General features: G+C 47.0%; 205 protein-coding genes, 17 tRNA genes, 1 rRNA gene, 1 pseudogene and 3 riboswitches (1 of these 227 cut by a window edge). Of the genes and pseudogenes, 141 read left to right on the forward strand and 83 right to left on the reverse strand.

Going from position 1 to position 230,686, the window contains the following annotated elements:
* The 18 genes from rrf to PQG66_RS19730 all read left to right on the forward strand — a co-directional run.
* Positions 1–114, forward strand: a 5S ribosomal RNA gene (rrf, locus tag PQG66_RS19645); the annotation flags it as partial.
* Between the two features lie 57 nt (positions 115–171).
* A tRNA-Ile gene (locus PQG66_RS19650) sits at positions 172–245 on the forward strand.
* 27 nt (positions 246–272) lie between these two features.
* A tRNA-Ala gene (locus PQG66_RS19655) sits at positions 273–348 on the forward strand.
* A 1-nt stretch (position 349) separates the two neighbouring features.
* Positions 350–425: transfer RNA gene (locus tag PQG66_RS19660), tRNA-Asn, on the forward strand.
* A gap of 1 nt (position 426) precedes the next feature.
* Positions 427–518 (forward strand) — tRNA-Ser (locus PQG66_RS19665).
* 17 nt (positions 519–535) lie between these two features.
* A tRNA-Glu gene (locus tag PQG66_RS19670) sits at positions 536–607 on the forward strand.
* A gap of 32 nt (positions 608–639) precedes the next feature.
* Positions 640–715, forward strand: a tRNA-Val gene (locus PQG66_RS19675).
* A gap of 15 nt (positions 716–730) precedes the next feature.
* Positions 731–804 (forward strand) — tRNA-Met (locus tag PQG66_RS19680).
* 36 nt (positions 805–840) lie between these two features.
* Positions 841–918, forward strand: a tRNA-Asp gene (locus tag PQG66_RS19685).
* Between the two features lie 25 nt (positions 919–943).
* A tRNA-Thr gene (locus PQG66_RS19690) sits at positions 944–1,019 on the forward strand.
* 90 nt (positions 1,020–1,109) lie between these two features.
* Positions 1,110–1,185, forward strand: a tRNA-His gene (locus tag PQG66_RS19695).
* An 11-nt stretch (positions 1,186–1,196) separates the two neighbouring features.
* Positions 1,197–1,271: transfer RNA gene (locus tag PQG66_RS19700), tRNA-Gln, on the forward strand.
* 8 nt (positions 1,272–1,279) lie between these two features.
* Positions 1,280–1,352, forward strand: a tRNA-Lys gene (locus tag PQG66_RS19705).
* Between the two features lie 12 nt (positions 1,353–1,364).
* A tRNA-Leu gene (locus PQG66_RS19710) sits at positions 1,365–1,451 on the forward strand.
* 8 nt (positions 1,452–1,459) lie between these two features.
* A tRNA-Gly gene (locus PQG66_RS19715) sits at positions 1,460–1,534 on the forward strand.
* A gap of 6 nt (positions 1,535–1,540) precedes the next feature.
* Positions 1,541–1,617, forward strand: a tRNA-Arg gene (locus PQG66_RS19720).
* A gap of 17 nt (positions 1,618–1,634) precedes the next feature.
* Positions 1,635–1,708: transfer RNA gene (locus PQG66_RS19725), tRNA-Pro, on the forward strand.
* An 11-nt stretch (positions 1,709–1,719) separates the two neighbouring features.
* Positions 1,720–1,790: transfer RNA gene (locus tag PQG66_RS19730), tRNA-Gly, on the forward strand.
* Positions 1,791–2,643: 853 nt separating this feature from the next.
* Here PQG66_RS19730 and PQG66_RS19735 read toward each other — a convergent pair.
* The gene (locus PQG66_RS19735; RefSeq protein WP_272039522.1) at positions 2,644–3,504 is read right to left on the reverse strand and encodes a CYTH domain-containing protein; all 861 of its coding nucleotides are present in this window, start codon (positions 3,502–3,504) and stop codon (positions 2,644–2,646) included.
* A gap of 138 nt (positions 3,505–3,642) precedes the next feature.
* A complete protein-coding gene (locus tag PQG66_RS19740) occupies positions 3,643–4,563 on the reverse strand; it encodes a LysR family transcriptional regulator (protein WP_272039524.1) in 921 nt (306 codons plus the stop codon).
* A 165-nt stretch (positions 4,564–4,728) separates the two neighbouring features.
* Between PQG66_RS19740 and PQG66_RS19745 the strand changes: the two genes are divergently transcribed.
* The 4 genes from PQG66_RS19745 to PQG66_RS19760 all read left to right on the forward strand — a co-directional run bounded on the left by PQG66_RS19745 (position 4,729) and on the right by PQG66_RS19760 (position 10,460).
* Positions 4,729–5,799, forward strand: coding sequence for an ABC transporter ATP-binding protein (locus PQG66_RS19745; protein ID WP_272039525.1), 1,071 nt, complete (start codon positions 4,729–4,731; stop codon positions 5,797–5,799).
* Positions 5,800–5,926: 127 nt separating this feature from the next.
* A complete protein-coding gene (locus PQG66_RS19750; RefSeq protein ID WP_272039526.1) occupies positions 5,927–7,003 on the forward strand; it encodes an ABC transporter substrate-binding protein in 1,077 nt (358 codons plus the stop codon).
* 146 nt (positions 7,004–7,149) lie between these two features.
* Positions 7,150–8,820, forward strand: coding sequence for an ABC transporter permease (locus PQG66_RS19755; RefSeq protein ID WP_272039745.1), 1,671 nt, complete (start codon positions 7,150–7,152; stop codon positions 8,818–8,820).
* The gene (locus PQG66_RS19760) at positions 8,817–10,460 is read left to right on the forward strand and encodes an INTS11 family MBL fold metallo-hydrolase (protein ID WP_272039527.1); all 1,644 of its coding nucleotides are present in this window, start codon (positions 8,817–8,819) and stop codon (positions 10,458–10,460) included. The genes PQG66_RS19755 and PQG66_RS19760 overlap by 4 nt, the downstream gene beginning before the upstream one ends.
* Before the next feature lie 201 nt (positions 10,461–10,661).
* Here the strand turns inward: PQG66_RS19760 and PQG66_RS19765 are convergent, their stop codons facing one another.
* Positions 10,662–12,062, reverse strand: a complete 1,401-nt coding sequence (locus PQG66_RS19765) for a serine hydrolase (protein WP_272039528.1) — start codon at positions 12,060–12,062, stop codon at positions 10,662–10,664.
* Positions 12,063–12,312: 250 nt separating this feature from the next.
* On the opposite strand from PQG66_RS19765, the gene PQG66_RS19770 reads away from it, so the two are divergent.
* The 9 genes from PQG66_RS19770 (at position 12,313) to PQG66_RS19810 (ending at position 23,680) form a co-directional block, all read left to right on the forward strand.
* Positions 12,313–14,322, forward strand: coding sequence for a methyl-accepting chemotaxis protein (locus PQG66_RS19770; protein WP_272039529.1), 2,010 nt, complete (start codon positions 12,313–12,315; stop codon positions 14,320–14,322).
* A 297-nt stretch (positions 14,323–14,619) separates the two neighbouring features.
* A complete protein-coding gene (locus PQG66_RS19775) occupies positions 14,620–15,897 on the forward strand; it encodes a DUF2087 domain-containing protein (RefSeq protein ID WP_272039530.1) in 1,278 nt (425 codons plus the stop codon).
* A gap of 361 nt (positions 15,898–16,258) precedes the next feature.
* Complete coding sequence (locus PQG66_RS19780; protein ID WP_442955135.1) at positions 16,259–16,999, forward strand: AzlC family ABC transporter permease; 741 nt, start codon at positions 16,259–16,261, stop codon at positions 16,997–16,999.
* The gene (locus PQG66_RS19785) at positions 16,990–17,319 is read left to right on the forward strand and encodes an AzlD domain-containing protein (RefSeq protein WP_272039531.1); all 330 of its coding nucleotides are present in this window, start codon (positions 16,990–16,992) and stop codon (positions 17,317–17,319) included. Before PQG66_RS19780 ends, PQG66_RS19785 begins: the two co-directional genes overlap by 10 nt.
* A 146-nt stretch (positions 17,320–17,465) precedes the next feature.
* Complete coding sequence (locus tag PQG66_RS19790; RefSeq protein ID WP_272039532.1) at positions 17,466–18,122, forward strand: SGNH/GDSL hydrolase family protein; 657 nt, start codon at positions 17,466–17,468, stop codon at positions 18,120–18,122.
* A 94-nt stretch (positions 18,123–18,216) separates the two neighbouring features.
* Entirely contained in the window at positions 18,217–20,421 is a 2,205-nt protein-coding gene (locus PQG66_RS19795; RefSeq protein ID WP_272039747.1) for a heparinase II/III domain-containing protein, read from the forward strand.
* Positions 20,418–21,332 (forward strand): hypothetical protein, encoded by a 915-nt coding sequence (locus PQG66_RS19800; RefSeq protein ID WP_272039533.1) that lies wholly within the window; start codon positions 20,418–20,420, stop codon positions 21,330–21,332. Before PQG66_RS19795 ends, PQG66_RS19800 begins: the two co-directional genes overlap by 4 nt.
* Entirely contained in the window at positions 21,332–22,408 is a 1,077-nt protein-coding gene (locus PQG66_RS19805) for a hypothetical protein (RefSeq protein WP_272039535.1), read from the forward strand. The genes PQG66_RS19800 and PQG66_RS19805 overlap by 1 nt, the downstream gene beginning before the upstream one ends.
* Positions 22,409–22,549: 141 nt before the next feature.
* Positions 22,550–23,680 (forward strand): glycoside hydrolase family 88 protein, encoded by a 1,131-nt coding sequence (locus PQG66_RS19810; RefSeq protein ID WP_442955144.1) that lies wholly within the window; start codon positions 22,550–22,552, stop codon positions 23,678–23,680.
* 55 nt (positions 23,681–23,735) lie between these two features.
* On the opposite strand, the gene PQG66_RS19815 is transcribed toward PQG66_RS19810, so the two are convergent.
* Entirely contained in the window at positions 23,736–24,341 is a 606-nt protein-coding gene (locus PQG66_RS19815; protein ID WP_272039537.1) for a methyltransferase domain-containing protein, read from the reverse strand.
* A 302-nt stretch (positions 24,342–24,643) separates the two neighbouring features.
* Here PQG66_RS19815 and PQG66_RS19820 point away from each other — a divergent pair, with 302 nt between their 5' ends.
* A complete protein-coding gene (locus tag PQG66_RS19820) occupies positions 24,644–26,989 on the forward strand; it encodes an Ig-like domain-containing protein (protein WP_272039538.1) in 2,346 nt (781 codons plus the stop codon).
* A gap of 94 nt (positions 26,990–27,083) precedes the next feature.
* Here PQG66_RS19820 and PQG66_RS19825 read toward each other — a convergent pair whose 3' ends face one another.
* The 7 genes from PQG66_RS19825 to PQG66_RS19855 all read right to left on the reverse strand — a co-directional run bounded on the left by PQG66_RS19825 (position 27,084) and on the right by PQG66_RS19855 (position 32,619).
* Positions 27,084–27,629, reverse strand: a complete 546-nt coding sequence (locus PQG66_RS19825) for a chromate transporter (protein WP_272039539.1) — start codon at positions 27,627–27,629, stop codon at positions 27,084–27,086.
* 1 nt (position 27,630) lies between these two features.
* On the reverse strand, positions 27,631–28,218 hold the full coding sequence (locus PQG66_RS19830; RefSeq protein WP_272039540.1) for a chromate transporter: 588 nt from the start codon (positions 28,216–28,218) through the stop codon (positions 27,631–27,633).
* 12 nt (positions 28,219–28,230) lie between these two features.
* Positions 28,231–28,725 (reverse strand): Lrp/AsnC family transcriptional regulator, encoded by a 495-nt coding sequence (locus PQG66_RS19835; protein ID WP_272039542.1) that lies wholly within the window; start codon positions 28,723–28,725, stop codon positions 28,231–28,233.
* Positions 28,726–29,040: 315 nt separating this feature from the next.
* On the reverse strand, positions 29,041–30,156 hold the full coding sequence (locus tag PQG66_RS19840; protein ID WP_272039543.1) for a PAS domain-containing sensor histidine kinase: 1,116 nt from the start codon (positions 30,154–30,156) through the stop codon (positions 29,041–29,043).
* The gene (locus tag PQG66_RS19845) at positions 30,149–30,799 is read right to left on the reverse strand and encodes a response regulator (protein ID WP_272039544.1); all 651 of its coding nucleotides are present in this window, start codon (positions 30,797–30,799) and stop codon (positions 30,149–30,151) included. Before PQG66_RS19845 ends, PQG66_RS19840 begins: the two co-directional genes overlap by 8 nt.
* A 171-nt stretch (positions 30,800–30,970) precedes the next feature.
* Complete coding sequence (locus PQG66_RS19850) at positions 30,971–31,396, reverse strand: GAF domain-containing protein (protein ID WP_272039545.1); 426 nt, start codon at positions 31,394–31,396, stop codon at positions 30,971–30,973.
* Between the two features lie 389 nt (positions 31,397–31,785).
* Positions 31,786–32,619, reverse strand: coding sequence for a hypothetical protein (locus PQG66_RS19855; RefSeq protein WP_272039546.1), 834 nt, complete (start codon positions 32,617–32,619; stop codon positions 31,786–31,788).
* A gap of 285 nt (positions 32,620–32,904) precedes the next feature.
* Between PQG66_RS19855 and PQG66_RS19860 the strand changes: the two genes are divergently transcribed.
* Positions 32,905–33,681, forward strand: a complete 777-nt coding sequence (locus PQG66_RS19860) for a Crp/Fnr family transcriptional regulator (protein ID WP_272039547.1) — start codon at positions 32,905–32,907, stop codon at positions 33,679–33,681.
* Between the two features lie 74 nt (positions 33,682–33,755).
* On the opposite strand, the gene PQG66_RS19865 is transcribed toward PQG66_RS19860, so the two are convergent.
* From PQG66_RS19865 to PQG66_RS19875, 3 genes are all read right to left on the reverse strand, one after another.
* Positions 33,756–34,283, reverse strand: a complete 528-nt coding sequence (locus PQG66_RS19865; protein WP_272039548.1) for a GNAT family N-acetyltransferase — start codon at positions 34,281–34,283, stop codon at positions 33,756–33,758.
* Between the two features lie 168 nt (positions 34,284–34,451).
* Complete coding sequence (locus PQG66_RS19870) at positions 34,452–34,607, reverse strand: hypothetical protein (protein ID WP_272039550.1); 156 nt, start codon at positions 34,605–34,607, stop codon at positions 34,452–34,454.
* Between the two features lie 162 nt (positions 34,608–34,769).
* The gene (locus PQG66_RS19875; protein ID WP_272039551.1) at positions 34,770–35,060 is read right to left on the reverse strand and encodes a hypothetical protein; all 291 of its coding nucleotides are present in this window, start codon (positions 35,058–35,060) and stop codon (positions 34,770–34,772) included.
* A 252-nt stretch (positions 35,061–35,312) separates the two neighbouring features.
* Here PQG66_RS19875 and PQG66_RS19880 point away from each other — a divergent pair, with 252 nt between their 5' ends.
* Positions 35,313–36,878, forward strand: a complete 1,566-nt coding sequence (locus tag PQG66_RS19880; protein ID WP_272039552.1) for a DUF6359 domain-containing protein — start codon at positions 35,313–35,315, stop codon at positions 36,876–36,878.
* A gap of 200 nt (positions 36,879–37,078) precedes the next feature.
* On the opposite strand, the gene PQG66_RS19885 is transcribed toward PQG66_RS19880, so the two are convergent.
* The gene (locus PQG66_RS19885; protein WP_272039553.1) at positions 37,079–37,315 is read right to left on the reverse strand and encodes a hypothetical protein; all 237 of its coding nucleotides are present in this window, start codon (positions 37,313–37,315) and stop codon (positions 37,079–37,081) included.
* 251 nt (positions 37,316–37,566) lie between these two features.
* On the opposite strand from PQG66_RS19885, the gene cdaS reads away from it, so the two are divergent.
* The gene (cdaS, locus tag PQG66_RS19890) at positions 37,567–38,202 is read left to right on the forward strand and encodes a sporulation-specific diadenylate cyclase CdaS (RefSeq protein WP_272039554.1); all 636 of its coding nucleotides are present in this window, start codon (positions 37,567–37,569) and stop codon (positions 38,200–38,202) included.
* Between the two features lie 231 nt (positions 38,203–38,433).
* Positions 38,434–39,540 carry a Leu/Phe/Val dehydrogenase gene (locus PQG66_RS19895; protein ID WP_272039555.1) on the forward strand — a complete coding sequence of 369 codons (1,107 nt, stop codon included), beginning with the start codon at positions 38,434–38,436 and terminating at the stop codon, positions 39,538–39,540.
* Positions 39,541–39,887: 347 nt separating this feature from the next.
* On the opposite strand, the gene PQG66_RS19900 is transcribed toward PQG66_RS19895, so the two are convergent.
* Both PQG66_RS19900 and PQG66_RS19905 read right to left on the reverse strand, forming a co-directional pair.
* Entirely contained in the window at positions 39,888–41,279 is a 1,392-nt protein-coding gene (locus PQG66_RS19900) for an MFS transporter (protein ID WP_272039556.1), read from the reverse strand.
* 83 nt (positions 41,280–41,362) lie between these two features.
* On the reverse strand, positions 41,363–42,604 hold the full coding sequence (locus PQG66_RS19905; RefSeq protein ID WP_272039557.1) for an ATP-grasp domain-containing protein: 1,242 nt from the start codon (positions 42,602–42,604) through the stop codon (positions 41,363–41,365).
* A 203-nt stretch (positions 42,605–42,807) separates the two neighbouring features.
* On the opposite strand from PQG66_RS19905, the gene PQG66_RS19910 reads away from it, so the two are divergent.
* From PQG66_RS19910 to PQG66_RS19920, 3 genes are all read left to right on the forward strand, one after another.
* On the forward strand, positions 42,808–43,371 hold the full coding sequence (locus PQG66_RS19910) for a hypothetical protein (protein ID WP_272039558.1): 564 nt from the start codon (positions 42,808–42,810) through the stop codon (positions 43,369–43,371).
* Positions 43,368–43,778: a DUF2000 family protein gene (locus tag PQG66_RS19915; protein WP_272039559.1), complete on the forward strand. Its 411-nt coding sequence runs from the start codon at positions 43,368–43,370 to the stop codon at positions 43,776–43,778. Before PQG66_RS19910 ends, PQG66_RS19915 begins: the two co-directional genes overlap by 4 nt.
* 539 nt (positions 43,779–44,317) lie before the next feature.
* On the forward strand, positions 44,318–45,622 hold the full coding sequence (locus PQG66_RS19920; protein WP_272039560.1) for a transcriptional regulator: 1,305 nt from the start codon (positions 44,318–44,320) through the stop codon (positions 45,620–45,622).
* 488 nt (positions 45,623–46,110) lie between these two features.
* Here PQG66_RS19920 and PQG66_RS19925 read toward each other — a convergent pair whose 3' ends face one another.
* From PQG66_RS19925 to PQG66_RS19935, 3 genes are all read right to left on the reverse strand, one after another.
* Positions 46,111–46,992 (reverse strand): permease prefix domain 1-containing protein, encoded by an 882-nt coding sequence (locus PQG66_RS19925; RefSeq protein ID WP_272039561.1) that lies wholly within the window; start codon positions 46,990–46,992, stop codon positions 46,111–46,113.
* A complete protein-coding gene (locus tag PQG66_RS19930) occupies positions 46,958–47,317 on the reverse strand; it encodes a PadR family transcriptional regulator (RefSeq protein ID WP_272039562.1) in 360 nt (119 codons plus the stop codon). The genes PQG66_RS19925 and PQG66_RS19930 overlap by 35 nt, the downstream gene beginning before the upstream one ends.
* A gap of 342 nt (positions 47,318–47,659) precedes the next feature.
* A complete protein-coding gene (locus PQG66_RS19935) occupies positions 47,660–47,749 on the reverse strand; it encodes a putative holin-like toxin (protein WP_235193912.1) in 90 nt (29 codons plus the stop codon).
* A gap of 385 nt (positions 47,750–48,134) precedes the next feature.
* Here PQG66_RS19935 and PQG66_RS19940 point away from each other — a divergent pair, with 385 nt between their 5' ends.
* The 8 genes from PQG66_RS19940 (at position 48,135) to PQG66_RS19975 (ending at position 56,809) form a co-directional block, all read left to right on the forward strand.
* Positions 48,135–48,323 (forward strand): aspartyl-phosphate phosphatase Spo0E family protein, encoded by a 189-nt coding sequence (locus PQG66_RS19940; RefSeq protein ID WP_272039563.1) that lies wholly within the window; start codon positions 48,135–48,137, stop codon positions 48,321–48,323.
* Between the two features lie 371 nt (positions 48,324–48,694).
* Positions 48,695–50,638, forward strand: a complete 1,944-nt coding sequence (locus PQG66_RS19945) for a sensor histidine kinase (protein WP_272039564.1) — start codon at positions 48,695–48,697, stop codon at positions 50,636–50,638.
* Between the two features lie 5 nt (positions 50,639–50,643).
* Complete coding sequence (locus tag PQG66_RS19950; RefSeq protein ID WP_272039565.1) at positions 50,644–51,420, forward strand: response regulator transcription factor; 777 nt, start codon at positions 50,644–50,646, stop codon at positions 51,418–51,420.
* Between the two features lie 129 nt (positions 51,421–51,549).
* Positions 51,550–52,845, forward strand: a complete 1,296-nt coding sequence (locus tag PQG66_RS19955) for an ABC transporter substrate-binding protein (RefSeq protein ID WP_272039566.1) — start codon at positions 51,550–51,552, stop codon at positions 52,843–52,845.
* Positions 52,846–52,906: 61 nt separating this feature from the next.
* Positions 52,907–53,677 carry a hypothetical protein gene (locus PQG66_RS19960; protein ID WP_272039567.1) on the forward strand — a complete coding sequence of 257 codons (771 nt, stop codon included), beginning with the start codon at positions 52,907–52,909 and terminating at the stop codon, positions 53,675–53,677.
* Entirely contained in the window at positions 53,674–54,588 is a 915-nt protein-coding gene (locus PQG66_RS19965) for a carbohydrate ABC transporter permease (RefSeq protein ID WP_272039568.1), read from the forward strand. Before PQG66_RS19960 ends, PQG66_RS19965 begins: the two co-directional genes overlap by 4 nt.
* Entirely contained in the window at positions 54,581–55,426 is an 846-nt protein-coding gene (locus PQG66_RS19970) for a carbohydrate ABC transporter permease (RefSeq protein WP_272039748.1), read from the forward strand. Before PQG66_RS19965 ends, PQG66_RS19970 begins: the two co-directional genes overlap by 8 nt.
* A 27-nt stretch (positions 55,427–55,453) precedes the next feature.
* A complete protein-coding gene (locus PQG66_RS19975) occupies positions 55,454–56,809 on the forward strand; it encodes an FAD-dependent oxidoreductase (RefSeq protein ID WP_272039569.1) in 1,356 nt (451 codons plus the stop codon).
* Between the two features lie 117 nt (positions 56,810–56,926).
* Here the strand turns inward: PQG66_RS19975 and PQG66_RS19980 are convergent, their stop codons facing one another.
* Entirely contained in the window at positions 56,927–57,943 is a 1,017-nt protein-coding gene (locus PQG66_RS19980; RefSeq protein WP_272039570.1) for an aminoglycoside phosphotransferase family protein, read from the reverse strand.
* A complete protein-coding gene (gene rsgA / locus PQG66_RS19985) occupies positions 57,940–59,013 on the reverse strand; it encodes a ribosome small subunit-dependent GTPase A (protein ID WP_272039571.1) in 1,074 nt (357 codons plus the stop codon). The genes PQG66_RS19980 and rsgA overlap by 4 nt, the downstream gene beginning before the upstream one ends.
* Before the next feature lie 529 nt (positions 59,014–59,542).
* On the opposite strand from rsgA, the gene PQG66_RS19990 reads away from it, so the two are divergent.
* Entirely contained in the window at positions 59,543–59,941 is a 399-nt protein-coding gene (locus PQG66_RS19990) for a VOC family protein (RefSeq protein ID WP_272039572.1), read from the forward strand.
* A 199-nt stretch (positions 59,942–60,140) separates the two neighbouring features.
* Here the strand turns inward: PQG66_RS19990 and PQG66_RS19995 are convergent, their stop codons facing one another.
* The 4 genes from PQG66_RS19995 to PQG66_RS20010 form a co-directional block, all read right to left on the reverse strand.
* Positions 60,141–60,791, reverse strand: coding sequence for an amino acid ABC transporter permease (locus PQG66_RS19995; protein ID WP_272039573.1), 651 nt, complete (start codon positions 60,789–60,791; stop codon positions 60,141–60,143).
* 70 nt (positions 60,792–60,861) lie between these two features.
* Positions 60,862–61,584 carry an amino acid ABC transporter permease gene (locus tag PQG66_RS20000; protein WP_272039574.1) on the reverse strand — a complete coding sequence of 241 codons (723 nt, stop codon included), beginning with the start codon at positions 61,582–61,584 and terminating at the stop codon, positions 60,862–60,864.
* A 139-nt stretch (positions 61,585–61,723) separates the two neighbouring features.
* A complete protein-coding gene (locus PQG66_RS20005; RefSeq protein ID WP_272039575.1) occupies positions 61,724–62,560 on the reverse strand; it encodes a transporter substrate-binding domain-containing protein in 837 nt (278 codons plus the stop codon).
* A 65-nt stretch (positions 62,561–62,625) separates the two neighbouring features.
* Positions 62,626–63,360 carry an amino acid ABC transporter ATP-binding protein gene (locus tag PQG66_RS20010; RefSeq protein WP_272039576.1) on the reverse strand — a complete coding sequence of 245 codons (735 nt, stop codon included), beginning with the start codon at positions 63,358–63,360 and terminating at the stop codon, positions 62,626–62,628.
* Positions 63,361–63,780: 420 nt separating this feature from the next.
* Between PQG66_RS20010 and PQG66_RS20015 the strand changes: the two genes are divergently transcribed.
* A complete protein-coding gene (locus tag PQG66_RS20015) occupies positions 63,781–65,394 on the forward strand; it encodes a glycoside hydrolase family 28 protein (protein ID WP_272039577.1) in 1,614 nt (537 codons plus the stop codon).
* Positions 65,395–65,592: 198 nt separating this feature from the next.
* Here PQG66_RS20015 and PQG66_RS20020 read toward each other — a convergent pair whose 3' ends face one another.
* Complete coding sequence (locus PQG66_RS20020; protein WP_272039578.1) at positions 65,593–66,444, reverse strand: helix-turn-helix transcriptional regulator; 852 nt, start codon at positions 66,442–66,444, stop codon at positions 65,593–65,595.
* 232 nt (positions 66,445–66,676) lie between these two features.
* On the opposite strand from PQG66_RS20020, the gene PQG66_RS20025 reads away from it, so the two are divergent.
* Both PQG66_RS20025 and PQG66_RS20030 read left to right on the forward strand, forming a co-directional pair.
* Positions 66,677–67,135: a cupin domain-containing protein gene (locus PQG66_RS20025; RefSeq protein WP_272039579.1), complete on the forward strand. Its 459-nt coding sequence runs from the start codon at positions 66,677–66,679 to the stop codon at positions 67,133–67,135.
* 337 nt (positions 67,136–67,472) lie between these two features.
* Positions 67,473–68,729 carry a DUF445 domain-containing protein gene (locus tag PQG66_RS20030; RefSeq protein WP_272039749.1) on the forward strand — a complete coding sequence of 419 codons (1,257 nt, stop codon included), beginning with the start codon at positions 67,473–67,475 and terminating at the stop codon, positions 68,727–68,729.
* A gap of 129 nt (positions 68,730–68,858) precedes the next feature.
* On the opposite strand, the gene PQG66_RS20035 is transcribed toward PQG66_RS20030, so the two are convergent.
* Genes PQG66_RS20035 through PQG66_RS20050 form a run of 4 tightly spaced genes read right to left on the reverse strand, consistent with a single transcriptional unit; the run spans position 68,859 to position 71,653 of the window.
* Positions 68,859–69,212, reverse strand: a complete 354-nt coding sequence (locus PQG66_RS20035) for a YxeA family protein (RefSeq protein WP_272039580.1) — start codon at positions 69,210–69,212, stop codon at positions 68,859–68,861.
* Between the two features lie 27 nt (positions 69,213–69,239).
* Positions 69,240–69,971 carry an ABC transporter permease gene (locus PQG66_RS20040; protein WP_272039581.1) on the reverse strand — a complete coding sequence of 244 codons (732 nt, stop codon included), beginning with the start codon at positions 69,969–69,971 and terminating at the stop codon, positions 69,240–69,242.
* Between the two features lie 12 nt (positions 69,972–69,983).
* Positions 69,984–70,733 (reverse strand): ABC transporter permease, encoded by a 750-nt coding sequence (locus tag PQG66_RS20045; RefSeq protein ID WP_272039582.1) that lies wholly within the window; start codon positions 70,731–70,733, stop codon positions 69,984–69,986.
* Entirely contained in the window at positions 70,733–71,653 is a 921-nt protein-coding gene (locus PQG66_RS20050) for an ABC transporter ATP-binding protein (protein WP_442955136.1), read from the reverse strand. Before PQG66_RS20050 ends, PQG66_RS20045 begins: the two co-directional genes overlap by 1 nt.
* Positions 71,654–71,808: 155 nt before the next feature.
* On the opposite strand from PQG66_RS20050, the gene PQG66_RS20055 reads away from it, so the two are divergent.
* From PQG66_RS20055 to PQG66_RS20085, 7 genes are all read left to right on the forward strand, one after another.
* Positions 71,809–72,522, forward strand: coding sequence for a response regulator transcription factor (locus tag PQG66_RS20055; RefSeq protein WP_272039583.1), 714 nt, complete (start codon positions 71,809–71,811; stop codon positions 72,520–72,522).
* Positions 72,522–73,907, forward strand: coding sequence for a sensor histidine kinase (locus PQG66_RS20060; RefSeq protein ID WP_272039584.1), 1,386 nt, complete (start codon positions 72,522–72,524; stop codon positions 73,905–73,907). The genes PQG66_RS20055 and PQG66_RS20060 overlap by 1 nt, the downstream gene beginning before the upstream one ends.
* A 499-nt stretch (positions 73,908–74,406) precedes the next feature.
* A complete protein-coding gene (locus tag PQG66_RS20065) occupies positions 74,407–74,688 on the forward strand; it encodes a hypothetical protein (protein ID WP_272039585.1) in 282 nt (93 codons plus the stop codon).
* Positions 74,689–74,762: 74 nt separating this feature from the next.
* A complete protein-coding gene (locus PQG66_RS20070; RefSeq protein ID WP_442955145.1) occupies positions 74,763–75,995 on the forward strand; it encodes a lipase family protein in 1,233 nt (410 codons plus the stop codon).
* A 110-nt stretch (positions 75,996–76,105) separates the two neighbouring features.
* The gene (locus PQG66_RS20075) at positions 76,106–76,465 is read left to right on the forward strand and encodes a hypothetical protein (protein ID WP_272039587.1); all 360 of its coding nucleotides are present in this window, start codon (positions 76,106–76,108) and stop codon (positions 76,463–76,465) included.
* A gap of 69 nt (positions 76,466–76,534) precedes the next feature.
* Positions 76,535–77,794 (forward strand): lipase family protein, encoded by a 1,260-nt coding sequence (locus tag PQG66_RS20080; RefSeq protein ID WP_272039751.1) that lies wholly within the window; start codon positions 76,535–76,537, stop codon positions 77,792–77,794.
* Between the two features lie 51 nt (positions 77,795–77,845).
* Positions 77,846–78,118 (forward strand): hypothetical protein, encoded by a 273-nt coding sequence (locus PQG66_RS20085; protein WP_272039588.1) that lies wholly within the window; start codon positions 77,846–77,848, stop codon positions 78,116–78,118.
* Between the two features lie 84 nt (positions 78,119–78,202).
* On the opposite strand, the gene PQG66_RS20090 is transcribed toward PQG66_RS20085, so the two are convergent.
* The 4 genes from PQG66_RS20090 to PQG66_RS20105 form a co-directional block, all read right to left on the reverse strand.
* Positions 78,203–78,997: a YcnI family copper-binding membrane protein gene (locus PQG66_RS20090; protein WP_272039589.1), complete on the reverse strand. Its 795-nt coding sequence runs from the start codon at positions 78,995–78,997 to the stop codon at positions 78,203–78,205.
* 64 nt (positions 78,998–79,061) lie between these two features.
* On the reverse strand, positions 79,062–80,777 hold the full coding sequence (locus PQG66_RS20095) for a copper resistance CopC/CopD family protein (RefSeq protein WP_272039590.1): 1,716 nt from the start codon (positions 80,775–80,777) through the stop codon (positions 79,062–79,064).
* A gap of 253 nt (positions 80,778–81,030) precedes the next feature.
* Positions 81,031–81,687: a response regulator gene (locus PQG66_RS20100; RefSeq protein WP_272039591.1), complete on the reverse strand. Its 657-nt coding sequence runs from the start codon at positions 81,685–81,687 to the stop codon at positions 81,031–81,033.
* Positions 81,687–82,517 carry a sensor histidine kinase gene (locus PQG66_RS20105; protein WP_272039592.1) on the reverse strand — a complete coding sequence of 277 codons (831 nt, stop codon included), beginning with the start codon at positions 82,515–82,517 and terminating at the stop codon, positions 81,687–81,689. The genes PQG66_RS20100 and PQG66_RS20105 overlap by 1 nt, the downstream gene beginning before the upstream one ends.
* Before the next feature lie 332 nt (positions 82,518–82,849).
* Here PQG66_RS20105 and PQG66_RS20110 point away from each other — a divergent pair, with 332 nt between their 5' ends.
* Entirely contained in the window at positions 82,850–83,038 is a 189-nt protein-coding gene (locus PQG66_RS20110; RefSeq protein ID WP_272039593.1) for a hypothetical protein, read from the forward strand.
* A gap of 133 nt (positions 83,039–83,171) precedes the next feature.
* Here PQG66_RS20110 and PQG66_RS20115 read toward each other — a convergent pair whose 3' ends face one another.
* From PQG66_RS20115 to PQG66_RS20125, 3 genes are all read right to left on the reverse strand, one after another.
* Complete coding sequence (locus PQG66_RS20115; protein ID WP_272039594.1) at positions 83,172–85,001, reverse strand: bifunctional diguanylate cyclase/phosphohydrolase; 1,830 nt, start codon at positions 84,999–85,001, stop codon at positions 83,172–83,174.
* Positions 85,002–85,362: 361 nt separating this feature from the next.
* On the reverse strand, positions 85,363–85,956 hold the full coding sequence (locus tag PQG66_RS20120; RefSeq protein ID WP_272039595.1) for a DUF5317 domain-containing protein: 594 nt from the start codon (positions 85,954–85,956) through the stop codon (positions 85,363–85,365).
* 242 nt (positions 85,957–86,198) lie between these two features.
* The gene (locus PQG66_RS20125; RefSeq protein WP_272039596.1) at positions 86,199–87,620 is read right to left on the reverse strand and encodes a hypothetical protein; all 1,422 of its coding nucleotides are present in this window, start codon (positions 87,618–87,620) and stop codon (positions 86,199–86,201) included.
* Between the two features lie 277 nt (positions 87,621–87,897).
* Between PQG66_RS20125 and PQG66_RS20130 the strand changes: the two genes are divergently transcribed.
* The 6 genes from PQG66_RS20130 (at position 87,898) to PQG66_RS20155 (ending at position 94,052) form a co-directional block, all read left to right on the forward strand.
* Positions 87,898–88,938: a BMP family lipoprotein gene (locus PQG66_RS20130; protein ID WP_272039597.1), complete on the forward strand. Its 1,041-nt coding sequence runs from the start codon at positions 87,898–87,900 to the stop codon at positions 88,936–88,938.
* Positions 88,939–89,120: 182 nt separating this feature from the next.
* A complete protein-coding gene (locus PQG66_RS20135) occupies positions 89,121–90,620 on the forward strand; it encodes an ABC transporter ATP-binding protein (protein ID WP_272039598.1) in 1,500 nt (499 codons plus the stop codon).
* Positions 90,617–91,684, forward strand: coding sequence for an ABC transporter permease (locus tag PQG66_RS20140; RefSeq protein WP_272039599.1), 1,068 nt, complete (start codon positions 90,617–90,619; stop codon positions 91,682–91,684). The genes PQG66_RS20135 and PQG66_RS20140 overlap by 4 nt, the downstream gene beginning before the upstream one ends.
* Positions 91,668–92,591: an ABC transporter permease gene (locus PQG66_RS20145; protein ID WP_272039600.1), complete on the forward strand. Its 924-nt coding sequence runs from the start codon at positions 91,668–91,670 to the stop codon at positions 92,589–92,591. Before PQG66_RS20140 ends, PQG66_RS20145 begins: the two co-directional genes overlap by 17 nt.
* Before the next feature lie 17 nt (positions 92,592–92,608).
* Entirely contained in the window at positions 92,609–93,280 is a 672-nt protein-coding gene (locus PQG66_RS20150; RefSeq protein ID WP_272039601.1) for a sulfite oxidase-like oxidoreductase, read from the forward strand.
* Between the two features lies 1 nt (position 93,281).
* Positions 93,282–94,052 (forward strand): nucleoside phosphorylase, encoded by a 771-nt coding sequence (locus PQG66_RS20155; RefSeq protein WP_272039602.1) that lies wholly within the window; start codon positions 93,282–93,284, stop codon positions 94,050–94,052.
* 175 nt (positions 94,053–94,227) lie between these two features.
* Here the strand turns inward: PQG66_RS20155 and PQG66_RS20160 are convergent, their stop codons facing one another.
* Entirely contained in the window at positions 94,228–95,094 is an 867-nt protein-coding gene (locus PQG66_RS20160; protein WP_272039603.1) for a hypothetical protein, read from the reverse strand.
* Positions 95,095–95,312: 218 nt separating this feature from the next.
* Between PQG66_RS20160 and PQG66_RS20165 the strand changes: the two genes are divergently transcribed.
* The 8 genes from PQG66_RS20165 to nfsA all read left to right on the forward strand — a co-directional run bounded on the left by PQG66_RS20165 (position 95,313) and on the right by nfsA (position 102,596).
* On the forward strand, positions 95,313–95,501 hold the full coding sequence (locus PQG66_RS20165) for a hypothetical protein (protein ID WP_272039604.1): 189 nt from the start codon (positions 95,313–95,315) through the stop codon (positions 95,499–95,501).
* A gap of 111 nt (positions 95,502–95,612) precedes the next feature.
* Entirely contained in the window at positions 95,613–96,098 is a 486-nt protein-coding gene (locus PQG66_RS20170) for a GNAT family N-acetyltransferase (RefSeq protein ID WP_272039605.1), read from the forward strand.
* Between the two features lie 210 nt (positions 96,099–96,308).
* Positions 96,309–96,614 carry a metal-sensitive transcriptional regulator gene (locus PQG66_RS20175; protein WP_272039752.1) on the forward strand — a complete coding sequence of 102 codons (306 nt, stop codon included), beginning with the start codon at positions 96,309–96,311 and terminating at the stop codon, positions 96,612–96,614.
* 59 nt (positions 96,615–96,673) lie between these two features.
* Positions 96,674–96,874 (forward strand): copper ion binding protein, encoded by a 201-nt coding sequence (locus PQG66_RS20180; RefSeq protein WP_272039606.1) that lies wholly within the window; start codon positions 96,674–96,676, stop codon positions 96,872–96,874.
* Positions 96,875–97,144: 270 nt separating this feature from the next.
* A complete protein-coding gene (locus tag PQG66_RS20185; RefSeq protein WP_272039753.1) occupies positions 97,145–99,661 on the forward strand; it encodes a heavy metal translocating P-type ATPase in 2,517 nt (838 codons plus the stop codon).
* A gap of 282 nt (positions 99,662–99,943) precedes the next feature.
* On the forward strand, positions 99,944–101,104 hold the full coding sequence (locus PQG66_RS20190) for a YhgE/Pip domain-containing protein (protein WP_272039607.1): 1,161 nt from the start codon (positions 99,944–99,946) through the stop codon (positions 101,102–101,104).
* Positions 101,105–101,263: 159 nt separating this feature from the next.
* Positions 101,264–101,860, forward strand: a complete 597-nt coding sequence (locus tag PQG66_RS20195) for a TetR family transcriptional regulator (RefSeq protein ID WP_272039608.1) — start codon at positions 101,264–101,266, stop codon at positions 101,858–101,860.
* Complete coding sequence (nfsA, locus tag PQG66_RS20200; RefSeq protein WP_272039609.1) at positions 101,853–102,596, forward strand: oxygen-insensitive NADPH nitroreductase; 744 nt, start codon at positions 101,853–101,855, stop codon at positions 102,594–102,596. The genes PQG66_RS20195 and nfsA overlap by 8 nt, the downstream gene beginning before the upstream one ends.
* A 101-nt stretch (positions 102,597–102,697) precedes the next feature.
* On the opposite strand, the gene PQG66_RS20205 is transcribed toward nfsA, so the two are convergent.
* Both PQG66_RS20205 and PQG66_RS20210 read right to left on the reverse strand, forming a co-directional pair.
* Positions 102,698–103,012: a hypothetical protein gene (locus tag PQG66_RS20205; protein ID WP_272039610.1), complete on the reverse strand. Its 315-nt coding sequence runs from the start codon at positions 103,010–103,012 to the stop codon at positions 102,698–102,700.
* 5 nt (positions 103,013–103,017) lie between these two features.
* Positions 103,018–103,728, reverse strand: a complete 711-nt coding sequence (locus tag PQG66_RS20210; RefSeq protein WP_272039611.1) for a response regulator transcription factor — start codon at positions 103,726–103,728, stop codon at positions 103,018–103,020.
* Between the two features lie 202 nt (positions 103,729–103,930).
* Here PQG66_RS20210 and PQG66_RS20215 point away from each other — a divergent pair, with 202 nt between their 5' ends.
* On the forward strand, positions 103,931–105,298 hold the full coding sequence (locus PQG66_RS20215) for an ABC transporter substrate-binding protein (RefSeq protein ID WP_272039612.1): 1,368 nt from the start codon (positions 103,931–103,933) through the stop codon (positions 105,296–105,298).
* Between the two features lie 121 nt (positions 105,299–105,419).
* On the opposite strand, the gene PQG66_RS20220 is transcribed toward PQG66_RS20215, so the two are convergent.
* The 10 genes from PQG66_RS20220 to PQG66_RS20265 form a co-directional block, all read right to left on the reverse strand.
* Complete coding sequence (locus PQG66_RS20220; RefSeq protein ID WP_272039613.1) at positions 105,420–105,779, reverse strand: YxeA family protein; 360 nt, start codon at positions 105,777–105,779, stop codon at positions 105,420–105,422.
* Between the two features lie 18 nt (positions 105,780–105,797).
* A complete protein-coding gene (locus PQG66_RS20225; protein ID WP_272039614.1) occupies positions 105,798–107,729 on the reverse strand; it encodes an ABC transporter permease in 1,932 nt (643 codons plus the stop codon).
* Complete coding sequence (locus tag PQG66_RS20230; RefSeq protein WP_272039615.1) at positions 107,716–108,501, reverse strand: ABC transporter ATP-binding protein; 786 nt, start codon at positions 108,499–108,501, stop codon at positions 107,716–107,718. Before PQG66_RS20230 ends, PQG66_RS20225 begins: the two co-directional genes overlap by 14 nt.
* 137 nt (positions 108,502–108,638) lie before the next feature.
* Positions 108,639–109,346 (reverse strand): sensor histidine kinase, encoded by a 708-nt coding sequence (locus PQG66_RS20235; protein ID WP_272039616.1) that lies wholly within the window; start codon positions 109,344–109,346, stop codon positions 108,639–108,641.
* 350 nt (positions 109,347–109,696) lie between these two features.
* Positions 109,697–110,380, reverse strand: coding sequence for a response regulator transcription factor (locus PQG66_RS20240; protein WP_272039617.1), 684 nt, complete (start codon positions 110,378–110,380; stop codon positions 109,697–109,699).
* Positions 110,381–110,591: 211 nt separating this feature from the next.
* Positions 110,592–111,401, reverse strand: coding sequence for a TatD family hydrolase (locus PQG66_RS20245; RefSeq protein ID WP_272039618.1), 810 nt, complete (start codon positions 111,399–111,401; stop codon positions 110,592–110,594).
* 100 nt (positions 111,402–111,501) lie between these two features.
* A complete protein-coding gene (locus PQG66_RS20250; protein WP_272039754.1) occupies positions 111,502–112,371 on the reverse strand; it encodes an ABC transporter ATP-binding protein in 870 nt (289 codons plus the stop codon).
* Between the two features lie 159 nt (positions 112,372–112,530).
* Positions 112,531–113,289 carry an ABC transporter permease gene (locus PQG66_RS20255; protein ID WP_272039619.1) on the reverse strand — a complete coding sequence of 253 codons (759 nt, stop codon included), beginning with the start codon at positions 113,287–113,289 and terminating at the stop codon, positions 112,531–112,533.
* On the reverse strand, positions 113,289–113,579 hold the full coding sequence (locus tag PQG66_RS20260) for an MTH1187 family thiamine-binding protein (protein WP_216518400.1): 291 nt from the start codon (positions 113,577–113,579) through the stop codon (positions 113,289–113,291). Before PQG66_RS20260 ends, PQG66_RS20255 begins: the two co-directional genes overlap by 1 nt.
* A gap of 189 nt (positions 113,580–113,768) precedes the next feature.
* On the reverse strand, positions 113,769–114,809 hold the full coding sequence (locus PQG66_RS20265; RefSeq protein WP_272039620.1) for an ABC transporter substrate-binding protein: 1,041 nt from the start codon (positions 114,807–114,809) through the stop codon (positions 113,769–113,771).
* Positions 114,810–115,021: 212 nt separating this feature from the next.
* A riboswitch (TPP riboswitch) is annotated at positions 115,022–115,133 on the reverse strand.
* A 142-nt stretch (positions 115,134–115,275) separates the two neighbouring features.
* On the opposite strand from PQG66_RS20265, the gene PQG66_RS20270 reads away from it, so the two are divergent.
* Positions 115,276–115,764 (forward strand): hypothetical protein, encoded by a 489-nt coding sequence (locus PQG66_RS20270; RefSeq protein WP_272039621.1) that lies wholly within the window; start codon positions 115,276–115,278, stop codon positions 115,762–115,764.
* A 136-nt stretch (positions 115,765–115,900) separates the two neighbouring features.
* Here the strand turns inward: PQG66_RS20270 and PQG66_RS20275 are convergent, their stop codons facing one another.
* A complete protein-coding gene (locus tag PQG66_RS20275; RefSeq protein WP_272039622.1) occupies positions 115,901–116,125 on the reverse strand; it encodes a hypothetical protein in 225 nt (74 codons plus the stop codon).
* Between the two features lie 429 nt (positions 116,126–116,554).
* On the opposite strand from PQG66_RS20275, the gene serS reads away from it, so the two are divergent.
* From serS to pstB, 15 genes are all read left to right on the forward strand, one after another.
* A complete protein-coding gene (gene serS, locus PQG66_RS20280; protein WP_272039623.1) occupies positions 116,555–117,850 on the forward strand; it encodes a serine--tRNA ligase in 1,296 nt (431 codons plus the stop codon).
* Positions 117,851–117,969: 119 nt separating this feature from the next.
* Complete coding sequence (locus PQG66_RS20285) at positions 117,970–119,076, forward strand: Ig-like domain-containing protein (RefSeq protein ID WP_272039624.1); 1,107 nt, start codon at positions 117,970–117,972, stop codon at positions 119,074–119,076.
* 283 nt (positions 119,077–119,359) lie between these two features.
* Positions 119,360–119,689: a DUF952 domain-containing protein gene (locus PQG66_RS20290; RefSeq protein ID WP_272039625.1), complete on the forward strand. Its 330-nt coding sequence runs from the start codon at positions 119,360–119,362 to the stop codon at positions 119,687–119,689.
* Positions 119,690–119,713: 24 nt separating this feature from the next.
* Positions 119,714–120,280 carry a DUF1572 family protein gene (locus PQG66_RS20295; protein WP_272039626.1) on the forward strand — a complete coding sequence of 189 codons (567 nt, stop codon included), beginning with the start codon at positions 119,714–119,716 and terminating at the stop codon, positions 120,278–120,280.
* Positions 120,281–120,299: 19 nt separating this feature from the next.
* Positions 120,300–120,875: a histidine phosphatase family protein gene (locus PQG66_RS20300; protein WP_272039627.1), complete on the forward strand. Its 576-nt coding sequence runs from the start codon at positions 120,300–120,302 to the stop codon at positions 120,873–120,875.
* A 40-nt stretch (positions 120,876–120,915) separates the two neighbouring features.
* Positions 120,916–121,374, forward strand: a complete 459-nt coding sequence (locus PQG66_RS20305; protein ID WP_272039628.1) for an NUDIX domain-containing protein — start codon at positions 120,916–120,918, stop codon at positions 121,372–121,374.
* A 176-nt stretch (positions 121,375–121,550) separates the two neighbouring features.
* Complete coding sequence (locus PQG66_RS20310) at positions 121,551–121,967, forward strand: pyridoxamine 5'-phosphate oxidase family protein (protein ID WP_272039629.1); 417 nt, start codon at positions 121,551–121,553, stop codon at positions 121,965–121,967.
* 477 nt (positions 121,968–122,444) lie between these two features.
* A complete protein-coding gene (locus PQG66_RS20315; RefSeq protein ID WP_442955138.1) occupies positions 122,445–124,736 on the forward strand; it encodes a bifunctional 2',3'-cyclic-nucleotide 2'-phosphodiesterase/3'-nucleotidase in 2,292 nt (763 codons plus the stop codon).
* 219 nt (positions 124,737–124,955) lie between these two features.
* Entirely contained in the window at positions 124,956–126,020 is a 1,065-nt protein-coding gene (locus tag PQG66_RS20320; RefSeq protein ID WP_272039630.1) for an EAL domain-containing protein, read from the forward strand.
* 199 nt (positions 126,021–126,219) lie between these two features.
* A complete protein-coding gene (locus PQG66_RS20325) occupies positions 126,220–128,319 on the forward strand; it encodes a methyl-accepting chemotaxis protein (RefSeq protein ID WP_272039631.1) in 2,100 nt (699 codons plus the stop codon).
* Between the two features lie 150 nt (positions 128,320–128,469).
* Entirely contained in the window at positions 128,470–129,762 is a 1,293-nt protein-coding gene (locus PQG66_RS20330) for an arsenic transporter (RefSeq protein ID WP_272039632.1), read from the forward strand.
* Positions 129,763–130,295: 533 nt separating this feature from the next.
* The gene (locus tag PQG66_RS20335; RefSeq protein WP_272039633.1) at positions 130,296–131,225 is read left to right on the forward strand and encodes a phosphate ABC transporter substrate-binding protein; all 930 of its coding nucleotides are present in this window, start codon (positions 130,296–130,298) and stop codon (positions 131,223–131,225) included.
* A 118-nt stretch (positions 131,226–131,343) separates the two neighbouring features.
* Positions 131,344–132,279, forward strand: coding sequence for a PstC family ABC transporter permease (pstC, locus tag PQG66_RS20340; protein ID WP_442955139.1), 936 nt, complete (start codon positions 131,344–131,346; stop codon positions 132,277–132,279).
* Between the two features lie 2 nt (positions 132,280–132,281).
* The gene (pstA, locus tag PQG66_RS20345) at positions 132,282–133,169 is read left to right on the forward strand and encodes a phosphate ABC transporter permease PstA (protein ID WP_272039757.1); all 888 of its coding nucleotides are present in this window, start codon (positions 132,282–132,284) and stop codon (positions 133,167–133,169) included.
* A gap of 13 nt (positions 133,170–133,182) precedes the next feature.
* Positions 133,183–133,938: a phosphate ABC transporter ATP-binding protein PstB gene (pstB, locus tag PQG66_RS20350; RefSeq protein WP_272039634.1), complete on the forward strand. Its 756-nt coding sequence runs from the start codon at positions 133,183–133,185 to the stop codon at positions 133,936–133,938.
* A 322-nt stretch (positions 133,939–134,260) separates the two neighbouring features.
* Here the strand turns inward: pstB and PQG66_RS20355 are convergent, their stop codons facing one another.
* From PQG66_RS20355 to PQG66_RS20375, 5 genes are read right to left on the reverse strand one after another with little or no spacing between them, the layout of a single operon-like run.
* The gene (locus tag PQG66_RS20355) at positions 134,261–135,502 is read right to left on the reverse strand and encodes a hypothetical protein (RefSeq protein WP_272039635.1); all 1,242 of its coding nucleotides are present in this window, start codon (positions 135,500–135,502) and stop codon (positions 134,261–134,263) included.
* Positions 135,499–136,530, reverse strand: coding sequence for a hypothetical protein (locus PQG66_RS20360; protein WP_334220797.1), 1,032 nt, complete (start codon positions 136,528–136,530; stop codon positions 135,499–135,501). The genes PQG66_RS20355 and PQG66_RS20360 overlap by 4 nt, the downstream gene beginning before the upstream one ends.
* 1 nt (position 136,531) lies before the next feature.
* Complete coding sequence (locus tag PQG66_RS20365) at positions 136,532–137,386, reverse strand: ABC transporter ATP-binding protein (protein WP_272039636.1); 855 nt, start codon at positions 137,384–137,386, stop codon at positions 136,532–136,534.
* Positions 137,373–138,080: a hypothetical protein gene (locus tag PQG66_RS20370; protein ID WP_272039637.1), complete on the reverse strand. Its 708-nt coding sequence runs from the start codon at positions 138,078–138,080 to the stop codon at positions 137,373–137,375. Before PQG66_RS20370 ends, PQG66_RS20365 begins: the two co-directional genes overlap by 14 nt.
* On the reverse strand, positions 138,073–138,621 hold the full coding sequence (locus PQG66_RS20375) for an RNA polymerase sigma factor (RefSeq protein WP_272039638.1): 549 nt from the start codon (positions 138,619–138,621) through the stop codon (positions 138,073–138,075). Before PQG66_RS20375 ends, PQG66_RS20370 begins: the two co-directional genes overlap by 8 nt.
* A gap of 550 nt (positions 138,622–139,171) precedes the next feature.
* Here PQG66_RS20375 and PQG66_RS20380 point away from each other — a divergent pair.
* The 5 genes from PQG66_RS20380 (at position 139,172) to sdaAA (ending at position 144,780) form a co-directional block, all read left to right on the forward strand.
* The gene (locus PQG66_RS20380; RefSeq protein ID WP_272039639.1) at positions 139,172–139,882 is read left to right on the forward strand and encodes a response regulator transcription factor; all 711 of its coding nucleotides are present in this window, start codon (positions 139,172–139,174) and stop codon (positions 139,880–139,882) included.
* On the forward strand, positions 139,879–141,378 hold the full coding sequence (locus tag PQG66_RS20385) for a HAMP domain-containing sensor histidine kinase (protein ID WP_272039640.1): 1,500 nt from the start codon (positions 139,879–139,881) through the stop codon (positions 141,376–141,378). Before PQG66_RS20380 ends, PQG66_RS20385 begins: the two co-directional genes overlap by 4 nt.
* Positions 141,379–141,394: 16 nt before the next feature.
* Positions 141,395–142,489 (forward strand): LolA family protein, encoded by a 1,095-nt coding sequence (locus tag PQG66_RS20390; RefSeq protein ID WP_272039641.1) that lies wholly within the window; start codon positions 141,395–141,397, stop codon positions 142,487–142,489.
* 217 nt (positions 142,490–142,706) lie between these two features.
* Positions 142,707–142,880, forward strand: a riboswitch (glycine riboswitch).
* A gap of 4 nt (positions 142,881–142,884) precedes the next feature.
* A riboswitch (glycine riboswitch) is annotated at positions 142,885–143,023 on the forward strand.
* A 112-nt stretch (positions 143,024–143,135) separates the two neighbouring features.
* The gene (gene sdaAB, locus PQG66_RS20395; protein ID WP_272039642.1) at positions 143,136–143,825 is read left to right on the forward strand and encodes an L-serine ammonia-lyase, iron-sulfur-dependent subunit beta; all 690 of its coding nucleotides are present in this window, start codon (positions 143,136–143,138) and stop codon (positions 143,823–143,825) included.
* A complete protein-coding gene (gene sdaAA / locus PQG66_RS20400) occupies positions 143,815–144,780 on the forward strand; it encodes an L-serine ammonia-lyase, iron-sulfur-dependent, subunit alpha (RefSeq protein WP_272039643.1) in 966 nt (321 codons plus the stop codon). Before sdaAB ends, sdaAA begins: the two co-directional genes overlap by 11 nt.
* 140 nt (positions 144,781–144,920) lie before the next feature.
* On the opposite strand, the gene PQG66_RS20405 is transcribed toward sdaAA, so the two are convergent.
* Positions 144,921–146,681, reverse strand: a complete 1,761-nt coding sequence (locus PQG66_RS20405; protein WP_272039644.1) for an alpha-glycosidase — start codon at positions 146,679–146,681, stop codon at positions 144,921–144,923.
* 273 nt (positions 146,682–146,954) lie between these two features.
* Between PQG66_RS20405 and PQG66_RS20410 the strand changes: the two genes are divergently transcribed.
* The 6 genes from PQG66_RS20410 to PQG66_RS20435 all read left to right on the forward strand — a co-directional run bounded on the left by PQG66_RS20410 (position 146,955) and on the right by PQG66_RS20435 (position 154,680).
* Entirely contained in the window at positions 146,955–147,638 is a 684-nt protein-coding gene (locus PQG66_RS20410; RefSeq protein WP_272039645.1) for a response regulator transcription factor, read from the forward strand.
* Positions 147,639–147,688: 50 nt separating this feature from the next.
* Entirely contained in the window at positions 147,689–149,203 is a 1,515-nt protein-coding gene (locus PQG66_RS20415; protein ID WP_272039646.1) for a HAMP domain-containing sensor histidine kinase, read from the forward strand.
* 97 nt (positions 149,204–149,300) lie between these two features.
* Positions 149,301–150,215 carry an ABC transporter ATP-binding protein gene (locus tag PQG66_RS20420; protein ID WP_272039647.1) on the forward strand — a complete coding sequence of 305 codons (915 nt, stop codon included), beginning with the start codon at positions 149,301–149,303 and terminating at the stop codon, positions 150,213–150,215.
* The gene (locus PQG66_RS20425) at positions 150,212–150,928 is read left to right on the forward strand and encodes an ABC transporter permease (RefSeq protein WP_272039648.1); all 717 of its coding nucleotides are present in this window, start codon (positions 150,212–150,214) and stop codon (positions 150,926–150,928) included. The genes PQG66_RS20420 and PQG66_RS20425 overlap by 4 nt, the downstream gene beginning before the upstream one ends.
* A gap of 1 nt (position 150,929) precedes the next feature.
* Positions 150,930–151,664: an ABC transporter permease gene (locus PQG66_RS20430; RefSeq protein ID WP_272039649.1), complete on the forward strand. Its 735-nt coding sequence runs from the start codon at positions 150,930–150,932 to the stop codon at positions 151,662–151,664.
* A gap of 304 nt (positions 151,665–151,968) precedes the next feature.
* Positions 151,969–154,680 (forward strand): PAS domain-containing hybrid sensor histidine kinase/response regulator, encoded by a 2,712-nt coding sequence (locus tag PQG66_RS20435; RefSeq protein ID WP_272039650.1) that lies wholly within the window; start codon positions 151,969–151,971, stop codon positions 154,678–154,680.
* 113 nt (positions 154,681–154,793) lie between these two features.
* Here PQG66_RS20435 and PQG66_RS20440 read toward each other — a convergent pair whose 3' ends face one another.
* Positions 154,794–155,747, reverse strand: coding sequence for an L-lactate dehydrogenase (locus PQG66_RS20440; RefSeq protein ID WP_272039651.1), 954 nt, complete (start codon positions 155,745–155,747; stop codon positions 154,794–154,796).
* A gap of 544 nt (positions 155,748–156,291) precedes the next feature.
* Between PQG66_RS20440 and PQG66_RS20445 the strand changes: the two genes are divergently transcribed.
* The 4 genes from PQG66_RS20445 to PQG66_RS20460 all read left to right on the forward strand — a co-directional run bounded on the left by PQG66_RS20445 (position 156,292) and on the right by PQG66_RS20460 (position 160,593).
* Positions 156,292–156,999 carry a hypothetical protein gene (locus tag PQG66_RS20445; RefSeq protein WP_272039652.1) on the forward strand — a complete coding sequence of 236 codons (708 nt, stop codon included), beginning with the start codon at positions 156,292–156,294 and terminating at the stop codon, positions 156,997–156,999.
* A 188-nt stretch (positions 157,000–157,187) separates the two neighbouring features.
* On the forward strand, positions 157,188–158,018 hold the full coding sequence (locus PQG66_RS20450; protein ID WP_272039653.1) for a serine/threonine protein kinase: 831 nt from the start codon (positions 157,188–157,190) through the stop codon (positions 158,016–158,018).
* 569 nt (positions 158,019–158,587) lie between these two features.
* On the forward strand, positions 158,588–159,334 hold the full coding sequence (gene map / locus PQG66_RS20455) for a type I methionyl aminopeptidase (RefSeq protein WP_272039654.1): 747 nt from the start codon (positions 158,588–158,590) through the stop codon (positions 159,332–159,334).
* A 245-nt stretch (positions 159,335–159,579) separates the two neighbouring features.
* Entirely contained in the window at positions 159,580–160,593 is a 1,014-nt protein-coding gene (locus PQG66_RS20460; protein WP_272039655.1) for an NADP-dependent oxidoreductase, read from the forward strand.
* A 142-nt stretch (positions 160,594–160,735) separates the two neighbouring features.
* Here the strand turns inward: PQG66_RS20460 and PQG66_RS20465 are convergent, their stop codons facing one another.
* The 3 genes from PQG66_RS20465 to PQG66_RS20475 form a co-directional block, all read right to left on the reverse strand.
* Positions 160,736–161,221, reverse strand: a complete 486-nt coding sequence (locus tag PQG66_RS20465; protein ID WP_272039656.1) for a CcdC family protein — start codon at positions 161,219–161,221, stop codon at positions 160,736–160,738.
* Positions 161,222–161,626: 405 nt separating this feature from the next.
* Positions 161,627–162,202 carry a TetR/AcrR family transcriptional regulator gene (locus PQG66_RS20470; RefSeq protein WP_272039657.1) on the reverse strand — a complete coding sequence of 192 codons (576 nt, stop codon included), beginning with the start codon at positions 162,200–162,202 and terminating at the stop codon, positions 161,627–161,629.
* Positions 162,199–162,924 (reverse strand): MBL fold metallo-hydrolase, encoded by a 726-nt coding sequence (locus PQG66_RS20475; protein ID WP_272039658.1) that lies wholly within the window; start codon positions 162,922–162,924, stop codon positions 162,199–162,201. The genes PQG66_RS20470 and PQG66_RS20475 overlap by 4 nt, the downstream gene beginning before the upstream one ends.
* A gap of 431 nt (positions 162,925–163,355) precedes the next feature.
* Here PQG66_RS20475 and PQG66_RS20480 point away from each other — a divergent pair, with 431 nt between their 5' ends.
* Positions 163,356–163,811 (forward strand): RrF2 family transcriptional regulator, encoded by a 456-nt coding sequence (locus PQG66_RS20480; protein WP_272039659.1) that lies wholly within the window; start codon positions 163,356–163,358, stop codon positions 163,809–163,811.
* A 290-nt stretch (positions 163,812–164,101) separates the two neighbouring features.
* A complete protein-coding gene (locus PQG66_RS20485) occupies positions 164,102–164,728 on the forward strand; it encodes a nitroreductase family protein (protein WP_272039660.1) in 627 nt (208 codons plus the stop codon).
* A gap of 355 nt (positions 164,729–165,083) precedes the next feature.
* Here the strand turns inward: PQG66_RS20485 and PQG66_RS20490 are convergent, their stop codons facing one another.
* Both PQG66_RS20490 and PQG66_RS20495 read right to left on the reverse strand, forming a co-directional pair.
* Positions 165,084–165,752, reverse strand: coding sequence for an S-layer homology domain-containing protein (locus PQG66_RS20490; protein ID WP_272039661.1), 669 nt, complete (start codon positions 165,750–165,752; stop codon positions 165,084–165,086).
* Positions 165,753–165,873: 121 nt separating this feature from the next.
* Positions 165,874–166,785, reverse strand: a complete 912-nt coding sequence (locus PQG66_RS20495) for an AraC family transcriptional regulator (RefSeq protein ID WP_272039662.1) — start codon at positions 166,783–166,785, stop codon at positions 165,874–165,876.
* A gap of 214 nt (positions 166,786–166,999) precedes the next feature.
* Here PQG66_RS20495 and PQG66_RS20500 point away from each other — a divergent pair, with 214 nt between their 5' ends.
* The 5 genes from PQG66_RS20500 to PQG66_RS20520 all read left to right on the forward strand — a co-directional run bounded on the left by PQG66_RS20500 (position 167,000) and on the right by PQG66_RS20520 (position 172,846).
* On the forward strand, positions 167,000–168,877 hold the full coding sequence (locus PQG66_RS20500) for a rhamnogalacturonan lyase (protein ID WP_442955140.1): 1,878 nt from the start codon (positions 167,000–167,002) through the stop codon (positions 168,875–168,877).
* A gap of 485 nt (positions 168,878–169,362) precedes the next feature.
* Positions 169,363–170,448, forward strand: coding sequence for a sulfate ABC transporter substrate-binding protein (locus PQG66_RS20505; RefSeq protein WP_272039663.1), 1,086 nt, complete (start codon positions 169,363–169,365; stop codon positions 170,446–170,448).
* Between the two features lie 122 nt (positions 170,449–170,570).
* Positions 170,571–171,410, forward strand: a complete 840-nt coding sequence (gene cysT, locus PQG66_RS20510) for a sulfate ABC transporter permease subunit CysT (RefSeq protein WP_272039760.1) — start codon at positions 170,571–170,573, stop codon at positions 171,408–171,410.
* Between the two features lie 105 nt (positions 171,411–171,515).
* Positions 171,516–172,394 (forward strand): sulfate ABC transporter permease subunit CysW, encoded by an 879-nt coding sequence (cysW, locus tag PQG66_RS20515; protein ID WP_272039664.1) that lies wholly within the window; start codon positions 171,516–171,518, stop codon positions 172,392–172,394.
* Positions 172,395–172,606: 212 nt separating this feature from the next.
* Positions 172,607–172,846 carry a YezD family protein gene (locus PQG66_RS20520; protein ID WP_272039665.1) on the forward strand — a complete coding sequence of 80 codons (240 nt, stop codon included), beginning with the start codon at positions 172,607–172,609 and terminating at the stop codon, positions 172,844–172,846.
* Between the two features lie 283 nt (positions 172,847–173,129).
* Here PQG66_RS20520 and PQG66_RS20525 read toward each other — a convergent pair whose 3' ends face one another.
* Positions 173,130–174,050, reverse strand: coding sequence for a hypothetical protein (locus PQG66_RS20525; RefSeq protein WP_272039666.1), 921 nt, complete (start codon positions 174,048–174,050; stop codon positions 173,130–173,132).
* Between PQG66_RS20525 and PQG66_RS20530 the strand changes: the two genes are divergently transcribed.
* From PQG66_RS20530 to PQG66_RS20545, 4 genes are all read left to right on the forward strand, one after another.
* Complete coding sequence (locus tag PQG66_RS20530) at positions 174,042–174,173, forward strand: hypothetical protein (protein WP_272039667.1); 132 nt, start codon at positions 174,042–174,044, stop codon at positions 174,171–174,173. The genes PQG66_RS20525 and PQG66_RS20530 overlap by 9 nt on opposite strands.
* 126 nt (positions 174,174–174,299) lie before the next feature.
* Positions 174,300–174,713, forward strand: coding sequence for a GNAT family N-acetyltransferase (locus PQG66_RS20535; RefSeq protein ID WP_272039668.1), 414 nt, complete (start codon positions 174,300–174,302; stop codon positions 174,711–174,713).
* A gap of 214 nt (positions 174,714–174,927) precedes the next feature.
* Complete coding sequence (locus PQG66_RS20540; RefSeq protein ID WP_272039669.1) at positions 174,928–175,560, forward strand: NAD(P)-dependent oxidoreductase; 633 nt, start codon at positions 174,928–174,930, stop codon at positions 175,558–175,560.
* A gap of 202 nt (positions 175,561–175,762) precedes the next feature.
* A complete protein-coding gene (locus PQG66_RS20545) occupies positions 175,763–177,454 on the forward strand; it encodes an NAD(P)H-hydrate dehydratase (protein ID WP_272039670.1) in 1,692 nt (563 codons plus the stop codon).
* Positions 177,455–177,642: 188 nt separating this feature from the next.
* Here the strand turns inward: PQG66_RS20545 and PQG66_RS20550 are convergent, their stop codons facing one another.
* The 3 genes from PQG66_RS20550 to PQG66_RS20560 form a co-directional block, all read right to left on the reverse strand.
* Positions 177,643–179,295, reverse strand: coding sequence for a methyl-accepting chemotaxis protein (locus PQG66_RS20550; RefSeq protein ID WP_272039671.1), 1,653 nt, complete (start codon positions 179,293–179,295; stop codon positions 177,643–177,645).
* Between the two features lie 24 nt (positions 179,296–179,319).
* Positions 179,320–180,327: a BMP family lipoprotein gene (locus PQG66_RS20555; protein WP_272039672.1), complete on the reverse strand. Its 1,008-nt coding sequence runs from the start codon at positions 180,325–180,327 to the stop codon at positions 179,320–179,322.
* Positions 180,328–180,806: 479 nt separating this feature from the next.
* Complete coding sequence (locus PQG66_RS20560; protein WP_272039673.1) at positions 180,807–181,706, reverse strand: SDR family oxidoreductase; 900 nt, start codon at positions 181,704–181,706, stop codon at positions 180,807–180,809.
* 159 nt (positions 181,707–181,865) lie between these two features.
* Here PQG66_RS20560 and fosB point away from each other — a divergent pair, with 159 nt between their 5' ends.
* Together fosB and PQG66_RS20570 are read left to right on the forward strand one after the other, a co-directional pair.
* Positions 181,866–182,285 carry a metallothiol transferase FosB gene (gene fosB, locus PQG66_RS20565; protein ID WP_272039674.1) on the forward strand — a complete coding sequence of 140 codons (420 nt, stop codon included), beginning with the start codon at positions 181,866–181,868 and terminating at the stop codon, positions 182,283–182,285.
* 136 nt (positions 182,286–182,421) lie between these two features.
* A complete protein-coding gene (locus PQG66_RS20570) occupies positions 182,422–184,233 on the forward strand; it encodes a S9 family peptidase (RefSeq protein WP_272039675.1) in 1,812 nt (603 codons plus the stop codon).
* 308 nt (positions 184,234–184,541) lie between these two features.
* On the opposite strand, the gene PQG66_RS20575 is transcribed toward PQG66_RS20570, so the two are convergent.
* The 3 genes from PQG66_RS20575 to PQG66_RS20585 all read right to left on the reverse strand — a co-directional run bounded on the left by PQG66_RS20575 (position 184,542) and on the right by PQG66_RS20585 (position 189,666).
* The gene (locus PQG66_RS20575; protein WP_272039676.1) at positions 184,542–185,915 is read right to left on the reverse strand and encodes an Imm51 family immunity protein; all 1,374 of its coding nucleotides are present in this window, start codon (positions 185,913–185,915) and stop codon (positions 184,542–184,544) included.
* A 227-nt stretch (positions 185,916–186,142) separates the two neighbouring features.
* Positions 186,143–187,174 (reverse strand): ribonucleotide-diphosphate reductase subunit beta, encoded by a 1,032-nt coding sequence (locus PQG66_RS20580; protein WP_272039677.1) that lies wholly within the window; start codon positions 187,172–187,174, stop codon positions 186,143–186,145.
* Positions 187,175–187,332: 158 nt separating this feature from the next.
* Positions 187,333–189,666: a ribonucleoside-diphosphate reductase subunit alpha gene (locus PQG66_RS20585; protein ID WP_272039678.1), complete on the reverse strand. Its 2,334-nt coding sequence runs from the start codon at positions 189,664–189,666 to the stop codon at positions 187,333–187,335.
* 764 nt (positions 189,667–190,430) lie between these two features.
* On the opposite strand from PQG66_RS20585, the gene PQG66_RS20590 reads away from it, so the two are divergent.
* A complete protein-coding gene (locus tag PQG66_RS20590; RefSeq protein ID WP_272039679.1) occupies positions 190,431–190,757 on the forward strand; it encodes an MTH1187 family thiamine-binding protein in 327 nt (108 codons plus the stop codon).
* A gap of 194 nt (positions 190,758–190,951) precedes the next feature.
* On the opposite strand, the gene PQG66_RS20595 is transcribed toward PQG66_RS20590, so the two are convergent.
* On the reverse strand, positions 190,952–191,479 hold the full coding sequence (locus PQG66_RS20595) for a stalk domain-containing protein (protein ID WP_272039680.1): 528 nt from the start codon (positions 191,477–191,479) through the stop codon (positions 190,952–190,954).
* 207 nt (positions 191,480–191,686) lie between these two features.
* Positions 191,687–192,805, reverse strand: a complete 1,119-nt coding sequence (locus PQG66_RS20600) for a PsbP-related protein (protein ID WP_272039681.1) — start codon at positions 192,803–192,805, stop codon at positions 191,687–191,689.
* Positions 192,806–193,101: 296 nt separating this feature from the next.
* Here PQG66_RS20600 and PQG66_RS20605 point away from each other — a divergent pair, with 296 nt between their 5' ends.
* The 5 genes and pseudogenes from PQG66_RS20605 to PQG66_RS20625 all read left to right on the forward strand — a co-directional run bounded on the left by PQG66_RS20605 (position 193,102) and on the right by PQG66_RS20625 (position 196,016).
* Positions 193,102–193,203: a YjcZ family sporulation protein gene (locus PQG66_RS20605; protein ID WP_272039682.1), complete on the forward strand. Its 102-nt coding sequence runs from the start codon at positions 193,102–193,104 to the stop codon at positions 193,201–193,203.
* 42 nt (positions 193,204–193,245) lie between these two features.
* Positions 193,246–193,350 carry a YjcZ family sporulation protein gene (locus PQG66_RS20610; protein ID WP_272039683.1) on the forward strand — a complete coding sequence of 35 codons (105 nt, stop codon included), beginning with the start codon at positions 193,246–193,248 and terminating at the stop codon, positions 193,348–193,350.
* Positions 193,351–193,391: 41 nt separating this feature from the next.
* Positions 193,392–193,520, forward strand: a complete 129-nt coding sequence (locus PQG66_RS20615) for a hypothetical protein (protein WP_272039684.1) — start codon at positions 193,392–193,394, stop codon at positions 193,518–193,520.
* Positions 193,521–193,773: 253 nt separating this feature from the next.
* Positions 193,774–193,863 (forward strand): annotated as a pseudogene (locus tag PQG66_RS25375) (sporulation protein YjcZ); the annotation flags it as partial.
* 629 nt (positions 193,864–194,492) lie between these two features.
* Positions 194,493–196,016: an HD domain-containing phosphohydrolase gene (locus PQG66_RS20625; RefSeq protein ID WP_272039685.1), complete on the forward strand. Its 1,524-nt coding sequence runs from the start codon at positions 194,493–194,495 to the stop codon at positions 196,014–196,016.
* Here the strand turns inward: PQG66_RS20625 and PQG66_RS20630 are convergent.
* The gene (locus tag PQG66_RS20630) at positions 196,009–196,662 is read right to left on the reverse strand and encodes a phosphatase PAP2 family protein (RefSeq protein ID WP_272039686.1); all 654 of its coding nucleotides are present in this window, start codon (positions 196,660–196,662) and stop codon (positions 196,009–196,011) included. The genes PQG66_RS20625 and PQG66_RS20630 overlap by 8 nt on opposite strands.
* Before the next feature lie 233 nt (positions 196,663–196,895).
* Here PQG66_RS20630 and PQG66_RS20635 point away from each other — a divergent pair, with 233 nt between their 5' ends.
* From PQG66_RS20635 to PQG66_RS20650, 4 genes are all read left to right on the forward strand, one after another.
* On the forward strand, positions 196,896–198,305 hold the full coding sequence (locus PQG66_RS20635; RefSeq protein WP_272039687.1) for a sensor histidine kinase: 1,410 nt from the start codon (positions 196,896–196,898) through the stop codon (positions 198,303–198,305).
* Between the two features lie 105 nt (positions 198,306–198,410).
* Positions 198,411–199,676 carry an MFS transporter gene (locus tag PQG66_RS20640; protein ID WP_272039688.1) on the forward strand — a complete coding sequence of 422 codons (1,266 nt, stop codon included), beginning with the start codon at positions 198,411–198,413 and terminating at the stop codon, positions 199,674–199,676.
* A gap of 76 nt (positions 199,677–199,752) precedes the next feature.
* Complete coding sequence (locus tag PQG66_RS20645) at positions 199,753–200,439, forward strand: oxidoreductase (protein WP_272039689.1); 687 nt, start codon at positions 199,753–199,755, stop codon at positions 200,437–200,439.
* A gap of 165 nt (positions 200,440–200,604) precedes the next feature.
* Complete coding sequence (locus PQG66_RS20650) at positions 200,605–200,979, forward strand: RidA family protein (protein ID WP_272039690.1); 375 nt, start codon at positions 200,605–200,607, stop codon at positions 200,977–200,979.
* Between the two features lie 129 nt (positions 200,980–201,108).
* Here the strand turns inward: PQG66_RS20650 and PQG66_RS20655 are convergent, their stop codons facing one another.
* Entirely contained in the window at positions 201,109–201,867 is a 759-nt protein-coding gene (locus PQG66_RS20655) for a tryptophan-rich sensory protein (RefSeq protein WP_272039691.1), read from the reverse strand.
* A 237-nt stretch (positions 201,868–202,104) separates the two neighbouring features.
* On the opposite strand from PQG66_RS20655, the gene PQG66_RS20660 reads away from it, so the two are divergent.
* Positions 202,105–203,070, forward strand: a complete 966-nt coding sequence (locus tag PQG66_RS20660) for an arsenic resistance protein (protein WP_272039692.1) — start codon at positions 202,105–202,107, stop codon at positions 203,068–203,070.
* 12 nt (positions 203,071–203,082) lie between these two features.
* On the opposite strand, the gene PQG66_RS20665 is transcribed toward PQG66_RS20660, so the two are convergent.
* Together PQG66_RS20665 and PQG66_RS20670 are read right to left on the reverse strand one after the other, a co-directional pair.
* On the reverse strand, positions 203,083–204,711 hold the full coding sequence (locus PQG66_RS20665) for a response regulator transcription factor (RefSeq protein WP_272039693.1): 1,629 nt from the start codon (positions 204,709–204,711) through the stop codon (positions 203,083–203,085).
* Positions 204,712–204,716: 5 nt separating this feature from the next.
* A complete protein-coding gene (locus PQG66_RS20670) occupies positions 204,717–206,555 on the reverse strand; it encodes a cache domain-containing sensor histidine kinase (protein ID WP_272039694.1) in 1,839 nt (612 codons plus the stop codon).
* A gap of 143 nt (positions 206,556–206,698) precedes the next feature.
* Between PQG66_RS20670 and PQG66_RS20675 the strand changes: the two genes are divergently transcribed.
* The 3 genes from PQG66_RS20675 (at position 206,699) to PQG66_RS20685 (ending at position 210,353) form a co-directional block, all read left to right on the forward strand.
* Entirely contained in the window at positions 206,699–207,580 is an 882-nt protein-coding gene (locus PQG66_RS20675; protein WP_272039695.1) for a carbohydrate ABC transporter permease, read from the forward strand.
* The gene (locus PQG66_RS20680) at positions 207,580–208,416 is read left to right on the forward strand and encodes a carbohydrate ABC transporter permease (protein ID WP_272039696.1); all 837 of its coding nucleotides are present in this window, start codon (positions 207,580–207,582) and stop codon (positions 208,414–208,416) included. The genes PQG66_RS20675 and PQG66_RS20680 overlap by 1 nt, the downstream gene beginning before the upstream one ends.
* A 635-nt stretch (positions 208,417–209,051) precedes the next feature.
* On the forward strand, positions 209,052–210,353 hold the full coding sequence (locus PQG66_RS20685) for an ABC transporter substrate-binding protein (RefSeq protein ID WP_272039697.1): 1,302 nt from the start codon (positions 209,052–209,054) through the stop codon (positions 210,351–210,353).
* A gap of 249 nt (positions 210,354–210,602) precedes the next feature.
* On the opposite strand, the gene PQG66_RS20690 is transcribed toward PQG66_RS20685, so the two are convergent.
* Together PQG66_RS20690 and PQG66_RS20695 are read right to left on the reverse strand one after the other, a co-directional pair.
* Positions 210,603–211,298: a TetR/AcrR family transcriptional regulator gene (locus PQG66_RS20690; protein ID WP_272039698.1), complete on the reverse strand. Its 696-nt coding sequence runs from the start codon at positions 211,296–211,298 to the stop codon at positions 210,603–210,605.
* Between the two features lie 54 nt (positions 211,299–211,352).
* A complete protein-coding gene (locus PQG66_RS20695) occupies positions 211,353–212,525 on the reverse strand; it encodes an FAD-dependent oxidoreductase (RefSeq protein ID WP_272039699.1) in 1,173 nt (390 codons plus the stop codon).
* A 270-nt stretch (positions 212,526–212,795) separates the two neighbouring features.
* On the opposite strand from PQG66_RS20695, the gene PQG66_RS20700 reads away from it, so the two are divergent.
* The 6 genes from PQG66_RS20700 (at position 212,796) to PQG66_RS20725 (ending at position 222,041) form a co-directional block, all read left to right on the forward strand.
* Complete coding sequence (locus tag PQG66_RS20700; RefSeq protein WP_272039700.1) at positions 212,796–213,452, forward strand: TetR/AcrR family transcriptional regulator; 657 nt, start codon at positions 212,796–212,798, stop codon at positions 213,450–213,452.
* Positions 213,453–213,569: 117 nt separating this feature from the next.
* On the forward strand, positions 213,570–215,531 hold the full coding sequence (locus PQG66_RS20705; protein WP_272039701.1) for an alpha/beta fold hydrolase: 1,962 nt from the start codon (positions 213,570–213,572) through the stop codon (positions 215,529–215,531).
* A gap of 446 nt (positions 215,532–215,977) precedes the next feature.
* The gene (locus tag PQG66_RS20710; protein ID WP_272039702.1) at positions 215,978–216,409 is read left to right on the forward strand and encodes a chemotaxis protein CheW; all 432 of its coding nucleotides are present in this window, start codon (positions 215,978–215,980) and stop codon (positions 216,407–216,409) included.
* Between the two features lie 206 nt (positions 216,410–216,615).
* Positions 216,616–219,903 (forward strand): DEAD/DEAH box helicase, encoded by a 3,288-nt coding sequence (locus tag PQG66_RS20715; protein WP_272039762.1) that lies wholly within the window; start codon positions 216,616–216,618, stop codon positions 219,901–219,903.
* Between the two features lie 46 nt (positions 219,904–219,949).
* Positions 219,950–220,762 (forward strand): hypothetical protein, encoded by an 813-nt coding sequence (locus PQG66_RS20720; protein ID WP_272039703.1) that lies wholly within the window; start codon positions 219,950–219,952, stop codon positions 220,760–220,762.
* Positions 220,763–221,072: 310 nt separating this feature from the next.
* A complete protein-coding gene (locus tag PQG66_RS20725) occupies positions 221,073–222,041 on the forward strand; it encodes a M15 family metallopeptidase (protein ID WP_272039763.1) in 969 nt (322 codons plus the stop codon).
* Between the two features lie 151 nt (positions 222,042–222,192).
* On the opposite strand, the gene PQG66_RS20730 is transcribed toward PQG66_RS20725, so the two are convergent.
* A complete protein-coding gene (locus PQG66_RS20730) occupies positions 222,193–223,251 on the reverse strand; it encodes a copper amine oxidase N-terminal domain-containing protein (protein WP_272039704.1) in 1,059 nt (352 codons plus the stop codon).
* 292 nt (positions 223,252–223,543) lie between these two features.
* Between PQG66_RS20730 and PQG66_RS20735 the strand changes: the two genes are divergently transcribed.
* Positions 223,544–224,614, forward strand: coding sequence for a Gfo/Idh/MocA family protein (locus PQG66_RS20735; RefSeq protein WP_272039705.1), 1,071 nt, complete (start codon positions 223,544–223,546; stop codon positions 224,612–224,614).
* 120 nt (positions 224,615–224,734) lie between these two features.
* Here the strand turns inward: PQG66_RS20735 and PQG66_RS20740 are convergent, their stop codons facing one another.
* Together PQG66_RS20740 and PQG66_RS20745 are read right to left on the reverse strand one after the other, a co-directional pair.
* Complete coding sequence (locus PQG66_RS20740; RefSeq protein ID WP_272039706.1) at positions 224,735–225,103, reverse strand: hypothetical protein; 369 nt, start codon at positions 225,101–225,103, stop codon at positions 224,735–224,737.
* Positions 225,104–225,317: 214 nt separating this feature from the next.
* A complete protein-coding gene (locus PQG66_RS20745) occupies positions 225,318–228,062 on the reverse strand; it encodes a UvrD-helicase domain-containing protein (protein ID WP_272039707.1) in 2,745 nt (914 codons plus the stop codon).
* A gap of 366 nt (positions 228,063–228,428) precedes the next feature.
* On the opposite strand from PQG66_RS20745, the gene PQG66_RS20750 reads away from it, so the two are divergent.
* The gene (locus tag PQG66_RS20750) at positions 228,429–229,244 is read left to right on the forward strand and encodes a zinc ribbon domain-containing protein (RefSeq protein WP_272039708.1); all 816 of its coding nucleotides are present in this window, start codon (positions 228,429–228,431) and stop codon (positions 229,242–229,244) included.
* Positions 229,245–229,309: 65 nt separating this feature from the next.
* Complete coding sequence (locus tag PQG66_RS20755; RefSeq protein ID WP_272039709.1) at positions 229,310–230,113, forward strand: TrmB family transcriptional regulator; 804 nt, start codon at positions 229,310–229,312, stop codon at positions 230,111–230,113.
* Between the two features lie 154 nt (positions 230,114–230,267).
* On the opposite strand, the gene PQG66_RS20760 is transcribed toward PQG66_RS20755, so the two are convergent.
* Positions 230,268–230,686, reverse strand: the 3' portion of a protein-coding gene (locus tag PQG66_RS20760; RefSeq protein WP_272039710.1) for an NUDIX hydrolase. The gene runs 316 nt beyond the window's last position; the window shows 419 of its 735 coding nt (coding positions 317–735); the start codon falls outside the window, past its right edge; the stop codon is at positions 230,268–230,270.

Consider the following 230,686-nt stretch of genomic DNA (forward strand, 5'->3'; position numbering starts at 1 on the left):
GGGGGCGATGGCGGAGGGGTTCCACACGTACCCATCCCGAACACGACCGTTAAGCCCTCTAGCGCCGATGGTACTTGGACCGCAGGGTCCTGGGAGAGTAGGAAGCCGCCAAGCGATTCCCTTTGGGGTATTTTTTTTGCCCCACTTAACAGGGAGATGGAGTTTTTACGTGGGCCTTTAGCTCAGTTGGTTAGAGCGCACCTCTGATAAGGGTGAGGCCGGTGGTTCGAGTCCACCAAGGCCCATAGTAACTAAATAAGAAGAATATGAATGGGGCCATAGCTCAGCTGGGAGAGCGCCTGCCTTGCAAGCAGGAGGTCAGCGGTTCGATCCCGCTTGGCTCCACCATTCCCTGATAGCTCAGTTGGTAGAGCACTCGACTGTTAATCGAGTTGTCACAGGTTCGAGTCCTGTTCGGGGAGCCATGGAGAGGTGTCCGAGCTGGCCGAAGGAGCACGATTGGAAATCGTGTAGGCGTCACAAGCGTCTCGAGGGTTCGAATCCCTCTCTCTCCGCCACAATTCTTTTTTAGTGAGGCCCGTTGGTCAAGGGGTTAAGACACCTCCCTTTCACGGAGGTAACAGGGGTTCGAATCCCCTACGGGTCATAGGTAATATTATGGGATGAGAATCCCAAGATGGAGGCTTAGCTCAGCTGGGAGAGCATCTGCCTTACAAGCAGAGGGTCGGGGGTTCGATCCCCTCAGCCTCCACCATCTATCTTATACTGACGCGGGGTGGAGCAGCCCGGTAGCTCGTCGGGCTCATAACCCGAAGGCCGCAGGTTCAAATCCTGCCCCCGCAATTGTAGCTTTCTTAATGCAGATTAAGAAAGTGATCTGGAACCGTGGTGTAGTTGGCCTAACATGCCTGCCTGTCACGCAGGAGATCGCGGGTTCGAATCCCGTCGGTTCCGCCATTTTTACAAGCTTCATGTACACCATGCCGGTGTAGCTCAACTGGTAGAGCAACTGACTTGTAATCAGTAGGTTGGGGGTTCAAGTCCTCTCGCCGGCACCATTTTAGTTTTTGCAATCAGAGGGAAGTACACTGTATAATATAGATTCTGATGGCAATACTAATATACTCATGCAGTAATTTGATTTTATGGCGATCGTGGCGAAGTGGTTAACGCACCGGTTTGTGGATCCGGCATTCGGGGGTTCAATTCCCCTCGATCGCCCCATAATTTCTTGTTGGGGATTAGCCAAGCGGTAAGGCAACGGACTTTGACTCCGTCATGCATAGGTTCAAATCCTATATCCCCAGCCATTTATTATGAGCCATTAGCTCAGTTGGTAGAGCACCTGACTTTTAATCAGGGTGTCGAAGGTTCGAGTCCTTCATGGCTCACTTTTATGTTTTGCGGTCGTGGCGGAATTGGCAGACGCGCACGGTTCAGGTCCGTGTGGGCTAACCCCCGTGGAGGTTCGAGTCCTCTCGACCGCACCATATATTTTGCGGAAGTGGCTCAGCGGTAGAGCATCGCCTTGCCAAGGCGAGGGTCGCGGGTTCGATTCCCGTCTTCCGCTCCAATATTTGCGCCCTTAGCTCAGCTGGATAGAGCGTTTGACTACGAATCAAAAGGCCGGGAGTTCGAATCTCTCAGGGCGCGCCATTATTTACTTTTCATATCGGGATGTAGCTCAGCTTGGTAGAGCACCTGGTTTGGGACCAGGGGGTCGCATGTTCAAATCGTGTCATCCCGATTTTGTTTTATGCGGGTGTAGTTCAATGGTAGAACTTTAGCCTTCCAAGCTAATAGCGTGGGTTCGATTCCCATCACCCGCTTACAATTAAAAGAGTTCTTGCATAATGCAAGAACTCTTTTTTTGTTAAGTTATTTATGAATGTATTGATAAATACGGTGGGCTCGAAGAAATCAATTATATTATAAGTATATGTATCTATGTTAATCTAAATCTTAAAGAGAAAATGTATTGGAGGGAGTTCAGTGGGTCCTATTATTATCATGATCATCGTTATTGTAGCTCTACTTGTTTTTGGAATGGGACAAATAGACAAATCGAATAGGCTGAAGAGGGAGTTCGGTGCAAGATTGCACTCGGTCGGGATCCATCAATACGGGTTACCCCAAGTCTCAGAAGGTAAGATAATAGATGTACTATTAGGGAATGAAAAAATATTCATTAAAACGAATCACCAAATATTTGAGCTTTCCCTTCATAAAGTGAGAGGAATCCATTCTTCGGCCCCCAATAACAGGATCACATCTAAAAGTGTTCTTCTGACCATCAGTTATGATATGAATGGCAGATTCCGTGAAATAGGAATAGTGTTTATGAAGCCTTCGATCGCCAAACAATTTCTATGGGAGATTGAGGGGAGATTGTTCACTACGAACTCAAGAAATGGCGTTACCAGACTGTAATCGTAGATTCTAATGTAAGGCGCTAGATTATACATACCTTTTATTATTTTCTGTTGTACTGCTACGGTAGTCTCAAGAAAAATGTGCTAAGAGCACCTAGTGATTGTCATCGTAAAATTGCGCACACAATGAAAAGCTCCTTCTTTCCGTCTCAGAACTGGAAGAGGAGCTTTTCATTGTTTAAGGAGCTAATTTGCTATTTTTAAAACGAAGTTGATTCTATAAAAAAGTTAATAAAATTACTTCCTGTGTTTAATATCGTTCCAGAATCGCCTGTGTCTTTAGGCCGTCGGAAGGGATTAGCCAGTTTTTGTTCTGAAGCAATTGCATCAACTGGTTACGCAGTTCAGAAACGGCTGCCGAGTCATCCGTTTTGAATGAAACTTCAACGATATTCTCAATACCTGTGCCTGCTTCATTGCGGATAGGCCATACCTCCAGGGTAAGCTCTTGACCGTTCCATGTTCCTTCGTAGCGCTGGAAGGTGATTGGGCCGTAAGCGCGAGATTGTGAGAGTTGTTGTTTGCCCCAATTGGAGTCAGACCAGTTTTTCAATTTACCTGGAAGCTTGTCCAGCAGCAGGTTCAAGGCATCTTTTTCAGAAGGTAGCTGTAAGCCTGTTGCTTTGGTATCTACCTTTTTCGTATTAGAGAAGCTCAGGGTCTGTTTGCCATATCCCCAGTCAATCTCAGCCTCATAGTTATCATCGGATTGATCGAAGCCTTCTTGGTTTGCAAGTGTCAGTGCTGCATCAATATCTCCGTTTATGACAGGGTAACGTTTTTTGTAAGTCAGCTCGTAGTTATTTTTGTCATCTTTTTTGCGAAAACGAACATTCCATCCTTCTGCATCCAGTCCGAGAGCATTCGTATCGAAGTACTCCACATTGATATTTCGTGCTGTGGGGTTCAGGCCAAGGCTCTGGATGACCTCACTGCGCGGTGTTCCATCGGTGTTTAGGACGAGCTCCGGCTTCGCGAGGAACTTCACTTCATAAGCGGGAACGGCGTTGGCAGCGGCAGAAGCCGGCGGCGTATCCAAAAATGTCAGTCCACTTCCCAGGGTGATGATGCTCAGCATCAACGAGGCAGTTACCTTTTTCCACTTTTTCAAAACCAATCACTCTCCCAATCTGGATTAACGTACAGACCCCACTTTACCGTCCAAGTTTCTGAATGCGATTAACGGGAAGCGCGCATTACGTTAACCCTGCATAGATTTGATGAATGGCTGGCGATAGTTTTTATCGGTTCATCCAATAGGTTCGTGCAATGGAGGAGGATCGGTAGGAACGGCTCCACGCAACACGGCTATGAATCGATCAACCTGAACCGAAGGATGGCGGTCTTTGTTGTGTACGGTATAGATATGGCGTGGTGCCTGCTCTCCGGGAATGGGAATCACCTGTATAAGACCTTGCTGTTCCTCCCATTGTACAGCCATTCGCGACATGAAGGAGATATGACCGCCAAGTAACACGAGCTGTTTGATCGCTTCCAGGGAATCCATCTCGACCGTACTTCTTAGCCGAATACCATGTTGTGCAAGCCATTGGTTGGTCAGTCTCCGGGTACTGGACTCATTACCATGTAATGCGAAAGGGATCTGCGCGATATCTTCAGGCTGCAACGATTCTTTCTGAGTCAGTGCATGTTGTGGAGCGCAGATTAACACGAGATCGTCTTTGCACAGCGTCTCCGCATGTAATATCGGGCCAACAAACGGCTCAGATGAGATGATACCCAGATCAAGCTGATGACGGATTACCATCTCACGGATGACAGGGGCGGGTTTGACGGACAACACCATCTGAATGCCAGGGAACTCCTTCGAAAAGGAATGTAGCATGGACGGAAGTAGATATGTAGCCGGGACGTAACTTGCTCCAATATGGAGCGTGCCCCGATACAGACTTTCGTATTCTTTGACTACACGGCGTGCCTCTTGGGTCAAGGCATTGATTTTGACACTATAATGAAGCAAAGCTTGTCCAGCTTCGGTCAGAAACGTTTTTCCACTGCGCGATTCGAACAAACGCACTCCCATCTCTTCCTCTAATGACTTCATATGAAAGGTAACGGTAGGCTGCTTGATGCCTAGGATCTCGGCCACGCTTGTCATATGGTGATGTTTGTCGATCAATTCGACAATGTGCAACTTAATCAGGTTCAACTGGTCCACACTCCTCTACGTTCTACATCCTCTTCTATAGATTTAATCTATGAACATCAACAGAATTCATCTAAAAAGTTAATTTCCATTTTACAAACTCAATAAACAACTCTTGAAGGCGAGCGTTAGACTGAGATCAGTACAAGAGGACAGGCAGGGATGCGTATGAAACTGGAGTTAACGGGAGTTCAAAAATCATTTCATCAAACGCCTGCACTATTGCCCACCGATCTGACGCTTGAACACGGAAAATTCACTACCTTGCTGGGCCCTTCAGGCTGTGGCAAAACAACTCTGCTTCGCATGATTGCCGGGCTGGAACAGCCGGATGCGGGAGAGATTCGTGCGGATGGGGAATACATCTACTCTGCAGCAAAGCGGATCGATACACCAACACACAAGCGCAATCTGGGCATGGTGTTTCAGGATTTTGCATTATGGCCGCATATGACAGTATACGAAAATGTAGCTTTTGGCTTGAAAGCAGGCAAACAGAAGTCTGATCTGCGCCAGAAGGTGAATGAAGCACTCGATATGGTTCGTCTGCAAGGCATGGAGGATCGTTATCCTCATCAGCTGTCAGGTGGACAGCAGCAGCGGGTTGCTTTTGCCAGAGCGGTAGCTGTGAAGCCGGGTGTGATCTTGTTTGATGAGCCGCTGAGTGCACTGGATGCAGTACTTCGAGAAGAGATGCGAATTGAGATGATGTCACTAGTACGGGACATGGGATTAACTGCTCTGTATGTGACGCATGATCAGATTGAGGCGATGTCCATGTCGGATGAGATTGTGGTGATGCAGAAAGGACGAATTTTGCAAAAGGGCACGCCCGAAACGATCTATTCTACGCCGAGTGATCCTTATGTCGCCTCGTTTATTGGAAAGTCCAATTGGCTTACGCCAAACGAATCTATGATTCGTCCGGAACATGTGACCTGGTACAAAGCAGGCCAAGATGATCTGGGCTACCCTGGAAGAATCCTCAGCGTGAGTTATGTGGGAGAACGTTATGAGGTACGTGTACAGATGGAAGGTCTGGGCATGTGGACAGCGTATGCGAACGAAAGGGTTCGCGTTGGGGAGAGAGTGCAACTGCATGTATCGCCAGAACGAATCTGCCGCATGCATGATCCGCAGGGCCAGAATAGAAGTTCGAATTCAGATTCAGATTTGCAGCTCCATCTGAATCTGAACACGGGTGGAAAGCAGAGAGAAGTGATTGCTGCCGCAAACTAACAAGTTCACCACAGGTAACTTAAGAGGGCCTAGAATGAACTAAAACGTAAAGTGGATCAAATGATGTGTAGAACAATACAAGGCGTAGCAGCTTACTTAATACGAATCTAAGGGAGATGGCATGAACATGTTTGGTATGAAGTCACGTAAAAAGAGGGCAACACTTCTATTAACAGCAGTGATGAGTCTCAGTCTGTTCGGATGCAGTACGGGCAACACTACGAATGGCAATGCAGCACAGCCTACGGGGGATGGAAATACAGCGGCAGCAGCGGAAACATCGACGAAAGAAACAGGTGGCAAACTAGTATTGTACAGTGCAGGGCCACAGAAGCTGGCAGATAATATCGTAAGTGGATTTACAGCGAAAACAGGCATTGAAGTGGAGATGTTCCAAGGCACGACAGGCAAAATTCTAGCTCGTATGGAAGCAGAGAAATCTAACCCGGTAGCAGACGTGGTTATTCTGGCATCTTTGCCTTCGGCACAGGCGCTAAAGGCGGAGGGTCTCACGTTGCCTTATCCGGAAGCGGCCAATGCGGACAAGCTGAACAAAGATTGGTCGGATGCGGAAGGTAACTATTTTAGCAGTAGTGCATCTGCGCTGGGCATTGTATATAACAGCAAACTGGTGACGACGCCGCCCAAAAGCTGGGCAGATCTGGCAACACCGGCATGGAAAGATGTTGTGAACATTCCTGATCCGACATTGTCTGGTTCTGCACTCGATTTCATTACAGGTTACCTAAGTGCTAATGGGGATAAAGGATGGGATTTGCTGAGTGCCTACAAAGCGAACGGTGTAGCTATGACAGGAGCGAACCAGGAAGCATTAGATCCGGTCATTACGGGTGCCAAAAGCATTGTGGCAGCAGGTGTAGACTACATGGCCTACTCCGCCAAAGCCAAAGGGGAACCGCTGGATATCATCTACCCTGAAGAAGGTACAGTCATTAGCCCGAGACCGGCAGCCATTCTGAAATCCAGTCCCAATGTAGAGAATGCCAAAGCATTCATTGACTACCTGTTGTCGGATGAGGCACAGAAGCTGGTAACAGATGCATATCTGATTCCGGGACGTGAGGATATTGAAGCAACGAATCGTGCCAATGTGAAGGACATTCCGCAACTGAAAGTGGATTGGGCATGGATGAGCGAGCATGGTGATGAGACCGCAGCACGTTTCTCCGAAACCTTTAAATAAGTGACGCGCATGCGCATGCAAATGCGAAGGTAATTCATCTTTATTCAACGCATGGAAGAACAAATACAAAAAACGGTAGGCAACAGGGAGATCTGCTGTCTTGACGTGGAATGTCATGTGAGGTGAGCGTAGTGAAACCTGTTGTGATGGATAACAACCGTATATTTCGGAGAGTGGGCGTGGTGTTAGCCCTCTTTCTGCTGGCGATTAGTATTGGGATGCCGCTACTATTGATATTCTGGCAAAGTGTTTATCCAGATGGGCAATGGGACTGGATGGCGCCAATTCGTACGATTACCGGTCATCATCTGTCGAGTGTGCTGCTGAATTCCATCTGGCTAGGGATCTGCGTGGTAGCGATGACCACACTGCTGGCGTTACCCCTCGCATGGATGATGTCCAAAACCCGGATGGGAGAGCACCGCTGGGTCGATGTTATACTGATGATCCCGTTCATGACCCCGCCGTATATCGGCTCGATGGGCTGGATTCTGTTTATGCAAAAAGGGGGATACCTGCAGCAATGGGTTCCTTCATCTGCGAACTGGACGGAGCTGTTCTTTAGCTTCTGGGGCATGGTCATGATCATGAGTCTGCACCTGTTTCCATTCCTGTACTTGCTGCTGCGGGATGCGTTGATCCGCATCGGTGGTAATCTGGAGGAAGCAGGGGCCGTGCACGGTGCACGTGCAGGATACCGTTTCAGACGTATTATTCTCCCCCTATTGCTGTCGTCTTACGGAATGGGGATTATGCTTGTTTTTGTTAAAACGATTGCGGAATTCGGCACCCCGGCTACCTTCGGTCGCAAGATCGGTTATTATGTGATGACTTCTGAGATTCACAAGTACATCTCCAGTTGGCCAATTGACTTTGGTAAGGCTACTTCGCTGGCATCTGTACTGCTGTCCGTCTGTCTGGTCATGTGGTACATGCAGTCGGCGATCAGCCGGAAGTTCACGTATCGTCTGGTAGGTGGCAAAGGCCAGCGTTCGAAGCGTTATTCTCTACGTGGCTGGACAGGATGGTTGTGCGGTGCGTATCTGGCCATTCTATTGATTCTGTCGATCGGTATTCCGTATTTCTCCATCATTGCAGCCTCCACGATGAAACTGCGGGGAGCAGGGCTGGCATTGGATAATCTGACACTGGATCATTACCGAGAATTACTATCTTGGGGCTCCGTAAGTATGAAGGCCATTGGGAACAGTCTCGGGCTGTCTCTGGCAGCTTCCACGGTAGCGGTGATTATAGGTACAGGTTTTGCACTGGCGATTGGCAAGTCTTCATCGTTCATGCAGCGGATCATCGATCTGTTCAGTCTGCTGCCCAATACGGTACCAGGCATTGTCATGGTCGTAGGACTGATTCTGTTCTGGAACTCGCCGTGGATGCCCGTGACACTATATAACACGTACGGTATGGTGGTGCTCACCTATGTGGTTCTGTTCCTGCCATACACCGTGCAATATGTAAAATCAAGCTTCACCCAGATTGACGGCACGTTGTTCCAGGCGGGTCAAGTGTTTGGCGGTAAGCCGCTGTACATTCTGCGGCGTATCCTTGTTCCGCTGATTCTGCCCGGCATGCTGGCGGGCTGGATGATGACATTCACGATTGCGACCCGTGAATTGGTCGGTTCGCTCCTGATTCTTCCGCCGTCGATGCAGACGTCGGCGACGTATATTTTTGCCCAGTTTGAACAGGGTCAGGTATCGCTTGGTATGGCAATGGCTGTGGTGACCGTAGGCATGACGGTGCTGATGTTGCTGGGAATTGAAATGCTGAATTCAAAGAGAAAGTGGAATGCATCATGATCAAACTGAACGTATGGGGCGGTGCGGGCGAGCATGGACGTTCCGCCTATTTGCTCAGCGGGAGCCGTTACCGACTGCTGCTGGATTGTGGTGTGAAAAAAGAAGGAAGCGGCGAATATCCGCTCATAGAACCGGCGGTTGTGCCACAACTGAATGCGGTGCTGTTATCCCATGCCCATGAGGATCACTCTGTTGCCATTCCGTTGCTCTACAAGCTAGGGTACACGGGCGAAGTATGGACAACACGCGAGACAAAAGAGCAGCTGACAACGTATTTTCGAGCGTGGCGACGTAATATGGAACATGCGGGACACGCCTTGCCCTATGATAAATCCGATGAGCAGCGTATTCGCTATCGATTTTTGGAGGATGAGACTGAACGTGAGTGCTGGTTTGAATTGTTACCTGGTGTGTCGGTGATCTGGGGGCGCAGTGGACATTTGGCTGGATCTGTCTGGTTTGGACTGGAGATGCAAGGCAGGCGAATACTGTACTCGGGCGATTACACATCGGAGTCGATGTTGCTGCAAGTGGACGATGTGGCTGACGGTTTCAGGAAAGCGGACCTGGAGCTTCAGAGTAGAACGTGGACAAAGCCACATTCAGTCTCGATAGGAGGAATTCAAGGTCTGTCAGGCAGGAATCATGTGACGTACAAAAGAATGACTAGGCAGCTTGAATATGTTAAAGCTCATGCTCTCGGGGCTACAGGTGCTGAAGGAGCAACGATCGGTTCTTCTGCTTCTCTGGAATGGGAGCCGGAACCCCGTAGACATTCTCCCGTGCCTACAGATAAGCATTCCTCTGCAGACTACAGCTACAGGGATGAACGAACTAGCGAAAACATGGTTACCACGTCTCTACCTACAGTTCAACTTGATCTTGCTATTATAGATGCTGCGTATGGCACAGACCGGGATACACAGGTAGATAAATTACGGCAGATTGAACAGGTGATCTCCAGAACGCTTGGATGTGGGGGCAAGGTGCTTCTCCCAATGCCAGCGGTAGGCCGAGGGCAGGAATTGATTCTGTGGGCACAGCAGCGCTTTCCTGATGTGCCATTGATTGTAGAAGAGAAGCTTGTAGAAGGTATGCAGCAATTGCAGGGAGCATCAGGCTGGCTTAGAGAACAGACGGAACAAATGCCTGGCAGCAGCCGGTCTATACACAGAATTTCAGGGTTTCTACATGGGACGGACTGGGATAGAGTCGGTACGGAAGAGGAGCGTTTGAGATTGCTTGCGAAGTATGGAGCTTCACTTTGGTTTATCCCAGATGGCATGATGCAATCTGCTTTGGCACGCTGGTATTATGGAGAGTGGGCATCTGATGCAAACAATCTGGTTCTGCTCACTGGACATGCGGCTGGTGGTACATTTGCTCATCAACTGCTCGAAATGCCAGATCGATACGGCATATGCAGGGTGGAGAAGGTTCGTTACAAGGTACATCAAGGTTGGCATGACGTTGAGCTGATGTTAAAGCGGGTATCTGCCCGGCACAACGTACTTGTGCATACCGATTATGCCGAGACAGAACGACTGCGGCAAGGGCTGCTTAGGGAGCATCTTCAACCAGAATCAGAGATTGATCTAGAGATTGATATGTTGTCTCCTGGAGATGAATTAATCTTTTGAAGAATAGCTGAGTACCGAACAGGAAAACGTCATCTATAAATACAAAAAAAGCGTCTATCAAGAGATAGACGCTTTTTTGTATGACCGGTAAAAGGCTTATGATTAGATACTCTTTTGAAGTATCGGTTGAAGTATAAAATAAGGATCACATCCCACGGATATATATACTTTCAGATGAAAATAGGGATGTGCCAGTGATTCTTATAATTTCAATGCTTTAGCTGTCCTGTTCTCAATCTCATTCAAAAGTGAGGTCATGTCCATGCCCGCATGATTCCCGAGTAAAATAATCGTCACATCGTCGGATAGATTCCGTGAAAACGCGGTAGAGAACCCTCCACCACTACCATTGTGGAAGACCGTTTGTTTAGATCCTTTTTCTTTAAGAATCCAGGCATAACCGTAATTCTTATCGGAGTAAGGCGTATACATGGTTTCAATCGTTTCTGGACTAAGAATCTGATCCGTGTATAGTGCCCGATCCCATTTGAGCAGATCATCCACGGTAGAATAGATCGTTCCTGAACCAGATTGTGAAACATAGTATGGTGCAGGTTCCCACTGTTCGTCTTCCAGAACAAAGCCGCTGTTCGTATGCACCTCGCGGGATGCTTCTCCCGAATTCTTCATGCCGAGTGGACCCCAAATGGTTTCTTGTATATATTCCGCGTAGCTCATGCCGGATACTTGCTCGACAACGTATGCGAGTAAAACGTAACCGCTGTTGCTGTATAAGTATTCACTGCCAGGCTCAAACTTCAACGTTTTGTGACGTATCTCCTCTACAGTCTCTTCAAGGGTAACGCCTTCTCCACGACCGAAGGCGGAAGGCAGCCCCGAAGTTTGGGACAGTAACATATGCAGTGTAATTTGATCTCCCTTCGGGATACCCGAAATGTATTTAGAGATAGGATCTTGAACGTCCAGTTTGCCTGCTTCCGCTAAACTCAGGATGGAAGCTGCCGTGAATGATTTGCTTAAGGACGCAATGCGGGTCTTCTGATCGGGACGATTCAGTGTATGTTGATCTGCAAGACCGTACCCCTGCCTCAATAGTACTTCACCGTCACGAGCAATAAGAGCCATTCCAGGATAATTGATTTCACGCAAATAGGTATCTACGCTGGTTACTTCAGGGTGCAGCAAGCTGACCTGATCGGTGATGATACCCACTTTCATCTGACCTGTAGTTGTTCGCGTGACCTTGATATCTGCTTTGAGCGCACTCGCCATAGCACGAACAGGGATCATTAGTGATCCGTTAACATTGCGAGATTCCACTTTAGTAGATAGAGACACTTGGTTTACTTTGATGAAGTTACTGCCAGCTTGATGAACCAGCTTATCTCTCCCAACAATGATAGTGGCTGTCTTAGTACGTGCATCCCATTTCAAGTCCCCTTTGAGAGATTGAACGACATCCCTTAAAGGAACAAACGTTGTTCCTTTATAAATTAGCGGAGCGTTTTTCCAGGATTGCTGCTCTCCGTTGACTTCAATGTGGACGTTATGCGTACTCTGCGTAGCAGAAGCGGTTAGGTTGCCCGCCTGTCCGAGTATTGGTCCTGCACATAAAATGAGTGCTAGAAAGATACGAAGCATGGATGAACGAATAGTAGACTTGGATTGCTGCGTGTGAAGCTTGTGTAAAATGTAAATCCTCTCCCCCCAAATGTTTCATAAAAAACCAACATATTAGCATTGTAATCGATCTCAACTAGAGGGTCAAAACGGAGTGACTTCAAGTAAACAGGTCAAGATATTAAAATTATGATTATTTAGTATGGATACGTAATGATTTGAGATAAATTTTCCGATATAGAAACTTGAACATAATGATGGGGGATAGACAATGAGAAACAGGTTTCAGATTCAAACCAGTCATACAATGAAGAAAAGACTTCAGAACTGGTTCACTTTGACAGTGAAAAAACGTTTGATTGCCGCACTGCTTTTATTTTTGATTGTACCCAGTCTTAGTGTAGGCTGGTTGGCTTACCTGAAGGCAGCAGATCAGGTTAAACTGGAGATCATTCGTTCTGCACAGGCCAAAACGGAAATGCTCAGTCTGCAGATCGATCAGATGCTTAATATGGAGAAAGATAACGTTGCACAGATAGCATCAGGCATGACCTCAGAGGAGGTCATTAACATATCTCCTGCAATTCAGGCACAGATGGACCGGATGTCGAAAAGCCATAAGGAGCTGGGAGTACTCACTGCCGGAGCAGAGGATGGAAGTTGGATGAAATCTCCTGAGGCTGGAGACCAGATCTATGATCCTCGTGATCGGTCATGGTATAAAATGGCGATGTCCCAATCTGAGCCAATCATCTCGGATACATTCCGGTCTACAACGACAGGGGAATGGGTGGTGACAGTAGCAGCCAAACTGGCGGATGGACAAGGTGCCTTTGGCGCCAATGTCAATTTGACTCATTTAAAAGAAACCGTTGAACAGATACATATTGGCAAAGAAGGAAAACTGTATATGTTGGATAATGGGGGAAAATTCCTTTTCCATTACAACATCGAATCTGGTACACAGTCAGATCAAAGTTATATTAATGAGATGTATAAGAAGGATCGGGGAACCGTAGCGTACACATACGATGGTCAGCCGATGGAGGCTGTATTCTATACGAATGAAGCAACGGGCTGGAAAATTGTCGGTGAGATGATTCCTTCCGAAGCAAATGAGGCTGTCGAACCGATTATGATCCGTACAATCACCCTTGTAGGGTCGGCAGTGATTGTAGGTATTGTGCTGTTAGTCTTCATTATCCGCGGCATTCACCGTCCATTGCAGCAACTGACAAAGGCGGCAGCGCAGGTAAGTGCTGGGGATCTGACAGTTAGGGTAGGGCTACAGCGTAAGGATGAGTTTGGACAGCTGGGAGACAGCTTTGATACGATGACCACTTCATTGCGTAAAGTATTGGGGGAGGTGCATGATACCTCTAGCCAGCTCGCAGCATCTTCCGAGGAGTTGATGGCAAGCTCCGAACAGACTTCCAAAGCCACAGAGCAGGTAGCTGAGTTGATGCAGGATGCAGCTTCAGGAACAACGATGCAGAATGAAAGTCTTGCCGCTACGGAGCAGCTTGTCGGCGAGATGTCACTGGGTGTTAAAGAGATCTCTTCAAGAGTGGAACATACCGAGAAGATTGCCATGGAAGCTTCCACGAAATCAGAAGCTGGTCTGGTCACCGTTCAGGAGGCCGTATCCCATATTCAAAAGGTAAATGATGAGAGTGAAGCAATGAAGGCAGTAATCGATGAACTGCGAGCGAAAAATGATGAAATACTGGAGATCGTGGCAGAGATTACAGTCATCGCCAAGCAGACGAACATCCTGGCACTGAATGCTTCTATCGAAGCTTCGAGGGCAGGACAGCATGGACGTGGATTCGCTGTAGTTGCCAATGAAGTGAAGATGCTTGCCAACAGTTCAGGTGCTTCAGCGGAGCGAATCAATGAACTTATGCGAGAGATGCATGAGAAGACGGAAGCGGTCCAGTCTACCTTTGCACGTACAGGGGAAGGCATGGTTACAAGTTCACAAATGATCTCGGAGGCCGGTGAAGCCTTCCAGATGATCCGAGATGCGGTACAGACAGTAGCGGCACAAGCAGAGGAGGCAGCTGCGGCCTCCCGCCAAATCGATCAGGGAATGGGACATGTAAACAAAGCCGTAAACGATACAATGGTTCTGTCCAATCAGATTGCCGCAGGAACCGAGGACGGTTCGGCAGCTGCTCAGGAGCAGCTTGCTACAATGGAAGAGGTTGCGGCATCTTCAGCAGCCTTGTCAAAGATGGCTGAGGATCTGCAAAGTATCATTGAACGTTTTAAACTATAATTATTGAATTGTTGAGATGAAGACTGTCGGGTAATTAACCCGCAGTCTTTTTCTTTTTGTCTTCTACAGGTTCTTTTTCTATTTATCTCTTTTTGTTTATTTCCGTTCTTTCATATCCGTGTGTTTGACAAATAATAAACAAAATAATATTATGTCTATAAATAAACAAACAAAAAAATGATGAAAAATGAAATTGAATAACGATGTAAGCTTGCGGATTCATAAAAAGATAAGTGTTAACTTCAATACAGAACAAGACGGAGAAAGTGTACTGAATAGAAGAGAGGAAGACGACTCATGAAGGCATCGGAATCAAGACTGCAAACCGCTTCTCTGGACGAGATTAAACGCGGCTATGTGGAGGAAGAGTTATCGTACTCGTGCATCTGCTGTGGTTATACAACAGAAGCGGGAATTATATATCCCGAAGAGGGGGTGCTCTATGATGCGGCTCGTTACATGCGTGTTCATATTGAAAAGGCACATGGCTCCGTATTCGAGTACCTGCTAGAACTGGATAAAAGTGTGACGGGTCTGTCCGATGTACAGCGAGGTTTGCTGGCACAGTTCTATGAAGGGAAGAAGGATGCCGAAGTGCAGAAAGCACTGGGCATTGGTAGTGCATCGACGATTCGTAATCATCGGTTTGTTTTGAAGGAAAAAGAAAGGCAGGCCAAGATTTTCCTCGCATTGATGGAGCTATTGAAAACGAAGGATCTTCATGCTCCGGCAGCATGGGTGTCGCCGATTATGAAACAAGGACATACGATCGATCAGCATTCATTCGACATATCCGAAGAGGAACGGGATCATGTGTTGCGCAAATATTTTCCGGAAGGCCCAACAGGCCCTATGACCACGTTCCGTATGCAGCAAAAGCATAAATATATCGTACTCACGGAGATCGCTAAACAATTCGAACCGCAACGTCACTATACCGAAAAACAGGTGAACGCAATTCTGAAGAACATACATGATGACTATGTGGAAATGCGGAGGTATCTGGTGGATTACGGTCTGTTGGAGCGGAAAGAGGATGGTAGTGCATATTGGCTGGGGAGCAGTTCTTCAGAGGGAAAAGACCTCAGCAGAGGGCAGAAGGAGCAATCGTCGGAAGAATCCATACGAGCATCTTCAGGAGAATGGAGTACAGATCCAGGCACAGAGCCCCATTCTTCAGTAAAGAGTTCAGGTAAAGGGGAGAAGCAGATGAATCGGCGTAAAGAGTTACAGGAGCAAGCTAAAGAAGTTAAGATTGAAGCCGGAGTGTACCAGATCCGGAATGAGCGTAACGGTAAAGTGTTTATCGACAGCACATTGAATTTGAAGACCATTAATGGCCAGCAATTTATGTTGCAGATGGGAAGTCACTTAAATCGCCGTTTGCAGGCTGAATGGAACGAATACGGTGAGAATGCCTTCGTCATTGAGGTGTTGGAAGTGTTGAAAAAGGATGATAATCCCTTCGCAGACCCGAAGGACGCACTGGCCAAATGTCTCAATCGCTGGTTCGATAAGCTGGAGCCATACGGAGATCGAGGCTACCACAGAGAACCGAAGTCATCCGAACAATAGTTGATCCCTGTATCCGAAGTGAACAACTGAGAATGCAGTGTATAAATAAGACATGATCCATTAGATGCTATCCAAATAATAGTCATTGCCCCAACGAGAAAGTCCCGTTGCCAAGGAAACCGGCAACGGGACTTTTTTCTCTTTGGATAAACCTCCCTTGAAAGATTGATGTTGTGAGGCTGTTAAAGTTTAAATTGATCTATGTTCCTCTCCCGAACTGACATGAAATGTGGTATATTTCTATGTTAATGCGCGAACCGTTCCACGTTCAATGATTGGATTGTTTATCTAACACAGCAGGATATGTATCTCTTATATATCGGCTGGCATTATTTAAAATTAGAGAGGAGTTGTACCTGATTTGAGTCAAAATATCTTACAATCAACCGCATCTGAAAAGGGTATGCTCCAAGATGATGCGACTTTTATGCAAGGAGTTCGTGATTGTGTACCTACACTGCTCGGATATTTAAGTATTGGCTTTGCGGCAGGGGTTATCGAGATGACTGCCGGTTTGAGTTATGCCGAGATCGCATTACTAAGTCTTATTCTGTATGCAGGTTCTGCTCAGTTTATTGCAGCAGGTATGCTGGCTTCCAATGGCTCAGCATTAGCAATCATATTTACGATATTCTTTTTGAATCTCCGTCATCTGCTTCTCAGTGCAGCGGTATCTCCTTATTTCAGACATCTGACACCGCTAAAAAATATGTGGATCGGCTCACTGCTTACGGATGAGTCATTCGGCGTAGCAATGACCCGTGCCATCGACAGAAAAACACTTAGTGAACGCTGGATGCACGGGCTGAATATTACAGCGTATTTGAACTGGTTTGTCGCTAATATGGCAGGAGCCTACTTTGGGCGATGGATCACGGACCCTGACCGGCTTGGTCTTGATTATGCATTGCCAGCTATGTTTATTGGTCTGATCGTGCTTCAACTGGTACACCGCAAAAGCAGAAAAATACATATTAATGTAGCGATCATTGCCGTAGTGTGTGTCATTTTAGCAAGCATGGCTTCACTGGGCAGTCTGAGTATTATCATAGCAGCGGTTGTTGCGGCAACGATGGGAGTGTTGATGGAACGATGGAAGTAAGATGGGATGTGTTTTGGATCATTATGGGCTGTGCGCTGTTAACATTTATCCCACGGGTGTTGCCGCTCATGCTCTTCAGTAAAATACAGATTCCAGTGTGGCTTATGCGCTGGCTTGAGTATGTGCCAGTCGCCGTGATGGCTTCCCTGATCGGTCAAGAGTTGTTTATGTCGGGTAATCAGTTCGTGCCTATTACGGAAAATGCTGCGCTGTGGGCAGCACTGCCAACAGTAGCTATTGCCATCTGGACACGCAGTCTGCTGGGCACAGTGCTGGTGGGTATCGTATCGATGATGATATTACGTTACCTCATAGGATAGAGGGAGATATAAGTTCCTTGAAAACGCTATTTTCTAATGAGCGAAAAAGGGATAAGATGGAAACGGTGACAGTGTGTAGTTTACTTTAGAAATAGATGATACAGGATTAAGTAGTATACTCTGATCAAAAAGGAGCGATATCTCAGATGAAACCAAGTCCATCCACGATCTTGTTTCAAGGGGATTCCATTACAGACGGGGGGAGATCACGCGATGAGGATTTGAATCATGTCCTCGGCCATGGTTATGCGTATCTGATCTCTAGCAGGCTGGGTCTGGAGCTGGCAAGCAAATCAAAAAAGTTCTATAACCGAGGCATCAGCGGAAACCGGGCATCGGATCTGTATGCACGTTGGAATGAAGATGCTTTTAGTTTGCAACCAGACCTGATCAGTATTCTGATTGGGGTTAACGATGTCTGGCGTTCCATGAACAGCGAGCCTAGAGGGTATACCGATCGTTTTGCCCGTGCATATCGTCATTTGCTAGAGGAAACGCGGGAAGTACTGCCGGATACTGGTCTCGTTCTGATTGAACCGTTTATTCTGAAGACTGGGGCAACGTTGGAGAAATGGGAAGCTTGGGAAAAACGTATGACAGAGTACCAACATCAAGTTCGTGAGATGGCGGAGCACTTCGGAGCAGTGTGGGTGCCGATGCAGAACACGTTCAATGCAGCTCTGGAGCAGGCTGATGCTGCCTACTGGTTGTGGGATGGCGTGCATCCAACCGCAGCAGGTCATGAATTAATTGCTCGTCAGTGGCTGTCTGTTGTGCAGCAATCCCCATTAGCTATTGAATAACGGTAAGGCAGGAAGTCGGATTTCCATCGTTGACTATGCAGTGCTTTTTTATGATTAGCGTACTACATTCCTTCGGTGAAGCGTGGTGAACCCTATGCAAGGCTCTAATCACGAAATCGGAAATGAATATAAATATAGAGATTCACGTTCAAAACATCATGAAGAAGATCCTGAGACGCTCAGTTGGCCGGCTGAGGATTATATTCTGCAAGTCATTCATCAGAAGCAACATCCCTGGCGAAGTACTCGCATCCTAAGAGCAGATAGAATACAAGAGGCATTGCGTCAACCTGTGTTTGCCGGGTTGCTTGCAGACTTGCAAGTATATGGAGAACGGGCACAAAATGAACCGTTTCCTTGCCTGACATTTGAACTGTTTCGACAATTCAGCAGGACGGGGGAACGAAAAGCTTATGAGCAAGTGTACTTCGATCGACGTGGCAGAGTAGCAGCAGTAGCGATGGTTGCACTCAATTCTGACTCCCCTCATGTCCTCCATGCTCTTGAAGAGATGCTGTGGGCATTGTGTGATGAATATACGTGGTGTCTTCCTGCACATCTGGGAACGGGAGAAGCCCAGCAGGTGGAGTATAATATCGACCTCTTTGCTGCAGAGACGGTTCATATGCTTGCTGAGGTTATAGTACTTCATGGTCAACGTCTAGACCCGCTGGTGGTGGAACGGGTCGTAATGGAGGCCGAGCGGCGTATTTTTACACCGTTATACAGGGAAAAGCGAACCTATCACTGGCAGACGGCAGATCATAACTGGTCCGCCGTCTGTGGTGGATGCTGCGGTATGGCGGCCATGCTGCTACTTGAGGAAGAGACAATCCTGCAAGAGTCGATCAAGCAGACAATCCGTTGTATGGAAGCTTTCCTGAGCGGTTATGGCGAGGATGGCGGTTGTGCGGAAGGGATCAGGTATTGGGTATATGGCTTCGGTTATTTCATCTATTATGCCGAGATGTTAATGGATTACAGTGATGGAGCCTTGAATCTGCTGACAGATCCCAAGATAGCCGCTATAGCTGCCTTCCCGAATCGAATTCATCTGTCAGGCGGCACATATGTTAACTATTCGGATAGCGCGGAGTGCGAAGAAATACCATCAGGACTGCTGTCTCGGTTAGCTGCAAGATTCAGACTGCCTGTGGATATACCCTTGCAAGTTCCTCGTCTTACAGACGATCCTTGTCGTCGCTGGGCACACATGCTGCGGAACATCATGTGGAGTGATTCAGCAATATATGAACATGAGCATAAACAAAAGGCTGTGCAGGTCAATGATGGCTTTATTTTTCATCAGCTGGATTGGATGGTCGTTAAGCATGCCCTTCAAATGTCTGAAATATCAGATGCATGTAATGAACCAGATAGATTGGGCTCCATCCGGGAGTGGGTTCAAGCGGCGTGCTCGTTTAAAGGGGGGCATAATGATGAACCTCATAACCATAACGACCTGGGACAACTGATTATTCATTGCGGTGGCGAAAATATATTGTGTGATCCGGGAGCGGGGGTGTACACGCAGGCGTACTTTGCCCCGGAACGTGAGCAGTACCTTCACATTTCGTCCTCCGGGCATAATGTACCTCTAATTGAAGGATATGAGCAGAGCTCTGGCAGAGAGGCCATAGCCAAACTGCTGGAGTGTACATTGGAGCCAGATGGCAGTGAGATGCAGGCAGCTCTCGATCTGACGTGTGCCTATCCGAAGGTAGCATCCTTGCATCAGTATATACGGCATATGTGGTGGAGGATCGAAAAGGATGGTACTCGAATAAGCAGAATCAACACAAGTGCAGATGGAGAAGTAGAGATGGAATTGGCAGCCTTACGGGTCGTAGATCGATTTCAATGGAAGTTGAGCACCGAGACCAATGCTAGGAAACACTGCGTGGATGAGCCATATGTCGGGCCCCCGTGTGTGGTAGAGCGCTGGATGAGCCGGATACGTCCGGTTTTGGAAAGGAAAGGGCGGCTTCAATGGCGGGCTACGCAGGCCAACATGTACATGATATATGATGCATCTCTCTGGCGAGCAGAGACAGAGGCTGTGCACACCGTAGATCATGACCAGGTTGCAGTCACATTCTATCGTACATCTCTTGTATGGCAGGGAGACGATGTTGAGGCCTTCAAAAGAAACGAATGTATGAGTTCTGGGGGAGAGGCTGTAGGTTTTGCTGGTGTTCAGACGGGTCAGAAGGTTGAGCATGAAATGCTGGAGATCGTATGTCAGGTCGATTTTATTATTGAACCGCATTACGGGAGAGACCGAGGTGAGTCAACGTGAGTCATTATACAGCCACAACGACATATCCATGGGCAAATGAACTTGAACAGTATCGTATGATGGCAGCCGAGGCTGGTCCTGCACCGAAGGATGGCTGGCATCGGGAGCGCAAGCTGGAACTTGTCAGACGAATTGTTTGCGCTTACAAAAAGGTTCAGAGCAGTGACGGGGCAATTATCGATCCGTATTCTGGAATAGAAAGGTATTATTCCACGCCAGCTTACGCTATGGCAGCGGCCGTTCTAGTGAGTGCAGGGCACATGGAGCTGTTAGAGTCGGCGTCAGCCGCTCTCTCACAGAGCATTGATGCGGTGGTCAAAGGGCGTACGCCCGACAATCATCCTGATTTCTATCCTGTGCTGATGATGGGGGCTTATATGCTGCTCCGGCCCCTTCGTCCTGAACAGGCAACGATCTGGGCTGAGGCCCTTAGCACGATCAATCCTGAGAACGATTATGTATTCACAATGAGCAAGATGAACAACGCCAATCGGATGATTAACTGGAATGCCATCATGATCTCAGGAGAGTTCCTGCGGTGGAACGAACAGCTTGCGAGTGATGATTCAGCTTGGATGGATCGTTATCTCGAAACCTATCATCTGCCGCGGTTTACGGGGCTTGGACTGTACCAGGACGGTCCGTTGGATCGACCCAATTGCCCATTTTCCTATGATATTGCTACCCGCTATCACCTTGAAGTGATGATAGAAGCAGGATACAGAGGGGCGGTCGCAGATATCTTGCGAGAGAAGCTTCGTCACGGCGCGTTCAGCTCCTTGCTGATGTTGTCACCCCTGGGAGAAATACCGCCACGTGGCCGCAGCTCCCAGCACCAATGGAATGAAGCTGCGCTTGCATCGCCAGCTCAGTACACGCTGAGCTGGCGATGCAAGCGGGAGATCCGGTGATGGCGGGTGCATTTGCACGAGCGGCGAATCAATGTTTTGCGGCGATAGAGCGCTGGCTGATGCCTGATGGACGTTTGAAGATTGTACGCAATGAATATGCACTGGAGAAGCGTCACGGGTACGAAATCTACACAAATCATACCTGTTACAATCTGTGGACGGCAGCAGCGCTGGCTCATGCTTGCCTCTGTGACTCAGGAGAGGATATCGCTCATTCCTATCTTCCTTCTGAGGTGGGAAGCAGGGTGTTACAAACAGACGGCTGGTTCGAAACGGTGCTGGCTTCCGTCCCAGGTCAGCAATTGGTGCTGCATACCGCACTGAATGATCCCTATACCATTTCAGGACTGGTACGGATACAGCAGGTGGGGCTACCGGGGTTGATTGGGCCTTCAGCAGCTAGCCATGGGCAGGCAGGGTTCACAGAATTTGCAGAAGGGCTTGTTCAGCCTTTGAGTTATTGTCCTGCTTGGAAGACAACCGATGGGGAGTGGCACACTTTGGCCGAGGGCATCCCGTCAGGTAAGGAATATGACCGGGATGCGGGCATAGACCCTGCAAGCGGCGGTGGTTCGGTTGTGTTCTCGAAGATGGGTCCATTGGTGGGGTCTGAGGCTCAACATAAGATGAATGAAACAGTGTCAACAACGGGTACGAAGGTTGAAGAGGGTGTTATGCGCAACACTGCGGAGAATATTTTTGATATAACCTGGAAGGGACCTTTATCCGGGATCAGCTCTGTAACGGCGCGTTATGTACAACGTGAGGATGAACTTACGGTGACGTATACATTTGAAGGTGAGCTTGAGGCAGTGGGAGCACAGATTCCACTTATGTTCAGCGACGGTCAGGAACAGGCTGTAATTACCCATACCAAGCAATGTGTGCGTACAACCTATCGGGGAGCGTACGTTGAATCAACGATACATGATGCAGGAGCAATAATACAGCTTGATCAGCAAGAGATAGCATCACGAAACGGGCTGTTGAAGCAGGCACGAATGGAAGTGTACGGCGCAGAGCAGTTGACATTCATAGTGCGGCTGGGACGCATGGCAAGAGATGTAATGAGATGAGTTGAGTTGAGTTGTTGAGTTGTCTACTACGATCTTCACGAATGTGTCTGGTGTGAGGCATTCGGATGAGATGCAGGAATTCCAGAGAAACCGATCAAATGCGTCAACTCGCATAGGAATAGGAGGAACAAGATCATGGCCATCCCAACATCGGCAACATGGCTGGAGGATGCATGGCAACAAGGGGTAAGCAAGACCATTCGGAATGCGAAACGAATCAAGGATACCTTCCCTCATATTTCAGTGCAGGGTGTGTACGACAAGAATGATCCGGAATGGTGGACAGCTGGCTTCTGGCCGGGATTATTATGGCTGGTGTACAGAGCTGCTCCGGAGAGTGAAGCGGCTCCTTCTCTACGACGGATCACCGAGAGCTGTGAACGGCAACTCGAGGGCTGTTTGCGTGATCCTGACTCGGTGGATCACGATCTGGGCTTCATCTGGCTGCTTAGCGGCGTAGCAAGCTATCGCCAGACAGGCAGTGAGGATGGGCGGCGGCGTGGCTTGCTCGCCGCGAATCTGCTCGCTGCCCGCTTTCATGTGCGCGGTCAGTTCATCCGCGCATGGAACTTCAGCTCGTCCATGATGGACACACGCGGTGTCGCCATCATGGACAGCATGATGAACCTGCCGCTGCTCTACTGGGCCTCTGAGCAGAGCGGCGATCCGCGCTACCGATGGCTGGCGGAAGCGCATGCGGACACCGTGGCGCGCGAATTCGTCCGCGCAGACGGGTCCGTCTGCCACGTGGTGGAATTCGATCCACACACGGGGCAGAAGCTGCGGGAGCATGGCGGCCAAGGCCATGCTCCCGGGTCCGCCTGGGCGCGGGGCACCGCCTGGGCGCTGTACGGGTTCGCGCTGTCCTTCCGGTATACGGGCGAAGCCCGATATCTGGGGACAGCGGAGCGAACGGCCGATTTCTTCCTCGCCATGCTTGGCAAAGATATCGTGCCGTTGTGGGATTTCCGCGCACCTGCGGAGCATCAGGTGGCGTGGGACTCGTCCGCTGCAGCGATTGCCGCGAGCGGATTGCTTGAGCTCGCGAAGCTGTCGCCGCGCGGGCATATCTACGCTACCGCCGGAGAGCGCATCGTCCGCGGCCTGTACGAGCACTATAGCTCCGGTGAACTGGCAGCGGAGGAGGGGCAGATTATGCAGGGAACGGTACACTACCCGGAAGGCCGGGGAATCAATGTACCGATTATCTATGGTGATTATTTTTATATGGAGGCTCTGGCAAAGCTACGCGGAAGTGAGGGGTTATTTTAATAGAAGATTGTCATCATACAAGCAATTAAAATGTTCTATCCAACACCAAGCATATTCATTTCACAGGCGAACGCTTCAGGATGACAAAGTCCGCGGAAGATTGCTCAGGGTAGCGCTGCCGAATAATCTCATATACTTTGAACTCGGGGTAATCAAACAGATAGTGGAACAGATTGCGGTCCTGTATGGTCTGCACTCCAGGATCGCCCTGTTCCTTCAATCTGGTGTAGAGCACGACCCAGCTGGTTGAAGCATGTAAAATATCTCTGAGGGTGGTGCGGAAGTCTGCTTCATCTGTAATATGGTACAGAACATCCAAACACACCGTCAGGTCAGCTTGAAGAAAACCGCGATTCATCCATAGGCCTGGTGTGTATACCATAAAGCTTTTGGAGGGATCGCTGGAATACAGTGACACACATTGTTTTATGGAAGAGACCGCTACATCCATTCCGAGATACTGCTCATAATTCATATATTGCAGCTGGTTACCGTCCCCACAGCCAAATTCAATAACCCGACGAATATCCTCTCGCTGTATTAGTTTATTAACAATCTCAGCTTTGAACTCAGCCAAAACGCCGTATGAACCTCTGCCGGATGTCTCACCCGAACGATAGGTCTGTTCCCAATAGTTAATGTAATCAAACGAATTATCCATTCCAATCTCCCCCGATTCATAAAAAAATAAAATGAAAGATGTATATGATTACTCCAAATTAAGGAGGGTTATGCACCACAAGCATGTGATGAAGGGCCTTGATCGTGAGCACTGGGCACCAAAATATAATACACTTAATATAAGGTTTATTAACATTATTTTACATCTAAAAACCTTAAAATTACCTTAAAATTACCTGAAAGTCTAAACATATGGAAAGTCTCTGCCGACATTAAGTATAGTATGAATAAATCGACGAATATCGGAGGGAAATGATGTTAAAGCCAAGATTGACCAAGTACATGGTGATGATGCTGGTATTGATGCTGAGTATTTCCAACGTAGGCTTGGCTGCTGCGGCAGAAAAAGACCTGTATAAAGTTGTAGTTTCCAAGAATGAAATGTCGCTCGAGGTCGGCGAATCCGGATCAGTGACTGTAGCGGGGGTATACTCGGATAATACCTCAAGTAACATTACACTTAGCACGTCCTGGACGAGTAATGATCCTTCAGTAGCAACTGCATATAACGGTACAATTACTGCAAAGGGAGAAGGTACAGCAACGCTAACGGCGACGTACAAGGGGCTGAGTCAAGACGTCCAAGTCAACGTAACGAAGAAAGTGAAAGCTCTCTCGAAAAATGTGCAAAGTCTAGAACTGCGCATGGGAGAAACAAAAGACATTATATTGACTGCTACATATAATGACAATACGACGGACACAAACGCTGCCAACACAGCTGTATGGACAACCAGTGATGAGAAGGTTGCCACGGTGGTAAACGGTAAAGTTACCGGTCAAAAAGCAGGTACGGCAATACTCACTGCCAAACTGGGCAGTCAGAGTATAACGGTAGAAGTGAATGTGGAAGTGGTCAAACGTGTTGATGCAGACAAGAGCAAAGTGAATTTGCTACTTAAACAACAAGAAAGTGTGAAATTAACAGCAACCTATCCAGATGGTACTACCAAGGATGTAACAGATCTTGCAGAGTGGACATCGAGCAATGAAAAGGTTGCTGACGTACTGAAAGGCAACATTACAGGATATTCAGCAGGGTCTGCCATAATTACAGGTAAATACGGAACCAAGGCCGTATCAGTAAGTGTTGATGTGGACTTGACAAGTAAGCTGAGCGTGAATGAACAGAGTATCTTCTTCCGTTCGAGCGAACCTGGTAAAACTGCTAATGTGGTCGTTATGGCTTCGTATCCGAACAGCAGTGATGTAGATGTAACCAGTAAGGCAATTTGGTCATCAAGTAACGAACAAGTGGCTACCGTATTTAAAGGCCAAATTACACCTGTAGGCGCAGGTTCAGCAACGATCAAGGCAACTTATAGTGGTAAAACAGTGGAAATTGCTGTTGATGTCGATACGGCGAGATATCTGGATATCAATGATGTCAAAGATACACTGGCTATGAGTGTCACGGGCAATAATAAAACAAAAACACTGACGTTGAACGCAGAGTATATTGATTCGAGCAAGGAAGATGTCACATCCAAAGCGACTTGGACATCCAGCAATGAGGATGTTGTGTATGTATCTAATGGGGAACTCGTCGCTTACCAATCCGGTACAGCTACAATCACTGCTGCATATGGCGGAAAAACTGTGAAATTCACGGTGAGTGTAGATGTTCCTGACAAGTATGAGATGGACAAGAAGAAAGCCACGGTTGGTGTTGGTGAGACTACTTCTGTCAAAGTGCTTGCAATATACGGCGATACCTCGAAGGACGTATCCGAAAATGCAACTTGGAGCAGTAGCAGTGAGAAAGTTGCAGAAGTAGATAACAAAGGGATTATTACGGGTGTAGCCACAGGGAAAGCAACAATCACTGCCAAAATCGACGATAAAACGTTGACTATTCCTGTAGAAGTGGGATTGGTTAGTAGTCTGGAGGCTGATACGGAATTTGTGGTTCTGTCAGCCAAAGAAACACAAACGGTCATCCTCACAGGTACAGATGGGGATGGTAATGTCAAAGATGTCACAGCAGATGCGATCTGGAAATCAAGCAATTCTCGTGTAGCAGACGTTAAAAAAGGTGTAATTACAGGGAACAACAGTGGTAAAGCCAATATCACAGCCGAATACGGCTCCCAGAAAATTACGATTAAAGTTGAAGTTGATGTGATTTCACGCATTGTCGCGTCTGAACAGGCTATTTCTTTGAAATCTGGTGAATCTGTTGATCTGAAGGTAACAGCCACTTTGAGCGATGGCAGTGAGCGAGATGTTACGGATAAAGCAGAATGGAAAACAAGCAGTTACAAAGTCGCTCAAGTGAGCAAAGGTAAAGTGAAAGCTTTGAATTCAGGTAAAGCCAAAATCACAGCGAAGTATGGTAGCAAAACAGTTACGATTGCGCTAGATGTAGATACACTGAAATATCTGCAGACAGATAAAGTATCGTTGACTATGAAAGTGGGAGATAAGGTAACCGTTGCAGCAATCGCAACGTATGTGGATGGAAGCGAGTCGGATGTATCTAAGCCGGCACTCTGGAAGTCCTCCCGGATCTTAACGGCTTCCGTGAAAGATGGCGTGATTCAAGCGAATGGTAAAGGGAAAGCAACCATTACTGTTTCCTATGCAGGGGTAAAAACGAAGGTTAACGTCGTGGTTGAGGCAAAGTAATATTTATCCCAAAATTTTAGGTAATCTATTCTATAATCTAAAAAAACGGTGTTGCCAATATAGGCAGCACCGTTTTTTGTATGAAAACATATTGTCACATCGTATGAGACAGCACCAGTGCACCATAAGCAAATGCAATAAGAATCAGAATGGCTGGATGCAGCTTGGTTTTGGTCATAACCCAAAGCGAGATGCCTGCAATAATGAGTGTTTGCCAGATACCGATGGAACCCGAGGATACTTGGCCGAATTCCCATGTGAGCAGAATCATGAGCACAGCGATTACTGGCTGCACAAGCAGAGTCATGCCTTTGACTCGAGGTGAGGTCCGGTGTTTGTTTAACAAACGAAGCAATAGAATCAGTGCAGCTGCTGACGGTACTATGGTTGCGAAGCTGGCGATCAAGGCTCCAAACCAGCCTGCAACGTGATATCCGACAAATGCAGCAATTTTTGTAGCAATAGGCCCCGGAAGCGCATTGCCAATCGCTAGCACATCACCAAACTGTTCGGTTGTCATCCAGTGGTAGTGGTTCACAATCTCTTCTTGCATCAACGGAATAGAAGCTGGTCCACCGCCATATCCGAGGATGTTAGCTACGAAAAACCCCCAAAATAATTCCCACCATGTCTGGACCATGCTACGATACCTCCTTATCGGAGTTACCTTTGGAGCGGAAATGTTGAACCAGACCAAAATGGAAGAAGCCATAAGCAAGGAACACGGTAATGACTAATCCAGGATGGATATGCAGCAGCTGTAATGCTGCGAAGGCAATGACGCCAAATAAAATGGCAAACCATTTACCTAGCCCTTTCCATGCTTTCATCGCAAATTCATAGGCCATCATACCGAGCATCACAAAAATAACAGGCCGAACGGCTGCGACCATGCCTGCTACAATTTTGGATTCTCGCAGCGCGTACATCGAGCCCAGTAGCGCAATAATCGCAATGCTTGTCGGCAAAATGTGAGCAAGTACGGCGACAATAGCGCCCAGTACCCCTTTCGTTTTATACCCGAGATAGGCAGCCATCTTGGTTGCAATCGGCCCCGGCAGGGCATTGGCAATTGCCAGTATCTCACCGAATTCATCGTCGCTGGCCCACTTGTAACGGGTGACGGCCTCATAACGGATTAATGGAATAACTGAAGGACCGCCGCCGTATCCCAGAATTCCAGTCCGAATCATACCGATGACGAGCCCTTTGTAATCTTTCCAACTCATGCTGACATCCTCCTAGAGTCTCATACCCATGCGGCTTTTATAACGTTTCAAGAGCAGTTGAGATTCCACCTTGACGATGCCGGGCATCTGGTAGAGCTTCTCCAGCAAGAACTGTTCCATCTCTTCCATATCTGCAAAAATGCCATGCATATGCAGGGTGCTCGGGCCTGTCATATGATAGAGGCTGGTCACAGCGGGCTCTTCGTCGAGCAACTGGGCAACTTCGTCCAGAAAGCGTGGTTCTACATCGACATTAAAAAAGGCAGAGACTTGCAGTCCTACCTTGCCAGGGTTAATGACAACGGTGAAACGTTCAATGATTCCTTTTTCCGACAATGCATTGATGCGAGCTTGAACAGCCACACGTGATAATCCGATCTGTGTACCGAGGTCTGTATAAGATATGCGGCTATTCTCGTGAAGCGCGGCGATAATTTTACGATCCATCTCGTCTAGATTATACATTTCAGGTATTTCCCCGCCTTTGGAGGGACGTTTATATGACATGTTGGAATCATCCTTTTCGTTTTCCTGTATGCAGTATCATTGCAGCATTCATAGTTTAATGACGAAACGTAATCAGCGTCAACTGATTTCATGTGAATTGTTCAAAATAGATACGGGAGAGCTTCCATTTTGTCTATTATGAATGAAAAAGACCACTCGCTGTATGCGGGTAGTCTGCACTTCATCGTTGACAAACATTTGATGATGAATCTGTATCTTCAAAGGAACACTTTTCTAAGGATAAATAGCAAGAAGAATATAAAAGGTGTTGTATTGATATTTAGTTGATGTCAGGGTGCTGGCAGCACAAGCCCATTACATGTTCACGGATTTCGGCAGTAGCAGTGTCACAGTGGTTCCCTCACCAGGTTCGGAAGAGATCCGCAATGTCCCGCCTGCTCCGCGTGCACGTTCTTCCATGCTGAATAATCCTACACCATTCCCGGCAGTAGCTTCGTTAAAGCCGGCACCTTGATCTTCAATAACGACGAGAGTGAGATCTGAGCTGTCTTCGATAGTTACACGTGCCTCTGCAACGTCTGCATATTTGGCCACATTCGTTAAGGCTTCTTGGATTATACGATAAATAGCAATCTCTTTGTTCATATCCAGTCTCTTGCGCAAGCTGCACTCCAGTGCAACCTCGATGCCGTAATGACGGGTATAGTTCTCAATATAGGTTCGAATTGCAGGAACAACACCGAGGTCATCCAGCACGGACGGGCGAAGTTCCCAAGCCATACCTCGTACATCCTCCATAATGCCAGTAACCTGTTTTCGCAGTGCTTCTACACCTGGATTCGATTGTTCTGCCAGCAGGCGGTCCATCTGAATCACTAGAGAGAAGAGGCTTTGTCCTATGCCATCATGGAGTTCACGAGAGATGCGGCGCCGCTCTTCCTCCTGAATGTTCATGACTTGGGACATCATCTGCTGCAGTTCGGCCTCTACTTGTTTAAGCTTGGTTACTTCACTGCGCACAGCCAAGTACTGATAAGGCTCACCCTCATTATCGAGAAAAGGCACGATCGTTGTGTTGACCCAATAATAACTTCCATCTTTCGCGCGATTCCTAATCTCGCCATGCCACACTTTACCTGAAGAAATCGTATTCCATAACGTCTTCATAAAGGTTTTACCGTGGTACCCCGAGTTAATAATCCGGTGATCCTGACCAATGAGTTCTTCGCGGCTATATTGTGAAATCTCACAGAATTTATCGTTGACGTATTGGATCTTTCCTAAACGATTTGTCAGCGCTACAATCGAGGATTCATCAAGTGCAAATTTCAAGTCACTGAGCTGATGCAGCGAACCCTTCAGTTTGCTCCGGAATTCATTATCCGAGATATGCTCGTCAATTTCTTTCAGCAGCAGCTGAACGGGCTGGTCGGCTAATCCGCTAAGTCGGTTTTTGTGTGGTTTACTCAAAGTTTAACAACCCCTTTTTCATCGCAAACTTCACCAGTTCCGGTCTGGTGCGTAGACCAAGCTTTTCCATCAGATTGCTCTTGTGCGATTCCACGGTTTTGACGCTGATGACCAGATGCTCGGCAATTTCTTTATTGGCGTATCCTTTGGCAATCCAGGACAAGATCTCCTTCTCCCGATCCGAGAGTGTATCGTAGGGCCCCGCATTTTCCTGTTTGGCTTTGTCCAGATACTCGCTCATTAATCGTTTGGTTGCACTTGGATAGAGGTAGGCGCTTCCATCTGCTACGGAACGAATGGCTGCCAGCAACTCCTCATGGGGTGCACTTTTGAGGATATACCCTGAAGCTCCTGCATGGATTGCACGGAACAGGTACTCCTCATCATCGTGCATCGTTAGAATTAAAATCGATAGATCCGGCATTAATTTTTTCAACTCCGCCGTAGCGGTCAATCCATCCTTACCCGGGGGCATGCTGAAATCCATCAGAACCACATCAGGCTTCAGCTCCTGTGCTTTGGCAATGGCCTCGTCGCCATCCGCTGCATCTCCAACAATATGTATATCGTTCTTACCTTCAAGCAAGGCGATCAGCCCAGAACGTACAACTACATGGTCGTCTACAACTAACAGTCGAATCACAATCGTTTCCCCCTGTCCGCTTCCTTCATCTACTCCTATCATACCAAAAAAAAGACTTCTCAGAGGTTAATCTCTGAAAAGTCTCACTTTCTAAGCACTCACGTATCAGGTGTATACAAGTCGTATCATAGTATATAGCGCGGGGTGTCTCATTCTACGACTCTCTCTTGCTTATGCATACTGTTCTAATTGTCTTGCGGTTTGTTCGGTTTGCATCACCATCTCGGGGGAAAATGTGCGAGGGGTTCTGCTTCCTACAAGCAATACACCGTCTGGCAGGCTGCCTTGCTTGAACAGAGGCACCGCTATCGCACATACCAGTCGTTCAGCAAGCATAAGTGGGCAGCGATCTGGAGTATATTCTCCCCTGGATTGCTCATCCAGCTTAACCGTGCGGCCTGTTCTGAGTGCTGTGCCAACCAGATCTTGTCCAGGACGCATAGCCATTCGTTGCACACGTTGATTCGTTGCCCCATAGGTATATTTCCAGCGTAACATCGATCCAGATACATAAGCTATTCCGCAAAAATCACCGGCGGTGATCTGACACAGGCCGCTGATTATCTCCTGAACGGTAGATGAGACTTCATCATGCATGAGGGACACTTCCTTTTTAATGGATCATATGGACGATTCGCACGTCACTCATTGTGTTTACTTCCTTATCGCGATTGTTATCGCAACATATGGGTAACCTTAAACTCAAGGCTTATATGATTGGAAATAGTTGTAAAATTGGGTTATTCCGATGTTAGTTCTATTGTAGACTGTTTCGTCAGCCTTGTAATTCAGGGAAAACCCCTATTTCACTTCTGGAAATTACTGAACTTGGGCACCGGATCACTCCGAGAAGCATAAGAATGAAAAAAACAGCTGGAAATATATGCCAACTGTCTCGTTTAAATGTGTATTCTGGAAAGAGTGTATATTTTGTATATTTAGGAAGACTCTCCTGCAGGTTAGAAAATGTACACGTTTCTATTTTTCTACATTGTAAATGTGCTCAGTAATGCTGGCCATACTGAGATATTCTCATGGCAAGAGGGGCATGTTGTTTTGCCTGCCAGATAGGGCAGATATGCGGCTAGTGTCTGTTCTCCGATCCATGCTGTCCGCTCTGCTAGAACTTGTGTCTCCTCATGTGTCCATGAAGAAGCGGGAATGATGGCGTGAGCTTCCTGATCAGGTTGAAAAACAGGATCTTGTTCATACGCTTTCAGAGGCACAGCATGATGTTCGTCGGGCCATATGTACACTTCATTTGCGCAAGCTGGGCATTCAGCTACATACTCATCTCCTTCTGTAAATGTCATCAGCATATTCGCGACAGGATAGGATTCGCGGAATGCGGCATCCGCAATGAGGATGTAACGTTTCTCCATATCATCTGTGGATGATACAGCGACATCATTCAGTACTTGTTCTGTCAGCGATTTAAGCTGGTCGATAGCTTCTACATAATCATTGTACATCTCCGTGCAGACAGTACTCCCCACCACATCGGCCAGCTCAGTCCAGGATGGTGGATATGGCGTTTGGTGCTGCTCATCGCGGCTTGCTTCAATAATACCGGAGTGGATAAACAGTTCCTTGCGTACCGCTGCATCGGATGTCGTACAGGCGAGATGTGCTAGAAATGGCATGGCGGCGTAGGTAGCTGTATAGATTGTATTTTGATGAAACAGATATTCCTGAAACAGATTTTCAAAAACTTCTTGGCTGAACTCCTGTTCTAGCTGCTGCAATAAGATGGGTACATGTTTTGCTGATCCATACGGGCCAGATAACCTTTTCCAAACATCACGATCATGGGATAACATATGATTTCCTCCTGTTCTGGAGAAGCATAAGTGAAAGACTTATAAATTTGAAGATTCACATGATTGAATACTTATAAGGGTTTAACTGTATGCTAGCATGATCGCAAGAAATGGACAATTTAAGATTGGGCTACTCGCAATGAGGCCTTTATAAGGGATGTGTGACTTTTCTCACAGCGAATTGGGGGAGTTTCCCCGCAAAGATCAGGTGATCCCCCGATAACTTTCCAGATCCTTTCACGATATGATGGAATCATAAGGAAGCAACCGAGGGGGACGAAATTTATGGGTACAGTATTTGTGGAAAGAATCACTCAAAAAGAAGAGCGGACACAGACGGAGGCGGGCAACATGACACAAAGAACAGGTGGGATTCTCTCTTTTGTTACAGCGGAGCAATGGAATCAGATAGAAGAGAAAATGCAGCCTAAAAAGGTGAAGTCAGGATACAGTCTCTTTTTGGAAGGTGATGAAGCCGGATATCTGTACTACATTCGTTCCGGGCGCGTGAAGCTGACTAAATCGACGGAGGATGGCAAAGAAATCATTCTGTCGATTCAGCAGAGTGGTGATCTGATCGGTGAATTTGGCGGCGTTGGCGGACAGAATCACAGTTACAGTGCTGAGATGGCGGAAAAGGGCGAACTGGCTATTATCTCGCTGAGCGATCTTGAAGGTGTGTTAAGTAAAAATGGAGATTTGGCGCTAAAATTTCTGCAATGGATGGCGCTTGCGCAACGGATTACGCAGTCCAGATTCCGTGATCTGCTGCTCTATGGCAAAGCAGGTGCACTTGCTTCGACACTGATCCGTGCCAGCAATACGTATGGCAAGATCGTCCCTGACGGTATTGTGCTGGAGATGAAGCTGAATCATACTGAACTCGCGGAGATGATCGGAGCGACTCGGGAGAGTGTAACTCGTATGCTTGGGGCTTGGAAGGAGCAAGGTACGCTGGACATGATGGACGGCAAATTAATGATTCGGGACATGGCGGCGCTACGCTGCATGTGTGGATGCCCGTCGTTTCCAAGCTGCCCGAAGGAACTGTGCCGGTTGTAGTGAGAGAGCAGGACGTAAAGAGGACGAAGCAGCTTGTACTGTTTCGTCCTTTTTTGTGTTGGATCTAATTTGATCTAATCTAACTCCCGATCAAGCATGGAGTAGAGCACAGAGTCATGATACCTGCCCTTGTAGAACCAATGCTCGCGCAACACACCCTCACGCTGCATTCCGATGCGCTGCATGACTCGTTCGGATGCGGGATTCTCCGGGCGACACTTTGCATAGATTCGGTGAACGCCAAGTTCCCTGAATCCAAACTGAAGCAGTGCACGGCAAGCTTCGGTGACATAGCCATTCCCCTGATGAGCAGGGTGCAGAACATAGCCGATCTCGGCATTCGTTTGTTCTGTGAGGTGTAGTCCTGCACCACCAATAAGTAGATCTTCCTTTTTTAAAACAATCGAGAATTCATACCCTTCTCTTGGCTCAGTCAGCTGCATACGCATGACATCCTGCACATAAGCCCTTGTATCCTCTTCTGTGTTGGGGCCCCAAGCGGTATGCACTGTAACCTCAGGCATTGATGTATATTCATGTATGTACGGCCAGTCATGTTCTACAATATCACGGATTAGTAGTCTTTCGGTCTCCAGCTGCATGGCGCCCAACTCCTTATATCCAGTTTCTCCCTATTATAATGTATAACGGACGTCGCACAACTGAAAAAAGCCCAAGATTGAATTCAATACCATGAATCCCTCAAGGGCAATTTTTATATGGAAGCATGCATTCATGCCTCGTATTTGAAGTGAGTTGATCTATGTGTTTTATTGTGGTTGCTTGCAAGCCGTTGCAGGATACGTGTAGGACAGTTTACGAATAATCTCTTTTTGCCATCTCGTGTCACCCAGGTTGGTTGCCAGGTTCAGAAGATCCAAATAATCGTCCAGCTGCAGATCAGCCTTTTGCAGAGTTGTGTTCATTTGATGTTCGTTCCCCTTTATCGTTAAAGTCATAAGCATGGTCGCGGTCATAGAACTGACAACATGACAGTAAACAAGCTCAATAATGATAATCATTATCATACATATATTTATATTATGCAACGAATATAGATAAAATGCAATGCCCGACCTGAAGAGTATTCAGCTTTTTTCATTAAGAAGCCTTATCCATAGCATATACGGAATATATACACCTAGGTAAGCAGCAGGGATCAGGAACCAGCCGTTAAGCAAAAAGTGATGAATTTCCGTTGTGAACGTCGTCATATGAGCATTCGTTGCATACACATCGCTGGCGATTACAGTTGCTGCACTGTAGAAGGACAGGATGGCCAGCACGTGGAAAATCCAGCGGATGGGTTTGAATCGAAGTGCAGCATAAGCCATAACAAGTGGAACAATAATCAGAAGTAACAGAAATATAATCTTCATAGGAGATTCTCCTTCATAACGAGAGATAAGATCTACTCGGTCTAATCTTCTTAACAATAGCCAGTATCGACGAAAGAGAGTTCATACAAACTTCTTTCAAAAATTTTACATAACCAAAGAGGAATTCATCATATGAAGTATTAAATTAAAGAGGAGACAGGTTGGGCAGCAAGACATTATTCAGGCGACAGACATGTCAACTTGATACAGCACGTACAGACATCCATCGATATGAAGGAGGAGAAGAGGATTATGAAAAAGGCGTTAAGGCAGCACTGGATCGGGGTATTCCTGGTCTTTATAATGATGGCAGCAACATTACTTGCTCCGGGGTATCAGGCTCCGGTTCAAGCAGCAGCACCACTTACTGTATCACAAGCTATTGCTGCCCAGAGCAGTGGGGGCACAGCAACGGTTGAAGGTTACGTTGTGGGACATGCCACAGGGTCACTGACGGCCAAATTCACCTCTCCGTATGCCAATGATTTCAATGTGCTGATTGCAGATTCGGCATCCGAGCGCGAGAACGCCAAACTGCTGGATGTGCAGGTTTCTTCATCTTTCCGTACTCAATATGGACTGGCTTCGAACCCTGGTCTGGTCGGCAAAAAAATTATCGTGACCGGAACACTTGGTGCGTATAACAGTTATGCCGGTATCAAAAACCCTACGTCCATCTCTCTCTCTTCTGGAACCACCAACCCTGACCCGGAGCCAAACCCAGGGACAACCCTTCCGGATGGTACAGGCAAAAAAGTGTTGTTTGACAATACCCATGCCCAAACCGCAGGTGCGGCGGATTGGATTATCGATGGAGCCTTTTCAGATTTTGCGAATGGGTTGCGTAACGCAGGCTTTACCGTGGATCAGCTGGAACGCAGCATCCCCTATACATTTGGTGAGCAAGCGTACACCTATAACAAATTGAAAGACTATGACGTGTTTGTCATTGGCGAAGCCAACGTGCCATTCAAGGCCACGGAGCAGGCTGCGCTCCTACAATACGTACAGAATGGCGGAAGTGTATTCTTCATCTCGGATCATTATAATGCGGACCGCAACAAAAACCGTTGGGATTCCTCTGAAGTGTTCAACGGCTATCGCCGCGGTGCGTTCCTGAATCCGGCCAAAGGCATGTCTTCTGCTGAAGCCGAATCCCCGGCCATGCAGGGAGTAATTAGTTCAGACTGGCTTGGAACAAACTTCGGTGTGCGGTTCCGTTATAACGCGCTGGGTGATGTGAACGCCACAGATATCGTAGCACCGTCACAATCGTTTGGGATTACGACAGGTGTACAAGCTGTAGCGATGCATGCCGGATCAACGATTGCGATTATGGACCCGAACAAAGCCAAAGGATTGGTGTATGTTCCAACGGGTGTGTCCAAGTGGAATAACGCTGTAGATCAGGGCGTATACAGTGGTGGTGGACGAGCGGAAGGAGCATACGCTGCGATTGCCAAGGTAGGTGCTGGGAAAGCGGCATTCATCGGGGATTCCTCTCCGGTTGAAGATGCAACGCCGAAGTATCTGCGTGAAGAGAATGGAGCAACTAAAAAGACCTATGACGGATTCAAAGAGGTGAACGATGCGACCTTCCTGGTGAATACAGTGAAATGGCTGGCCGTCAAAGAAAGCTACACCAGCCTGTCCCAAGTGCCAGGTCTGACTCTGGATACCGTGACCAGCTTGCTGCCGATGGAGACACCGGCGAGTTCCACGGAGCCGCAACTTGAGCCTTGGGCTGCTCCAGCCGCAGGATACAAGTGGTACGATCCAACAACGTTCAAAGCAGGTTCATACGGCAAGGCACAGTAAAGGATGAGATGTGCTTGGAGTGAAAAAATGGTCCGGATTTAACTAGTCTAGCTGCATCCTCTTTCTTGTGCGTATGATCAATACGTAAAGGGCTATAACCGTTGTGATCGGTTATAGCCCTTTTGGATGCTTACTCCATGTTATAGTAGATTGCTTGCCCCGGTTGATTTATTCTGAACAGCCTTAATCACTTGCTTGAGCTAGCGTGTATATTTTTCGATATCGTCTAAGTACGATTGTGACTCTCTTCTATAATGATCCTCATATTGACGAACGTCATTCTTTAACTTGGCTATGAATCCCCACCCCATAAAGACAAATAGAAGCACGGTGATTAGAGCATAAGCGAAACTGAATTGATTCATGTAAAAGTTAATAAAGATTGCAGCCAACAACGTTCCTAAGATCCACAATACCCACTTTGTACCCTTTTTCAAAAACAACATCCTCCTTGAAGAATTTCCTTATTTACCCTGTTATGTATCATAGTACGTACGATGCAACTAATAAATGGTTTCTAGAGAATTTTAATAACGGTGACCTTTAATCTCATCGGTTCAATAGCTTCACGGAAGATCTCTGCATAAGGCTTCTCTCCTGCGGACAGGATATGGGTAATCATGAAATTCGACCCTAGAGACTGACCAGTTCAAGAGCAGACGAGTAACAGAGAGAGAGGCGGCACAAGATGAATCAGCATATCAGACAAGCGGACTGTGACAGTTCCCTGATGAAGCAAAAGTTAAAGGCAGACCTGCACCGTGTAGCCGAACGAATGAATCTGACGTTATCACGTTTTGACCATGACAGTGTCTGCTTGCTCGGGCAGTTTGCAGAGATTCGTGCCGAGATCAAGCATATTGAAGTGCTTGCTTCTTCGTTTTATCTTGACTGCTACCTGTCACCATTCACCGAGAAGTTTGCAGAACTGACAACCAGCGTGCAGCACCTATCCGATCGCAGGTACGGAGCCTTGATTGTGATTGAACGAGAGGTTCCGCTGGAGTCAGTGATTCATTCCGGTGTAGCGGTAGATGCCAAGGTAACTCACGCGCTGCTCGAATCGCTCTTCATTCCTGGTGCACCATTGCATGACGGGGCCGTGCTGATTCGCGGAAATCAGATTGTATCTGCTGGCAATGTGTTACCGTTATCGCAGGTTCAGACCCATGAGAAAAAACTGGGCACACGTCATCGGGCGGCAATTGGACTAAGCGAGCAGACCGATGCGGTCGTGCTGGTGGTCTCAGAAGAGACGGGACAGGCTTCTTTTGCCGTGGATGGAGCGTTACACCCGATCAATGTGGTCGAAACGCTGGTCTAGAGCGAGATGGAGTATACTAACCTGACCAAGCATTAGTGATGAGTTGATGGAGGTTCTGACCTGTCACCCGTGACAGGTGGAATCTTTTTTTATTAGTGAACAGGTTGATGTGATTTTGCACAAACTGGTTGGATATGGGTAGAATAGTAGATAGATCATATCATTAGTTTCATAAGGTAGATAAAGAATGATGCGTTTATCGCAAAAATGGTTAGAGGAGACGGTTAGCACATGAGTTGGTTTGATGCAATGGAGCAGCATGATTATGAGGAACTGGTTCTGTGTCAGGATCGGAATTCAGGTTTGAAGGCGATCATCGCTATACACGATACCACACTTGGGCCTGCGCTTGGTGGTACACGGATGTGGACATATGCTTCAGAGGAAGCGGCCATTGAAGATGCACTGCGGCTGGCTCGGGGCATGACATATAAAAACGCAGTATCCGGTCTCAATCTGGGCGGGGGCAAAACGGTAATCATCGGGGATCCACGTAAGGACAAAAATGAAGCGATGTTTCGTGCCTTCGGCCGCTACATTGAAGGTCTGAATGGCCGTTATATTACCGCCGAGGATGTGGGAACGACGGAAGAGGACATGGATCTGATCTATCAGGAGACAGATTATGTCACAGGGATCTCCGCAAGCTATGGCTCATCCGGTAATCCTTCTCCTGCAACAGCTTGGGGTGTGTACAGAGGAATCAAGGCTGCTGCGAAGGAAGCTTTCGGCACCGATATGCTGGAGGGCAAAACAATTGCTGTCCAAGGTGTAGGAAACGTAGCCATGAACCTGTGCAAATATCTGTACGAAGAAGGCGCGCAGCTTATTGTAACGGATATTCATAAGGATGCCGTGAAGCTGGCGGTAGAGCGCTTTGGAGCCAAGGCGGTTGATCCGGCAGACATTACAAGCGTGGAATGCGATATCTATGCGCCATGTGCGCTCGGCGGTACGATTAACGATGATACGCTCAAGACACTAAAAGCCAAAGTTGTCGCAGGTTGTGCAAACAATCAGCTGCTAGAACCTCGCCACGGGGATGAGTTGTATCAGAGGGGAATTGTGTACGCACCGGATTATGTCATTAATGCTGGCGGCGTGATTAACATTGCCGATGAGCTGAACGGATATCATGCGGAGCGAGCATGGGCGAAGATCGGAGAGATTTACACCACGCTGGAGAAAATATTCGAAAGCTCCCGTTCCGAAGGCATCGCAACTTATGTCGCAGCGGATCGGCTTGCAGAGCAGCGGATCGAGATGATGAAGAACACGCGTAGCACCTTTTTGAAAAATGATTATCATGCATTAAGTGCTCGTAGATTGCGTAAATAAACCCTTTCAGCGGAGCATCCGAAAAGCTGGATTCATGTAAGACAAAGTGTAAGACGATATGTAAGACGAAGTGTCAAGCGGAATGGCATAGCAGAACAAACGTAGCAGGTAAAGCAAAGGCACAGTAAAGGCATGTTAAGTGCAAGAGCAAAGTAAGGCAAGTAGAAGTAGATGAACTAAAAGGGACAATCCTGAAGATTTGGTCCAATGAGCGAAGTGACATCCCCAAAGAACTTTTTTGGAGGCTCTTCGTGCAGACCTAATTCAGTATTGTCCCTTTTTGGTATTGTTCGTTTTCGTTTTTAGCATAAGCTTAAGCGGAAGCTCTTATATACTGAGACTAAGGTTTAGACACTTTTCGAGTAATCAGGTGATTCGATTCTACGGTGGTTATTTGTGGCCTTTTTTTCAATATACCAAAGAAGAACCATACATAGTGCATAGAACAGACTGATACCCAGAATAATGATCCATACACTCTTCATGTCTACGCTTCGAATGAACAGGCCCGTCAAATAAGGACTAAGAGTATACCCTAGACAACCTACAAACAACAGCAAGCCGTTAAATCTCCCCTGATGCGTGTCGGGCACGCGGGATGCAATATACAGATTGATATTGGTCTGCACCAGAATCTCTCCAATCGTCCAGAGCACCGTGGATACCACAACGATAGCAAATTGAGGCCAATCCCCGAGCAGGTATAGCGAACCAAATCCGATGCCATAAAAGAGAGCGCCTGCCGCGATCGAGTTTAGAGCCGTGAAGTTACGGGTAGCGGACAGCACCAGTGTGGTCAGAAGGATGACACTGATTGCATTAATGGTCATGACAGAGCCATAGTAAGCTGCTCCATGTTCACCGAACGTCTGATTCATCTGCAGGGGCAGGCTGAACGAGTACTGCATGTAAATAAAATAGTTAAGGAATGATACCACGATGAAAAAAATAACGAGCGGATTCTTCAGCAACATAGGGAACAGCGGCGAAGGCAGAGATTGTGATCCTTGTTGCTGCCTGGACGGGTAGCTACCCGGTTTATGTTTTTGCTTTCGCGGCTGCTGGTGTTCTTGGTATTGTTGCATCCCATGTGGCTGTTGTTCCCCCTGCGGTTGCTGTGTGTGATGTCCCTGTTCCCCAGTCTTAGTCTTCGTTGCTTGGTCGCTCACATTAACATAAACCTTTTTCCAAATGATAAAGGTAGAGATCAGAAATACTGTACCAATGCTCAGAAAGACGATATGCACGTAATCTTTGATAAAAAATCCGGCAATCAATGGCCCAAGCGCTATACCGAGATTGGCTCCAAGATACATCAGGGAAAAGGCCGATTTCCGCTCCTTCTCATCCGGGCACAGTTGAATAATTAAGGCGTTATACGCCGGGCGTGTAATACTGATGAAGAACATGACCGCAATCAGAAGGTAACCGATAGTCATCGTGCCTGACCAGAAAGAGCAGCTCATAATCATAAGGGCAGACAACACCTGGCCGGAGACAATAATCGTTTTTTTGCCAATCAGATCACTTAAATAACCGCCAAGTAGTACACCGGGGCCGCTAATCAGAGCTGCCATGGACACAAAAATACCCGCACTGACTACACTCATGCCCATCTGTAGCGTAAGCACCAAGGTGATCAGGGAGAAAATAAAATCCCCCGTGCTGTTAATGGTTCTTGCCAAGCAGAGATAATAGATATCACGGCTGAGTCCCGCGTATGTTTTGAATAAAGACAATCGTTTCATTCCTCCCCAAGAAAAACACAATTCCAGTGAAAAAACATGAAGTTAAGGTCGGTCTCTGCTACTTATTCGCGATCTTATACGTTTTCGGGAACCGCTACCTCAATGACGAAACGATCATACATATCCAGCAACGTCTGGCGTAATTCCTCGAACGAATCGCCTTCCACAATGGCGAACCCTGAGCGGGTCATCGTGTCGTTTACATCTCCTGCCTGCTGCCCTACTTCATAGGAGACGTTAAATTCAATGATGCCTGGAACATCCTTATAATCTTCTCTCCCCGAGATGTGCTGAATCACTCCGGCGCGGGAAGGGAAACAGACCATCCCCGTGAATTTGTTATGGGTCTCCTGCTGCATGAAGGTATATGTACCGAGTTCCAGATCTGTAACTGCTTCAAAAAAGTCCACACCATGCGTGTTTTTAATGCAAGGCGGCATCACATGAGAACCCCCGATTCTGGCTCCAATCTCTCCAAACACGACTTCTCCTTCTGGCGTGAAGAACAGCTCCGCATGGGTCACCGATTGATTGATGCCAAGCGCAGCAATGACTTGTCTGTTCATGTCCTGGATACGCTGGATAAAATCCGCTTCTGTTCCTTTGGGGAAAGTAATGCTAGCTGGAGGCTTCTGCTGTGTTGCGATATCCAAACAGTTGTAGAGATACTGGGACACGGAAGCAAAGACCACTTCTCCCTTGCACACAATGGAGTCACAGTGGAACTCTGTGCCATGAATGAATTCTTCCAGCAAATCTCGTTGCTGTTCTTGTCTTGTATGTTGCAGATAATGGAGGAGTTCCTCCATGCTAGACAGCTTGAACGTATTGATGCTGCCGTAACCGCTGAGCGGCTTCACAATGATGGGGAACCCATACGTAGCGGAGAAGCGAAGATAGTCCTGTTGCTGGAGTGCAATGGCCGTTCTAGATGTACGAATTCCGCGCTGATGCAACATTTGTTTCATAATCCACTTGTTCCGAACCGCCTCGGCTTGATTGCGTTGCATACCCGGAATGCCGAACTCCGAACGGAGTTGTCCCCCGATCTCAATGGCATTCTCACCCGGAGTTAGCAAAGCCATGATGGAGTAAGATTGCAGTATTTGCTGGATGTGTGCCCGGATGGCATCCACAGATTCGAGATGATCAACGTATCGTATTTCATCAAAATACGCTTCAAGCCGTTCGGGATGATGTAATTGATGACGTTCAATAATCAGAATCTTTCGGCAGTCAGTATACTTGGTTAAGGGTTTTACGAAGTTTAAACCAAAGGGAAGCCTGAAATCAGATATGTATACGATTGTTTTCATAGGTCCTCCTGGATAAAATTTGAAATAATGAATGGTTTTCACAACATTATAGCTCATTCTTTTCCGTTTTCAATACATTTTTTGTAAAAATTCTATGAACAACTATACATATTTTTGTTGCGTTGAAGTGTTAATTGACAGCAGGATTTTTTTGGTATAGTATCGTACCAAATTGGAAAATAAATGGGAGGTAATGGATAAAAGTGGATATAAAAAAAGAGAAATATGCCATACTGGGCACATTGGGTGACGATGAAGGATTCTTGACTTGCAGCATGCACATTGCAAGAAAAATGGATAATTCTGATATGATTAAGCCATACCCCGAATTCGAAGCGGCTGCAGAAGACCTGAAATCCGGTGAGATTTCCTGTCTGCTGGTGCCTGGAGCGTATCCCAAGCTGAATAGCTTCATAATGGATTCAGATCTGGTCGTGTCTGAAAGTTTTGTAGAGAAGATCCCTGCACTGGTGCTGTCCGGCTTCCACGCCGCATGTCCAGAGCAGATTGATACGATTTTTCATCATCCGGCAACTACATACTTGTTATCTGAACTCAATATTGCCTATAGAGAGAACCACACGGTATCTTCTAACCCAGAGGCCTGCAGGCAGGTTATGCTGAACACAGAGACCTCCATTGCATTGACGAACCAGCTCTGTGCGGAACATTATGGACTGGTCACGTATGAAGTACTGCGTGAAGGAATTCAAATGCCATGGGTATGTTTTACGAAAAAACCACAGAGGGTGAATGCACTCGTATGAAGAGAATTGCAATTATACTGGATAAAAATCTGGAGCAAGGAGCCGCAGCCAATGTGGCAGCATTGCTCATGGGACAAGCTGCTCTAAACGAACCGGAGTTGTATTCGGATCAGCCTGTACGGGATCAGAGTGGGGTCCAGCATGCAGGTATCCGATACAGCACCGTTATTCTGAAGGCAGGGGAGAATCAACTGATCAATCTAGCCAAATCCTGTACTGAGAATCAGGGCGGATTGAAACATCTTGTTTTTACACAGACAGGACAGTCCTTGAATAATGCTTTTGAACAATATGCAAATGAGATTGCATCGATGCCATTGGAAGAGACCAAAGTCGTAGGTGTCATTGTATGGGGAGAAGACGAGTCCGTTCGTGCGACGACCAAGAAGTTCAGTGTGATGAAATAAGGCAGGTCTGGGGATACGCTTCAAAAAGGTACAGCTAGGGTACAGCATTCAGGTTGTCGCGGCTGACTGGAACAGAGCAGAGCAGTGCTGAATAGAACAGAACGACTTGTCGATGCGGGGTATGAACATAACGAGAAGGGCAGAAGCAATCCTATGGATGGCCTCTGTCCTTACTTTGTATAAGGGAATTTTTAGATGAATGTTCTGTGTATGGTGATGGTGATTGAGATAAAACTTCCCTTGGGACGCCATTGGGCAGATTCATGATGAGACTAAACAAGGCAAATTTCATTGAACATACTCCTTGCCTATATAAAAGTTTATGTCCGTTTTGCATAAAAATGTAAACTTATTGCCACGATTGTTATTGACCACTGTAAAATTTAGGATTAAAATTGGTGTAATCATATAAATTCAAATTTCTGGATTTTAATTGTGGAGGTGGATACATGGAACCTACAACTACGATCCGCTCAACGATTGAGGATTACATCAGGAAACAGGGATTTACCCTTCAGTACTTTGCAGATATATCGGGCGTGAACGCTGGGACGCTCAGCGCAATCATTAAGGGAACTCGGCCCATTGCCATGGCACAGCTTGATCTGATCACAAGGGGCATGAATCTGGAAGAGGGCCACTTCTACGAAACATATGGTGCAGAATGCTTCGTGGAATCGGCTCCCCACTGGCGAAGGCTTGAGCCATTCCTGCAACGCTGTGCAGAATTGGACAAGCTCGACTGCATCCAGCGCGTGATTCAGCAGGTGACGGACGATCGCTCCTATATCTCGGAACTATTCGAGATGGCCGAAGGTATGCTGGAACGTGGTCAGCAACAAGCAGCCCGCATGTTATATGAATGCGTAGCAGAGTGCGAGAAATACCAGCATTCCGAGCGCCTGGCCTTGTGCCAGTATCGGATATTCACTCTATCGCTAGGTCAGAATCAGCATGATAATCTCCGGGCAGCCGTGCACTTTGAGCCGTATATTAATCGGCTGGATGAGGAGAGGCAGCTGGATGCGATTAAAGATTTAGCGAATACGTATCTGGCTTTAAGGTATTGGGACAAGTCATTTTCGCTTGCTGATGATCTGGGACGGAAAGCGGAAATTATCCAATCCTATACAAAGAAAAAAATAAGCAAAGAGAATAGGGTAACAGCCTACCCTTTATTTGTATACCAGGCATATTCAAACTTGCTTAAAGCCACTGCATGCGAGTGGAAAGGTGAGTATACTGAAGCGCTGTTATATACAAGGAAAAATGCTGAATTAGCTAGTGTGTTAAATTCTAGCGACGAAGATAAAGTATATATCGATATGTTTAATAGATGGACTGAGGCCAATACCTACTTATATAACTTGATGATGGGGAAGAAAGAGGTTCTCCCGGTGTATTTGGCTTGGGTTGAGCAAAATGAAGGAGAAACTCTCACTGCTCTTGTTAAGATTATTGAAGCAGCAAATCATTTCGAAATGGATATAGATCATATTTTATTGAAATTTGATAATTCCATTAATTCAATATTGAGTGATAAAACCTTAACAGAAGGGTACAACGAGCAAATAAAGAATGATCAATGCTCTAAACTATTATTTGAACTGGCAATGTATCTTTTTAACAGAGAGCGATACACAGAAGGAATGCAAAAGCTTGTCACTTGTTTGAGTTCAGCTATTAGAATTAATAATTCTGATGACATTATACAATGTGTTGCTCTCTTTGAGAGGTACAGATCATTTGCATCTAAAGAAATGGTAAATAACTATTGCAATCTAATGGAGGAGGTTTCCAGGTATTATGAAATTAAAAAAAATCGTGGCTATACTCTTGTTTAGTGCTGTAATTATTGTCAATTTCCCTGTAAATCAGTTTGATGTGCAAAATCAGATATATAAACCATTAGGACATGGTGCTGGAGCATTGTAAGTTATAATAATGGATTGTTTCGAATACTTTATCGGTTTATTTCCGAATGCGGAAGTAAGCCTTTTTTGTATATTCATAGATTGACCAATGTGAAATCAGGATTAGAAATACATTTATTATATGTTATTGAATTATACGTGATTTAGATGATGGAGGTCTGATAATGGAATTGGTACCTACAATAAGAGCACATATTAAGAGATATATGAGAGAACAAAATCTCAAGTTGTAGCATTTTTCCGATATTACAGGAATTAATGTTGGTACATTAAGTGCTATTCTTAAGGATAACAGAGCAATGTCTATGAAATAACTGAATCAGATCACTTCTGCAAAAGGACTAGAAAAGGGTTATTTTCATTTTCTTTAGAAAAGTCAGTTAATTTGTCATTCCAGCTCATCCAGCCTGAAGCTTAGATTTAAAGATCAGCTTTTTCACTGAACTTAAAGTGAGAAACAGTACAAGACACATACCTAATTTCACACCGATATCGGATAGACGTTGAATGTTACCTGTGGCAAAAACGTTGTATCCATTGGTGACGGATGAATTAAAATGATCCCCAAAGAACAGATAATATGATCCAAAAATGACCATATGAGAAACGGTATACAAAATAGAGAAGGCGAAGGGCATCAAAGAGATATAGATATTTTTGCTGATAACAAACAAAATGAGTGTTTGAACGGCTAGGATCAGGCCACCAATAAGCATGAAGCTATTACGCCCTGAAAAGTCATAAGCACCACTGAAAAATAAATTCTCAAAAAGCGTAAATGAATCGATGCCGCCAAACATATTTTTGAAAAGACCCAGATATGCCTGCAAGTATCCTAATCCAAATAAAATGGGAACTGATATTAGACACCAACGATCAGTGTTTTTGCGTGTCAGCAGTAAAGCACTACTCATGGCACATAGAGTAATGAAGGCAACTGGGAAAAGTTCGATCCATTTGTTATGAACATCGTAATGATAGAGAACTAATCCTGTAAACAAAGAGCTCATATACAGAATTGAGCTTATGATAATAAACTGCAGGATCAATTTGCTCGACAGACCATAAGTTTCTTGAGTTAATTGAGTTCGTATGCTGATCGGATCGCCAAATGACGCTATAGCTTTTGTGGCTGCTTGCTCGTCGGTGCATCCTTCATTCATATAATGTTCCTTGGAGGAATGTAAATGAGCAGCCATCTCTTCTGCCAAGTCCTTGCGCTCTCTTCTAGATAATAATGATCTCTTAAACACTTGGTCTAAATAGGATTGAATGTCCATGCGCCGTTCCTCCTAAGAAAATATTAATGATATGTGTATTTTGTTCCCATGAGGTTTTGATCGCTTCAAGTTGAAGTTGGCCTTCCTCTGTAATCCTGTAGTATTTCCGTCTAGGGCCGCCTTCTTGTTCACCCCAATAGCCTTCAATGTAAGAATTAGCCTCCATTCTCTTTAATGCGGGATACAGAGTGCCTTCTTTAAGCAGAAATGCCCCACCGGTTACTTGATTAATATGTTGAGTTATTTCATAACCATAGGTATCTCGTTGGTTCAAAATAGACAGCACAATACCGTCGATATATCCCTTAATCATTTCATTTTTCAACTGAAACACCACCTACTATGTATTTCTATGTAGTTAAATTAACATATATTTGAAAATGATTCAAGAGAAAGGAGTTATATGTGAACTCCATGCCATTTGGATACAATTAAAGATTTAGCAAACCTTTGTGCGCACTACATACTTATACTATTTCCCTTCTACTCAAAACTGGGCGACAATAATTACCAGTAAAGAGTTAACTTATGCAACAAACTGTGCTAAACTGGATATAATAAAAAAGAGCAAGGATGCGCAAACATCCCTACTCTTTACAACAGCCGCTTCTAAGGGCGGTGGCTGTGCATAGGTAACTGAAATAGACCTTACCTTAGTTAGGGCGGTCTATTTCTTTTTGTTTTGATTATTTAAGGCAATGACAATAGTTACAATCAGTCCAATCAAGGTTACAATGAACCCCGCAAAACTGATCATCAATGTCAATACCGTTTCAATTGTCTGATTGATATGACTAGCGATTGCATTCGACACCAATGGGTTTCATTCATCAAGCTAAAATAACCTTTAGTGGGTCATATGAGACGTTTATTAAAATGGGCGATGGAGTGATTCCTAATTTGGTGTCTCTAAATCATAGTTTGTGATTTTCAGTGAGATATGGATGGAGCACGATATATAGCTTTACTAAAAGATCGCTCATCCATATGTTGTAGGAGATTGTGAATATTGAACAATTTCCAAAATGCTAAACTTATGAAACTACACTTATGTAAACAATCATTTTGATTTTGCAAAGGAATAAATTATGAATTTTTTGGCAATGTATCCTAAAATGATATAAAAAGAGGGGGTGCATGCTATGGGTGAACCGATGCAGATCAAAGATCGAATTGAGCGGGATAGGCAGAAGTTACGTCAGTTGGCGGAAAATCATGGCATGCAGGACGACAAAGTCCTCGAGCAGTCCATGATCTTGGACGAATTAATCAATGAATATTATCGATTCCAATATAAAAAACATATTATGAATAGACAGCCGATTGCTTAATGCAGTCGGTTTTTTGATGCGACAATTCCTTTTTAGAAGATTAGGAGAATCATAGAGTCTATTAGAAACAACGATCCCCATAAACCTCCCTAATTTAGGTTGTACTAATAAAATGTAAAAAAGGAAGTCGGCCACTACTATGTGGTCGGCTTTTTGATGTTCTCCCGAACGCTATGCCAAACTCCCCTCAATCTCTCCCCAGAACTACCCATTCATCCATCTTTGTCCTAAAATTTCATACCAAATCCATAGCTTACAGTATAGCGAGCGCGACTCTACACTGGATATGATGACCTCAATTGAACGTTGGATTTCATGGAGTTATCGCGAGGTCAAATACAATGATTTTAACGAAGGAGGGACACAGGTGAATGATAAAAAGGGTGCGGGACTACATCTGGAGGTTTTGTTCTATTGGTTCTAGGTATGAGTTCCATTCTACGCGTGATTGGCGATCGATCCGAGATTTCATTGGTTTCCATTCAATTCGAAAAAGGTTGAATCTGCGCTCCAAGCTACTGCTGCTCTTCCTGGCACTGACGCTGTTGCCGCTCAGCTTGCAGGGAGTGATGGGATACGCCCATTTCTCACGGACGCTGGATCATAAGACGGAGCAGTTCACCATTGATATGGTGCGGCAGATCAATACCAATCTGAACTGGATGCTGAAAGACTTCGAGCGTCTGTCGCTCTTGCCACTCTATGACCAGATGGTGCTGGGTATCCTGCGCGAGTACGATGGGACGATGGGTTCCGGGACGTGGGCGAAGTCGGATGATTATCTGAAAATGAAGCTGTATACGTCTGCCCAAGCCTATGACCGGCCGGAGATTCGAGGGATTCATCTGATCAGCAATAGTGGCATCCTGTTCTCCAATCTGGACTCGCTAGCAGTGAAACCCGTCTGGGACGGGAGCCAAGAGCCATGGTTTGCCGAGCTGAGAGGTACGGAAGGGATGTGGCGCTTGCTTCCTCCCCATGTTCCTGGCTATTACGTGGATGAACAGGAAGGGGAATACATTACCGTAACCAGAGAGCTGCGTGATCCGGGTACGCTTCAGCGGCTGGGTTACATCTTGATTGATATCCGGCCGGAGGCCTTTGGACAGTTGCTGTCCAACCTGAATTTTGAGCAGAAGGCAAGTCTGATGATTGTGGACAGCCAGCAACGTCTTATTTTTGAACGAGTTTCCACGGAAGGGTTATCTGCTTACGCTCCTTTGTTATCCCACGGGAAGCTCTGGGATTATGAAGAGAACCAAAAGGTAGAACTGGAAGGACAGCCCTACCTCCATGTACGAAGTCTTTCGGGATATTCCGGGTTGTCGGTGATCAGTCTGACACCCATTACGGTCATTCAAAAGGAATCGGGAGAGATGCTCACCTTCACTATTGGGCTAGCATTGCTGTGTATGGCAGCCGTAGTGACTCTCGCCGTCTTGGTATCTTACAGGGTAACTCGTCCGCTCATTCGCTTGAAACATCATATGATCCGGGTGGAACAGGGCGATTTTAGCCAGCGGGTTACTCAGTACAGTGATGATGAACTAGGGCAAATTAGCCGAGGGTTTAACCGCATGATGGAGGAGATTCACCGCCTATTCCATGAGGTGTATTTACTTGAAATTCAGGAACGAGAGGCTGAACTGTCGGCGCTACAGAGCCAGATCAATCCTCATTTTATATACAACACATTAGAGTCGATTAACATGATGGCTGTTCGCCAGAGGCATGCCGAAGTATCTGCCATGGTTACGGCGCTTGGCAAGCTGCTGCGATACACAGTGGGTAAGGCTGATCGCATGGTGACGCTACGGGAAGAGCTGGCGTTCGTCGATTCCTATGTGCGCATTCAACAGGTGCGTTACAACGGTGAACTGGACATTATTTATGATATCGAGGAAGAGGTTAACGACTATCTCATTCCCAAGTTGATGTTACAGCCACTAGTGGAAAATGCGATATGCCACGGGATCGAAGGACAGCAAGCAGGTAGTAAAGCAAGCGGCACGATCTGGGTGTCTGCGGTTCTGTTCGAGCAGGAACTGATCATCAGTGTACGAGATAACGGCAAGGGGATGGATCAGGAAGAGCTGGATCGATTAAATGCTTCTGTCTCTGGACAAAACGTGGATTGCCTCCAATCGAATAATCCTATTCTGCACCGTCAAGCCGGAGATAGTCTGGGGCTGCACAATATTGCTCAAAGGCTTCGTTTGATATATGGAAAAGACAGCGGACTGAGCGTTGATGGCAGCCCAGGACAAGGACTGGCTGTAACTTTATCTATTCATCTTCATCCGAGAGGGGAATGAAACCCATGTATAAAGTGCTGCTTGTAGAGGACGAGACGGTTATTCGCCAAGGGTTACGGGAGCTGATTGTACAGGCCACGCCCCAGTTTCAGGTGGTAGGTGAAGCCGCTAGCGGAGCCGAGGCGCTGGAGGTGCTGCGCTGTGAAGTGCCCGATGTCTTGATTACGGATATTCGTATGCGAGAGATGGACGGACTGTCGCTGGTTGGGCTGGCGAGAGAGATGTACCCGGACTTGCTGATGCTCATTATTAGCGGGTATGGGGAGTTTGAATATGCACGCAAGGCGATGGAGCACGGAGTGCTGAGTTATCTGTTAAAGCCGATTGAGCGTCATGAACTGGTGAAATGTTTGCAAAAAATGCAATTACTGCTGGATCGAAGATACGGCCTCACTACGTTTTCTACTACAGAACGTTCTGGCATAGAAGAGCAGGATATGGGGGATACCCGCAAAATTATTCGCAGCGTCAAGGAGCACATCCATCAGCATCCTGATGGTGATCTTCGGCTCCAGACGGTTGCTTCACTGGTCAACCTGAATCCAACGTATCTGAGCCAATTGTTCAAAACCGAGACAGGAACCAACTACTCGGAATATATCGCAGAGGCACGGATCGAACGGGCCAAATGGCTGCTGGTGAACACGGGTCTCAAAATCTATGACGTCGCCCGGTTATCTGGATACCAGAGTCCAAAACATTTCATGCTGGTTTTTAAGCAGCAGACAGGGCAAACGGCAGGAGAATATCGTGAAGGATACAGCAAGCAGAGTGGACAGTAGGGATACGGAGCCACGAAACTCCTTAAAAAACCATACCATTTCTGCAACTCACGTGATTTAGAAGCAAGCAGGGCTTTCGATATACTGGGGTGGCACAGGAATACCATAACGTCCACAAGGGGGATTTCCATGAAAAAAGCAGGACTGACGCTGATTCTCATCCTTATGATCGCCGCTCTGATCGGGTGCACAAGCACCAGCAAGGGTGGGGATTCTAACGCATCCGGCGGAGAGAACGACAAGGTAGAGTTGAAGTTCATGATGTGGGGCAATCAAGCACATATTGATGTGTACAACAAGCTGATCGATGGCTTTACCAAAGAGAACCCCGGCATCAAGGTGACGATGGAATCTGTACCATTTGCTGATTATCAGCAGAAAATATCGGTGCTTGCCGCCGGAGGTTCGCTGCCGGATCTGGCCTGGGTATCGGAACGCATGATACCCCAGTTCAAGTCCAATCACATCCTGGCCGACGTGTCGGCGTTCAAGGATGATGCCGAGTTTAAGCTGGACGATTATATTCCCAGCACGCTGGATCTCTTCCGTGAGGGAGATCAACTGTTAGGCTTGCCGTTTTCCACACCGCCGGTGGTGATGTTTTATAATAAAACGCTCTTTGACAAGGCCGGGCTGACCGATCCCAATACGCTGGCTTCCAAAGGAGAATGGACGTGGGAGCAGTTCGAGGCCTCTGCCAAAGCGATAACCAGCAAGGATGCGGCGAGTCGCACGTATGGGGCTAACTTTTTTCGAGATTGGAAGACTTGGGCGGTGCTCTCTTCTTACTCTTGGTCGAATGGAAGCGGGCCATTCAATGAAGATATGACAGCGTTTACCTGGAATGATGAGTACGGTGTACAGACCTTTGCGATGCTGGAGCGCATGATGTTTACGGACGAATCCCACCCGAAAGCGGGCGAGCAGGTGAGCTTTGATGCAGGCAATGTGGGCATGTTCTTCGATAACTACAGCTATGTGTCCAAAGCAAGGGAGATCAAGGAATTTGAATGGAGTATTGCGCCTATGCCTTCTGGTTCACAGGGCAGCGTACCGATGCTGGGACAGGCGGGTTATGCCATGTTTAACGACAGCAAACATCCGGAGGAAACGAAGAAACTGCTGAAATATTTTGCGAGTGAACAGGGGACGCAGGCAACCGCTACGTATTTTGTGCCCGCTCGTACGTCGGTTCTGAACTCCGATGCCTTCATCCAGCAGCCGAACAATCCGAGCAAAGAGCATATCGTGCAGGCTGTCATTGATGAAATGCCCAAAGCACGCCTAATTCCGGGACATATCCGCTGGCAGGATATTGATAATGCAGTGCTGCAAGGGTTTGACCGATTATTCGCTCGTACGGTCGCTCCCGAGGATAATCTGAAACAGATGCAGACTGAAGTGCAGAGCGTCTTGCAGCCCTGAAGAAACAGGGGATTGAAGCTGATCGGGCAGGAGTGAGGGAAACGAAGGAGTGATGAGAGGCATGGAAGAAATGAAGGAACAAAAGGAGATAGCTCAAGTACAGGACATGTGGAACGTACAGAAGACAGGGCAATTGCAGGCTATGCTGCATCAGAAACCGTTGTCGCTTGTCATCAGTCTGCCTGAGAATAGTCTTGCCTTGGCTCGGGCGGCCCAAGAGGAAGGCGCGGATGCACTGAAGGTTCACTATAATGTGGGCCACCGTGCGAGTGGCAATCATTTTGGTTCGCTGGGTGAATATGTCGAGGTGTTTCGTACAATTCGCGCGGAGTTCGGAGGACCGTTAGGTGTTGTGCCATCCGGTAGCCTCGAAGGGACAAGGCGAGAGGACGTGGAGCGTTTGTCGGGTCTGGGGTTTGATTTTTACTCGATCTATGCACATCATCTGCCGTCATTTATGCTGAGTGATCTGGGACTGGAATCTACGTTTGCGATTAACGATGCGTATGATGTGTCTCTCGTGGCAGCGGCTGCGCATTTTGGTTTTACTGCAATGGAGGCCTCCATTGTACCCGGCAAAGAATACGGCACCCCGCTCAGCTTCGCGGATGTTCTTCACTATCGGCGGCTCGTCCTGCAAGCCGGAGTACCGGTACTGGTTCCTTCCCAGCGCAACCTGGTGCCGGAGGATGTACCCGTGTTGCATCATAGCGGTATCCAAGCCATTATGCTCGGGGCGATTGTTACAGGCAAAACGGAGGATGAGCTGCGCAGAGCAGTAAGCGGTTTCCGTAACGCGATTGATCGTTTGACTGGGAGGGAAGGGTCGTGAGCCGCCTCAGCAAACGGAGACGCGGAGGGCCGCTCGCCAGGGAGGCGCAGATTGCTGGCTGGTTGTTTATTTCGCCCATGGTGCTGGGCTTTACTTTGCTGCTCTTGTTCCCGATGGGGCTTGCATTCTATATGAGTCTGACGGATTGGCCGCTGCTGGGAGATCACCAATTCATCGGGCTGGATAATTATCGGAATATCATGACGGACGCTATGTTCTGGGAAGTGCTCGGCAATACCGTTTATTTTACGGCAGGTCTGGTGCCGCTGAATATTGTGCTGGCTCTGCTGCTCGCGTTGTTGTTATCCAAGAGCATTCGAGGGATTGGCATATTTAGAACGGCTATCTTTGTACCGGTCATGACGTCATTAATCGTGTGGGCCATTGTGTGGAAGCTAATGTACGCGACGGAGTCGGGATTAATCAACCAACTGCTGCTGATGATCGGCATCAAGGGCCCGGCCTGGCTGTACGATCCCAATCTGGCGATGCCTGCGGTCATCGTGACCAGTGTGCTGAAGAATGTTGGGCTCAATATGGTGCTGTTCATTGCAGCACTTCAGCAAGTCCCTCGTTCCTTATACGAAGCGGCAACGCTGGATGGCGCAGGCAGGAGAGCTTCTTTTTTCAATGTCACCCTGCCTATGATTACACCGACTGTATTTCTGACCGTAGTGATGACCGTCATTGGTTCGCTCAAAGTATTCGGACAGATCTATGTTATGACCCAAGGCGGCCCGAGCAACAGCACCAAGGTTCTGGTCTATTATATTTGGGAAAAAGCGTTCAAGCTATTTCAGTTCGGCTATGCTTCTTCCCTCGCCTATGTGTTGTTCGTGATCGTACTGATTCTGACGCTGCTGCAATGGCAGCTCCGAAAGAGGTGGGTATTTGGTGAAGGCGATGCCTAGATTGACAAGGCAGGGGTTCGGCGCAGCTATGGGCACCTATTTGGTGCTAACGGTGATATCGCTTATCATGATTGTTCCGTTGATCTGGATGATCTCGACATCCTTCAAGGAGCCGCAGAGCATATTCACCTATCCGCCGCAGTGGTTACCGGACACCTTGCAATTTCAGAATTATATCGATGTGTTCCGATTGATTCCGTTTCATCGTTTTTACGGGAATAGTGTGTATATCTCTGCGTTGGTAGTACTTGGGACGGTGTTTTTTGCCTCTCTCGCAGGGTATGCCTTTGCCAAGATTCCATTTAAGGGACGGAATGTCGTTTTTCTCATTTTGCTGAGCGCGATGATGATTCCGCATGAGGTGACCGCCATTCCGATGTTTCTGTTTATGCGTCAACTTGGGTGGATCGATACGCATCTTCCGCTGATTTTGCTGCCGATCTTTGGTGCGGGCGGAGTGTTTGGCATCTTTGTTATGCGTCAGTTCTTCATGACCGTGCCGACCGAGCTGGAGGAAGCGGCGATGATTGATGGATGCAGCCGGTTCCGAATCTATGCGCAGATTATGCTACCCCTTGCCAAGCCGGGTATGGCTACCCTGACGATTTTTACATTTGTGACGAGCTGGAATGAATTCTTCGATCCGTTGATTTTTATTAATTCACGAGAGCTGATGACACTACCGTTAGGGTTATCCTTATTTACAGATGAAGTGGGTACAGCCTGGCAGTATTTGATGAGTGCGACCGTGATGGCGACGGTTCCTCTATTGATCGTCTTTTTCCTGGCACAGCGGCGTTTCATTGAGGGTGTGGCGATGACGGGATTGAAGGAGTAACCAGGATTGGGAAGGAGGAGGTACGACTTGAGTGAACAGAAGCGTGTGCAAAGAGAAACGGCGGATGTTGTAATTGTCGGGGGCGGACCTGCCGGGATTGCAGCCGCGATTGCAGCAGGAAGGCAGGGGGTGCGAGTTGTCCTAGTGGAACGCTATGGATTCGTAGGTGGGATGTCCACGGCCGCGATGGTCTATCCATGGATGACGTTTCATACCGTGCAGGGGGAGCAAGTCATTCGGGGGATTGCACAGGAGATCGTGGATCGGTTGCAATCCTGCGGAGGCTCTCCCGGACATCTGCGAGACACGGTTGGTTTTGTGCATACGTTGACACCGTATGATCCGTCTGTCTATCCAGTAGTTGCGACAGAAATGTTGCAGGAGGCGGGGGTTCGGCTCTTGTTACACAGCTTCGTGGATGATGTGGTCGTGGTGGAAGACCGGGTAGAGGCTGTGCGAGTGACGAGCAAATCGGGCGAGTTGGAGATTCAGGCAGCTGTTTTTATCGATGCGAGTGGTGATGCGGATGTGGCTTATCTGGCTGGCGCTGCCATAGCGAAGGGGAGAGATGAGGACAACAAGTCTCAGCCTATGACGATGAAATTCCGGATGCGCGGCGTGGACCTTGGGCGTGTGAAGCAGTATATGCAGGATCATCCAGAGGATTTCTATGAGAAGACCCCTTATGCCGAGCTGGACACGATCCCACTAACGGGAGTGAGTGGCTTCTACTCGCACTGGAAGAGAGCGGCGGTGCCGATTCAGCGTGATCAGGTATTATTTTTTACCGGGCCGGCTGAAGATGAAGTACTGATTAATTGCACTCGGGTGCAAGGGTTTGATGCGACAGAGACTGTGGATCTGACGGCCGCCGAAACGGAGGGGCGGAAGCAAGTGTTGATGATCGCGGAGTTCCTGCGGAATGATGTTCCAGGATTCGAACGTTCCTCCATCTCGGCTGTAGCGCCACAGATCGGTATCCGTGAATCGAGACGTATCATAGGGCATTATGCGCTGACTCAGGAAGATGTTATTGCAGGTCAGAAGTTCGATGATGTCATCGCCAGAAGCGGCTATCCTATTGATATTCATGATCCCTCCGGGCAAGGGGTGACGGCGGCTTTTATCCAAGGTGATGGAGCATATGATATTCCGTATCGTTGTCTCATCTCGCAGAATAGAAGCAATCTGCTGGCTGCCGGGCGCTGTATCTCGACAACACATGAGGCTCATGCGACGACCAGATTGACCCCAAGCTGCATGGCAACAGGAGAGGCAGCGGGAACAGCAGCGGCTCTGGCAGTGAAGCTGAATCTTGCTCCTGTGGTGTTGCCTGTATCGCTGTTGCAGGAAGAACTTCGACAGCATGGTGCAGCGATATGAGGGTGCGGATGGTGTGAGTTCATGAAATAACAAGCTGCTGACGACAATTGAATGGGAGTATGAAAGAACTCCGAAAACCCACTATATTCAAGGGTTTTCGGAGTTCTTGTTTTAGAATCAGTTCAGCGCAGGGCTGGCCTTCATCTCATAGATTTTTTGGAGCGTATGGAGATACATCGTCTTCTCGGCATCGTCTTCTGTATGAAGATAATACTCTATGAATCTGTACCCGAACATGAGCAGGATTAGCTCATAGACGCAATGCTCGGCGACAGGAGGGACATCCGCAAATTCGGAAAAGCCTTTGTAATAAGCGGGGATGCATCGTTGATAATATTCGATCATGTGATCGATATGGGCTTCATCCGCAATCAGGCTTGCGATATCCTCGCCGAGGTAGCCCCAGCCGCTCATGTCCCAGTCGATGATTGCGAATGTTTTGTCTGTGTAGATCAGGTTGTTCACCCAGAAGTCCCGATGGCATAACACGACGGGTAATTTTTCGATGCGGGCAAGGATCTCATCCGCGTGCTCATCGATATCGATAAGCATCTGTCGCACATGCTTCGGGAATTCGCAATCCTCCGAACGGATATAATTGTAGACAAGTGGCCAGGAACGGTAATGCAGATACGTGTTCTTCATGAGATCTGCATGGCTCAGATTGGTCAGACTCTGAAGCACTACGGGCTGCTCCGCATATAGCTTGCCTTGATAGCGCCCCCATTCCAGTGCGACCTGTTCATACATGTCGCTGGTCAATTCAAGACCGGTCAAGCCGTCAATATATTCCAGCCACAGCTGGAATTCATCTTCTTCGGTATTCATCTCGGAGTGATAACACGTTGGCCAGCGGACAGCATCCGAGAACGTTGCCCCCAGGTCAGAAGCGTACAGATCATATTCCCGACGCCAAGATTCCGGATCGCCATAGCGTTCAAATTTTTTCTGGATTTTCAGAACGATACGGTAACCCAGATTTTGTCCATCCACAGTTTCCGCGTTGCCTGTTACCAGGTGCACATTACCTACCGTTCCGCCCTGCAACGGAACAGTTTGGCACTCAGCGGAAAGAATAGTCGTCTTGAACTTTAGACTTAAGGCAGAGATCAGCGATTCGTAGTTCATATTCATTTTTTCCAGCCTCCGTTCTTTTTCGTTTGCTTGCTCCACATGGCGATCGATTTATTGCGGGCCCTCTTGTCGATGAGGTAATTCGTTTTATCCTGAACATATTTGTTCTCATGCTGCTGGGCAATATAATACTCCCACCGTTCCAGTGGCAATAATCCGTCATCCAGAGCGGCCAGAACAGCACAGCCTGGCTCGGCCTGATGACGGCAATCTGTGAATCGGCATTGAGTGAACCATTCCTCTACATCGGTAAAGCTTGCACGTATACCTTCATCGGCATCGAATAGTCCAAGCTCGCGCATACCCGGCGTATCAATGACCATCGCACCAGAGGGGAGCATGAACAACTGGCGGTGCGTTGTGGTATGTCGCCCCCGGCTGTCTTCCTCTCGAATTGACTCAACCTTCATTACGGCCTGTTCCATCAAGGCATTGAGCAGAGAGGATTTGCCGACGCCGGACATGCCGAGAAAGACAACTGTTTTACCAGGCCTTAAGTAGAGATCGAGTTCCTTAAGCCCTTGGTTTGTATGACTGGAGATTGCGTGAACCGGTACATCAGGGATGCTCTGTGTGACTTCAGCAAGTGGTAGATTATAATCTTCAACGAGATCAGCTTTGGTCAGAATGATGATCGGCTGGCCGCCGCTCTGTCTTGCTTGTGTCAGATATCGCATGATGCGGGTAACATTGAAATCCCTATTCAGAGAAGTGAGAATAAAAATATAGTCAAAATTGGTTGCAACGACTTGCTCCAGCACGGTTCTGACATAGCCTGCGGCATGACCTGAGAAATCCGCGCGTGAGAACTTTGAGTGACGGGGCAGTACCGTAACGATGAGAGAATCTCCACTCTCGTTGTACTGCAGCAAGACAAAGTCTCCAACGCACGGAAAGTCTGCGCGTGATTCCGCGCTGTGATAGAACAAGCCTTTGAGCACTGCCGTTACTTCTCCGCGCTCAGTCATGACCGTGAAGCGCTCGCGGCGAAGCTCCGTTACCCTGCCCGCCAATAATCCGTCGGGAATTGCATCTATTTCTACATAGCCATACGTTTTCAAATCCATCATATTTGTTTGTTAGCTCCTTTAATGTTGTTTTTTTGGACGCAAAAATGCCACGGACAAGCAGCCTCTAAAGAAGCTGCTGTCGCGCGGCATCAGGACGCAAAAAAGATACGACCTTGATCGTATCCTGCAAAACAGCAATTTTCACGAAAGGTTACTTTGGGCGGCACAGCAAATAGAACGGGCATAATCCCGCTTTTTCACGTATGCCAGCTATTCAGTTCTAAGACCAAACCACCATATAAGTAGTTGCCATTAAAACACATCTCCCTTCGTGTCAGGAACTGGCTTATCGCTAAGCTTTCTATAAAGTAACCTTTTTTGGAAAAAAAATCAATGACAGAAACGGTTAATTTTGAATTATTCTTTCGCTTATTCAATTAGATTAGTTTAAACTAGCGTTTACCTTGTATTCCAAAAGTGGTTTCAGGGTATGGGGCAATTATCCATTTATATTTCTTTAAGAAGTGGGCAAGAAATATAAATTGAGATTGATTGCAATCTGATCCTATGTGAAGAAGGGGAGTTCAATATGAAAAACGTTACACCATTTTTAATGTTTCAAGGCGGTATTGCAGAAGAAGCTATGAATTACTACACATCACTCATTGAGGATTCAGAGATTAAAAGCATTACTCGGTACGGTCCTGATGGACCCGGGAAAGAAGGTACAGTGATACAAGCTATTTTCTCGCTAAAAGGACAGGAGTTCATGTGTATCGACAGCCATGTTAATCATGAGTTTACGTTCACCCCGTCTTTTTCAATCTATCTTACGTGTGATACCGAGGAGGAAATCGACAGCCTTTATGAAAAAATGATGCAAAATGGCACTGCACTCATGCCTATAAATAATTATGGATTCAGTAAGAAATTCGGATGGCTGGTGGACCAGTTCGGCGTATCTTGGCAGTTGAATTTACCAGCGTAATCAACCTGATTTTAAAAATAACTCTGCATGGTCAGTTCTTCCGTCACCGTAACGAGTCATAGCGAACTCAAAAGCTCCAGCTCCACAAAAAGAAGTGGAACTGGAGCTCTTGATCGTTATGCATTCTTTATGCTATTCGCCAGTATCTATATGCAATCTGACTGTATCTATGTGTACATTCCCTAATCTGACATGCTCTTTAGTTCAAACGTGCCTCAAGCCTTCTTGCTACGATGGAGAGGGAATAGTTGATGATGAAATACAGCACCGCTGCCAGTAACAACGAAGGTATGACGTAATCGAAGCTTTGGCCTCCAAGGATCTGCACATTGTGCATTAGTTCTGGCAGAGAGATGATGATGGCGAGTGACGTATCCTTGAGTAGGGAGATGAATTGGCTGACCATGGGTGGAGACATGCGGCGCAGTGCCTGGGGCATAATGATGTTGCCCAGTGTCTGCATATAGCTCAAACCCGAAGAACGAGCAGCTTCCACCTGACCGCGTTCCACAGATTTGAGGCCGCTGCGTACAATTTCTGCAATCATGGCGCCTTCAAACAGACTCAGTCCCACTACCGTGGACCAGAAAACTGACATTTTAATCCCTAGCTGCGGGAGTACGATATGAATAAAAAAGATAATGAGCAGTAACGGCAGGTTACGAATGGTATCTACGATCACTGCCACAATCTGTGCGAGAACAGGAATGCGTGTATAACGTATTGTGCCGAGCAGCGTACCTAACACAAAGCTGAACACAATGGATAAGCCCGCCACTTGCAGCGTCACCCCGAATCCATGTAGTAGAAAACGAAGGTTCGGCCACTCAAAGGCTCCGCTAAAGTCCATACTTCAGATCCCTCCTTCGGGAACGATATAAGTTCTAGCTGAAATTCATGCCCGATTCCTCTACTAGCCCCTACATCGTGACTTGCCCTGTAGGTTTGTTTTTCTTCGGTTTTCCTTTGGGTTTACGTGCCTCTGCATCACTTTGTCCGAATCGTCGTTCCATATAATGCACCAGGAAGCTGAGCGGTAAGGTCAGCACCAGATACAAAAGTGCAACAATGGTGTATACACTTAGCGGCTGGAACGTATCAGAGTTCACAAGGTCGGCAAAATACATCAAGTCCATACCAGCCACGACTGCCAGAATGGATGAGTTTTTGACCAGATTAATAAACTGATTGCCTATGGAAGGCAGTACGATCTTGATTGCTTGTGGCAGAATGACCAAGTTCATGGCCTGTACATAGGACAATCCCGATGAACGTGCAGCCTCCAACTGACCGCGAGGTACGGTCTGAATACCTGCTCGAATCGCTTCTGCGATAAAAACAGCTGTGTAGATGGTCAGGCCGAGTGTTCCTGAAACAAATCCATCCAGTGTAATACCAAGTGCTGGCAGCCCGAGGTAGAAAAAGAACACAACTAGCAGCAATGGAATGTTGCGAATAAACTCAACAAAAGCCGTACCGAACCAGTTCAACGGCTTAATAGGTGAGATGCGAAAGATCGCTAGTATGGCGCCTAGCACAAAGCTGCCTACCAGAGCGATCACGCTCACTTGAATTGTATTCCAGAATCCTTCAATGAACCGGTCCGAGTGCCTGAACAGTACGCCAAAATCCAATGTGCCCATATACAAGACCCCCGTTCTCCAGGTGTGAAAATAAAACAACAGCACATCTGCTGCATGCAGATCTTTCGCATACAGCAGATGCTTACATTACGTATTGAACAGATGGGTAGACTTGCCCATCATGTGCTGCTCACAACCGTTACTCAGGTTTGCTACCCAGCCATTTCTCGTGCAGCGTGTCATATTCACCACTGTCCTTTAATCCTTTAAGCATCTTATTCACTTCTTCTACGAAGGCGGTGTCACCCTTACGGATCGCCATGCCATAAGGCTCACTTGTGAAGTTGCCACCAACGAGCTTGTAGTTGTTGTCTGACTGCTGCATGCCGATGAGAATGATATTGTCAGTAGTTAGCGCTTCACCTTTATCTGCTTTCAGCGCTGTAAAAGCATCCTGATAGTTATCGAACTCGAGCACCTCGGCCTTCGGTGCCTTCTCGCGAATGTTCTGTGCAGACGTGGAGCCTTTCACGGCAAGCACCTTCACACCATCCAGGCTCTCGAGACCGGTGATGGCACTGTCGTTTTTCACCAGCAGGGACTGGCCTGCCTCGAAGTATACATCACTGAAATCAACCTGCTCTTTGCGCTCGTCTGTAATCGTCATTGTGGCAATGATGATGTCGATATCCCCGTTCTGCAGCATGGGAATTCTTGTTTTGGAGGTAACTTCCTTCAGTTCAACCTTCGTTTCATCGCCCAGAATCTGCTTAGCTAGCGCTTTGGCGATATCGATATCAAAGCCCTCCACGTTCCCGCTTGCTGGATCTTTGAGTCCAAATAACTTCGTGTCGTATTTCACACCAGCAATTAGCTTGCCGCGCTCCTTAATCTTCTCAATCGTGCCTTTCGCTTCCGCATTGCCCCCACCACCTGCCGAGGAGGTGTCTGTTCCTGTATTACAGCCAGATAAGACAAGAGATAACATAAGTACCAGCACAAACGTCAAAGTCGGCCACTTCATTCTATTTTTCATCAAAATAAGACCCCTTTCGAATTTGGAGTGCCCATGATAAGTCTGGGTGACAGAATTAGGAGGGATTAATGATGGATCAGACGGCTAAGAAACTGTTGTGCTCTCTCTTCTCTAGGGTTGTCAAAAAACTCCGTCGCAGAAGCTTCTTCTACGATTCGGCCTTCATCCATGAAGATGACCCGGTCTGCCACTTCGCGGGCAAAACCCATCTCATGGGTAACAACCACCATAGTCATGCCATTGTGGGCAAGGGAGCGCATAACATCCAGAACCTCGCCGATCATCTCGGGATCAAGGGCAGAGGTCGGTTCGTCAAAAAGCATAATCTTTGGTTCCATTGCGAGCCCTCTTGCAATCGCTACACGTTGCTGTTGTCCACCGGATAACTGGGAGGGGTAACTGTCTGCTTTATCGGCGATGCCGACCCGCTCCAGGTATTTCATCGCGGTTGCTGCTGCTTGGGCCTTGGGTTGTTTGCGCACTTTGATCGGTGCAAGGGTAATGTTATCGATGACTTTTTTGTGGGGATACAGATTGAAATGTTGAAAAACCATACCGATGTCACGGCGGAAGAGGTTGATGTCCACCTTTTTTTGATGCAGAGGAATGCCGCTGACGACAAGCTCGCCGTCACTGATGGTTTCCAGACGGTTGATACAGCGAAGCAGTGTACTTTTGCCAGAGCCAGAAGGTCCGATAATAACCACGACCTCGCCTTCTTCAATGCGGAGATGAATATCCTTGAGGACATGGAAATGACCGAAATGCTTTTGGACACTTTTGAATTCAATCAAGAACATACACCCTTTCTGCAATAGAAAATAGTAGGAATAAAAAGGCAATATTGCAAAGTAGTTATTTCATCATACAGATTCATCCTGATAATAGCAATTACTCTGTGATAAAACATGACATAAGTAACAGGTGTTGTAGGCCTGTAGCTCGAAATTACGTCATATATATGTTATATTTATAACTTTTTTGTGACGAATCCTGACAAAAAAATGAATCCATATGCCTATCTTATTTACAAGCATTGGAATTGATGTATGTTGTATACTGGAAATTGGTGTGCAATTTTCATAAATCACATATGTGGCATAGATAACAAATAACATCAAGTTCACCCTGTACATGGCAAAAAAGTTCAACCTAGCTTCGTCATGCCATTGATATGATGAAGTGAGATAACGACACAGTAGAGAGGATGATTTCATACGATGAATATTTATCACTCCCCGATGTCTTCAGGAGCAGGCAGTGTACCCGATGTTCAAGCTTACGAAGTGGATCTACCTGTTATTCCTAAGCGTGATTATCATATTACCGAGTATGGTGCTGTTGGAGATGGGATAACAGAGAATACAGAGGCATTCCGACGGGCTATTGCCGCGTGTGCAGAAGCGGGCGGAGGCAGGATTATCATTCCCCCTGGTGTATGGCTCACTGGGCCTATTGTGCTTCGTAGTCGAATTGAACTGCATGTGCAGGCCGGGGCGCTGGTAACGTTCAGTCAGGATTTTAGGAAGTATCCGCTCATTGGATCAAGCTTTGAGGGCTGGCAGGTTGTACGCTGCCAATCTCCGATTGATGCAGACGGGCTCGAAGATATTGCGATAACGGGTGAAGGGATCTGGGATGGTGGGGGTGAAGCCTGGCGTCCGGTGAAAAGATCTAAAATGACAGCAGGTCAGTGGGAGCGATTACTTGCCTCAGGTGGTGTTGTAGAAATGTCCGGCACAGAAGAACAGATCTGGTGGCCTTCCCAATCTGCACTTGATGGCGTAACCACTGCCGAAAAGCTTCGCCAAGAGAATGTAAGTGATATCGCCGCTTATGAAGAGATTCGTGAATTTTTGCGGCCGAATATGGTCAGCTTACGGCGATGCAAACGAGTTCTGCTGGAGGGACCTACATTCCAGAACTCACCGGCATGGAACCTGCACCCTTGGGCGTGTGAGCATGTGACGATTCGTAAAGTAAACGTACGTAATCCATGGTTCTCCCAGAATGGAGATGGACTGGATATAGAGTCCTGCCGTCATGTTCTGGTGGAGCAGAGTCTATTCGATGTTGGTGACGATGCGATCTGCATGAAATCCGGCAAGGATGCTGAAGGACGTGAACTTGGACTGCCATCGGAGTACGTCACGATTCGGGATTGCACTGTGTATCATGGTCATGGCGGTTTTGTGATCGGAAGTGAGATGTCTGGTGGTGTCCGGCATGTTCGCGTATCGGATTGTACATTTATAGGAACGGATATCGGTTTACGTTTCAAAAGTGCACGCGGACGCGGCGGTATCGTCGAAGATATTCAGATTGAGCGTATCTATATGAAGGATATTATTATGGAGGCAATCTCCTTTTCATTTTTTTATGCCAATCAGGAGGGGTCTGCACGGGGTGGGGATCTCGCGAAGGAGGTCAGCGAAGAGACGCCGGTGTTCCGGGATATTCGAATATCGGATGTGGTCTGCGCGGGTGCTGATGCGGCCCTGTTTGTCAGCGGTTTGCCGGAGATGCCCCTGGACAGTGTGAGTATTGAGCGTTACAGCGTAGAAGCTCGTACAGGGATTCAGTGCGCTCATGCTAAACACCTGCAACTCACCGAACTACAAGCACGAGTCACCGAAGGGCCGTTAATTCATCTTCACAATTGCAAAGGTGCAGAGGTACAAGGAATTAATGGTGTGGGAGCCGATGGGAAGCTGCTGATGGTCACTGGACTTGAGTCTGCCGGTATCGTATGCCGGGAAACAGATGCTGATACCGAAGGAAGGCAAATATCTGTTGGTCCAGAAGTCCGAAGTGGAGCCATCATTCGCGGATAAAAGATGCGGTATTTTCGCGGTGCAGCATCTTGTAAGCCTTTTAACAGCGATAAATAAGTAACCGTAGCAGGGTAGCCATATATCCAGTCCAGTCATCGATGCTCTTCTCCAGAGAGGGGAGACGACATAATGGAGCTGAATCACGGCTACCCCTTTCATTTTGGATATCAAATACAGGACACGGTAGCATGCGGCCTTTCACCTGTGCTCTTTGCGATAACGCAGCGGCGTTGTGCCAGTAACCTGTTTGAAGGTTTTGTTAAAATGAGCAGTATGTTCAAATCCTACCTTTTCTGCGATGAATTGAACTCGCTCTTGTGTGGAAAGCAATCTTCGCTGTGCCTCGCGAACGCGTACGATTCGTAAGTATTCGCTGAAACGAAATCCGGTAAGTCGGCTAAACATTCGGCTTAGATACGAAGGACTAATATAAAAACGGGCTGCGGTTCCTTCCAACGTAAGGGGTTCGGTATAGTGTTTATTGACATAGGTCACAATCTCACTAATCTTGTCCTGCATGGGGTGTAATGAACCCGGATTAGACTCTCGAATAACCTCCTGTGCTCGATGGATATAGACGAGCAGCTGGGCTAGCAGACTACGTACAGTAACCTCATAATGAGGACGTCGCTCTTTGCATTCTTGGAGCATCTGCCATAGGATGCGTTCAATCTCAGGCTGATCTGACTCGGGAACACGAAGCAGGCTGGAACATTCGAATGGCAGCAGACCACAGATGCCTAGCTCCATACCGGTTGCAAAAGTAGGTGAGAAACCAATGAGTATCCGTTCGAAGCCAGGCTTAGTTCCTTTGGACGTCGTGTGTACATCATGTGGATTGATGAGAACCAGGTCGCCTTTTCGCGCAGGTAAAATCTGTCCATTCATGGAATATACCCGTTCACCCTCGAGCAGGTAATATAATTCATAAAAGGGATGGGCATGAGGCTGTGGCATCGCGCTTCCGTCATGTCTTCGCATATATTCAATGGAAAAAGCATGATCACCAATCCGATATTTAGGTCCAATCCGATCTTCAATGAGACTCATTATACAACTCCCCTCTACTTCAGGCTTGGCGTTGATATCCATATCATAACGGAAAATTGATATTTTTGTAAACGCTATCATGCAGAGTGAGATTCGTTTTGGGTGGTGGACTCCGTATTTAACAGCTGTAAAGGTGACAAAACGGACATGTTGTTTTAGAGTAGGGAGAGCGAGGTTAAACTTCGGTTTGGAAGTTTCCCCGAATATGAGTTTGGAAGGAAGGAAACAGGTTATGACAGCACATGAATTATCACCACTCGTAGCTGCACTGGATATGCAGCCTCACGTTGAAGGTGGTTGGTATAAGGAAGTTTGGAAGGCATCCTATCAAATCCCGCAATCCGTTTTGCCGGATTCCTACTCTGGTCCACGTTTCTCGGCAAGTTCAACGTATTTCTTATTGCATGCCCATGAAATTTCTGAATGGCACACGGTGCTTTCGGATGAGTTGTGGTTATGGCATAGCGGTAGCCCGATTGAACTGAAATTGGGGGGCAATGGCGAGAATCCGGAGAATGAGGAAGTGCTGGTTCTCGGTATGGATATCGAGGCAGGACAATCTCCTCAGGTCCTCGTTCCTGCAGGTGTATGGCAGACGGCACGTCCTCTGGGCGATGAACCAGTGCTGGTCACTTGTGTGGTTGCACCAGGATTTCACTTTGATGATTTCAAGCTGATCTCCAAAGGTTGAGAGTGTTGTAGACTCAATGGAAATCCCGATTCGGATGGTTCAACATCTGCATCGGGATTTTTGGGGTCTTGTTCGCGCGGGAAGCCCCTGTTTTTATCCTTTTTCGGCAGGCAGAGGTTTGGTTTTGACGTTTGTGGGTGATAAGATGAAGTATACGAAAATAGAACGAAACGTATGGATAGTATGATTCTTTGCTCATGATTCTTGTAGAACACCCTTCAGAGGAAGAGATTCAATCATTGAGTCGTATGTTTTTACATAATCTAAACCAATCTAATGCAGCTATTCCGTATGATCAGCGGGACTGCGCAACGAACAATAAAGGAGCAAGATAATGATGGCTAAACCTAAAAAAACCAAGACGGCAGCAGCCTGGTCTCTCGTGATCATGGGAGCAGGATTCGCAGCATCATTACCATTTCAGGGTGTGCCTGTAGGGAAGTTGTTGGTAGGCTCATTTGAAGCGGGACTGGTAGGTGGTCTTGCGGATTGGTTCGCGGTAACTGCGCTGTTCCGCCATCCGCTTGGCATTCCAATCCCCCATACAGCGCTATTGCCGAAGAACCGGGACAAGATGACCGAAGGTCTGGTCTCCGCTGTGGAGAACAACCTACTGAACAAAGACAGTATTACGGAGAAAATTGCTGGTTTCAAAGCAGCTGAAGTTGTTCTGGATACGCTGGGGCGGGAGCTGCACAGTGATGGCGTCAAAACGATGATGGATACATTGTGCAAACGTATATTGGCAGGATTGCCGCTAGAGCAGATTGCTCCCATAGTTGCCAAAGAGATCAAGTCACAGGCTGGCGCGTTTGATCTGGGGCCGATCCTGGAAAGAGCCGCTGTACAGGTGACGGAGCGAGGATATGATGCACAGGCTTTGGATTATGCACTAAAACAGGCGGAAGAGTGGCTGGTTAAACCGGAGACCATTCAGTTACTGGGTGAAAGTGGCATGAAAGCCATTAGTGGTATCCAAATGAACGGACTCATGCAGTTTGCGATGAATGCGTTCATGGGGTATTTGAATGAAGAACGTCTGGGCGGCATTATTCAAGGGTATCTTTTTGATCGGGTAGAGGATATGAAACGGGAAGGCAGTGCGCTGCGATACAAAGTGCTGGATACGCTGCGTACGCAGGCTATGCGAATTGCAGTGAGTGAGGCTATGCAGGATGGCCTTAATGGCTGGAAGAACAATCTGCTGGATGGCTGGGACGCCGAGGAAACGGTGCTGAACAAACTCACGGAGCTGCGTGATAAAGCGCTCGCTGCGATGGAGGATGGGCAATATGTGGATACGTATGCGCTACCGGCCATCGAAAAGGTACTGGCAGATCTACGATCAGATGACGTGTTAATGACAAGCATGAATGCCAAGATTGTGGAAGGTGTCACCACACTGCTGGAGAAAAATCACTCCAAGATTGGGAATCTCGTACGCGAAAATGTAGATAAAATGGATAATTCTACGCTTATTTCGATGATTGAAGATAAAGTGGGACAGGATCTGCAGTGGATTCGGATCAACGGTGCAGTGACTGGATTCATTATCGGGATCCTACTGACTGCACTGCGCATGGTGCTTGAATAATGACGATAGAGGCCAAGCCGGCTCGGCTGGCCAAGAAGAAGAGCCGCTCATTTGCAGAGCAGGCTCTTTTTTAGTGTAAACATGGACGACGTGACTTTCGGGTTGGCTAGGCCTAAGAGGAATATGGAATCATTTGGCGGTTAGCTGCTTCGCTTGTGCCGGCAGTTCATCTGCTGTGACTTCTTCCCAGTGCGTTACACCACGTATTGCGGCGACATAGAGTTTCAGATATGCACCATTTTTGAGTGATTTTCCCGTAGAAAAGTTCAATGTTTTGGATTTTCCCTCATCGGTATAACCGACTAATTCGTAGCTGTATCGTCCGTTCTCATCCTTGTTCACCTCGGACTGATTCACAACCGTATAGTAGGTGGTCTTGCCTGCCGGGTTATCAGGTGTCAGTTTAGCCGGGTCCATGAAAATAAGCCACAGACAGGTCAGTATCACAAGCAATAATGCGAGAATACCGAGTGATTTTTTCATCGCAGTACACTTCTTTGCAGGTTGGAATTAGGATGATGTAATGTCTTTATATTTCAGGCGGCGAATCGACCAGACCGCAAACAGTAGAATGAACAAGGTGTTCATAAATAGAAAAATCATATTCTCTGAAGGTGTCAGCCCTTTCTGACTAAGCACACCCATACCTATAGTTAATAGGGAGAACGGAAATAACATACCGATCTTCAGTACATACATCCCTAATCCGAAGAAGACAGCACACAGGCTGATTCCAATAGGTGTAGCAAAACTTCGTATGCGAATGGATAACCCGAGTTGAAGTGAGGCAATCGAAAGGGAAGCAAACCATCCGCGCAGGCTCCACACCAGAATTTCCGTTGGAAACTCACCTGGAATATTGAACATCTTCCCCGCTGCCCAGTACATCAGCATGAAGAAGGCTTGAGCGAAAAAGATCAGTATGCTGACAATGACCAACTTAGCGACAAATAGACTGGTGACACTTAACGGTGAAGCCAGAATCATGTTCCAGTTGCGGTTGCTATGCTCAAGACGGCATACGAAGGCACAACAGATCGCAATCAGAATGGGCAGAAAGAATTCGCCGTAAAATAAACTGACCTGTGTCCACAAGCTGAACCATCCATTTTGTAAAGCCGCTTGGTTAAAATAAAAGTTAAAACATCCGATGAGCAGACTGATAACAGGCAGAATTGCCAGCACCAGGCTGATTCGGGAACGCCGAAGTTTAAGCCATTCGGCAGAAATACTCCTCAGCATGTAGTCCCCTCCTTAGATTTCTTGTTTCGAGGCATGAAAATTGCCAGCAAGATAGAAGATGATGGTCATACATAAGGCTGCGATCAGTAGGCCAACAGGCAAGGTTCCAGATACATAGGTTCCTGAAGATGCGCTGTAAATGTAAGTGACTGGATTCAGATCCAGATAATAAGACCAGATGAATAAGTGACGAATTGCAGCTGGAAATAAACTGGATGTCGTTCCGATGAATCCGCCCAACATGCCCAAACATAGAGCAAACGCCTGATTGCGAACGGTCAGCGACAACCATTGCTGTAGAGCCGTAATGACAAGTGTGGTCAATAGCGTACCGATAGCAAACTGCACAAGCAGGGAGAGCGGGATTGATCCGGAAATATTTTTGGACAGGCCAAAGCCCACGATGAATATGGCCTGTGCGATGATGCCATACAGAATCAGACTATTTGCACATATATATTTGGCGGTGTAAACGTGATTCCGTCCCGTATTGGTTGTCATTAACATCTTCCATGTATTGCCCTTGTGCTCCATATCACAGATGCGGGACACCACAATTGCCGATATGATCGGCAGAAACAGACCGTTCATCGAAGCGATGCTGAAAATGAGTGCTTCCCAGCTTGCATTACTTGCACTTCGAGAGATCGATATGCTCATGGACATGGCCGCCCAGATCATCTCTGCAGCAAGGAACAGTGTGATCATGATCCATATCTTTTTACGGCGAATTTTGTAATATTCCAGAGATAGAGCTTTCATTACAGACTTCTCTCCTTTCCAGTCAGGTCAAGGAAGATATCTTCCAAACTTTTTTTATGCTCCTCGATCCGAGTGACCGGGATGTTTTGTTCCACCAACGCTTTGTTTAACTTCGAGACTTCTTCATCGCGAAGATATTTAAATATAAGCTGGTTCCCATGAACTTGAGGCATGTATCCGTGAGTTAATAGAAGTTTCTCTGCTTTTGCAGGCTCAGGGGTCTGAAAACGGATTGTGGCTTGATTGTTAGCCTGAAGGCTCTGCATCGTACCTTGAAACAACAGCTTGCCATCACTGATAATGCCTACGGAGGTCGCTATCTGTTCAATCTCAGACAATAGATGGCTGGAGAGCAGAACGGTGATGCCATACTGACCTGGCAGGGATTTAATCAGTTCTCTAATTTCACCGATACCAGCAGGGTCAAGGCCATTCGTGGGCTCATCCAGAACAAGCAAGTTTGGAAAAGCAAGTAAAGCCATGGCGATGCCTAGACGTTGTTTCATACCAAGTGAATACTGATCAGCTTGTTTATGCTTCTGATTTTCGAGTCTTACAATTCTCAGAGCTTCATCAATATTTTTACTCGGTACATTTCTCAGTCGCTGCATGACCTTCATATTTTCAAGACCAGTCAAGTGACCGTAATAGGAAGGGGATTCAATCAGTGATCCCGTTTGGCTTAGAATGGCTGGGCGATGTGTGGTCAAGTCTTTCCCGAAGACTTTGACCGTACCTTCGCTAGGTTTGACCAAACCGAGCAGCATTTTTAACGTAGTTGTTTTTCCAGCTCCGTTCGGGCCAAGAAATCCAAAAATCTGTCCTTTCTCAACAGATAAGTTCACTTGATGTACACGATTCATACCGCCGTATGATTTAGACAGATTGTGCGTTTCGACAATAGGGGAAGTGTTTATCATTGATTTCATCTCCATTTCACGGTGATCTCTGTTATGTTCAATATAGAGTAGACTTCTTGCTCTTGGCTGAAGATAACCTTACATTTACCTTAAATAGAATTGGAAAATATAGGTTTATCCTTGTCTCCTGATGTATAATGAAAAGGGTGATACGAATGGACATAATGAAAAATAAGAAAATACTGATTGTAGATGATGAACCGGAAATCCGTGAGATGATCGAACGATTCTTGCGCAAGGAGGGTTTTTTTAGGGTATATACCGCTGGTAATGTTGCTCACGCTCTGACGATGTGCAGAATGGAAAAGCCTGATGCAGCCATCCTGGATATCATGCTGCCAGATGGAGACGGATTCTCACTATTGTCTTCCATTCGTTCCTTCTCGGACATGCCTGTGCTGTTTTTGTCAGCGCGTGGGGAGGACGAGGATCGTTTACTCGGTTTAGGTCTGGGAGCAGATGATTATATGGTCAAACCCTTTCTTCCAAGAGAGTTGATTCTTCGGCTCATGGGTATTTTGAAAAGAGTGTACGCCTCTAACATAGTAGAGAGACTACCCGTATTTCGTCTGGGCGAATTAACCATCGATTTAGAAAGCGCTGTCGTTCAGGGGAAGGAGACAGAACTTCCGCTGACTGCCAAGGAGCACGCCATATTAGTCAAACTCTATGAGAACCAGGGTCGGATCGTAACCAGTGATGCACTTTGTCAGGCAGTTTGGGGAGATGAGAGCTATGGATACGAGAATACCTTAATGGTGCATGTTCGGCGTATTCGGGAAAAGATCGAAGAAGACCCATCCAAACCAGTATTCCTGTTAACCGTCCGTGGACTTGGTTATAAACTGATGACTCAGGAGTCACGATAATGGATGGTTTGGTTCGTATTCTAAGAAGATTTGTTGGTTCTACCATTCTTGTATCTGTCGTGTTGCTGTTATTTAATCTCGTATTATTGGGTTCATTAATCTTCAAGGAAATTCACCAGGGGCCTTCTCCTGGAGATGTTGTCAAACAGGTCGCAGGCACCTTGAGTGAGAGTGAGCAGGGGGAGTACATACTGCATAGCAAAGGCATGGAGATTCTCGATGATCATCAAGCCTGGGCCATGCTTCTAGATCAAGAGGGAAGGGTACAGTGGAGTGAGCGTCTTCCATCCGAAATTCCCCTTTCTTACAGCGTGACCGATGTTGCTAAATTTTCTAGATATTATCTTAAGGAGTATCCGGTATATGTGTGGGAGCGGCAAGATGGACTTCTTGTATTGGGTTACCCCAAAAATTCGTATGGAAAATACCAGTTTGATTTTTTGGCGGCCTGGCTTAAATCCCTACCTGTACGAATTGTATTGTTGCTGATATGTAATGTAGCTTTAGCTCTGCTTATTTCTCTGCTGATCGGGACCCGTGTCATACGTAGCATTCGCCCGTTGATCAATGGCATTCATGCACTTGCTAAAGGAGAGTCGGTGCAGGTAGAAACCAAGGGGATTTTCAATGATCTGTCTGAGAGCATCAACTCGACCTCACATATGCTGCAGGAGAAAACTGATGCGCTGAAGGCAAGGGATGAGGCGCGATCGAACTGGATTTCAGGAATATCACATGATATACGAACGCCGTTATCCATGATTTTGGGATATGCCAGTGAACTGGAGGAGCAGCCGGATCTAACAACCGAGCAGAAGCAGCAAGCCTCTATTATTAGGCGTCAAGGGGAGCGTTTGCGATCACTGGTCAGTGATTTAAATCTGGTATCTATGCTGGAGTATGAAATGCAGCCCATGCAGATGAAATCCATTCGGCTGTCTGTGCTGGCAAGACAAGTTGTATCTGACTTTTTGAATAATGGTCTGGACGAGCGTTATCCGATATCACTGAATGTTGAAGACGAAAGTCTGTATGTACAAGGGGATGAGCGATTGCTCTACCGAGCAGTAACGAATCTGGTACAGAACAGCATCAGGCATAATCCGGATGGCTGTACAATTGAACTGATGATTAAGCGTGATGGGCAAGGGACGGATGGTGAATTCATCGTCTCCGATGATGGAAAAGGGATACCTGAAGAAGATCTACAGGATGTATTGATACTTCCATATACGGCAGGGCGCTTAAGACCTCCACGTCATGGTCATGGTCTAGGACTACCCATGGTGTCACGGATTGCTCAAGCTCATCGGGGTAAACTCCTGCTCCAGCATAACAGTGAAGGAGGGCTTCGAGCGGTAGTACAACTACCTGTAGTGTTATAGAGTTTGCCTGTCTAAGGACGGGTTCTTTTCAATATATGCATATAACAACGAAAAGGAGAACGTTTAAAATTTAAAGTATAAGTAGTTGTTTCTCATAAATCTAAATAAGGAAAAATAAGGGTTATTAGGATTGGAATAAAAGACACGGTACTAAAAAGTAAGCTTTCTTTTGGACACCAATCGGTGTTTGAAAGAAAGTTTTTTTGTCTTTAATAGGGTGAAAGTTGGGGTTTGCTGGTACAACAGTCTTATAACTGGGTAATATACACCCAAATATAAGCATGAATCATCTAGGAGAAAAGTTCCAAGAAAACGCTCCTGTGAGCCGATGTGTCTTATGTTGATTTTGTACTATGATGCATATAACAGTTGAAAGGGGCGCTCTTTGCTTATATCGGTTTGAGCCAAAGGGGGAATTGTTATTCCGCGCACCAAATGGACGAGAAGTTTATTCGCACTGATGATGGTGTTCACTATATTGCTGGGAGGGTGTCAGAACATGACAGAGAGCCAGAAGCAAGCCTATTTTCAAGAAGCGGAAAAGAAGGCTGTGAGTTACTTCAAAGATAAATTCGAACTGGATGTTGTCATTACGAGCAAGGAGTTATTGCCCGAGATGGCGCTTGATTCAATTGCGTTAGAAGGACATGTCACAGAACATCAGGATCAGGAATTCACTATTTCCTATGATTACACCGAGAAAAAAATGAAAAATTTCGGAATGAGTCCTGCGATTAAAGAAGCTATTATGGCAAAAGGATATGATCCTTTTGAAAAGTAGTAATCAAATGACTTGATAGAGGTGAGTGAAACGTGGGAGCTAAACCCAAGGTTGATGACGAAACATACCACGTGATGTCTGAACTAGCTTACAAAAATGCGAAAGCTGGCACAGAATACGCCAATCTTCCGGGCTGGAAAGTGCTTGAGGATACACACGGTAATAAAAAATCCGGTCTTGATGCAGTGACCTTCTACAATCCCGAGACGAAACAAGCAGTCATTGCTTACCGAGGGACAGAAGGAACGGCTCCAGCGGATCGTAGCGTACCGGATTTTTTTGCGGATGCACAGATTGCTGTACCGGCAGCAGGAAGAAAAATTACTGATATAACTCCAGATTGGTTAGCCGGAGGAATTCAAAAGGTAAAGGATATCACAGGTTGGAGCAAAATGGAGGAAATCAGGGACATAAGTGCTAAAATTATTGATAAAGAATATAATCCTCTACCTAATCAGATGTATGAAGCGGAAGACTATGCGAGGGAAATGAAGAAAAAATACAAGGATCTCGACTTCTCTCTGACGGGTCATTCACTTGGTGGAGGGCATGCGCAGTACGCAGCAGCTCATACGGGAATGACGGCAGTTACTTTCAGTGCTCCTTCTGTTATCTCCAATCTTCCTTCACACTTGAAGCGCAAAGCAGAAGAAGGTGGTTTTGATTCACAGATCATTAACTACGGTCATCCTGGTGATTTCGTCGCAAGTGGTTTCTTTGATGGATACGATCGGCATGTTGGATCCACATATTATATCAACGCCAATTATAAAGATATGAACGATGGCATGAGCGGAATAGAAAAGTTTTATCATACTGTGTGGGGTGATTATCACAGTCTGAAACAGTACAAGTTCAAGAATGGGTATATCTCCAATGACCTCTATGATTCAGTCACTGGAGAGAAAATCAATTCTTCCCCACGTGAACCTTCCAATGTCTTGACTAACCTTGCAGCCTTTGCGCGAAGTTCTGGAGCTTATACAGGCGGTCTATTGGGTGGAATCGCCGCAACAGCTTCCGGTCTGATTCAGGTAACTCCGGAAGAACTCAAAAGTGTGGCCTCCCGCTGGAAACAGAATGCCCAACAGTGTAATGCTGAACTAAATCAAGTGCGGACTCGTATGGCCCAGTATTTACATTCAAGCCGTAGCCGCAGACTGGAGCCCATTGTCACCCAGTTAGATGCGTCAATCCAGGAATTGAGTACATGGCATATGAAGCATACAAGTCAGTTCTTGAACTTTATTGATGAGAAAGCCGATGCTTTCCGGCAAGCGGATGAACGTCCGGTTCAATTTAACTAATAACAGGTTCCAATGGAGGATAAGAGCGTCCAATTGCTTGGAAACCGAAAAAAGTCTGATTTCATAGCATGTATGTATGACATGAGATCAATCCGAAGAGGGTGACCCGTATGAAATCAATGCGAAAATATGCTTTTTTATTTTGTTTAATTATACTATCTGCATTTATTTTAGGGGGTTGTCAGCGCATGAATGCTAATGAAGACGAGGCATTGTTGCAGGAAGCAGAGAATATTGCGATCCAGCATATGAAAGAAAAATATGATCTTGATGTGGTGATCACCAGTGAAAAGAAACTGCCAAGAAAGGCGGTTGCTGAAATATCACTCAAAGGACATGTTGTTGATCAGGAAGAACAACGATTCAATCTGTACGTGAATTACGAAAGAAAAGAAGTTACCAGTATGGGCATGAGTGAAGACTTTAAACAACTATTAATAGATAAAGGCTATGATCCATTCAAAAAGTGAGTACTAACGACATCTTAATTTAGGAGGAGTTCATAGTTGAGTAAAATAGATGATGAAACGTATAAAGAGATGTCGAGACTTGCTTACGAGGATCTAGAAGCCGGGGATGAATACGATACGCTCCCAGGCTGGAAAGTGCTTGAGGACACACATGGTAACGGGTATTCCGGGTTTGATGCGGTAACCTTCTATAACCCCGAAACAAGTGAGGCGGTAATTGCATACCGCGGTACAGAGGGAAGCGCCGGTTGGGACCGCAAAGGTAGAGACTTATTTGCCGATGCACAGATAGGTCTGCCAGAGCTCGGGAGGAAGATTGAGCAGAAGACAGACTTTACACCGGATTGGATATCGAGCGGCGTGCAGAAAGTAAAGGACGTTACTGGAATAACGAAGCTAGAAAATACCAAGGGTGATGTTGATAAATTTCTAGATAAACATTTGAGTTTTCAACCCAATCAAATGTATGAAGCAGAAGATTATGCGAAGGATATGCAAAATAAGCATAAAGATCTGAATTTCTCATTAACAGGACACTCACTTGGAGGCGGTAATGCCCAATACGCGGCCGCCTACACTGGACTCCAAGCGGTCACTTTTAGTGCACCGTCCGTCATCTCCAGCCTCACACCAGAGATGAAGCGCAAAGCTGAAGAGGGTGGCTTTGATGGACAGATTACGAACTATGCTCATCCCGGTGATTTTGTGGCGAGTGGTTTCTTCGATGGATATGATCGTCATGTTGGTTCAACGTACTATATTGATTCCAATTATCAAGACATAAATAAAGGTGGTTTTGGAGGCATAAAGGAGAAGATCGACAATACGTTTGAAGGAAATAAGTATCACGAGCTTGATCGGTATGAATTCGATGAAAACGGCTATATTGCTAACGATCTATATGACCCTGTGACCGGAGAGAGAATCAATTACTCCCCGCGTGAGCCTTCCAACGTGTTGACTGATCTCGCCGCATTTATGCGTAATTTGGGTGTTCAGGCCAGGGGTCTTGTTGGAGGTGTAGCGTCCGCAGCGGCGGCTTCCGGGTTGATTCAGGTAACGCCGGAAGAACTAAAAAGCGTAGCAAGCCGCTGGAAGCAGAACGCTCAGCAGTGTAATTCGGAATTAAATCAGATTAGACATCGGATGGCACAGTATCTGCATTCCAGCCGTAGTCGTAGGCTCGAACCAATTGTTACGCAGCTCGATGCATCTATCAATGAGCTCAGTACATGGCATATGAAGCATACGAGCCAGTTCTTGAACTTTATTGATGAGAAGGCGGATGCTTTCCGGCAAGCGGATCAGACTCAGGTGAGTTTTAAATAGGACAGGCGATTCTGCCAAGCCTTGAAATTTACATAGGAGAGGTGAACATGAGTGAGCGGACAATTGCTGGTGGAACTGAATGATCTGCGAATTGCGGAAAAAGAACTGTCGCAACTGCTTGTCCGTCTGCAAGCGGACGAACAAGAGGCGAGAGCGCTGTACGCGCGTCTTAACGATTGGAAAGGGCAATCGGCAGACTATACACGAGAGCAGATTGAGGCATTCTTTGCAGGTCTGTCCTCACGTATTCAATCCATTGAACAACAGAAGCAGACTTTGATTCAATATATTGAGATTATGATCCAGACGGATCAGGAACGTTAGAGTGTTACAGCAAAAAAGGAACCGTTGCTCAGGTGGAGATCATTCCACAGGTCAACGGTTCCTTTGTGTTTTGAACCTTCTAAATTAGCGTTTTTTGCGGCGTGTTGCTAGAGCGATTCCCAGGAAGGACATGATTAATGCCAGGATAGATACGATCAACGTGGCTTGTTGCAATTTCAGAGTTCCTGGATCAGAGTCGGTATTGTTCGGTTCACCAGTCACCGTATCGGAAAGTGCATCGCCGAGAGTGGTATCCTCATTAGCTTTTTTGTCATCGGTTGTTGTGTCAGCAGTTGTGCCGTTTGTCGCATTGCCAGCTGTACCTGCGCTGTCATGACCGTTACTTCCAGTACTATGGTGGTCACCACCAGTTGCAGCGTCACCAGTTGCTGGATCTTTGCTAATCGCTGTGATACTGTGCGGGTTGTTGTCGCCTGGCTGACCTGTCCATTCTACAATACTACCATCACTATAATATTGGAACGCATCCCAAGCTACTTCTGTTTCTGCTTCAGGGTTCTGTGCAACGAAGTTGAACTGTTGAAACTGACCCGCCAGTATACCTTGATTATCTCCATCAATCTCCCAAGTAATCGAAGTGACTTCGTTTGAGTCATTTTTCTCGGTTGTAATCTTCCATCCAGCAAGTGGTTGATATTGCTTAAATGCAACGCCCTCTGGAATTTTTAGTGTAATTTTGGTTGTAGGGAGTTCCTTCTCGGACGGTATTTTAATGGAATAAGTCTGCCAAGCACTGGTCTGTGCAACAGAAGGATTGACCGTCACGTGGGCGCTGGCCAATCCAGAGAACAGCAGAAATGCTGCTGCACCTGTTGCCATAGCGGATGTTAATTTGGATAACCATGATGTCTTCTTCAAAGTCATAACCCCTCTCTTTTTTTACGAATAAGTTCAGATCCGTGTCCCTCTAAATATAAGCTTTCTATGGACTCGCTACTTCAATCTCGAATTCAGCGTCTAGCGCATCAAGTGATCTGGTCAGCGCATGAACTTGGATATTCCACTTGCCAGGCATGGAGATGTAATCATCTGCTTGATATATGCCAGTCTCATTCTTTGGAATGGTGATCTCATAGATGCCCATATCCATATCCAGATGGGTCAGGGATAACGTTACCTGTTCCAAATCGTTAATCACAGTCCCGTCAGCACGTTTGATACTGACTTCAAACTGGTTCTCTCCTGTCGCATTTGGGCTCACCTGAAGTGTAACCTCGGTGCCATCATCTATCGTCTGGGTACCTTGATAAGGTCCAGTAGGGGCCGGCTGACCTGGAGAGAGATGTGTCAATATAGCCGCTAGCGCTAAGATTACAGCACCTGTAACGAGTTCAGCTTTCAAGCTTGAGGACAGGCGGTTACCGGTAGCTTGTTTTGCCCGCTTAGCGTGATACCATGCAAAACCGATCATCAGCATTAGTAGCAGTATTTTGCCGATCAGAACCCAACCATACGTTGTTGAGAACAAGGAGTTCAGCAGCGGTGCAGGCAAGATGACCAGACTGCTATAGATGCCCGTGGCAAATAACACAGCTACAGCACCGATTCCCCAAACGGTAAATCTTCTTAACGTAGCCCAGTAGAGCTCACCTCGCAGCTTCACAGGCAAACGATCCGTAAGTGATGGCAGGCACACTGCCATTGCCGTGAGAGCTCCAATCCAGAATGCTGCCGCAGCAAGGTGCACAAAATCCATCGTAATGGCAAGCACCTGTTGCTCAGCAGCAGCAGGATGTCCTGTCATGGCGTGGGTGAGCATCCAGCCTAGGATAAGCACCATTGATCCGTAAGAGGACCAGGTCCGCACTCGTAAAGAACGATCCAGATCGTAACCGGATAATAGTGTCACAGCGATTAACATGGCAATCAGCATCTGAAGTATCCAGATCTGGCCAAAGGATGTCAGTTTGAGCGCACTCCCGATTAAAGCCCAGCTGAATTCATTCAGAGTTACACCAGATTCATATAACGTGTTCAGCGGAAGACTCACCAGCGCAGCTAGGGATGTCGCAGCATAGCTGATCCAGAGTAACTTATGGCTGCCCGGTGCATCTAGTGGTTCTCGTACCAGTGAAGCTGGAGCAATCCCCAGCAGTAGAAATGCGAGTGTACCCAAAAGGATGGACAGACCGAGATACTGAATCCAGTCGGTGAATGATAAGATCCATTTCAACGGCCCTCCAGTTGCACCCGAACCTGATGCCAGGTCTTTAAACCCGGCAGGTGCACCGGAAGGTTCACCGATATGGAATACATAAGTTCCCGAGATGGGATGCCCATCAGCGGATACAGCCTTCCAACTGACTGCATACGTCCCGTCTGCAAGACCGGATTTCAGACCCGTTTCCAGAATGTGCGGACGTTCCGGGTCAATCAGCATGTTGCCATCATCTGCCTGATTGCCATCAGGCCCAGTAATTCGAATATTATAAAAGGCCGTTTGCAGCGATTCATTAAACTCCAGTGTCAGCCGCTGTGGTGCGGTGGCGAGAAGTTCATTTTCTTCCGGAGACGCCTTCACAATATAAGCATGGGCAGATGCCCATTGCGGCACCACTAGGCAGAACACCAGCAACAGGCTGGCTAGTAGAGCCCAGTGGCGTTTGTTCCATTGCAGGGTTAGACTTCTTATGTTCAAAAAATGATCACCCTCGAGTTATAGATTTGCAGTTGTCTTCTTCCTGTGATCGTTCGTTCACACACAATCTATATCATTATAACTTTGTCCAAAATGAAGGCGTATGACTACATTGGGCTATAAAAAATCATAGATTCCAGCGTATTTGTGACAAAAAAATGAAATGACGCGTGCCTGGATATCGTGCTATTAGATAACGCATATCCCAAATAGATCACGATGTGCTAGAATGTGCTGTTGCTTCAAAACACGTCTATTTACGAGGCTTGCGTCCAGCCAGGCCACTCTCCAGGGCATAGCGGGTAAGCTGGACCCGGTTCTCTAGCTGCAGCTTTTGCAGGATGTTTTTCAAATGATTCTTAACTGTCTGATCTGAAATGCCTAACTGATCTGCGATTTCACGATTCGTATATCCGGCTGACACCCATTGTAGAATCTCCAGCTCACGGGTCGTTAACGGATTCTCCTCTACTTCCTCACTACGAGGGGAGGGAAACTCCTGCAAAATTCGATAAGCAAGCTCCTTACTAAGAGGAGCGTCGTCACTGACAATAGCTCGCAAGTATTCAAGCCATGTGGAAGGAGACAGATTTTTGCGTAAGTAACCTTGAGCTCCTTGCTTCAATGCTTCAAACAAGTAGGTGACGTCATCCGAGACGGTAACCATCACGATAATGACGTATGGGAAGCGAAGTTTGATCTGTCTCGTTGCTTCCAGTCCGTCCATATCAGGCATCTGTACGTCCATGAGAATAAGGTCAGGCATCCATTGCTCTGTCAGTTCAATGGCTTCCTGTCCATTCCTAGCAGTGCCTATGACATCAAACAAGCTGTCTTCCGATAAAATGGTGCAGATGGCCTCGCGCGCATGCGCATGATCGTCCACGACTAATACACGTACCAATTCCATTAGCGATGCTCCTTTCCAATTGTAATCTGCGTCTCACCTGCTCTGGAATCCAGTCGAAACTCCCATCCCATTTGCTCGGCTCGTTCCTTTGTGATTCTTAAGCCGTAACGGTCTTTCAGCAGCAACGGATCTCCCTGAATCCCGATGCCATTGTCTCGGATATGAATAGACCAGTGAGAAGCATTACCTTCTGCTTGAACTTCTACCCTGGTAGCCTGGGCATGTTTACGTACGTTCAGCAGTGCTTCTCGTATACAAGCCAGCAGCTCCACCTGTTCTTTGGCTGAGAAAACAACTTCAGTCAGGCTCCAGTCCATGTGAGCATCGGGAACGGTATCGCTTACGATCGATTCAACCTGTGCTTGCAGAGCGATAGCTTCGGGATCCGCAACGGGAGAAGGGACATAACGCAACTGAGCAATGGATTGCCTTACATATGTATTGACTTCGTGTACCGTTTTTTGAATCTCGCGGATATCTTGCTCATGGCTCGTGCCCGCTAGACTGCGACCTGCTTTATCTGTTTTGACCGAGAGCAAAAATAGGGATTGTGAGATCCCGTCATGCAGCTCCCGGGCAAGCTGGTCGCGGGCTTCAAGCGCAGTCTTGGATGCCCGCTCCTGTTCCAGTGCGGCCCTGGCACCTTCCAGCATACGAAACAAACGGCTGAGTAGCGTCACGCTGACCAAGTAAACGATAACAGGTGTCAGCCAATTACCGGCATCCATCGATAGATAAGGCATCAGAAACTGATGGCGAATATATTCCCACAATCCCACCGTGAGGGTTGGGATCAGTAGAATCATCCATTTAATCTGTTTGTAAGACATAGGTACATAACTCCTTTTAAGGGCTGGATACATCATACTGTAGCAGGCAGCAATTTTACGACACAGGACGTCGGAATATAGCCAATGGGATCATTATAACGCAACCTTGTCCAAGACCCTAGTCCAAGCTGTTTACTGGAAAATGGGGAGGATCATAGAGCATTTAGGAGGATATCTAAGAACGATATGGGTTGAAATAGTGTCAGGCTAGGTGAGGGTAGAAGGGCTCTGCTCAGAGGGACTCTGCCCGTTTTCGATATGAAGAATAGTCCTCTATACTTATATAGAACGAAAAATAAATAGAAAAACATGTTAAGGAGTGAAGCAGCAACATGAGTCAAGAAGTATTGGAACGTCGCAGTGAATTGCTCAAGAAAAACATTCATCAGATGCTTATTCAAGACAATCAGCACGGGATCAGTCGCCAAGACAACATGTTTTTGCAACAGATGATCAAAGAGCTGCATCAGACCTCGCATGAACTGAACACGATGAGTAGCACAGAGTCTTCAAAGGACTAGTTTTTTGTTGGATCTGGATGATCCAGTCCGAACCGAAGATCCACATCATAATGAAAATGAAAAGGGCGCTATCCCCGAATGGGGGATAGCGCTTTGGCGTTCTAAGATATATTTGTCGACTGGTATTCATAAACTATATTCGTTGCTGTGCCGTTCGTTTCTCGATATAACGGATAAACAATTCAGCAAGTTCCGGATCAAATTGTGTACCTGAACATGCTCGCAACTCCTGAATAGCTTCCTCCACATTCTTGGTCTCCTGATAAGGCCGCTCGGTGGTCATGGCGTCGAAGGAATCAATCACGGTCAGCATCCGGCATAACTTCGGAATCTCTTGTCCCTTCAGGCCGTAAGGGTATCCTTGGCCATCATATCGCTCGTGATGGAGTTCGATATAAGGGATCAGATCGGCGAAGCGATCGTTCGCCATCACCATTTTTTTGCCCCAGATCACATGACCTTTGATGGTTTCCCATTCCTCTGCGTTCAGTTTTTCCTTTTTATTCAGAATGGACCAAGGAATCTCCAGCTTCCCGATATCGTGTATCAACGCCCCGAGTACGAAACGCCGCTTCTCTACATTATCGAGTTTGAGGACTTCGCTGATATCCAGCGCGTATTTGTAGACCCGCTTTGAATGTTTGAATGTATCCATGTCTTTGTATTGAAACAAATTAAGTTGTTGCTCGATATCACGAACGTCCTGAACCAGATCAATCTCGTGCTCCATACCGTCATTACTACCGTAGCGATGTACGTTGTTTTTGCCTTGTTTTTTGGCGTAATAGAGTGCTTTGTCCGCCTGATCAACTAATTGAGATTTGTTATACATGTCTACCTGATAGGAAGCAACCCCGGCAGAGAACGAGAGACACCCATGCGGTAATACCTCTACGCCTTCAAAAGGGGTGTCATTCAGCTGTTTACGCAGCTTGTTCATGAATTGGTAGGATTCTTCAAGGTCCATGCCTGGCATCAGCAGAGTGAACTCTTCTCCACCATAGCGAAAAGCAGTGACCGGTGTACCTTCAGTCTTGCGAATCAAAAAATCCCCTAGCAGAGCCAACAGGCTGTCACCCTGAAGATGACCAAACTGATCGTTATATTTTTTGAAATCATCAATATCAAGCAGACCGAGACAGAGGGAAGTTCCCTGCGACCGTGCTCTGTTCAGTTCCATCTCCAACATGCTCTCAAAATAACTATGATTAAACAGTCCTGTACGCTGGTCTGAATTAGCCTTCTCCTCAATGGAATGATACATGATAAAGAGTTGTTTGAATGCATGGGATAACAGGATGCTAAGACTCAGATATAAAAGCAGGCCGAGCACACCGTTATGCACAACGAGTATGGTGAGCACCAACGCGAGAATAAGCGTGCATAGATAAACCAGGAGTGACTCAGTGAGAAAAACTCGCTTCATCTGTTGCAGGGCATCCTTTGTTGAAAAATGAAAGAACAGTCCCAGCGTGATCGTGTTAATCATAAAATAGGCTGCCAGAGCGGCCGCATAAGGAAACAGGTTGTACCCATCAATGGCACCGGTTTGGCCACCTGTCCATTCAAACACGGCAGCAGCCCCTGTGATCATGAGACTATAGATGCTGAAGTTGACAACATGCTTCCACCAGGCAAGCTTGCGGTCTTTGATTAACAAAATGATAGAAATCGGCAGCAGTACCGAGAGGCTGAATGCCCCGCCAAACATAAAGATGCAGGCGAGATATACAGAGGAGTCCATAGATTGCTGATTGCCCTTCGGGGGAATCTGGAATGTAAAATAGTCGAGGATGAGCGCAGCTCCCAGCATGGTATAGACCATGACCCAGTCGGCTGTAGTCAAGTGGAAATAGGACCACTGGTTCATATAGAAAAAAACGCCGATCCCCGTGCAGCTTAGCAAAATAACATAAATCATGCTTCGATCTGCTTTATGGATAAGGTTACGTATAAATTTCATAGAAATCTCCTGCTTGGGTTTAGTCATCTCGTGATGTTAATTATAAACGAAAGCTTGAGCAATACATCCCGTTTGGGTGAGAATGCTTGTTTTCGTTTATAATGGTTATTCTTGTATAGGCACGTACAATATGTTTTTTTAACATAACAAGATCGCTCCCAAAAATCCAGCAAGAAAAAACAGGCCGCTCGCAGCCTGTTTGTCTGGGTGACGGCAGAATCTAGCCGCCAAGCTTGTATCCCGAAGTTAATGCCACAACGACAGAAGCTACGATGATTGCGTTAATGACAATACGGGAATATTTGATGCCTTCGAATTTCTTCATGGAAAAGACCTCCCTTCCTTGGAGTCTGTCCGGTGTTCACTGGGGTTGATATGTTTTGCTGGACGGCACATCTTGCTTGCCCCCATTCACCATCATGGACTGGATGAACAGAAATATGCCGACATTCATGACAACATCGCCGATGCTGATCACCTGTGTCCGCGGATACGGACTGGACAACGGGATGATATCACCGAGAAAAGCAAGATGAGTTGAGGCATCCAACATATAATGTTTGGATACAGCTCCCCCTTCCCGAAGTAGATCAACATAGTACGGACCAAGTACAGCCGAAGCTTCTACAGAAACAGGCATCCGGCCGCCGTTAACCGCCATTACAATAAAGTTGAGTAACACCCCGATCCAGATCAGAGTGAACCCCCGATGATGCCTGTTCAGCCATAGAAAAATGAGCCCAGTGATATAAACAGCCGCAAACAGATAACCATTAATGGATGCGACCCAGTTCAACCGCTCCTGTAGATAGAAGATGCCAAACTGAAAGAGTAAAAGGAGCGGAAAGATCCAGCCACCTCGTAAATGGAGTGAAGCAAACTGATTAAGCCCATGGCGGGCTCCACCCCTGAACAGACCAACAATCAACCCGATCAGAATACCGTCGTATACCATGAATAACCCCTGTTCTTGCGGAGATGTGCAACGCTAGTTTCGTGTTTGTGTACATATAACATTCGACTTAATATTGGTAAATCCTCCCTGAAAATCGGATGTTTAAGAATATTTTTGCAAAAGCATAGCAAAAAACCTCCTTCACGAGAAACATAGGTCGAAACCCGGATCTAATCTGGTGAAGGAGGTTTTACTTTTTGTTATCCATGGGCAGTTCAATTTAAAAGTGGTTCAAACGCTAATTACTCAGAATCACCGTTTAAATAGTTAAAGAAAGGTTGATCTACCCAGAAATTGTATGAACTAATGTTTGCGTCTGGTGCAAGTGTGCGGAATCCTTCCTGAATACCTTTTGCGTTTTCCTTCAGGGAGAAGGATTGCGCGTAATAGTGATCAAGTGAGATTTTATTATTCGAAATCACTTGGTAGTTCGCCAGTTCGGTCGGTGAATAATACAGCGGCTGCCACCAAGAGTTGATAATTAACGGCGATGAGCTGTTACTGTTCTTTTTGGCATACTTCAGAACGATGTCATTAAAACGTGCTTTGTCAGCTTTGTTGTTGAATTCGAACTGAATGTCGTATTCCTTGGCATAAGCGATATAGTTACCATTTTCAATCTGTGTAACTCTGTAATCCGGTGTTTCCTTAGGCTCGCCCCACTCTTTCAAGTAAATAAAGGCGGATGTCTTCGGCTGGAATTGTACATCGGCATCAATGCCTTCACTCCGGAGCAAACCAATCAGTTGTACAGCATGATGAATGCTGTCATGACCATAGGTTAACGTCAACTCATCGATAAAGTTGGATTCAAAACGGCTGTCTTTCAGGTTATAACCCGTAATCAGATCCTCTCGGAGAGCTTGATCGACAATCTTTCTTAGCTCAGGTGAGTCTATGAGATCTGCTGTGCGATATGCAGCATACAACTTGGTGTAGATGTCTGCATCATTGGAACGTCCGATTTCGTTTTTATAGTTACCTTGGCTGATCAGCACACGTCCGAGCAGAATGTTTGCTGCATCGTTGCTTGCTGCACCGCCCTTAACAAGAGCAGGATAGAGGCTCTCGGGAATGAGTCCCGTATCAATGGCTGCAGCCACTTCTTGTGCCGCTTGTCCTTGTAAGCGATTAGGTTTGATTCCAGCTTTGGCAAGTGCTGCGGCTGTTTTGTCAGCAGGATATGTATCAGCGAGTTCTTTGAAACCGGCAGTTCTTACGGCGATGAATACAGCTGTGTAAAGGTTCAATGGTTCTTGTGCCCGTACCTCAGTCGATGTCAAAACTCCATTATGATATAAAGCGGTGGCTGAACTATAGACTGCATCGCTCGATTTCAGATCGGTAAAGGCTGGTGCTTGTTCAGCGTCTTGGTCTTGAGCTCCTGCGGTGCTTGTTTTTGTGATTGTGGCTACGGCCTGGATAAAATCACCCTTGGTAGCTTGCTGCGGCAACTGGATATCGTACTTCGCTTGCAAAAATTGAGCAAAGTCCGCTGCGCTCTCTGTGTAGACAGCAGGTACCTTAACCTTCGAAATCTTCGCATTCGATGTTGTAGAAGCATTCGGTGTTACAGATGCTGCAGATGCAGGCAGACTAAGGCTACCGAGAGCTAATGGAGCGGCAAGCAGAGCCGCGAGCGTAATCTGGGTGATCTTTTTCAAATGAAAGGCCTCCTTAAGAATAGGTTGAAAATGATAGAAGAAGTAGTATATTTCTGACAAAACCTATCAGAATACAAATGATTGGATTGACTTTAGCACGGAGTCGCGCCAAATGTCAACGAGAAAAAAACTTGTCACAGCAGGGTTTCCAGAGGTTGGAAATAGGCCATTTCCAATGATCATTCATAAGAGTGTATACGCTGAAAGTTATGTTGACAAGGATCGACATTATCCGCTAGGATATAAAAAAGATAATCGAAAAGGGGAATTTTTAAAAATGAAAAGAGGTTTATTGTTCGTCTTATCAATTGTTATGTTGGCGATTTTGTTAGCTGCTTGTGGGAATTCGGGCTCTAAAGACGAACAATCCACTCAAAACGCTCAAGGCGGAGATTCTGAGAAATCCCTGCGGATGGCACTGGTGCTTCCTGAGAAAATAGGAGTTAACCCTTTCTTTGTACAAATGGATGAAGGTTTCAAAAAAGCAGGTCAAGAGTTCAAGGTGGATACCAAAACGATTGAATCTACAGACCCTGCAGCATTCGAGCAAAACCTTCGTGCAGCTGTTGCGGAGAATTATGATCTGATTATTACGGCAACGTTCCAAGCCGAAGATGCGCTGAATAAGGTCGCTGCTGAGAATCCAAACAAGTCGTTTGCAATTGTGGACACAACGGTAGATCTGCCTAACGTTCGTAGCGTTGGTTTCCGTGAGTATGAAGGAGCGTACCTGCTCGGTGCTGCTGCCGGACTCTCCACAAAAACAGATAAAGTGGGCATGATCGCTGCAATGGACGTGCCTTTGATCAAGAAATATACAGAAGGTTTCAGAGCAGGTCTTGAATCCGTTAATCCAAAAGCAGAATTCCTTGTAAACTACGTTGGTGGTTTTAATGACCCCGCCAAAGCCAAAGAACTGGCACTCGTTCAATTCGGCAAAGGGGCTGACTTCATCGCAGGTGCGGCTGCTGTAGGCGATCTTGGTGTGTTCGAAGCGGCTAAAGAAAAAGGCTTTTATACTTCCGGACAAGATACAGACCGCACGGTAGAAGATCCGGAACATATCGTTCTTTCCCAGTTGAAATCAACAGATACTGTTGCATATGAGACAGTGAAGGATTTTGTAGATGGTAAATTCCAAGCAGGCGCTGTGAACTATGGCCTGAAAGAAGATGGTGTGGGGCTGACATACGTGACACGTGATAGCGAGTCTCCATTGAGTGCGTTTGTTGGACAAGATGTTGTTGACCAAGTAAAAGCGATCAGAGATGACATCGTATCCGGTAAAATTGTAGTTCAAGATCCATTGCAACAATAGTATAGACTTAAATCAATTCTTGAACATGATCTGGAATACTTCATATGAAGATGAATAATCAATTGAGGGATGAGTAATCCATCTAGTTAGCCGGCTGCCCAACCAGGCAGCCGGTTTTGCTACTGTTTACACTGACCTTATATGTTGAACTGATATCAACCGAGAGGAGCGAACGCAAAGATATGCTGCTGGAGATGGAGCAAATTACGAAGAAGTACGGTAGCTTCACGGCTAACAAGGATATCCATTTTAATCTGCGCGAAGGGGAGATTCATGCTCTTGTTGGGGAGAATGGAGCAGGTAAAACGACACTGATGCGTATGCTGTACGGGATGGAGCAGCCAACAACAGGTACGATCAAAGTCCGTGGACGTGAAGTTAGCTTTGCATCACCATCTCAGGCTATGGCCAGTGGGATCGGCATGGTGCACCAGCATTTCATGCTGTTTCCTTCCTTTACGGTGGCAGAGAATATTGTCATAGGGCGTGAACCTGGTGTGGCAGGTGCATTCAATCGAAAAAAAGCAGCAGAACAGGTCTATGAATTGGGCAGACAGTATGGCATGCCGGTAGACCCGTGGAAAAAAGTCGCCGAATGTCCACTAGGCATGCAGCAACGTGTAGAGATCCTTAAGGTGCTGCATCAGGGAGCGGACATCATTATATTGGACGAACCGTCCGCGGTGCTCACTCCGCTAGAAGTGAAAGAGCTGCTGGCCAACATGAGATCCCTTGCGAAGCTGGGAAAAACCTTCGTCATCATCACCCACAAGCTGCAAGAGGTGATGGATGTCGCGGACCGAATCACTGTATTGCGTGATGGACAAGTCACAGGGATATTAGAAGCTAAAGATACGAATGTAGAGGAACTGTCACGCCTGATGGTAGGACGTGAACTGGAGCGTATGGACAAGCCGCCATCTGTGCCAGGCGAAGCGGTGCTACAAGTGGAAGGCATTCATCTCACGGGAGCCAAAGATCGGTCTGCCCTTAAAGACATTCATATGCAAGTCCAAAAAGGTGAAGTGGTCGGTATTGCAGGGATTTCAGGCAATGGTCAATCTGAATTGATTCAGGTGATCGCCGGATTGCGGAAACCAGAAGGAGGACGAGTCCTCTTATCCGGGCAGGACACGACAAACTGGCCAGTACGCCGGATTCGGGAACATGGCCTGGCTCATATTCCGGAAGACCGCTATATGTGGGGGGCGGCGAAGGATGCTAGCGTGAAAGAGAACGGACTGATGGGACATCACCACCGTTTGCAGAAGAAGGGCATGATCAAGGCCAAAGCAGCGAAAGCCATGGTGGAGGGCTGGATCAAACAGTTCAGTATCAAGACAGGTTCCGCAGAGACGAAGGCACAGTTTCTATCGGGTGGTAACTTGCAAAAGCTGATAGCAGCACGTGAATTTGCGCAGGATACACCATTCTTGATTGCTGCAGAGCCTACACGCGGAGTAGATATTGGTGCGATGGAGACAATTCACGCCGAATTGTTACGTAAACGAAATGAAGGAGCAGGGATTCTGCTGATTTCATCTGAACTATCGGAGATTTTGCAATTATCAGATCGCATTATTGTCATGTACGAAGGTGAGATTGCTGGAGAACTTACGGCAGCGGAAGCGACAGAAGAACAGATCAGCTTGTTGATGGCAGGAGGGAAAGAGCGGATATGAATCGGGTAAAAGAATCACTTCGCGGACTTGTACAGCCGCTACTTGCCGTACTGATCGGCCTGCTCGCGGGAGCGATCGCTATTCTAGTCGTTGGTGGCAGTGTCATTGATACGTACGCGGAGATGTGGAAAGGAGCTTTCGGCAACTTCTACTTCTTCACGAATACATTGGCGCGTGCTACACCGATTATCCTGGCGGGACTTGGCGTAGCACTAGCATTCCGTGCCGGATTCTTCAATATGGGTGCGGAAGGTCAGATGATTCTTGGGGGACTCAGTGCGGCACTCACGGCGCTCTATCTGCCAGGGCCGGGCTGGTTCGTTTGTATCGTTGCGATTGTGGCGGGAATTATCGCCGGCGGTGTATGGTCTCTTTTTGCAGGCTGGCTGGATGCACGTTTTGGTATGAATTTGTTGATTACAACCTTGCTACTTAACTATATCGCGATCTATTTTGGTGGATACATGGTGTCATATCCATTCAAAGATCGGACGGGATCAGCAGCGATGGCCCAGACGCCGATGATCGATCAGAGCATCTGGCTGCCGAAGCTATTTCAGGGGATGGGACTGCACGCAGGTTTCATTATAGCGATAGTAGCGGCACTGCTGATCTACTGGTTCACACACAAAACGGTGACGGGTTATGAGATTCGTATGCTCGGCAGCAATCCGTCGTTTGCCACTTATGGCGGTGTGCGCCGGATTCGTATGATGATGTTGTCGATGATCATCAGTGGTGGACTTGCGGGTCTCGCGGGTGCTGGTGAAGTGCTTGGTACACAGTATCGTTTCCTCGATGGTTCGTTGTCCTCGGCAAGTTATGCGTGGAGCGGTATCATGGCTACATTGCTGGCACGCTCGCATCCACTGGGTACAGCGGTAGCAGCTATTTTGCTGGCTGCTCTGCAGACGGGTGCGATGGGCATGGAGCGAAACACGGATGTGCCACTGGAAGTGGGTAGCGTGATTCAGGCTGTTCTGACATTATTTGTCTCAGCACAGATCGGTTATTCCTTCCTGAAGCGGAGAAAGGAGAAGAAGTCCAATGCAGCAACTGTTTGATGCAGCCATGTTTGGCTCAACCTTACGGATTATGACGCCCATCCTGCTCGCAGCACTTGGCGGGGCTCTATGCTCGCGTGTCGGTCTGTTCAACGTCGGTCTGGAAGGGCTTGTGCTGATCGGGGCGTTCTCCGCAATTGTGGGCAACTATCTATTCGGCAACGTTCTTTTGGCAGTACTATTTTCGATTATTATCGTGATGCTGTTCTCGGCGCTCTTTGCATTTATAAGTATTAATCTGAAGGCTAATGCCATCGTGGTCGGGATCTCATTGAATTTCCTGGCGGCGGGACTGACGACATTCGCATTGCGAGCGATCTTTGATGTGAAGGGTGCATACTACGATAAGGATATGGTAGGCTTGCCGAAATGGGACATTCCATTGATCCAGGATATCCCTTGGGTGGGCACGGTGTTCTCAGGCCATAGTCCGCTGGTATATCTCGGTATTGTTATTGTCATTGCTCTGCAGTTTTATCTATTTAAAAGTGTATCTGGCTTCCGTCTGCGTTCGGTGGGCGAGAATCCGATCGCAGCACAGAGCATTGGCATCAAAGTGCGCGGCATTCAGTACGGCGCTGTGTTGATGTGCGGTGTACTGTGTGCACTGGCTGGAGCGCAGTTGTCGCTTGGTCAGGTGACGATGTTTACCGAAGGAATGACCGCAGGCCGCGGCTTTATTGCTTTGGTTGCTACCATGCTGGGACAAGCCAATCCGCTTGGCGTGATGGGGTCCAGCGTGCTGTTTGGTTTCATGGAAGCACTTAGTATCCGTCTGCAAGGCTTCTCCTTGCCAACCCATTTCACCATGATGCTGCCGTATATTGTGACACTGGTGGCGATGTTCTTTTTCAAAGACCGGACGTATGCGCAGGATGCACTGAAAGCGGGCGGAAGCTCGCGTTAATAAGGAGGAAGCAGGGAATGCATAACAAGGCTGAACGTTTGAAAAAAACGAAAACACCGCCACCCAAAGCAGGTGCCGATTATGGAGATCGGCTGCCGCCGGGTCAGGTGCTGACGGAGAAATTCCCGATTTTGCATGAAGGGGAAGTGCCGGTGTATGACCTCTCCACTTGGGATTTGAAGGTTTTTGGTGAAGTCGAAGAAGAGAAAGTGTTCTCTCTGACTGAGCTTCAGGCGATGCCGCAGGTGAACATGGTTAGTGATATTCATTGCGTGACTCGCTGGTCGAAGTTTGATACATCGTGGGAGGGTATCCGTTTCTCGGAATTCATAAAGCTGCTTGGGGTTAAACCAGAAGCGAAGTATGTCATGATTCACGCGGATCATGATTACGAGACGAATGTTCCAATGGAAGAACTGATGCATGATAATGTATTGCTTGCATTTAAGTATAACGGCGAGCCGCTCACACCGAAGCATGGGTTTCCACTTCGATTGGTTGTGCCACAGCTGTACTTCTGGAAAAGTGCGAAGTGGGTACGCGGACTGGAGTTTATGACGGAAGATCGCAACGGCTTCTGGGAAAGCAACGGCTTCCACCATTTTGCCGATCCGTTCAAGGAACAACGCTTCTCAGGTGAGGATCTGCCGATTCCTGAGGATGAGTGGACGAAGAAGGAGTTTGATTAAGATGTTGATGCCGATTTTGCAGATTCATTCAGAAGATATGCCGGCTTATGCTATCGTGTGTGGAGACCCGGCCCGTGCCGAGAAGATTTCTCGTAAGCTGGAGAATGCCAGAGAGCTGGCTTTTAGCCGTGAATACCGTACCTTTGTTGGAATGTATGAAGGTGTTCAGATGGCTGTAGTTAGTCATGGTGTAGGATCACCAGGTGCAGCTGTTTGCTTCGAGGAACTGATTCGTGCAGGAGTGACAACCCTGATTCGTGTAGGCACAGCGGGTTCATATACAGCTGATTATCCAGCAGGCAGTGTTATTGTGAGCACTGCCGCTGTGCGCACGGATGGGCTGACACGTCAGCTTGTACCCGACGGTTTCCCAGCTGTAGCAGATATCGATGTGACTAGTGCTTTGGTTACGGCTGCTCGTGAGATAAGCAGTAGCACAGGTGAGGGGAATACCCAGGCTACCAAGGTTGGGGTAGGTATCACGGTAACACTGGATGCGTTCTTCACAGGGGTGGAGGAGATTCCCCACCGCAAGTACAAGCAGGCTGGGGCACTTGCCGCCGAGATGGAGATCGCCGCGCTCTATATTGTAAGTACCTTACGTGGTGCAAGAGCTGGAGCGATCGTTGCGATTGACGGCTTCGCAGACAGTGATCTTGCTGCCGAGTATGATCCGCATACCGATGCGGTCGCTAAGGCTGTGGAGCATGAGATCGATGCCGCACTGCGGGCGCTTGCTGTGCTTGCTCGCCAAGATCAGGCCAAGTACTAATTGTCCAAGACACCAAATGAAAATGGCGTCCCCAAGGTCATTATATTGACCAGGGACGCCATTTTTATTCTAGATTTTACGATGCAATGAAGTCAGAGAGGGGTAGGAATCTGGTTCAGACTTCGTTGCTTCCATGAATCCAGCAGATCATCGTGCTTGTACACCGTGGACACTCTTAATTGTATACAATTTGCATGTTAAAGAAGGTACCATCAGAATTGTAATTACCTTCCACGGTAGGTTCGCCTTCTTTAGTAAAGATAACGACGTCTGAAGGGAATGCTTTCTTTTCGAGCATGTGGCCGTTCAGATCAAGACCGAGCAGCAGCTCTGCCTGTGGTACACCGGAGTCTTGTAACTGTCTTGGTGTCAAAGCCTTCATTTTTTTGTTGTATTCGTCCAAAGCTTCTTGTCCTTTGCCATACAAGTCATCTGCAAGTTCTCTTGCATTGAAACCTACCACTTTGTGAGTGGCTTGATCCACGTTAATCCAAGTGCCGAAATCGCCATCTGTGTACATAAATTCCAAAATATCATGTCCGCCTTTGTGCTGAAGCGTAATTTTTGCAAGTTCTCCGACTGGTAAACCTAGTTTGCTGAACACTTCTTCCGCTGCTGCAATATCCTCTTTAGACGCATCTTCATTGGCTAAGCTCTCTTCGGTATGGCTAATTTTGTTTTTTTCAAAGAAAGTGGTGATTTCATTTTCCTCAATGTATCCGGATTTAATATTGCCTTTTGCATCGATCAAGATCTGACTCGAAGGCGTACCCTTGACATTGAAATCCCAACCTAAACCGTCAATATACTTGCTTTTATCCAGCTTGTACTCTTTTTTGGTTAATTTTTTAAGCGTTTGTTCTGCTTTTTTTATGATCGCTGCCGGCGCTTTTTTCGTTTGGTTTGCTTCTGCTTTTTTGGAAACTGTAGTGGACACATCAGCTTTTGCTGCACTTACTGAAGATGTGAGTGGAGTGATGGACATGGTTCCGATTATTCCTGCAAGGGCAACAGAACTTAATACTTTGTATATTTTTTTCATAAATATACCTCCTAGTTTAATCCATTGTATTTTGTGTTTCACCTATATAACAAATAAGACCGTACTTTTGTGACACGTTTTTAGAATTTATGGAATTTCATGGTGTGAGTGTGATGATAGGCAATGCCTAACCTCTATCGAATGATATTGAAATCATTGGGTAATTATATAGAAGGAACATACATCAACATGAAGTTGTAGAAGGAGGACTCAGAGCGATGACACAAAACAATCAACCTCAGGATGAGGCAGCAATTCGCAACAAACTGGACGAAGACGGCGATTCTTTGATGGAGAAAAAGAAAATTATGAACGGTGTGGACATTGAGCCACAGGCAGATGATTGGGCAGCCAAACCGTCACCGGTTGCTTTTAATGAAGAGATCAAGACGTCTTCCAAAAAGTAGTTCGAGATGTTCTCCCCTCATGGATCTAGAGCAGGTACCATATGGTATCTGCTTTTTCGTAGTTGTATACTATTGGAAATACATGATCAGGAAATGTGAGGGGGGAACATAATGAAAAATATAATAAAGATTCGAACTGCACAGCTTGCTGACTATCCGGCTATATCCACGTTAATGGATCAACTGCACGATCTGCATGTACAGGCTAGACCAGACATATATAGACCGCTGCATCCCCGGCTGGCGGAAAAGGATTATGCCGAATGGCTCGGAACGGATCAGCGTTATTTCTATGTGGCTGAGCACGAAGAGACAGAGAAGATGGTTGGCTTCTGTAGCGCGCAACTGAGTGTCATTCAGGATCATTCTCTTTTTACGGATCGCAGGATACTCTATATCCATGAACTAGTGGTGGATTCTACTCATCAAGGACACGGAACGGGCAAACGGTTAATGCTTGCGATGCTGGATCTGGCAAGAGATCTTCAAGCAGACCATCTCGAACTTACCGTATCCACATTTAACTCACATGCGCAGGCGTTTTATGAGCAGATGGGACTACGAGTGCGTAGCAGTCGAATGGAATACCCATTATAAATCCACTTGGGAAACAAGTCAGAGTGTGATAACTACATACACAAAGCGTTGTGCGAAATGACATGAAAAATAAAATCATTGAATACCCCCATGGGGTATGTTAATCTGTAAAAAGAACGATTGAAAAGGGGTGTTATGATGGAACATCCAACCCATCCCGAAGAGCTTGCAATCACTGTGGCAGAGGAAAAAACAGAGTCATGTCATGGCATGAACGTGGATCAAGACGGCAAGCCTGTCCGTAAGAGCCACCATTCCCAAGAGATGAAAGGCAATTTGATCTCACGTTTAAACCGGGTGGAAGGGCAGATTCGCGGTATCAAAGGATTGATTGAGAAAGACACGTACTGTGATGATGTGTTAACCCAGATTGCTGCAGCACAGTCTGCATTGAATTCGGTAGGTAAGCTTTTGCTGGAAGGGCATATGAAGAGTTGCATTGTGGAGCGCATCCAGGCGGGTGAGCACGAGGTTGTGGATGAATTGCTGGTTACTGTAAGAAAATTGATGAAGTAAGGCCGTAAGGATGAGGCACAGATATAAGAAAACCAAACAAACTCAAGGAGGAATCGAGTATGTCTAATGTTACATTGAACGTAAAAGGAATGTCGTGTAATCACTGTGTGAAGTCCGTCGAAGAAGCGGTGAAAAATGCAGGAGCAAGTGGGCAAGTTGACCTCGCCGCTGGAACAGTTGCCATAGAATATAATGAGCAGTCCGTGACCATAGATCAGATTAAGGCTGCCATTGAAGATCAGGGATACGACGTCGTTTAATGATCTGAGGAATCGTTCACCGAACCAATTAAAATGGAAATTAGCAGTGCAGGCTTAAATCGTAGGATCATGGAATTCATATCAAGCCAGTTCTTTGGAGAGGGTGACAATCACTTCCCAGCTGGCTAACTTGATCAAACATGTAACGGTTTAAGCCTGATTTTCTGTCTTGCATATACCCCCATAGGGTATTATACACTTCTGAAAGGAGCTGATTTGATGACTACCAACGCATCTGAAAACGTAGAACCTGCACCCACGCCTGAACCGATGGATAACTCCGGTTTGAAGACAACGCTGCACATCACGGGCATGACTTGTGCGGCATGTTCTACGCGGGTAGAGAAAGGATTGTCCCGCATGGAAGGTGTACATGAGGCTAATGTGAATCTTGCCACCGAGCAGGCAACCATCTCGTATGATCCGAAAACGACCAGCGTGAACGCATTACGGGAGAAAGTTGCCGCGCTTGGCTACGATACCGTGACCGAATCTGTCGATCTGGATATTACGGGTATGACCTGTGCGGCCTGCTCTGCACGAATTGAGAAAGGGTTGTCGCGCCTGCCGGGTGTCACTCAAGCTAACGTTAATCTGGCGCTGGAGACAGGACATATTGAATATGCCGCAGGTACAATCAAGCCGTCGGATATTACAGCCAAGATCAAACAGCTCGGCTATGGCGCCGAGTTGCAATTAACACAGGAGGAATCCAGTTCTGTTCGGGAAAAGGAGCTGCAGCGTAAGAAATGGAAGTGGATGATCTCCGCACTTCTATCGATTCCGCTATTGTGGGCAATGGTTAGCCATTTCTCCTTTACTTCGGGCATTTACGTACCGGAGTTGTTTCTAAATCCGTGGTTCCAGCTGTTACTCGCAACGCCGGTACAATTTGTTATAGGATGGCAGTTCTATGTGGGGGCGTATAAGGCGCTACGAAATGGCAGTGCAAACATGGACGTTCTTGTTGCTCTGGGAACCAGCGCAGCATTTTTCTATAGCTTATATCTGACGGTAACGAGCGGAGTTTGGCCTGCTGGTGGTATAGGTGAGGGTATGAATCATGGGACAATGGGAGCGGAAGTCACAACGGCTGCCGGAACTGCTGCTATGCCTATGGTGGAACTGTATTATGAGACCAGTGCAATTCTGATTACATTGATTCTGCTTGGGAAATGGTTTGAGGCTGTGGCGAAGGGTCGCACTTCACAGGCGATTAAAAGTCTGATCGAACTGGCTCCGCGTGAAGCACGCGTCATTCGTGACGGGCAGGAAGTTCTGATTCCTGCTACCTATGTCGCAGTTGGTGATCTTGTTCTGGTGAAACCCGGGGACAGCATCCCAGTGGATGGCATCGTTCAAGAGGGGCAATCCTCAGTGGATGAATCCATGCTGAGCGGTGAGAGCTTGCCTGTAGATAAAAAGCCAGGGGACCCTGTTACGGGTGCAACACTGAACAAGAATGGTGTTCTTCGCATTCAGGCGACACATGTGGGCTCGGACACGGCTTTGTCCCAGATTATTAAAGTCGTTGAGCAGGCTCAGGGTTCAAAAGCCCCTATTCAACGCATTGCAGATGTGATTTCGGGGATTTTCGTGCCGATTGTGGTGGGGATTGCCGTGCTGACCTTCTTGATCTGGTACCTGTTTGTAAGCCCAGGTGAATTCGGTGGATCATTGGAAAAAGCCATTGCTGTTCTTGTGATTGCTTGTCCGTGTGCACTGGGGCTGGCAACGCCGACCTCTGTCATGGCTGGATCGGGCCGTGCGGCAGAATATGGCATTCTGTTTAAGGGCGGTGAACATCTAGAGTCTGCTCAGCAGATTCAGACCGTTGTGCTGGACAAAACAGGAACAGTCACTCAAGGAAAACCTGTTCTAACCGATGTTGTGGCTGCACCCGGTTGGACAGAAACGGAGCTGCTCAAGCGTGTTGGTGCGGCGGAACAGAGCTCGGAGCATCCCTTAGCCGAGGCGATTGTACAAGGCATTCGAGAGAAAGGTCTGCTTCTGGAATCCGTAACAACGTTTGAAAATATACCTGGTTATGGTGTACGTGCTACGGTATCTGGTGAGGAAATTCTGGTGGGGACACGCCGCTTGCTGGCAGATGCGAACGTAGAGGTACCTGCGGAAAGCATACAACAGATGAACCAGTTGGAGGAGCAAGGACGTACGGCGATGCTGGTTGCTGCTCAAGGCCATTGGGCGGGTATTATTGCGGTGGCAGATACGATTAAAGATACGTCCCGGGAGGCTATCGGACGCCTTCAAGCTATGGGGATCGATGTCATTATGATTACCGGAGATAATGAACGGACAGCTCGTGCGGTGGCAGAGCAAGCCGGAATTCAGAACGTTTTGGCAGAGGTTCTCCCTGAGGGCAAAGCAGCGGAAGTGAAAAAATTACAAGAGAGCGGCCGTAAGGTAGCCATGGTTGGAGACGGCATCAACGATGCGCCTGCGCTGGCGACAGCCGATATCGGTATGGCGATTGGAACTGGAACAGACGTAGCGATGGAAGCGGCAGATATTACGTTAATGCGCGGTGACTTGAACAGCATTGCAGATGCCATTGAGATGAGCCGACGCACGATGGGAAATATTAAGCAGAATCTATTCTGGGCACTCGGCTACAACGTGATCGGCATACCGATTGCAGCTGCTGGTTTTCTGGCTCCTTGGCTGGCAGGAGCTGCAATGGCATTCAGTTCGGTCTCGGTTGTGCTGAACGCACTGCGTTTACAGCGGTTGAAGCTGACTCGAAGCAAACATCAAGAAGCTTAATAGAATAATGGTTTTATTATAGAATGACATAGCGATAGATCATCATTGATGCATGGTTGCTCTAGGGTGACCGTGCATTTTCTTACTCTAGCATAATTGGAATTGCACCTCTTTCTTGAAAGTAAATCCAGCTTCATTCATGAAAATTAGGCTAATTTTTCTGAGTTTCATGAAAATAAATTGACAATATAGACATATGTCTTTAAAATTTAAACGATTGTTTGATTCAAACGAACGTTTATATCAAATTAGAACTATTTTGAGGATGGGGGACCAACGTATATGTTGCAAGCTTTACGAGCTCTATTTAAAAAACCACCAGTGATTATAGGTATTGTTACCGCACTGATGTTCCAAGTGATCTTTAGCGTAATTTGGATGACTGCATATTCCGGGGTTAACGACCGGACGAATGAATTAACCGTAGCCATTGTGAATGAGGATGGTGAACTTTCCAAAAGTGTTGCTGATCGGTTGGCAGAGACATTACCCTTCCATACCGTGGCGAATCTGAGTACGGATGAGGCACTGGAGCAATTGAAGCATCATCAAGTACATATGGTGCTGAACATTCCGGCAGGATTTAATGTCTCCCTTCAAACGCCCGGCGCCACCGCAGAGGTCCAATACACCATTAATGAAGCTAATCCGGTAACGATTAAGAGTATGATGCAAGGTGTATCACAGAGCGTGACCAACACGATCAACAAACAAGCTTCTGCTCTAGGCGTACAGACCGTTCTAACCGCTTCGGGTGCTCCTGCGGATCAGGCTGCTCAAGCCGCTGCGAGTCTGACCAACCGTGTAGAAGGCAAAACCATTTCTATTAATCCAGTCAACGGTATGAACAATCAGATGGTGCCGATGATGATGGTGCTCGCATCCTATGTAGGTGCCATGATTATGGGCATGAATCTTCAAGTTGCTATGGGCATGTTATCATCAATGTATTCTCGCCTGACATTATTCGGTGCACGGGTTGTCATTAATGTAACTTCTGCACTGGTTGTTTCCTTGCTGGGGTCTTCCCTGATTGTGGCGCTGGGTGGACAGATTGCACAAGGATTTGTTGCGTTCTGGTTGTTCCAGGCACTGTTCCTGTGTACGTTCATGTTTTTCTCCCAGTTCTTCTTGATCTGCTTTGGACCGGCAGGAAGTCTGTTCAACATCATCTCACTGTCACTGCAACTGGTATCGTCCGGTGCGATGGTGCCGCGTGAGTTGTTGAACAGCTTCTACAGCGGAATTGGTCAATACTTGCCTGCAACCTATGCCGTTCAGGGAATTCTAAGCGTGCAGCTTGGAGGGCCTGGCGTACAATCAGCCGCAGGTTCCATCGTTATTGTACTTTTGATTGCTGTTGCGCTGTCCCTGGTTGTGACGTTCTTGAAAAAAGGGCGTAAACCCGGTGGTATGCCAAGCGCAGTTCCAGCAAACAGCTAATATACGCAGGTGTTATAAGATCTGCATCGTCGATACTCAAGCACCCCGGTGATTTTCATCGGGGTGCTTGGTGTAATATAATAGATGAGATGAAGAGAGTTTTGGTCGGGGTTAAGGGCTGAAGAAGCTGACATGAACGGATAAGAGGAGAGACCAGGAATGACTGCACCGGAATTAGATATAAAAACGAGGATTTTGCTTGCAGCTAAAAAACTTTTTGCATTACAAGGGTACGACGGGACGAGTGTTCGTCAAATCTGTGATGAGGCAGGGGCTAATGTATCGCTGGTGTCTTATCACTTCGGCGGCAAAGAAAAGGTGTTCGATGCGTTGTTTGAGCATTTTTTTCCCGATCATATCCTGAGTATGCTGGCTGCAGAATCCATGTCTCCGATTGAAGGTATCCGCCGAATTGTTGGTGAAGTCGTCAGATTTACGATGACAGATCGCGAGATGAGCGATATTGTGCAGTTAGAAATTACGCTGCGTACGCATCGCACTGCAACCGTGTTTCAGTATTTGGACCCAGTCTGGAATAAGGTGAGAGCGTATTTGCAGGAAGGAAAAGAGCAAGGACTGTTCCAGATTGAATCTTCATCCTATGCGATGCTCCAGGTTATGGGAGTAGCGCTCGCACACAAGCGAGCCAAGCATTCGCGCTTTGGCTTTGATTATCAGGATATAATTACAGAGGAACTAGCCGAACAGACCGTAGAGTTCGTACTTCGAGGATTGGGAGTGAATAGTCATGAATGAAACGATTGAACTGATGATGAAACACCGCTCTGTGCGAAAATTCAAATCAGATCCAGTTAGTGAGGAGCAGCTTGCAGCGATTGTAGCAGCAGGACAGATGGCTTCCTCTTCAAGTAACGTACAGGCATATTCGGTTATCGCTGTAACGGATCAAGAGAAGAAATCCAAGCTGGCTGAACTTGCCGGGAATCAGGCTTATGTCAATGAATGTCCGGTCTTTCTTGTCTGGTGTGCTGATCTGTATCGACTGAATGATGCTGCGAAGCGTCATCTTCCGGATAAAGAATCATATGCGGACTCAACCGAGAACTTTATGGTCGCTACGATCGATGTTGCACTCGCTTCTCAGAATGCTGCGCTTGCAGCGGAATCACTTGGTTTTGGAATCGTGTATATTGGCGGAATTCGCAACCGTATTGAAGAAGTAGCTGAATTGCTCCAATTGCCGGATGGCGCGTATCCGGTATTCGGGATGTGCATCGGGGTTGCAGATCAGGAGACGGGCATACGTCCACGTCTGCCGCTGAAGGCAGTATTACATCATGATCATTATAAGTCAGCGCAGACTCTGGAGGGTGTTCAGGAGTATGATGTAACTTCAACGGAATACTTGAAGGAACGTACCAATGGTGAACGCACGACCCCATGGTCTGAACTCATGGCGAAGCGTCTTACTGAGCCTGCACGTCTGCAAGTGAGAGAATTTTTGGAACGTAAGGGATTCTTGAAACGCTAACAAATCGAACCATAGGTTTGCGTAAAGGGCCATGGGTACGCATGCGTCATCAATTTTCATACATTTCGTTAGTGAAGTATGATGAATATCAATGTGATCGATTAATTGCTTTGAACTTTTGAGGGACTAGATTTCGACATACGCAACATCAACGTTGAATACTTGTATATAGGAGAATGAGAATTCATACAATAAGTAGATAAAAAGCACAGCCATACAGGGAATGGCTGTGCTTTTTTCGGGAAATACGGAAACGAAACGATTTCCAACAAAGTTGGGGCAGCTACGTATTCGATTTTTTGCAGTGCTCCCGTCATGAGATAACTCCCCCAAATAGCTGTGCCTGTTAACGCCAGGCTTGCAACCATAATCAGCATTAATCTCCAACGAATCGTACACAGCCACTGTGGTTGCATCCTACTCACTCCTTACTTTTTAAATCGCTTTCGATTTTGTATCCAACCCCCCATACGGTTTTGATAATCCGTGGTTCGCGCGGGTTAGGTTCTATCTTTTCGCGGAGCTTACGGATATGAACCATGACGCTATTTTTTGACTCCATAAAGGGCTCGTTCCAGACCTCTTCATAGATGCGATCCATGCTCAGCACCGTCCCTCTATTGACCACCAGTAAGCGAAGGAGTGCAAACTGGCGGGGGGGCAATTTGATTTCCTGCTGATCGACCTTTACCGTATGAGACGCAAAATTAATAATGAGGTTTTCAATATGTATTTCATTCGCTTTAGCTGTGATGGCGTTGAACTGGTTCATCCTTCGAAGCTGCGACTTGATGCGTGCAATTAGCTCAAGTGGGTTGAACGGTTTGGTAACGTAGTCGTCGGCGCCGATACTTAGGGCTGTTATTTTATGGATATATTCGCCTTTAGCCGACAGCATGATGATGGGGATCGGACTCGTTTCACGTATTTTCATACATGCTTGTAACCCGTCCATCCCAGGCATCATTAGATCAAGAACAATTAAATCGATATGTTGCGAATTCAGAATCTCCAGTGCCTCCACGCCATTCGACGCTTGCAGGAGCTTGTATCCTTCGTTATTGAAATAGATACTCATTAATTGAATGATTTCGGCTTCATCATCCACCATCAAAATAGTACTTTCCGCCATAGATCCTCCTTGATTCTGTATCTACCTTACGTTAGAAGGCAGAACGATAATTATAAGCAATATTTCTTATGCATTAAGTAACGTCAGCATTAATTAAGGAAATGATAAGAAGTACGTTAGTTAGCTGATAAGCTTTCACCTCTATACTTAGTTCACACAAGCGAATAATCGTTTGAACAAAAATGGAGTGGAGGTTTTATTTTTGAAGCGCAACTTTTTACAGAAGGCCGTGCTTGTTAGTCTAAGTGTTATGTTGATCGGTATTTCAGCAGGCCTTAGCACAGGTAAACAAGTTTCTGCAGATTCGGCTAACGAGACTGATACGAAACGTACATTAAAAGTGTTGTACTGGAACGAAGACGATTTCAACATGAAGTATGGAGATTTATTTAGTCAGAAGTACCCGAATACAAACATCGAAGTAGTTGGACCTGCGGGTATGGAAGCGATTGTGGATTACAATGGGGCTATCCAGAAGTATTCACCAGATCTGGTTATGCTGCCCCCATATCATTACAAACAATTGTCTACAGATAAAAAGCTGGTCGATTTAGAACCGTTAGTTAAGCGAGATGAGTACGACATGACAACGCTATACCCTGGCTTGCTTGCTGAATTGAAGAAACAAGGCGGTGGCAAACTTTACGGGTTAAGCCCAAAAGTAGATTCGTACGCTCTTTTGTATAATGCTGATTTATTTAAAAAGTACAATGTCAAAATACCAAGTGATGGAATGACATGGGGAGAAATATTGAATCTTGCTCAAAAATTCCCGACAAAAGGAGATAAGAACTCCCGGATTTGGGGCTTAAGCTCCTTTGGATCTAGCAATCTGGTCATGGATATCGCCAGAACAGAAGGGTTAACGTATATGGATCCGAATACTCTAAAGGCTACTGCGAATACAACTGCTTGGAAAAATGCCTATCGTCTTGCGAGCGAAGCAACGAAATCCGGGGTGCTTGACGAAAGAGTCAGTCTGTCTGCCAAAAGTTACTTGGAAAGTAGCTCATTCATTATGGGACGATCAGCTATGCAAGTAGCTTCAATTAGTCAGCTACAGTCCTTACAAGCAGCAAAAAGTGGCGTGAAAAATTATAAACCTTTTACGCTTAGGATTGTTGCTGGCCCCGCAGCTAAGGATCGAGAGTCAACAGGAAATATCTTTATTAATGATATATTCGCGATTCCAGCAGACGCATCTCATGTTGATGCCGCTTGGGAGTTCATTAAGTATTTCAATGGAGATGAATACGCTACCGAATACTATAAACCCAAGAGCTCGAATAATAGTATCGGTGCTCCTCTATCTCGCATGATTAAGGAGTACTCCGGTTACAAGTTAGAATCGTTTTATAAATTAAAGCCTAATCTCGATCCATCAATAACAAGTTATGCTATCATTAACAAGTCACCAAATTTTGAATTAAGATTCCATTCAATTCTACTTAAAGAACTGACACAGGTAATCAACGGGAAGAAAACAATAGAGAAAGCAACTGCTGCTATTCAATCCAGCACTCAAACTATCACGGATAAACTTACAAAAGCCAAGACGGAAAAGAAATAGTATATGAACAATCACTTAAGAGCAGAAAAAGAATAGCTGCATGCAGGCTAAGCAGTTTTAATTGAAGGAAAACAACCTGCTACGACCTCCCCCTATAAAAGGGGGGGCGTATTTTTTTGCGTCAGGGTACATCCCGAAGCTGATTTAAAACGTACTCCGGAATTGCTTTCTCTTCTACGATAATCCATTCTTTTGTGTAGGCTCCCTTAGCAAGTACCCTCACATAGATATCCGGCTTCTGTTCATTGCTTGAAGAGAAAGTGACCTTCTTCTTTTCTCCTTCTTCAGTGTATCCTGTCAGATTATATCTATAGCGAATCCATTCATTTTTACCTTCCTTCTTGGCTGGTTTATTGATTAATGCGTAAACATATTGTTCCTCATACAACGGGTTGAACTGATCAAACTCCCGTTTGAATGTTATATACAGGGCCGAGCAAGTAATCAATGCAACCAGAATGAAAATCACGGTTTTTTTCATGCTGAATTACCTCCATTGTTATAACATAGCGTTTCGTACAATTTTTTTGTAATAGCCAAGCGTGAAGAAAGCGAACAGGAAATAGATAGCGGCATAAGCTCCCATCGAAATCATCGCAGGGATCGTATCGTCTGAAAGAGTTATGAAGTAACTTGCCTTGACTGCATAGACCGAGTGAATAATTCCAATAAACAGCGGTAGTAGAAACACCAGCATTTGCTTCCGCAAGATTCCTTTCATGATCATCTTTTCATCGAAACCAAGCTGACGCAAAGTTCTAAAACTCTGTTTTTCCTGTTCGGCTTCGCTCATCTGTTTAAAGTAGAGAATGCTGCCGGTTGAAGCAAGAAAAGCAAGTCCCAGAAAGGCAGCTATAAAAATTAATAATCCGGATTGTTGGAGCAGACTTGTGTAGCGGGAATAATAGTCTGCCGAATAATATTCATTCGTGTTATATTTCTGATAGAGGGTGGAAGCCAGTGCGAGTTCCTTATCGTCCGGGACTAGAAATGTATCTATCTGAACCCGTTCAAATCCGTCCATATCGGACATTCTCCTCTCAACTTCTTCCAAGGTGGCTTCAGACACCAACATTTGTCTACCTGATATTCCGGCATTCACGATATTTTCCAAGAGTATTTCATTCAAGGGATAACTCTTGGTCTGTGTTTCTGAACGCAGTTCAATCGTAGTTGGATATCGCTTGGTGAGATCAATGTCATCATATGCGCTCAGAGCAGAAGCATCATATTCTATTGCCTCGCCATAGTCAGGTACAGAGACATCTCTGCCTGATTTTTGCAACTGTTCAGCCGAAAGCCATAGAAGCGAGCCTTCTCTAAACCCGGGCTCAATCAACGGATCCAGAACAACGCCAGTAGTCCAGAACGTATTGATAGTATAGTGGTTGTAATGAATCCCTTTGCTCTCCAGCTCGGCTGTAAACGCATCTGCATCCTGCTGGTTATTCACCATTGCGAAATCATATGGATAATCTTTGCGAGTGACTTCCTCCACGGAGTAGTAGATAGAGTATGCAATGGTAACCAGTGTAAGGGTTAGGGCTGATAGGATAGTAATCAATGTAAGCGAGTTGGCATTGGCTTTCATACGGTGCATTAGCGGAGCAAGCGACAGACTGTTGTATAAGCCCAGATGTCCTTTTTTACGTTTGCGGAACCAGTAGAGACACCATCGGATCGTCACCCTGAATAAGATATAGGTTCCTATTATTGTAGATGCCATGACCAGCAGTGCATTCAAAACTAATTGTTCATCTACCATATGGCCGGATAACTCATACCCGTAGCCAATCAATATAACACCAAGTACAGCGATTATAGCCGTAAAAATAGAGGGTCGTTTGCTGATGAGATCAGGTTGCTTATCTGCCTGGAATAAGCCGAGCAGGGTTCTGCGATTGATCATTACCACCATCTGAATAGAAGTAATAATAATGACGAGAATGAACACTACGGTCGTTTCTAGCGCTGCCAGTACAGAAAAGTCTATCGAAGGCAGACCGTTCAAGTTGAGCAGATTCATCAAAATCAAGACAAACAGACGGGATACGAGTGCTCCGCAGATGACCCCTGTTATCAAAGCGCCCAGACCTAGCAATATATTTTCAAGGAGTAAATAACGGATAATCCAACCCTTAGAAAGTCCTATGAGCTGATATAATCCAAATTCTCGGCTCCGTCTTCGTAGGAATATGCTGTTAGACGAAATAGCGAAGATTCCTATGATGACCATAAGCAGGACCGCTGCAAACTGAAAGGCTGTAGTGAAGTTTGTACTTGAATCCAGCATATTCTGTACCTGTTGATCATACTTGAGGGAAGAAAAGATGAAGAACAGGCTCATACTGAAAATCATTGCGAAGAAATACAGATAGTATTGCTTCACATTTTGCCGCATACTGCGGAAGACCAGATTAAATACCCTCAATATTATCGCCTCCTAGTACAGCCTGCACATCAATGATTTCCTTAAAAAACGACTGTCTGGATTTATCCCCTCGGTACAATTCGGAATAAATCTTCCCGTCTTTTAGAAAGACCACACGGTTACAATAGCTTGATGCAACCGGATCGTGTGTGACCATGATAATGGTGACCTCTCTAGTCCGGTTCACCTCATCCATTACGGACAACAACGATGATGCAGACTTGGAATCCAGGGCACCCGTTGGCTCATCTGCAAAGATGATGGAAGGCTGATGAATCAACGCCCGTCCGGCTGCAGTACGCTGTTTTTGCCCTCCTGATATCTCAAAGGGGTATTTCTCCGACAATTCCCGAATACCCAGTACATCTGCAATCGCTGTAAATTCTCTCTCCGCCCGCTTCTTACTTAGCTTGCTAAGTGATAACGGCAGAAGGATATTTTCCTTTACCGTCAACGTATCAAGAAGATTGTAATCCTGAAAGATGAAGCCAAGCTTGTTACGACGGAACGTGGAAAGGGCGGCGTTGGTCATGGCAGATATATCTTCATTATCAATTAATATTGTACCATCGGTCGTCCGGTCAATCGTCGCAAGTACATTTAACAACGTAGTTTTACCGGAACCGGAGGGACCCATAATGCCGACGAACTCTTTACGCAGAACGCGTAAATTAATGCCTTTCAGTACATGTTGGCTGCTGCCCCTTGAGCCATACGCTTTATGAACATTGCGGGCATGTAATACGGTATCTTGTTCATTGATTTGATTCATGGTGAACCTCCCATATCTGGTTATAGGTTAAGTTTACGTGCAAATATCCTTGGTGTCGCACGTTTCGGGTGACGAGTTGAAGCGGAAGGTGACGAATTTGTCAGGTTAAACAAAAAAAACCAAGTTACCTTGGCTATTCACAGCGGGATATTATTCACTTGTTCTCTTCTAACGGTCTCGAATGCATTCGAATCTGTAAAAGTCATTCGCATTGTTGTACCTTGCGGCTGGCTGGAGTTGACTTGAAGCGTAATTCCTATTTTGGCTGCAACGGTTTGGGCAAGATAGAGGCCGAGTCCAGTAGCGGCATTATGAATCCTTCCATTCCCACCAGTAAAACCTTTATCAAATATACGTGGCAAGTCATGAGGCTGTATTCCCGGGCCCTCGTCAATGATGTCCAAGAAGACATTCTCTGGTTCCGTAACAGCTGTTCTGAACGTGAGTGACGTGTCGGAAGGACTATATTTGATGGCATTAGTAAGGATCTGTCTAATGATGAATCGGCACCATTTACGGTCTGTGACAACAGTGGCATCTTGGCCTTCAATACTGACTGCCAGGTTTTTTTCCATACACCAAGGTGCCAGTTCCTGAATTTCTTCTATTGCGAGACGTTGTAGAGAGAGCCTTTCAAGGACGTAGTCTGATTCCAGGGCAGGAAGGCGTGTCATGTACAGTTGCCGTTCAACAAGCAGATGAATCCGAAGCCACTCGGACTCAATTTTACTTATATCCGGGTTATGTTCTGCGTCCATAATCAGTTTCATAGCGGTAAGAGGGGTCTTAATTTCATGAATCCAGGAGGCAGTAAAATCATTCTCGATCAGTTGCGCTTCTTTCACTTGAGAAATCATTTGTTTGAAATGGATTGATGCCTCTTTTAATAGGTTGTCCGTTATCTTATCTAATTCATTGTCAGGGTGTGGGAGACTCTCAAACCAGTTCGTTTGCATGTCTTTTTGTAGCTTAGCAACTGCTTTCAGATACCTGGTTTCTTTCTTATATCGCCAAATGAAAAATACAACAAATAATATAATATAAAGCGAATTCAAGTATATGAAAGAGGTGGGTTCAACACGTACTCCCTGATCGAAAAGTATAAGCAGGTCAGTCAAACCTAGTAAGCCGATAAACAACAGGATCCAGCTTTTTTTTGAAATAAAGTAACGTACGAACATCTCATCTATTCCTCCTATAAAGTCACGGCCATATAACCCATCCCTTTCTTTGTTACAATGGCGTCTGAAAGTCCAAGCACTTCTAACTTCTGGCGTAAACGTGTGATATTGGCGGTAAGTGTATTGTCATTTACGAACTGTTCATCTTCCCATAGCTTACGAATCAGGTCATGACGTGAAATGACGGAATTGTTCGACTTCACCAAAGCAAGTAGTAAAAAAAATTCGTTTTTGGTTAGGTCTGCTTCCTCACCAGATTTTCGGATAACACCTCGCTTTAAATCAATCAAGGCACTGTTCCATTCGAGTGTATCTGCCTGGGTCTCCCCATAAGCGTACGTCCGTCGAAGAATCGCTTGAACTTTGGCATACAGCACATTCGTATGAAAGGGTTTCTGGACAAAATCATCCGCACCCATATTCAGTGCCATAACCATATCTAACGGGTGATCACGGGAGGATAAGAAAATGATAGGTACTTCGGATACAGAACGTATTTCCCTACACCAATGGAAACCGTCAAATTTAGGTAGCGTAATATCCATGATTACAAGATGAGGCTGCTCATCAAGAAATGAACGCATAACCTCATCAAAATTATTGGGTTTCGAAACTCGAAACGCCCAAGCTTGTAGCCCTGTTTGTAGCGCTTCGAATAATGCTTGATCATCTTCAACTATAAATATATTAAATTCCATATCGTGAAATGTTCTCCCTTTTGTAATGTATTTATTTCATACTACTACATTAAATGGATAGAGTGGAGTGAGCAAAGAGATTTTTGGTGTATGAGGAATTAATCGTTTGTCTTCGTGGAAGCTGTGATGACAAGCGAATGCAGTTCAACCTATTTCCGACTGGCTTTTTGTGGAGTTGATCCTATTTCTGGATTGCTGCGATACACCTCCCCTATTCGGGCAGACGATAGAAACGTTTGGTATTTCGATGGAAAAGTCGTGCTGCTCGCTCCGTTCTCATACCGGTAATCTCGCTCCAGGCCTGAATGACCTGACGTGTCATAGCGGGGTGTGTTATCTGTCCCTGAAACGGCCCTTCAAAAGGCCAAGGCCCGTCTGTCTCGGCCATCACCTGTTCCGCTGGATATTGCTGCGCCAGCTCAATAATCTCGGTCTCATATCGAATATCCGGTGTGAAGGAGATAAAATATCCATTGTTCGCCATACGCCGAATGGTCTGCTTGGAGCCCTTGAACCAGTGAAAGTGAGCTTGTGTAAACTGATGTTTTTCCAGTAGATCACAGGCAATATCGGCATCTTCATATACAGCATGCAAGACGAGGGGCTTATCGTGTTTTTTGGCGAGTAAAATGAACTGTTCAAGCAGATCAATATATCCGCTCTGGTCGAAGTCCAGACCTGCTCCCTTTGCTTCTTCTCGGCTGTAATAGGGCAACCCGACTTCTCCAATCGCAACAGCATGGTCGATGTGCTCTTCAATCCAGTGAAAGAACTGCTCTTGTTCGGTGTGGGATAGTAGGGGCTGTTCGGGATGGTAGCCAAACGCGGGATGAATATAACGTGGATGCTGTTTGGCAAGTTCCAGATTCGCCTGAGCCGAAGCCAGATCCATGGAGACTGCAATGACAGCCTCAACCTGTTGCGCCGGGAAGCTAAGAAGCATCTCTTCCTGCTGTTCTGGTGTGTATTTATCCATATGAATGTGGGCATCAATGAGCGGTGCAAACGTTTGGGAATGCATGAGGGAGTTCCTCCTTGTATCGTAGGTATACATCTTATATAACGTCCAGCTTGAGATGTTGGATTATCTGTATTCGAAAAATATAACCCGAAAACCCGCGCTATCCAGATAGGCGGGCTTTTTGCTGTTCTTCCTTCATCCATTGGGCAATTTGTCGTTTGCGTTCGAGAAAAGCGGGCTCTTCCGTCACTTCATCTCGTCTCGGACGATCAAAAGGGACTTGAACCTCGTGCAGCACAGTTGCTGGCCGGTTGGATAACACATAGACCCGATCCGCCAGCAGCAGCGCTTCCTCGATATTATGGGTGATGAACAGCACTGAGCGGCGATGCTGTTCCCAGATATCCAGCAACCAGCGCTGCATGTCGCTCCGAGTCAGGGCATCGAGCGCACTAAACGGCTCATCGAGCAGCATGAGCTCCTGCGGACTAAGCAGTGCACGCAGGAAAGCAGCACGCTGCTGCATCCCGCCTGACAGTTGATGAGGGTAAGCACGCTCGAATCCCGCAAGGCCCACGCTAGCAAGCCATTGCCTTGCCTCCGCGAGTGCTTCAGCACGTGTAGCAGGCAGAGCACTTGGGGCAGTGAATGCTGCTGAAGAAGCAACTTCACCAGCCAGCAGCACATTGTCTTCAATTGTCCGCCATGGGAAAAGAGCAGGCTGTTGCGGCATGTAGCTGATATGTCCGCGTTGTCCAGTAACCCGTTTACCGTTCATGAGAACTTCGCCGTCTTGTGGTTTCAACAAGCCGCCGATCAGGTGGAACAAGGTACTTTTACCACAGCCGGAAGGGCCAACGATAGCGACGAACTCACCTTTTTCCACCTTCAGAGACAAGCCGTTCAGTACAGGTAATTGATGACGCTTTTCCTTAAATGTCACGTGGACATTAACGATATCCAGTGCAGGCGGAGGCAAGGGGGCAGCCGAAGTAGACTTGGGTGCAGTATCCGCAGTGGGCCTTTCCATCTGAGCAGTGCCGGAAGCCAGATCGACATTACCTGCAATTGTGGCTAATTCAGCCGTCTCCGCTTGATTGTATCTGTCCGTTGACGTGGCTTGCTCAGAGTGTTCTTGATGCTTTGTCATGGGAAAATCACCTCCTCATTGATCTATTATGGTACAACTCTAGCGTTTCTGAGGGCGCCAGCGAACGAGAAGTTTCTCTAACAGCGCAATAAGCAGGAATAGCAGCAGGCTGAGAGCGACGATAATCATGATGGCGACAAATAGGCGGTCCGTACGATAAGCGGACTTCTGCAACATCATATAATAGCCGATACCTTTGCCGGCACCGATCCACTCTGCAATGATGGCACCCATCACGCTGTAGGTTGCAGCGATTTTGACACCGGAAAACACAGATGGCAGGGCATGGGGAAGCTCCAGTTTCCAAAAGATATGACGACGATTCGCACCTGCCATGCGCATATAGTTCATCATCATTGCATCCGTGCGCGTAAGTCCATCCATCGCAGCTACTGCCACCGGGAAGAAGCAGACCAGAATGATCGTAATCAACTTGGGTAGCAAGCCGAAGCCGAACCAGATCAACAGCAGCGGTGCAAGCGCGATAATGGGTATATTTTGACTAAGAATGAGTAATGGATACAAGGCTGACTTGAGAAAAGGAATCAGGTGCAGCACCGTCGCAATTAACAGACCTACCGCTGTACCTGCCCCAAATCCGATAAGAGTTAACTGTATCGTTGCGGAGGCATGCATGCCGAGACGATCGGCCTGGGAAGCTGCTTCCCGGGCAATGTCGGAAGGCGCAGGCAATATCCATTTCTCAATATCGAACAGGGAGACTGCCCCTTGCCATATCGCAATAAAGAGAATAACCGCCACAAGGGGCGGCCATACACTTTTGAAATAAGTAGACATTAGCGGTATTTCTCCGTCAATGTGTCCATACTGAATCCGTCGGGACTATGTGCAATTTTGATCTGGGAGATGATGCTTGGGCTACCGGCTTCTACAAGCACCTCGTGCATTTTGCGAACAACCTCGAGCAGCTCTTCCAGTTCGCCTTCCATGGTGGTGTCGAGTGCGTTAACCTGATATTTCAGGCCGGATTGCTGAATCACTTCGATGGCTCTGTCTACGTATGGATATGAGTTCTCGCCGTTCGGCGTCTTGGGAATAACCTGAATACTGAGTAATGTACTTGCCATGAGAGATCATGCTCCTCCTTTGGATGTAAAATGAAAAAAATGATCGTTACACGTGCTACTCCGATAACCGAATAATCTTCCAATCGCTGTTTTATCCACCGTTTTAACTTCCTTTTTCGCAATGGAACGCGTAAGTATCAAGTTCATTTTCACATGAAGTAGTAATGTTACTATGGTGTTATTATGGTGTTATTGTGGCAAAAACTCGTTCGTATAGGCTTTCGTTACATCGATCTCTTTATCCAGCAGTTTCTTGCTGAACATCCAGTCGGTGTAGTTCGTCCAGACCTCTTCTTTTTGTTCACCCCAACGCGGTGCATCATCCTTGTATTTCGGGCTTAGCCATTTCTGACTTGCCAGTACTAAATCCTTGTCCAGATCCGGAACGGCCTTAAGCAAAATGTTCGCTGCATCTTCAGGATGGTCTATCGCATATTGATATCCTTCGGAAGTTGCCTTCAGAAAAGCTTTCACCAGTTCAGGGTCTTTCTGAATCGTCTGTTCATTCGTTACAAGTACGGGTGTGTAGTAGTCCAGCGCTTCGGCGTAATCTTTTACATACAACATGTCAATCGGTTCTCCGCGCAGTTCAGCCTCAATTCCAGTCCATGCATAGAAAATCCAGGCAAAGTCAATATCCCGTTTCACGGCTGTGAAAAAGTCGGCATCACCCATGTTAATGTTATTAACTTTAGATACATCGGCACCTTCGCCTTCCATAATGGATTGCATCACTGCTTCTTCCACCGGTGAACCCCAGCCTCCGTAAGTTTTGCCTTCGAAGTCTTTAGGTGATTTGATCTTACGATCCACCGGAGCAGCAAATCCAGAGGTATTATGCTGAATAACGGCAGCGATTGACACAAGTGGAACGTCCTGCGTGCGTGCCTGGGTTACACTTTCTTGATAACTGACGCCAAATGGTACCTCACCTGAAGCAACCATCGTATCGGCTCCGCCAGCTCCGGGCTGTACAATCTCTACATTCAAACCGGCTGCTTGATAGAAACCCTGATCCACTGCGGCATACAGACCGGTATGGTTCGTATTCGGAGTCCAATCAAGGACAACCTTGACGTCTTTTAATGCAATGTTGCTGTCCTCTTGAGTGTTCTCTGCACCCGCTGCACCTTTCTGCTCGGTCGGTACTGCTTCTTTCCCGCCGCATGCAGCAACGGTAACCAGCAGTATACACATCAATAACATTCCTAACACTTTAGGCCATTTCATGATGATTCCTCCTTCAATATGTCCGGCCAGATGGCGCGGGTACTCCTTGGCTTCATATCCAATCCCTTTGCATAAATCGACGGATTTATACTTGTCGGTTATCCGGATAACGTCATTTTTCTGTTTCAGTTTGCAAAAGAGAACAAAAAAAGCGCCCCGTAATCTGGGACGCGTGCAGGTATGAGAGAGGGCGTTCAGCTTATAGCTGTGCCGTTGCAATATACTCCAATTCCTACGCTGGCATGATCCAGATCAGGTCTAAGGGTTAGTATCTTCATGGGATACACTCTCAGCCGGCCAATTCCGACTCCCCTGTGGGAAACTATGAAGTTACGGGCATTACTAGGTGTAATTATAGGCCAGCAATGAAAGTGTGTCCAGTCAACAAATTGTTCACAATATGTTCACTTATGTAAGGATCGTCGCAATCTCTATAATGATCCAAGGTACAGAAAGGATGAGTATATTGTCAGTAAGTAAAAAAGAAGAAATCGTTTTTGGTCTCATGATGTGTACAGGAATGGTCGTGGTCATGATGACCTTCAATCTATGGCACACAGGGATGTTGAGTCAGATGAACTTGATGCAGGTATTGATTCAACTTGTCATCTGCTTTGTCATCGCCTTTTTGGTGGAGTCTTTTATCGTTGGGCCTGTAGCAAGAAAAATCGCATTTTCGTTCTCATTTGCGAGAGTGAGTAAAATCAAAGGAGTTTTGACTATGTCTTTCTTCATGGTTATTGGCATGGTGTTGGTCATGTCTCTGTATGGCATTATGACTGCCTATGCAGCAGACCAGTTAAACGGAGAGTCCTTATTCAGCGCATATCTTCATACGATTGCACGTAATTTTAGTCTGGCATTGCCTTATCAGTTGGTTATATTAGGGCCGCTTGTACGTTATGTGTTTGGCAGATGGGTTAAGGGCAGAGCGGTGACCACAGTGTCCATTTAACCAATATATGAATATACGTGAATATCTATCCCATCGTAAAAAAGTATTTCCTGGGCAATCTTGTTTTTAGGAAGTTCTAATGTAAGCTGTCATTCAGCCGATTTGGTTTCATATTCATCATGCCGTAGCTCCCTTTTTAGATAAATAATTGCCTAATTGAGGCGAGTGTCATAATGATGCCAAGGGCAATAAGGACGATACCTCTGATCTTAATCATCGTAAGGTCCGCTTTATTTAATTCTCTTCGATGGGGTTGAACGGCCAAGAATCCGGTGTTGTTAAAGCCCTGAACCCAAATATGAACCCGATCACGCCAATGAACAACAGGATTATAAAGAAGAACATGCAACCATTCCTTCATATTAATCAACTTTTCAGTCAACTTCGACTTCTATTAAGCATAGTTTACCTGAAAAAAATCCGGGCAGAAACGTAGGATGGTCCTATTCCAAAAAACGAAAAGTGACATGCATACGGAGTGGACTGCATGGCCGTTCCTAAAAATAGTTCTAAGATGTTGCATTTTTAATCTTTTTTCGTATATACTGAGTAACACAATTACAGATCGGATCATGCCATTGAAGAGAATCCAACTCGGAGGCGTTTTCGCCAGGGAGCGAATTGAAACCTTTCCCAAGTTAACCGGAACCGCCCGTTATCGCGGACCAAGAGGCCGAATTCTGAGATTCGTACGGATTCGGCAAGTTGGGTGGCACCGCGAGCAGAGCGCTCCTCGTCCCAAGGGATGAGGGCGCTCTTTGTATTTTTTTAGCCAAAGGAGACGGTGACCATGTTAGACATGAAGTGGGTTCGGGCACATGCAGAAGAGGTTCAGGCTGCAGCAGACGGGAAAAAGATCAAGGTGGATATTGCTGTGTTAATACAGTGGGATGATGAGCGCAAAGCACTTTTACAGCAAACGGAAGAATTGCGTCGTTTGCGTAACACCTTGTCGGGAGAGATCGGGAAGTTCATGCAGTCGGGGAAGCGTGAGCAGGCGGAAGAGATGCGGGCACAAGTGAAACAGCTGAATGAACAGTTGGAGCAAGAGGAAGCGAAGCTCGCGGTCATTCAGGAGGAAGTGACCAGGTTGCAATGGCTAGTGCCCAATATCGTGTCCCCGGATACGCCTGTGGGCTTATCGGATGAGGATAATGTTGAGCTGCGGCGAGTGGGTGAACAGCCGGTGTTTGACTTCGAAGCCAGGGATCACGTTGAACTCGGGGAGATGCATGAGTTGATCGATATTCCGCGCGGCGTAAAGATCGGTGGAACACGCAGTTACGTGCTGAAGGGTGCCGGTCTGTTACTCCACCGGGCAGTACAGCAGCTTGCTCTGGATCTGCTGATGAAGCATGGATTCACACCGCTGGAGGTTCCGCTCATGGTCAGAGAGGACGCCTTGATCAATACCGGATTTTTCCCAACAGGGCGAGATCAGGTGTATGAGTTGCAAGGGGAGGATAAATGGCTTGTAGGCACATCGGAAGTGCCGCTGGTTTCGTATTATGCAGATGAAGTGATTGATGTGAAAGAGCCAGTGAAGCTGGCTGCAGTGTCGACGTGTTTCCGAAGTGAGGTCGGTTCGGGTGGGCGTGATGTGCGTGGTTTGTACCGTGTACACCAGTTTGCCAAGGTGGAGCAGGTGATTCTGTGCGCACCGAATGCTGCTGAATCGGAACGTATGCTGCAGGAGATTACGGGGCATGCAGAAGAGCTACTGCAGTTGCTGGAATTGCCGTATCGTGTAGTGGCCGTATGTACAGGCGATATGTCGCAGAAAACGTACAAACAATATGACATTGAAACCTGGATGCCAAGCCGCGGTGCGTATGGTGAGACCCATTCGTCGTCGAATCTGCATGATTTTCAGGCTCGTCGCTCGAACATTCGCTGCCTTAATGAGGAAGGCAAGCTGGTTTATTGCCATACGCTGAACAATACTGCTGTGGCTTCGCCGCGTATTCTGATTCCACTGCTTGAAAATCATCAGCAAGCGGATGGCAGTATTCATATTCCATCGGCCTTACGGCCTTATATGGGCGGGCTCGAACGTTTGGTTTTGCCAGATAGCGATCAGGGGTAAATATCGGATCATCGAAGGATACTTGTGTCTCCTTCTCGGATTGTCATTTAACTTTAAACTATGATTACCCGATATAAGTTATTATTGGAGTAAAATATTGGATGATGGGAGAAGGAGACATGAGTAGAATCAAATGGGCGTTTCGAAGTATGCTAGCACTAGTTATCGCGCTCACCGTAGCAGTACCTTCGTCTGCTTGGGCAGCGACAGGTAATGTCATCTCCACTGAAATTGCAGGTGGCAGCAAGCAGAAGATGAATGTAGGTGAGACAAAATCGTTTCAAGTGATGGCCAAAGTTGAAGGGTTTGATCACGAACAAGATGTCACCGGAGGAGTAACATGGTCTACAAGTAATGCTGCTGTCGTGACCATGTCGAAGGGCAAAGTCAAAGCCGTTGCTGCAGGCGAAGCGACGATCGTTGCGGAAGTAGAGGGTGTTAAAGCTCAGGTTGTTATCCAGGTTCAGGATAAAATTAAAAGCATTAAGGCCTCGCCTAGTTCGTATACGTTAGTAAAAGGGAATGAAAACACACTTCCAAAGGTAACAATCACTCGTGCCAATGGCAAAGAAGAGGATGTCACTTCTGACATCGTGTGGACTGTATCGAAAGACATGGCTGTGCTCGAAGGTGGGAAGATTAAAGGTGTCACGCCTGGCCGAGTCCTGTTGCAGGGGAAATATGGGTCAACCACCGTTAGAGTTCCCGTGGCTGTGACAGATGTCATCACCAAAATAGAGGTCACGCCGTCTACAATTCAACTTAACCTGAAGAAATCCAAGGCAATCAAAGTGATTGGAACATACGCTAACGGCAAAACCGTTAATTTATCCAAATCGATCGTTTGGGCTTCATCCAATCCCAGCGTAGCTTCGGTGAAAAATGGTTCAGTCAAAGCACTCACTGAAGGAAAAGCTACCTTGACAGGTACATATCAAAATCAGAACTTAACCGTAGAAGTCACCGTTGTACCTAAGCTGCAAAAGCTGATTATGGGACAGAAAAATCTGACCTTATCTCCGCAATCTACCACAACAATTGGTGTAATGGCGAAGTATGATACAGGCAAAACAACAATGGTGACCACAAGTGCAGTGTGGAGCAGTTCCAAACCGGGTGTTGCCACTGTGACTAATGGAAAGATTGTTGCTGTAGCGAAAGGCAAGACTGTAATTACTGCGAAGTGGGACAATAAAAAAGTGACGATCCCTGTGACAGTAAAATAGTAGATTTTAAACTATCAATGTCACAGACAAATCTGTTTAACAACAAATGATTAAATCAGGACAACTAAGAGGGGGCGTAAATCTACGCTTCCTTTTTTTGAACTTTGGAGGTGTTTATGCATGAATATCGATAAACTCTTTGTAGCGTCCCCCGAATTCGAAACGTAAGCAGTTGAAGATAAAAGGAGTATTTACCGATCAGAAATTGTACGCCCGCATCCGGGATGATCTATAATATCTAGTTAACACGAGCTGTATCACAGCAATGAAGGAGGAAGCCCCTATGATCTATAGCATTATTTCCCGTTCATTATGGGAGGAAGTATCCAAAGGAGACACCTATGCACCAGAGAGTCTGCAAACCGATGGCTTTATTCATTGTTCCACCGCAGAGCAGATTCCGTGGGTGGCTGGGCAATATTATGCAGGACGTACGGATCTGTTACTGCTTGGGATTGAAGAGAGAATTCTGAAGGCAGAGCTGATCTACGAAGATTTGTATAATTTGAATGAGCTATTCCCACATATCTATGGAGAGTTAAATCTGGATGCGGTAAGTAAGGTCTTGAACTTTGAGCCGAATGCCGATGGCACGTTTTCTTTTCCGACATAATTTTCGAGAGGTGGTCAGGTTCGGATGGATATGAATCGGGTTTTTCTTGAAACAACTGAGAAGCAGTTTATCTATTACAAACAGCTCGGTGAACGCGCGATGGAACAGTTGGAGACGGAACAATTGTTTCAGACATGGAACGAGGATACCAATAGCATTGCGGTAATTGTGAAACATTTGTCGGGTAATATGCGATCCCGCTGGACGGATGTGCTGACTACAGATGGGGAGAAGCCGTGGCGTGAACGAGACGCCGAATTCGTGGGTGATTTTAATACGAGAGAAGAGCTGCTTGCCTTATGGGAAGAGGGATGGGACTGTTTACTAGGTGCCATACGTTCGTTTATGCCAGACCACATGTCTCAGATCATATATATTCGCAATGAAGGACATACCATCATGGAGGCGATTATGCGACAATTGGCACATTACCCCTACCATATCGGGCAGATCGTTCATACCGCCAAAATGCTGAAACTAAGTTCGTGGGAGAGTCTATCCATCCCCAGAAACGGATCAAGCAGCTATAACGAAGGAAAATTTTCGAAGCCTAAGACAAGAAAACATTTTACAGAAGACAAGCTTCAATAGAAAAGAGGGGACAACAACAATGACACAGATTGCTTTGATACGTCATGGCAGTACGGCCTGGAATAAGGAGAAGCGCTCGCAGGGACAGACGGACAACCCACTTGATCAGGAGGGCAGGGAACAGGCTGCTTTGCTTGCGGCGAGATTGGCTGAGGAATCGTGGGATGCCATCTACGCAAGTGATCTGGAGCGGGCAAGTGAAACGGCTCGGATTATCGGAGACCGGCTAGGCATTCAGGACATTCATCTGGACCCGAGATTACGGGAAATGGGCGGAGGTCAAGTGGAAGGTACGACAGAAGAGGAACGTATCGCGAAATGGGGCGCAGACTGGAGTTCTCTTGATCTGGGCAAAGAACATCCAGATGCAGGTGCCTCCAGGGGCAGTGCAGCGCTTGAAGATATCATTCGGCAGCACCCGGATGGACGAGTCATTGTGGTGAGTCACGGGGCTGTGCTTCGCAATACGCTTCAGGCACTGGTACCGGAACTGGATATCAGCATGAAATTAGGTAATACATCGATTACACGTGTAGTGCATCAGGATCAGGTGTGGCTGTGCGAGCTGTACAATTGTAGCTTACATCTGGAATAAGTGGACGGCAGGAAGGTGAGAAAGGAGGGAGGGCTAAACCGTGAAACCAATACGGAATTCGGCCAAAGCGGTCATTGTACAGGATGGGTGTTTGTTACTGCTTCGTCTGCATGATCAGTATGGCGATGCGTATGTTTTTCCTGGTGGTGGACAGGAGAAGGGTGAGGAACTGAAAGATGCCGTTGCACGGGAATGCCTCGAGGAGATTGGACAAGCCGTGCAGGTAGGTGAGCTGTTACATGTCCGTGAATATATCGGTGCCCATCATGAGTTTGCGGAGTGGGATGCTGATATCCATCAGGTGGAGTTTTATTTTGCATGTCGTCTCCTTGATCCCGACGCTTCGGTCTTTGAAGGTTCTAACCCGGATGACCATCAGGTTGCTGTAGAATGGGTTGCTTTGGAGGAACTGGGCGACATCCGTTTATATCCCAAAACCATCGGTGAACTGTTGTTAGATAAGGGAGAGCAACGCATTTATCTTGGGGACCTAAATTAGATCAATTAGATCACATTCTCTAAATTGTCATGTCTATGTTCTGGTTCAGGGATTCATCATCGTTGAGGCGGGTACACTAATAGTACAGGTGTTTGCACAGCAAATGTATAAACTGTTGGTAGCGAGCCTTCAAAGCTAAGCATAAACAATCCCCCAACCTGAAAGGAGAAACGCTCATGAACCAGAACGAATTGGAACAAAACATTGTGAAGGCTTTGGAAAATAACCCGTATTGCAGCTTCTCGACCGTAGAGAACGGGAAGCCAAAGTCCCGTTATATGGCTCTGTTCAATGATGGCCTGAATATTCATCTGGCTACGAACCGTCGTACACACAAAGTAGAAGAACTGGAGAGCAATCCGAATGTGAGCCTGTTGCTTGGTTACGAGGCTGGTGGTACCAAAGAAGTGGTAGAAATCGAGGGTACTTGTGAAGTTACCAAAAATGAAGCTCTACGTGAGCAAGTATGGAACGATGATTTGAAGGCATGGTTTGATGGACCTAACGATCCGAACTATGTCATTTTGGATATTACACCGGAACGAATTGAATACACAGGGAAAGACCATGAACATCATGTGTGGGAAAAATAAATGTTGGCAACTTCGTTTGCCAAACGGATTGGCGGATGAGCATGTCAGCCGCTGCGTAATATTGAATATACTAACCGTGAACGCCGATTTTCGGCTTTCGCGGTTTTTTTATGTGTAGAAGCTACTGAGAGAGTGTGTTGATGTGAGCATGATGTAATATCCGTGATTTCAATAATAATAACCCAGATTAAACCAATATTAACGCGAAATATGTCGAAATCACGCATGAAAACGTAAAGTTATATAGATATGTGCGGATAATGTAAAAATAATTCCTTTTCATTCGTTTAACATTACGTTATGATTTGTTAAGTAAATGACGTGCACGAATAGGAATAGATCTTCATGTGGATTAATCTGAACATCACTACTGAAACGTATGGATGATTAACAAAGCAACCCATGAAATCTATTATTTCCTGTGCCATTATTTACGACATGGCCTGAGTTAATGTACATAAACCGGGAGGGGTTATTTTGAAGAGAAGTAAGAAAGTATTATCGAGCCTGACTGCCGCTTTCGTTGCATTTAACGTGCTTGCGGTCTTTCCAGTACCTGTATCGGCTGCAGATGCGGCCAAAGTCAAATTGCGGATTATGGAAACGACGGACATTCACGACAATCTGATCAACTACGATTATTATTCAGACAAAGCGACGGATCAATATGGACTGGCCAAAACAGCTACACTGATCAAGAAAGCCCGTGAAGAAGCGAAGAACAGCCTGTTGTTCGATAATGGTGACTTGATTCAAGGTAACCCGATGGGAGACTACGTAGCGAAGATTGATCCTCTGAAGAAGGGTGAGACTCACCCTGTATATAAAGCGATGAACCTGCTCGATTACGATGCAGGCAACATCGGTAACCATGAATTCAACTATGGTCTCGATTTCCTCGACATGACATTAGAGGGAGCTAACTTCCCATATATCAATGCTAACGTATACGTAGACGATGGAGATCAAGACGAAAGCAATGATAAAAACTATTTTACACCTTACAAAATTCTCGACAGAAAAGTAACAGATGAAAATGGCAAGGAGCATACCATTAAAGTGGGTGTAATCGGCTTCGTTCCGCCGCAAATCATGCAATGGGACAGCGCTAACTTGGAAGGCAAGGTCATTGCCAAGGATATGATCGCTACTGCGAAAAAATTCATTCCAAAGATGAAAGCCGAAGGTGCAGATATTATCGTAGCCATCCCTCACTCCGGATTTGAAGAAATTCCGCAAACCGACTTGATGGAGAACTCCGTACTGTACCTGAGCCAAGTGGAAGGTATTAATGCTATTTTGTTTGGACATGCCCATAAAGTATTCCCTAGTGCGGACTTTGAAGGCAAAAAAGGTGTTGACCTTGAAAAAGGTACAATCAATGGCGTTCCTGCGGTAGAGCCCGGCTTCTGGGGGGATCATCTCGGAATCATTGATCTGGATCTGGAGCAAGTGGACGGCAAATGGAAAGTTGTTGATTCCAGAACAGAAGCTCGTCCAATCTACGATGCAGCAAACAAAAAACCGCTGGTTGATGCGGATCAAGCGATTGTAGATGCGGTTCATGATGAACATGAGGGGACATTGGAATATGTACGTGGCCCGGTTGGTGAGACGACAGCGCCCATTAACAGTTTCTTTGCACTGGTACAGGATGACCCGTCTATTCAGATCGTAACGAATGCACAGAAATGGTACGTGGAAAAGAAATTGCAAGGTACTGACTATGAGAACGTTCCAGTCCTGTCAGCGGGTGCACCTTTCAAAGCGGGCGGTCGTTCCGGTGCTTCCTACTACACCAACATTCCTAAAGGTACGATTGCGATCAAAAACGTAGCAGACCTTTACGTTTATCCGAACACAGTACATGCTGTTATGGTGAGTGGTGCGGAGTTGAAAGAGTGGTTAGAATGGTCAGCAGGCCAATTCAACCAGATCGATCCAGCTAAAGGCGGTCAGCAAGAGCTGATTAATATGGATTTTCCAACGTATAACTTTGATGTGATCGATGGAGTAACCTATGAGATTGACGTGACTCAACCAGCCAAGTATGACAGCAAAGCAACGGTGGTCAATGCATCAGCAAGCCGTATCCAGAACTTGAGCTTCGAAGGCAAACCGGTTGACCCAGCACAAAAATTCATCGTGGCAACCAATAACTACCGAGCATCCTCATCCAAATTGGCTAACCCGGACGGTAAACGGATCGTTCTGGCTGCACCGGATGAGAATCGACAAGTCATTATCGACTATATTCGTGAAAATAAAACGATAAACCCAGCGGCAGATGGCAACTGGTCACTGGCACCAATCAAACCTTCGGCAGGGGTCACAGCCGCAGCGCTGAATGACCTTGAAGTCGTATTTGCTTCATCCCCAGATGCGAAGGAACTGGTTGAAGCAAATCCAGCAATGTCTTTTATCGGTACGAATAAAGATGGTTTTGCAGAGTATGGATTAAAGCTCACAGGTGAGGTAGCACCAGCACCAACACCAGCACCAACACCAGAGCCGACTCCAGCACCATCACCAGAACCATCTCCAAAACCAGAACCGGCTCCAACACCGAAGCCAGCGCCATCATCTAAACCGCAGCCGGACAAACCTGCAACTACGAATAAAGTGGTGTATGTCGTGAAAAAAGGGGATAACTTGTATCGCATCGGCCTGAAATATGGTGTGGACTGGCGTAGACTTGCTCAAACAAACCAAATTATAAATGTGCATAATCTGAAGATCGGACAAAAAATTATTATTCCTGTTTCATAACGTTTAGTAATGGGTAAAGTGTGAAAAGACTGACAGTCATCAGACTGTCAGTCTTTTTTTATGATGTGGGTGCATATAACTATTCCTGTAAACGTCATATAGTAAGTCATTAAAACATAAGGCTTGAGTTCGAGACCCGTGATATACTATTACCAAACTTTGGGCATTAAATTGATAACATTATTGACGTTACTACATAACTGGCAAGGGGGGTTCTACATGAATTGCAGTAGCTGCCGTCCAATCTATCCGAAAGAGGGTCAAGGTACGTTGTACTTGCGTCCCGTCTCCCCTGCTTTGGTGGAGGCACTGCAAACGATAGGGAGGCATGTTGAATATTCAGAAAAGGTGCTCTGGTTTCATTATTCAGATGTGAATGAATTACAGGATCGGATTGAAGAAATTATTCATATGGAAGACATGTTATCGATCTCCCTAACTGTACAGATGAGATCCACAGTGGATATGCCTATGGGAGAATTGGAGGGTGAGTGGATCAGCTTGTCCATGCAACACTCCAGAATTAAACATGCTGATACAGTGACTACGATATTGAAACGTCAATTCAGCAGTTATATGCAGCCAATAGTAGATGCCTCAGAGAAGATTATTGGCTTCGAGTTTCTACTTCGTCCAGCTGAACATGGAAGAGCATTTAGCTCTTTTGAACTGTTTGAAGTAGCCCGAAAGACGGGACTTCATTCGTTTTTGGACCGGACTGCCCGCATTACGGCTATTGAAACCAGTGCGAAGTATCTGCCCTGCGGTGTTAAACGGTTCATTAATTTCTTGCCTTCTTCCATTTATAACCCTGAATATTGTCTGACACATACGTTTGAAGCGATTGAACGCCTTTCGCTGGATCCGAAGGACTTCGTCTTTGAAGTCGTGGAGACGGAGCAGATTCAACATTTATCAATGTTGCAGCGTATCTTTGAGATATATCGTTCTCGCGGTATGTCCGTAGCCTTGGATGATGTCGGTGCCGGGTATTCGACGATTGAACTCATGAACCGGCTAGAACCGGATTTTATCAAGATTGATCGCAGTCTGATTGATCATTGCGATCAAGATCATACAAAACAGCAAAAAATTCTAACTATTGTCCAGGCATCTAAACGATTTGGTGGAAAAGTGCTGGCAGAGGGAATCGAACGCTTTGAGGAGTTTGCCTTCTGCCGTTCGGTTGGTATCGACCTTGGACAAGGGTATTATTTTGGTAAACCTGCAGCACACCCTCCAAATGGTCCGTACTTAGGCTCCGAGTATAGAGCTGTGAAATAACTTCTAACACCCTCTTGCTAATCTCAATTTTTTTTAAGATTGAAGATCACTGAACAAGTCACTTTTTAATGAAAGTGGCTTGTTTGTCGTGAACTATATTTTATTCAAATAAACCCCTTCGTTAGCCGATATATAGTATATGGCTATAGTCGTTCAAACGTAGCAGAGAGAATGGCTTTTACTAAAGGGGGATAAACGAATGGACGGAAATCAAAATGAAGTGTTGGGGAAAAACGGGAAGCCTGTTAAACCGGGCAAAGCAAAACCGATTAAAAACAAAAAGAAAGACAAAAAGAAAGCTTTTGTCTGGAATATAAGAAATAAAATGCTCGTTTCGTTTCTGCTCGTTCTTTTATTACCTAGTTTGGCGATTAGCGTTGTGTCTTTATACATTTCGGAAAATACGGTACAAAGGCAGCTAAATGATAGTGCTCTGCAGAGTGTGAGTACAGCCAATAAGATTGTGGAAAGTCAGATCAATAGCAGAATTTACGACATTAATTACTTCGCAGATTCACTCGACTCCGCTTTGATCAAAGGAGAAGATGATAGTGTTGAGCTCCAGGCTAAGCTTGCTCAATATTTGGGGCTGCATCCTGATGCTCTGAATATTTTTGTGGGAAGCACAGAGGGAGTCATGGTACGTGGTAAACCAAAAGCAAACAGTGCGAGTGGAGAAACTTATGATCCAAGAGAGCGGGACTGGTACAAGCTGGCGATGGATAAGCCAGGTACGGTTGCAGTTACTCCTGTCAGCAAGAATACAGATGGAGTAGCGGTTGTTTTTATTTCCAGAACATTATCGGATCAATCGGCTGTGGTTGGCTTGTCACTTGATTTGACCAATATGCAGAATCAGACCGCCATGAAGGTGGGTAAAGAAGGATACGTTGTGATCCTCGACCAAGATAGAAATGTTGTAGTTTCTCCTGTACAGGAGGTAGGTACGAAGAGTGAAGATGAAGTATTAGACAAAGTATACGAGAGCAAGGAAGGGCAATTTGATTATGCTTTTGAAGATCGTTCCAAGACGATGATTTTTTCTACCAATGAAGCAACCGGCTGGAAAATAGCGGGCACGATGTTTAATAGTGAAGTGACGGATGCAAGCAAAGGGATTCGTCTGGCCATCCTCATTGTTCTTTTGGCTTCTTTGCTCTTGGCTGTTGTATATATTATCTGGTTCACTAGTTCTATGCTGCGTCCAATTAAACGTTTACAGGAATCCGCCCGTGCGGTAAGCAAGGGGGATCTGACGGTGAAGATGGATAGTAAACGCAAAGATGAAGTCGGTGAATTGGCTAAGTATTTTGAACGTATGGTAGATAACTTACGTATGATGATTCTTGGTGTACAAGAAACAGCAGAGCAAGTATCCGCATCTTCACAAGAACTGTCTGCTAGTGCAGAACAAACAACGAAAGCAATTGAACATTCGACCATGGCTATTCAGGAACTAGCTGAGGGTGCAGAACAGCAAGTAAACAGTGTCAAGGATGGTTCTGAACAAATGAGCCACATGGCGGAAGATGTTCGAGTGATGTCCGAGCGTGTGCAATCCATCACATCTGCGATGAGAGACACTTCTGGAGCAGCGTCTTCAGGAAACGCAGCAGCGGGACAGGCTGTTGAACAGATGAGTATTATTCAGGAGACTGTTGAACAGTTAGGAGAAGTTGTGCAATCTCTGAATGCCCGTTCAGTCGAGATTGGAACTATGGTGGACGTGATCGCATCGATCTCGAAACAGACGAACCTGCTTGCATTGAATGCATCGATTGAAGCAGCGAGAGCGGGGGATGCGGGGCGTGGTTTTGCAGTCGTGGCCGGTGAGGTACGTAAGCTGGCTGAAGAATCAGGTGAATCTGCGGCACAGATTGGTGAGCTTGTGGACAATATCCATCAGGATATGGATTCGGCCCTGGTAGCTATGAACGCAGCCCAGACGCGGGTGGGAGAAGGTCTGCAGGCGGTAAACATCTCCGGACAATCGTTTGCCCAGATTCGTCAAGCGGTGGAGGAGGCTGTCCTTACGCTGGATGAATTGTCCGAAACGACGAAACAATTGGAGAGCGGTGCTTCCCATGTAGCTCAAACGATGACGGATATCTCAAAAGTTACTCAGGAATCGGCCGCAAGCACTGAATCCGTATCAGCATCATCACAGCAACAGCTCGCTTCCGTAGAGGAAATTGCATCGTCCTCTGCACATTTGAATAGCATGGCAGAACAATTACAAGGTTTGTTGGGGATGTTCAAAATGACGGATGATTCTGATAAGGACCATAATAAATCCTAATTCTCGTAGGCCGAGTACTTTTTATAACAAAATAAAGATAGACAATCCTCCTGCAGCCCTGTATAAATATATCGTCTGGTCCTCACACCAGTGGACTTCTGGATGATATAGCGGTGAGCATAACGAGTCAGGATAGCAGCAGGAGGAACTATGGTATATGTAGCAATATTGATATTTGTTTTGACGATCACAATGGTCATCTGGCAGCCACGCGGCATTGGCATAGGCTGGAGTGCTTCAGGAGGAGCAATCCTTGCCCTTGCAGCAGGGGTAGTCACCCTGAATGATGCTTCTGATGTAGCTTCTATTGTATGGAATGCTACACTCGCCTTTGTTGGCATCATTATGATTTCATTAATTTTGGACGAGACTGGATTCTTCGAATGGGCCGCTCTACACATGGCGAGATTAGCTGGAGGCAACGGGCGCAGACTGTTCCTATATTCTATTTTGCTCGGTGCAGCAGTATCTGCTTTATTTGCAAATGATGGCGCAGCGCTAATTCTGACACCGATCGTTCTGGCGATGGTGCGTGCATTGAAGTTTGAAGAGCGTATGGTATTGGCCTTTGTTATGGCGAGTGGGTTTGTGGCAGATACAACATCATTACCACTCGTGGTGAGCAATCTGGTCAATATCGTGTCTGCCGATTTCTTCGGCATTACATTTGTTGAATATGCGGTGCGTATGATTGTACCGAATCTGTTTTCCATTGCAGCGAGTACAGCCATGTTGTTTTTATTTTATCGTAAAAGTATTCCGCAGACCTACGATGTTACAGCTACTCGCGATCCAAAAGAAGCGATACGTGATCCGCGAGTGTTCAAGATTGCATGGTTTATGCTGGGGCTGCTGTTGGTAGCATATGCTTCCAGTGAATTTCTTCCGATTCCCGTCTCCGTTATTGTAGGTGCGGTGGCGTTGTTATTCGGGTTTCTAGCTCGTAAGAGCAAAGCGGTGAATTTGAAAAGAGTCATGAAGGAAGCCCCATGGTCCATCGTTGTCTTCTCCGTGGGCATGTACATTGTTGTGTATGGCTTACGTAACGCCGGATTAACGGATTACCTGAGTAGCTGGCTGGATGCTATAGCGGACTATGGCTTGTTGGCAGCATCGCTAGGGATGGGTTTGATCGCTGCAGTATTGTCCTCTGTAATGAACAACCTGCCAACCGTACTGATCAATCTACTTGCTATTGAGGGTGCGCACGTTGAAGGCACGGTAAGAGAGGCAATGATCTATGCGAATGTGATCGGTTCCGATCTGGGCCCAAAGATGACGCCGATTGGTTCACTAGCCACGTTGCTATGGTTGCATGTGTTATCCCGCAAGGGCGTCAAGATTACGTGGGGATATTATTTCAAGGCAGGCATCGTGCTAACTATTCCAACGTTGTTGATTACGTTGGCTAGCTTAGCTCTATGGCTGTGGATTCTGGGGTAACAGATATTGGAGTTTACAATAGGAGAATGAAGAAGGCTGTACTCACAATGTGTCATGCACATCCAGTGAGGCGGCCTTTTTTTATTGATTCAATTTTCCTTCTTTAGTGATGCTTATCATTTGAAGGAAATATTTTTATCTTTATTTATTATTCATGATTTAAGCCAAAGGCTCACTTCATATGAAGTTCAGCTTTGTTCTTCAAATGTTAATGTTAATTTTAATAATAAAACCCAACATCATTTGGAAACAATAGCAATGGAAGAATGAATCGGTACACAGGAACACCTTCCAAGGACGGGTTATTCCAGTCTCGGATGACCGGTAGATCTTTGTTTTAGAGGAGGCGAATGAGTAATCACCTAGTGAAATGAACAGAATAACGATGGAATGAACAAGCTAAATTTTTTTACATTGCGTTTACAAAACAATGATTTTCAGATGACATACTGAAATTACAATGATTAAAGAGTTGATGGTGATCAAACAAATTCAAAAAACGCCATCACTACATTGGGGGAGGAAGAGAAAACATGTTTAAAAAGTTGCCGTTTATTTTGATGACCTTAACGTTCGTACTAGTGCTTGCAGCATGCGGATCGAAAAACGACGCAGGTACAGATGGTGCTACAAGCAATGGATCAGGAGAAGGTGCTGCTGCTGAACTTAGCGGTAACATTCTTGCTGTTGGATCAACAGCACTTCAACCTCTGGTAGAGCAAGCCGGACAAAAATTTATGGCACTTGATGAATATAAGAACGTAATGGTACAAGTGCAAGGTGGCGGTAGTGGTACAGGTCTGACACAAGTTTCTGAAGGACAAGCTACAATCGGAAACTCCGACGTATTTGCTGAAGAGAAGTTGAAAGAAGAAGCGAAAGCAAAAGAACTGGTAGACCACCAAGTAGCAGTCGTAGCCATCGCACCAGTAAGCAACAAAGATGCGGGTGTAACGGATTTGACTAAGGAACAATTGGTAGACATTTTCTCCGGTAAAATTACAAACTGGAAAGATGTTGGCGGTAAAGATCAAGCGATCGTTATCGTTAACCGTCCAGGCAGCTCCGGTACGCGTGCAACTTTCGAGAATTTTGCACTGGGAACGAAAGTAGAAGATATTCAGGGTTCCATTCAAGAAGATTCCTCCGGTACAGTTAAGAAGCTTGTAGCTGAGACTCCAGGAGCAATTGGTTATCTGGCTCTGTCTTACCTGGATGACAGCTTGCAAGTTCTGAAATATGGTGGCGTTGAAGCTACAGTTGAGAACGTAGAAGCAGGAACATACCCTGTATGGGCTTACCAGCACATGTATACAAAAGGCGAGCCGGATGCAGCGACAAAAGCATTCCTCGACTACATGTTGAGTGACGAAATTCAACAAAATGATGTTAAGGAACTGGGCTACATCCCGGTATCTGGCATGAAAGTAAAACGCGATGCAGCAGGTAATATAACGGAGTAATATTCTTTGAACTTGCGCATACAGCGAGAGAGGCGGACCCAGGTCCTGCCTCTTTACGCGGTTTGCTCAGATATTATCCCATATTTTGCATTAATTCTACTATAGAAGGATGGTTGTTATGGAACAGACCGAAGGGGGAACGGTAATGAACAATAAGCTGAAGCCACGCCGGCCCTTGAGAGAGAAACATTACTGGGAAGAGTGGACGGGACGGATCTATACCTCGATATGCGTGGTGTTCCTGATCGTTGTCATGTTTTCCATCGTATATTTTGTGGCGTCGAAAGGGTTATCGACCTTTTTCCAGGATGGCGTCAGTGTGCGCGAATTCTTATTCGGCAAAACGTGGAATCCTGCAGGCGAGCCTGCGGTTTATGGTGCATTGCCGTTCATCACGGGTTCTTTTACAACCACCTTGCTTGCCGCATTAATTGCGAGTCCGCTTAGTCTGTGTGCAGCGCTCTTTATGACAGAGATTGTACCAGGTAAAGGTAAAAAGATTTTGCAACCAGCGATTGAGTTGCTGTCCGGTATTCCATCTGTTGTGTATGGATTCATCGGTCTGAGTGTGATTGTTCCTATGTTACGGAGTATCTTCGGAGGAGCCGGAATCGGGATTGCAGCCGGATGTCTGGTGCTGTCCGTTATGATTCTTCCTACAGTAACAAGTATTATGGCAGATGCGTTGTCTGCTCTGCCTAAAGGTTTACGTGAATCTTCTTATGCGCTTGGTGCGACACGCTGGCAGACGATCTATCGGGTAATCATTCCGACAGTATTACCAGCATTGCTGACGGGTATTGTACTCGGTATGGCTCGGGCGTTTGGCGAGGCACTCGCTGTACAGATGGTTATTGGTAATGCGCCGCACGTACCGACTTCCCTGCTTGAATCAGCTTCAACATTAACAAGCGTAATCACCCTGAGTATGGGTAATACCACGATGGGTTCTGTTCATAACAATGCACTGTGGAGCATGGCGCTTGTCCTGCTGGTAATGACCTTCATCTTTGTCATTCTGGTTCGCCTGCTTGAAAGGAGGAACCGGGTATGAGAATGAAACCAAAAACAATGGACAAGATCGCAACAGCTGTCATCGTAGTTCTTGCGTTGTTCATTGTTGTACTTCTATTAGGTTTGCTCGGCTATATTCTGGTTCGTGGAATTGGCAAAATTGACTGGCACTTCCTGACGAGTGCACCTCAGTTGCTAAGAGGTGGCGGCGGGATTGGACCGCAGTTGTTTAACTCGGTATTTCTACTTGTGCTGACCCTGATTATAACAATTCCGCTCGGCTGGGGCGGCGGTATTTATATGGCGGAATATGCGAAGCCAGGACGGATAACCAGTTTTATTCGTCTAGTTGTTGAAGTGCTGTCATCATTCCCATCCATCGTTATCGGTTTGTTTGGACTGTTGCTTATCGTCAATAAGTTCGGTTTGGGTTTCTCCCTACTATCGGGTGCTATGGCATTGGCGATCTTCAACCTGCCACTTATGGTGCGAACCACGGAGCAGGCGTTTCGAGCTGTTCCCAAAGAACAGAAGGAAGCCGGTCTCGCACTCGGTTTGTCCAAATGGAAGATCATTACGTCTATCCTGCTACCCGTGGCACTGCCAAGCTTGATCACCGGAACCATTCTGGCTTCCGGCCGGATATTCGGTGAAGCTGCTGCACTGATGTTTACTGCAGGGATGAGTAGTCCACCGCTGGACTTCACGGACTGGAATCCGACAAGTCCAAGATCACCAATTAACCCGCTACGTCCTGCGGAAACGCTAGCCGTGCATATCTGGAAAGTAAACAGTGAAGGCATCGGACCGGATTCTAAAGAAGTAGCAGCAGGGGCATCTGCGGTGCTGGTGATTCTCGTACTGGCGTTCAATTTGAGTGCACGCTGGATCGGGCGGGTTGTATATCGCCGCATGACAGCTTCGAAATAAGGAGGAACACCACATGGCCATACCTTTTGGTACGGAACAGTTAAGTATATATTACGGGCATTTTCAGGCAGTGAAACAGATCAGCCTGGCCTTTCCCGAAGCGAGTGTAACGGCTCTTATCGGACCGTCGGGTTGCGGTAAGTCCACGTTCCTCCGGTCTTTGAACCGGATGAACGATGAAATTGCCGGTTCTCGCACAGAGGGTCACATCTGGATGGATGGCAAAGACCTGAACGAACCGGGTACAGATGTGATCAAGCTTCGTCAGAAAATCGGTATGGTATGGCAGAAGCCAAACCCTTTCCATAAATCCATCTACAACAATATCGCGTTTGGCCCTCGCTACCGCGGTACGAAGAGTAAGAAAGCATTGGATGAGATTGTTGAAAAGAGCTTGCGCCGTGCTGCCCTCTGGGATGAGGTTAAGGACAGACTGAATGATTCGGCCTTGGCACTCTCGGGTGGACAGCAACAACGTCTCTGTATCGCTCGTGCATTGTCCGTGGATCCACAGATTCTATTGCTCGATGAGCCAGCGTCTGCCCTCGATCCCGTATCCACGGGTAAAGTAGAAGAACTGATCTCTGAGCTTAAGAAAGATCTGAGAATCGTTATTGTGACCCACAACATGCAACAGGCAGCTCGAATCTCGGATTATACGGCCTATTTCTATCTCGGCAATCTGATTGAACATGGGGATACAGAGCATATATTCTCCAACCCGGACAATCGGTTGACACAGGAATATATTATGGGTCGTTTTGGATAATTGGATTGAGAGTACAATATAGATGTATAGAATTTGAGTAACAGGATACACAGAAGCATGATCTTTGAACAAGGGAGTTCATAGACCATGCTTTTTGTGTTCTTATGCAATTGAATTTCATATGTTTAAAAGGTGTCTTGCCAACAAAACGCGAAAAACGTACGCTAAGCGAAAATTAAATCAAACAATCCTGGAATTCCGTACGCTAAGGAAATCCGGCTTGTTCTTGTACAAGCGCTATGGAAGATCAACTTTTAGGGTAATCCCTGCGAATCTGTTAACCTTACATTAGTGCTGTGTGCAAAGACTTTCGTCTTGTGCCTTAAGCTACATCAATACGCTTCTCCCGTATCGAAATAATTACCGCCACAATCAATCCGACAACGGCAACAAAACCGCATAAGATAACCTCAGGCACGTTAAATCTACCATGAAAGATAGTATTGAAAACGATGTTATTATCCGATAATGCCTTGTTGACTGAAAGTACGGCTATTCCCGCAACCGCAACACCGACCGGAACGGCCTTAATCAGCATCATTACAATATTCGCGCTAAATCTCGCAAGTATAAACGCGAAACATGCCGTACCGACACTTAGTGTAATTATCATTCCTGCGAGTATGAGAGTATACTGCCCGAAGGTAATGTTATAAAGCTGCATACCCCAACTATTAAGCGACATAATATGCGAATCCCAATAATTCCCTGCACCTGCTGCAAGGAATGGAATATATGCTGCGACAATCAAAAGAATGGATAAAACGAGTGCACTTACAATAGTTGCGGCAAATTGAAGCCTAAAAATCGTGCGACCAATAGTTGACGAATACTGCATTAGGTTTACCTTCCGCATGCGGTCGGTTGTCAGCAGGGGGGCAATGAGAATAATTACGGACACTACAGTAAAAACCCCAACAACAGCGGTGTAAAGCGAAAATTCCATGTCAAGGTCATAGCGGATCAAGTTTGCATTGCGCATTTGCATTAATTTCTCAGCGGTGTGGACGACCACAGGGCGGGAATCGTGGTCTATATAGCTGCGAAGAGAAGCCTCATAGTCATTATATGTGCGTTCGAGCGCCTTGAGCGTCTGCAGCCTAATCAGTGGCGAGGCATACCATTCATCCAATGTTTGTGTGCTATTGCTAAAATCCAGCTTGCTCTGCATTGTGGAAATAGTATCATTAAAGATTTCCTTTTCCTCCTCGCTTAGGTCGCTGGAGTATCCGTTATCGGCAAATACCTCATAATCAGCGTAGCTGTAGATATTGTTTTCGGTAAAAATCGTCTCGTTTGAGATAATTTCATCCATTTTAGAAATAAGGGCAACCTTTTTGCCTGGGATATCATAGTCGGCCAATTCTTCCGGTTCAAGCGTATCGCCGTAAAGTGCAAACATCTCATTCTGATAGGAACCGTAAATACCATGGGTGGTCAGACTATCATATGAGCGCAGTGCTTCGCTCAAAAATGCGAACCACGTCAACGTAGCAATTGCAGCAATAAGCGCAAGAATGCGCCAATTCCATAGCTTCTTGAGTTCACATACAAAGATTCTCATAATAGCTCCCTCTTGTTAAATATTTTAGTGGAAATGAATGCGGCGATGGAAAGCACAGCAAGGGAAACGAAAAGCCCAACGGTCTCAAAGTTCGCCCATATAATTTCCGCTCCGCCGTCGGTGAACCATGCTACATTATTTTTCCATAACCAAACGGGAGTGAGGGTCCAAATGCCCCGTGAAACCGAGCCGATTGGAAAAAGGGGCTTAGCAAGAAATGTGACGCCGACTACCGACGCAGCGGCGATAAATGCTCCGTATCCGTTACGAACAAATACCCCAGTTGCATATCCTAACAAGCAAAAGCAAACTGCAATACCAAAGGTTACTCCGATTGTTGCCCAAAGATACCCCTCAACAGTGAAGCTTTGCCATGTGATGAAAGGCTTCTCGTATTCATTCACAGCGTAGTTAAACATACTTGATACGTTATCGTACCATACATCTGAAAAATTGAATCTGAGAAAAAAAATGCACAAACTCACTCCTAGAATTACGACAGTCATGGCTACTGCCGCCATCAGCGAGGCACTCAGTTTTGTCCTGAGTACCCGTCTTCCAATTTTTGAAGCGCAGATAATATGTTCGGTCCCTCTCAAGTTTTCGTAGGTTACCGATATGAGTGCGGCAAATAACGCTAGCAAACAGCTTTCCGCAATAATTGCCATAAACATGTTATTAAACAACAGACTATGGCGGTAATGAGTTTGTCCACCGAAGTAAGTTGATAAAGCATCGCCGTTAGCGGCTTTCTCATCAATAACAGGTTGTAGTTTTTTATACTTGTCGCGTATATTCTCGGCGTTTTCGCCTGTGATGTTGTACTTCCTTATATATCTCTCCCCGATTTCGCTTGTCTTAAATCCCTCAAAGATATTGACAGCTTCTGCTTCGTAATTCGAGCCATAATCGTTGTAGCCGACTATCGCAATCACAGCGTTAAAAACGATGCATAGGACAACGATTCCAACCATCACGGGTGAAAACACAAGTTTTTTAAGCTCGTACCCGAATAGCATATATCTCACCTCACATTGCCTCATCTCGATATATGTATAGAAACACGTCCTCAAGATTGGGGCTGACACTACGCGCGACATCGCCGCAGTCGCTCTCACTCGCGAAACGCGTGACAGTTTTTCCGTTCTCCTGGTGTTCTGTGAGCACTAGATAAGGCGATTTGATATCGGCAATATCGTCCGTTTCGTAGACCTTGCCCATGAGCGTCCTGCATATCGACGCTGGTGACTCGTTGGTGAACAATCTGTGATTTTTGAACATAATAACCCTACTTGCGATTGTTTCAATGTCCGACACAATATGCGTCGAAAGTATGACAATTCGGTCTTTGGATAGTGACGAGATAAGGTTGCGGAAGCGAACGCGTTCTTTTGGGTCAAGCCCTGCCGTAGGTTCGTCGAGAATTAGGATTTTGGGATCGTTCAGCATAGCCTGAGCGATTCCGACGCGCTGAATCATACCACCTGAAAACTTCTTCATCTTCTTATCTCGCACGTCCGACAAGCCCACAAGATCAATGAGTTCGTCGGTCTTGCGCTTTGCTTTGTCGCGATCGATACACTTTAACGCTGACATATACAACAGGAACTCTCTCGGCGAGTGATTCCTATAATAGCCAAAATCCTGCGGCAGATAGCCGATAATGTCGCGGTATGAAGCGTCAAGCCCAACGATTTCATCTCCGTTCCAAAGGATCTCGCCCTTTGTGGGGAAGATGAGTGTCGTGAGCATTTTAATCAGTGTGGTCTTGCCCGCGCCGTTTGGGGCAAGCAAGGCGTAGACACCGCCAGAGAATTCAAGGTTGATATCCTCCAGAGCGGTGAAATTTCCATATTTCTTAGTCAAATTGTTAAGCAATAGCATATTTTTTTACCTCCGACATCATTTTTGAAATTTGATAAGCAAATGCTGCCCCTCCGAGAACGGCAAGCACAACCGAAAAAGCAATCGGCATTTCGCGTAATATTGTCTCCCATTTTTCCCCTAGTGAGAAAGGGATTACGATATTTACGAACACCCACACCACCGAGAACACCGCATTTACCCATTTGCCGTGAAGAAAACGCATAAAGGATATACTCAAGGTAGCGCAGAGAAACAGGGCGGACAGGCAAATTGGAAACAGTGAGAGGAATTCATATCCGCTGTCTGTACTGATTGTCGCGATAACCGTGGTGAACACAAAGCCGAAGACCGAGTAGCAAATCACCCGCAGAGCGGTTATCTGCTGGATGGTGTAGCGGCAAGTCTGTTTTAGTCCGTATAGCCCACATGTCCGCTCCGACGTTTCGGCAAACATGGTTATCAATAGGAAAACTAGTGGGGCAACGGCGATGGCGGCGGAGAAGCGGTAATTATCAGGCGCAAAGCTGAATAGCGCGAGAACAACTGCGAGAGTTACGGCGGCGAAGAACAAGCTATATCCAGTATCCCAAAATATGAAACGGAAGCCTATGATGCGCAGCATTTCAGCAATCCGCTCTCTAGCCGTTTGCGGCTTGACTAATCCTTGCGAAAGGATATATTCAATGCTTGCATTCTTTGTTTTCTTATCCATAATCAGCAAACTCCTTTCTAATCAGCTTGATAAGGCGGTAATACTTGGATTTCACGCTTCCCTCAGGAAGTCCTTCGATACCTGCGATTTCAGAGAACGTGTACCCGCCGAAAATGTGAAGCCGGAAGATTTTCTGCGTATCCGGAGGCAAACCGCCCAAAAAAACACATATTTTCTCCGTAAAATCCCTGTTTTCAAATTGCCGAGTGAAGTCTGCTTCATCAATCGGCTCCACCTCGTCAAGCGATATTGTTTTGGTCATCGCGTGGTAGGCACGTGACCGGAACCAATCAACGACCTTATTTGCGGCAATCCTGTACATCCACGTTCGGAATCCCGCACCTCGCTTCATATCGTAAAACCCGATTGTCCTGAGCATTGAGATAAAGATCTCTTGTGTCAATTCGATAGCAATATCTGCATTTGAGACTTGTTTCCTCACAAATCCGTAAATCTCGTCATAGTAGCATTGCACCAGTTCATCGGCGGCGGCGCGGTCTCCGTTTCGCTGGATTTTCTTTATTAGGCGTAGCTCGTCCAACCGCACCACCTCCTTTTTGTCTGTCCATTTATACATTCGTAGTGGACAGAGAAATAGTTTCAACGCCGGAAATAATATATATTTTAGATTTTATCTTCCGCTCAGAACGAAGTCACCAGTCTATGGTCTTCTCAGTATTTTTAAAGAATATTCCTTGGGCATCCGTATGCAACTGCAACACAATTTAACAGGATTGCCGCAATTTCTTACACAACACAATGATATGACCGCTCAAACAACACTCAAAAGAAGAATAGAAAAGTTGGAACAAAATGATGAGTCTGATTTCCTTGCGTACGTTTTTTGCGTATTGTTGGCGGTACCCCTAAAAAGGAAATAACTGAAAAAACGATCTTGTTCGTATATAATTAAAAGATCGATAGCTGTAAGGAAGCATAATTACTCGGACGGAACTGCCCGGGGATTATGCTTTTTGCTATTTTTCAACTTATCGTTATATATCGACGAAGCAATTTATAAAGAAAGTATAAACTTTGCAGAATCAGATGGATTCTTCGCTACAATTTAGTCATGGGAGGATGAAAGCGCAATGACAGACAAGGACAACATACTTCTCGTAGAAGATGACCCGGAAATAGCCCGTATTCTATTAGACCATCTGCGCCGGGAAGGATATGCGGTGACCTGGGCTTCAAGTGGACTGGAGAGCTGGGAAGATTTCAGGAATGGGGAGTACCAACTTGTGTTGCTCGATCTGATGCTGCCGGAGATGGATGGATTTACCGTGTGCAAGCATGTGAGGTTAATTAGTGATGTTCCCGTATTAATCATGAGCGCACGCACTCAGGAGGAAAGCAAACTCAAAGGACTTGGTCTGGGGGCGGATGATTATATCACAAAACCTTTCAGTCTGGCAGAACTCACAGCGCGAGTGGAGGCTCATCTGAACAGATACCGCCGATATCAAGGCAGTCCATCGACTTCCGTTTCTCAGCAGTACAATGACGGATTGTCTATACATCCGCAGAATCAGCAGGTGAAGCTGAATGGCGTTGAACTTCAATTGACGAGTAAAGAAGTTGCGTTACTCATGTTACTGGCTTCGCACCCAGACCGGGCATTCACGAAAAAGGAGATATATGAGCATGTATGGGGACAGCCGGCAGAGGGGAGTTCAGGGACAATCACTGTCCATGTCAAAAGTCTGAGGGCAAAGTTGGGGGATGAACCGCATCAGCCGCGCTGGATTCAAACGGTGTGGGGCAGTGGTTATCGTTTCATCGGGGAACGGATCAAATGAAGTTGAAATATTGGTTAATGCTAGCATTTCTCATTGTCATGCTGCTGCCTGTAGTAGCAGGATGGGCTTTGTTTTCCCTGTATAACTACTATGAGAATCAGCGTTCTGTAGCTGAATACGTGGCATTGTCTGAACGTCTCGCCCCGATCGAGCAAGCACTGGATGATCCAACGCTTTATCAGCTTCAGTCTCCCGAGCGCCATCAAAACCTCCCTAAGCTTGCAAACGAACAAGTAAGCTTTAATCTGTATTTGCCCTCTGGCATTCAGGTGTTCACTTCTAGTGAGGATACTTGGAAAACAAGTGGATATACCATGAGGAGCTCTGAATTATATCGAAATCTATATAACCTGCAGATTCGACATCGTACGTTTTCGCTGAAAAAACCGGTCTGGCATCAAGGAGAACTGGTGGGCATTTATGAAATAACGATGCTGCGGCAAGACTGGCTCGACGGAATCTCTATTCGAACGACCTGGGTCGTTAGCGGAGCAGTACTATTCTTTGTTTTGTTGTATGGAACGGTGTTGTGGTTATTGTCCCGGAAGCTGTTCTTTCCCATGAAAGTGTTGATGAACCGAATGCATACCTTTGCCCGCGGAGAAGAACCGGAATCGGATATCAAGGGCCATATTCGCCGCGATGAGATGGGCACGTTGTTACAGCAGTTTGATGCAATGCAGCAGACCATTAGACAAACCTACGGAGAAGTGGAGAAGCAACAAAAAGAAAAAGAAATGATTGTAGCCTCCCTCTCTCATGATCTGAAGACACCCTTAATGTCGATCAGTGCCTATGCAGAAGCACTCAGTATGGATGTACGTTCTGAACGATCGGAAAGACAGGAGTATAAAGAGGTTATCGCTAGGAATGTGGAACGTATGAAACAGATGATTGGGGAACTTGAGATGTACACAGCGCTGGGCTCCGGTGATTCGGAACTGGCTATGGTTGAGGTAGAAGGGGAAGAATTTTTCGAAATGTTGCTCGGCAGTTACGGCGAAATCGCGGAACGTGAAAAGTTCACTATCCAGATGTGTGTGCGTACGAATCAGCCCTACCGGATACACCCTGAATCGCTAATGCGTCTGGCTGATAATCTGGTGCATAACGCGCTTCGTTATACTCCGCCCAAAGGCAACATTGGACTTGCAGTAATAGATTCAATGGAGGAGCTTCCTGAATGGATTCATGCATCACTAAGAGAGGAACTAGATTTGTACAGATCCGGGATGACGATCCTGGTGGTGCAAAATGAAGGTTCAGCCATTCCGGCAGAACAGCTGGAACGAATCTTTGAGCCTTACGTCCAATATCAGAATCAGGAGGGGCACAGCTTCGCTGGAGGCTCTGGATTAGGGCTCAGTATTGCCAAACGAATTGCATTAAAACATGGAGGGGATATGCGCATGTGGTCCTCGGAAGAGTATGGGACTGCAGCGGTATGCCGATTGCGAGAGTTGGAGAACTGCGATGATTGCGCAGATATGATCTAAGAAAGGATGATTGTTTATGATTAAAAATGGATTGAAACTCATTGGAGCGGCCTTGATCGCTGGTTCACTATTTGCAGGTTGTGCAGAGAAGGAGCTGCTTGGAATGTCTGGAGATGACATGATTGAGAAAATTATTACTACGGAGTCGGAGCCGGCGTCCTACTATGCAGAAGGTGTGTTGAAGATGTGGACGGATGACGAGATCACCAACACGATACAAGTGAAAGAATGGGTGGACGGAAAAAAGGGACAACAGCGAATCGAGACAGATGATAATGGAAATGTAAGCTATGCTGTTCATAACGGTTCAGAGATTCTGATCTATGAGAAAGAGACAAAAACTGCGTATTCGATGGACTCATCTACACTTCAGCAAGAGCCTAATCAAACCCAGAAGCAGATGCTGGTAGATCAACTGGAGCGGATGCGTGATACCCATAATGTGAAGATGCTGGGACAGGAAAAGCTTCAGGGGCATGAAGTAATTCACATCGAGCTGACACCAAAGGATGAAAATACTCTGGCTATGTCATCTCAGTATTGGGTCGATCCCGAGAAGTGGATGGTTGTTAAAGCTACCAGTACGTATGGGGATAGTAGATCTGAGGTTCATTATGATCTGATTGATTATAATCCTAAATTCACAGATCAGACGTTTACTCTGGACATTCCTGCAGACGTTGAAGTGAAAAAAATGAATGATATGATGAATAACAAAGAGATCACAATGGAAGAAGCAGAGAAGGCAGTAGGCCAGCCTTTCCTGCAATATGTAGGTAAGGATCTGGAATTATCAAGAATCGAGTTGACTCCATCGTTAGCAGAAAATGGCCGTGACGAAGTCACATTGTACTATGTGAAAAATAACAAACCTGAGATTAGTCTCACCCTATTCAAAGCGCCAGATGAAAATGTAGATGAGAAGCTTCTGCCAGAGGAAAAAAAATTGGCCGTGCGTGATACAGAAGGTTCATACATGTCCATAATCCGGAATTTGTCATGGAGTGAGGGAGGTTTGCGTTATTCCATCATGGGAGAAAACGAAACATGGACAGAGGAAAAACTGCAGTCATGGGCGAACGATTTGCAGCTTCCAAAGAACAGCAAATAACTCCCAGGCATGAACCGCGCCTGAACGATATCCATGAATAATGCATATAATTGTAGAAAAGAGAGATATTATCTTTCTATATTAAGGTCTCCTTTTTAAACATGCATATGTGATTACGTCACTTTTATTGACATATACAATCCATGCATATTAATCTGTATATGATCGAATTGGTCTAGGCTTAAAATTTCGTAATGAAACAAATGAATACAGCGAATGATAACGAGTGGGAGAGACTTGAGCAGGCTGAATCCATACGGAATGGATGGGTATGATGCATCATGTAGATGCAGAACGATTCTGTTACTGGCCAGCTTGAGGCACCGAAGGAGCAAGCGTTTATGTATCCGGCAGAACGTTAATCTCTCAGGTAAACGAACCATCGTTGGACGCAACTCTGGAGAGTGCGCGGAAGAAGCGCCACCCAAGGGGTATATGTTCCGTCCGTCCAGTGAACAGAGGGGTACTGCAATGTGCTTGACCTTGTTCTGCTTGGCGCCAGGATCATGAAACTCTCAGGTATCAAGGACAGAGAGAGGGCTAACGGCCTTCTTCTGTCTTTTTTTAATGTCATCATTCAGTAGTCATTAACATTATAGTGGGTCTTGTCTGGATGGTTCTGACGAAACAATGGGAGGGTTGTAAGATGCGGTTTAAAGATGTTTTTTCAATTATTGGTCCGTCGATGACAGGACCGTCCAGTTCACATACAGCGGGTGCAGCGAGATTGGGTCGTATTGCGCGTCAGTGGCTTGGATGCACACCGGAACGTGCGCGTCTGACTCTATATGGCTCATTTGCAGATACCTATCAGGGGCATGGGACTGATCTGGCTCTAATTGGGGGTCTGCTCGATTATGTTACGGATGATCCGCGTATACCTGATGCAGAGCAGCATGCGGTAGAAGCGGGCATGGAGGTAGAGTTTTACACCAGTGGTCTCCCTGCTCCTCATCCAAACACAGTCAAGATTGAAATCTGGCATGGTGAACGGGAATGCTCATTAATGGGTGCTTCCATCGGGGGCGGGAGTGTATCTGTGCATGCATTGAATGATTTTCGTGTACAGATTAGCGGAGAGTTTCCAACGCTTGTTTTGCGTCATGCAGACAAAGCCGGGGTACTCGCATCTGTGACTTCAGCAATCAGTTCATCAGGAGTGAACATCGGATATATGCAAGTAGATCGGAAGGCAAGAGATGGGGAAGCATTGACCGCTATGGAGATGGATGCTCCTCCGAGTGAAGAGGTGTTGATGAAGCTTCGTGCACTGGATCATGTGCTGGACATTCGTGTGATCGATCTGAAGAGAGGGGTTGACCCTAATGCGTTTTAAACATTTGCATGAATTAAACACGATCTGCACAGCGGAGTCCAAAACGATTGCGCAGCTGATGATTGAGGAGCAGGTGCAGGAGACGAATACTCCAGAAGCAGACGTCGTGAAGCAGATGTCGGAATACTACCAGGTGATGAAGGAAGCAGTGCGTAAAGGGCTTACCGAGGATACAACATCGCGCAGTGGACTGACAGGCGGAGACGGGAAAAAGATGGCCGATTACATTCGCAAAGGAGAGATTTGCTCTGGTGATGCCTCTGCTCTGGCTATGGCATATGCACTATGTGTATCCGAAGTGAACGCCTCTATGGGGCGAATTGTGGCTACACCTACAGCAGGTTCGTGCGGCATCATTCCCGGTGTGTTTATAAGCTCGCAGGAGCGCTTTGGCTGGACGGATGAACATCTGGTGAATGGATTGTTCTGTGCTGGAGCCATCGGTTATGTCATTGCCAACAATTCATTCATCTCTGGAGCCGAGGGGGGCTGTCAAGCTGAGGTTGGTTCAGCGATTGGCATGGCTGCCGGTGCAATGGTGGAGCTTCGTGGCGGAACACCGGAGCAGGTTGTGCATGCCGTAGGATTGGCTCTGAAAAATACACTGGGCCTTATCTGTGATCCGGTGGCGGGTCTTGTGGAGATTCCGTGCATTGTGCGCAACGGACTCGGAGCCGTTACTGCCTTGGCTGCCGCTGACATGGCTTTGGCTGGCGTACGTAGTGCGATTCCGTCCGATGAAGTCATTGATGTGATGCTTGAGGTAGGCAGCGCCATGCCAAGCCGTCACCGTGAGACAGCGCAGGGTGGGTTAGCTCAGACACCGACGGGCCGCAAAATGATGGAGAAGCTGGCGAAACCTAAGGCCAAGCGGGCGGAGCCGGAAGATCCGGAAGTAACATCGGATACAAGTTCGGGAGCCCCGAAGGCTCAATCCGAAATAGAGAAGAAGTGATTCGAACAAACAAGCGTCCATCAACCTGAGATCAGGTTGACTGGACGCTGTTTGTTTATGGAACGGTATATGAGAAGTTAATTCATTATATCCACTGGATCCAATAGGCGATACGAGTGATAATAGGAGCAAAAATACGATTAAGCCAGATCTAATTCCGCGCGCATCACTGCATATCCATAGGCAGGTAACTCAATGGCAAGTATGCCATCGTCAAGTGCAGTTCGGTGATTTCCTTCGAACAGTTCGGTCCATGGCTGAGTACCTGCTTCCAGTTCAACAATTGCAGTTTCCTCCGACCGGTTGAACAGGATCAGAATCCGTTCCTCATTACTTTGGCGTTCCAACACCAACTGACTACCACCGGAACGGGCTTGCAGGAAACGAACCGTACCTTCCGCACGTAGCGCAGGATGAGCATGACGCAGAGCAATCAGCTTCTGATAATATCGTAGTAGTTCTCGGTCCTGCTTCGTTTCATCCCATTCCATGCATTTACGACATCCCGGATCATGCTCGCCGTCCAGGCCAATCTCGTCCCCATAATAGATACAAGGGGCTCCTATATAACTGAACTGGAATAATGCTGCCAGTTTCATCTTGCGCTGATCGCCTTCACTTAGAGTGAGTAGACGAGGGGTATCGTGGCTGTCCAGTAAGTTGAAAGCCACCTCACTCGCCTGAAGCGGATAACGGGACAATTGACGTCCAATGGCATTGGCGAATTGTTCCGCATCGATCTTGTCTTCCACAAAGAAACCGTTCACGGCTGCGGTAAATGGATAGTTCATGGCTGCATCAAATTGATCACCTTGGAGCCAGGCAGAAGATTCATTCCATATCTCGCCCAGGATGTAGGCGTCCGGGTTGGCTGCTTTAACGACTTTTCGGAAATCCCGCCAGAAGGCATCATCTACTTCATCGGCCACATCGAGACGCCAGCCGTCTGTGCCCACTTCTTTAATCCAGTATTCGGCGACTTGTAACAAGTAAGCTTTAACGTCCGGGTTCTCTGTGTTCAATTTGGGCATATGAGCCTCAAAGCCAAAGGTTTCATAGGTCGGTATACCATCCTTCACCTCCAGCGGGAACTCATGCACATGGAACCAATCCTTATATTTGGATTCAGCGCCATGTTTCTGTACATCAAGGAATGGAGCAAACGTCTTGCCTGAATGATTGAACACTGCATCCAGAATTACACGAATGCCGCGTTCATGACACAGCTTAACCAGACGTTTCACGGTATCGGCATCACCAAAGTGGCGATCTACGCGTAGATAGTCCTCTGTGTCGTATTTATGATTGGTCGTGGCCTCAAAGATCGGAGTGAAGTAGATCGCATTGATGCCCAAGTCGCTCAGGTAATCTAAGTGATCAATTACCCCTTGCAGGTCACCCCCAAAGAAATTGAAGGGCGTAGGCTCACCTCCCCATGGGTCAACCTCTTTGGGGTTGATTTCAGGATTGCCATTGGCAAATCGCTCGGGGAAAATCTGATAAAATACAGCATCTTTCACCCATGCTGGGGGCGTAAATACGGCTCCTGCATGAATATAAGGAAACTGGAACATGCGGCCGGGGTCATCCGGCTCTTCTTCCTGGAAATCTGTTTCGGTCATCCAGATTTGTTGATCCCCACTCTTAAGCAAAAAAGCATACTTCAAGCGACGATAGGGAGGCTTAACTTCCCCTTCGTAATAATCAAACATAGAGTCGGACGTGAGTTTGGTCAAAGGAATCATATCCCGGGTTTCTTCCCATGCATACTTATCCCCTGTCAGGGCATACACTTCCGTCAGATCGTCCTTTTTGGCACGAAGGCGTAGACGGATTGTGTCTTGGTCGTAGGCATAGGCCCAATTTCGCTTCGGTTGGTGAAAGATCGCTTCAAGTAGCATGTGGAATTCCTCCAGTCAGATATAGAATAAGATGTGAAATATGGAAGTGTAGTATGTAAATCGTATTTCAATGATGGGGAGAACCGCATATTACAAGACTATGGATTGCGTTATAATGGAAATAGAAAACAGGATACCTGACATTGTAGCTTACACAACAGGTATGTCGTTTAACCTGAGAACAGGATGTTTTTGAGTAGTTCATGCAGATGCGACATTTCTTCCCAGATACATCATTAACCCAAAGGGAATGGAAAGGAAACGAGTACATAGATGAAAACCAAACTGTTATACATTGAGGACGATAGGGAAATAGCGTCATGGGTGAGAGAGGACTTGCAGGAACGCGGATATGAGGTCGTCTGGCTCGAAAGCGGGGAAGGTGCAACGGAGGCAGCGGCAGATTGCTCACTGGTGATACTGGATGTGATGCTGCCCGGACTGGACGGATTCACGGTCGGTCAGCGTTTGAAAAAAGAACATCCTGCCGTGCCCATCGTCATGCTGTCAGCCAGAACGTCGATTGATGACAAGTTACATGGACTTGAATTTGCCGATGATTATGTAACCAAGCCTTTCCATCCCGATGAGCTTGCTGCGCGCATTGAAGTTCAACTTCGAAAGGCCGGCACGGTGGTATCAAGTGATGCGGTGCTTAAAATGGATCATCTTTTGATATATGAACAGGATAACCGAATCATCAATGAGCAGACAGGAGAAGAGATTGTTCTGTCAGGTAAACAGTTCCACATCTTTGCTTACTTGTTAAGACATATGGGTATGATCCGAACCAAAGAACAGATCTATGAGGCAGTTTGGAACGAGCCTTATCTGGAAGGGGACAAGACTTTAATGGTACATATCCGGCATCTGCGCGAGAAGCTGGAGATAAATCCGGCCAATCCAGTCATCATTCAGACGGTACGCGGTGTGGGTTATCGTGTAAAGAAGCCATGATCAGGTGGCTTAGAGAACGGAAGGCAAGGAAGAATGAGCGGAACAGGAACATGGATCAGCCTGTCCGTCAAAAGATGAAGTTCAGGCAATCCCTGATGTCCAGATACATGCTTCTGATTTTGGCAGGCGTACTGTTTGTACCGGTTATCGTGCCGCTGGTCGCTACAACTTTTGTTATTATCATCACGAATACAAATCCTAGTAAAGAAGCACCTTACGGCGACGCTAAGCGAATTACCGATATGTGGATAGAAGAGTCTAAAAATCTGGATGGTGCGTCGGATCAAAACATCAATATGCGAATGAAGCAGCTTCAGGAAAAGTATCCCCAATCGGCTATGTATCGTGTAGATGCGTCAGGCAAAACAGTATACGTACTTGGTGGAGAGGAAGCCGAGTTATTCAAGGGAAAATCATCCGAGAATGCACAGGGTATGCCTCAGACCTCCGAAACAGATGTTATTCTGAGATGGCCAATGGGATCTGGGGAGTCAGAAGAAACCCGTATTCCCGCAACATGGACAGCGAATGATACAGTGCAATTTATGAAAGAAGCATCTTATCGTAATCCTCTGACGGTTATTTCTTATATTGGAGGAGGAGATGTTAACAAAGGACAGGGGTTCATCGTAATTGAAGTCCCTCGTAAGCTTATTCAAACTTCTCCCAGAAACGGGGCAATGGAATTCATCTATTTTGGTGTAGTGATGCTGATTGTTTTTATGATATTTATTGTCTTGTCCGTTCTGTTTTTTGCTAAAATTCGCAAAAGGTTAGTTCGCTTGCAGACAGCGATGGTCGCTCCGGGTAAGGAGGGCATACCGCGTCCAGTGGACATTCGGAGATGGGATGAGATCGGACAATTGGAGGAATCCTTTAACCAGATGGTGCATCAATTAACGAGTAGCCGTCAGCGTGAACGGGAGGAAGAGAAGCTTCGCAAACGGCTTGTTGCGGGATTATCACATGACCTGAGGACTCCGCTGACGGTTATTCGCGGGCATATGCATTCACTGCATAAAGAGAATCTGAGTGAGCAAGGCGATAGAGCGCTGATTCGTATGGAAAACAAGATACAGGATCTCGATGAATTGATCGATAACATGCTCTCGTATAACCTTCTAACTAGTGGGAGATATACGTTGAAGTTGGAGCAGAGAGATGTGCTGCGGCTGACTAGAGAAGCTGCTGCTTCATGGTATCCGGTATGGGAGAACGAGGAGTTTGAGATTGATGTCGACCTGCCAGAAGATCCGTTAATCTGGGCTGTGGATGAGCAGGGGATGCGACGTGTACTGGATAATTTGTTTCAAAATGTAGTTCGTCATGCTGCGTCTGGAAAGTACATTCGTATCTCGACAGATCAGATCGAGGGTCACACCGCCATTGTGATTGAAGATCGCGGGCCAGGAATCCAACAAGATTCGGGGACTAAAGGGACAGGGCTTGGGCTGACCATCGTAGACTTGCTGATTCGTGAGATGGGTCTACGCAAGCGAGTGGATAGCTCCGATAAAGGTGTCCGAACGTATCTATATACCGGAAAAGACCGTTCGGAATATTGATTTTAAATAACGTAGAGTCTTTTTTAAACTAAACTTAAACTTGGGTGTATGCTTGCTTTAACCTTGGAGGGTTACGATGGTTCCGAGGTGATTAATCGTGAGCGAAAATATTATTCAAACCGCGAATTTATGGAAAACGTATAAAGACCGGGCAGCGGTCCGGGAACTCGATCTGCATATTAAAAAGGGAGATATTTACGGCTTCCTCGGTCCGAACGGGGCCGGAAAAACAACAACCATCCGAATGCTTCTGGGGCTGATTAAACCGACCAAAGGAGTCATCCGAATCTTCGACAAAGATATTCGCAAGGATCGGATGGATATTTTGCGCCGTGTAGGTTCTCTGGTAGAGTACCCTTCCTATTACGGACATCTGAATGCAGTAGAAAATCTGGAAGTGTTACGCCGCATTATTAATGTGCCCAAGTCTAGGATTGCTGAAGTGTTGGCAATCGTTGATCTGACCAAAGATGCGAAACGGGCTGTCAAAGGGTATTCACTCGGAATGAAACAGCGTCTAGGCATTGCCAGTGCGTTATTGGGTGATCCGGAATTGCTCATTTTGGATGAGCCGACAAACGGACTGGACCCGGCGGGTATTCAGGAGATCCGAGAACTCATCAAACGTATGCCACTGGAGCATGGTATAACGGTTCTTGTATCCAGTCACTTGTTGAGCGAAGTAGAGCAGATGGCGAGCCGCGTCGGCATCATTCGGGATGGGAAAATGGTTTTGCAGGATACGATTGCGAATCTGCATAGTCAGACAGGCAGCTCGATCAGGCTGACGGTATCAGAACCCGAGGGAGCGATGAAGTTGGCTCGGGAACAGGGACAATTTGGTCAGAGACAAGGATCGGCACTCACGTTTCCTTACATGGAAGATCATGCAGTTGCCCTCCTTGTTCGCCGCTTAATCGAGCAGAATCATGATGTGTATCGGGTAGAGGAGCAAAGACAGTCTTTGGAGGATCTCTTCATGCGTGTCATTGGCGAGGGGGCTTCAATATGACTGGACGTGCTTTATCATCCGATTGGCTTAAGATTCGTGGCAAAGGCATCTGGTTTCTCGTGTTTCTCGCCCCACTTGGATTAACAGCCATGCAGGCACTGAATTTCGGATTGCGTTTGGATTATTTGAAAGAGCAGTATGCAGGCAACCTGTGGGGAGGATTGCTAGAGAACGTTATTGTTTTTGTGCCCCTTGCTCTGATGCTGGGGGCAACCATTCTGAGTTCCATGATTGCAGGGATTGAACATGAACAAGGCTCATGGAAACAATTGCTGGCTCTCCCCATTCCTAGACCTGCAGTTTATCTGGCAAAGTTTCTGCTAGCTTGTATGCTGCTTATCGTCTCTTGTGTGTTATTGACAACAAGCGTCGTCGGACTTGGACTAATCTTTGGCTTCGATGCCAAAGACATACCGTGGGCGCAGGCACTGAAGTTGGGACTCATGCCGCTGGCTGGCGCACTACCTGTGCTATCGATTGAATTATGGTTAACCATGGTATCCAGAAATCAGGCCCTTCCTGTTACATTTGGTATCGTGCTTGCCATAACGGGTATGTTCTCGCTCAGCCTCTCTCCACAATTCCCGCTTGCATGGTCACAGATGGCGTGGAGTGCCCCTAATCCATATCTATATGCTGGGATGGGTGTAGCGTTAGGGATTGTGATTATGCTGGCAGGTATGATGCACTTCAGCCGGAAGGATGTGGCCTGATATGAGCTTTACAGCGACCTACTTTCGTATTTTATCTGCTGAACGGTTGAAAATGGCTAAATCGCCTGTCTGGCTTCTGATTCTAATTAGTCCGCTCATCGCATTGCTCATCGGTCTCCTATCTTCTACATCAGGGGACTGGAACGTTTTGATGTCTGTCATGGTTATGCTGCACGGGATGCTGCTGTTACCTATGCTGACAGGCGTGTTCACCTCATTTGTGTGCCGATTCGAACATGCGGGGGGTGGCTGGAAACAGCTTCTCGTCCTGCCGCTAACGCGTACCGCTGTGTATCTCGGCAAATTCACCATTGTAATGGCACTCCTTACGGGTACGCAGCTGCTACTACTGGGAAGTATCTTGCTGACGGGAATGATCCAAGGGATGCCGGAACCTGTTCCTTGGGGGTTCATTCTAGGCAAACTGCTACTTGGACTTGTGGCCTGTGTACCGCTGACAGCCCTGCAGATGTTTGTATCTCTGATCTGGAGCAGTTTTGCTGCACCATTAGCAATCAATTTTGCGCTGACCATTCCGAATATGTTAGTCGTGAACTCAGCCACGTATGGCCCCTATTATCCTTGGGCGCAGCCGATGATTCTGATGGTCCCTTTTGACGGCCCAGGTTTCGGTGTTTACAATGTTCCGCTAAGTTCACTGATGACCGTGGTGGGAGGCAGTGCTGTATTATTTATAACGATTGGTATCGTTTATTTCTCCAAGAAGGAAGTATAGTCTATACGGTCATAAATTAGAATTCGTCTGAGGTTGCACATACCATTTGTAGTTGGTATGTAGGCAACCTTAGTTTAATTTTAAAACATAAAAGCTTGCAAAAACCCAATCCCATCATTTTTCATCTCCATAGATGTGAATTTTATCCTCTTTTATAGGCAAAATCACACGATAATCTGGTAAAATAAAAAAAGCTGTTTCTAGTCAGGCGTACATGGTTATTCGAGGGTAAGCCTGTTACAGTCCGAAATAGCACATGCGAAATGTGAGAAGAAGATATGGCTGGGAAAAGAGGGGTAGGCCTTTGGATCGTAATAAAACGGAAACCCTGAAACGAATTATTTCTGAGGGGAGCTCTTACCGATCATTGTATTTTAACCACCCGGATGCAATCTATGTCATGGACATTGAGGGGAATCATGTGGATGCAAATCCATCCTTTGAGCGTTTATCCGGCTACAAAATTGGAGAGCTTGCAGGGGTGAGTCGGGATCGCATCAGCCCGCCTGAGAGTGAGAAGAGACGAACACAATTCATCGAAGAAGTGTTGGCTGGACATTCAGTCAGTGAATCGAAGATGGCCTTTTATCATAAAGATGGATCTGTGAAACATGCACAGGTTACTTATATTCCGATTACAGAAGGTGAAGAGGTCGTCGGCATCTATGGTATTGCCAAGGATGTAACAGATAAGGTGTTAATTGAACAGGAGCTTCAGGAAGCGCAAGAGAAGTATCAGGCGCTCGCAGAGCATGCTCAAGATCTGATTACGACCTGTACCGTTAATGGAGAACTTCTGTATGTCTCACCATCTGTACGTACACTGCTGGGCTATGAGCCCGAGGAAGTCACAGGAAAATCGTTTAAGTCGTACTGTTACCCGGGCGATTACCCCGATTTGGTAAAGCTCTCGAATAACGGGAACGGGTGCAAAATGAGAGTGCTCCATAAGGATGGTCATTATATCTGGATGGAGACGCTGGCGAAGCCCGTAGCTGGAGAGCAAGGAAAGGCAACTCAAATTGTTAGCATCAGCAGGGATATTACACAGCATAAAGATGCGGATATCCGGCTTCGTGAGAGCCGTCAGCGATACAAGTCCTTGTTTGAATATAATCCGGCTGCGGTGTATTCCTTGGATCTCCACGGAAAGTACAGTGCAGTGAACAGCAATATGGTTCATATGCTGGATATCCCGCGCGATCAACTGCTTGGACAGTCTTTTTTATCGAATCTGGATAAAAGGGAAATACCAAAAGGCAAAAACTCCTTTGAGCTCGTGAAGAAAGGAAAGCCTCAATATTATGAGACACGTGTGGTCAATGCCAGCGGTCGAAAGATTGAAGTTTCGGTAACCAATGTACCGATTATTGTGGATAAGGAAATGGTTGGCGTCTACGGTATTCTATCCGATATAACGGAGCGTAAGGAGTACACAGAGCGCATTCAAGAGCTGAGCAAGCAGCACGAGTTGATCCTTAACACCGTTACGGAAGGAATCTACGGTTTGGATGCAGATGGTATAACGATGTTTATGAATCCGGCTGCAGCTTCAATGTTTGGTTATGAGGCCCATGAATTCATTGGGAAAAGTTCACACCCGATTATTCATCATTCCCGTGCAGACGGTAGCTATTTTCCAAGAGAGGAATGTCCAATTCATATGACAGTAATGGATGGACAGGCTCGTTCTGTGGCGGAAGATGTGTTCTGGAGAAAAGATGGCAGCAGCTTCCTTGTTCAGTATCAAGTTACACCAATTATTGATGAGGGGCAGATTCGCGGGGCCGTCGTTGTATTTAATGATGTTACGAGTGAACGTGAAATTGTTCGTGCGAAAGAGACGGCTGAAATGGCTGCACAGGCCAAGTCTGAATTCCTTTCACTCGTCAGCCACGAAATCCGGACACCTATGAATGGTATTGTGGGTATGACAGAGCTACTGGTAGGGACGGACTTGTCAGAGGAGCAACGTGAGTACGCTCAGATTATTCAAGAGAGCGGCGATGCTCTGCTGAACATTTTGAATGATATTCTGGACTTCAGTAAGCTGGAGTCTGGTAAAATGGCACTGGCTTATGAGCCGTTCTCATTGCGCAAAATGTTAGAGCAAGTCGCGGAACTATTCAAACCGCGAGCAGATGAGAAACATCTGGATATTCGTTTTCGGTTGAACCCGAATATCCCTGACTATATGGCAGGCGATTCGATGCGAATTCGTCAAATTCTGGTAAACCTTGTGGGCAATGCGCTGAAGTTTACCGATCAGGGAAGTATTGATGTCACTGTGGATATCATTAGAGGCAATAAGCCAGAGGATACCGTACTTGATTTTGCTGTGGAGGATACGGGAATCGGGATTCCAGCAGATAAGCTGGATCAGCTGTTCCAATCATTCTCTCAGCTTCATCCGGTTATTAACCGTAAGTATGGCGGCACAGGGCTGGGACTCGTTATCTCCAAAAGACTTGTAGAGATCATGGGCGGCAGCATCAGTGTCGAAAGTACTGAAGGCAAAGGCTCTATTTTCCGGTTTGCCATTCCGACTACACGTGTCGAGGCATCTGGAGAAGAGTCAGCAAGTCAGTTCCAGCATGACCGTACACGTCAAAGTGACAAGGTTTCGATGCGTATTCTCGTCGCGGAAGATCATCCGGTGAACCGGAAGATTTTGCAGGAATATTTGGAGAAGCTGGGTTATCAAGCTGATGTGTGCACTAATGGTGTGGAAGCCATTGATGCCATCTCGCAGAATGTCTATGATATTGTACTTATGGACATTCATATGCCTGTAATGGACGGGCTCAAAGCGACGAATCTGCTACATCGATTGATTCCACAGGATCGAATCCCTCCAATTATTGCCGTAACAGGCAACACGAGACGGGAAGACAAGGAAGCTTGTCTACAGATCGGAATGCGCGATTTCATCAGTAAACCGGTTATGTTGAGTGAATTGAAGCGTGTTCTACAGCAATGGGGTCCATCTGATGAGCCGCGGCTCGCACCCAATTAATAGGTAGATCCGTGTAGTTGAAAACAACCTTAAATATCCTCCAACCATGGGGAGGATTTAAGGTTGTTTTTTTGTTCTGTTTCGTAGTCGGGATCGTCGGGACCTTCAGAAACTCAGGCGATAGTCAGCCGATTAATATTCCCCGACAGAATTTCGCAGGAGCGCTCAAACTTCTCATATTCAGTCGGGTCCAGATTCAATTCAATAATCTCCTGAATGCCACCTTCCCCGATGATCGCAGGCACTCCTGCACACACGTTCCGTTGTCCGTATTCACCTTCCAGAATAGCGGAGACAGCAATAATTTTATGCTCATCATTCAGAATAGATCGGGTAATATGGGCAAGAGCATTGCCGATACCAAATTGGGTTGAGCCTTTGCGAGTGAAAATCTCCCAGCCAGCATCTTTCGTTTTTTTGGCGATATCGTCCAGATCGAGATGTTTAAAACGTTCCTTATGCTGATCGAGAATATGCAGAATAGGCTTACCTCCAATGGTAACATGTGACCAGGCAACAAATTGTGACTCTCCATGTTCACCGAGTGCGTAGCCATGTACGCTGCGCGGATCGATAGAGAACACCTCAGAAAGCAATGTTTTGAGCCGTGAGGAATCAATGGAGGTTCCCGTCCCGATCACACGTTCACGGGGTAATCCGGATAATTTCCATACCATGTATGTCACAATGTCCACGGGGTTGGCTGCGACGACAAAGATGCCATTGAAACCACTGTCCATAATCGGCATTACGATATCTTTGGCGATGGCCTCCGCTTCCTCCAGAACATCCAGTCTCGTCTGGCCTGGCTTCGGATTGGCACCAGCAGTCAATATGATGACATCCATATTGCCACAATCGGCATATGTGCCTGCATACACTTTGGTTCGATGATGTGTAAAATCCATGCAATGGGAAAAATCAAGAGCTTGTGCTACAGCACGGTTATATGTCCGATCGACCATCATAATTTCTCTGCTTATCGATTGATTGATCATCGAATAGGCACAACTAGAACCAACAAGACCTGCCCCAATAACCGCCACTTTACCTGATTTTCCTAACACTGCCTTCAGCCTCCGTTTACATTGAATTTATCGATGACTTGATCATTCTTATGTTAAGTATAGTCCTTCATTTTATGCTGACACTCAATTCTACGTTACATAAGATAACACATGAATAGGCTATACAGCAATGATTCTCTTTGTCGCGGGAGCGTATTGGAGTAACGGAGTGAACAAAGTTGACATGTAGTGATGTGTAACAAATTTAGACAGCATTTGCAGATGCTTTTTTCGACACGACATCATTCCTGTAACTTGTCGGATGCAGGGACATTTTTGCGAAACATAGCCCTGACAAAAGTTCTTATGAATCCCTAGAAACAGAACTAAACCGTCAAAGGGTTCTGCAGGCTCATCGACGAATACATACCGACAAGCAAAGTGAGAAGCACTGACGGATTGGTGATGTGAGTTGTTGTATGGTTCAGTCATTGTCCATTGTTGCATGCAAGGGAAAGGTTACCCGATCCGATGACAGTTCGTTGCAGGAACGCTGATGCCGTTATTTTGCAAGCCCAAAAGACTTCATACCGGGAGGGAATTCATGATGATTGTAGAAGCAGGAGTAACGACAGAAACGGCCAAGAGCCTGGGAATAGGTGCCAGCACTCTTCGTAAATATGCGGCAGCACTCGAAGAGCAAGGATATCGCTTCGAGCGTGCTGCTAATAAATCCAGATTGTTCAAAGCGGATGATATTGAGTGCATTGAACGTCTAATGACGGAGCTACGGGAGCACAATCTGCCGCTGGCTGATGCAGTAATTACCGTGTTATCTCCGCCAGAAGGGCATACAGAACAAAGCTCAGTACAAGCCACAGATGAACAGCAATTAGAATTAGAGCAGGAATGCGCAGTTACCAGCGAAGAACAGTCAATATCAACTCCGTTAACGTCGCTGGAACCGGAGCAGCATGGACAGATGAGATCCTACGAAGGTCTGGGCCAGCTTGTAAGTGAGGTTACCTACGGTGCGGTAGAACCCCAGCAGGAAGAGGATAGTCTTGTCCAGGTGCTGCAACATCGTGTGGATGAACTGGAGCTGACACTTCAGCATCTGGCAGAAACCCATCTGGTTCTCCAAGAACAGATGGAGAAGCAGCGTCAGTGGATGAACGAAAAGCTGGAGGAGGAACGGGATCGGGAACTGGTCACGAATCTGCGCAGCTATCAGGGACGAAAACGGAAATCCAAGGTCACTTCCCTTCGCATGTTATTTGGACTGCTGCCGAAGAAGCATAAGGAAGCATAAGAAGGACTAAGGAAGAGTAAAGGGAAATAAGAAAGGATGAGGGGAAGCCTCATCCTGAGTTATGCTTTATCGTGATTTCACCTATAGAGCCTGCTATAATTAGCTCCAATACAACATGAAGTCCAGCCGCTGATCAGCATTCTTTCAAATGATGAGAAACGAGATCGGAGATGAACCTGAGAGCTGGCATGGGAGGCAACGTGGAGCTGGGGCGAAGCTGGCAAAGATGGATTGGAATATTTACCGATCGCCCAAGGCGGCAAGGGACAAGTATCGGGGATCGTTATGTGATACGGGAGCTGCTGGGCATGGGGAGTTATGGGCTGACTTATCTGTGTATGGATCAACAGTCTGGAAGGGAAGTTGCGTTGAAGGAGTCAAAGCCCAGTAAGGGGAAGCTTGCGGCACGACTGCTAGACCGGGAAGCGGATGTGTTGCAGCACCTGCATCATCCTGCGATTCCTAAGCTTCTGGACACCTTTAGAGTCCAGAAACGAAATTATATCGTGACCGAATATGTTCGGGGGCAGACGCTGGAGCAATTAATATTTGAGCAGGGCCAGCAATATACCGAGCTTGAATGTTTGGAACTGGCCACACAGCTACTGGCTCCAGTCGCTCATGTGCATGAGCAAGGATACATTCACGGAGATGTACGAATCCCGAACGTCATTTTACGAGAGGGACGAGTGCATTTAATTGATTTTGGCCTGGCAAGACGCTTGGGGGAGCCGTTGTTGCCAGAGCTGAAGCGGCGAATGAAGACTGTGCCTGAGCCGGAAGATGAACCAGCTATACCAGACCAGGATCTGCAGGATATCGGTCATTTTCTGCTTTTCATGCTCTATTCCGCCTATGAGCCTCAGAAGGGTGTTGCCCCTGCCAGCTGGCAGGAGGAGCTTCAACTTACGCCTGAACTGCATGAGATGTTGGAGCGGCTGCTTGGTTTACGTCCTGAATATGCAGGCGGAGCAGGAGAGTTGCTCCGTGAGATGGAACGTTTGAAACTGTTGCTGTAAGTGCAGAAGAGCGGAGTCATCATTCGTAAAAATATAAAGTAGGGGTGTTCAGCCAGCCGCAGATGCGGTATTGGCGGAACACCCCTTTGTTATGACTTAACATTTTGACGCATATGGTAAGGCGAAATGAAGGTTAAAGCTCTCTACTTTTTAGCTGGAGCTGTATTTTCTGCTTTTGTAATAACTCGATCCGTGGCGCGGATCCCTGTACTTCATATCGGAGGAGGAATAACGCTTATAACTTCGTTTGCCAGAGGAGCTACTGTATTTTTTATAAGAACGTCTATGGGAAGAGCTGTACCGTTTGTGATGAGATGATGATTTGGAGTCGATGAGTTTGCCAATGAGCTTTCTGAACATGAGTGATTCACCCTTTCGCTTTCAGCTATTTTATGCTAATACGTGGCATAAGCAGGACGGGTTTCGTGTTTTTGAGAAAAAAAGTATTCATCTATTCATCGGCAGGCGTATAATAGGATGTTGGTTAAGTTATCGGAATTTTTTATTTTGAGCGTTTCGCGTTACAATAGAAGACAGGATTAGATCATAACGGACAAGGAGTAGTTGGCATGATCACTATTAAGACCAAAGAACAGATTGAATATATGAGAAAAGCGGGTGAGATTCTAGCTGCTTGCCATAGAGAAATTGCAAAACTGATTCGCCCAGGGATCACAACCCAAGAAATTGATCAGTTCGCGGAAGCATTTATTAAGAAAAATGGCGCAATACCGGAGCAAAAGGGATACAACGGGTACCCATATGCGACATGTGCGTCGGTTAATGACGTGATTTGTCACGGCTTTCCGGGGAAATATGTGCTGAAAGACGGTGATATCGTCACCATCGACATGGTGGTTAACCTGAACGGCTGGCTTGCTGACTCGGCTTGGTCTTATGCTGTAGGGAATGTAAGCCCTGAAGCGCAGAATCTGCTGGATGTGACGAAAAACTCTCTATATAAAGGGATCGAGCTTGCCGTTGTAGGCAACCGAATCGGTGATATCTCGAATGCGATCCAGACCTATGCTGAAGGAGAAGGTCTGGCTGTCGTCCGTGAATTTATCGGTCACGGTATTGGGGAGAAAATGCATGAAGAGCCGCAGGTACCCCACTATGGTCCACCGCATCGTGGCCCGCGTCTCAAGGAAGGGATGGTCATCACGATTGAACCGATGTTGAATATCGGAACGTTCCGCAGCAAGCTGGACTCCGATGGGTGGACAGCGCGCACACAAGACGGAAGTTTGTCTGCTCAGTATGAACATACCATCGCGATTACAGCAGATGGCCCGGTTATTTTGACTGCACAATAAAATTCGTTTGAGCGGTCTTCATCAAGTTGTCTGAGAAGTGTTTTAATAGTGAAGAACCCCTGATATGGGGAGTTGAAAAATGTACAGTGTAATGATAGTTGTATCTTTTTGGGCGGCCCACGTTTGTGATCCGCCTGTTTCGGTTTAAACTATTATGAAAGTTAACATAGAGCCAGTGGTGTATCGTTTCACTGCAGATGACAAGGGCTAACCTTGAAGCCACTGGGAATCAGGAGGTTATTTTAATGACTGTAAATAAACAGATCGTACTGGCGTCCCGCCCTGAGGGGGCTCCTTCCAAAGAAAATTTTGAATTCGTTGAGACACCGCTACCTGAACCGGAAGCAGGACAAGTGCTGGTTCGTACATTATATTTGTCAGTTGATCCGTACATGCGGGGACGAATGAAAGATACGAAATCGTATGCACCGCCTTATGCCTTGAATGAAGTGATTAAAGGGGGCGCTATCGGCCAAGTTGTAGAATCATCCGAGCCGAATCTGCGTAAAGGTGATCTGGTGACAGGCATGTGGGGCTGGCAGCAATATGCTGCGGTCAATACCACCGACCTGTCGTTGATTGACTCCGAAGAGGCTCCAATCACAGCCTATCTGGGTGCACTGGGCTTGACCGGTTTGACTGCGTATTTTGGCATGGAAGATATCGGCAAGCCCAAAGATGGTGAAACGGTTGTTGTCTCTGGTGCAGCAGGAGCTGTAGGCATGATCGCAGGCCAAATTGGTAAAATTGTTGGTGCACGTGTCGTTGGTATCGCAGGTTCCGACGAAAAATGTGCGTATCTAAGAGAGAAACTGGGTTTCGACGTGGTGCTCAATTACAAGACAGAGCAGGATATGTCTGCAGCGATTGAAAAAGCCTGCCCGAACGGAGTTGACGTCTATTTCGACAATGTTGGCGGTGACATCTCGGATGCGGTGTTACGTCATATCAACCGGAATGCGCGTATTCCACTGTGCGGACAAATCTCGTCCTATAATCTGGAGAAGCCGGATATCGGCATGCGTCCGCAGACACTGCTGCTCACCAATACGGCACTGATGAAAGGTTTTCTGCTCGGCGATTATGCGAAGTCCTTCAAAGAAGGTCGTGCCAAGCTGGCGAAGTGGATTCAAGAAGGCAAGCTGTTATATGAAGAAAACATTGTAGAAGGTTTCGAACGGACACCGGAAGCTTTCATGGGTCTTTTCTCCGGAGAAAATCTGGGTAAACAACTGGTGAAGGTGGCAGATCCTCAATAGTGGGCTTGTTTTAAATAAGGCAAAATAGAAAGTAAGGAAAAAAGACACGTTCTTGGCACCGATCAGTGGTGGTTGGAACGTGTCTTTGTGTATTGCTCGGGGTTACCACTGGCTCAATAACGAGAGCAGGGAAAGATAGATTCTAGGTTTGAACAGCTAGCACTTCCTTATAATGCTTATACATATAAACACGCCAGTGAACAATCATGCCAAATGCCAGCAGGAAGAACAGGCCGCCCGTCTGTGGTATGCTGACATATTGTTGGATGACTTCATGTAGAATCAGGCGCACAGCCAGTAGTCCTAGCAAGATAAAGGCAAAACTTCGAGAACGTGTGGCAAAAATCTCTTCGCCTACGCGTTCGAACTTGGTACTGCGAATGAGCGGATACGAGAAAATAAACCAGCCGACCAGAAACGCGATGAGCGCCCACAGCCATGGAACACGCGTATCCGGGACAACAAACATAAAAAAACCTGTGCTCATGCCGAGCGGCGGAATAATAATTTTGCGAATGGTGACTGGCCGGTGGCTGGCTTTCATTCGGATGAAGATGGCAAGCAAGGCCATGACAAGCATGCCAACAGTCGCCCCAATCTGAAGATAGTACGGAGAGATTTGAGCCACGTGAACGCCCTCTTTCTATAATGATATGTAACCCGATACACCGGATGAGGTACAAATATTTAAAATTTTTTTCAGTTCCTATTATAGCACAAACGCTGAAGCTCGATAGAATGCATTCATTTTAAAATCTAACTGGTACGGATCAGTTTTCAATTAGAAAATATGTAATAATATTCCCACTATGATAGTCGTTTATTCGAATAAGGGAAATTGTAGCAGAAATGAAGAGGAGCAGAGCATAATCCGAATGGTGAGGAGCAAAGTGTGGCTCAAATGAAAAGAAACACCGTGTGATCTAGAAGATTCACACGGTGCAAGAACCATGAGGGGTTGTCCGGCTTGCTCAGGCCAATGCCTGTTATTCCAAACCCAAAACCTTATGCTGCCTGGTCGGGGAGGTTCTGGTTATACGTCTTCGGAAAGATGGCGAAGCCCATGGAGAAAGGCGGTTACGGTCAGACGCAGACTGTCGTCTGGACTGAAATCCATGCCGAAGCCGTCTTGTGCCTCAACCGAGGCAAAACCATGGCAGAGGCTGCGCAATCCCCTCACCGCATGCAAGGCCTGTGCTTCGGTGAGAGGGTATGGCTGCAGGGTGTGCAGCAGCATGTTCAGCAGAGCTGTTTTGCATGCCACGAGCTGAGGTTCGTTCAGATCGGGCGCATGATATGAAGCTTCGTAGAGCCCGGGATGCTGGCGAACGAAGCTCAAGTAGGCGGCGGCAATGGCTTGAATCGCCTCGTCGCCGGTGCGGTCTGCCGCAGCCTCGGTTAGGGCAAGGCCAAGCTGTTGCACGGACATCAGCGCCAGCTCCTGGCGAAGCCCGGGGAGCCCGCTGATGTGGTTGTAGAGCGACGGCGAGCGCACATCCAACCGCTTCGCAAGAGCGGCAAGGGTCAGCGCCTCAAAGCCGTCGCTGTCTGCGATCTGGACTGCGGCGCTGAGCAATGCGCCGCGATCCAGACCTTGCCGGGGGCTCATCGCTGCACCCCGGCTGGTTGCAGTCGCTGCTGTGCATCAGCGACTGCCGCGCGCATGGCCGCCGCGGGCTGGCGTAGCATCCGTCCGTGGCCAACGGCCAGCACGGATGGTTCCAGCTCCGCCAGACGCTTGGCGCTGGCTAGTGCCGCTTCGCGATTCCACGTGGCCAGCGCAGGGAAAGGGAAGAGCGGGCGCACACGGCCAGACACGGCAAGGCCGCCGCGCACCTGATACGCATCGCCGGCGATGAGCACTCGGCTGCGTGTATCCATGAAGGCCATATGCCCCGGCGTATGGCCTGGAGAAGCAATAGCGACCAGCGATCCGATCTGATCGCCATCTTCGAGGAGCCGATCCGGCTTCGTCCGGACGGCTTTTGGCACACTGCCGCGTACCGGGGTCTGCGGCTCGTGTGCCAGAAGTGACGTGTCTCCGGTTAACAGCTTGGCATCTCGGCTGGAGATGCATACTTGAGCATCTGGGAGCACGTCTTTGAGACCATCAAGTGCACCTATGTGATCTGCATGAGCATGGGTGAGGATAATGGTGGTAATCGGTTTTCCAAGAGAGCCCGCTGCTTCGAGGATACCTTTGAGACTGAAGGGCATCCCTGCATCAATCAGGGTTAAACCGTGTTCTTCTTCAACAAGATAGACATTCACAGGGAAAATACGGGGGAAAAAGGTGACCTGGATGACATCGAATTCACGGGTGATACGCATCGGAATTCCTCCTAAAACTAATGATGTTAGTAATATAACTAATGCCATTAGTTTATGCAATAGTTTTATTGGAAGTAATCGGATTCTCCTTAAATCAGACTGAAAATTCTTTTTACAAAAAAAGCGTTTTCAAATTGAAGATTAGCGATTATAATAATCACGTAAGCCCTTTCATATGTCTATCTTATTGGAGCCCTTCGCGAAGCGAAAGGCTCACTTTTTTATGTCAAAGAGCTTGTGTAGTACTCTGAACACAGGATGATTTCAGCAGACGACTGAGGGACTGTAAGTATTGATCTAACAGGAAAATTCATGCCTGACCGGGACCTGGATGGAGATGTTGACAAACATAACTGTTATTCATATAATAACAGTTATACTTACCTTGGATTGAAGTTTATCGGTGTTTTATGCCGGGAAGGGAGTAAGTTATGAACAGCGAATTTACCATTGCGGTACATTGTCTTGTTTTTCTCTCTATGAGAAGCGAGGGTATGGCCAACAGTGAAGACCTGTCACGCAGTGTGGGCACACACCCGGCCAGAGTCCGCAAGGTACTGAGTGTTCTGCGTAAACATGGCTACCTGGCTACGAAGGAAGGTGCGCATGGCGGGTATTTACTTAGCCGTCCAAGTGAAGAGATTAAGCTCGGAGAAGTGTACAGGCTTGTAGCCGGAGGTTCTTTGGGGCCAAGCTGGTGTTCAGGAGAGTCCGGTTCACCTTGTAAAGTATCTTCTAACATGCAGGGTGTGATGGGTGCTATATACGATGGAGGGGAAGAAGCGCTGAGTGCTTATTTCGACCGCATATCCATTCGTGATGTGAAGCAAAGTATTGATCGTGGTGATTGCCCGTTACCATTGGAGAGTTCATCTGCCAAAGAATAATTCTGATTCGTACGTACGGTGAATTGTGAATTCTATATTTTACGTGGCTCATGATGTGTATTAACCAGATCCGGGTGAGAAGTCTGAATTGTAACAACATGCGTATGCTCCGGTGTGCAATGGTCTGAATGAAGAGGGAATTCCGGGCATAACGTGAACACAGATGGGAGAGTTCGTCTGCGCTGATGTTATTTTCGGAAAGCTTATGCTTGAGAGCGCACTGGCTTTCAAGATGTGCTTTGCGGACGTAAAAAACAATAAATTATAAACAGAACTAAGGAGTGGAACACATGTCGGTGACTGAACAAAATGAAACCCTTCGCGTGATTAGCGAACGCCACGCAGTTAAAAAGTATGAAAAAGGTGTTGTAATGCCTGAGGCTGATCTTAACGCGATCCTGACAGCAGCTTCTGAAGCACCGTCTTCCTGGAACCTGCAACACTGGAGATTCCTTGTGATTGAATCCGAAGCAGACAAAGCAAAATTGCTGCCGATTGCTTACGGTCAAAATCAGGTGGTTGACAGCTCCGTGACGATCGCCGTTCTTGGTGATCTGGAAGCAAACCGCAATACCTTTATTTATGATCAGGCTGTTGAAGCAGGTACGTTGCCTGCTGGAGTCCGTGACGCGCTGGTTGGGCAGATCAATGCAGCTTACCAGAGCCCGCAAATCGCTCGTGATGAAGCGATTCGCAACGCTTCGTTTGCTTCTCAGAACATTATGCTTGCAGCACGTTCCCTGGGTTACGACACTTGCCCGATGGGTGGATACAACCCGCAGCAATTGATTGAAACATTCAATATTCCTGAACGCTTCATTCCTACATTGCTGATTACGGTAGGTAAAGCTGCTGAGCCAGCTCGTCCATCCGGTCGTTTCCCATTATCTGATTTGGTTGTAAAAGGTTCTTTCTAAGTCCATCTAAACGAGGATCATAGGCCATAATTCGAAGTGAGTACATTCCCCTTCACGGGGAGTACTCGCTTTTTTGCTTTTTTACCCTGTGCTAACGTGGGAAGATAGAAGATTACTGGCTTATCGAAAACAGGTGACTTCAATGACAACCGTACTCATGCAATTTCTAGTAGAACATCAATTGATAAACTAACTTCATTCAATGGAAACGAAACAAAGATGCAAGCAGAAACGTGACAGATGTTGCATCATATACAGCTCAGGATATACAACTCAGGCTGAACAAACCCCGCAACCTTCCTAGGGAAGAAAGATGCGGGGTTTTCGGTGTCTATACTTTAGCCTAAGGATAGTTCTACTTCTCCGGTGTTTCCGGAGTTTGCTCGGCATGGAACGATTCCATATGTTCGATTGCGTTGTACATCATCACCGCAGCTTCAGCGCGAGTAATGGTTTGCTTCGGATTGAACTGTCCGTTCGCATTCAGTGTGCTGATCTTCAGCACCAGGGAACGTTGCACTGCACCTTGGTACTCCGGCGTCAGCTCATTCTCGTCTGCCATGTCTACTGGCTTGATTTTGATCATAGGTAGACCGCCTTTGGCCTCAAGAGCTTGCATCAGGAACAACGTGTACTCTTCACGAGTAAGTGGCTTGGACGGATCAATATTTTGCGGCAGTTTGATGCTGTTGAACTGTGCACGGACGAAAGCATCACTGTACCAGACGCCATCTTTTACAGCGGAGAAATAATCACTCGGCACAGGCATTTTGATGAAACGAATAGCATCCAGGTTCAGATCCAGCCCGTCCACAATGAATTGAACACCTTGTGCGGTACTCAATTGTTCTTCTGGCTTGAACAAGCCGTCAGTGACTCCTTTGATGAATCCATCCTGATGGAGAGATTCGATCTTGTCTGCACCTGCAACGCTTTGAATATCAGTAAATTTAGAGGATGCAGCAAGAAGAGGACCTGCACTTATCGAGAGCGTGAGCAGTGTTCCTGCTGTGAAAGCAGCCATGTTTTTTTTCTTCATGTCGGTACGCCTCGCTTCTCCAGGGAGTCTGAATTCCCTTTGTATTAAAGTGATCTGCCCTATAGACGTCCGCTCTGTTCAAAAGGTTGCTGATATTCGGTTTAAACTAACCTTTGGATTGGTTTCGATAATCTGTCGGTGACCGTCCCATCATTTTGCTGAATAGCCTTGAAAAATAGTATGGATCACTGAATCCCAGTTCAGAACTGATCTGTTTAACGGTCCAGTCGGTAAAATCAAGATAACGGCAGGAATGCTGAATTTTGAGTCGCAAAAAATAGTCAATCGGTGAATGGCCCGTCACCTGTTTGAACACTTGTGAATAATGTGGAACGGACAAGCGTGCATGGGCCGCCAGTTCCTTGAGTGTGATTCCGCTCTCCAGATGTTCCAGCATATATTGTACAGACTGCTCTGCTGCTTGTTTGCTGCTCATCGCGGCGTGATCTGTTTCAACATTGTGAGACCCGTATGTAAGCAGTCCCAGCATATAACCGACAATCTGTGAGGCGAAGGTCATCGTTTGTAGAGAGTACCCAGTCTCCAGCGCACCGTAACATTCATGAAAAAGCTCCAGCCATCGCTGGACCTTCGCAGGTGGCATAGTTGAAATCTCTTGCGTTAACAACGAATCAATATATGCATGGGCATGTTCACCCCGCAGGTGAAACCAGAAGATACTCCAAGGTTCTTCGGTATTGGCACCATAGACATGAGGAACCTGAGCGGGCAAAATAATCAAGTTCCCTGGCTGCACCTTACAGGTTTTGCCGTGATCCAGAGCATACCAGCCTGAGCCTTGCGTACAGTACATGAGAATGTGCGAATCACATCCTTCTGGTCGATTGCGATAATGATGCTCCGCTTCATGAAAATAGCCAATGTCCGTGATATACAACCCCGACGTAATCGGGGAAGCTGCCGCTTCAAGCAACAGGGATTCGGGTAACACCATGATTTTTTGCTGGCGGAATCCGTCTGACTTACGTAACAGGGGTGGGCGATGTGTTGGTCTCATAGATCATATTATGGTGAGAGAGGAAATCAGAGTCAATCTTGTTTTGAACCAAAGGAAGTATTTTATTACTAAATAAGACCTATAGATGGAATTTTATGTTTAATTTAAAATGATTATATTAAAGCGCTTACATAAAAGAGTGATAAGTTATACTGCTTATCTTTAGATGCGCTACAGGACACTGGGCTTACCAATTCGATAGGGGAGGCTATGAATGATGTCACAATTATCGCTCTGGAAGCGCACATGGCGGGCCGCTAGCATAACACTGCTGGTTTCAGCGCTGTTTGTCACTTCACCCGGTTTGATTCACATGCCTGAAGCGCATGCAGCTGGTCCGAGGCAGATGGAATTTCTGGATCGCGGCGTGGTAGCGGTCAAGACGGGAAATGGTGTATTTGTCAGCTGGAGGCTACTCGGAACAGAGGGGTCCAATGTGACCTTCAATGTGTATCGGGATGGCGTGAAAGTAAATGCTTCGCCCATAACAGGCAGCACCAATCTTCAGGATACGGGCGGGACCAACAGTTCGAAATATACGGTTCGTGCTGTTGTTGGCGGGACAGAGCAGGCCCCTTCTGCGGCTGCAAGTGTGTGGGGCAGCAATTATCTAACCGTGCCGCTTCAAGTTCCAACAGGCGGTACGACACCGGATGGAGTAGCCTATACGTATAGTGCCAACGATGCCAGTGCAGGTGATCTGGACGGCGATGGTCAGTACGAATTGATTGTCAAATGGGACCCTTCTAACTCCAAGGATAATTCGCAGAGCGGTTATACTGGCGAAGTATTCATGGATGCATACAAATTAAATGGTACTCGGCTGTGGCGGATCAGTCTGGGCAAAAATATTCGCGCTGGTGCTCATTATACTCAGTTTATGGTGTACGATCTCGATGGAGACGGGAAGGCCGAGGTTGCGATGAAAACGGCGGACGGTACCCGCGATGGCACCGGCACGGTGATCGGGGATGGCAGCAAGGACTACCGAAACTCGAGCGGATATGTGTTATCCGGGCCCGAATTTCTGACCGTCTTCAACGGACAGACGGGGAAAGCGATGTCTACCGTAAATTATGAGCCCGCACGCGGCAATGTCTCCGATTGGGGAGACAATTACGGCAATCGGGTCGACCGCTTTCTCGCGGCCATTGCCTATCTGGACGGGGAGCGCCCAAGTCTGGTTATGGCTCGCGGCTATTATACGCGAAGTGTGCTGGTAGCTTATAACTGGCGGAATGGACAACTGACCAAGCAATGGACCTTTGACTCTAATACCTCAGGCAACTCAGGGTATGCCGGACAGGGGAATCATAATCTGAGTGTGGCGGATGTAGACGGGGATGGCAGGGACGAGATTGTTTATGGCGCAATGGCTGTTGACGATAACGGTAGAGGGCTGTATACGACTGGATTAAAACACGGCGATGCGATGCATCTGAGTGATCTGGACCCGGACCGCGCGGGGCTGGAGGTGTTTCAGGTTCATGAGACACCGTCCAATGCCGGGGTATCGTTCCGCGATGCAGGGACAGGACAGCTCATCTGGGGGGTCAAAACGACGAAAGATGTGGGACGCGGCATGGCGGCGGATATTGACCCAAGGTACAAAGGTGCTGAAGTGTGGGCAGACGGCAGTCTGTACACAGCCAAAGGACAGAAGCTGGGTTCAACCCTCCCTTCCTCTACGAACTTCGGTATCTGGTGGGACGGCGATCTGTTGCGTGAGCTGCTGGACAGCAACCGGATCGACAAATGGGACTATGCCAACAGCAAAACGATAAATCTGTTGACCGCTTCAGGCGTATCCTCTAATAATGGCACCAAATCGACGCCGAGTCTGCAGGCAGATCTCTTCGGAGACTGGCGCGAGGAAGTGGTGTGGCGCACGAGTGACAGCTCGGCCTTGCGAATCTACACAACCACTGCCCTTACAGACAAACGCATCTATACATTGATGCATGATCCGGTATACCGCCTTGGCATTGCTTGGCAAAATGTAGCCTACAACCAGCCGCCGCACACCGGCTTTTATCTGGGGGAAGGCATGAATCCGCCTCCGATGCCAAATATCCGGTACGCGGGCAGATAAGAGAAGGGCTGCATGTGGCAGCCCGGCTCAATGATGTGAATATGAGCAGCGAAGGTCTACACTTCGCGGAAGGGAACAACGGGCGAAGGTTCGTTGTTCCTCTTTTTTCAAAGGAACAGAATTTCGTTAAAAGTGAGAAAAAACGTTTGACAGCTATCTAGACTGCCTTTATTATACGTATATAACTTACTAAACAGGTAGGAATAATGTAATTGATTGAGGTTTTGTCAAATCAGTCATGACAGGCACAGCAGAGCAACACGATAGCCACTCGAACAGCATAACGTTCTCACCGTATAGACGGAGGAACACCACAGCGCATTTTACCGCATGAAGCATACACGGCCTTAGGTCGGCATGACTTGATGAAGGGGAGAGTGCGCAGGGGTTCCTCCGTCTCTTTGTTGTTCGGGTACAATTCGCGTTCTGCTGACCTGTAGCCTGTAGCTGATCATGCAAGTTTATATCGGGGGGAGTGTAAATTGATGAAGAAGAGAGTTCACAAAGGCATTTTGATTGGGCTGGCACTTGTGTTAACAGGGGTGCTGGCAGCTTGCGGATCAGATAAGGGCGGGCCTGGTGCATCAGGTGCAGCTACAGGAACAGGAACGGATACCAATAAGGAAGGCAGCAAAGCGGTTGAGCTGCTCAACGTCTCCTATGACCCGACCCGGGAACTGTACGAGGAATATAACAAGGCATTTGCCGCGCACTGGCTGAAAGAGAAGGACCAGGAAGTGACCATTAAACAATCTCACGGAGGTTCGGGTAAACAGAGTCGTTCCGTCATTGATGGATTGGATGCAGATGTGGTGACGCTGGCACTAGGTTATGATATCGATGCGATTGAAGATAAAGGTCTGATTAACGCAGGCTGGCAGGATAAATACGAGCATAATAGTTCACCATACACATCCACGATTGTGTTTCTGGTGCGCAAAGGTAATCCCAAAGGCATCAAGGACTGGGATGATCTGATCAAAGGAGATACACAGGTCATTACGCCGAATCCGAAGACATCAGGTGGAGCACGTTGGAACTATTTAGCGGCGTGGGGTTACGCCCTGAAGCATAACAATAACGACGAAGAGAAAGCAAAGCAGTTCGTGGCAGAGTTGTTTAAACATGCTCCCGTGCTTGACTCGGGTGCCCGTGGATCGACAACGACATTTGTAGAACGTGGTATTGGGGATGTACTGCTGGCTTGGGAGAACGAAGCATTCCTGTCAGTAAAAGAGTTAGGGCCTGACAAATTCGACATTGTCGTGCCTTCTGTTAGCATACTCGCTGAACCCCCTGTAGCGATCGTGGATAAAAATGTAGACAAAAAAGGGACACGTGATGTGGCAGATGCTTATCTCAAATACCTTTACAGCGAGGAAGGGCAGACCATTGCAGCGGAGAATTATTACCGTCCAACGCTGGAAAGTGTGAAGGACAAATTCAAGGATCAGTTTCCGCAGCTGGAGCTGTTTACGTTAAAAGATGTTTTCGGTTCTTGGCGGGATACCCAGGCCAAACACTTTAAAGATGGAGGCATCTTCGACCAGATCTATGTGCCAGGAAGCTAGACCCGGTTCTGCTCGGAATCTGTGATTGAACTGGAGAAGGAATGAAGAAGACAGGAAACACATATTGCGCTGTACGCGGCCAACCAGCCCAACCGGCTGAAGGCGGAGAGGATGAAATAGGCATGGGCAAGGTTATTGCGGCTCGGGGAAGGCAGACATTGCCGGGGTTCGGATTAACGATGGGGTACAGCGTGTTATATCTGAGTCTGGTGGTGCTGATTCCACTGACGGCACTGTTGTTCAATTCTACGGGATTAACCTGGACGACGATGGTGGAGGTGGCTACCAATCCAAGGGTGCTGGCTTCATTCCGGGTCAGTTTCCTAACGGCTGGAGCAGCGGCTTTGATCGACCTGTTCCTGGGCCTGCTCCTGGCTTGGGTGCTGGTTCGATATGAATTTCCCGGCAAACGATGGTTTGATGCCGTCATTGATCTTCCGTTTGCGCTGCCAACAGCAGTAGCTGGGGTAGCACTGACGGCAATCTATGCCGGAAACGGCTGGATCGGACAATTCGTAGAGCCCTTGGGTATTAAACTGGCTTACTCTCAAGTGGGGATTACTCTTGCGCTTATGTTTATCGGCATCCCCTTCGTCGTACGGACAGTACAGCCTGTGCTGGAGGAACTGGAGGCTGAGGTGGAAGAGGCAGCAGCAACGCTGGGGGCAGGGCGATGGCGGATATTCCGTGCCATTTTACTGCCGGATTTAATCCCGCCGCTGCTGACAGGGTTCGCACTAGCTTTCGCAAGAGGCATTGGTGAGTATGGGTCGGTTGTATTTATTTCGGGCAATATGCCGATGAAAACAGAAATCGCACCGTTGCTCATCATGGCGAAGCTGGAGCAGTTTGATTATGCGGGAGCTACTGCAGTCGCCTTGCTGCTCTTACTGATCTCCTTTATCCTGCTGCTTATTATCAATACCCTGCAACGCTGGAGCCGCAAGGCAGGGAGAGTCTAAGATGACCTCACATTCCGTCCGTGCGGCTTGCCCACTCGTGGCGGCCCGGATGGATTTATATAGCCACTCCGTGGCACACTCACCAAACTGAGGGAGGTGTATTTTATGGCGGGGTCTGTCCCACTACGGCCTGCTCGACCTGTTCGAATGGGTAGAAGTTCGAATCATGCAACAACAGAAGCGCCTTGGGTTAAATGGTTGTTGATTGGACTGGCAAGTCTCGTCCTGATCTGGTTGCTGATTCTGCCGCTGGCCATTGTACTAATGGAAGCGTTAAAGCAAGGCTGGGGTGTCTACATCGCTGCCCTGACCGAACCCGACGCTTGGTCTGCGCTGAAGCTGACACTGCTCGTTGCTGCAATTACAGTTCCGCTTAATACGATCTTTGGTGTGGCAGCGGCCTGGGTTATTACCAAATTCAATTTTAAAGGCAAAGGGCTGCTCATCACATTGATTGATCTTCCCTTTTCAATCTCACCTGTGGTTGGCGGTTTAATCTTTGTCCTGGTATTTGGCTCGAATGGATGGTTTGGCCCATGGCTGGCTGAACACGATATCAAAATCATTTTTGCACTTCCGGGAATTGTGATTGCAACGTTGTTTATTACCTTCCCTTTCGTGGCAAGGGAGCTTATTCCACTGATGGAGGATCAAGGTACGCGGGAAGAAGAAGCAGCTGTAACGCTGGGAGCTTCCGGGTGGCGCATCTTCTGGAGTGTAACACTGCCTAATATAAAATGGGGACTTCTCTACGGAATTATTTTGTGTAATGCACGTGCTATGGGGGAGTTTGGAGCGGTATCTGTTGTCTCCGGGCACATACGTGGAGAAACGAACACCTTGCCCCTACACGTCGAGATTCTATATAACGAATATCAGTTTTCGGCATCCTTTGCCGTTGCATCTTTGCTGCTAATTCTGGCTTTGGCTACGTTATTGCTCAAGAGCTGGCTTGGTCATAAAGCGGTTTTGGAAAAGGGGTAGGATGGACCAGGGAATTCAGGAGGACAGCCAAAAAAGAGGTTCTGTTCAGGATTAAAATATCAATTGACAGCTGCTGGAAGCCCTGATATTCTATAAACCAAGTATATAGGTTGGATAAGAATGGATTATAATTCACTTCATGGTATGCAGATGCGCACGGGATTTATACAGGATTATAACGGGTGGCAGCCCGAGAAGAGGAGGCGGCTCAAATGGCTAAGCCGTTAAAAGTGGATGAGGTATGGTTGAACCGAATTGCCGGGCAGTTGGATGACATGGAGTTTGGTTCATTGCACATCGTGGTACATGAAGGGCAGATTGTGCAGATGGAGCGGACTGAGCGCAAACGATTTGAAAATACGTCCTCAAGCAGTGCCTCCAAATCCAGTAATGTCGCTAGAAGCAGCTCTGCTCGTTCTGTTCGTGGATCAAACGCGAGTGCCAAAGGATAGGATTCTGATCTGAAGAGTATTCAGGGAACATGCGCATCGAAAACACACTAGAGTCGTGAGAAGTATGATCAGTAGTGAGTGGTGTATAATGATTTCGAATAATGAATAGGCTGTCCCCATCATCATGATGACTTAGGGACAGCCTTTTTTGTGTACTTCCGAGATCGTAGCGGAACAAAACGCTGCCTCCCTGGAATGACCGTTCTACTGGTAACAAACGTAACAGGAATCTACATCCGAATACATACTTTAGAATGCATACTTCACGTCTCTTCGTCTGCGACTAGTCAGAAGCGGATACAGATCTTCGAGGTGTCACAGGCGGAGAGAGATCCCCTGTAACAGAGTCATGTATCTGTGAAGCCGCATGGTTGCTGCTGCTGTTCTCATCCGCTTCTGCATGTCCGGCATATGGGCGCTCACTGCGAGAACGTGATCCGGTTAACCCGAATCCGGAGATCAACAGAATAAGTTGCAAGGCAAGAGCATAAGGGGCTGCTGCAAGTCCGATCACATGAAGCAGAGAGCATAGTGCAATCAGGAGCGCAAGCCATCTGACTAATGTACCTGATGTTCCCCGCTTAGGACTTGCCCAGAGCACATAACCGTATAGTATGGTGAGCATGAGAGAAATGGTCTGGAACCATGGCAACAGGCTGCCCCAAGTATCTACGGAAGTACCTGCGATCCTCTTGGTGTAAAACAGGTTGCCGATCAAAAGGGCAGTGGCTGCCAGTGCAGCCGGTTCAGCAGCAGGCCTGAGAATTCTCCAGATGGCATGCCCCCAGTGCACCGAATATGTACTCCGGTTTAGTTCGTCCGATAGAGCGGTACACTCCCGTTCGAGTGCTTTATGCATAAGGCCGAGCCGGGCGGTATCTTCATTTTTCACACAGTCACGAATCTGATCCTGAAGCTGTGGGGAGAGGCATGAGGCCGATTTACAGGCGTGCAATGCTTTTAACAACTCATGATGTTCCTCTGAAGATGCTTCATATTTTCGTTGTTCCCAAATGGTAAGTAGTCCCAAAAGCTCTGCGCTTATGTATAATGTATCTCGTATCCTCTGCATATGCCTTTCATGGCTGCGCCGAATTTCTGTGGCTGACCACAGATAAACGGCCAAGAGCAAGGCGATCACACCCAGATATATAAACGCAGCGTCAGGATGTGACGATAGGTTATCCGACCAACGTTGAAACACAACTTTTCCTCCTTTACAACCAACTTGACGTATCTGGAATATGCTTTACGCAAGCTTTCTCTCACTATTACACAGGAAGTAGATGAATTCAAGCAATTGAATCATGAGACGGAGCAGAAATGAGGAGGTTTTTTTGATAGTATACGTACGAAGACATAACGACAGATGCATGGATTTAAACATAATTAATGAGGAATACGAACTTGCTTCTGATTTTAATGGAGATTCTAGCAGAGAGGAGCGTAATGGATGGACGAGGTAAAGATTGAACATGCACCGCCGGCTGCGGTTGAATATTTGGCACTGCGGCAGATTGCCGGACTTAGTCCGATGAGCCGGGAGGGGGCTGAGATTGGCCTGCCGCGCAGTTTATTTGCAGTATGTTTACGAGAGGAAGATGTTCTGATTGGCATGGGACGTGTGATCGGAGATGGCGGCTGCTTCTTTCAAGTAGTCGATATTGCGGTACATCCCGATCAACAAGGGAAAGGCTACGGTAAACTGATCATGATCGAAATTATGAACTATTTACGTGAAGCTGTACCTGCGCGCGGCTTGGTTAGTTTGCTGGCAGATGTTCCTGCTGACCGTTTGTATGCTCAGTTTGGCTTTGAATATACAAGTCCGAAGTCAGAAGGCATGTGGTGGAGGCAAGGAGATTAGAACATGAGATATAAACCGTTAACCTTTGGATTACCAAAGGTTTTTCGGCATGATGAAAAGGAATCTGGGTGTAGAATAGGGATGATGATTCGAGTTTACAAGTGCTCGGTTCCGGTTTAAGATGACGTGAACCGTTTAAGGTATATAACAATAGGAAGTCGTATCACAATAACGGTAGTTATGAGTTGAGATCTATAGAAAAGAGGGAATTAATATGAAAGTAGCAATCTTTGGAGCAACCGGTGAGATTGGGAAGACAATCCTGTGGGAATTAATGGACCGCGGGCATGAGGTCACAGCAGTAGTTCGTACCCCGTCCAAAATCGAGATGGTGCATGAACGTCTGCGTGTAGAGCAGGGGGACGTGTTGAACCCGAATCAGGTAGCTGATTTTTCGGCTGGTCAAGATGCGGTAGTTAGTGCTTACGGACCGAAATTCGGTGAGGAAGAGGAATTGCTGGAAGTTACTCGATCACTGATTGAGGGCGTGCGCCGCGGGAAAGCAGGACGTCTGGTTGTTGTTGGCGGGGCAGGAAGTCTGATGACGGACACTGGTGAATTGCTTATGAATACACCTGGGTTTCCGGAGGAAGTGAAGCCACTTGCGCAGGCGCACGCGGATGCTTATGGGATTCTGAAAGAATCCAACATTGACTGGACTTTTATGAGCCCGGCGGCAACTATTACTACGGGAAGAAGAACCGGTCAATTCCGAATCGGTATGAACCGGGTCATTACAGACGATCTGGGTGAGAGCAGTATTTCTGTAGGTGATTTTGCAGCGGCTTTAGTGGATGAACTGGATGATCCGCAATTTATTCAAGCCCAATTCACCGTAGGGTATTAAGTATAAGCTGGTTTAACGGCACGAAGATACGGATGATGGTCAGATCGTAATCATGGATTTCGTGGCGAGCTTAGGGTGAAAAGTTGCTTGGCACAGGACGGGTACAATTCTAGACCGTGAATAACGAATCGCTTTAGGAGAGTCCTTGAGTACGATGGGGATGTAGATGGAATTCATACGTGGCGATCGGGAGGGATGAGTATTGTTTATCGTAACGGCTGAACAGATGCGTGCGGTGGACGAGCATACGATCCGGAAGCTTGGCATTCCTGCAGCGAGCTTGATGGAGAATGCGGGCAGGGCTATCGCCGAGGAAGTCATCAAGCTGTGCCGGGAACAAAGCGAAGGCGGAGAGCAGGGAGATGGCTTGCCTGATCATAGCCAGGCGAGAGATAACCCGGCGAGAACAGCGTGGCAGGCACATACGGGGCCCGGCGATCGCGCGAGCTACGGGGGCGACATCTCCGCCGATCCGGCGCTGGTGATGACGCATCCCGGTGATCAGCATTGGTACATGCTGATCGGCAAGGGCAATAATGGCGGAGACGGGCTGGTTGCGGCTCGCCATTTGGTTGAAGCGGGGCTTGGCGTAACGCTGGTCTACGCCGATGCCCCGGAGGCACTGCAGGGCGAAGCTGCAGTGCAGAGGGATGCCGCTGCGCAGCTCGGCATCCCTGCCGTTGTCCACGGGCGCGAAGCCGTGGACTTCAGCCGGTGCACAGGCATCGTTGATGCGCTGCTGGGCACCGGCTCGCGTGGGGCGCCGCGCGGAGCATATGCGGCGCTGATTCGGGCGGCGAACGACAGCGGTAAGCCGGTCGTGTCCGCCGATGTGCCAAGCGGGCTGAACGCCGACACCGGGGAGGTGTACGAGCCGTGTATTAACGCACGGGTGACCGTATGCCTGGCGCTGCTTAAGCGCGGGCTGGTACAGTACCCGGGTGCTTCTGCTGCAGGGCGCATTGTGGTGCGCGCCATCGGCATTCCCGCACGGCTGGCGCCGCAGCATGGTCCCTCTGTCCGTCTGCTGACAGAGGAGGTGCTGCGTGCAGCGCTGCGCATAGACACTGGCCGCCGCCGGGCACCTGACGGCCATAAGGGCACCTACGGCCATGTGTTGCTGGCCGCAGGGAGCTTGCCGATGAGCGGCGCAGGCCTGCTCTCGGCCAAAGCTGCGCTACGCGCAGGTTGCGGGCTCGCCACATGGGCGCTGCCCGCTGCACTGCTGCCGCATATGATCGGCAACGTGCCTGAGCTGATGCTCGCCCCTGTAGCCGATGGCGACAGCGGCGAATGGGACGCGGCTTCCGCCGCAGCGGTGCTGCGCCTTGCGGAGAGCCGCGACGTGCTTGCGACCGGCCCGGGCCTGGGCCGCTTCCAAGGCGACACCGACTGGCTGCGCCGTCTGTGGCAACAGACGGATCGTCCGCTTGTCCTCGACGCGGACGCCCTCAACATGTTGGCAGATGCAGGCCCAGATGGGCCAAGCACCTGGGGCCAGCGCAGTGCGGCGACTATTTTGACGCCGCACCCTGGGGAGATGGGCCGACTGCTCGGCATGTCGACCCCTGAGGTGCAGCGTGACCGAATCGGACACGCTGCACGGTACGCCCGCGAGCAGGGCGTGACCCTTGTGCTCAAAGGAGCACGAACGGTCATCGCAACGCCTTCCGGCGAGGCGTATATTAACACCACTGGCCACGCCGGCATGGCTACGGGTGGCGCAGGGGACGTGTTGACCGGCATCATTGCCGGTCTACTTGCCCAAGGACTGAGCGCGGAGCAAGCGGCCGCGTTCGGCGTCTACCTGCATGGGCAGGCTGCCGAACGAGCAGCACTCCTGCGCGGGGACCCTTCATCCCTACTGGCTGGAGATATGATCGAAGCACTGTAGGGATGGATATAGAGAGCGCTGAAGTATATAAATTTGAAGTATATAAATAAAGAGGGAGCCCCCAACCAATCGATGGTGTGGTAGGCTCCCTCTTCTTATTTGAGTTCAGATATGAACCTCTTATTCAATCAGTGCATCCATCCTGCATGATGAATCCTGCACAATCCAACATGCTTCTCCGCGTTTCCTTACAGACGGAAACGCTGGAGTTCCTGGTGCATTTCCGCACTGATATCACGCAACGACTTTACCTTCATACTCGATTCGGTGAAGGAGCGTTGCTGCTCCGCTGTGGAAGCAGTGATCTCTTGACTGCTGGCCGCAGACTGCTCGGTGATGGCACTAATGTTTTCGATAGCTTGCTGCACTTGGGAACTTAGTTGGCTGGAATGATCCATATCTTCAGCAAGCTTCTGGATCCCTACACTGATCCGCTCAACACTCTCGCGTATCGCCGAGAAGGATTGACGAGTCTGGCCCGTAGCTTGTTCCTGTTCACCAAAGAGCTGCATGCTTTGCGTCACAGAGTTTTTTACTTTTTCCATGGATTCTGTGATCTCATTAACCGCATCGTAGATATGTTTGACGGATTGAGCAGACTGCTCCGCGAGCTTGTTCACTTCTTCTGCTACAACGGCAAATCCGCGTCCGGCTTCTCCTGCACGTGCCGCCTCAATGGAGGCATTCAGAGAGAGGAGAGTGGTCTGTTTGGCGATTTCCGATACATATCCAGTCATTGTGGTGATGCGAGCTGTGCTTTCTTCCAGTTCCAGAACAGTCTGTTCCACTTCGGACATGGCACGGCGATTCACTTCAGCTAATCGCAACTGTTCTTCGATGGCGTTGTTGCCCTCTTCCACAGTCAATAATACTTCACGTCCAGCCGTGGCAGATTGTGAGGTGGCTTGCAAATTATCGTTGAATGTAGACTGCATGTTATCGACAACAATGACGGTTTCACTTAGATCCTCGGCAATCTTTTGACTACCAATAGACAACTCTTCTGTTGTACGAGATACCTGCTGCACGATCGCTTGTACCGTATCATTGCCGCGATCAATGTCTTGAGCCATCTGATCTACGCGCTGACCAGCTCCTTCAATGGAGCGAAGTATTCCGCGAATATTATTCGTCATTTGTCCAAAGGAGCGGCTTAGATCATCGAGTTCGTCTTTGCCACGAGGCTCTGGCAGTGTCTGTGTCAGGTCACCATTAGCGATGTGTCCTGCAGCTTCTTTAATCAGGCCAATGCGCTTGGCTATCTGACGTGAAGTGTACATATTAAACAGCATAACGGCGATGAATAAAAGCGCTGCACCACCAAGAGCAACCTGCCATGTCTGCTGAATGTTTTTCTCCAAATCTGAGGTGTATTTCGTGTATCGATCCTTAGTCAACTCATTCAGTGAATAAATGTCATTCTGTATACCAAGCACCCGCGCGCTGTAACGCTTTGCTTCTGTACTATCCATGTTGTTCATGGCTTCGGTAGCTCCCTGATCCAGAGCCTGCAGCTTCGTTTGGACCGTTTGCAAGAACTGCAATTCCTGGTCCGTTTCCAGCAAACCATTGGCAAGGTCCGTAACCATAGCTTGACCTTCTTTGAGTAGACGAAGTACGGCGTCCTGGTTACCTTCTGTCATTGAGAAAGAGTAGACATCGAGTGCTTGTTGAATCTGAATTTGATTCGAGTTCAGTTCGCTTACCTTGAGCATTGCAGGAACCAAGTTTTGATTTTTGGCATTCATACTGAGCAGTTCCATAATAATATAAGCAACCAGTGCAAGACATAGAAGTAGTGAGATCAGAGCATTGATAATAAGTTTCCCCTGTAATTTCATATGCGTACCTCCTCCAACCGTGAGTTATGGATGATTTATAATTTTGATTTGACCCGAAGAGATTCCGGATTTTTGATCATCAAACATTTTCTGCTGTTCTTCACTTAGACGGATGTTGTGAAGCTCAGTCAAGCCTACAGCATTCTCAGCCAGTCCTTCTGAGATTTCCTTAGTCGGGAAGGTATGGTTGTTCTGGATAAACCTATTCACGGCGTTATAGATGGAGACATCTACATTTTTCAACATGGATGCAAGGACTGCTTTCTCCGCGATAAAGAACTGATCCGTATCTACACCAATGGCATACTTACCCAAATCTTGAATTTCGGTCAGAGCACCCACCCCTGTCAGGCCTGCGACCGCATAGATCACGTCGACACCGTTCTCCTGAATCATTTTATTAGCAATCTGCTTGCCTAGATCGGGATTACCGAAATCACCGGCATAGATAACATCTACAGTAGCTTCAGGGTTGACTGCGAGTACCCCCTGTTCAAAGCCTTTTTCGAAATCTTTAAGCACCGGAATTTCTAATCCTCCCAAGAATCCGACACGGTTTTCCTTGGAAGCCATGGCTGCAAGGACACCGGCCAGGTAACTGCCTTCCTCAGCACGAAATGAGATGGAAGCAATGTTAGGCAGGGTCGACTGACCGTCAATCAACAGAAATTGCTGATCAGGATATTTGGTCGCGACCTTTTCCATATCAGCGAGAATGGTATTGCTGAGTCCAATAATGAGATCGAATTTTTCTTCTGAAAATTCCTCAAACGCAGCTTCGGGTGTTAGGTCCTTGCTAGGTTCACGATAGTCAAAAATAATGCTTTTCTCATCCCTGGCTTTAACCAGTCCGTTAAAAGCAGCGTCATTAAAAGATCGGTCTCCCAGGCCAACCTCCGTCAGAACAATCCCGACCTTAGTCTTTGCATCGGTAGCTGCCGTTTCAGATTTGCTTGAACAAGCCCCTATGAGTAGCAGAACTAGAGTGACAAGCATAGTGAGACTCATACGGATAAACATCTTCGTTTTCATTTGGATTGCCCTCATTTCTATAGCGATATGTATGTATTAGATGTGGAATTTGGAGTGTTGGCTGAATTCTAATGATCTCCACAACGTCATTCCCTTATCTATATCGGTGAAAGCTGTTGTTTTTTTATGCTGTTCTTTGAAAATTTACGGAAATATAATTATTTTTCATGAATATTGCATATTTTTACGAAATATCGCAGAAAACTAACACGTGTAAGCGCTTCTAATCTCCCTGAACACAAAATCATGGTACAGCCCCATAGCAACGAAATCATGTGCAGAAAATAGAAAACAATAAAAGCAAAGCAGAGGAATAGATCCTGGGCTGCTTTGCTTTATCTTGGACACAGTACAAGTCTGGGAATAATCGTATGATCGGGTTCGTTTTCTGTTTGATTTCTGTTCGTTTTCCTCGCTCTAGTGTGTTCGCGTGCTGTGAATCTGTCAAAAAACCTCTTCCTTTAATTGTGCACCTGATTTCACGTCGTGACCATATCGCCGCCATTGACATGAATGCATTCGCCGGTAACGTAAGAAGAATCACGTGACGCCAGATAGACATAAGCTGCCGCCAGTTCGTACGGTTGACCAGCTCGCCCCATGGGCGTATCGGTCCCAAACACCTGCACATCCTCGGCCGAGAAGCTGGATGGAATAAGCGGCGTCCAGATGGGACCCGGAGCCACAGCGTTTACACGAATACCTTTGCCAGCCAGAGATTGGGATAGCACACGCGTGAGAGAAACGACAGCTCCTTTGGTCGATGAATAATCAATTAGACGCACATCACCTTTGTAAGCTGTAATAGAGGCGGTATTGATAATAGAAGCCCCTTGACACAGATGGGGAAGGGCAGCCTGAATCAGGAAGAAATACGAGAATACATTCGTTTGAAACGTGTGATACAGCTGCTCTTCCGTAATGTCGACAATGCTCTGCTGCACATACTGAACGGCATGATTGTTGACCAGTACATCGATCTTGCCGAACATATCTACCGTCTTGCGGATGACTGCTTCACAATTGGGTTTCAGACGCAGATCAGTCTCTAGGAGCAGACAGCGCTGGCCCAGCTCGATAATCCGGTCACGTGTCCATTCTGCATCACTTCGCTCGTATAGATAAGCGATAACAACGTCTGCACCCTCTTTGGCATAAGCAATTGCTGCAGCCCGACCAATACCGCTGTCACCGCCTGTAATAATGGCAACCTTGCCTTGGAGTTTGCAGCTTCCAATATAAGCAGGGTCTTCACTGATTGGTTCGGGAACCATCAATGATTCCAGCCCCGGCTGCTGATCCTGATGTTGGGGTGGGAAAGCTAACTTTTGCGGTTTACATACTGTTTTTTCACCATAAAATGGATATACAGGGTTCATCGCTTGAACTCCTCCTCGATCGATTCTTGATATGCTTACTCTATGCATTCGCCCAGAAGAAGGTGCGATGAGACGGAGCCTCGAGGTTGTATTTTGCAAGAAAGATATACCATAATAAGAGTGGAACTCTTTAAATTTGATGGAGGTGTTAGGAGCCATATGAACATTCAGGGAATTAATCATTTGTGCTTTTCCGTATCGAATCTGGAGCGATCCATTTCGTTCTTTGAGCAGGCTCTGGGTGCCCGAATTCAGGTGAAAGGACGCAAGCTGGCCTATTTCGAATTGGCTGGTCTATGGGTTGCGCTGAATCAGGAGGATGTCCTTCGTAATTATACGGAACGAACCTATACCCATATCGCCTTTACAGTAAAAGAAGAAGAGTTTGAAGATTCCGTTGAGCAGTTGCGAGCTGCAGGAGCTGATATTATTCCCGGAAGACCGCGAGATGCGAGGGACGGGAAATCCATTTATTTTACAGACCCGGACGGTCATCTGTTTGAATTGCATACCGGCAGTTTGAAGCAGCGATTGGAATACTATCGTGAAGAAAAACCCCATATGACGTTTTATACATGAAATGAGCATAAAAATAAAATTGACATTTAAGCTCACATAACTATTGTAAAAATGATGTAACTAACGATAAAATGGACAAATAGTACCTTAATTTACCAATGTTAAATTCGTGGGTTTAATCTTAAGGGGGTTTGTCATGATTCAGTTTCCGAAGCCGGATGTGGAGCAGTATTTCCAGACGTATCGCATTGCGCATTTTGCCGTATCCGCTGATGAGAAGCGGCTCTATATGGACAGCAGCCTGAACGGTCAGCCGAATATTTGGGCGATGGATTTGCCTGGCGGTTATCCGTATCCTTTGACGTATCTGAACCAGAGCAGTCAGTTTATCAAAGCCGACCCGCAAGGACGCCATCTGCTTACCGCTTTTGATCGCGATGGGAATGAAAACTATCATCTCTATGCGCTACCGCCGGAGGGGGGAGTGCCACTTCCTGTGGTTCCAGCAGAGCCAGATGATCGCTGTTATTATGCTCACTTATCGGAGGATGGGAAGCGTCTGTACTACATTACGAGTTCGGGCAATCCGAATTATTTGAATTCACGTAGACGTGACCTGGAGACTGGAGAAGATATCCTTTTGCATGAGGGAGAAGGGGCTAATAGCAGTCTCATAGCGGTAAGTCCGAATGAAGAAGCCTTCGTAATCCTTAAATTGTATTCGAATACGTACCAGACCGCTCATCTATATCGTAACGGTGAATCACATCCCATTGTACCGGTTACGGAGCGGCAGAGTCAGATTGCCGATGTCCTGTTCGCAGGAGATGAACGCTTGCTGCTGATTACCAATGACAACTCGGCATATTCGTATGTGGCGGAATATGTCATTGCTACGGGAGAATTCCGATCGCTGTGTCACATTGATGGTGAAGACGTAGAAGTGATTCGCTGGCATGAAGCATCTGAAACATTGTATATCTGGACACTGACCGGGCCGGAGAATCGCATGTATGTGCTGGGAAAAGGTGAGAAGGAACCTCGCCGCATGGACATGCCGCTTGATACGATTGATCAGGTGAACGTGACCAAAGCGGGTAACGTGTACATGCTCGGACGCGGTGCTGTTCAGCCTCATAACATCTATCGCCTGCTTGCAGGTAGTGAGTCCTGGGAAGCGTTAACGGCCAATCGGCTAACCGGGTTGAACCCGGACGACCTTGTATCTCCCGATGTAGTACGGTACAACTCCTACGATGGGCTAGAGATTGAAGCGCTGCTGTTCAAGGCCAAGCCGGAGCAGGCAAACGGATACAGCGTATTCTGGCCGCATGGCGGACCGCAGGCATCGGAAGCCAAGTTTTTACGGCCTATGTTTCAGTTATTACTTGCGGAAGGGTACAACATCTTTGCTCCGAACTTCCGGGGCAGTACAGGATACGGTGCTGAATTCGTGAAGATGGTTGAGCGGGATTGGGGCGAAGGGCCGAGGTTGGACTGTGTTGCAGGCATTCAGTGGTTGTTCGATCAAGGCATTAGCTCACCTGAACGTTTGTTTGTCGTTGGCGGCAGTTACGGAGGTTATATGACCCTTCTGCTTGCAGGGCGCCATCCAGAGTTGTTCCGTGCAGCAGTTGATATTTTTGGCCCATGCAATCTGTTCACTTTTCTGGAGTCTGTGCCGGAGGACTGGAAGCCCATGATGGATATGTGGCTGGGTGATCCTGTACGTGACCGGGAACGCTTGATCAAAGATTCACCGATTACGTATCTGGATCAGATGGTGAACCCGATGCTGGTCATTCAGGGAGCCAATGATCCGAGAGTGGTCAAGGCTGAATCCGATCAGATCGTGGCCGCGTTGCAAGAGAAGGGTGTAGAAGTGGAGTACATCGTCTTGGATGATGAAGGCCATGGCTTCTCTAGAAAAACGAACGAAATTTTAGTGTATCGCAAAATGGTAGAGTTTCTGCAAAAACATCAAGAGACGCCAGTTGCTCAAGTTTGATCTGAATTGCTCTGATCGCTTTATGATCTGATTGCTGTACCATATAGAGAGACCGTTAGTGTGCAGTTCATAATGTGCAGGCAGCTCTCGCGACAAAACATATAACAGAGTAAAGAAACAGCCAATGATCACGAAGATCACGGGCTGTTTCTTTATGCTTCCACCAGAATATTAATATCTATCTTACCAGATTGATTGCTGAGGCTTGAGTTCTCGAAGTACGTGTTCCCAATATCCATGGTAACCACTTCATTATTGTTGTAACATCTCATCCATTATGTTAGCCGACTAGAAGTCTCCTTGTCTCTTTAATCCAACTCAGCTCGAGAAAATAAGTCCAGAATGAGGTCACGTTGCTCACATGCCTGCTTAAACCCGAGAATAAAGGATATAAGAGCGTCTTTGTCATTTGTATAAGCACAGAACATATCGGCTTCCGGATCAAAACGAATGACAGACGTCAGATGTGGCATTTTTTCTTCGAGAAACACGGATGCAAGGGAGGCCCAATCGTACCCACTACCTTCGAAACCTTCCTCTGCACGTGAGTCAAACACGTCTTGAAGATATGTACCTGCATTTAGAATCACGGAATAGGAATTGGTTCCTGCATCAATGAACCTAAAAGGGGCAATGGCTTCTTTCGAAAATGTTGTCACGCTTTGGTTCTCTGTGAATACAGCAGTAATTGCTTGTTTTTCATCGAGCGGGTCAAAGTCTTCCTCGTCAAGCAAATCAAAGTGTTCTTCGTCCAGCAGACCGCGAACGAATACTTCGAAATTAGGTGCCAGATAGGTGATTTCATAATCACTCTCTTGATCGACATGCACGACACAAGGCTCGCCTTCCGGTCCGCAGAAGCGATAGTCCAGCATGACTACATCATGGCCGGCTGATGGACAATCACAGATGACAATCCCGAGGTCGGGGTATCCCCAATTTTCAATCATGAAGCGGCTACCGAGCTCACCTCCGAGAGAATACATTTTGTCCCGGCCAATCCCGCTAATGCTTGTAATGGCGATATGATCTTCTGCCCAACTTGTACTCTCTTGGGTCGGGAACGTTGTGCGAGCGGGTATACCGCCATTCTGTGTGTTCATCAATTGAATATAGGAAGCAGGGAGTTTGTACCCGAGTTCCTGTTCAATGGATTGAACCAGTGCTTCGTCAAAAGGTGCAGACACATGGTTGTCCCGTGCATAATCGCTCTGCTGCCAGAACGTTGCAGGGTCGTATGTTCCTGAAGCTGTCCGGAGCTGATTTAATGTACCGCCCTGCTCCCATTCCGCCTGTTCTGCTTCCCAGAGAATACGATCCCGCTCCATTTTGGTTACTTTGGGGCGAATCCAGTCCAGAAAATCTTGCGTGGACTCATCGCCGGGTTCGAGACGATTAGCCTCCTCAAAAGCAGCCTGTGCGAGCTTGTATTCAGCAATATGATAGTAGCCATAACCCAATCGGAAATGCCATAACGGGTCAAGTGTTCCTTGTTCCTTGACGCTGTTTAACAACTGAATTGCTTTACGATAATCTTCTAAATTGTTGTATGCTCTTGCAAGCTGTCCGATGGTTTCAGCATCCTTCTCGGATTCTGGTAGTGCCTCAAGACGTTTAACGATGAGAGCGTAGTCCTCCTGTTCATGCCAAGTATTGATCTGTGCAAGCAAATCTTTATTCATGATTAGACCTCATTTCTAATTGAAATAATGGAAGCTTTTTCAACTATTTTACAAGGTTTAGAGAGAAAAAACACTCTCCTCGCTGGCAGCTATGAAGCTTTCCCAGCAGGGAGAGTGTTTATGATATACATATTTTCTGCCTTTAGCAGGGCACTCACAGAGCATCCTGTATCATCTTGGATAATCTGTTTCTTATCCTGTATAGAGCATTACCTGCTCCATTGCTATTACAGATCGTCGAATCCGTTATCGTCGCCTACTTTACCATAGTTACGGGATTTGGCTTCGAAGAAGTCGGTTTTCGTTGCGTTCAGTGCTTCGTCAGAGAACGGTTTGATCCAAGGCATGCAGTTTACGTCCACGCCTTCATACGCTTTTTCCATACCCATCAGACGAAGACGTTTGTTAGCGATGTATTTAATGTAGTCTTCCAGCTCGTTCAGGTCGATGCCGCGAACGTTGCTGAGGGTGTAGTGTGCCCAGTTGGTTTCAAGTTCAACTGCGCGGTCAATCGTTTTGTATACGTAGTCCATGTTTTCTGGCGTGTTAAGTTCAGGGAAGTCTACCAGTAACTGTTTGAACACTTCAGCGAAGAAGTAGCAGTGCTGGTTCTCATCCCGCTGAATGTACGAGATCATCTGGCTGGTTGCCATCATTTTCTGATCCCGAGCCAGGTTATAGAAGAACGCAAATGTACTATAGAAGAAAATACCTTCGAGAATCAGGTCAGCTACCATAGCTTGGAAGAATGTCTGTGGAGACGGATTGTCTCGGAAGCTTTGGTAGATGTCAGAGATGAAACGGTTGCGGTCAAGCAGTACCGGATCATGTTTCCAGTATTCGAAAATCTCTTTCTGCTCCTGTTCGGATACGATCGAAGACAGAACGTAGGAATAGGATTGGTTGTGCACAACTTCCTGCTGTCCGATAATCGCTGAGATAGCCTCAAGCGAAGAGTCCGTAAAGTAACGTTTTACATCACCAACAAACATTGTCTGCATGGAATCCAAAACGGCAAGCAAGGAGATGTTAATTTTAAATGTACGCTGCTCTTCAGGATCCAGATGGGGGAACTGAGAAGCGTCCTTGGACATTGGAATCTCGTCCGCAATCCAGTGGTTGAGCAACAATACTTTATACAATTTGTACATGTGAGGCATACGAATGTCGTTCCAGTTCAGGATCCCCGAGCATTCACCTTCAATGATGCGAGTCGATTGGTTAGGGGCTTCGGTATTAAAAATTTTCTGTACTTGCATAATCCGTTCACTCCTTGAATGATTTTACACTGTAAATAAACGATAACGAAAGAATAAACTTCCGCATGCGACGTTGAGGTTTTGGGTAAAAAAGAACCAGGGCAACGCTATTTTGCATTCAAAACAGGATGCCCCGGTGGTCATCATAGTCTTATCAATCAGCTCGCGCAGGAATCGCATTCCTCGATCGTTAATGCACGGCTTCGAACATAATAAGTGGATTTCATACCGGCTCTCCAAGCATGCAGATGCAGTTCCAAGAACTCGGTCGCCTTAATATCCGGTCGAACATACAGGTTGAAGCTTTGACCCTGGTCAACGTGACGTTGACGGGCAGCCGCCATGTTGATGGAAGCATGCTGATCGACCATAAATGCCGTCTTGTAGTACCAGATCGTTTTATCAGACAGATCCGGTGCCGGGTTGGCAATTTTGTATGTTGTTTTCTCTTCATAGGACAACAGCTCATAGAGCGGGTCAATACTTGCTGTTGAACCAGCAATAATGGAAGTGGAGCCGTTCGGTGCGATAGCAAACATCCAGGCGTTACGTACACCATTTTGTTTAACCTGCGCTTGCAGTTCTTTCCACTGTTCTGTTGTTACGTATTTTCCAACGCGCTCGCCTGTCGTGTAATCGCGTTGGTCGAAGTAATGACCGCTCTCCCAGTCAGAGCCTTTAAACTTCGGATAATGCCCTTTTTCTTTGGACAACTCCATGCTTGCTTGAACGAGCAGGTAGTTAATCTTTTCATACAGGTTATCATTATATGTCACAGCTTCTTCGGATTCCCAACGAATGCCTTCGAGAGCAAGCAGGTGATGCAGTCCGAATGTACCCAGACCAACAGCGCGGTATTGACTGTTCGTGTACTGAGCTTGAAGCACTTCAATATTGTTAATGTCGATTACGTTGTCCAGCATACGAACCTGAATTGGAATCAGGCGCTCCAGTACATCATGAGGTACGGCGCGAGCCAGGTGAATCGAGTTCAGGTTGCAGACCACGAAGTCGCCAGGTACTTTGGAGATCACGATGCGTGTCTGACCATCCTTGGTTACCAGTTCTTCTTTTTCCACTACAGTAGGGGATTGGTTCTGCATAATTTCAGTACACAGGTTGGACGAGTAGACCATACCATGTGCCCGGTTCGGGTTCGCCCGGTTTACGGTATCACGGTAGAACATGTACGGTGTACCTGTTTCGAGCTGTGATTTCATGACACGTTTCATGATGTCGATGGCTTGCACCGTAATACGGGACAACAACGGATGATTCACGGCTTCCTCATATTTCTCACGGAATGTACCTTGGCCTAAGGACTCATCATAGAAGTCTTCCAGACCGAGTGCACGACCGTTTTCATCTTTCCAGCCCATGATTTTTTTTGTTTCGTGCGGGCAGAACAGGCTCCATTCGCCGCGGCTTGCCACACGCTCCATGAACAAGTCAGGCAGGCAGACACCGTGGAAGACGTCATGCGCACGCATCCGCTCGTCACCGTTGTTCAGCTTCAGGTCAAGGAACGCCAGAATGTCTTTGTGGAAAACATCCAGGTATACGGCGATTGCACCTTTGCGTGTTCCGAGCTGATCTACACTCACGGCTGTGTTGTTCAACTGGCGAATCCAAGGGATAACGCCTGAACTAGTGTTTTTGTGACCACGGATGTCTGAACCACGCGCTCTGACTTTACCGAGATACACTCCAATACCGCCACCCATTTTACTCAAACGGGCCACGTCTGTATTGGAATCGAAGATGCCTTCCAGAGAGTCATCAACGGTGTCAATGAAGCAACTGGAGAGCTGTCCAGCCACCTTTTTACCTGCATTGGACATCGTCGGTGTAGCAGCCGTCATGTACATGTTGCTCATTGCCCAGTAAGCTTCTTTCACCAGCTCCATACGTTTCTCAGCAGGTTCTTGGTGCATTAGGTACATGGCAATGATCATGTAACGCTCTTGTGGCAGCTCCATGACTTTTCCGTCAAAATCATTGGCGAGGTAACGCTCTGCCAGTGTGAGCAAACCGATGTAGTCAAAGAGCAAATCGTTGCGGTAGTCGATGCACTCCGCGAGTTCGTCAATCTGTTCCTTGGTGTAACATTCCAGCAATTCTTCACGATAGATCCCTTTTTTGACCAGGTCAACGATCAGTGGATGGAATGCACCGTAAGGTTCGTCTGGGTATGACTTGTATCTGCGGTTCGTTGCCGCTTTTTTGTAAAGGGAAGTTAGCAGAGATCTTGCTGCTGCAAATTTCCAGTTCGGCTCTTCTTTCGTTACCAGTTCCAGAGCGCTCATCATAAAAGCGTTGCTGATCTCATCTCCGGTGACTTCGTCACGACGAAGCTTGCTGATAACTCCGCGTACCAGACGTTCCTTGTCGAGCATGTCCAGTCCTTCCAGGATACGGTCGGCATATACCGAGATGCGCATCTCGTCAAAGGCAAGCTGGCGATTGTTCGGCTTGGTCACAACTTGTGGCATGAATATTCCTCGCTTTCACATGATAAAAAATAAATAAATGAAAACCATTCTTTATGAATAGAATGGGAAGTCTACAACGATAAGGTAAATGCTGATTCTTGCGGACTACATTAGGGTAGTATCCAGGTACGGTTTGGATGGGCCATACGACAAGGTTTGAACAGAACATGCTCATACAAAAAGCATTCCCCTTGCCTTGCGGCTGAAAATGCCCATCCATGTTCTGGCTGCCCCTATCTGTCCGTGTATGGCTCTGACAGAACAAGTTGCTGTATGTAAGCTTTTGTCTGATCTGATCGGTTCGTACCTGTAAGTGAGGGTGCCGGGCACAGTCCAAATAGCCCCGTTAACCTCCGTACCAGTTCTGTCTTCGAGAAAGCGACTTACACCTACAGGGGCGTGCTTTTGAAGGTGATCACGACTCGCTTATCAAGAGATTTCAGATACTGGGTATAAGAAGTGGGGGAATCCCGGTTCACTATATTTTGTTGTTGTTATAATAACATACCCCAACATATAGTGTTTGTAAACAGGGTTTAAACAACAAAACGTAATTCCGAGTATACCATTTAAGCTATGAATCCGCAAAGGAAAAGGACTGGAAGATTTGAAGATTCTGCGAAAAAAAATTTAATGCATATGGAATGACGTCATCACGTCAGTTTGAATTCGAACACTTTTAACTGGTAAAATAGAAAGAGTCAAAACTCGACTAAAACTTGAGCGGCAACGGTTCAATCGGGGCCCAAAGGAGGCAGAGCTAAGTGGCAATTGCAGAAGTAACCGTCATACCGATTGGGACGGGAACTACCAGTCTGAGTAGTTACGTAGCAGATATGCAAAACATATTGGAAAGACAGCGCGGTATATCATACCAATTGACTTCGATGAGTACGATTATTGAAGGCCCGCTAAATGAAGTTTTTACCGCAATCGCAGCCTTACATGAAGCTCCGTTTCTGTCAGGGGCCCAACGTGTCTCTACATCCGTGAAGATTGATGATCGACGTGACAAACCGGATGCCTCCAGTGTGCAGAAGCTGCAATCCGTGCAGGACAAATTAATTTCGCTGCACAACAGGCCGAATTAAAGCGATAACCAATCTTGAGATTATGTGGCAGGAGCCATAGAAGCACTTTTCTAACAATATGTTCATAGATATGCTAATTTAAGTTCATAGACATATGAAATACACCCTTTAGAATTTTATGGATAAACGATAGTCTACCACCATGTCATTCTAAAGGGTGTGTACAAGAACAAAACCGAGATTTCGGCCTTGAATTAACGGATCAAGCCGGATTTTTTCAGATCTTCACGATGCAGGACAAGAGATCCTTGTAGTTTTTTGTAACGGATCGTGTTACCAGAAGGATCTGCTACAACTTTTTCCTCGGCCTCTTTAAGGCCATTAGCATTGACTGTAAGGAGAGTATTTAAATTTTTCGAAACGTTGTATACGTCAGCTGAATCTCCTTTAAGTTCAACCTTATAACCGTAAGCAGCAGATAGATCGATTAGAGTGATCCATTCCGCTTGGGATTGACTTTTTGCAGAGAACTCAATCGAGCGAGTGGCGCTCCGATAGTTTACCTCATAACCCAGAATTTTAGCAGCTTCACGCAGTTGTACATATGTATTTCCTTTATAAAGCAATTGATTGGATGCTACGGATTTCGACTGGCCATTCACCATAATCTTGAAATTAGCCAGAGTCGCTTGAACCTTTTGGGAAGTAGCGGCTACAGCCATAGAGGAAGAGCCAACCAGTAACCCTACGGATAAAGCGATGATAACTTTCTTCATTTTCATGTCCTCAACTCCTATGAAATTGTAATATACCAGAAAATTTTACCCCATTGTTCCTAAATTGAAACAGGAGTAATTTATTATTTTTCTCCGGCTTTAGAACCAAAGAGTGATGAAGGAAAAGGGAAAAAATGAAAAAAAATAGCCGTCTTCCATTAAATTGAAGACGGCCAATTCGTATTTATTAATTCTGTAGGCTTGCATCATTACCTATTCAGCTACAATTAATGACGCTCCTATTAAAGTAGAGTTAGTGAATCCACCACTCACATTTTCGAACGAGTAGTTGGCGATCGGTGCGCCAATCACGGTAGCATAGTCACCGTCAAGCAAGTCTCCTGTCGAGGCAGGATATATCGCTGTAATATAATTACCATAATCATCCTCAACTAGTACCATGGCGAAGGTTCCTCCCAAGGAGTTATCTTCTTCGACTTGAATAACCTGACCGCTTACACTGACAAACTCAGTGTAGTAATTAGATACGTTTTTATTGAGGTGTCGAGTTGTCACGTCTTTATTCACGAGTCCTTTAACCTTTTTGCGAAGGTCTGCGGTTTCTGCAGGGAATAGATCCGTGTGTTTCGCAAAGAAATCATACGATGCTTGCTCCAGCACGGCTTCGTCAGAGGTTAAAAATGGAGCCAGATCATTAAAAAAATCAGCGACAGTTGCAGTGGAAGACTGGTTTTCTGTCGATGCTGTTTGAGCTGTTTGCGCCAGTGTGTCTGTGAAATTCAAAGAGTTAAGGATGGTATTGGCCTCTTCTGAATTATAAGTATCCTTGGCATAGCTTAATGTCATGGTATAGAGCTCTGTGTTGGTTGGAATCATGTATTGAATCAGGACGATGTCGGTGCCAGAAGAATGAGTATAGCTCCCCTCAAGTACACCTGCGTTTATTTCTTTATAAGGCTTATTGCTATAGCTTGTCTTCTTGTAATTGGATATACCAATAGATTCGCCGTTCTGCACGTAGTAGTCCGCAGTATTGTTAGCAAATTCCTCTGGATTAACAGAACCTGATGCATTGGCTTCGATGGTCAAGTTTACGTTATCTGCAAATTTTGCTGAGGTGGATGGATTTGAAAATGCAGCTTTGACCGCTGCGTTTAATTGACTGGTATCTACACTTTTCCAAGATTCAGGATGTGAGAAGGAAAATCCTTCCCCTTTGTATGTAGTATACTTAGCTTCCTTCGTCTCACTTGAGACGGTTTGGGCTGCATTTGTTGCTTCAGATGTCTTGTTCTCAACTGATTTTTCTGAGTTGCTGCAAGCACTAAGTAGTGCGGTTAATGCTAGGATCGTAACTAGTTTCTTCATCATTTTTCTATTCCCCTAATATGGTTCCCATCGGTTGGGTTTTGTTCTTATGTCATCGGGCATTCGCTTAAGGCAGGCTTGATTACTCCTTTCCATATGAATATATAATTCTGAGTATTTCTAAAGAATTTCTAAAGAAGATGTACCTTCCCTGATAGGGGATATAGATCCTCTTCTATTAATTCTATCACTTAGGTGCTTATAAGGTAAGTAAACCGCCTATTTTAATCATGAGCCCGGTCTACTGTGTCTCTGTTGCATATAGTGAACTGTACCTCAAATCAAAAGGAGGGTTTTACATGAGTGGAGTCGTTGGTGGATACGGCGGATGGACATCGACTGGTGCGATCCTGGTTCTCTTTATCTTGCTGGTGATCATTTCTAAAGCATTCTTGATCTAATAAACGTTTAGACTGTCATGATATAAGCAAGGAGGGGTTAAGATGAGTGAAGTAGCGGGCGTAGGATACGGCGGCTGGACTTCCACTGGAGCAATCCTGGTGTTGTTCATTCTGCTGGTAATTATCACGAAATCATTCTGGGTATAATTTGTCGAGCTCTGCCGGGTAACCGGCAGGGTTTTATAAGAATGGACAAGCTGTGTGATCAGGGGGGGGAGAGACACACAGGGGAAGGCGAAGAGGTGGAAGTGATGACGAATGCCCATTTTGACATGATGAGGGCCATAGCCCGGTCCGCGAATCGGGCAGATACATAGCTTAGGGGTGTAGGCAAATGTTAAGGAGGAATGAGTAATGAACGAAATTAAACCAAACACACCGAACGGACAGGGGCATGTTTACGGAGTTAAAGGAGGAAAAGAGCAGATGTACGGATACCAATACACAGGTCACGAGATGTACACTTACGGCACGATGCCAATGGGGTATGGTTACGGTTATCAGTCAAATCAGGCACCGATGATGCATGGATATAACCATGGTTACAATCAGGGTTATGCACCTGCTTATGGTTATGGTGGAGGAGTCTGGAGCTCGATGGGAACCATTCTTGTATTGTTCATCTTGCTCGTCATCATTTCCAAAACAATGTTTATCTAATTCTTTTGTTAAGAGAGGCTGCCGTCCTAGCGTGGACTGCACCAATGGTTGTGAATCGGAAACATGGAAAAGCACCCGGAACCCAATTCCGGGTGCTTGATGTATGTTTTCAATCTTCTCAAGAATAAGTGATATCCAAAACAACAAAAGCCCTACCTCTCTTTTGTCCTTGCGGCTCCGATGACCGCGCCAGTGTGAATGGGAACATCTTGTAAACCCTGTCTACTGGGTTATTGTGATTCAGGTTCGTCAATCTCCATAGGTTCGTTGATCGTATTCGCTGCGGTCGCAGCATGAAGAAAATATTCCGGGGTTAAAAAGAAGACAGAAAATCATATGAGGTTGTTTATACAACTTTTATATCATACTACAGTCTGTAATATATTGCAATAAAAAGGAATCAAAAGATAACAAAGTTTAAAATGGAATGGAATCAGGCATCATGAAATCTAGTCTCAACTCTTGTTGCAAAGGTGATATATGTACTGGAAGAAAGTGCAATCGAAAACGCAACCAACTTTATTAATTTTTTTGGTCAGAATAACCGATAAACATATTGGAGGAAACATCATGATCCTCCTTTTTTAATAGGGGCAGAACTGGTTAGACATAGAGAGCGAGGGATAAGATTGGAAGTATATCGTGCATTTATCTTCCGTCTGCTGCGCAATTATCTCATTGGATCATTAACAGCCGTCTTTGTAGTGGGCACGGTGGTGATGGTTTCAACCTTACAGATACCGAATATTCAATATGTTCGATTGATTGTTATAGTGCTCATCTCCATTCTGTTTATGTTGGTTGCAGAATTAATCACCTTATGGGCTCAATTGGGTCCGATCAGGCAGTTCTTCGCTGCAGAACACCATGAGAAGACGGAATTAAATCAAATATACGAGAGAATTCATCGCTTTCCAGGACAGACTATATATCGCATTATTGGACCGCATATGTTGGGCTTCTCTTTACCTGCGGCCGGGCTTACCTTGTGGATGATCTCTACAGGATGGCTCGAAATCCCGTATGGATATGTCACTATTGCAGGGGTATGCGCGTTTTTGATTGCAATTATGCATGCTCTAATCGAATACTATCTTACAGTGCGGGCGATAAGGCCAATGCTTCTCGAAGTCCGTCGCAGAGGCAAAGTGTTGTACGGAATGGAGCCTTCCTTGGGCGGACGCATCCTGATATCTATACAACGAAAGTTCCAGACGAGTACTGCACTCATCGCTTTGTTTCCTCTAAGCTTATTTTTTCTGGCAACATACATTCGGCTCCAGTACATTGATCCGCAGTTTGCGAAAGAATATACGTTGTGGGGTGTACTGATTGTTATTTTAGGCGCAGGATTCTCCATGATGGGTAGCTGGCTATTGATTCGAGATGTCCGTGACCCAGTGGCAGAGCTGACACAAGAGATGAACCGTATTCAGGAAGGCGATTTCGGTAGGAGAACTCCCGATCTGTATGCAGATGAATTTTCACAGCTGATTTCCGGATTCAATATGATGATTAATCGGCTGGAACTAAGACAGGAGCGGAATCGGCAGTTACTGCAAAGTTATTTTTCTCTGCTTGCAGCTGCGCTGGATGCCCGAGATAAATATACGGCAGGACATTCCATGCGTGTAGCGGAGTATTCCATTTTGATTGGCAGACTGAGCGGTATGAATGACGAACAGGCCGACTTGTTGTACAAGTCTGCATTGCTCCATGATATTGGTAAAATCGGTATACCAGACGAAGTATTGCTCAAGGACGGCAAGCTCAGCTCGGAGGAATTTGCAATTATTCGCACTCATCCTGTGTTAGGAGAGAGTATTTTGCTTCAGATCGAACCTGTGGATGCCATGGCAGACTTCCTTCCGGGAGTACGCTCTCATCATGAGAGATATGACGGCAAAGGATACCCTGATGGCATGGCGGGTGAGGACATACCATTGTTCGGCCGCATTATCGCGGTAGCCGATGCTTTTGATGCCATGACTTCAGATCGGCCGTATCGGAATGGAATGAGTGATGAGAAAGCGCTCATGATTCTGGAAGAAGGAAAGGGGACCCAGTGGGACCCCTATTATGCAGGATTGTTTATTGACGAATGGAGAAGGCAGAGACAGTTGAATCAAGAGCCTAATGAGGGGGTTAGTTGATCCCCTCGGTCCATTTGGAATTTTTTCTGCGACGATGATAAAGGGCTAGTCCTGTAACGATTGTAAAGATACATTCACCCAGAATGATTGCACCGAGTGCATCATAAACGACATGCTGCTTGATCAATAGTGTTGAGGCAATAATGATGGAAGCACCAGTAGCGACGAGTCCCTTAACGGATTTGCGAATATTTGGAACCGACAGCACGGCACGCATCACTAGATAAGAGTGAAGGGCATGAATGCTCGGAAAACAGTTAAACGGGCGATCCTGGCTATACAGCCAACCGACGAGTGTTAAGCCCAGACCAGATCCTGTTAGTTCCGGCCGCGGAACCATGGTTTGGAAGTTGAAATAAATCAGATAACAGATCCATACGCAGATGTTCATGGTCAACAACACACGATAATACATAAGACGGTCTTTAGCACATAAGTAGGCAAGCACACCGAATACAAATGGGTACCATCCCAGATAAGGAATCGACATTGCAGGAATAAAAGGAATCATCTGATCCATGGGAGAGTTCAGAACAACATACCCACGCTCCGGACTGTTCAAAATATCATAGAAAAGTCCCATGACAGCCAAGGATAACATCAAGCTCAATGACAGCCAGTAAGATTTATTTTTTACTATATGCACAGCTACTTACTCCTTTCATCATGCTCTAATCCAACATGACCACAGCGATAATATGAAAAAATGAGACAACAATATATTTTACTATGTCCAGCACATAAATTGAATTCCAATTTTGTGTATTTTTTTGTTTCTTTTTGACGGGTTTCCATGCCGAGGTGGGCTTAGCGTGATATGATGTACAAATACGAACGAATAAGCACTTGGGTTATATATCGAACAACAGGAGTGAGTCGATGCAATTATCAAAAATGTTCGTACTCAATATGGGGATGCTTATTACGATCGCTTATCTTGCCAGTGTGCTTTACAAGTATATCGTCATACGTACCTCTTCCCGGGTGAAACAAGTCAGTTCAGTGTTCGTGCTTATTTTTGCAGGTTGGGTTAGTACTGTATTTGGTTTCCAGCTGAATAATGAAGTTGTTTTTGATCTTCGCTACGTGCCATTAATCGTTGCTGTTCTGTCGTTTAGACAACCCTATAGTGTAATCATTATAGGTGTGGGGATCGGACTGTCGAGGCTAACCTTCGGGATAACGGATGCGACCATCGCCGCGGTCATCAATATGTCTCTTCTTGGATTGTTATGTGCAGGTTTGAACATCTGGATGAGGCGCAGCAGCTACGGGCTAATTATGAAAGGTATCATTGTTACAGTGATTGTGAATGTTGTGAATAGTGTCAATATTGCCCTGGTGGGCGTCATTCCTGCAACGTATTTCTTCTCGCATATTATGCCGTATACACTCCCTGTCGGAATTTTGCTTAGTCTCGTTTTTGCGTTCATTTTAAGAGATTTTCAGAATGAACAAAATCGAATTCTCCTCATTCAAAGTACAAATCAACTATTATCCTTACAAAAAGAAGAATTGCAGAAGGCACAGATCGTACTGGAGGAACGTGCCAAACAATTGATGATTGCCTCCCAGTACAAGTCGGAATTTCTGGCCAATATGTCTCATGAACTGCGTACACCGCTTAACAGTGTCATCAATTTCGCTCAGATGATTAGTGAGAATGCCGATTCGATGGATCAAGAAGACATCGTGCGTTTTGCAAGCATGATTGATCAATCCGGACAAGAGCTCCTCAGACTAATTAACGATATTTTGGATTTGTCCAAAGTGGAAGCTGGTCGGTTGGATATTGTATTGGAAGACATCAGTTTGAATCAACTGATTGAAGATGCGATGAATCACTTTCAGCTCGTTGCAGAAAAGAAAGGGATCGAGCTTGTGCTAGAGAAGCAAAACGGGCTGCCGGATACCATTTGGTCTGATCCTCAGCGCGTACAGCAGATTTTGCGCAATTTAATGTCCAATGCGATCAAGTTCACGCCTAAAGGAAAGGTTACTCTTACCGTGAGTACCAAAAAGACCAAACAAGTGAGCAATGAAAACGATTGGCTCGTTTTCTCTGTACAAGACACAGGAATTGGTATTCCGGAGGACAAGCATCATTCCATATTTGAAGCTTTCCAGCAAGCGGATGGTTCCATTAGCCGGAAATTCGGGGGAACCGGACTGGGTTTGTCTATCAGTAGGGATCTGGCTAGATTGCTGGGTGGATCGATCGAACTCGATAGTGCTGAGGGGAAAGGAAGTACCTTTGATCTATGGCTCCCGTTGACCGTGAAAAAATGAGTTGACAACCACCGTGCCGTGAGTAGAATTTGGGGTGACAACTAGCATCGGCCGGCATGCTTTACCCGGTCTAAGGAGTGTATTCCCATACAGAAGATGGTTAAGATGAATCCTTCTTCATTGATTAGCAAGTCACGGCGCAAGGGTTCCGCACAACGAACGAATTTATCGATTGCAACATGGGAAGGCGTTCCGGCTATTATTTTGCAAACCTTGCTGGGAGGTCCATTTCTAACCGGGTTTTTGCTGTACCTTGGGGCTGGGTCAAGACATATTGGCTTTGTGCTCGCAATTACTACGTTTGTGAATATTGCTCAGATCGGCGCAGCCTATTGGATGCAGCGCATTCGCAGCCGCAAGCGCATGCTTTTGTTGTTCGTGGGGGCTCATCGCATCCTGTGGAGCGCAACGGGACTGATTCCGTTCATTTTTCCCAAAGAGTGGTGGGTCAGTGTTTATATTGGTTTATACACGATTGCATTCATATGTAACACCATCGGGGGTATGATCTGGACATCTCTCATTGGGGATATCGTACCTGCCAAGGTAAGAGGGCGTTATTTCGGAATACGCAATACTATACTTAATGCACTTGGAAGCGCATGCTTATTTGGCGGAGGTATTTTACTAGACCGTTATCCGGGACAAACCGGCTTCTTGATTTTGTTCATTCCCGTATGGATCTGTGCCATCGCCAATACCGTTATTTATTTCTTTTATCCAGATATGCCCTTTGAACGTTCCACAGAAAAGTCGTTCTCACGTATGTTTATCAAGCCGTTTCAAGATCGGGTATTCCTGAAAGCGACTATATTTCTGGCGGTATGGCTGCTGATTCAGACGTTAATTGTGCCGCTCTATTCTTACGTGATGCTCGACCTGTTGAACGTCAGCTATCAGATGGTCTCCCTGATCACGGTCGTGCAGACCTTGGTCATGATGGGAGGATTCTATATTTGGGGTAACCTGAATGCCCGATACAGCAACAAAACACTTTTATTCTGGACGCTGCCTGTGATCGCTCTGTCCTGCCTGTCTTGGGGTTTGATGTCGTTTGCTCCGGTATTAGTGGCGTTGTTCATGTCTCACATCTTCCTCGGCGTGGGTGTTGGAGGCTTCAACCAGCTTGCGTTTAATTTTACGATTGGGGACACACCGAAAAGTGAAAGACCGATGTTCGTGGCTGTCTATTCGGCTCTGACTGGCGTAACGTCATTTATTGGCCCGCTGATCGGGGGCTGGCTGTATGAGAAAATGGAAACCCTTTCGGAGGCAATGTTCTGGATCTCTTCCTATGGTTTTCAAGTCATCGTGGGTGTAGTGATGCTGTTGCTTACGTTTACTCTGGGACGTCGTGTGCTCTTGCATTAGAAATAGTATAGAATCAACATATACAATATAACGGTGTATCCCAATATGGATACGAATAGATGGGAGGGATGGAGAGATGAATCATCCTGAACGCAAAGCGATGATCATTGGCGCTACTGGACTGGTAGGTGGGCATCTGGTGCAAAGCTTGCTGGAACACCCAGCGTACAGCGAGGTTCGCATACTGGTGAGGCGTAAACTTCATCTGGAACACCCTAAGTTGAAGCAATACGTTGTGAATTGGGGGGAACTGGAGCTGCAGAGTCACCTGTTTGAGGGCATAGACGATCTGTATTGCTGTCTGGGCACAACGATCAAAAAAGCCGGCAGTCAAGACAAATTCCGTGAAGTCGATTATGATTACCCGGTTCGTGCTGCGGTGCTCGCGAAGCAACATGGCGTGGAACAGATGCTAGTGATCTCCTCTATGGGAGCAAATGCAGGTTCACGTGTGTTCTATAGTCGGACCAAAGGTGAGATGGAGGATGCACTTACGAATGTTGGATTCCGTACTCTGCACATCTTTCGTCCATCACTTATTCTGGGTGAGCGCGGGGAAAAGCGCCCGGGGGAACAGTTTGCTGCGCAGATCATGACCTTTCTGGATCGCTGGATGAAAGGCCGTTTAGATAAGTACCGGGCAATTCATGCATTAACGATTGCACAAGCCATGAGAAATATCGCCATAGTTCAGACTAGAGGCAATCATATATATTCCAATGAAGTCATTCATGCGCTCGGGGTACAGGATGCTGCCAGCTGATACCGCTTGTCGCGTCGTGGATACCACTCCATTACTAGCGCTTTGCTTCAGCGGAAACAAGCGTTACTTGTCCGAATGAAGAGCATGATATAATAGGATTCAAAATAAAAGCGAGCCTTGTCTCCTACGGGGAGCAGGGTAGCTAACACAAAGGAGAACCGTCGAATGAAGAAAGCAATCTCGACTGAACAGGCGCCAGGCGCCATTGGTCCATACAGTCAGGCAGTAGCTGCAGGAGACTTTATCTACACATCCGGTCAGCTTGGTCTGAACCCACAAACGGGGGAATTTGGTGCGGATGTACAGGAACAGACTCGTTTGTCTCTAAGTAACGTGAAAGCTATTCTAGAAGCAGCAGGCACAAGCATGGATAAAGTTGTGAAGACAACGGTATTCCTGAAGGATATGAATGATTTTGTTCCGGTAAACGAAGTGTACAGCAGCTTTTTTACTCAGCCTTACCCGGCACGCAGCGCCGTAGAAGTGGCGCGTTTGCCAAAGGACGCGCTGGTAGAGATTGAAGTCATTGCGCTGAAATAGAGTATGATACTCAGCCCTACATAGGACAGGTGATCCTGTTCTGTATGAGTGTACAGCAAAAAGCCGACGAAGGGTCAATGGACCTGGAATCGGCTTTTTGCTGTGGATTGTTTATAGTAGAGGAGGTATTCAACCTCGGTTCTGATTGCGGGCGAAGAACAGCCATACAGCGTAAACGGCCAGAGCAATAGCGATAATGATTCCCGTATAATAGACGGAAGTAATATCTTTTTGCTTCAGAGCAATGGCGATATAGGCCCATGTGAATACAAGTGGGTATACACTGTCACGGTAACGGAAGCTAACAAGCACAGCGAGAACCATACCGACAATTAACATGATGATGGTCCAGGTTACTTCACTGATCCCGAAGCCATCCCACCCGATTTTATACAAATAAACGGCTGTATTGACGATGGTTGCGACACTGACCCATCCCAGATAAATGCTGAATGGCAGTTGAACAAGCCATTTTTCTGCAGTAGTTGGTCTAGTAATCATGCGCGTTTTGACATACAACACGATGAGACTAAGTAAAAGTAATATAATAATCAGAAGTGACAGTCCAGTCTTCAGATTTTGAAAAGTAAAAATCCATGCTACGTTAAAAGCACAACTGGCGAGAAACCAGTAACCCAGACGGGAAATGGTGTCATTTTTCCAAGATGCAGGGACGAACTGATAGATGACGAAGCCTGCCAGGAGAAGGTAGATCAGGCCCCATATGGCGAAGGCATAACCCGAAGGTGTCAGCAGTACAGGATACATATCGGAGACTTCCTTGTTCGTTCTGCCGCCGATCGGCAGCGCATTAGAAAGATAGTTCACAACAAGCACAACAATAAAACCGATGGCGTTTAACCACTTATACGGATTGTTACGGGACATTGCGTTTCCTCCTTGGTTTAAGAAATGTAATGAACCACGGGTCAGTCTACAATGAATATACCCACTAACGTCTCGTTCTAATAATCCACAATTAAAATAAAGAGTTGATCGAGTTTCCAGCCTCCTCATTTTAATGGGAATTACTGGAGTGAGATGCACTCTGTCCAATGTACGCTACGGCGACCTTGAATATGTCCATATCATATCTGATTTAAGAATTGGGGGAGTAAAAGCGGCATGTTAACTAAAGAAACGATGGAGAAGCAGCAAACCTGGTTCTATGTAGTAGCTTTGTTCGCAGGTGCAGGAATTGGACTGGCTGCTCCGGTATGGGGAGATATGTTGCAGTATGCAGTTTCTCCAGTCCTTGCTGTCTTGCTCTATAGTATGTTTGTTCAAATTCCGTTTATGGAGCTTCGAGCGTCTTGGTCTAATCTGCGTTTTATGGTTGCACTGCTCCTAGCTAATTTTATCGTTGTTCCTGCGGTGGTATGGCTGCTTACACTGATATTTCCTCAATCTCCAAGCGTACTTTTGGGAGTTTACCTTGTTTTATTAACCCCTTGTATCGATTATGTTATCGTATTCACACAACTGGGGCGGGGGGATGAGAAGCTGATGCTGGCAGCCACTCCGCTGCTGTTTGTGGTTCAGATGATTTTGCTTCCGCTTTATCTATGGTTATTTATGGGGAGCGATGCAGCTACCATCATGAAGACAGGGCCATTTATAGAAGCTTTTTTGCTTCTAATTGTGGTTCCGTTGCTGCTCGCAGTAGTGACACAGCTATGGTCTAATAAAGGCGGAACCGCGCAGAGGTTGTATCAAGCCACGGCTTGGCTTCCGGTTCCGATGATGGCTCTCGCGCTGATCCTCGTAGTAGCTTCCCAAGTGGGCAAAGTCTACAAAGATCTGAGCATCATTGCAAGCGTCATTCCGATCTATGCTGCTTTTCTAATCATTATGCCCGTCATCTCCCGATGTATTGCAAAGCTTTTCCAACTGGAACCAGGTGCTGGCCGGGCATTAATCTTTAGTGCTGCGACTCGTAATTCATTGGTTGTCCTACCATTAGCACTGTCACTGTCGCCTGAATGGGCTACTATCGCTGCGGCGGTCATCGTCACACAGACGATAATAGAACTCGCAGGAGAACTGATCTATATTCGGCTTGTGCCCAAAGTCATCTTACGGGACGAGTGATCAGTCCCGTTATTATGAACCCGTTTGTAGCATGGTTTTGCGATATTCTGCAGGCGTTATGCCCTCCGTTTTTTTGAACACTTTGCTGAAATACTTTTCATCCTGGAAACCGACCATTTCTGAGATTTGAGCAACTCGTAATGAGGGATTTTGCAGCAGTAGCTTGGCATTGTTGATTCGCAGTTTACCGAGATATTCCGACCAGTTGAGTCCAAACTGCTGTTTGAATTTTCGTGAAATGTACTCCCTGCTCAGATAAAAGCGGGCGGCTAATTGCTGTAGTGACAAATCCTCTTGATAATGAGCATCCATATAACGGGCAATCTCACTCATCGGATCAGGGTATGCGTGATGCTGGGCAGTGAGCGCCTTTCCGGCTGCGAGTAAACGCTGCTCCAGCAGTGACCGAAGCAGAGGGAATGAAATCAGGCCATCATGATCGAGGGGCAACTCGGCAAACGGAGGAAACTGGTCCTCAGCAGATTCCTCGTCATGGGATATCGGCCCTTCTGCATCATCTAACCAGCAGCTAAGCATCCACTCGAGCTCTTGAATCCATTGTTGCAGCTGCTCGGCGCTGATCACCTCTAGCTTGGTGAATGGTTCAAGCCATTCAGCAACGATAGAAGATATGCTAGAGGCACGACAACTCAAAGCAGCTATGCGCATAGGTTCTTCAAAAGCGGCGAGTCGTTTTCCTTTGATCCTGCTCGAAGATTCAATTGTAGAGTGAATCAGATTTTGCGTAAGGACGATGTTGCGTCTCCATAATTTCGAGCTTGCATCCAGGTATGCTGTCGAAATCCCTATAGGATAATTCTCGCAAGTGGATAGACCAAAATGAAGCCGGCGCTGAATGGTCTGCTCTAGCCCATCGTTAATACGTTCCAGAATACGCTCCAGCGAAGACTGAGTGCCCCAGTGCAACAATACAATCTCATCAGGCTGATTGAGCTGGTGGAATGTAACGCCTTCGATGGGTGTACGCATCATCTCTGCACAGATGTTAAGTACTGAGAATACGAGCAAGTTCGGCTGACTCCGATATTTAGCCAGACAATCCGCATCGAGATGAGACAGACTGGTGACGGCAACACAGCACATCGGAATAGAAGAGGGCAGATCAAGTTCTTCCTGCAATTGCTGGATATGAGCAGAGGTGTTACCTCTGCCGACCGCCAGCTCGGTGAGCAGGCGGTCCTGATAATGCGGGCGCATACGATTCACGACGATGGATTGTTTGGTGGACTCCGTACGTAAGGTATGCTCCTCCTTCCAGGCATGAACTGCCTTGACTAAGGCGGCATTCAGTTCGTCAGCCTCGACAGGTTTCAATAAGTAGTCCATGCCGCCATGCCGGATCGCATGCCTTACCAGTTCAAAATCATCATATCCACTAATGACAATGACTTTACTATGAGGGGAATGGACAGAGATCCATTCAAGCAACGCCATTCCATCCATGCCAGGCATGCGCATATCGCTGAGTATAATTTGCGGTTGGTGGACTGTAATTGCTTCAATCGCTTCATTTCCGTCTGCAGCTTCCAGCAATACATCGATTCCCAGGTCATCCCAACGACCCAGAAGCTGGATGGCATGGCGGACATGCTGTTCATCATCAACAAGCAGTGCTTTCATGCTGTTCACTCTCCCACATATAGTTTGATTTGAAGCTTCACACCGCCTGTGTCTATATTATTGATTTTGATCTCCGCAGATTGACCGGGATGGGAGTTGAGTGCAAGTCTGCGTATCACATTGCGAAGGCCGATGGATTCCGACCTTGCTGACTCCTTAGGAGTAGTATCTGATAACGTTTCTTGATGCTCCAGCCATCCTCGTATTTCAAGCAATTTATCTTCAGGTATGGTTGGTCCGTTGTTAATCAGTTCAATCTCAATCAAATGACGGTCAACACGACGGCTGGTGATGGAGATCAATCCTTTTCCAGGCTGAACGTCCGCTCCGTGTTTGAAATAATTCTCAATCAGAGGCTGCAATGTCATCCGGGGCATCTGGGCAGCTAGTGTATCTTCTGCAAAATGCATGTGTACCTCCAGACGTTCACCAAATCGCTCCTGTTGTAATTCCAGATATAATCGAGCGTGTTCAGCTTCTTCACGGAGTGTTACACAGGTCTGATCTCGCATGCTGTAACGTAGCATTTTGGACAGCGAGGAAAGTAAGGTGTATGCTCGCTCTCCTTGTTGCTGTAAGGCCAGTGTACCGATAGACTGCAGAGTATTATATAGGAAATGAGGATGAATCTGAGCTTGTAATGCTTTGAGCTGATTGGTCTTGTTCGCAATCTCCAGCTGGTATTCTCGCAAAATCAAGTTATTCACAGTGTCCATCATATCCCGGAAATGTCTCGCAAGCACCCCGAACTCATCCCGACTTGACAGGCGGATATCCACATGTAAGCGTCCTGCCTGAATCTGATTCATATATCGCATTAATTGCTTAAGTGGGCCTGTAATTCGGATCGAGATAAATAATGTAGCCACGATCACGAGCATAAGTGCTGCAATGGCAATGATTGCATTATTCCATGTAAGCGCAGTTGCTCTTTCATATAATGTTTCATTCGGAATTTGCTTGATAATGGTCCAATCCGCGTAGTTGCTTCCAAGTTGCTGGTAAACATAGATGGAGTGATCCTGTTCAAAATGTCCAGCCATAGCAAGCGTTGTACCTGCAAGGTTTCGTGCTTCCTGTAGGCTACTAGCTGCCATTGGTTGCAATTGTCCGCCTGCATTGGCTCCTGATACCTCCGAATGTCCCTGATAGACAATCCGATTTTCTCCATCCACGACATAGATCTGTTCTTTAGTTGAATCATAGAGCCGGTTGCATATCGCTGCAATGCTGTTCATGTTGAGGTCAATGGCAAGTACACCTAAACGTTCAGGGGAGGGAGTATCCCGAATGATTCGGTGAAGCGTAATGACTGTTCTTGGTGAATCATCAGGAGAAGCCGCCTTGAAGCCATAGGTATGACTCATATGGGCAGATTCTAACCAGATATCGGAGCTGCCATTATCCATCTTGCCATGCAATGAATTGGAATAAGCTTGCTTGCGTTCTTCCCTTTTGGGGAAAGGATTGGTAATCAGTGTGGATTGATCAGATACAAACGAATGTAAATAGAGCTGAAATACGTCCGGTATGGCTGCCCTGATGGTTTGCAGTGTAGTGTAGACCTCGGCCACAGCCCGATAATCCCCAGGGAGTTTAGCCAGATTTCGCAGGAAATTGGGATCGTTATATACCGCCAGAGAGGCCCGCGCCACATTGTCTACATAATTATTAAGGTTGGTTGAAGCCTGATAGATGAGCCGTTTATTCTCCTCCAGTGCTTGTTCACGCAAGGCTGATTTGGTCTGAATAAAGGTCATGCTGATGGATGTCAGCAGCGGAATAGTTGTTGCAATGAGCATAAAGGCAATTAGCTTCGTGCGAATACTGTAATATTTGGACATCACTACACCCCTTCAGGCTGATCGTCATGAGAGGACAATATTTTACACCCAACTGTTCAAGACTGTAGGTGTTTCCCTTCACGATTATCGAGTTTAATAGAACAAGAGACCGATATCATCCATCGAAAGAAGGGGAGAACGATATGAAGCATCGCAAGTCTTCACAGCTGTTACAGCAGCTCGTGTTCGTGGGTCCCTCTGTTGTGTTTTTTATTCTCATCATCGTGGTCCCTTTCCTGCTTGGCATGGTGTATTCGTTTACGGATTGGAACGGTGTATCTGCCAGCATTAACTGGGTTGGACTGGATAACTTCATGCATGTTTTTGCAAACGATCCCAAGTTCCAGACCGCATTTTGGTTCACGGTGCGATTCACGGTGATCGGGGTGATCCTCACGAATGTCATTGGGTTTTTCCTGGCCTATTTCCTGACCAAACCACTGAAGACAAGAAATATCCTGCGTACAATCTTTTTCATGCCTAACGTCATTGGCGGGTTGCTGCTCGGGTTTATCTGGCAATTCATATTTGTGAAAGGGTTTTCAGCAGTGGGTGACGTGACCGGCTGGTCCTTCTTCAATCTCCCTTGGCTGGGGGACGAACCCACTGCGTTCTGGGGCATCGTCATCGTCTTCGTATGGCAGACGGCAGGTTATCTGATGGTGATCTACATCTCATCCTTGACGAATGTTTCACCTGATCTGCTGGAAGCTGCCGAGATCGATGGAGCCAGCCGTTGGCAGGTGCTGAAGAGCATTATTTTGCCACTCATCATGCCGGGTGTAACCATCTGTCTGTTTTTGGCGATCTCCTGGTCCTTCAAAATGTTCGATCTCAACCTGTCGCTCACCAAAGGGGGACCGTTTGGATCAACAGAGTCAGTTGCACTTAATATCTACAATGAAGCTTTTGTGAACAATCGGTACGGTATCGGAACAGCCAAAGCATTTATATTTTTCGTCATCGTTGCCATTATCACCATGATTCAGGTACGTGTAACGAAGAGCAAGGAGGTTGAAGCCTGATGGAAACATCGAAGAATTACCGCTTCGGTACCGCTGTAACCGAGATTGTCATGGTGTTAATCGGGTTATTGTTCCTGATTCCGTTTTACTTCCTGTTTGTGAATTCGGTCAAGACCTTTGGAGACCTGCTCACCAATTCGGCTGCATGGCCGGAAGTGTTCCAGTGGGGTAACTACGCCAATGCTTGGGAAAAAATCAGCTTTCCATCCGCTCTCTTGAACTCACTGATCGTAACGATCGTCAGCAATCTCTTGCTGGTGTTGATCAGTTCCATGGCCGCGTATCGGATGGTCCGCAGCAATACAAGATTTAACCGAATTCTATTCGGTTTGTTCATTGCCGCAATGGTGATTCCGTTCCAGTCTATCATGATTCCACTTGTTACGGTAACCAGCAATCTGGGACTGATCGACAGTCTGGGTGGACTCATCATCTGTTATCTCGGATTTGGTGCACCGATGTCCATCTTTCTGTTCCATGGATTTGTTAAATCGGTTCCTGTGGAGATTGAAGAAGCGGCTCGGGTGGATGGGAGTTCCGTCTACGGGGTATTCTTCCGGATCGTATTCCCATTAATGAAACCAATGTATGTAACCGTCATCATTCTGAATACGCTCTGGATCTGGAATGACTATCTGTTGCCATCCCTGATCCTGCAAAGCTCTAATCTGCGAACCATTCCCATTGCTACATTTGCGCTGTTCGGTCAATATACGAAGCAGTGGGATCTGGCGCTGCCTGCCTTAGTGCTTGGGATCATGCCAATCATCATATTCTTCCTGCTCATGCAGAAGTATATCATTCAGGGCATCACGGCAGGGTCAGTTAAAGGATAGGTGCGCGGGCTGGTCGCTCTGGCATCATGTGCGCTTTCGGTCGCTGTTGCTCCTCGGGGGCCTGAATGATTGAGGCAAGGAAGCCCCCGAGTTTCAAAGGCGAACGCTCCGCTCCTCCAGCGCATCATGATGCCTCCGCTCCTGCCTCGCACGGAGGTGGGCAGAAGGCTCACCTGCCCGCAGGGCTTGGGCAGATGAGCCAGAGCAAGGCGGAAAAGACAGGGGAAGCCTAGGGCGAACAGGGTGGAGCTCTGTAAAATGTCGTTATAGAGTCAAGTAGGAGGACTGCCCCTCCGATATCAAAGGCATAAAGACAAGAGATGGCTTAACCGTTAATCTGTGATCAACTACGCATACCATTTATGGAAAATGCGTTAGTTCATCTATATAAATTGGGGTTATTCATTTACACAGAAACGGAGAGGACAGAAAAAAACTGAAAAAGCGAAGCGGTCGCCTTTATCACCGGATTTTTCCCTTTAGCAAAAGGAATCAAAAAAATCTGGGGATAACAGCGATTGGAAGATTGTTCTGTCATTGGAGTGCTACGTGTAAATCTCTTTAATTCAATTTGTTTATTGTAAGCAAGAGATGCAGGCGGTAAAAGTGAAACTACTTACAGGGAGAGTGTATCTATGAAAAGAATGACAAAGTTAACATTGCTGATGCTCATTGCTTTTTCAGTCATGCTTGCAGGTTGCGGGAACGGGGACAAAAGCGGTAGTCCCGTCAATACGGATGCTCAAACAGGCGGTGATGAAGCTGCGGCTGGCACCAAAACAATTAAAATTTTCCAATACAAAGTGGAAATTGCTGAAGCATTGAATCGCCTTAAAGCAGAGTATGAGTCATCCCATCCAGGCATTAAGCTGGACATTCAGACGGTAGGTGGCGGTAGTGACTATGGCGCTGCATTAAAAGCCAAGTTTGCCGCAGGCGAACAACCAGATATTTTCAACGTCGGTGGGTACCGTGAATTGGATACCTGGCTTGAATACCTGGAGGATCTATCCGATGAAGCTTGGACAAAGGATGTACTGGAAGTGGCCAAAGAGCCGATGACCAAGGACGGCAAGCTCTATGGTCAGCCGCTCGCCCTGGAAGGATACGGATTCATTTATAATAAGGATTTATTCGCCAAAGCGGGCATTACTGAGATTCCAACCACATTGGAACAGCTGGACCAAGCAGCAAAGAAACTACAGGACGCAGGCATTACGCCTTTCTCCAACGGATATCAGGAGTGGTGGGTGCTGGGCAATCATAATGTGAATGTAGCGTTTGCGAATCAAGTAGACCCGGTCAAATTTATTCAAGGACTGAACGAAGGAAATGAGAAAATTCCGGGTAACCCTATATTTAATGACTGGCTGAATCTGCTTGATCTGACGCTGAAATACAGCAACAAAAATCCGTTGACTACGGACTACAATACACAAGTAACGTTGTTTGCTAGTGGCGAAGCAGCTATGATGCAGCAAGGAAACTGGACACAAGTACAAATCGACGGCATTAATCCTGATCTGAATCTGGGCATTCTGCCGATGCCGATTACGAATGAACCTAACGACAAGTTGTTTGTAGGTGTGCCTAACTTTTGGGTTGTGAATAAGAACTCACAAGTGAAGTCGGAAGCAAAAGAGTTTCTGGAATGGCTTGTCACATCTGACACTGGCAAGAACTATTTGACGAAAGAGTTCAAGTTTATTCCGGCATTCAGTTCCATTCAGGCATCTGAGGAGGAGCTTGGCGATCTGGCAACAGATATCATGAAATACAGTCAGGAAAATAAAACGTTAAGCTGGAACTTTAACCGTTTCCCAGAAGGGGTTCCGCAAGAGTTCGGCAGCACGATCCAAGCATATGTGGCAGGCAAATCGGATAAGAACGCGTTGCTGGATGGCTTGCAGCAGAACTGGGACAGTCTGAAAAAGTAATTAAGGAAGTTGATAACCAAGTAGGTAGCGAAGTAAATAACAAAGTAAATAATAAAGTGAATAATAAAGAGTTTAATTCACACGCTCCAGAAGTCGGTTGCCTAGTGGCAGCTGGCTTCTTTGTTGTGTGCCTCTAGTTCTTTGCTCGGAGAGTAGATCATATCTGAAAATAAAAAAGCCGCTTAATTAGCGACTTCAATGGGAATAGGTTTTTGTCCCTCGAGAAATATAACATGAGTACAATGTTTTTTAATTTGTTGTAAAGCTGTTATCTTTCTGGTGTGTCTGCAAAATTCCCTGAAGTATCACTTCAATTCCCCAGAAGAACCTTTCCTTAGAAACAGTATCTCCCGAAAATAATTCTTTCTTTAGACTGTGGATTAGCGGAAAACGAACCGGATCTGCGTCATTGTAAGAATTCTGAATAGTTACCATTTGCTCGTTTGATCTCGTAGCCTTCTCTAAGGCAACTGAAGACACATATAGAAGCAAAAGATCTGTTCCCCAAGCAGCGGAGGTAGAAAAAATTCCACCCTTTTGTAATACGGCAAGCAAATATTCATTCAGACGAAAGGCATTATCTCCAATGGGAATTGTCTGAAGGGACAGCTCAGCCAATCCAGGTTGTTCAATAAGTAGTTTAGCATAGGCGTGTAGTGCTTGGAATAATTGTTCTTTCCAATTATCTTCCGTATGCTCGGGTAAGTTTAACTCTCCCAGCCCATAGTCAAGTACATAAGAGCTTAACTCCTGAAAATTTTTAACATAAACGTAAAGAGAAGAAGGACCTGTGTCGAGGTGCTTGGCTATCTTCCTCATGCTCATGCCAGAGATTCCTTCCTCTTTTAACAAATCATAGGCAGTCTTTACAATTAGTTCATGGCTCAGTGGTTCTTTGGATGGTCGATTACGTCGACTCACAATTTCACGTTTAGGTTTCATCATACTTTTCTTATAGCATAACGGAAGCTAATAGTAAATATATAGCTCAAGATAACATCATGCTTGCTGCTCATACTTGTCGTGATAAGATTGCATTAATTGAGCCAGCTTTGGTGCAGCATGATCAGAGAAGCAAAGGATAAGATTTTCATTAGACTCAGCAGCTTTCTCTGAGGAATATTGAAACATTTTTTCCTCATATTCTTCAATTGCCTGGGCGGTATTTTCGTTTCTTACAAGTGCAAGAGCGAGCTCCAATGCATCCAGCATAGCAAGGTTTACACCTTCTCCAGCAAAAGGTGACATGACATGAGCCGCATCACCGATCAACGTGATACCAGGGTTGCGTTCCCATCTAAAACCGACTGGCAGCATGTAAATTCTTCTTGGTAAGATACTGTCTTCCGCATAACGAATATAATTTTGCAGCGACTCATTCCAATCGTGGAAAAGCTCAAGCAATTTTGCTTTCATTTCCTGTGGGTTATCGTTCCGGATGTGATCTAACCAGTCCCGTTCAACCTTAAAACTGGCATATACTTTGATCCGTCCGTTGCCATTCAACTGACCTAAAATACCTTTATGATCCTCTAGTGCAAACATCTTACCACGTGAATTAAACGCTGCTAAATCTGGATGATGGTCCGCAATAACGTTAAGCTCCAGCATAGTCAGACCTGAATATTCTACATCTATATCCGTGAGCAGAGGACGAACACGAGAAAAGGCGCCATCAGCTCCGATTACAAGATCGGCCACTTCTACATTTCCATTGTCAAAATGAAGCTCAGACTTGCCATCTCCTAGAGAAACAACTTTATCAAGTTTATAGCCATATCTTATTTTAGACTGATCTAATTTGTTCAAGAGCAAATTACAAAGTACACCACGGTCAATCTCTGGACGGCCATGTCCGTCTGAAAGATTTCCATCTGCCACTTCGTCGATATAAATCTTGCCTTTTTTATCCATGAGACGGAAGTCTTCTCCCTCAGCCCTTGCTGCCATCTGAAAAGCCTCATATAATCCGGCTTCCTTCAAAGCCAATTGCCCGGAATCTTCATGAATGTCTAGAGAGCCTCCCCGTTCATGGCTTTTGTCCTCTAGGTCACGCTCATAAATAACCGAGGAAATGCCATGTTCCTGTAAAATGAGGGCAAGTGTCAGACCTCCTGGTCCACCTCCAATTATTGCGGTGCGACGTTGTGTTTTTGAATGGGCTGGTGTCATTTGTAGACATCTCCTTTGTATATCGGTTTCACGAACGGTGTTCGTTACATTTATAACACCACGAACAGTGTTCGTCAAGAACGTAGTTCGTTTAATATCAACTTATTTTTCTAAATAAAACATGATTTTTACACCGAGTTAATACTACATGTGGATATCCTGTGAGTATATGCTCTAAATGTGGACAACTCTTGCGTGAATATGCTAGTGATGTGGTTTTATTAAACGTTGTGCTTGCTTTTGTTAAAATAGTACTATATAGTTCTATTCATGAATAAAGACAATATATCACAACAAAGGATTTCCAAATCCTCTGAACCGTCCAAGTCTAGAAGCTCCAATCCCAGACATGCGAATCCCGTTAACCGTACCAAAGCGGTGGAAGTCGCTACGCAGCTATTTCTCCGGCAAGGTTATGCTTATGTCAGCATGGATGAGGTAGTGCGTGTAAGTGGCGTGTCTAAGTCCAACATCTATTATCATTTTAAAAATAAGGAGGAACTGCTTCAGGCGGTTGTTCAGTTCTGGATCGCTCAATACGAATCAGAGCTGTATCTACTGCTCAGCCAGCGGGAGCGTGGGGTACAGGAGCGAATCCATTCATTCCTGTCATTGCTTTCGGCCGGCATAGAGAGTCGCAACTTTGAAGGAACGTGTCCGTTTGTCACACTTTACATGCAGGCGCCTGAGAATGCTTCCCAGGTGAAGGCAAGTATCTCGACCTTTTTCCAAGAGCTTGTTCCTATGGTGGAGAAGTTGCTTCAACAAGGGGTGGAACGCGGAGAATTTCGCAAAGGGATAGATCCTGGAGCGGCCGCTGCGCTATTTGTTGCTGCAATGGAAGGTTCGCTGATTCTAGCAGGAACTTCTCGTGATCTGGGTATTATTGAACAGTCGGCACATACATTTTGTCAGATGCTTCGTTAAGCGAAGCGTTTTTTTTGGACATATCTAGTACTATATAGTACTAATATTAGTTTGATATTGAATGAGGCAAAGACAGAGCAAAAAATAAAGGAAGTTAAATAGTGTGGAGGCATAGTGATGAACTTAACCAATTGGGGACAGACCGTTCTTTTCATGACAGGTAGTACCGGTTTTATTGGAAAGGAAACAGTCAGACAACTTGTAGAGAAAACGAATATACATATGCTTCTGTTAGTGCGCTCTGAACAGCGGGCCAGAACAGCACTGGAGAGTTACGGTGTGAGGAACTTTGAACGGATAACGTTTATTAGGGGAGATTTATCTCTGCCAGGTCTGGGACTTGATCAAGCAGATCGTGAACACATCAAGCAGGCAAGAGTCCTTCTTCATGCGGGCGGCACGATGGATATCACATTGGAACGAGAGACGGCGGAGCAAATCTTCATGCAAGGGGCTAAGGAGATTACTCAGTTGGCAGAGGATATCCAGCACCAAGGTGGTGGAGGATTGCGACATTTTATTCATGTCGTTGGTTTCATGAGTCCTTACGGGCAGGGAGACCAGCAAGGGGAACATATGGAGGCGAACCATAAGGGGGGTCAAGAGAGCGCGTATGAAGAGATGAAATTTAAGGCAGATGGTTACATTCGAGAGCATGCGAAGCAGCACGGTTATCCGTTATCTGTCATAAATCCCAGTACAGTGGTTGGGCCTCGTCCGACGGGGGAGACAGAGCAGACAGGCGGTATTGGAATACTCATTGGCGCCGTTCAGCGAGGTTTTATGCCTGTCGTACCTGGTGGATCATCTTACTGGCTACCACTGGTGGAGAACGATGTGGTGGCAGAGACCTTGGTGTTTTTGATACAGGATGATTCTCCGTTAGGAGGGACCTATCCACTGTTGGCGCGTAAGGAGGAGAGTCCGGACATGAAGGAATTGTTGAATGTGATCACGACCCAACTGAGTGTACCTAAACCAGCAGGAGCATTACCGCTGTCCTGGATTCAACGCCTTATGAGCCTTGGAGGAAGCCGTATTAGCGGTATACCTGCGCAATCACTGGCTTTTATTACAGATCGGACATTCCCGGTACAGGAGACGGAGGTACTGTTGAAGCGAATGGGGCGAAATTGGCCTGATATCCGGGAGCAGTTGCCGTTCATCATTGCTGATCTGGATTATCGTCTTCTGCCCAAGCCTGAAGCGGAAGCTTATCCAGCAGATTATACCCGTTCCCGATTAGGTAATCTGGCAATGTTAGGCTGGAAAGGTGAGGGGGAGCCGTGGGTAATCGTGCACGGTTTACTCCAAAGTGCGGATGATCTGCTTCCACTGGGATCAGAGCTGCATAGACTTACGGGCAATCCCGTATGGATTGTTGATCTCGCAGGATTTGGTCGTTCACCTGTTCATCTAGAACAAGATGCATTTACAGGTCAGGTTCAAGCGCTTATCGATGCTTTATCCGAAATGCAGGCTCCAATCAAACTGGTTGGTCACTCTGTGGGTGCTTCTGTCGCAGCCGCCGCACTGCAGCTTAGCGGGCGTACCGATGTTCGGTTGGCCCTGCTCCAACCTGTCGCGGACAATGCTAGAGATGCACGATTCAAACTGATGCTGCGCCTACCGCGTCGAGTGGGCAGGTTACTGCTTCGTACTAGATCTCGGCGGAGTTGGGCACGGATGTTTCGTTCAGGCAATGGTGACGTGATACAGGAAGGGGGAGTCGAGAGACTGGCTGAGCGAGTACACGGCTATCTTCGTTCACCTCGTATAGCGGGCGCACATGTGGATTTATTGCGGTGGATTCACTTGGGACACAGGCAGACAGCGAGCTTTTGGGATACATACGGGAATGTTCAGGACATGGGGCATGAAGCAGATCCATTGGTTGTTTGGGCGGAAAAGGAAACGGATTATTATTTTCCGACTGGACTACACAAAGGTTATAAAAAAGTGGATGTGCCTTATGGTCACTATTTTCCAGTATTCCAGTTCGAACAGACAGCGGAAATCCTCATCGATTGGGCTGAAGGCGACCATGTGAATAACAAGGGGCAGGAACCCAAACTCTGATACGGCAATTCAAAGGCTTTCCACAATATGTCCACACGACAGGATAACAGGACTGACTATGACAAAGTTCTGCGTTAGAAATATAAACAAATACATCACATGTCCACATTAAAATGGTGAATATCCACATAAAATAATATATATATCCACAGGTTGTGAGCAATATGTGCACAACTTATCCACAAATCAGGTATAACTTTATATTTTTATCCATGAAAAGCAAGTTTAAAGAATATTTAATGAGTTATCCACAGAAAAGTGCATCTAACAATCTATTTATAGAAAAAGGATGAAAAAGCGTCAGGACTACGATTCTTGTTGTCTAAAGCCTAAACATTTGCTCCGAAATTGCCGATACAACATGTAACGACTCATCGTCTAAAGTTCGACAGCCAAAAGCGTGTTGAAGATCTGATTTTACGGAATGAGAGGGTATGGGGACAATTATGGATGAAGTAGTACAATATATTAATTTCACGGTCGGAGAACAGATTTTTGCGCTTCGCATTGATCAGGTTCATGAAATCATCAGAATGGTAGAAGTAACAACGGTGCCTTTCGGAAGTCCCGAGATCAGAGGATTCGCTTCATTGTACGGTAAGGTGGTTTCGGTCGTGAGTCTTCGCGTGTTGCTGGGCATGCCGGATCAGGAAGATACCTCATCTACACGGATTATCGTTGTCCCATACAAGAACGGCTTTGTGCCTCTGGTTGTAGACATGGTGGACTCGGTTGTAATATATGATCGTTTCGAAGAACCTGCTGAGGAGCATCGTCGGTTCATGATCGGCGTTTTCGACAAAATCGGATTTTGTGCTGATCATCGTGCGGGTATATTGAACCTGGATGTATTGCTGGGCAGTCTGGTTCGATCTTGATTCGATACAATCGGTGAAGGTTTGGTGCCTCAATTCTTTCAACAATTAAACGAAATGTTCCTTATCCGTTTTCTGGAGAAGGAGCATTTTTTTTGTGAAGAAAACGAAATGAATCCGTATTTTTTATACGTAAATGTTTTTAAATCCTTTCATTTTCGTATATGATGGAGAGTAACAATGCGAAGGGATGACGGGAGACTGTAATGATGCAATCGCTGTATGGAGTATGGCTTGGAGACGTATTTTTTTGTTTTTCTGGTGAGACATCGGAACCTCGTGTGGATGCATGGAGCCACGTGGTGAGGAGGTTGAAATTCGGCGACGCAGGTCGTCTGTTTCAGCCTGCGGCGCTGCGACTTGCGGAATTGCGCTGGCCGAATTCGCTTCGAAATACGGCAGAAGCCAAAAATTCGAAACGGCGTCAGTTGCTTGGACGAACACTGGAAGGCTTGGCGGTCCCACCCAAGGACGCTTTCAGGCTGCTGTTGCAGTGGGATGATCGGATGTTGCATGCAGCTGGCATTCAGGCTGGAGAGGAGATGCGTTACTGGGTCAAGGCGGCACAGTTCACTCAGGAACTGATGCTGCGAGGTGCATTTGCTCCGGCCGCTGCATTTGCCGCGAAGACAGGTGCAAGAAGGCGAACCGGACAGGAGACTTTAACAGGAATTTGGCGGCCGCGTTTGCAGCTTGAAGAAGATCAGGAGCGTTTCAGAAGCCTTGCAGAGTCGATGCCGCCCATTGCGCTGTCAGCGCCCGTGGCATACGCATTCATGGAGCCCGAGACAAGGGAGGAAGCCGCAGGGGCTGTGTTATTTTCATTCATGAGCGGTATCATCCATGCAGTGGTGACAAGTGAACTCGAAGGCATGGATAGTGAGCTGTCTCGTTACCGAACTTCGTTCAGGCGTGGTTCTTCACCTGTATCTGAACTCTGGTGGAACAGTCTGATCTCGATGTTCCGTCCTGTTACCGTACAGGGGCCGACAGATGAAATGACTGCCTTTGTCGATCTGATTCAAGAAGCAGGGGGGACGACAATCCCGACGTTACGCGCTGAGGAGACGCCACCTGTCGAGGGGAAACTTGAACTGGTCCTGCGCCTAGAGCCGCCACTAGGTGAAACAGATTCCACCTGGGGGATCAGCTTCTGGGTGAATAGTGATCAGGAATCAGGCCTCAGGCTGCCTGCACGAAGTATATGGGCACATCCTGAGCGTGACCTGGATCGCGGCAAGGTCTATTACACCTCAGTGGCAGAGCAATTACTTATGGCTATCGGTCAGGCTTCTGAACTGGCTCCGGAATTGGAGACCGCTCTGTTGCATGCTCGTCCCGAGGGGATTCACCTGCAGCAGCAGAGCTTTTTTGAGTTTCTAACTCATGCGGTTCCCAAGCTGCAAAAGGCAGGAGTAACGGTCTTGATGCCTTCGAGGTGGAGCCGTGCGGGAAAACGACGTGCTGGGTTGCGGTTGCAGATGGTGAATGGAGCTCCTGATCGTCAGCCTGGATCTGTATCTGCGCTGGGCATGGAACAACTGGTTGCCTTTACAGCAGAGCCGATGTTGGATGGTAAGCCGATTACAGCCGAGGAACTCGCCGAACTGGCTGAATCCACCGTTCCCTACGTGATGTTCCGCGGGGAATGGATTGAAGTGGACACCAAAGAGATTCGCCAAGTAATGCGTTATATGAAAAAAGAAGAAGAACAATACATGCCTCTTTCTGAATGGCTACATCTGGCTGCGGATGAAGGGGAGGATTCCATATGGAAAGGGATGTCTGTCTTCGGTGCTGAATCCGAAGGCATGCTTGCTTTCCTGCTCGAAGGACAGGTGCTTCGCAACATTGAACCGCGTCCAGTGCCTGCGGAGTTGCATGGAGAACTTCGTCCATATCAGGAACGTGGATTTCAGTGGTTATCTGCTATGGGGGAGCTGGGTTTCGGGGTGTGTCTTGCGGATGATATGGGACTCGGCAAAACGATCCAGGTCATCACCTGTTTGCTCGATCGCAAGCAGGAAGAGCGGCAGAAAACTTTACAGGAAGCACAAGGAGATGCAGTTGTTGATCGGACTGCACATGTAACATCGCTAGCTGAAGAAATGTCTGAACGTGAACAGAAGGGAACCAAGGAGTCCAAGCGGATTAAGTCCAATGGAGCGTTGCCTGCGGTTGCTTCGCAGGCTTCTACCGATCTTCTTGAAGGTCAGTGGCCAGCCCTTATCGTCTGTCCAACATCACTACTGGGTAACTGGCAGCGTGAGCTGAAGCGTTTTGCGCCAGACCTGTCTCTGTACATTCATCATGGTGGACAGCGGCTGCATGGTGAGGTCTTCCAAGCGGAGGCTCAGAAATATGACATTGTACTCACCACGTATCATCTCGCTGGCCGTGACGGCCCGGACCTGGCTTCATTGCATTGGTCTACGGTTGTACTGGATGAGGCGCAGTATATTAAGAATTACCGTACGAAGCAGGCACAGAGTGTCATGCGATTATCTACTTTTCACCGGATTGCGATGACAGGGACGCCTGTGGAAAACCGGCTCAGTGAGCTTTGGTCGATTTTCCAATTCCTCAATCCGGGATATCTTGGCACATCTACTTCGTTTCGTCAGCGTTACACGGGGCTCGCTCCAACGGAGGAAAATGCGGCCTCCCTGCGTGAGCTTCATCGGCTGGTCTCTCCCTTTATGCTTCGCCGATTGAAAAGTGATCCGGATATTCGTAAAGATCTGCCAGAGAAGCTTGAACTGAAATCCTATTGTTCGTTGACTCCGGAACAGACGATAATGTATCAACGTGTGGTGGATGAGCTTATGGGCGGTCTGGACGGCCGAAATGGCATTGCACGCAAAGGCATCGTGTTATCGTCCTTAACCAAATTGAAGCAGATCTGTGACCATCCTGCGTTAGCAGACAGCAATCGGAGGGATCATGGCAAGGCGGAAGCGTCCGGCAAAATGGAGCGGCTCCTGGAGTTGCTGGATGCTATTCAAGATAACGGAGAGTCGGCGCTGATCTTCACCCAATATGTTTCGATGGGGGAATTGTTAGTTTCCAGACTGAAGCGGCGTTATGAGGTGGAGCCTTATTTCCTGCATGGTGGCGTATCGAAGGCGCAGCGGGACGAGATGGTGGAGACCTTCCAAAAAGGAGAAGGTCCTTCTATGTTTGTTCTTTCCCTTCGCGCTGGTGGAGTAGGGCTGAATCTGACGAGGGCAAGCCATGTGATCCACTATGACCGCTGGTGGAATCCAGCGGTGGAGAATCAGGCGACAGACCGTGTATTCCGGATCGGACAGAATCGCAACGTTCAGGTGCACAAGCTCATCTGTCAGGGCACATTAGAGGAACGAATTGATGAACTGATTGAGAGCAAGAAGGCTCTATCCGAGCAGGTTGTTGGCTCAGGAGAGAACTGGCTGACCGAAATGTCGGATGACGAGCTGCGCAGCCTGATCTCGCTGCAAGGGGAGAATTGGCTGTAGTTTACCAGGATAAACGGTAGTTCAGATATTGAATGAAGAGAGGGGGATGATGATGAGCGAAAAATGGAAGATTGAGCTGCATATGTCCCCCGGGGTATGGACAGCAGAGGTGAATACAGCAGCGGATTCGGAAGAGACGGTGTCTGGTTCCGCTGAGGCAGATCAGACCGGAACAGCCGCACCCGGCGTGTTCACGGTCACAGGTAAGCTGCCGCAGCTAAGCGAGGCGGAGCGAGAGGCCGTGCTGGCTCAGTTGCGCAAGCGCCCCTTGGCGCTGTATGCCCTGCTGCGCGGCGGCCCGGCGCCAGAGGAGCTCGCCGGGCTGTTGCCCGCGGCGGCTGGTGCGCCAGGCGTTGCTGCACTTGGTGCACCAGCCGCCGAGGCGTGCACCTGCGGCCGCGATCGCTGCGCGCATGCTGCGGCGGCGGAGCGTGCCGTTGCTGCGCGCCTCGCGGCCGAGCCGCTGCTGCAGCTGGCGCACGCCGGCCTGCCGCGCGAAGCGCTGCTTGCCGGCGTGCTGGGATCATGGGCAGAGGAACTTGCCCATGACCCCAGCGGCGCTGGCCGCGCAGCGGAGACGGCGGGCCGCCCGCAGGCGCGGGCTGGCGAAGGCGGCGCAGCCGTCGGCGAGTGGATCGCCGAGGCCGCCGCAGACGGCGCCATGCACCAGCCGGGGCCGGGCTTCGGCGCCGTGGAGGTGCGGCTCGCGCAGCCGGGCCAGCCGCCTGCGCTGCCCGAGCTGACCGCGCTGCTGCCGGGTGTGCCCGCAGCAGCCGGTCTGGATCTCATCCGCGAGCGCGTGGCAGCGCGGATGTGGCAGGCTGTCCAGAAGTACAAGGACAGCCCGGCAACGAAGTGAAGCATACAACAAGTACAGCGGGGGAGATCTCAGATCACTCCTGCTTGTTTTTTTGTGAAGCCCTAGTTCTCATTTCTCATTTCCAGTTTGCATCGAAGCTGTCTAAGTTTGGGATGTTACATTAAATGTACAGAAAACAAGGGTAAAGGCTGTATAACGGGTATATCTCCGCATAGAGACTGGGAGAAGCGGCTCTTTACAGGTGGAGCTTATTAACCATTTACGGTATACTGTCGCAGGGAACATTATCGTAACCGTGAGAACAAGTATTAAGAAATATTCATTCTACTAAGGTGATAGGAGTTTTATGATGAAATCAGGAGCAGGAAGACAGCGCCGGATCGTGGTTCTGCTGTCCTCACTTATGATATGTGGAGCGTTGTTAGCAGCGTGTCAGAACGGTTCCGGCGCGAAGGACAATCAGAATGCCAGTGGACCATCCAGCACGGAACAGGGAGCCGATGGAACAACCGTTCATTTGACCGATGAATCAGACTCGAATGGGAAGGGAAATGCCGAAGGGGATAGCACAACGAATTCGGGCAGCGATGAAGGGGCAGGCAGCGGATCAGATAGTGCACCTGCAGGAGAGCAGGGTTCCAATGGAAATGGTAGTGCAACAGCAGAAGATCCACTTATGGAGAAACGCAGCATTAGTGCCCTCCAGACGACCATTGATTCCCAGTCTGTGGTGACCAATGCTCAGGCAATGACCGTGATTGTTAACAAGCAACGCAGTCTGCCGGAAGGGTACGAGCCGAGTGATCTGGTGGAGCCAGATGTGCCGTTTTCTTTTGATGGGCCACATGAGAAGAGACAAATGCGCAAAGAAGCTGCCGAAGCGCTGGAGAAACTGTTTGCTGGTGCAAAGGCAGATGGTATAGAGCTTCGTGCAGTGTCTGGCTATCGATCTTACCAACGTCAGGTATCCATCTACAATAATAATGTGAAAACTAAAGGAGAAGAGTATGCTTCCCGTGTGAGTGCCGTTCCGGGCCGAAGTGAACACCAGACAGGGCTTGCCATGGATGTATCCAGTCCAAGTGTTGGCAATGTGCTCGAAGAGGTGTTTGGCTCATCCAAAGAAGGTCAATGGCTGGATGAACATGCTGCTGAATATGGGTTTATCATCCGTTATCCAAAAGGCGAAGAGGACGTAACGGGTTACGTATACGAGCCTTGGCATATTCGCTACGTGGGTGCCGATCTTGCACCGGATGTGGTGCAGAGTGGATTGACACTTGAGGAATACTTTGATGAGGCGAACATCAAGCTGTAACATGGAACAACAACAAATCCCCTGAATGACTCCGGTTTAATAGCAGATCCCGGGCGTCAGATCAGGGGATTTGTTGTTTTCTGAATAAACAATCATATACGTGATTCCATATCAACTGTTTTTGGGAAGACCAAGTATTACTCAGCTTGTGCTAAACTTCTGGGAGCTCCACAACAACTTTCCAAGCAGTGCCGATTGGAGGCAGGCTCCGTGTCAACGCTGGGCTGTAGAATCCGATCACTTTGGTTCCTTTGGTCAGTTGCTCCGCTTGTATGACTTCGCCTTTCGGATTCACGAGCGAAGTGGCTTTGTCGATATTTAATACGACATGATCCGGCGCAGTTTCAGTCAGGCGTGTGCCGGTAATCTCAATCTGGGTAACGATGCCATCCTTTGTATCTACATTTTCAATCGAACCTGCTGTACCAAAAGACTCTGCGGGCTGTGCTGCTATTTCGGCTGCCGTATCCAGTACGGTCACTTTATATGTTGGTGTCTGTGGTGGCAAACTTAGAGTGGCTGCCAGGGAATGCTCGGCCTCCACGACCATACCGATGGAGAGATCAGCAAGTGAAATTTCTTTTCCATCTGCGGAAATGAATTGCGTATCCTCGTTCAGATTCAGTACGATGCCATCCGGTCCCGCACCACCAATCTGGATGGATGGATATGTATCCTGATTGGAGATCAGGGTAATTACACCGCGTTCCACTACTGTCTTCACGTCCTCCTCACTTGTGATCGTCACCTGATTCCCGGCTGTGTTTACTTGTGCATGTAGAACTTTCTCCGCAAAAACAGCGGGCACGTAAAGTATCCCATCTTTAATTTCAGGAGCAATGCCCAGAGTTAGCAACATTTTGTTCACAGAATAACGGTCTTTACCTGTAAATACCTGAGTCCACAGCGTACCGCGAGTCAGTTCTGCAGACTTGTCTTCTTTATTCCATTTCAGCTCGATCCCGAGTGCTTCCGTCAGGGCGCGTAGCGGAATCATGGCTGTTTTCTGATCTTGATTCCAGTATCCATGGGCAACAGATGCACCGTTGACGGATACCTGTATAGCTTCGGCGGCAATACTCGTGGTTAGAGCGCTGTTCTCCTGCGCTGAAGATATGGTGTTTTCCATGGTTGCAGCATAAGCAGATCCGCCGCTCAGCGCCATGGAAAGGGCGACCAGGGTGCTTACTTTTTTCATGTTGTTCTTCATAAGATCATCCCTTCTCATTAGTGTTATGTTGCGGTAATCTCTTGTATAAGAGGCCCGCATATCATTAACTGACGAGATAACATGCCGTAGGGTTGCGAATAGATATACACGGAAGAAAAAAGATGGCCGTTAAATTCCAATGAATGCTTAGTAGGCAGGTTATCCGCAATAGGATTAGGTTAATTTCAAGATATGCGGACAAAGCTGAAAATTCAACACCGGGGATTTATGAAGGCATGCTGCGGGCAGACTAGACGTTAAAGAAGTTTTGGAAAATGGAGGGAAAACGAAGATGAGCACTAAGCAAATGCTGCATATCGGTATGATCGGTACAGGTTCTATCTCGGATCTTCATATGAGGTATTATGCCAAAAATAAGGATGCCGTTATCTATGCCATCTGTGATCTGAACGAGGAGCGGGCCAAGGCGGTTGCGCAGAAGTATGACGCTCAATCCGTATACACTAACTATCGTGAGATGCTCGAAGACCCGCATGTGGATGCCGTCAGTATCTGCACATGGAATAACACCCATGCGGAATTCGCTATTGCTGCACTGGAAGCGGGCAAGCATGTGCTTCTGGAAAAGCCGGTGGCTACCAATGTTGAAGACGCACTACGGATTGAGGAAGCGGTGAAAAAGAGCGGACGTACGCTCGTTGTTGGCTTTGTACGCCGTTATGATAACAATATGCAGATGTTACGCAGGTTCATTGATGCTGGCGAGTTTGGTGAGCTATATTATGCGAAGGCATCTATTCTGCGACGTCTGGGTAATCCGGGCGGCTGGTTTGCGGACAAGGCTCGGTCCGGCGGTGGACCACTAATTGATCTGGGTGTACATATCATTGATCAGTGCTGGTATCTGATGGGTAGACCGAAGCCAGTATCCGTCAGTGGAAATACGTACCGAAAACTCGGCAATCGTGCGAATATTGAACATCTCTCATTTTACAAAGCAGCGGATTACAGTGCAGCGATCAATAATGTGGAAGATATGGCGAACGCTCTGATTCGTTTTGAAAATGGCGCTTCACTGGTGGTCGATGTGAGCTTTACCTTGCATGCCCGCGAGGATGAGTCCTATGTTAGGTTGTACGGGGAACGTGGAGGGTTTGAACTGGAGCCCAAAACGCTGATTGTTTCGGAGAAACATGACACGATTATGAATATTGAGCCTCAGACGGATCATTCGGGTCTGGATATCCACGGTGCATTCCAGAATCAGATTGATCATTTTGTGGCATGCAGTCTGAACGGTACACCTCCGATTAGTCCGATTGCGGATGGGGTAACTTCTACCCGTATGCTGTGTGCCATCTACGAGTCTGCCGAGAAAGGGCAGGAGATCCGGCTGGACTAAGATTTGAACGGTAGAACTTAACTACTAACATGGGAATGCTATTCAGATTTATAACGTGAAACGTTCGCTGACAGAATAACCCTCCTTCCGAGTTCTACTCATTAGAAGGAGGGTTATTGATTATTTATTCATTGGCGAGTGTTCATAACCCGGGTCATCGTAGTCGGTATCTTGCAGCTTGGGAAGCACGTTCATCTCCTCTATGGCTTGTCTGGTCTCCGGTGTGCCGTGATCGTAGAGAAAGGTGTACAACATCGTTACGCCATCTGTAAATCGTTCATTTCCCTCATCATGATCTGCCGACTTGTAAGGTACGGGTGCTCGCTGCAACGAATAGTCATCACCATCTTCCAGCACTTTCATCAGATCCTGCAATGTTGCCAATTGTCCGTCATCCAGAAGCACTTCAAACGGTGTAGATTCGTTTTTCGTTTGCTCAATAAGGTTATGAGTTACCGATACATACAGATGTTGTTTACCGTCCTGCATAATCCAACCCCCATTTCAATATTGAAAAAAAGTCCTGTTACTGTTGAATTGGAAAAAAAAAGACGCTTCTACTGTTAATAAAACAGCAGCAAGCGCCCTGAAACGAAGATGAAGCCCCTCTATGTGCTAAATAAGTGGTTAACCAATTAACATATTTACATTTTCAGATAACCAATCGCGGAGAATGCGGAGAATACGGTGATGTAGAAAATGACTATTTTCCGAACCGATTCGTAACAGGAACCTCCCGAGTACCAGCGATCATCGTCCCAGAACATAATGGACAGGCGGGCGGGCCAGAGGTTGTTTTTTTCGATGCTTTGCCAGAGGGCACAACTGGTTTCTGCCGTAACCAAGCTTTGCACGTAGCCGAGCTGCATTTCCAGACCGCTACCGTTTCTGTCCGCTCGGCTCTGCTCGCACCAGCTTGAGAGGAACCCGCATTCCGGGAAGTGCTCGAGGTAAAGGTTGTAGCGGTAGCTTTTGGATGAAGACCTGGTGTACTAAAAGCCTTATGATCTCGAATAATTCCACTGCCTCGGCGCTCCATGAGACGATCCTCATCTCGCTCATCCAGCATCTCCATTTCCCGATGATCCTTGTAGTTTATGGCACTGCGTTGCCGTTCATGTTGAGCATAAGATGAAGAACGTTGATCTGTACTATACGTACCACTTTCACGTTTACGGCTGTCTCCAGCATGCCCGATGCTTTTCCAGTTCCTGTTGCCGCTGTTGTGGCCTCTATTGTTACCCGTATCTAACCTGTTCCCATTTCCATTGCCACCACCATGGTTGCTCCTGTACGAGCTTGAATGCCCATGATTCCCATAAGACGATGAGCCGCCTGTGCGCGCTTCTTCCCGTGTTTTGCGTTTGTCCGGAACCTCCATGCCAAAAGCTTCAAGCAGGAAGCGAGACACGTCCGCAGGTTTGCCATGATGGCTTGCTGGTGAGGTCACATACAGATGCTGCTTGGCACGAGTGATCGCCACATAAGCCAGTCTGCGTTCTTCCTCTAGGGCCATGTCCAGCTCGGCATCGGTCTGCTGCACGGTGAGTACTGCCTTCTGGTCCTCAGGAATATCCTGACGCAGAGCGGTGCTATGCGGTACGATGCCTTCGCTCGCTCCAATCCAGTAGACACAAGGGAACTCCAGTCCTTTGGCCCGGTGAATGGTCATGAGCTGTACTGCATCACTATCCTGCGCGCGGCGAAGAGATTCCATCTCACGGTGTCTGCGGGACAACTCGTCGGCGAATTGCACGAATTCCTCTACGGTTTCAAACTTTTTGACAGCCGCTTCGAATTCATCCAGTGTTTCCAGCATCGTTTCCTTATAGTGGGTGAAGATCGTCGGATCGCCGCTCTCCATATATTTATCGTAGAACTGTCTGCGCATCTCCTGGATCGCAATAATCGGTTTTAGCTTGTGCAGGGATTTGATCAGCTTGATGCGTTCCTTGACCTGTTCTTGTTGAAAAGGCTTCAGCTTGTCCCATTTGCTCAGATGAATCAGCGGATATTTTTTGGGCTGCTCCTGTTCACAGCGCTGAATCCATTCCAGGCCCGCATCCCGGGATACGTACAGCGGACCGAGTGCACTTGGCAGAGCATCCATCGCCCTTGGGTTCAACGACAGCCGCATATGATCCATCAGCGGTTTGATGAGAGACTGATCATAGAATACCGGCGCAGCCCCGTGTTGTACAAAAGGTACATCCTTCAGCACCAGTTGCTCAAACACCGCCCGGCTGCTGCTGGCTGTCCGGTGCAAGATGGCGATATCTCGATACGGATACTGTCCTTCCTCTACTTGCTGACAGATCTGATTCACGACCCAGGCAGCTTCTTCCTCGGCGTTCGATGGGGTGGCGAACCTTGGCGCATCTCCGCGCTGTCCTGCCGCGCGCAAGCGTTTGTCCCGTCTGCGTTTGTTGCGAGCAACCAGCTCACTACCTAGCCCCAGAATGCGCGCATCACTGCGGTAATTAATATCCAGCGTCACGATGCGTGCGCCGGGGTATACTTTATCGAATTCCAAAATCGATTCCTGCCTTGCGCCGTTGAACGTATAGATCGTCTGGTCATCGTCTCCAACCACCATCAGATTGCGGTGAGCCGCAGCAAGCATCTGCACAATCTCGTATTGCAGCCGATTCGTATCCTGAAATTCATCGACCATAATGTATTGAAAACGCCGCTGCAGCGGCTTTAACACCGCAGGATCACGAAGCAGCGCAGCCGCGCGCAGCAGGATATCATCAAAATCCATTTTGCCGCGATCCTGCTTCCAGGTCTCGTATCCGAGCAGCACTCGCTTGGCATCGCGTTCATCCTGCGTTTTCTCCGGCAGGTCTGCCGTGTCTGAGCCCTGCATCTTCCAGGCAGAGAGCATCGCCAGCAGGCTCTCCGGCTGAAATGCCTCGCTCATGCCATTCTGGCGCAGCAACATTTTCAGCACTGTATGCTGGGCACGCGGCTCGCCAAATATGTCCTCCTGCACTCCGTAATGGCGCAGCAGAGTCAGTGCGAACGAGTGAAACGTACGAGCCTGCACCGCTCTTGCCGCAGCAGGTCTTATTCCCGGTAAGGCAGCAATCCGGTCTTTCATCTCGGCAGCAGCTTTATTCGTAAATGTCACGAGTAGAATGCTACCTGCGTGTACACCACTGACCTCCATCAGATAGCCCGCTCTTGCAGCCAGTACGGTCGTTTTGCCGCAGCCCGCGCCTGCGAGCGTAAGTATAGGGCCTCTGCCATGGCGCACGGCTGAGATTTGCGGGCCATTGAGTTTAATGCCGGCTTCTTCAAGCGAGCGGAAATAATAGGCGTCCTGCTGATCATCACTCACAAGCTGCCGGCTGGTTTCCAGTGGAGCGGAGGGAGATTGGGGCAAGGACGCTGCTGGGGTCACCCCGAGTGGACGGGGGTAGAACGTTGAGTTCGGACTTAACATGTTTCATCCACCTCTGTATACATTCAGGGATTGATAGATCCCGTTCAAACGTAAAGAATTTGCCCGTTTCACAATCGCATTGTAAATTGGTAAGATAGAGTTAATTGTGAATTATATGTGTTTCATAGGTCATCGCTTTATAAATATGGAGCCAAAGTTCCATTATACCGAACGTATGGTCTTGACGAAAGCCCCTGTTTCCATCCAATATCCGTATAAAACGGAGGGCGGCGTACGTTTTCGCAACTTTTTGGCTTCATACCGTATAAGTTATATACCCATGGCATATCGCATATTGTGATAGCTGACCAACTATGAATGAAAAATGAAATGATATTGTTTTGACAGGACAGAGGAGGAATGATTATGAAACTGCTTCAGCGTATCAAAAACGGAGCAAACAAAGCCACAGAGCGTGCCCAGCACGCCGTTGAAATTGGCAAAATAAACAATCAGATTGTGGGCTTGCAACAGGAACAGGAAGTCCATTTTACCGATATGGGCCGGATCTTCTATGAGGGGTATCGTGCGCAGGACATGACGCGGGCTGAAAAAGAGATGGTGGATCTGTCACATCTGTGTGACGAATTGCAAGATGAGATCGACGCACTGCGGAGCAAAATTGCCGAGCTGAAAAATGAACGTCTGTGCGAGTGTGGACACGTCGCATCTCTGGATGCCAACTTCTGTCCGAAGTGTGGACGCAAGTTGGGTGAGTTCAAACCCGGTGCAGCTGCTTCGGGAGTTGCAGGGGCTACAGGAGCTGCCAAAGCTGCCAAACAAGAGGCCGCAGCTGCACAAAACCCGACTGAGGAGCAGTCCATTTTCAGTGCACCAGCTATGGAAGAGCATGAAGAGATCGAGCCGTATCATACCGTGATTCCATCCATCGCGGACCTGGAGACCGAGCCTGGATTTAACAGCACCGAATTTACGCTGGAAGAGAAGGAAGCATTCGATGCCGAGTGGGAACGTCGCCGGGAAGAGGAGATGCAGCGGGAACGTGAGCGCCAGCAGGAGCTGGATGAGCGTATCCGTTACTGGAAAGAAAACAATCCAATCGTGAACACCGTGGATGTGCAGACCGAAGTGCCGCGTGAAATGGTGAAATGTCAGATATGTGCATCTGAATTGCCAAAAGGCTCGAAGTGGTGCCCGCGCTGCGGAGCCGAGCAGATCTGATCTGATGCAGTAGACGTGCTGCCGTAAGGCAGTGCTGGTTGCTGACAGCATGGGGGGACAGATATATGGACCAACTGCTGCATCATTTACGACATCTCGGGTTCACCGAGATGGAGTCCAGGATCATGGTGGAATTAGCCCGTCAGGGATCAGCTTCGGGATATGAGGTAGCCAAGCGGCTGGGCGTGTCCCGTTCGAATGTATACGCCACCTTGCAACGGCTGGAGCAACGGGGATTTTTGCGATGCAGTCCGGGCGAGCCTGCCAAATATAGCATGCTCAGACCCGAAGAGATGACACGTATGATTTCAGATCAGATGCACACCTCTTTGGATTACGTCGAGCGAAGTATGCCGAAGAGCGAACCGGAGAAGCCTGTATTTTACAATGTGGAAGGCGACAAAAATGTGTTTGAGAACCTGAGTCGTGAACTTGCCGCAGCACAGCACGAGATTGTAGTGGACGTCTGGCGAGAAGAAGCAGAGCTGCTTCGAGAGGATCTGCAGCAGGCCGAGGCTCGGGGTGTGCGCCTGTTGTGGTCTTGTGAAGGTGGGGAAGGCATGGTGGATCAGCCACTCCCTTTACAGGGATTTCTGTCACATAGCACAGGCACCGGGCGAAAGTTCTCGCTCGTCGTCGATCGCCGGTGGTGCATGCTGGGCATGCGCGGGGAGTCTTGCCCTACTCAGGCCGTGGTCACGGAGCATCCGGTGATGACGGGCTTACTCCTGAATCATTTTGCACAAGAATTGGTGTTATACGAACTGGAGCAGGACATGGGGACGGAGCTGGAGGCCCGTTACGGACGACGGTACGCTGACATTGCTGCACAGTACTGGGCTTCACCTTCACCCGAGAAGGGACAGTGACGGAGGAAGAAAGAAGAGGACGAGGCAGAGCGATCATTCGCTGCTGCTTCGTCCTTTTGTGTTTTTAGTATTGCGGTGACGTATGTTACGGCGTTTGTTTTCAATCCAGTGAATAGTAGAGGTATGAAGTGGTGCTTTTATTGAGAAAATGAAGCTATACTTGTTCAACGCGTTTCAGGGCTTCCAGTACATCGATATAATATGCGGTTCCATGCGGCACAAAGTCTGCTGCGCGAACATCACATATGATGCGTTCAGATCGAGTAGACGGCGTATGATCGCCAAGATCAGACGGCAGGTCAGCTAGTGTTGATATGTCGTCCGGTGGCCCAGATAATACGGCGTCTGCTGATATGGATGAAGCTGAATACGGGCGTACACCGGATGCTTGAACCACATCTGTCTCCTGACGGAAAAGGGCGAGTAAGTCATCCAGTGGTGCCTCATATAAGCTATCTACTTCGCTAGCTTGCAGCGCATAACTCTCTAGCGGCTGATTCAGATATACACCGTAGACTGCACTGATTTCTCGGTCCAAGAACGGAACTCCGCGCACTTCACCCTGAAGCTGCT

This window comes from Paenibacillus sp. JJ-100 (assembly GCF_948329825.1).
GTDB lineage: Bacteria > Bacillota > Bacilli > Paenibacillales > Paenibacillaceae > Paenibacillus.

Bases quoted from the DNA above. Each gene is read 5' to 3' on its own strand.
- PQG66_RS19745 (WP_272039525.1), top strand. From the start codon at position 4,729: ATGAAACTGGAGTTAACGGGAGTTCAAAAATCATTTCATCAAACGCCT.
- PQG66_RS19750 (WP_272039526.1), top strand. From the start codon at position 5,927: ATGTTTGGTATGAAGTCACGTAAAAAGAGGGCAACACTTCTATTAACA.
- PQG66_RS19755 (WP_272039745.1), top strand. From the start codon at position 7,150: ATGGATAACAACCGTATATTTCGGAGAGTGGGCGTGGTGTTAGCCCTC.
- PQG66_RS19760 (WP_272039527.1), top strand. From the start codon at position 8,817: ATGATCAAACTGAACGTATGGGGCGGTGCGGGCGAGCATGGACGTTCC.
- PQG66_RS19765 (WP_272039528.1), bottom strand. From the start codon at position 12,062: ATGCTTCGTATCTTTCTAGCACTCATTTTATGTGCAGGACCAATACTC.
- PQG66_RS19770 (WP_272039529.1), top strand. From the start codon at position 12,313: ATGAGAAACAGGTTTCAGATTCAAACCAGTCATACAATGAAGAAAAGA.
- PQG66_RS19775 (WP_272039530.1), top strand. From the start codon at position 14,620: ATGAAGGCATCGGAATCAAGACTGCAAACCGCTTCTCTGGACGAGATT.
- PQG66_RS19785 (WP_272039531.1), top strand. From the start codon at position 16,990: ATGGAAGTAAGATGGGATGTGTTTTGGATCATTATGGGCTGTGCGCTG.
- PQG66_RS19790 (WP_272039532.1), top strand. From the start codon at position 17,466: ATGAAACCAAGTCCATCCACGATCTTGTTTCAAGGGGATTCCATTACA.
- PQG66_RS19795 (WP_272039747.1), top strand. From the start codon at position 18,217: ATGCAAGGCTCTAATCACGAAATCGGAAATGAATATAAATATAGAGAT.
- PQG66_RS19805 (WP_272039535.1), top strand. From the start codon at position 21,332: ATGGCGGGTGCATTTGCACGAGCGGCGAATCAATGTTTTGCGGCGATA.
- PQG66_RS19815 (WP_272039537.1), bottom strand. From the start codon at position 24,341: ATGGATAATTCGTTTGATTACATTAACTATTGGGAACAGACCTATCGT.
- PQG66_RS19820 (WP_272039538.1), top strand. From the start codon at position 24,644: ATGGTGATGATGCTGGTATTGATGCTGAGTATTTCCAACGTAGGCTTG.
- PQG66_RS19825 (WP_272039539.1), bottom strand. From the start codon at position 27,629: ATGGTCCAGACATGGTGGGAATTATTTTGGGGGTTTTTCGTAGCTAAC.
- PQG66_RS19830 (WP_272039540.1), bottom strand. From the start codon at position 28,218: ATGAGTTGGAAAGATTACAAAGGGCTCGTCATCGGTATGATTCGGACT.
- PQG66_RS19835 (WP_272039542.1), bottom strand. From the start codon at position 28,725: ATGTCATATAAACGTCCCTCCAAAGGCGGGGAAATACCTGAAATGTAT.
- PQG66_RS19850 (WP_272039545.1), bottom strand. From the start codon at position 31,396: ATGCATGATGAAGTCTCATCTACCGTTCAGGAGATAATCAGCGGCCTG.
- PQG66_RS19855 (WP_272039546.1), bottom strand. From the start codon at position 32,619: ATGTTATCCCATGATCGTGATGTTTGGAAAAGGTTATCTGGCCCGTAT.
- PQG66_RS19860 (WP_272039547.1), top strand. From the start codon at position 32,905: ATGGGTACAGTATTTGTGGAAAGAATCACTCAAAAAGAAGAGCGGACA.
- PQG66_RS19865 (WP_272039548.1), bottom strand. From the start codon at position 34,283: ATGCAGCTGGAGACCGAAAGACTACTAATCCGTGATATTGTAGAACAT.
- PQG66_RS19870 (WP_272039550.1), bottom strand. From the start codon at position 34,607: ATGAACACAACTCTGCAAAAGGCTGATCTGCAGCTGGACGATTATTTG.
- PQG66_RS19875 (WP_272039551.1), bottom strand. From the start codon at position 35,060: ATGAAGATTATATTTCTGTTACTTCTGATTATTGTTCCACTTGTTATG.
- PQG66_RS19880 (WP_272039552.1), top strand. From the start codon at position 35,313: ATGAAAAAGGCGTTAAGGCAGCACTGGATCGGGGTATTCCTGGTCTTT.
- cdaS (WP_272039554.1), top strand. From the start codon at position 37,567: ATGAATCAGCATATCAGACAAGCGGACTGTGACAGTTCCCTGATGAAG.
- PQG66_RS19895 (WP_272039555.1), top strand. From the start codon at position 38,434: ATGAGTTGGTTTGATGCAATGGAGCAGCATGATTATGAGGAACTGGTT.
- PQG66_RS19905 (WP_272039557.1), bottom strand. From the start codon at position 42,604: ATGAAAACAATCGTATACATATCTGATTTCAGGCTTCCCTTTGGTTTA.
- PQG66_RS19915 (WP_272039559.1), top strand. From the start codon at position 43,368: ATGAAGAGAATTGCAATTATACTGGATAAAAATCTGGAGCAAGGAGCC.
- PQG66_RS19925 (WP_272039561.1), bottom strand. From the start codon at position 46,992: ATGGACATTCAATCCTATTTAGACCAAGTGTTTAAGAGATCATTATTA.
- PQG66_RS19935 (WP_235193912.1), bottom strand. From the start codon at position 47,749: ATGATCAGTTTTGCGGGGTTCATTGTAACCTTGATTGGACTGATTGTA.
- PQG66_RS19940 (WP_272039563.1), top strand. From the start codon at position 48,135: ATGGGTGAACCGATGCAGATCAAAGATCGAATTGAGCGGGATAGGCAG.
- PQG66_RS19945 (WP_272039564.1), top strand. From the start codon at position 48,695: ATGATAAAAAGGGTGCGGGACTACATCTGGAGGTTTTGTTCTATTGGT.
- PQG66_RS19950 (WP_272039565.1), top strand. From the start codon at position 50,644: ATGTATAAAGTGCTGCTTGTAGAGGACGAGACGGTTATTCGCCAAGGG.
- PQG66_RS19955 (WP_272039566.1), top strand. From the start codon at position 51,550: ATGAAAAAAGCAGGACTGACGCTGATTCTCATCCTTATGATCGCCGCT.
- PQG66_RS19960 (WP_272039567.1), top strand. From the start codon at position 52,907: ATGGAAGAAATGAAGGAACAAAAGGAGATAGCTCAAGTACAGGACATG.
- PQG66_RS19970 (WP_272039748.1), top strand. From the start codon at position 54,581: ATGCCTAGATTGACAAGGCAGGGGTTCGGCGCAGCTATGGGCACCTAT.
- PQG66_RS19980 (WP_272039570.1), bottom strand. From the start codon at position 57,943: ATGAATATGAACTACGAATCGCTGATCTCTGCCTTAAGTCTAAAGTTC.
- rsgA (WP_272039571.1), bottom strand. From the start codon at position 59,013: ATGATGGATTTGAAAACGTATGGCTATGTAGAAATAGATGCAATTCCC.
- PQG66_RS19990 (WP_272039572.1), top strand. From the start codon at position 59,543: ATGAAAAACGTTACACCATTTTTAATGTTTCAAGGCGGTATTGCAGAA.
- PQG66_RS19995 (WP_272039573.1), bottom strand. From the start codon at position 60,791: ATGGACTTTAGCGGAGCCTTTGAGTGGCCGAACCTTCGTTTTCTACTA.
- PQG66_RS20000 (WP_272039574.1), bottom strand. From the start codon at position 61,584: ATGGGCACATTGGATTTTGGCGTACTGTTCAGGCACTCGGACCGGTTC.
- PQG66_RS20005 (WP_272039575.1), bottom strand. From the start codon at position 62,560: ATGAAAAATAGAATGAAGTGGCCGACTTTGACGTTTGTGCTGGTACTT.
- PQG66_RS20010 (WP_272039576.1), bottom strand. From the start codon at position 63,360: ATGTTCTTGATTGAATTCAAAAGTGTCCAAAAGCATTTCGGTCATTTC.
- PQG66_RS20015 (WP_272039577.1), top strand. From the start codon at position 63,781: ATGAATATTTATCACTCCCCGATGTCTTCAGGAGCAGGCAGTGTACCC.
- PQG66_RS20020 (WP_272039578.1), bottom strand. From the start codon at position 66,444: ATGAGTCTCATTGAAGATCGGATTGGACCTAAATATCGGATTGGTGAT.
- PQG66_RS20025 (WP_272039579.1), top strand. From the start codon at position 66,677: ATGACAGCACATGAATTATCACCACTCGTAGCTGCACTGGATATGCAG.
- PQG66_RS20030 (WP_272039749.1), top strand. From the start codon at position 67,473: ATGGCTAAACCTAAAAAAACCAAGACGGCAGCAGCCTGGTCTCTCGTG.
- PQG66_RS20035 (WP_272039580.1), bottom strand. From the start codon at position 69,212: ATGAAAAAATCACTCGGTATTCTCGCATTATTGCTTGTGATACTGACC.
- PQG66_RS20040 (WP_272039581.1), bottom strand. From the start codon at position 69,971: ATGCTGAGGAGTATTTCTGCCGAATGGCTTAAACTTCGGCGTTCCCGA.
- PQG66_RS20045 (WP_272039582.1), bottom strand. From the start codon at position 70,733: ATGAAAGCTCTATCTCTGGAATATTACAAAATTCGCCGTAAAAAGATA.
- PQG66_RS20050 (WP_442955136.1), bottom strand. From the start codon at position 71,653: ATGATAAACACTTCCCCTATTGTCGAAACGCACAATCTGTCTAAATCA.
- PQG66_RS20055 (WP_272039583.1), top strand. From the start codon at position 71,809: ATGGACATAATGAAAAATAAGAAAATACTGATTGTAGATGATGAACCG.
- PQG66_RS20060 (WP_272039584.1), top strand. From the start codon at position 72,522: ATGGATGGTTTGGTTCGTATTCTAAGAAGATTTGTTGGTTCTACCATT.
- PQG66_RS20065 (WP_272039585.1), top strand. From the start codon at position 74,407: ATGACAGAGAGCCAGAAGCAAGCCTATTTTCAAGAAGCGGAAAAGAAG.
- PQG66_RS20070 (WP_442955145.1), top strand. From the start codon at position 74,763: ATGTCTGAACTAGCTTACAAAAATGCGAAAGCTGGCACAGAATACGCC.
- PQG66_RS20075 (WP_272039587.1), top strand. From the start codon at position 76,106: ATGAAATCAATGCGAAAATATGCTTTTTTATTTTGTTTAATTATACTA.
- PQG66_RS20080 (WP_272039751.1), top strand. From the start codon at position 76,535: ATGTCGAGACTTGCTTACGAGGATCTAGAAGCCGGGGATGAATACGAT.
- PQG66_RS20100 (WP_272039591.1), bottom strand. From the start codon at position 81,687: ATGGAATTGGTACGTGTATTAGTCGTGGACGATCATGCGCATGCGCGC.
- PQG66_RS20105 (WP_272039592.1), bottom strand. From the start codon at position 82,517: ATGTCTTACAAACAGATTAAATGGATGATTCTACTGATCCCAACCCTC.
- PQG66_RS20110 (WP_272039593.1), top strand. From the start codon at position 82,850: ATGAGTCAAGAAGTATTGGAACGTCGCAGTGAATTGCTCAAGAAAAAC.
- PQG66_RS20115 (WP_272039594.1), bottom strand. From the start codon at position 85,001: ATGAAATTTATACGTAACCTTATCCATAAAGCAGATCGAAGCATGATT.
- PQG66_RS20120 (WP_272039595.1), bottom strand. From the start codon at position 85,956: ATGGTATACGACGGTATTCTGATCGGGTTGATTGTTGGTCTGTTCAGG.
- PQG66_RS20130 (WP_272039597.1), top strand. From the start codon at position 87,898: ATGAAAAGAGGTTTATTGTTCGTCTTATCAATTGTTATGTTGGCGATT.
- PQG66_RS20135 (WP_272039598.1), top strand. From the start codon at position 89,121: ATGCTGCTGGAGATGGAGCAAATTACGAAGAAGTACGGTAGCTTCACG.
- PQG66_RS20140 (WP_272039599.1), top strand. From the start codon at position 90,617: ATGAATCGGGTAAAAGAATCACTTCGCGGACTTGTACAGCCGCTACTT.
- PQG66_RS20145 (WP_272039600.1), top strand. From the start codon at position 91,668: ATGCAGCAACTGTTTGATGCAGCCATGTTTGGCTCAACCTTACGGATT.
- PQG66_RS20150 (WP_272039601.1), top strand. From the start codon at position 92,609: ATGCATAACAAGGCTGAACGTTTGAAAAAAACGAAAACACCGCCACCC.
- PQG66_RS20155 (WP_272039602.1), top strand. From the start codon at position 93,282: ATGTTGATGCCGATTTTGCAGATTCATTCAGAAGATATGCCGGCTTAT.
- PQG66_RS20160 (WP_272039603.1), bottom strand. From the start codon at position 95,094: ATGAAAAAAATATACAAAGTATTAAGTTCTGTTGCCCTTGCAGGAATA.
- PQG66_RS20165 (WP_272039604.1), top strand. From the start codon at position 95,313: ATGACACAAAACAATCAACCTCAGGATGAGGCAGCAATTCGCAACAAA.
- PQG66_RS20170 (WP_272039605.1), top strand. From the start codon at position 95,613: ATGAAAAATATAATAAAGATTCGAACTGCACAGCTTGCTGACTATCCG.
- PQG66_RS20175 (WP_272039752.1), top strand. From the start codon at position 96,309: ATGAACGTGGATCAAGACGGCAAGCCTGTCCGTAAGAGCCACCATTCC.
- PQG66_RS20180 (WP_272039606.1), top strand. From the start codon at position 96,674: ATGTCTAATGTTACATTGAACGTAAAAGGAATGTCGTGTAATCACTGT.
- PQG66_RS20185 (WP_272039753.1), top strand. From the start codon at position 97,145: ATGGATAACTCCGGTTTGAAGACAACGCTGCACATCACGGGCATGACT.
- PQG66_RS20190 (WP_272039607.1), top strand. From the start codon at position 99,944: ATGTTGCAAGCTTTACGAGCTCTATTTAAAAAACCACCAGTGATTATA.
- PQG66_RS20195 (WP_272039608.1), top strand. From the start codon at position 101,264: ATGACTGCACCGGAATTAGATATAAAAACGAGGATTTTGCTTGCAGCT.
- nfsA (WP_272039609.1), top strand. From the start codon at position 101,853: ATGAATGAAACGATTGAACTGATGATGAAACACCGCTCTGTGCGAAAA.
- PQG66_RS20205 (WP_272039610.1), bottom strand. From the start codon at position 103,012: ATGCAACCACAGTGGCTGTGTACGATTCGTTGGAGATTAATGCTGATT.
- PQG66_RS20210 (WP_272039611.1), bottom strand. From the start codon at position 103,728: ATGGCGGAAAGTACTATTTTGATGGTGGATGATGAAGCCGAAATCATT.
- PQG66_RS20220 (WP_272039613.1), bottom strand. From the start codon at position 105,779: ATGAAAAAAACCGTGATTTTCATTCTGGTTGCATTGATTACTTGCTCG.
- PQG66_RS20230 (WP_272039615.1), bottom strand. From the start codon at position 108,501: ATGAATCAAATCAATGAACAAGATACCGTATTACATGCCCGCAATGTT.
- PQG66_RS20240 (WP_272039617.1), bottom strand. From the start codon at position 110,380: ATGGAATTTAATATATTTATAGTTGAAGATGATCAAGCATTATTCGAA.
- PQG66_RS20245 (WP_272039618.1), bottom strand. From the start codon at position 111,401: ATGCATTCCCAAACGTTTGCACCGCTCATTGATGCCCACATTCATATG.
- PQG66_RS20250 (WP_272039754.1), bottom strand. From the start codon at position 112,371: ATGGAAAGGCCCACTGCGGATACTGCACCCAAGTCTACTTCGGCTGCC.
- PQG66_RS20255 (WP_272039619.1), bottom strand. From the start codon at position 113,289: ATGTCTACTTATTTCAAAAGTGTATGGCCGCCCCTTGTGGCGGTTATT.
- PQG66_RS20260 (WP_216518400.1), bottom strand. From the start codon at position 113,579: ATGGCAAGTACATTACTCAGTATTCAGGTTATTCCCAAGACGCCGAAC.
- PQG66_RS20265 (WP_272039620.1), bottom strand. From the start codon at position 114,809: ATGAAATGGCCTAAAGTGTTAGGAATGTTATTGATGTGTATACTGCTG.
- PQG66_RS20275 (WP_272039622.1), bottom strand. From the start codon at position 116,125: ATGAAGGAATGGTTGCATGTTCTTCTTTATAATCCTGTTGTTCATTGG.
- serS (WP_272039623.1), top strand. From the start codon at position 116,555: ATGTTAGACATGAAGTGGGTTCGGGCACATGCAGAAGAGGTTCAGGCT.
- PQG66_RS20285 (WP_272039624.1), top strand. From the start codon at position 117,970: ATGAGTAGAATCAAATGGGCGTTTCGAAGTATGCTAGCACTAGTTATC.
- PQG66_RS20290 (WP_272039625.1), top strand. From the start codon at position 119,360: ATGATCTATAGCATTATTTCCCGTTCATTATGGGAGGAAGTATCCAAA.
- PQG66_RS20295 (WP_272039626.1), top strand. From the start codon at position 119,714: ATGGATATGAATCGGGTTTTTCTTGAAACAACTGAGAAGCAGTTTATC.
- PQG66_RS20300 (WP_272039627.1), top strand. From the start codon at position 120,300: ATGACACAGATTGCTTTGATACGTCATGGCAGTACGGCCTGGAATAAG.
- PQG66_RS20310 (WP_272039629.1), top strand. From the start codon at position 121,551: ATGAACCAGAACGAATTGGAACAAAACATTGTGAAGGCTTTGGAAAAT.
- PQG66_RS20320 (WP_272039630.1), top strand. From the start codon at position 124,956: ATGAATTGCAGTAGCTGCCGTCCAATCTATCCGAAAGAGGGTCAAGGT.
- PQG66_RS20325 (WP_272039631.1), top strand. From the start codon at position 126,220: ATGGACGGAAATCAAAATGAAGTGTTGGGGAAAAACGGGAAGCCTGTT.
- PQG66_RS20330 (WP_272039632.1), top strand. From the start codon at position 128,470: ATGGTATATGTAGCAATATTGATATTTGTTTTGACGATCACAATGGTC.
- PQG66_RS20335 (WP_272039633.1), top strand. From the start codon at position 130,296: ATGTTTAAAAAGTTGCCGTTTATTTTGATGACCTTAACGTTCGTACTA.
- pstC (WP_442955139.1), top strand. From the start codon at position 131,344: ATGGAACAGACCGAAGGGGGAACGGTAATGAACAATAAGCTGAAGCCA.
- pstA (WP_272039757.1), top strand. From the start codon at position 132,282: ATGAAACCAAAAACAATGGACAAGATCGCAACAGCTGTCATCGTAGTT.
- pstB (WP_272039634.1), top strand. From the start codon at position 133,183: ATGGCCATACCTTTTGGTACGGAACAGTTAAGTATATATTACGGGCAT.
- PQG66_RS20355 (WP_272039635.1), bottom strand. From the start codon at position 135,502: ATGAGAATCTTTGTATGTGAACTCAAGAAGCTATGGAATTGGCGCATT.
- PQG66_RS20365 (WP_272039636.1), bottom strand. From the start codon at position 137,386: ATGCTATTGCTTAACAATTTGACTAAGAAATATGGAAATTTCACCGCT.
- PQG66_RS20370 (WP_272039637.1), bottom strand. From the start codon at position 138,080: ATGGATAAGAAAACAAAGAATGCAAGCATTGAATATATCCTTTCGCAA.
- PQG66_RS20380 (WP_272039639.1), top strand. From the start codon at position 139,172: ATGACAGACAAGGACAACATACTTCTCGTAGAAGATGACCCGGAAATA.
- PQG66_RS20385 (WP_272039640.1), top strand. From the start codon at position 139,879: ATGAAGTTGAAATATTGGTTAATGCTAGCATTTCTCATTGTCATGCTG.
- PQG66_RS20390 (WP_272039641.1), top strand. From the start codon at position 141,395: ATGATTAAAAATGGATTGAAACTCATTGGAGCGGCCTTGATCGCTGGT.
- sdaAB (WP_272039642.1), top strand. From the start codon at position 143,136: ATGCGGTTTAAAGATGTTTTTTCAATTATTGGTCCGTCGATGACAGGA.
- sdaAA (WP_272039643.1), top strand. From the start codon at position 143,815: ATGCGTTTTAAACATTTGCATGAATTAAACACGATCTGCACAGCGGAG.
- PQG66_RS20405 (WP_272039644.1), bottom strand. From the start codon at position 146,681: ATGCTACTTGAAGCGATCTTTCACCAACCGAAGCGAAATTGGGCCTAT.
- PQG66_RS20410 (WP_272039645.1), top strand. From the start codon at position 146,955: ATGAAAACCAAACTGTTATACATTGAGGACGATAGGGAAATAGCGTCA.
- PQG66_RS20415 (WP_272039646.1), top strand. From the start codon at position 147,689: ATGGATCAGCCTGTCCGTCAAAAGATGAAGTTCAGGCAATCCCTGATG.
- PQG66_RS20425 (WP_272039648.1), top strand. From the start codon at position 150,212: ATGACTGGACGTGCTTTATCATCCGATTGGCTTAAGATTCGTGGCAAA.
- PQG66_RS20430 (WP_272039649.1), top strand. From the start codon at position 150,930: ATGAGCTTTACAGCGACCTACTTTCGTATTTTATCTGCTGAACGGTTG.
- PQG66_RS20445 (WP_272039652.1), top strand. From the start codon at position 156,292: ATGATGATTGTAGAAGCAGGAGTAACGACAGAAACGGCCAAGAGCCTG.
- PQG66_RS20450 (WP_272039653.1), top strand. From the start codon at position 157,188: ATGGGAGGCAACGTGGAGCTGGGGCGAAGCTGGCAAAGATGGATTGGA.
- map (WP_272039654.1), top strand. From the start codon at position 158,588: ATGATCACTATTAAGACCAAAGAACAGATTGAATATATGAGAAAAGCG.
- PQG66_RS20460 (WP_272039655.1), top strand. From the start codon at position 159,580: ATGACTGTAAATAAACAGATCGTACTGGCGTCCCGCCCTGAGGGGGCT.
- PQG66_RS20470 (WP_272039657.1), bottom strand. From the start codon at position 162,202: ATGAGCCCCCGGCAAGGTCTGGATCGCGGCGCATTGCTCAGCGCCGCA.
- PQG66_RS20475 (WP_272039658.1), bottom strand. From the start codon at position 162,924: ATGCGTATCACCCGTGAATTCGATGTCATCCAGGTCACCTTTTTCCCC.
- PQG66_RS20480 (WP_272039659.1), top strand. From the start codon at position 163,356: ATGAACAGCGAATTTACCATTGCGGTACATTGTCTTGTTTTTCTCTCT.
- PQG66_RS20485 (WP_272039660.1), top strand. From the start codon at position 164,102: ATGTCGGTGACTGAACAAAATGAAACCCTTCGCGTGATTAGCGAACGC.
- PQG66_RS20490 (WP_272039661.1), bottom strand. From the start codon at position 165,752: ATGGCTGCTTTCACAGCAGGAACACTGCTCACGCTCTCGATAAGTGCA.
- PQG66_RS20495 (WP_272039662.1), bottom strand. From the start codon at position 166,785: ATGAGACCAACACATCGCCCACCCCTGTTACGTAAGTCAGACGGATTC.
- PQG66_RS20500 (WP_442955140.1), top strand. From the start codon at position 167,000: ATGATGTCACAATTATCGCTCTGGAAGCGCACATGGCGGGCCGCTAGC.
- PQG66_RS20505 (WP_272039663.1), top strand. From the start codon at position 169,363: ATGAAGAAGAGAGTTCACAAAGGCATTTTGATTGGGCTGGCACTTGTG.
- cysT (WP_272039760.1), top strand. From the start codon at position 170,571: ATGGGCAAGGTTATTGCGGCTCGGGGAAGGCAGACATTGCCGGGGTTC.
- cysW (WP_272039664.1), top strand. From the start codon at position 171,516: ATGGCGGGGTCTGTCCCACTACGGCCTGCTCGACCTGTTCGAATGGGT.
- PQG66_RS20520 (WP_272039665.1), top strand. From the start codon at position 172,607: ATGGCTAAGCCGTTAAAAGTGGATGAGGTATGGTTGAACCGAATTGCC.
- PQG66_RS20535 (WP_272039668.1), top strand. From the start codon at position 174,300: ATGGACGAGGTAAAGATTGAACATGCACCGCCGGCTGCGGTTGAATAT.
- PQG66_RS20540 (WP_272039669.1), top strand. From the start codon at position 174,928: ATGAAAGTAGCAATCTTTGGAGCAACCGGTGAGATTGGGAAGACAATC.
- PQG66_RS20550 (WP_272039671.1), bottom strand. From the start codon at position 179,295: ATGAAATTACAGGGGAAACTTATTATCAATGCTCTGATCTCACTACTT.
- PQG66_RS20555 (WP_272039672.1), bottom strand. From the start codon at position 180,327: ATGAAAACGAAGATGTTTATCCGTATGAGTCTCACTATGCTTGTCACT.
- PQG66_RS20560 (WP_272039673.1), bottom strand. From the start codon at position 181,706: ATGAACCCTGTATATCCATTTTATGGTGAAAAAACAGTATGTAAACCG.
- fosB (WP_272039674.1), top strand. From the start codon at position 181,866: ATGAACATTCAGGGAATTAATCATTTGTGCTTTTCCGTATCGAATCTG.
- PQG66_RS20570 (WP_272039675.1), top strand. From the start codon at position 182,422: ATGATTCAGTTTCCGAAGCCGGATGTGGAGCAGTATTTCCAGACGTAT.
- PQG66_RS20575 (WP_272039676.1), bottom strand. From the start codon at position 185,915: ATGAATAAAGATTTGCTTGCACAGATCAATACTTGGCATGAACAGGAG.
- PQG66_RS20580 (WP_272039677.1), bottom strand. From the start codon at position 187,174: ATGCAAGTACAGAAAATTTTTAATACCGAAGCCCCTAACCAATCGACT.
- PQG66_RS20585 (WP_272039678.1), bottom strand. From the start codon at position 189,666: ATGCCACAAGTTGTGACCAAGCCGAACAATCGCCAGCTTGCCTTTGAC.
- PQG66_RS20595 (WP_272039680.1), bottom strand. From the start codon at position 191,479: ATGAAAATGAAGAAAGTTATCATCGCTTTATCCGTAGGGTTACTGGTT.
- PQG66_RS20600 (WP_272039681.1), bottom strand. From the start codon at position 192,805: ATGATGAAGAAACTAGTTACGATCCTAGCATTAACCGCACTACTTAGT.
- PQG66_RS20605 (WP_272039682.1), top strand. From the start codon at position 193,102: ATGAGTGGAGTCGTTGGTGGATACGGCGGATGGACATCGACTGGTGCG.
- PQG66_RS20610 (WP_272039683.1), top strand. From the start codon at position 193,246: ATGAGTGAAGTAGCGGGCGTAGGATACGGCGGCTGGACTTCCACTGGA.
- PQG66_RS20615 (WP_272039684.1), top strand. From the start codon at position 193,392: ATGGACAAGCTGTGTGATCAGGGGGGGGAGAGACACACAGGGGAAGGC.
- PQG66_RS20635 (WP_272039687.1), top strand. From the start codon at position 196,896: ATGCAATTATCAAAAATGTTCGTACTCAATATGGGGATGCTTATTACG.
- PQG66_RS20640 (WP_272039688.1), top strand. From the start codon at position 198,411: ATGAATCCTTCTTCATTGATTAGCAAGTCACGGCGCAAGGGTTCCGCA.
- PQG66_RS20645 (WP_272039689.1), top strand. From the start codon at position 199,753: ATGAATCATCCTGAACGCAAAGCGATGATCATTGGCGCTACTGGACTG.
- PQG66_RS20650 (WP_272039690.1), top strand. From the start codon at position 200,605: ATGAAGAAAGCAATCTCGACTGAACAGGCGCCAGGCGCCATTGGTCCA.
- PQG66_RS20655 (WP_272039691.1), bottom strand. From the start codon at position 201,867: ATGTCCCGTAACAATCCGTATAAGTGGTTAAACGCCATCGGTTTTATT.
- PQG66_RS20660 (WP_272039692.1), top strand. From the start codon at position 202,105: ATGTTAACTAAAGAAACGATGGAGAAGCAGCAAACCTGGTTCTATGTA.
- PQG66_RS20665 (WP_272039693.1), bottom strand. From the start codon at position 204,711: ATGAAAGCACTGCTTGTTGATGATGAACAGCATGTCCGCCATGCCATC.
- PQG66_RS20670 (WP_272039694.1), bottom strand. From the start codon at position 206,555: ATGTCCAAATATTACAGTATTCGCACGAAGCTAATTGCCTTTATGCTC.
- PQG66_RS20675 (WP_272039695.1), top strand. From the start codon at position 206,699: ATGAAGCATCGCAAGTCTTCACAGCTGTTACAGCAGCTCGTGTTCGTG.
- PQG66_RS20680 (WP_272039696.1), top strand. From the start codon at position 207,580: ATGGAAACATCGAAGAATTACCGCTTCGGTACCGCTGTAACCGAGATT.
- PQG66_RS20685 (WP_272039697.1), top strand. From the start codon at position 209,052: ATGAAAAGAATGACAAAGTTAACATTGCTGATGCTCATTGCTTTTTCA.
- PQG66_RS20690 (WP_272039698.1), bottom strand. From the start codon at position 211,298: ATGATGAAACCTAAACGTGAAATTGTGAGTCGACGTAATCGACCATCC.
- PQG66_RS20695 (WP_272039699.1), bottom strand. From the start codon at position 212,525: ATGACACCAGCCCATTCAAAAACACAACGTCGCACCGCAATAATTGGA.
- PQG66_RS20700 (WP_272039700.1), top strand. From the start codon at position 212,796: ATGAATAAAGACAATATATCACAACAAAGGATTTCCAAATCCTCTGAA.
- PQG66_RS20705 (WP_272039701.1), top strand. From the start codon at position 213,570: ATGAACTTAACCAATTGGGGACAGACCGTTCTTTTCATGACAGGTAGT.
- PQG66_RS20710 (WP_272039702.1), top strand. From the start codon at position 215,978: ATGGATGAAGTAGTACAATATATTAATTTCACGGTCGGAGAACAGATT.
- PQG66_RS20715 (WP_272039762.1), top strand. From the start codon at position 216,616: ATGCAATCGCTGTATGGAGTATGGCTTGGAGACGTATTTTTTTGTTTT.
- PQG66_RS20720 (WP_272039703.1), top strand. From the start codon at position 219,950: ATGATGATGAGCGAAAAATGGAAGATTGAGCTGCATATGTCCCCCGGG.
- PQG66_RS20725 (WP_272039763.1), top strand. From the start codon at position 221,073: ATGAAATCAGGAGCAGGAAGACAGCGCCGGATCGTGGTTCTGCTGTCC.
- PQG66_RS20730 (WP_272039704.1), bottom strand. From the start codon at position 223,251: ATGAAGAACAACATGAAAAAAGTAAGCACCCTGGTCGCCCTTTCCATG.
- PQG66_RS20735 (WP_272039705.1), top strand. From the start codon at position 223,544: ATGAGCACTAAGCAAATGCTGCATATCGGTATGATCGGTACAGGTTCT.
- PQG66_RS20740 (WP_272039706.1), bottom strand. From the start codon at position 225,103: ATGCAGGACGGTAAACAACATCTGTATGTATCGGTAACTCATAACCTT.
- PQG66_RS20745 (WP_272039707.1), bottom strand. From the start codon at position 228,062: ATGTTAAGTCCGAACTCAACGTTCTACCCCCGTCCACTCGGGGTGACC.
- PQG66_RS20750 (WP_272039708.1), top strand. From the start codon at position 228,429: ATGAAACTGCTTCAGCGTATCAAAAACGGAGCAAACAAAGCCACAGAG.
- PQG66_RS20755 (WP_272039709.1), top strand. From the start codon at position 229,310: ATGGACCAACTGCTGCATCATTTACGACATCTCGGGTTCACCGAGATG.